160 protein-coding genes, 1 tRNA gene and 3 rRNA genes (2 of these 164 only partly in view) are annotated in these 230,686 nt (G+C 66.2%); 82 read left to right on the forward strand and 82 right to left on the reverse strand.

Annotated elements, in window-relative coordinates; genetic code table 11:
* Nucleotides 1-844: the 5' portion of a DUF1176 domain-containing protein gene (locus tag ACWYRN_RS22685; RefSeq protein ID WP_488690028.1), read on the reverse strand. It extends 254 nt beyond the left edge of the window; 844 of the gene's 1,098 nt are visible here — the first part of the coding sequence; the start codon lies at nucleotides 842-844; its stop codon lies beyond the left edge, outside the window.
* 240 nt (nucleotides 845-1,084) lie between these two features.
* On the opposite strand from ACWYRN_RS22685, the gene ACWYRN_RS22690 reads away from it, so the two are divergent.
* Together ACWYRN_RS22690 and ACWYRN_RS22695 are read left to right on the forward strand one after the other, a co-directional pair.
* Complete coding sequence (locus ACWYRN_RS22690; RefSeq protein WP_488690029.1) at nucleotides 1,085-2,086, forward strand: aldo/keto reductase; 1,002 nt, start codon at nucleotides 1,085-1,087, stop codon at nucleotides 2,084-2,086.
* Nucleotides 2,087-2,229: 143 nt separating this feature from the next.
* Complete coding sequence (locus tag ACWYRN_RS22695; RefSeq protein WP_488690030.1) at nucleotides 2,230-3,909, forward strand: AMP-binding protein; 1,680 nt, start codon at nucleotides 2,230-2,232, stop codon at nucleotides 3,907-3,909.
* 114 nt (nucleotides 3,910-4,023) lie between these two features.
* Here the strand turns inward: ACWYRN_RS22695 and ACWYRN_RS22700 are convergent, their stop codons facing one another.
* Nucleotides 4,024-4,491: a MarR family winged helix-turn-helix transcriptional regulator gene (locus ACWYRN_RS22700; RefSeq protein ID WP_488690032.1), complete on the reverse strand. Its 468-nt coding sequence runs from the start codon at nucleotides 4,489-4,491 to the stop codon at nucleotides 4,024-4,026.
* A gap of 89 nt (nucleotides 4,492-4,580) precedes the next feature.
* Between ACWYRN_RS22700 and ACWYRN_RS22705 the strand changes: the two genes are divergently transcribed.
* The 5 genes from ACWYRN_RS22705 (at nucleotide 4,581) to ACWYRN_RS22725 (ending at nucleotide 11,861) form a co-directional block, all read left to right on the forward strand.
* Nucleotides 4,581-5,414: a p-hydroxycinnamoyl CoA hydratase/lyase gene (locus ACWYRN_RS22705; protein ID WP_488690034.1), complete on the forward strand. Its 834-nt coding sequence runs from the start codon at nucleotides 4,581-4,583 to the stop codon at nucleotides 5,412-5,414.
* Nucleotides 5,415-5,511: 97 nt separating this feature from the next.
* Complete coding sequence (locus tag ACWYRN_RS22710; RefSeq protein ID WP_488690036.1) at nucleotides 5,512-6,957, forward strand: aldehyde dehydrogenase; 1,446 nt, start codon at nucleotides 5,512-5,514, stop codon at nucleotides 6,955-6,957.
* A 12-nt stretch (nucleotides 6,958-6,969) separates the two neighbouring features.
* Complete coding sequence (locus tag ACWYRN_RS22715; protein WP_488690038.1) at nucleotides 6,970-8,847, forward strand: feruloyl-CoA synthase; 1,878 nt, start codon at nucleotides 6,970-6,972, stop codon at nucleotides 8,845-8,847.
* Nucleotides 8,848-8,872: 25 nt separating this feature from the next.
* On the forward strand, nucleotides 8,873-10,039 hold the full coding sequence (locus ACWYRN_RS22720) for an ABC transporter substrate-binding protein (protein ID WP_488690040.1): 1,167 nt from the start codon (nucleotides 8,873-8,875) through the stop codon (nucleotides 10,037-10,039).
* A gap of 121 nt (nucleotides 10,040-10,160) precedes the next feature.
* Entirely contained in the window at nucleotides 10,161-11,861 is a 1,701-nt protein-coding gene (locus ACWYRN_RS22725; protein WP_488690042.1) for a tannase/feruloyl esterase family alpha/beta hydrolase, read from the forward strand.
* A 351-nt stretch (nucleotides 11,862-12,212) separates the two neighbouring features.
* Here ACWYRN_RS22725 and ACWYRN_RS22730 read toward each other — a convergent pair whose 3' ends face one another.
* The gene (locus tag ACWYRN_RS22730; protein WP_488690044.1) at nucleotides 12,213-13,343 is read right to left on the reverse strand and encodes a branched-chain amino acid ABC transporter substrate-binding protein; all 1,131 of its coding nucleotides are present in this window, start codon (nucleotides 13,341-13,343) and stop codon (nucleotides 12,213-12,215) included.
* A gap of 97 nt (nucleotides 13,344-13,440) precedes the next feature.
* On the reverse strand, nucleotides 13,441-13,974 hold the full coding sequence (locus ACWYRN_RS22735; RefSeq protein WP_488690046.1) for a GNAT family N-acetyltransferase: 534 nt from the start codon (nucleotides 13,972-13,974) through the stop codon (nucleotides 13,441-13,443).
* Nucleotides 13,975-14,161: 187 nt separating this feature from the next.
* Between ACWYRN_RS22735 and ACWYRN_RS22740 the strand changes: the two genes are divergently transcribed.
* From ACWYRN_RS22740 to ACWYRN_RS22760, 5 genes are all read left to right on the forward strand, one after another.
* Nucleotides 14,162-14,536, forward strand: coding sequence for a hypothetical protein (locus tag ACWYRN_RS22740; protein ID WP_488690048.1), 375 nt, complete (start codon nucleotides 14,162-14,164; stop codon nucleotides 14,534-14,536).
* A gap of 410 nt (nucleotides 14,537-14,946) precedes the next feature.
* Nucleotides 14,947-16,647 (forward strand): 2-isopropylmalate synthase, encoded by a 1,701-nt coding sequence (leuA, locus tag ACWYRN_RS22745; protein WP_488692871.1) that lies wholly within the window; start codon nucleotides 14,947-14,949, stop codon nucleotides 16,645-16,647.
* A gap of 109 nt (nucleotides 16,648-16,756) precedes the next feature.
* Nucleotides 16,757-17,254, forward strand: coding sequence for a hypothetical protein (locus tag ACWYRN_RS22750; RefSeq protein ID WP_488690050.1), 498 nt, complete (start codon nucleotides 16,757-16,759; stop codon nucleotides 17,252-17,254).
* Between the two features lie 56 nt (nucleotides 17,255-17,310).
* Nucleotides 17,311-17,934: a TetR/AcrR family transcriptional regulator gene (locus ACWYRN_RS22755; RefSeq protein WP_488690052.1), complete on the forward strand. Its 624-nt coding sequence runs from the start codon at nucleotides 17,311-17,313 to the stop codon at nucleotides 17,932-17,934.
* A 14-nt stretch (nucleotides 17,935-17,948) separates the two neighbouring features.
* The gene (locus ACWYRN_RS22760) at nucleotides 17,949-18,326 is read left to right on the forward strand and encodes a c-type cytochrome (RefSeq protein WP_488690054.1); all 378 of its coding nucleotides are present in this window, start codon (nucleotides 17,949-17,951) and stop codon (nucleotides 18,324-18,326) included.
* Nucleotides 18,327-18,364: 38 nt separating this feature from the next.
* On the opposite strand, the gene ACWYRN_RS22765 is transcribed toward ACWYRN_RS22760, so the two are convergent.
* Nucleotides 18,365-18,910 carry a GNAT family N-acetyltransferase gene (locus ACWYRN_RS22765; RefSeq protein ID WP_488690056.1) on the reverse strand — a complete coding sequence of 182 codons (546 nt, stop codon included), beginning with the start codon at nucleotides 18,908-18,910 and terminating at the stop codon, nucleotides 18,365-18,367.
* A gap of 165 nt (nucleotides 18,911-19,075) precedes the next feature.
* On the opposite strand from ACWYRN_RS22765, the gene ACWYRN_RS22770 reads away from it, so the two are divergent.
* Entirely contained in the window at nucleotides 19,076-19,852 is a 777-nt protein-coding gene (locus ACWYRN_RS22770) for a DeoR/GlpR family DNA-binding transcription regulator (RefSeq protein ID WP_488690058.1), read from the forward strand.
* Complete coding sequence (locus tag ACWYRN_RS22775) at nucleotides 19,849-21,054, forward strand: MFS transporter (RefSeq protein ID WP_488690060.1); 1,206 nt, start codon at nucleotides 19,849-19,851, stop codon at nucleotides 21,052-21,054. The genes ACWYRN_RS22770 and ACWYRN_RS22775 overlap by 4 nt, the downstream gene beginning before the upstream one ends.
* A gap of 224 nt (nucleotides 21,055-21,278) precedes the next feature.
* Here ACWYRN_RS22775 and ACWYRN_RS22780 read toward each other — a convergent pair whose 3' ends face one another.
* Complete coding sequence (locus ACWYRN_RS22780) at nucleotides 21,279-21,677, reverse strand: MarR family winged helix-turn-helix transcriptional regulator (protein WP_488690062.1); 399 nt, start codon at nucleotides 21,675-21,677, stop codon at nucleotides 21,279-21,281.
* A 111-nt stretch (nucleotides 21,678-21,788) separates the two neighbouring features.
* Here ACWYRN_RS22780 and ACWYRN_RS22785 point away from each other — a divergent pair, with 111 nt between their 5' ends.
* Nucleotides 21,789-22,520, forward strand: a complete 732-nt coding sequence (locus tag ACWYRN_RS22785) for a siderophore-interacting protein (RefSeq protein ID WP_488690064.1) — start codon at nucleotides 21,789-21,791, stop codon at nucleotides 22,518-22,520.
* Between the two features lie 26 nt (nucleotides 22,521-22,546).
* Here ACWYRN_RS22785 and ACWYRN_RS22790 read toward each other — a convergent pair whose 3' ends face one another.
* On the reverse strand, nucleotides 22,547-23,023 hold the full coding sequence (locus tag ACWYRN_RS22790) for an acyl-CoA thioesterase (RefSeq protein ID WP_229435846.1): 477 nt from the start codon (nucleotides 23,021-23,023) through the stop codon (nucleotides 22,547-22,549).
* A 66-nt stretch (nucleotides 23,024-23,089) separates the two neighbouring features.
* Nucleotides 23,090-23,947, reverse strand: coding sequence for a MaoC/PaaZ C-terminal domain-containing protein (locus ACWYRN_RS22795; RefSeq protein WP_488690066.1), 858 nt, complete (start codon nucleotides 23,945-23,947; stop codon nucleotides 23,090-23,092).
* A 173-nt stretch (nucleotides 23,948-24,120) separates the two neighbouring features.
* Here ACWYRN_RS22795 and ACWYRN_RS22800 point away from each other — a divergent pair, with 173 nt between their 5' ends.
* The 4 genes from ACWYRN_RS22800 (at nucleotide 24,121) to ACWYRN_RS22815 (ending at nucleotide 27,936) form a co-directional block, all read left to right on the forward strand.
* The gene (locus tag ACWYRN_RS22800; protein WP_229435848.1) at nucleotides 24,121-25,218 is read left to right on the forward strand and encodes a branched-chain amino acid aminotransferase; all 1,098 of its coding nucleotides are present in this window, start codon (nucleotides 24,121-24,123) and stop codon (nucleotides 25,216-25,218) included.
* A gap of 192 nt (nucleotides 25,219-25,410) precedes the next feature.
* Complete coding sequence (locus ACWYRN_RS22805) at nucleotides 25,411-26,043, forward strand: outer membrane beta-barrel protein (protein WP_488690067.1); 633 nt, start codon at nucleotides 25,411-25,413, stop codon at nucleotides 26,041-26,043.
* Nucleotides 26,044-26,091: 48 nt separating this feature from the next.
* Complete coding sequence (locus tag ACWYRN_RS22810) at nucleotides 26,092-27,009, forward strand: LysR substrate-binding domain-containing protein (RefSeq protein WP_488690068.1); 918 nt, start codon at nucleotides 26,092-26,094, stop codon at nucleotides 27,007-27,009.
* A gap of 78 nt (nucleotides 27,010-27,087) precedes the next feature.
* Entirely contained in the window at nucleotides 27,088-27,936 is an 849-nt protein-coding gene (locus tag ACWYRN_RS22815; protein ID WP_488690070.1) for an alpha/beta fold hydrolase, read from the forward strand.
* 84 nt (nucleotides 27,937-28,020) lie between these two features.
* Here ACWYRN_RS22815 and ACWYRN_RS22820 read toward each other — a convergent pair whose 3' ends face one another.
* The 3 genes from ACWYRN_RS22820 to ACWYRN_RS22830 form a co-directional block, all read right to left on the reverse strand.
* Entirely contained in the window at nucleotides 28,021-28,722 is a 702-nt protein-coding gene (locus ACWYRN_RS22820; protein ID WP_488690072.1) for a pirin family protein, read from the reverse strand.
* Between the two features lie 183 nt (nucleotides 28,723-28,905).
* Nucleotides 28,906-29,493 (reverse strand): flavin reductase family protein, encoded by a 588-nt coding sequence (locus ACWYRN_RS22825; protein WP_488690074.1) that lies wholly within the window; start codon nucleotides 29,491-29,493, stop codon nucleotides 28,906-28,908.
* A gap of 19 nt (nucleotides 29,494-29,512) precedes the next feature.
* Complete coding sequence (locus ACWYRN_RS22830) at nucleotides 29,513-30,421, reverse strand: LysR family transcriptional regulator (protein ID WP_488690076.1); 909 nt, start codon at nucleotides 30,419-30,421, stop codon at nucleotides 29,513-29,515.
* A 129-nt stretch (nucleotides 30,422-30,550) separates the two neighbouring features.
* On the opposite strand from ACWYRN_RS22830, the gene ACWYRN_RS22835 reads away from it, so the two are divergent.
* Complete coding sequence (locus ACWYRN_RS22835) at nucleotides 30,551-31,768, forward strand: MFS transporter (protein ID WP_488690078.1); 1,218 nt, start codon at nucleotides 30,551-30,553, stop codon at nucleotides 31,766-31,768.
* A gap of 769 nt (nucleotides 31,769-32,537) precedes the next feature.
* On the forward strand, nucleotides 32,538-32,924 hold the full coding sequence (locus ACWYRN_RS22840; RefSeq protein ID WP_488690080.1) for a hypothetical protein: 387 nt from the start codon (nucleotides 32,538-32,540) through the stop codon (nucleotides 32,922-32,924).
* 686 nt (nucleotides 32,925-33,610) lie between these two features.
* Here the strand turns inward: ACWYRN_RS22840 and ACWYRN_RS22845 are convergent.
* Entirely contained in the window at nucleotides 33,611-34,414 is an 804-nt protein-coding gene (locus ACWYRN_RS22845; RefSeq protein ID WP_488690082.1) for a ferritin-like domain-containing protein, read from the reverse strand.
* A 177-nt stretch (nucleotides 34,415-34,591) separates the two neighbouring features.
* Between ACWYRN_RS22845 and ACWYRN_RS22850 the strand changes: the two genes are divergently transcribed.
* Together ACWYRN_RS22850 and ACWYRN_RS22855 are read left to right on the forward strand one after the other, a co-directional pair.
* Nucleotides 34,592-35,590, forward strand: a complete 999-nt coding sequence (locus ACWYRN_RS22850) for a sulfate ABC transporter substrate-binding protein (RefSeq protein WP_488690084.1) — start codon at nucleotides 34,592-34,594, stop codon at nucleotides 35,588-35,590.
* A gap of 73 nt (nucleotides 35,591-35,663) precedes the next feature.
* On the forward strand, nucleotides 35,664-36,299 hold the full coding sequence (locus ACWYRN_RS22855; protein ID WP_488690086.1) for an FMN-binding negative transcriptional regulator: 636 nt from the start codon (nucleotides 35,664-35,666) through the stop codon (nucleotides 36,297-36,299).
* A 29-nt stretch (nucleotides 36,300-36,328) separates the two neighbouring features.
* Here the strand turns inward: ACWYRN_RS22855 and ACWYRN_RS22860 are convergent, their stop codons facing one another.
* The 6 genes from ACWYRN_RS22860 to ACWYRN_RS22885 form a co-directional block, all read right to left on the reverse strand.
* Entirely contained in the window at nucleotides 36,329-37,015 is a 687-nt protein-coding gene (locus tag ACWYRN_RS22860; protein ID WP_488690087.1) for a hypothetical protein, read from the reverse strand.
* 22 nt (nucleotides 37,016-37,037) lie between these two features.
* Nucleotides 37,038-37,574 (reverse strand): hypothetical protein, encoded by a 537-nt coding sequence (locus ACWYRN_RS22865; protein ID WP_488690088.1) that lies wholly within the window; start codon nucleotides 37,572-37,574, stop codon nucleotides 37,038-37,040.
* 167 nt (nucleotides 37,575-37,741) lie between these two features.
* On the reverse strand, nucleotides 37,742-38,707 hold the full coding sequence (locus tag ACWYRN_RS22870; RefSeq protein ID WP_488690090.1) for a diguanylate cyclase: 966 nt from the start codon (nucleotides 38,705-38,707) through the stop codon (nucleotides 37,742-37,744).
* Between the two features lie 67 nt (nucleotides 38,708-38,774).
* Entirely contained in the window at nucleotides 38,775-40,997 is a 2,223-nt protein-coding gene (locus ACWYRN_RS22875) for a xanthine dehydrogenase family protein molybdopterin-binding subunit (protein ID WP_488690091.1), read from the reverse strand.
* The gene (locus tag ACWYRN_RS22880) at nucleotides 40,994-41,479 is read right to left on the reverse strand and encodes a (2Fe-2S)-binding protein (protein ID WP_488690092.1); all 486 of its coding nucleotides are present in this window, start codon (nucleotides 41,477-41,479) and stop codon (nucleotides 40,994-40,996) included. Before ACWYRN_RS22880 ends, ACWYRN_RS22875 begins: the two co-directional genes overlap by 4 nt.
* Entirely contained in the window at nucleotides 41,476-42,786 is a 1,311-nt protein-coding gene (locus ACWYRN_RS22885; protein WP_488690093.1) for a c-type cytochrome, read from the reverse strand. Before ACWYRN_RS22885 ends, ACWYRN_RS22880 begins: the two co-directional genes overlap by 4 nt.
* Nucleotides 42,787-42,906: 120 nt before the next feature.
* On the opposite strand from ACWYRN_RS22885, the gene ACWYRN_RS22890 reads away from it, so the two are divergent.
* From ACWYRN_RS22890 to mqo, 9 genes are all read left to right on the forward strand, one after another.
* Nucleotides 42,907-47,298 (forward strand): Lhr family helicase, encoded by a 4,392-nt coding sequence (locus ACWYRN_RS22890; protein ID WP_488690094.1) that lies wholly within the window; start codon nucleotides 42,907-42,909, stop codon nucleotides 47,296-47,298.
* 226 nt (nucleotides 47,299-47,524) lie between these two features.
* A complete protein-coding gene (locus ACWYRN_RS22895; protein WP_488690096.1) occupies nucleotides 47,525-48,991 on the forward strand; it encodes an APC family permease in 1,467 nt (488 codons plus the stop codon).
* Nucleotide 48,992: 1 nt separating this feature from the next.
* A complete protein-coding gene (locus tag ACWYRN_RS22900; RefSeq protein WP_488690097.1) occupies nucleotides 48,993-49,589 on the forward strand; it encodes a class I SAM-dependent methyltransferase in 597 nt (198 codons plus the stop codon).
* 376 nt (nucleotides 49,590-49,965) lie between these two features.
* The gene (locus ACWYRN_RS22905; protein ID WP_488690099.1) at nucleotides 49,966-51,216 is read left to right on the forward strand and encodes a DUF2325 domain-containing protein; all 1,251 of its coding nucleotides are present in this window, start codon (nucleotides 49,966-49,968) and stop codon (nucleotides 51,214-51,216) included.
* A gap of 136 nt (nucleotides 51,217-51,352) precedes the next feature.
* Nucleotides 51,353-52,597: an alpha/beta fold hydrolase gene (locus ACWYRN_RS22910; protein ID WP_488690101.1), complete on the forward strand. Its 1,245-nt coding sequence runs from the start codon at nucleotides 51,353-51,355 to the stop codon at nucleotides 52,595-52,597.
* A gap of 221 nt (nucleotides 52,598-52,818) precedes the next feature.
* Nucleotides 52,819-54,261 (forward strand): nucleobase:cation symporter-2 family protein, encoded by a 1,443-nt coding sequence (locus ACWYRN_RS22915; RefSeq protein WP_488690102.1) that lies wholly within the window; start codon nucleotides 52,819-52,821, stop codon nucleotides 54,259-54,261.
* Nucleotides 54,262-54,442: 181 nt separating this feature from the next.
* Nucleotides 54,443-54,718, forward strand: a complete 276-nt coding sequence (locus ACWYRN_RS22920) for a hypothetical protein (protein WP_488690103.1) — start codon at nucleotides 54,443-54,445, stop codon at nucleotides 54,716-54,718.
* Between the two features lie 96 nt (nucleotides 54,719-54,814).
* Nucleotides 54,815-55,261: a MarR family winged helix-turn-helix transcriptional regulator gene (locus ACWYRN_RS22925; protein ID WP_488690105.1), complete on the forward strand. Its 447-nt coding sequence runs from the start codon at nucleotides 54,815-54,817 to the stop codon at nucleotides 55,259-55,261.
* An 87-nt stretch (nucleotides 55,262-55,348) separates the two neighbouring features.
* On the forward strand, nucleotides 55,349-56,965 hold the full coding sequence (mqo, locus tag ACWYRN_RS22930) for a malate dehydrogenase (quinone) (RefSeq protein WP_488690106.1): 1,617 nt from the start codon (nucleotides 55,349-55,351) through the stop codon (nucleotides 56,963-56,965).
* Nucleotides 56,966-57,206: 241 nt separating this feature from the next.
* On the opposite strand, the gene ACWYRN_RS22935 is transcribed toward mqo, so the two are convergent.
* From ACWYRN_RS22935 to ACWYRN_RS22985, 11 genes are all read right to left on the reverse strand, one after another.
* Nucleotides 57,207-57,656 (reverse strand): hypothetical protein, encoded by a 450-nt coding sequence (locus ACWYRN_RS22935; RefSeq protein WP_488690107.1) that lies wholly within the window; start codon nucleotides 57,654-57,656, stop codon nucleotides 57,207-57,209.
* A gap of 15 nt (nucleotides 57,657-57,671) precedes the next feature.
* Nucleotides 57,672-59,498, reverse strand: a complete 1,827-nt coding sequence (locus ACWYRN_RS22940) for a preprotein translocase subunit SecA (RefSeq protein ID WP_488690108.1) — start codon at nucleotides 59,496-59,498, stop codon at nucleotides 57,672-57,674.
* Complete coding sequence (locus tag ACWYRN_RS22945; protein WP_488690109.1) at nucleotides 59,488-61,656, reverse strand: site-2 protease family protein; 2,169 nt, start codon at nucleotides 61,654-61,656, stop codon at nucleotides 59,488-59,490. The genes ACWYRN_RS22940 and ACWYRN_RS22945 overlap by 11 nt, the downstream gene beginning before the upstream one ends.
* A gap of 13 nt (nucleotides 61,657-61,669) precedes the next feature.
* Nucleotides 61,670-63,637 carry an efflux RND transporter periplasmic adaptor subunit gene (locus ACWYRN_RS22950; RefSeq protein ID WP_488690111.1) on the reverse strand — a complete coding sequence of 656 codons (1,968 nt, stop codon included), beginning with the start codon at nucleotides 63,635-63,637 and terminating at the stop codon, nucleotides 61,670-61,672.
* 16 nt (nucleotides 63,638-63,653) lie between these two features.
* Nucleotides 63,654-64,502: an efflux RND transporter periplasmic adaptor subunit gene (locus ACWYRN_RS22955; protein ID WP_488690113.1), complete on the reverse strand. Its 849-nt coding sequence runs from the start codon at nucleotides 64,500-64,502 to the stop codon at nucleotides 63,654-63,656.
* A 1-nt stretch (nucleotide 64,503) separates the two neighbouring features.
* On the reverse strand, nucleotides 64,504-66,096 hold the full coding sequence (locus ACWYRN_RS22960) for a TolC family protein (protein ID WP_488690114.1): 1,593 nt from the start codon (nucleotides 66,094-66,096) through the stop codon (nucleotides 64,504-64,506).
* A 136-nt stretch (nucleotides 66,097-66,232) separates the two neighbouring features.
* A complete protein-coding gene (locus ACWYRN_RS22965; RefSeq protein ID WP_229435884.1) occupies nucleotides 66,233-66,952 on the reverse strand; it encodes a SapC family protein in 720 nt (239 codons plus the stop codon).
* Between the two features lie 109 nt (nucleotides 66,953-67,061).
* Nucleotides 67,062-67,595 (reverse strand): Lcl C-terminal domain-containing protein, encoded by a 534-nt coding sequence (locus ACWYRN_RS22970; RefSeq protein ID WP_488690116.1) that lies wholly within the window; start codon nucleotides 67,593-67,595, stop codon nucleotides 67,062-67,064.
* A gap of 43 nt (nucleotides 67,596-67,638) precedes the next feature.
* A complete protein-coding gene (locus ACWYRN_RS22975) occupies nucleotides 67,639-68,778 on the reverse strand; it encodes an Lcl C-terminal domain-containing protein (RefSeq protein ID WP_488690118.1) in 1,140 nt (379 codons plus the stop codon).
* A 224-nt stretch (nucleotides 68,779-69,002) separates the two neighbouring features.
* Nucleotides 69,003-103,406, reverse strand: a complete 34,404-nt coding sequence (locus ACWYRN_RS22980) for an LEPR-XLL domain-containing protein (RefSeq protein ID WP_488690119.1) — start codon at nucleotides 103,404-103,406, stop codon at nucleotides 69,003-69,005.
* Nucleotides 103,407-103,743: 337 nt separating this feature from the next.
* Nucleotides 103,744-112,434 (reverse strand): LEPR-XLL domain-containing protein, encoded by an 8,691-nt coding sequence (locus ACWYRN_RS22985; protein WP_488690121.1) that lies wholly within the window; start codon nucleotides 112,432-112,434, stop codon nucleotides 103,744-103,746.
* 567 nt (nucleotides 112,435-113,001) lie between these two features.
* On the opposite strand from ACWYRN_RS22985, the gene ACWYRN_RS22990 reads away from it, so the two are divergent.
* Nucleotides 113,002-114,087, forward strand: coding sequence for a porin (locus tag ACWYRN_RS22990; RefSeq protein WP_488690123.1), 1,086 nt, complete (start codon nucleotides 113,002-113,004; stop codon nucleotides 114,085-114,087).
* Between the two features lie 251 nt (nucleotides 114,088-114,338).
* Here the strand turns inward: ACWYRN_RS22990 and ACWYRN_RS22995 are convergent, their stop codons facing one another.
* Nucleotides 114,339-115,988 (reverse strand): long-chain fatty acid--CoA ligase, encoded by a 1,650-nt coding sequence (locus ACWYRN_RS22995; protein ID WP_488690124.1) that lies wholly within the window; start codon nucleotides 115,986-115,988, stop codon nucleotides 114,339-114,341.
* Between the two features lie 45 nt (nucleotides 115,989-116,033).
* Nucleotides 116,034-117,251: an acyl-CoA dehydrogenase family protein gene (locus ACWYRN_RS23000; RefSeq protein ID WP_488690125.1), complete on the reverse strand. Its 1,218-nt coding sequence runs from the start codon at nucleotides 117,249-117,251 to the stop codon at nucleotides 116,034-116,036.
* 219 nt (nucleotides 117,252-117,470) lie between these two features.
* Here ACWYRN_RS23000 and ACWYRN_RS23005 point away from each other — a divergent pair, with 219 nt between their 5' ends.
* Nucleotides 117,471-117,917: a PaaI family thioesterase gene (locus ACWYRN_RS23005; RefSeq protein ID WP_488690127.1), complete on the forward strand. Its 447-nt coding sequence runs from the start codon at nucleotides 117,471-117,473 to the stop codon at nucleotides 117,915-117,917.
* 127 nt (nucleotides 117,918-118,044) lie between these two features.
* Nucleotides 118,045-119,262, forward strand: a complete 1,218-nt coding sequence (locus ACWYRN_RS23010) for a YeeE/YedE family protein (RefSeq protein WP_488690129.1) — start codon at nucleotides 118,045-118,047, stop codon at nucleotides 119,260-119,262.
* Here the strand turns inward: ACWYRN_RS23010 and ACWYRN_RS23015 are convergent.
* On the reverse strand, nucleotides 119,243-120,070 hold the full coding sequence (locus ACWYRN_RS23015; RefSeq protein WP_488690131.1) for a hypothetical protein: 828 nt from the start codon (nucleotides 120,068-120,070) through the stop codon (nucleotides 119,243-119,245). The two genes, ACWYRN_RS23010 and ACWYRN_RS23015, sit on opposite strands and share 20 nt — an antisense overlap.
* A gap of 89 nt (nucleotides 120,071-120,159) precedes the next feature.
* Here ACWYRN_RS23015 and ACWYRN_RS23020 point away from each other — a divergent pair, with 89 nt between their 5' ends.
* Nucleotides 120,160-122,355 carry a TonB-dependent receptor plug domain-containing protein gene (locus ACWYRN_RS23020; RefSeq protein WP_488690133.1) on the forward strand — a complete coding sequence of 732 codons (2,196 nt, stop codon included), beginning with the start codon at nucleotides 120,160-120,162 and terminating at the stop codon, nucleotides 122,353-122,355.
* A gap of 13 nt (nucleotides 122,356-122,368) precedes the next feature.
* Here ACWYRN_RS23020 and ACWYRN_RS23025 read toward each other — a convergent pair whose 3' ends face one another.
* Nucleotides 122,369-123,187, reverse strand: coding sequence for an IclR family transcriptional regulator (locus ACWYRN_RS23025; protein WP_488690135.1), 819 nt, complete (start codon nucleotides 123,185-123,187; stop codon nucleotides 122,369-122,371).
* A 541-nt stretch (nucleotides 123,188-123,728) separates the two neighbouring features.
* Between ACWYRN_RS23025 and ACWYRN_RS23030 the strand changes: the two genes are divergently transcribed.
* From ACWYRN_RS23030 to ACWYRN_RS23060, 7 genes are all read left to right on the forward strand, one after another.
* The gene (locus ACWYRN_RS23030; RefSeq protein WP_488692872.1) at nucleotides 123,729-125,159 is read left to right on the forward strand and encodes an aldehyde dehydrogenase family protein; all 1,431 of its coding nucleotides are present in this window, start codon (nucleotides 123,729-123,731) and stop codon (nucleotides 125,157-125,159) included.
* Nucleotides 125,160-125,215: 56 nt separating this feature from the next.
* Nucleotides 125,216-126,334, forward strand: coding sequence for a zinc-binding dehydrogenase (locus ACWYRN_RS23035; RefSeq protein WP_488690137.1), 1,119 nt, complete (start codon nucleotides 125,216-125,218; stop codon nucleotides 126,332-126,334).
* Between the two features lie 105 nt (nucleotides 126,335-126,439).
* Nucleotides 126,440-127,303 carry a branched-chain amino acid ABC transporter permease gene (locus tag ACWYRN_RS23040; RefSeq protein WP_488690139.1) on the forward strand — a complete coding sequence of 288 codons (864 nt, stop codon included), beginning with the start codon at nucleotides 126,440-126,442 and terminating at the stop codon, nucleotides 127,301-127,303.
* Nucleotides 127,303-128,328 (forward strand): branched-chain amino acid ABC transporter permease, encoded by a 1,026-nt coding sequence (locus tag ACWYRN_RS23045; RefSeq protein ID WP_488690141.1) that lies wholly within the window; start codon nucleotides 127,303-127,305, stop codon nucleotides 128,326-128,328. Before ACWYRN_RS23040 ends, ACWYRN_RS23045 begins: the two co-directional genes overlap by 1 nt.
* On the forward strand, nucleotides 128,321-129,079 hold the full coding sequence (locus ACWYRN_RS23050) for an ABC transporter ATP-binding protein (protein WP_229439717.1): 759 nt from the start codon (nucleotides 128,321-128,323) through the stop codon (nucleotides 129,077-129,079). The genes ACWYRN_RS23045 and ACWYRN_RS23050 overlap by 8 nt, the downstream gene beginning before the upstream one ends.
* Nucleotides 129,072-129,779, forward strand: coding sequence for an ABC transporter ATP-binding protein (locus ACWYRN_RS23055; protein WP_229439716.1), 708 nt, complete (start codon nucleotides 129,072-129,074; stop codon nucleotides 129,777-129,779). Before ACWYRN_RS23050 ends, ACWYRN_RS23055 begins: the two co-directional genes overlap by 8 nt.
* Nucleotides 129,780-129,878: 99 nt before the next feature.
* Nucleotides 129,879-131,060 carry an ABC transporter substrate-binding protein gene (locus ACWYRN_RS23060; RefSeq protein ID WP_488690142.1) on the forward strand — a complete coding sequence of 394 codons (1,182 nt, stop codon included), beginning with the start codon at nucleotides 129,879-129,881 and terminating at the stop codon, nucleotides 131,058-131,060.
* Between the two features lie 93 nt (nucleotides 131,061-131,153).
* On the opposite strand, the gene ACWYRN_RS23065 is transcribed toward ACWYRN_RS23060, so the two are convergent.
* Complete coding sequence (locus ACWYRN_RS23065; protein ID WP_488690143.1) at nucleotides 131,154-131,588, reverse strand: PACE efflux transporter; 435 nt, start codon at nucleotides 131,586-131,588, stop codon at nucleotides 131,154-131,156.
* A gap of 173 nt (nucleotides 131,589-131,761) precedes the next feature.
* On the opposite strand from ACWYRN_RS23065, the gene ACWYRN_RS23070 reads away from it, so the two are divergent.
* Entirely contained in the window at nucleotides 131,762-132,655 is an 894-nt protein-coding gene (locus tag ACWYRN_RS23070; RefSeq protein WP_488690144.1) for a LysR family transcriptional regulator, read from the forward strand.
* A 188-nt stretch (nucleotides 132,656-132,843) separates the two neighbouring features.
* A complete protein-coding gene (locus tag ACWYRN_RS23075) occupies nucleotides 132,844-133,377 on the forward strand; it encodes a Cif family virulence factor (RefSeq protein ID WP_488690145.1) in 534 nt (177 codons plus the stop codon).
* A 66-nt stretch (nucleotides 133,378-133,443) separates the two neighbouring features.
* Here ACWYRN_RS23075 and ACWYRN_RS23080 read toward each other — a convergent pair whose 3' ends face one another.
* The 4 genes from ACWYRN_RS23080 to ACWYRN_RS23095 form a co-directional block, all read right to left on the reverse strand.
* Nucleotides 133,444-134,565: an acyl-CoA dehydrogenase family protein gene (locus tag ACWYRN_RS23080; protein ID WP_488690146.1), complete on the reverse strand. Its 1,122-nt coding sequence runs from the start codon at nucleotides 134,563-134,565 to the stop codon at nucleotides 133,444-133,446.
* Nucleotides 134,566-134,579: 14 nt separating this feature from the next.
* A complete protein-coding gene (locus tag ACWYRN_RS23085; RefSeq protein ID WP_488690147.1) occupies nucleotides 134,580-135,764 on the reverse strand; it encodes an acyl-CoA dehydrogenase family protein in 1,185 nt (394 codons plus the stop codon).
* A 21-nt stretch (nucleotides 135,765-135,785) separates the two neighbouring features.
* A complete protein-coding gene (locus ACWYRN_RS23090) occupies nucleotides 135,786-136,550 on the reverse strand; it encodes an SDR family NAD(P)-dependent oxidoreductase (RefSeq protein WP_488690148.1) in 765 nt (254 codons plus the stop codon).
* Between the two features lie 236 nt (nucleotides 136,551-136,786).
* Nucleotides 136,787-138,022, reverse strand: a complete 1,236-nt coding sequence (locus tag ACWYRN_RS23095; RefSeq protein WP_488690149.1) for a TetR/AcrR family transcriptional regulator — start codon at nucleotides 138,020-138,022, stop codon at nucleotides 136,787-136,789.
* 187 nt (nucleotides 138,023-138,209) lie between these two features.
* Between ACWYRN_RS23095 and ACWYRN_RS23100 the strand changes: the two genes are divergently transcribed.
* Both ACWYRN_RS23100 and ACWYRN_RS23105 read left to right on the forward strand, forming a co-directional pair.
* Nucleotides 138,210-139,064: an SDR family NAD(P)-dependent oxidoreductase gene (locus tag ACWYRN_RS23100; protein ID WP_488690150.1), complete on the forward strand. Its 855-nt coding sequence runs from the start codon at nucleotides 138,210-138,212 to the stop codon at nucleotides 139,062-139,064.
* A gap of 3 nt (nucleotides 139,065-139,067) precedes the next feature.
* A complete protein-coding gene (locus ACWYRN_RS23105) occupies nucleotides 139,068-140,396 on the forward strand; it encodes an MFS transporter (protein WP_488690151.1) in 1,329 nt (442 codons plus the stop codon).
* Between the two features lie 4 nt (nucleotides 140,397-140,400).
* On the opposite strand, the gene ACWYRN_RS23110 is transcribed toward ACWYRN_RS23105, so the two are convergent.
* From ACWYRN_RS23110 to ACWYRN_RS23140, 7 genes are all read right to left on the reverse strand, one after another.
* On the reverse strand, nucleotides 140,401-140,772 hold the full coding sequence (locus ACWYRN_RS23110; protein WP_488690152.1) for a CzcE family metal-binding protein: 372 nt from the start codon (nucleotides 140,770-140,772) through the stop codon (nucleotides 140,401-140,403).
* Nucleotides 140,773-140,898: 126 nt separating this feature from the next.
* A complete protein-coding gene (locus ACWYRN_RS23115; RefSeq protein WP_488690153.1) occupies nucleotides 140,899-142,107 on the reverse strand; it encodes a CaiB/BaiF CoA transferase family protein in 1,209 nt (402 codons plus the stop codon).
* Nucleotides 142,108-142,169: 62 nt separating this feature from the next.
* Nucleotides 142,170-142,967 carry an oxepin-CoA hydrolase, alternative type gene (locus ACWYRN_RS23120; RefSeq protein ID WP_488690154.1) on the reverse strand — a complete coding sequence of 266 codons (798 nt, stop codon included), beginning with the start codon at nucleotides 142,965-142,967 and terminating at the stop codon, nucleotides 142,170-142,172.
* A complete protein-coding gene (locus ACWYRN_RS23125; protein ID WP_488690155.1) occupies nucleotides 142,964-144,121 on the reverse strand; it encodes an acyl-CoA dehydrogenase family protein in 1,158 nt (385 codons plus the stop codon). The genes ACWYRN_RS23120 and ACWYRN_RS23125 overlap by 4 nt, the downstream gene beginning before the upstream one ends.
* Before the next feature lie 13 nt (nucleotides 144,122-144,134).
* Nucleotides 144,135-145,343 carry an acyl-CoA dehydrogenase family protein gene (locus ACWYRN_RS23130; RefSeq protein WP_488690156.1) on the reverse strand — a complete coding sequence of 403 codons (1,209 nt, stop codon included), beginning with the start codon at nucleotides 145,341-145,343 and terminating at the stop codon, nucleotides 144,135-144,137.
* An 8-nt stretch (nucleotides 145,344-145,351) separates the two neighbouring features.
* Nucleotides 145,352-146,533 carry an acetyl-CoA C-acyltransferase gene (locus tag ACWYRN_RS23135; protein WP_488690157.1) on the reverse strand — a complete coding sequence of 394 codons (1,182 nt, stop codon included), beginning with the start codon at nucleotides 146,531-146,533 and terminating at the stop codon, nucleotides 145,352-145,354.
* A 24-nt stretch (nucleotides 146,534-146,557) separates the two neighbouring features.
* On the reverse strand, nucleotides 146,558-148,687 hold the full coding sequence (locus tag ACWYRN_RS23140) for a 3-hydroxyacyl-CoA dehydrogenase NAD-binding domain-containing protein (RefSeq protein ID WP_488690158.1): 2,130 nt from the start codon (nucleotides 148,685-148,687) through the stop codon (nucleotides 146,558-146,560).
* 298 nt (nucleotides 148,688-148,985) lie between these two features.
* Between ACWYRN_RS23140 and ACWYRN_RS23145 the strand changes: the two genes are divergently transcribed.
* The 8 genes from ACWYRN_RS23145 to ACWYRN_RS23180 all read left to right on the forward strand — a co-directional run bounded on the left by ACWYRN_RS23145 (nucleotide 148,986) and on the right by ACWYRN_RS23180 (nucleotide 157,261).
* Entirely contained in the window at nucleotides 148,986-149,792 is an 807-nt protein-coding gene (locus ACWYRN_RS23145; protein WP_488690159.1) for an IclR family transcriptional regulator, read from the forward strand.
* A gap of 102 nt (nucleotides 149,793-149,894) precedes the next feature.
* Complete coding sequence (locus ACWYRN_RS23150; RefSeq protein WP_488690160.1) at nucleotides 149,895-151,055, forward strand: ABC transporter substrate-binding protein; 1,161 nt, start codon at nucleotides 149,895-149,897, stop codon at nucleotides 151,053-151,055.
* Between the two features lie 111 nt (nucleotides 151,056-151,166).
* Nucleotides 151,167-152,039 carry a branched-chain amino acid ABC transporter permease gene (locus ACWYRN_RS23155; protein WP_229439695.1) on the forward strand — a complete coding sequence of 291 codons (873 nt, stop codon included), beginning with the start codon at nucleotides 151,167-151,169 and terminating at the stop codon, nucleotides 152,037-152,039.
* Entirely contained in the window at nucleotides 152,036-152,989 is a 954-nt protein-coding gene (locus ACWYRN_RS23160; RefSeq protein WP_488690161.1) for a branched-chain amino acid ABC transporter permease, read from the forward strand. Before ACWYRN_RS23155 ends, ACWYRN_RS23160 begins: the two co-directional genes overlap by 4 nt.
* The gene (locus ACWYRN_RS23165; protein WP_488690162.1) at nucleotides 152,976-153,680 is read left to right on the forward strand and encodes an ABC transporter ATP-binding protein; all 705 of its coding nucleotides are present in this window, start codon (nucleotides 152,976-152,978) and stop codon (nucleotides 153,678-153,680) included. Before ACWYRN_RS23160 ends, ACWYRN_RS23165 begins: the two co-directional genes overlap by 14 nt.
* A 1-nt stretch (nucleotide 153,681) precedes the next feature.
* On the forward strand, nucleotides 153,682-154,383 hold the full coding sequence (locus ACWYRN_RS23170; RefSeq protein ID WP_229439692.1) for an ABC transporter ATP-binding protein: 702 nt from the start codon (nucleotides 153,682-153,684) through the stop codon (nucleotides 154,381-154,383).
* 49 nt (nucleotides 154,384-154,432) lie between these two features.
* Nucleotides 154,433-156,061 carry an electron transfer flavoprotein-ubiquinone oxidoreductase gene (locus tag ACWYRN_RS23175; RefSeq protein WP_488692873.1) on the forward strand — a complete coding sequence of 543 codons (1,629 nt, stop codon included), beginning with the start codon at nucleotides 154,433-154,435 and terminating at the stop codon, nucleotides 156,059-156,061.
* Nucleotides 156,062-156,085: 24 nt separating this feature from the next.
* The gene (locus ACWYRN_RS23180; protein WP_488690163.1) at nucleotides 156,086-157,261 is read left to right on the forward strand and encodes an acyl-CoA dehydrogenase; all 1,176 of its coding nucleotides are present in this window, start codon (nucleotides 156,086-156,088) and stop codon (nucleotides 157,259-157,261) included.
* Nucleotides 157,262-157,403: 142 nt separating this feature from the next.
* Here the strand turns inward: ACWYRN_RS23180 and ACWYRN_RS23185 are convergent, their stop codons facing one another.
* The 7 genes from ACWYRN_RS23185 to ACWYRN_RS23215 all read right to left on the reverse strand — a co-directional run bounded on the left by ACWYRN_RS23185 (nucleotide 157,404) and on the right by ACWYRN_RS23215 (nucleotide 162,618).
* On the reverse strand, nucleotides 157,404-158,009 hold the full coding sequence (locus tag ACWYRN_RS23185; RefSeq protein WP_488690164.1) for a YdcF family protein: 606 nt from the start codon (nucleotides 158,007-158,009) through the stop codon (nucleotides 157,404-157,406).
* 289 nt (nucleotides 158,010-158,298) lie between these two features.
* A complete protein-coding gene (locus ACWYRN_RS23190; RefSeq protein WP_488690165.1) occupies nucleotides 158,299-158,646 on the reverse strand; it encodes a PEGA domain-containing protein in 348 nt (115 codons plus the stop codon).
* Nucleotides 158,647-158,688: 42 nt separating this feature from the next.
* Nucleotides 158,689-159,090, reverse strand: coding sequence for a hypothetical protein (locus ACWYRN_RS23195; RefSeq protein WP_488690166.1), 402 nt, complete (start codon nucleotides 159,088-159,090; stop codon nucleotides 158,689-158,691).
* Between the two features lie 17 nt (nucleotides 159,091-159,107).
* Complete coding sequence (locus ACWYRN_RS23200; RefSeq protein WP_488690167.1) at nucleotides 159,108-159,293, reverse strand: hypothetical protein; 186 nt, start codon at nucleotides 159,291-159,293, stop codon at nucleotides 159,108-159,110.
* Nucleotides 159,294-159,353: 60 nt separating this feature from the next.
* A complete protein-coding gene (locus tag ACWYRN_RS23205; RefSeq protein WP_488690168.1) occupies nucleotides 159,354-159,722 on the reverse strand; it encodes a hypothetical protein in 369 nt (122 codons plus the stop codon).
* A gap of 357 nt (nucleotides 159,723-160,079) precedes the next feature.
* Nucleotides 160,080-161,230 (reverse strand): IS3 family transposase gene (locus tag ACWYRN_RS23210; protein ID WP_488690169.1). Its coding sequence is split into 2 segments (ribosomal slippage): nucleotides 160,080-160,990 and nucleotides 160,990-161,230, totalling 1,152 coding nucleotides; the frame shifts between segments, so codons are not numbered across the junction.
* A gap of 521 nt (nucleotides 161,231-161,751) precedes the next feature.
* Nucleotides 161,752-162,618 (reverse strand): hypothetical protein, encoded by an 867-nt coding sequence (locus ACWYRN_RS23215; RefSeq protein ID WP_488690170.1) that lies wholly within the window; start codon nucleotides 162,616-162,618, stop codon nucleotides 161,752-161,754.
* 405 nt (nucleotides 162,619-163,023) lie between these two features.
* Between ACWYRN_RS23215 and ACWYRN_RS23220 the strand changes: the two genes are divergently transcribed.
* Complete coding sequence (locus ACWYRN_RS23220; RefSeq protein ID WP_305824486.1) at nucleotides 163,024-163,704, forward strand: trimeric intracellular cation channel family protein; 681 nt, start codon at nucleotides 163,024-163,026, stop codon at nucleotides 163,702-163,704.
* A gap of 13 nt (nucleotides 163,705-163,717) precedes the next feature.
* On the opposite strand, the gene ACWYRN_RS23225 is transcribed toward ACWYRN_RS23220, so the two are convergent.
* Nucleotides 163,718-164,296, reverse strand: a complete 579-nt coding sequence (locus tag ACWYRN_RS23225; protein WP_488690171.1) for a nitroreductase family protein — start codon at nucleotides 164,294-164,296, stop codon at nucleotides 163,718-163,720.
* Complete coding sequence (fdhD, locus tag ACWYRN_RS23230) at nucleotides 164,293-165,144, reverse strand: formate dehydrogenase accessory sulfurtransferase FdhD (RefSeq protein WP_488690172.1); 852 nt, start codon at nucleotides 165,142-165,144, stop codon at nucleotides 164,293-164,295. The genes ACWYRN_RS23225 and fdhD overlap by 4 nt, the downstream gene beginning before the upstream one ends.
* Nucleotides 165,145-165,296: 152 nt before the next feature.
* Here fdhD and fdnG point away from each other — a divergent pair, with 152 nt between their 5' ends.
* The 10 genes from fdnG to ACWYRN_RS23280 all read left to right on the forward strand — a co-directional run bounded on the left by fdnG (nucleotide 165,297) and on the right by ACWYRN_RS23280 (nucleotide 178,292).
* Complete coding sequence (gene fdnG, locus ACWYRN_RS23235) at nucleotides 165,297-168,368, forward strand: formate dehydrogenase-N subunit alpha (RefSeq protein WP_488690173.1); 3,072 nt, start codon at nucleotides 165,297-165,299, stop codon at nucleotides 168,366-168,368.
* Nucleotides 168,369-168,384: 16 nt separating this feature from the next.
* Nucleotides 168,385-169,305, forward strand: coding sequence for a formate dehydrogenase subunit beta (gene fdxH, locus ACWYRN_RS23240; RefSeq protein ID WP_488690174.1), 921 nt, complete (start codon nucleotides 168,385-168,387; stop codon nucleotides 169,303-169,305).
* Nucleotide 169,306: 1 nt separating this feature from the next.
* Nucleotides 169,307-169,951, forward strand: a complete 645-nt coding sequence (locus ACWYRN_RS23245; protein WP_488692874.1) for a formate dehydrogenase subunit gamma — start codon at nucleotides 169,307-169,309, stop codon at nucleotides 169,949-169,951.
* 109 nt (nucleotides 169,952-170,060) lie between these two features.
* Nucleotides 170,061-171,089: a formate dehydrogenase accessory protein FdhE gene (gene fdhE / locus ACWYRN_RS23250; RefSeq protein ID WP_488690175.1), complete on the forward strand. Its 1,029-nt coding sequence runs from the start codon at nucleotides 170,061-170,063 to the stop codon at nucleotides 171,087-171,089.
* 17 nt (nucleotides 171,090-171,106) lie between these two features.
* A complete protein-coding gene (gene selA / locus ACWYRN_RS23255) occupies nucleotides 171,107-172,504 on the forward strand; it encodes an L-seryl-tRNA(Sec) selenium transferase (protein WP_488692875.1) in 1,398 nt (465 codons plus the stop codon).
* Nucleotides 172,501-174,402, forward strand: coding sequence for a selenocysteine-specific translation elongation factor (gene selB / locus ACWYRN_RS23260; RefSeq protein WP_488690176.1), 1,902 nt, complete (start codon nucleotides 172,501-172,503; stop codon nucleotides 174,400-174,402). The genes selA and selB overlap by 4 nt, the downstream gene beginning before the upstream one ends.
* A 36-nt stretch (nucleotides 174,403-174,438) precedes the next feature.
* Nucleotides 174,439-174,534, forward strand: a tRNA-Sec gene (locus tag ACWYRN_RS23265).
* A gap of 295 nt (nucleotides 174,535-174,829) precedes the next feature.
* On the forward strand, nucleotides 174,830-176,020 hold the full coding sequence (locus ACWYRN_RS23270; RefSeq protein WP_488690177.1) for a hypothetical protein: 1,191 nt from the start codon (nucleotides 174,830-174,832) through the stop codon (nucleotides 176,018-176,020).
* On the forward strand, nucleotides 176,017-176,469 hold the full coding sequence (locus ACWYRN_RS23275; protein ID WP_488690178.1) for a three component ABC system middle component: 453 nt from the start codon (nucleotides 176,017-176,019) through the stop codon (nucleotides 176,467-176,469). Before ACWYRN_RS23270 ends, ACWYRN_RS23275 begins: the two co-directional genes overlap by 4 nt.
* Nucleotides 176,466-178,292, forward strand: a complete 1,827-nt coding sequence (locus ACWYRN_RS23280; protein WP_488690179.1) for a DUF3732 domain-containing protein — start codon at nucleotides 176,466-176,468, stop codon at nucleotides 178,290-178,292. The genes ACWYRN_RS23275 and ACWYRN_RS23280 overlap by 4 nt, the downstream gene beginning before the upstream one ends.
* 178 nt (nucleotides 178,293-178,470) lie before the next feature.
* Here the strand turns inward: ACWYRN_RS23280 and ACWYRN_RS23285 are convergent, their stop codons facing one another.
* Together ACWYRN_RS23285 and ACWYRN_RS23290 are read right to left on the reverse strand one after the other, a co-directional pair.
* On the reverse strand, nucleotides 178,471-179,886 hold the full coding sequence (locus tag ACWYRN_RS23285) for an OmpP1/FadL family transporter (RefSeq protein WP_488690181.1): 1,416 nt from the start codon (nucleotides 179,884-179,886) through the stop codon (nucleotides 178,471-178,473).
* 124 nt (nucleotides 179,887-180,010) lie between these two features.
* The gene (locus ACWYRN_RS23290) at nucleotides 180,011-180,901 is read right to left on the reverse strand and encodes a LysR family transcriptional regulator (RefSeq protein WP_488690182.1); all 891 of its coding nucleotides are present in this window, start codon (nucleotides 180,899-180,901) and stop codon (nucleotides 180,011-180,013) included.
* A 110-nt stretch (nucleotides 180,902-181,011) separates the two neighbouring features.
* On the opposite strand from ACWYRN_RS23290, the gene ACWYRN_RS23295 reads away from it, so the two are divergent.
* The 5 genes from ACWYRN_RS23295 to maiA all read left to right on the forward strand — a co-directional run bounded on the left by ACWYRN_RS23295 (nucleotide 181,012) and on the right by maiA (nucleotide 186,098).
* Nucleotides 181,012-182,217, forward strand: coding sequence for a 3-hydroxybenzoate 6-monooxygenase (locus ACWYRN_RS23295; RefSeq protein ID WP_488690183.1), 1,206 nt, complete (start codon nucleotides 181,012-181,014; stop codon nucleotides 182,215-182,217).
* A 14-nt stretch (nucleotides 182,218-182,231) separates the two neighbouring features.
* Nucleotides 182,232-183,281 (forward strand): gentisate 1,2-dioxygenase, encoded by a 1,050-nt coding sequence (gene gtdA / locus ACWYRN_RS23300; RefSeq protein ID WP_488690185.1) that lies wholly within the window; start codon nucleotides 182,232-182,234, stop codon nucleotides 183,279-183,281.
* Nucleotides 183,282-183,298: 17 nt separating this feature from the next.
* The gene (locus ACWYRN_RS23305; RefSeq protein WP_488690186.1) at nucleotides 183,299-184,009 is read left to right on the forward strand and encodes a fumarylacetoacetate hydrolase family protein; all 711 of its coding nucleotides are present in this window, start codon (nucleotides 183,299-183,301) and stop codon (nucleotides 184,007-184,009) included.
* A gap of 74 nt (nucleotides 184,010-184,083) precedes the next feature.
* The gene (locus ACWYRN_RS23310) at nucleotides 184,084-185,457 is read left to right on the forward strand and encodes an MFS transporter (protein ID WP_488690187.1); all 1,374 of its coding nucleotides are present in this window, start codon (nucleotides 184,084-184,086) and stop codon (nucleotides 185,455-185,457) included.
* Entirely contained in the window at nucleotides 185,454-186,098 is a 645-nt protein-coding gene (maiA, locus tag ACWYRN_RS23315; RefSeq protein WP_488690188.1) for a maleylacetoacetate isomerase, read from the forward strand. Before ACWYRN_RS23310 ends, maiA begins: the two co-directional genes overlap by 4 nt.
* An 18-nt stretch (nucleotides 186,099-186,116) precedes the next feature.
* Here maiA and ACWYRN_RS23320 read toward each other — a convergent pair whose 3' ends face one another.
* Genes ACWYRN_RS23320 through ACWYRN_RS23330 form a run of 3 tightly spaced genes read right to left on the reverse strand, consistent with a single transcriptional unit; the run spans nucleotide 186,117 to nucleotide 188,974 of the window.
* The gene (locus ACWYRN_RS23320; RefSeq protein WP_488690189.1) at nucleotides 186,117-187,322 is read right to left on the reverse strand and encodes a DUF4132 domain-containing protein; all 1,206 of its coding nucleotides are present in this window, start codon (nucleotides 187,320-187,322) and stop codon (nucleotides 186,117-186,119) included.
* Nucleotides 187,323-187,348: 26 nt separating this feature from the next.
* The gene (locus ACWYRN_RS23325; protein WP_488690190.1) at nucleotides 187,349-188,146 is read right to left on the reverse strand and encodes a hypothetical protein; all 798 of its coding nucleotides are present in this window, start codon (nucleotides 188,144-188,146) and stop codon (nucleotides 187,349-187,351) included.
* A 33-nt stretch (nucleotides 188,147-188,179) separates the two neighbouring features.
* A complete protein-coding gene (locus ACWYRN_RS23330; protein WP_488690191.1) occupies nucleotides 188,180-188,974 on the reverse strand; it encodes a hypothetical protein in 795 nt (264 codons plus the stop codon).
* 173 nt (nucleotides 188,975-189,147) lie between these two features.
* On the opposite strand from ACWYRN_RS23330, the gene ACWYRN_RS23335 reads away from it, so the two are divergent.
* From ACWYRN_RS23335 to ACWYRN_RS23355, 5 genes are all read left to right on the forward strand, one after another.
* Complete coding sequence (locus ACWYRN_RS23335) at nucleotides 189,148-189,516, forward strand: hypothetical protein (protein WP_488690192.1); 369 nt, start codon at nucleotides 189,148-189,150, stop codon at nucleotides 189,514-189,516.
* Between the two features lie 73 nt (nucleotides 189,517-189,589).
* On the forward strand, nucleotides 189,590-191,173 hold the full coding sequence (locus tag ACWYRN_RS23340) for a TerC family protein (RefSeq protein ID WP_488690193.1): 1,584 nt from the start codon (nucleotides 189,590-189,592) through the stop codon (nucleotides 191,171-191,173).
* 201 nt (nucleotides 191,174-191,374) lie between these two features.
* On the forward strand, nucleotides 191,375-192,442 hold the full coding sequence (locus ACWYRN_RS23345) for a DUF5694 domain-containing protein (RefSeq protein WP_488690194.1): 1,068 nt from the start codon (nucleotides 191,375-191,377) through the stop codon (nucleotides 192,440-192,442).
* Nucleotides 192,443-192,801: 359 nt separating this feature from the next.
* Nucleotides 192,802-193,206, forward strand: a complete 405-nt coding sequence (locus ACWYRN_RS23350) for a hypothetical protein (protein ID WP_488690195.1) — start codon at nucleotides 192,802-192,804, stop codon at nucleotides 193,204-193,206.
* A 97-nt stretch (nucleotides 193,207-193,303) separates the two neighbouring features.
* Nucleotides 193,304-194,947: a mechanosensitive ion channel family protein gene (locus ACWYRN_RS23355; RefSeq protein WP_488690196.1), complete on the forward strand. Its 1,644-nt coding sequence runs from the start codon at nucleotides 193,304-193,306 to the stop codon at nucleotides 194,945-194,947.
* 76 nt (nucleotides 194,948-195,023) lie between these two features.
* Here the strand turns inward: ACWYRN_RS23355 and ACWYRN_RS23360 are convergent, their stop codons facing one another.
* Together ACWYRN_RS23360 and ACWYRN_RS23365 are read right to left on the reverse strand one after the other, a co-directional pair.
* Nucleotides 195,024-196,151 carry an MFS transporter gene (locus ACWYRN_RS23360; protein ID WP_488692876.1) on the reverse strand — a complete coding sequence of 376 codons (1,128 nt, stop codon included), beginning with the start codon at nucleotides 196,149-196,151 and terminating at the stop codon, nucleotides 195,024-195,026.
* A gap of 123 nt (nucleotides 196,152-196,274) precedes the next feature.
* A complete protein-coding gene (locus tag ACWYRN_RS23365) occupies nucleotides 196,275-197,324 on the reverse strand; it encodes an NAD(P)-dependent alcohol dehydrogenase (RefSeq protein ID WP_488690197.1) in 1,050 nt (349 codons plus the stop codon).
* A gap of 213 nt (nucleotides 197,325-197,537) precedes the next feature.
* Here ACWYRN_RS23365 and ACWYRN_RS23370 point away from each other — a divergent pair, with 213 nt between their 5' ends.
* Nucleotides 197,538-198,455: a LysR family transcriptional regulator gene (locus tag ACWYRN_RS23370; RefSeq protein WP_488690198.1), complete on the forward strand. Its 918-nt coding sequence runs from the start codon at nucleotides 197,538-197,540 to the stop codon at nucleotides 198,453-198,455.
* 9 nt (nucleotides 198,456-198,464) lie between these two features.
* On the opposite strand, the gene ACWYRN_RS23375 is transcribed toward ACWYRN_RS23370, so the two are convergent.
* Together ACWYRN_RS23375 and pnuC are read right to left on the reverse strand one after the other, a co-directional pair.
* A complete protein-coding gene (locus ACWYRN_RS23375; RefSeq protein ID WP_488690200.1) occupies nucleotides 198,465-199,511 on the reverse strand; it encodes an AAA family ATPase in 1,047 nt (348 codons plus the stop codon).
* Nucleotides 199,508-200,098: a nicotinamide riboside transporter PnuC gene (gene pnuC / locus ACWYRN_RS23380; RefSeq protein ID WP_488690201.1), complete on the reverse strand. Its 591-nt coding sequence runs from the start codon at nucleotides 200,096-200,098 to the stop codon at nucleotides 199,508-199,510. Before pnuC ends, ACWYRN_RS23375 begins: the two co-directional genes overlap by 4 nt.
* 244 nt (nucleotides 200,099-200,342) lie before the next feature.
* Here pnuC and zwf point away from each other — a divergent pair, with 244 nt between their 5' ends.
* Nucleotides 200,343-201,809 carry a glucose-6-phosphate dehydrogenase gene (zwf, locus tag ACWYRN_RS23385; RefSeq protein ID WP_488690202.1) on the forward strand — a complete coding sequence of 489 codons (1,467 nt, stop codon included), beginning with the start codon at nucleotides 200,343-200,345 and terminating at the stop codon, nucleotides 201,807-201,809.
* 4 nt (nucleotides 201,810-201,813) lie between these two features.
* Here the strand turns inward: zwf and ACWYRN_RS23390 are convergent, their stop codons facing one another.
* The gene (locus ACWYRN_RS23390) at nucleotides 201,814-202,302 is read right to left on the reverse strand and encodes a (R)-mandelonitrile lyase (protein ID WP_488690203.1); all 489 of its coding nucleotides are present in this window, start codon (nucleotides 202,300-202,302) and stop codon (nucleotides 201,814-201,816) included.
* Nucleotides 202,303-202,461: 159 nt separating this feature from the next.
* On the opposite strand from ACWYRN_RS23390, the gene ACWYRN_RS23395 reads away from it, so the two are divergent.
* Nucleotides 202,462-203,175 carry a hypothetical protein gene (locus ACWYRN_RS23395; protein WP_488690204.1) on the forward strand — a complete coding sequence of 238 codons (714 nt, stop codon included), beginning with the start codon at nucleotides 202,462-202,464 and terminating at the stop codon, nucleotides 203,173-203,175.
* A gap of 1 nt (nucleotide 203,176) precedes the next feature.
* On the opposite strand, the gene ACWYRN_RS23400 is transcribed toward ACWYRN_RS23395, so the two are convergent.
* The 3 genes from ACWYRN_RS23400 to ACWYRN_RS23410 all read right to left on the reverse strand — a co-directional run bounded on the left by ACWYRN_RS23400 (nucleotide 203,177) and on the right by ACWYRN_RS23410 (nucleotide 206,243).
* Complete coding sequence (locus ACWYRN_RS23400) at nucleotides 203,177-204,535, reverse strand: MBL fold metallo-hydrolase (protein ID WP_488690205.1); 1,359 nt, start codon at nucleotides 204,533-204,535, stop codon at nucleotides 203,177-203,179.
* Nucleotides 204,536-204,883: 348 nt separating this feature from the next.
* The gene (locus ACWYRN_RS23405; protein ID WP_488690206.1) at nucleotides 204,884-205,180 is read right to left on the reverse strand and encodes a DUF3144 domain-containing protein; all 297 of its coding nucleotides are present in this window, start codon (nucleotides 205,178-205,180) and stop codon (nucleotides 204,884-204,886) included.
* A gap of 109 nt (nucleotides 205,181-205,289) precedes the next feature.
* Nucleotides 205,290-206,243 (reverse strand): cupin-like domain-containing protein, encoded by a 954-nt coding sequence (locus tag ACWYRN_RS23410; RefSeq protein ID WP_488690207.1) that lies wholly within the window; start codon nucleotides 206,241-206,243, stop codon nucleotides 205,290-205,292.
* A 126-nt stretch (nucleotides 206,244-206,369) separates the two neighbouring features.
* Here ACWYRN_RS23410 and ACWYRN_RS23415 point away from each other — a divergent pair, with 126 nt between their 5' ends.
* Nucleotides 206,370-207,005 carry an NUDIX hydrolase gene (locus ACWYRN_RS23415; protein ID WP_488690208.1) on the forward strand — a complete coding sequence of 212 codons (636 nt, stop codon included), beginning with the start codon at nucleotides 206,370-206,372 and terminating at the stop codon, nucleotides 207,003-207,005.
* A gap of 241 nt (nucleotides 207,006-207,246) precedes the next feature.
* Here ACWYRN_RS23415 and ACWYRN_RS23420 read toward each other — a convergent pair whose 3' ends face one another.
* The 4 genes from ACWYRN_RS23420 to ACWYRN_RS23435 are packed head-to-tail and all read right to left on the reverse strand — an operon-like array spanning nucleotide 207,247 to nucleotide 211,781.
* Nucleotides 207,247-208,203 carry a 3-hydroxyacyl-CoA dehydrogenase NAD-binding domain-containing protein gene (locus tag ACWYRN_RS23420; RefSeq protein WP_488690209.1) on the reverse strand — a complete coding sequence of 319 codons (957 nt, stop codon included), beginning with the start codon at nucleotides 208,201-208,203 and terminating at the stop codon, nucleotides 207,247-207,249.
* Between the two features lie 7 nt (nucleotides 208,204-208,210).
* Nucleotides 208,211-208,957: an ABC transporter ATP-binding protein gene (locus tag ACWYRN_RS23425; protein WP_488690210.1), complete on the reverse strand. Its 747-nt coding sequence runs from the start codon at nucleotides 208,955-208,957 to the stop codon at nucleotides 208,211-208,213.
* Entirely contained in the window at nucleotides 208,957-210,729 is a 1,773-nt protein-coding gene (locus ACWYRN_RS23430; RefSeq protein WP_488690211.1) for a branched-chain amino acid ABC transporter ATP-binding protein/permease, read from the reverse strand. Before ACWYRN_RS23430 ends, ACWYRN_RS23425 begins: the two co-directional genes overlap by 1 nt.
* Complete coding sequence (locus tag ACWYRN_RS23435; RefSeq protein ID WP_488690212.1) at nucleotides 210,726-211,781, reverse strand: branched-chain amino acid ABC transporter permease; 1,056 nt, start codon at nucleotides 211,779-211,781, stop codon at nucleotides 210,726-210,728. Before ACWYRN_RS23435 ends, ACWYRN_RS23430 begins: the two co-directional genes overlap by 4 nt.
* 258 nt (nucleotides 211,782-212,039) lie before the next feature.
* Between ACWYRN_RS23435 and ACWYRN_RS23440 the strand changes: the two genes are divergently transcribed.
* Entirely contained in the window at nucleotides 212,040-213,206 is a 1,167-nt protein-coding gene (locus ACWYRN_RS23440; protein WP_488690213.1) for an ABC transporter substrate-binding protein, read from the forward strand.
* Nucleotides 213,207-213,368: 162 nt separating this feature from the next.
* Here ACWYRN_RS23440 and ACWYRN_RS23445 read toward each other — a convergent pair whose 3' ends face one another.
* The 8 genes from ACWYRN_RS23445 to ACWYRN_RS23480 all read right to left on the reverse strand — a co-directional run bounded on the left by ACWYRN_RS23445 (nucleotide 213,369) and on the right by ACWYRN_RS23480 (nucleotide 225,731).
* Entirely contained in the window at nucleotides 213,369-215,078 is a 1,710-nt protein-coding gene (locus ACWYRN_RS23445) for a hypothetical protein (RefSeq protein WP_488690214.1), read from the reverse strand.
* Nucleotides 215,079-215,104: 26 nt separating this feature from the next.
* Nucleotides 215,105-217,066, reverse strand: a complete 1,962-nt coding sequence (locus ACWYRN_RS23450; RefSeq protein ID WP_488690215.1) for an alpha/beta hydrolase family protein — start codon at nucleotides 217,064-217,066, stop codon at nucleotides 215,105-215,107.
* A 15-nt stretch (nucleotides 217,067-217,081) separates the two neighbouring features.
* Nucleotides 217,082-218,107, reverse strand: a complete 1,026-nt coding sequence (locus tag ACWYRN_RS23455; protein WP_488690216.1) for a pepsin/retropepsin-like aspartic protease family protein — start codon at nucleotides 218,105-218,107, stop codon at nucleotides 217,082-217,084.
* Nucleotides 218,108-218,302: 195 nt separating this feature from the next.
* Nucleotides 218,303-218,415 (reverse strand): 5S ribosomal RNA (gene rrf / locus ACWYRN_RS23460).
* A gap of 126 nt (nucleotides 218,416-218,541) precedes the next feature.
* Nucleotides 218,542-221,417 (reverse strand): 23S ribosomal RNA (locus ACWYRN_RS23465).
* Between the two features lie 258 nt (nucleotides 221,418-221,675).
* Nucleotides 221,676-223,204, reverse strand: a 16S ribosomal RNA gene (locus tag ACWYRN_RS23470).
* Together the 16S, 23S and 5S rRNA genes form the textbook arrangement of a ribosomal RNA operon.
* A gap of 402 nt (nucleotides 223,205-223,606) precedes the next feature.
* Nucleotides 223,607-224,188 (reverse strand): hypothetical protein, encoded by a 582-nt coding sequence (locus tag ACWYRN_RS23475; protein ID WP_488690217.1) that lies wholly within the window; start codon nucleotides 224,186-224,188, stop codon nucleotides 223,607-223,609.
* A 226-nt stretch (nucleotides 224,189-224,414) separates the two neighbouring features.
* Entirely contained in the window at nucleotides 224,415-225,731 is a 1,317-nt protein-coding gene (locus tag ACWYRN_RS23480) for an MFS transporter (protein ID WP_488690218.1), read from the reverse strand.
* A gap of 160 nt (nucleotides 225,732-225,891) precedes the next feature.
* Between ACWYRN_RS23480 and ACWYRN_RS23485 the strand changes: the two genes are divergently transcribed.
* Entirely contained in the window at nucleotides 225,892-226,302 is a 411-nt protein-coding gene (locus ACWYRN_RS23485) for a BlaI/MecI/CopY family transcriptional regulator (RefSeq protein ID WP_488690219.1), read from the forward strand.
* A gap of 98 nt (nucleotides 226,303-226,400) precedes the next feature.
* Here ACWYRN_RS23485 and ACWYRN_RS23490 read toward each other — a convergent pair whose 3' ends face one another.
* From ACWYRN_RS23490 to ACWYRN_RS23500, 3 genes are all read right to left on the reverse strand, one after another.
* Nucleotides 226,401-226,859, reverse strand: coding sequence for an FKBP-type peptidyl-prolyl cis-trans isomerase (locus ACWYRN_RS23490; protein WP_488690220.1), 459 nt, complete (start codon nucleotides 226,857-226,859; stop codon nucleotides 226,401-226,403).
* Nucleotides 226,860-226,968: 109 nt separating this feature from the next.
* Nucleotides 226,969-227,928 (reverse strand): glycoside hydrolase family 43 protein, encoded by a 960-nt coding sequence (locus ACWYRN_RS23495; RefSeq protein WP_488690221.1) that lies wholly within the window; start codon nucleotides 227,926-227,928, stop codon nucleotides 226,969-226,971.
* 63 nt (nucleotides 227,929-227,991) lie between these two features.
* A protein-coding gene (locus tag ACWYRN_RS23500) for a TonB-dependent receptor (RefSeq protein WP_488690222.1) crosses the window boundary here: on the reverse strand, nucleotides 227,992-230,686 show its 3' portion. Its footprint extends 221 nt past the window's final position; the window shows 2,695 of its 2,916 coding nt (coding positions 222-2,916); its start codon lies off the right edge, out of view; it ends in the stop codon at nucleotides 227,992-227,994.

Consider the following 230,686-nt stretch of genomic DNA (forward strand, 5'->3'; position numbering starts at 1 on the left):
ACGGAGGATTGGCGTTGACGACCCAGTAGGCATAGCCCTCGTTGTAGGCTCCGCGCCAGCAGAGCATGGAGGCCAGCAGCTTGCCGCCCGTCAGGCGGCTTACGCTGATCTCGGCGGGTTTGCCCTCGCTATCCGTCGATTCCGTGCACGTTTGGTCGTCCACCTGCAGGGCCTTGCGCAAGGCGGCGAGGCGCTCCTTTGGCAGGTCGATCGTCTTGTCGTCGAGCGCGGGGGGCACCACCACGGGTTCGGCCAGGGCCGGCAAGACGCTGCTTTCGGGCTTCGCGCCCTTGCGCATCACGGCGCCGGGCGTGCCGATGCGTCCCTGGAATTCGTCCATCTTGAGCAGCACAGCCGCCGCACCCGCGTCGGACAGGCGCCAGGTGCGGGCGCCGTCGGTCCATTCGATCTTGCTGACGCGCGTGAGCGCGGCCAGCAGGGCCTGGGTCTGGGCTGGCGACAGGCCGACGGTCCAGTCCTCTTCCGGCACCATGAGCTTGCCGTAGGCCTTGCCGTTGATCTTCATCGTCGGCGCCAGGGTCTTGGGCAGGGATTTGGCGGTTGCATCGTCCATGTAGGTGCCGAACTGCACTTCGCCCTGCACCGGCGTGTTCGGTCCCGCCTTGCGGGTCAGGAGCACCGACACGGCCAGCGGTTCGGGTTCGCTGTCGTCTTCGCCGCTCCTGCCGATGTAGTAGCCGGCGGCGCGGCAGGTACGGGTATTGTCGCAGGCGATTTCCCAGTCGCCGTGGGAGAACTTCAGCTTGGGCAGGTCGGCGGCGCTGGCGTGAGAGGCGCCGGCCAGGAGGAGCAAGCCGGCGCATGCGGCGATCGTTCTGTTCATGGGCCTCAGGGTGTGTGTGAACCCGGTGCGGCGTGGCGCCGGGCGGTCGGAAACCAGAGTCTACGTTGCTGTTGTTTTCGCGGCAAGCTTTCGCATGCAGCTCATCGGGCCGGCACGGCGCGCGCGTCCTCGCATCCCGCTCCCGCCAACCGTGCCAGCCGCCATGCTGGAGCGGTGTAGCATAAGTCAGCGGGGCAGCGAGGCAGCCCCACCGACTATCCGAACACGAAAGGAACAAGGGTGAACCAACGCTATCGACCGATCACGCGCCTGGGCCTGGGTGGCACCGGGCTGGGCGACATGTACCACACCACGAGCGACGAGGCGGCAATGACCACCGTCGACGCCGCATGGGAAGCGGGCATCCGCTATTTCGACACGGCGCCGCACTACGGCGCAGGCCTGTCCGAGCACCGCTTCGGCCAGGCCCTGCGCCGCCGCAAGCGTGAGGAATTCACGCTCTCGACCAAGGTTGGCCGCCTGCTGGTGCCGCACGGTCCCGGCGAGATCGCGGCGCCCTTCGTCGGCTCGCTGCCCTTCAAGCGCGTGCTCGACTACACGGCGGACGGCGCGCGCCGCGCCGTGGAAGACAGCCTGCAGCGCCTGGCGCTAGGCCACATCGACATCGTCTATGTGCACGACCTCTCGCCGGACGCCCTGCCCCAGGCCGAATTCGAACACCACTTCGGCATTGCCGCCGGCAGGAACGGCGCCTTCGAAGGCCTGGTCAAGCTGCGCGAGGAAGGCGTCATCAAGGGCTGGGGCATGGGCGTGAACACCATCGAGCCCTGCATGCGCGCGCTGCAGCAGTCCGACCCCGACATCTTCCTGCTGGCCGGCCGCTACACGCTGATGGAAACCACGCCGCTGCAGGAATTCTTCCCGCTGTGCGAAGCGCGCGGCGCCAGCGTGGTGATCGGCGGGCCATTCAATTCCGGCTTCCTGGCCGGCGGCGAGCACTACGACTACCAGCCGGCCAAGCCCGAGCAGCACGCGCTGCGCGAGCGGCTGCGCAAGGTGGCCGCCGAGCACGGCGTCGACTTGCCGGCGGCGGCGCTGCAGTTCGGCCTGGCGCATCCGGTGGTGGCCGCGACCATTCCCGGCGCCAGCAGCCCGCAGCACCTGAAGCGCAATGCCGCGCTGATGGATGTCCAGATTCCGGCCGCGTTCTGGGAAGCGCTGCTGGCCGAAGGCCTGCTGCCGCAGGAGGCGCCCATCCCGCCACGCAAGCCGGTGGTGTAAGCTGTAGCATAAGCAAACGGGCCGCCGCGCTTTCATGCGGGCGCGGCGGCCCGATGCCCTGCGCCCGCGGGGCATTGCCGTATGCATCGCACAGACCGATACGACGGCACACCATAGACAACGACAAGGATATGGAGACAACCATGCAGACCCTGCCCAGCTACGTCCATGGCGCGCACGATGTGCCGCTCATCGGCGACACCATCGGCGACTTCCTCACCAATATCGCGGCGCGCCATGCCGACAACGACGCCCTGGTCGTCCCGCACCAGGATGTGCGCTGGACCTACCGCGAATTCGACGAGCGCGTAACGCGCCTGGCCGCCGGCTTGCTGGGGCTGGGCCTGGAACCCGGCGACCGCGTCGGCATCTGGTCGCAGAACTGCGCCGAATGGGTGCTGGTGCAGTTCGCCACCGCGCGCGCCGGCCTGATCATGGTGAACATCAACCCGGCCTACCGCCGCTCGGAGCTGGAATACGTGCTGGGCAAGGTGCAGTGTTCGGCCCTGATCCTGGCGCCCGTTTTCAAGACCAGCGACTACATCGGCATGGTGCAGGACGTGGTCCCGGAAGTCCGCGGCGCGGCGCCGTCGCAGCTGCGCTCGGAAAAGCTGCCGCAGCTGCGCCATGTGATCCGCCTGGGCAGCGAGCGCACGCCCGGCATGCTGAACTTCGACGACTTGATGGCCGAACCGAGTGCCGAACAATTGGCGCAGCTGGCCAGCCTCGGCGCCGGGCTGCAGTTCGACGACCCGGTGAACATCCAGTTCACCTCGGGCACCACGGGTTCACCGAAAGGCGCCACGCTCACCCACCACAATATCCTGAACAACGGCTTCTTCATCGGCGAGGCGATGAAGCTCACGCACATCGACCGCCTGTGCATCCCGGTGCCGCTGTATCACTGCTTCGGCATGGTGCTGGGGAACCTGGCCTGCGTGACCCATGGCGCGACGATGGTGTTCCCGGGCGAAGGATTCGAGCCGAAGTCGGTGCTGGAAACCGTGCAGGCCGAGCGCTGCACCGGCCTGCATGGCGTGCCGACGATGTTCATCGCCCTGCTTGACCATCCGGATTTCGGCCAGTACGACTTGTCGACGCTACGCACCGGCATCATGGCCGGCTCGCCCTGCCCGGCCGAGGTGATGAGCCGCGTGATCGAGCGCATGCACCTGTCCGAAATCACGATCGCCTACGGCATGACGGAAACTTCGCCGGTCAGCTTCCAGAGTTCGACCGACGACCCGGTGCCGCTGCGCGTATCGACCATCGGCCGCGTGCACCCGCACCTGGAAGTCAAGATCGTCGACGCCGACGGGCGCATCGTGCCGCGCGGCGTGAAGGGCGAACTGCTGACGCGCGGCTACTCGGTGATGCTCGGCTACTGGGGCGACGAGGAAAAGACCCGCGAGACAATCGACGCGGCGCGCTGGATGCACACGGGCGATTTGGCCGTGATCGACGAGAACGGTTTTGCCACCATCGTCGGCCGCGCCAAGGACATGGTCATTCGCGGCGGCGAGAATATCTACCCGCGCGAGATCGAGGAATTCTTGTACAAGCATCCGAAGGTGCTGGATGTGCAGTGCGTCGGCGTGCCCGACCCGAAGTTCGGCGAGGAGCTGTGCGCCTGCATCATCCTGCGCCCCGGGATGGAAGCCGAGGCCGAGGAGATCCGCGAGTTCTGCAAGGGGCAGATCGCGCACTACAAGATTCCGCGCCATATTCGCTTTGTCACGCAGTTTCCGATGACGGTAACCGGCAAGATCCAGAAGTACCTGCTGCGCGAGCAGGCGGCGACCGATCTCGGGTTGGCTGGCTGAGGACACCGTGGGCGACGCGCTTCCTCGATGAGCCGGGTATGTTCGAGCGCCCCGAGTACGCAGCCGAACGCACAACTGGAGCCGGTATCGTCAGAGGCTAGTGTGCATTCGGGGCTACAGCCCCTGCACGCTCAACGCCCTGACCGCCCCGCGCAGCTGCGCCTGCAGCGTCGCCTTTGCGTCCTCATCCAGGTCTGCAAACATCAGCCGCTCCAGCTCGGCCACGTGCGCATCGCACTCGGCTAATACCGACTGCCCGGATTCGGTCAGGCTGATCTGGATGATGCGCCCATGCGCCGGGTCCGGCGTGCGCGCGATCCAGCCCTTCACTTCCATCTGCTTGACCATCTCGTTGGCCGACTGCGGCGACGTCATCGTGCGTGCGGCCAGTTGCGCATTCGAGAGCGAACCATGCGCGCGGAATACCGACAACGCCGTGTACTGCGGCACGCTCAGCCCGCAGGGCGCCAGGCTGTCGCGCAGGCGCTGTTTCAGGATGTGATCGAGGCGGCCAACGAGATAAGCCAGGCTGCTCGGTTTCGGGGTTTTCGGGACGGCTGACAATTTTTTCAATGTGCTCATAAAGATACTTGTAAAGCGGATCAGGTGCGTATAGTATAAGCTTCATATCAGGCAGCCTGATAACAAATTTACTACCGAGGAGACATTGTATGTCCAAATACGAAGCACGCTGGCAAACCGTCAAAGTGGATGTGGAGAACGGTATCGGCTGGATCACCCTGAACCGCCCGGAGAAGCGCAATGCCATGAGCCCGACGCTGAACCGCGAGATGATCGACGTGCTCGAAACCCTCGAGCTCGACGACGATGCCCAGGTCATCGTCCTGACCGGCGCCGGCGACGCCTGGACCGCCGGGATGGACTTGAAAGAGTATTTCCGCGAAACCGACGGCAAGCCCGAGATCACCCAGGAACGCATCCGCCGCGACTGCTCGCAGTGGCAGTGGAAACTGCTGCGCATGTACAGCAAGGCGACGATTGCCATGGTCAACGGCTGGTGCTTCGGCGGCGCGTTTTCGCCGCTGGTGGCCTGCGACCTGGCCATTGCCGCCGACGACGCCGTGTTCGGCCTGTCCGAAGTGAACTGGGGCATCCCGCCGGGCAACCTGGTGAGCAAGGCCGTGGCCGACACCATGGGCCACCGCAACGCCCTGCACTACATCATGACCGGCGACACCTTCACCGGCAAGGAAGCCGCCGCCATGGGGCTGATCAACAAGAGCGTGCCGAAGGAGCAGCTGCGCGAAGCCGTGATCGAGTTGGCGAATAAACTGCTGGAAAAGAACCCGGTCGTGCTGCGTTACGCCAAGATCGGCTTCAAGCGCGCCCGCGAACTGACCTGGGAGCAAGGCGAAGACTACCTGTACGCCAAGACCGACCAGTCGAACTATCGCGACCCGGAAAAAGGCCGCAAGGAAGGCCTGAAGCAGTTCCTGGATGACAAGACCATCAAGCCGGGGCTGCAAACCTATAAACGTGGCTAATAAATAAAGTCGCGTATTAAGAACAAAACCATAATAATGGCGGCGGCCCCTGCTGAGCAGGCGGCCGCCTTCAATCCGATAACAGAGGAGACCTCTGATGTTCCAGACCGATCTGCTGATCAACGGCGAGTCGCGCCCCGCCTTGAATGGCGCCAGCTTCGAACGCCATAATCCCGCCACCGGCGAAGTCGCCACCCGCGCCCCCGCCGCCACGCTCGACGATGTCGACGCCGCCATCGCTGCCGCGCAAGCTGCCTTCCCGGCCTGGTCTGCCATGCAGCCGGGCGCCCGCCGCGCGCTGCTCCTGAAAGCCGCCGACAAGATGGAAGCCCTGCGCGGCCAATTCGTCGAAGCCGCCGTCGAGGAAGCCGGCGGCGCGCCGGTGTGGTACCAGTTCAATGTGACCCTGGCCGCCAACATGCTGCGCGAAGCAGCGTCGATGACGACGCAAATCGCCGGCGAAGTCATCCCATCCGACGTGCCGGGTTCGCTCGCCATGGGCGTGCGCCAGGCCTGCGGCGTGGTAGTCGGCATCGCGCCCTGGAACGCGCCGGTCATCCTCGGCACGCGCGCCGTCGCCATGCCGCTCGCCTGCGGCAATACCGTGATCCTGAAAGCCTCGGAACTGTGCCCGGCCCTGCACCGCCTGATCGGCCAGGTGTTCGTGGACGCCGGCTTCCCGCCGGGCGTGGTCAACGTGATCACCAACGCGCCGGACGACGCGCCGGCCATCGTCGAGCGCCTGATCGCCGCGCCGGCCGTGCGCCGCGTGAACTTCACCGGTTCGACCAAGGTCGGCCGCATCATCGCGCAGACCGCCGCGAAATACCTGAAGCCGGTGTTGCTGGAACTGGGCGGGAAGAACCCGGTCGTGGTGCTGGACGACGCCGACCTCGACGCCGCCGTGGAAGCGGCCGCCTTCTCCGCCTTCTTCAACCAGGGCCAGATCTGCATGTCGGCCGATCGCATCCTGGTCGATGCCAAGGTGGCCGATGCCTTTGTCGCCAAGCTCGCCGCGAAGACCGCTACTTTGAAAGCTGCCCGAGCCGACGCGCCGCTGGCCGGCATGGTCGACCCCGCAGCCGCGCTGCGCGTGGACGCCATGCTGCAGGATGCGCGCACCCGCGGCGCCACCGTCACCCAATCCGGCGAAGGCGTGGACGGCAACATCATGCAGCCGGCGATCGTCGACAAGGTGACGCCGGAGATGCTGGTCTACCAGGAAGAATCCTTCGGCCCGATCGTCTCGGTGCTGCGTTTCGACAGCGACGAAGAAGCCATCAAGCTGGCCAACGACAGCGAATACGGTTTGTCGTCGGCCGTGTTCAGCCGCGACATCGGCCGCGCCATGGCGGTAGCCCAGCGCATCGAATCGGGCATCTGCCACATCAACGGCCCCACCGTGCACGACGAGGCGCAGATGCCCTTCGGCGGCGTGAAAGGCAGCGGCTACGGGCGCTTCGGCGGCAAGGCGGCAATTGCCGAGTTCACCGACCTGCGCTGGATCACGGTCCAGACCACTCCGCGTCACTTCCCGATCTGAGCGGAGGCCGCCATGACACTATCATCGATTGTGGAAGGCGGCAGCAGCGAGGTGGGTCAAACCACGAAAAGGCGGCACGTCGAGCTCGGGCATCCCGAGGTCGCAGCGTATCAGGTGGATGGCACCTGGCACGTGGATGCCGTCACGCCGCTGCAACCCGTGCCGCAGCGCTTTACCGACCGCCTGGTCGACGGCGCGCGCGCGCACCCCGAACGCACCCTGGTGGCGCGCCGCGGGCCGGACGGCGAATGGATACGCCTGTCGTATGCCCAGGTGCTGGACAGCGCGCGCCGCATCGGCCAGGCGCTGCTCGACCGCGATCTCTCGGCAGAGCGCCCGCTGGTGATCCTGTCGGGGAACGACCTCGAACACTTCCAGCTGGCGCTGGGCGCGATGTATGCCGGCGTGCCCTACTCTCCGCTGTCGCCGGCCTATTCGCTGGTGGCGACCGACCCGGCCAAGCTGCGCGACCTGATCGAGCAGCTCACGCCCGGCGCCATCTATGCGAGTGACGGCATCGCCTATGCGCGCGCCATCGACGCCGTGCTGCCGGATGGGGTGGAACTGATCCTGGCCGATGGCGCGGTAAGCGGGCGCACGGCGACAAGCTTTGCTTCGCTGCTCGCTACCGAGCCGACCGGCATCGACGCCCGCAACGCGCAAGTCGGCCCGCAAACCATCGCCAAGTTCCTGTTTACCTCGGGCTCGACCAAGAAGCCGAAGGCCGTGATCACCACCCACGGTATGCTCTGCAGTAACCAGCAGATGCTGCTGCAGACCTTCCCCTTCCTGGGCATGGACCCGCCAACCCTGCTTGACTGGCTGCCCTGGAACCATACCTTCGGCGGCAGCCACAACGTCGGCATCGTGCTGTACAACGGCGGCACGCTCTACATCGACGACGGCCGCGCCACCCGCAGCGAGTTCGAGGGCACGCTGCGCAACTTGCGCGAGATCGCACCGACCGTCTACTTCAACATCCCGGCCGGCTGGGAGATGCTGGCCGAGGTGCTGGAAACCGATGACGAACTGGCCGCCAACTTCTTCTCGCGCGTGAAGCTGTTCTTCTGCGCCGGCGCCGGGCTGTCGCAGGCTTGCTGGGACCATCTCGACCGCGTGGCCCTGCAGCGCGCCGGCGAGACCATCCGCATCATGACCGGCCTCGGGATGACCGAGACCTCGCCGTCCTGCACCTTCGGCACCGGGCCGATCGTGAAGGCTGGTTACGTCGGCGTGCCGGCGCCGGGATGCAAGGTAAAGCTGGTACCGATCGGCGACAAGCTCGAAGCGCGCTTCCACGGTCCGCACGTGACGCCCGGCTACTGGCGCGCGCCGCACCTCACCGCCGAGGCTTTCGACGCGGACGGCTACTACTGCACCGGCGACGCCCTGCGCTTCTTCGATCCCGCGCAGCCGGCGCTGGGCTTCATGTTCGACGGCCGCATCGCCGAAGACTTCAAGCTCAGCTCGGGCACCTTTGTCAGCGTCGGCCCGCTGCGGGCACGCGTGATCAGCCAGGGCGCGCCCTACGTGCAGGACGCGGTGGTTACCGGCATCAACCGCAGCAGCATCGGCCTGATGGTGTTCCCGCGCCTGGACCACTGCTGCGAGCTCGCTGGCCTGCCCGCTGGTTCGTCGGCCGAGGACGTGCTGGCCAGCGCAGCGGTACGACAACACTTCAAAGCGCTGCTCGACAAGCTGAACGTCGGCGCCAGCGGTTCCTCGATGCGCATCGAGCGCCTGCTGCTGCTGGCCGAGGCGCCGTCGATCGATCACCGCGAGCTGACCGACAAGGGATCGATCAACCAGGCAGCGGTGCTGAACCGGCGCGCGGCACTGGTCGAGGCGCTGTACGACGGGACGGATTCGACCACGATAGTTGCAGCATAAATACCTACAACAAACTGGAGACGACATGAAACTGAAGACCCTGGCTTGCATCGGATTGGCATTCTCTTTCGCGGGCGGCAGCGCATACGCCCAGGACGACACCATCAAGATCGGCGTCATCGCCGCCCTGACCGGCCCCTTCGTCAACATCGGCAAGCCTTTTGAAGACGGTATCAAGACCTACATGAAGCAGCACGGCGACACGGTGGCCGGCAAGAAGGTGCAGATCATCTACCGCGACGACGGCGGCAGTAACGTCGAGCTGTCCAAGCGCGCCGCGCAGGAGCTGATCGGGCGCGAGAAGGTGAACTTCCTGATCGGCTTTTCGCTGACGCCGAGCGCGCTGGCGGTGGCGCCGGTGGCGACCCAGGGCAAGACCCCGATGATCGTCATGAACGCGGTCACCACCGGCATCACGGCCAAGTCGCCCTACATGCTGCGCACCTCGATGACGATGCAGCAGATGACCGAACCCTTCGGCGCCTGGACCGCGAAGAACAAGATCAGCAACGTGTACTCGCTGGTCACCGACTACAGCACCGGCCACGACGCCGAACTGAAGTTCGCCAAGGGCTTGCAGGAAGGCGGCGGCAAGATCGTCGGCTCCTCGCGCGTGCCGCTGGCGAACCCCGACTATTCGCCTTTTGTCCAGCGCGTGAAGGACCAGAAGCCGGACGCCCTGTTCTTCTTCGCCCCCGGCGCGGAAGACGGCGCCGGCCTGCTGAAAGCCTTCTCCGACAAGGGCCTGGACAACGCCGGCATCAAGTTCCTGGGCGTGGGCGACATGACCAGCGATTCGCCGACCCTGGAAGCGCTGGGCGAGCGCGCGCTGGGCGCGGTCACCGTGCTGAACTATTCGACGGCGCTGGACAACGAAGCGAATAAAACCTTCCTCAAGGCGTACGCCGAGGCCAATCCCAACCGTCCGGCGCCGACTTTCGTTACGGTGGCCGCCTACGACACCATGGGCATGATCTACGAGACCGTGCGCCGGCTCAATGGCAAGGTCACCGGCGACGCCGCCGTCAAGACCCTGTCGGGCATGAAGTGGAACAGCCCGCGCGGGCCGATCTCCATCGACCCGAAAACCCGCGACATCGTGCAGAACATGTACATCCGCGAAGTCAAGAAAGTCAATGGCAAGCTGGTGAACCAGCCGATCGGCACGCTCAAGGACGTGATGCCCGACTAAGCCCAAGTCAGTCCCTTTCCCCGCAGTGCAGGCCTGCCGCAGCCCATTCGATGGGTTGCGCGGGCCTGTTCGTCCCGACGTCTTGCAAATCCATTCGGTTTCACGACAGGAGACAACGCGCATGAAGATCATCCACACCACCCATCTCGCCAGCCTCGCCACCCTCGCCCTGCTCGGCCTTGCCGGCTGCGGCAGCAACGACCACGACGATCCGCCCGACGTTCCCGCTCCGCCGCCGGTGGCCCAGCTGCCGCAGTTGAGCCCCGCCGTCGGCGCCACGCTGGGCGCCTGCGCCGAGCTGGCAACGCGCGTCAACATCGCCGATACCACGATCACCGCCGCCAACGAGATCGCCGCCGGCACGCTGGTCATCGCCGGCAAGCCGGTCGCCGCACACTGCCAGGTGCTGGGCCAGATGTTCCGCCGCGTCAGCCCCGTGGACGGCAAGAGCTACGCCGTCGGCTTCGAGATGCGCCTGCCGCGCGACTGGAACGGCCGCTTCTTCTACCAGGCCAACGGCGGCGTCGATGGCAGCGTGGTCACGGCAACCGGCCCGGTGGGCGGCGGCGGGCCGCTCGACAACGCCTTGAACCAGGGCTTTGCCGTGCTCAGTTCCGACGCCGGGCATGGCGCGCCGACGCCCTTCTTCGGCATCGACCCGCAGGCGCGCCTCGACTACGGTTACCAGGCCGTCGGCAAGCTGACGCCGATGGCCAAGAGCCTGATCGCGGTCGCGTATGGCAAGGCGCCGGACCGCTCGTACATTGGCGGCTGTTCGAACGGCGGGCGCCATACCATGGTGGCGGCGGCGCGCTACGCCGAGCAGTACGACGGCTACCTGGCCGGCAACCCGGGGTATCGGCTGCCGCTGGCGGCGCTGGCCAACATCGCCGGCGCCAAGACCTATGCCGCGCTGGCGGCCACGCCCGGCGACCTGACGACGGGATTTACCCAGGCCGAGCGTACGCTGGTGTCGAATGCGGTGCTGGCCAGGTGCGATGCGCTCGATGGCGCGGCCGATAGACTGATCCAGGATACCGGCGCCTGCCAGGCCGCCTTCAACCTGGAGCGCGACGTGCCGACCTGCGCCGGCACGCGCGACGGCACTTGCCTGAGCAGCGCGCAAAAGACCGGGATCGCGGCGCTGTTTGCCGGCGCCAGGACGGAGAGCGGCGCCACGATCTACACCGGCTTCCCGTACGATGCAGGATTCGGGACGAACGGCTGGGCGAGCTGGAAGTTCGGCGCGCCGATCGACCGCGACTCGGGCGCGGCGGCGTTCATCTGGGCAGTGCCGCCGGAAGACCCGGCCACCTTCAACGGGCGCGAGTTCGTGTCGAGCGTGAATCTCGCAAGCCTGCTGGCGCGGGTGAATGCGACGAATGCCACCTACACCGAATCCGGCACGAGCTTCATGACGCCGCCCGACGGCGCCAACCTGGCCAGGCTGAAGAACCGTGGCGCCAAGATGCTGGTCTACCACGGCACCAGCGACCCGATTTTCTCGAGCGACGACACCACCGCGTGGTACGACGCGCTGCGCACGGCGAACAGCGGCGATGCGTCGAACTTCGCGCGCTTCTTCCGGGTGCCGGGGATGAACCACTGCTCGGGCGGGCCGGCGCTGGACCAGTTCGACATGCTCACGCCGCTGGTGAACTGGGTCGAAAAGGGACAGGCGCCGGACAGCGTGCTGGCCAGTGCGCGCGGCGCGGGGAATGCGGGTGAGCGGGCGCGCGGGCGGAGGATTGCCCGTGCGCTCGGTTTGTTTTTTGGGTGGGCTCCGCCCCCTCTTCCTGGTGGCTTGTTTGAGAGTTGTTAGTCTGGTTGTAGTCAGGGACGGTTGAGTTACAGGTTTGGTGTGTTTTATTCGTTGGTTAGTTACATTTTTAATTGTGATGTGATGCTCGTGGCGGTTGATTCTTTTCTTGGCTTGTTACTGCTGGGGTGCGAGGGGCGACTCTGCCGGGTGGCGGATGAGGCCTGGGGTTTGATGAGGGCGCTCTACTGGTGGCGCGAGCGCCGCGGCGACCGTCGCGGATAGGCATAAGGTGAGACGGCGTGGGCTCGAGAGCCCACCCTACCGGCGGGGGTTCGCGGCGTCGCGTGATGGTGGGTTCGAGAACCCACCCTACTCGATGTCGACGTGGTGGGTTCGGGAACCCGCCCTGCCTTATTTGGTGACGGCGAGGACGGTGCGGCGGCCGCCCTTGAAGGTGTACAGGGTGATCGTGCCGTCGCGGATGTCGCCGCGCGCATCGAAGGCGATCGGGCCGGTCACGCCCTTCGTTTCGATCTTGGCCAGCACCGGCAGGTACCTGGCCGGCGCGCTGGAGCCGGCCTTGACCATGGCCTCGGCCATCGTCATCACGGCGTCGTAGGCATACGGCGCGTTGATCTGGACGTCGATGCCGAAGCGCTTCTTGTAGTCGGTGCGGAACTTGTCCATGCCGGCCTTGCCGGCCGCGTCCACCCCGCCCGCTTCGGCGCAGAACACCTGGCCGTCGGCCATCACGCCGCCCGACAGTTTATGGATCTCGTCCGAGCAGATGCCGTCGCCGCCCATCATCTTGACGTTCATGCCGAGCTGCTTCATCTGGCGCAGCATCGGGCCGGCCACGGCGCTCATGCCGCCGAAGAAGACCAGGTCCGGCTTCGCGGCGCGAATCTTGGTGAGAATCGCATTGAAGTCGCTTGCCTTGTCGTGCGTGAATTCGCGCGCGACGACGGTGGCGCCCTGGTCGCGCAGGCCTTTCGAGAACTCGGTCACCAGGCCCTGGCCATAGGCGGTGCGGTCGTCGATCACGGCGACGCGGCGCGCGTTCATCTTCTGCACGGCGTAGTGCCCCAGCGCCTGGCCCAGCTGCACGTCGTTGGCCACCACGCGGAAGGCGGTGTTGAAACCCTGCTTGGTGTAGACCGGGCTGGTACTCGACGGCGAAATCTGCGGGATGCCGGCCTGGTTGTAGATCTTCGAAGCGGGAATCGTGGTGCCCGAGGTCTCGTGGCCGACCACGCCGTTCACGCGGCCGTCGACCAGCTTCTGGGCCACGTTGGTGGCCTGCTTCGGATCGCCGCCATCGTCCTCGGCCACCAGCTCGAAGCGCACTTTCTTGCCGCCGATGGTCACGCCGCGCGCGTTCAGGGCCTCGATCGCCATGCGGGCGCCGTTTTCGGTGTCCTTGCCGAAGTAGGAGACGGGGCCGGTGACGGCGGCCGAGTGGCCGATTTTGACCACTTCCTGGGCCGTTGCGGTTCCGGCGACGGACAGGATGGCGGCGGCGATGATCGTGTGCTTCTTCATTACTTCCTCAAATGATGTTGACTGCGCGCGTACCTCGGGTACGCCGCGCGCGAAAGGAAGAACTATAGCAAGGATGCGCACTTCCCGCGCAGCAGGCCTACGCTTCGCTGCACATGTAGAGCGCCACCGGCGGGTAGGTCGCCAGGGCCACGCGCGCCTCCTCGCCGGCGCAGTCGGCTGCGCGAAAGCCCAGGCGCTCCCAGAAAGTTTGCGAGGACTGCACCGAGACCAGCGCGCAGTTGGTCAGCCCTCGTACGCGCGCCAGTGCCTGCAACTGCTCCACCAGCAAGCGCGCCAGGCCGCGCCCCGCGGCGGCGGGCGATACCGACAGGTCGTGGATGTACAGGGTATCGCCGTCCTCGGCGACATCGAAGCCGGCATCCAGCGGCGTCACCGCGCCGCGCCTGCTGCGGTAGGCGAACACATAGGCGCAGACCTCGCCTTCGCATTCGGCCACGAAGGAAGTGTCGCCGGCCGCGCAGATACGCGCGAGCACGACATCCGCCGCCTCCTGCATCGACGGTGGATAGCATGCGGCCTGCACGCGCAGCGCGGCGTCGAGATCGGTGTCGCGAATGGTGCGCAGGAGGACGGGTGATTGGAGCGTGGTTGTGGAGTCGTGCGGGGTCATGCAGGGTCGAGCCGGACAAAACCGCCATCCTAGCGCCCCGACCCGCATTTGCCCAGCCGTGACTTGCTTGCAACGCAGCGTTGCCACGCAGAATTTTGTTTCCGCACGGTTTGACACCGCCGGGCAGCGCCTGCCCCGCTTCCGGCATACTGGTGTTTCGTTTGCCCGCCCTGGACGAAAGCCGACCATGACGACCACGCCGGAACCACAGCGCACGCCGCCCACGACCGCACAGCAGGCCGATGAGCTGCCGTTTTGCACCCTGCTCTACCGTTTCATCTTCTTCGACTGGCTGTTCAAGGACGTCGGCGGCGCGCGCACGGCCATCGAGCGCCATGCCGCGTTCCAGCACAACCGGCGCATGAGCAAATACCTGCCGGTCTACCTGCGGCGCTGGTCCTTCCTCACCGCCTTCGACTTCGTGCTTGGCTTCGTGCTGGAACGCGCACTGCAGGCCACGTTGCTATCAGCCTGGTTCTTTACCTGGAGCTGCGTGACGGCCACCGGCATGGTCGTGATCACGGTTGCGTGGATCTTCCTGACCCAGCCGCCGCAGTCCTAGATTCACGTTCGCGCAACACCTGTTCAAAATCGAGGGTTGACACCGAACTATATTCGGCCTACAGTCATATCAATGTCTACCCAATTGCATCTGCTAACTGTCCTACCGCTCGCCGGCGCGCTATCGCCAGCGTCGCTACTACTACGCGCCTGACCGTCGCGTTCGAGTCCGGCCACCGTCGCCGGAACCCCAAAAGTAGTTACAGGAAGTTGTACGATGCCAGTCCCTCAGAATTCCTCGTCATTCATCATCCGCCAGGGTAAGACCCTGCCAGCCGGCGCACGCGCTGTGTTCCGTCTGCTGCTACAACTACCGATCGGTTGCCGGGCCTAGCGACTCGTGGCCCGTCCGGCAGCCTCCGCCACATCGACGCCTTCCAGGCACGCATTCACAGCACAAGCAGGAGTACGATCATGTTGACCAATCCATCCGCCAAATACCGCCCCTTCGCCGCCGTCCCATTGGAAAACCGCCAGTGGCCGGGCAAGACCATCACCCAGCCGCCGATCTGGATGAGCACCGACCTGCGCGACGGTAACCAGGCCCTCATCGAGCCGATGAGCGTCGACAAGAAACTGCGCTTCTTCCAGACCCTGGTCCAGATCGGCCTGAAGGAAATCGAAGTCGGCTTCCCGTCTGCTTCGCAGACCGACTTCGATTTCGTGCGCATGCTGGTCGAGGACGGCCACATTCCCGACGACGTCACCATCATCGTCCTGACCCAGGCGCGCGACGAGCTGATTCGCCGCACCGTGGACTCGGCCGTCGGCGCCAAGCGCGCCATCGTCCACATCTACAATTCGGTGGCGCCGGTGTTCCGCCGCGTGGTGTTCGGCATGGAACGCGAGGAGATCGTGCAGATCGCCGTGAACGGCACCCGCCTGATCAAGGAGCTCGTCGCCCAGCACCCGCAAACGCAGTGGGGCCTGGAGTATTCGCCGGAATCCTTCTCCACCACCGAGCTCGATTTCTCGAAGCAGATCACGGATGCGGTGAGCGCCGTCTGGCAGCCGACGCCCGAGAACAAGATGATCGTCAACCTGCCGTCCACGGTGGAGGCCAGCACGCCGAACGTGTACGCCGACCAGATCGAATGGATGTGCCGCAACCTGAACAACCGCGAGTCGCTGGTCATCAGCGTCCACCCGCACAACGACCGCGGCACCGCCGTGGCGGCGGCCGAACTGGCCGTGATGGCCGGCGCCGACCGTGTCGAGGGCTGTTTGTTCGGGAACGGCGAACGCACCGGCAACGTCGACCTGGTCACCCTTGCCATGAACCTGTACACGCAAGGCGTGCATCCGGGCCTGGACTTCTCCGACATCGACGCCGTGCGCCAGCTGGTCGAGGAATGCAACCAGCTGCCGGTGCACCCGCGCCACCCGTATGCCGGCGACCTGGTCTTCACCGCCTTCTCGGGCTCGCACCAGGACGCGATCAAGAAGGGCTTCGCCCAGCAAAAGGCCGACGCCATCTGGGAAGTGCCGTATCTGCCGATCGACCCGGCCGACCTGGGCCGCAGCTACGACGCCGTGATCCGCGTAAACAGCCAGTCGGGCAAGGGCGGCATGGCTTACCTGCTCGAACAGGAATACGGCCTGCAATTGCCGCGCCGCCTGCAGATCGAATTCTCGCGCGTGGTGCAGCAGTTGGCCGACAGCAGCGGCCGCGAAATCGCCGCGGGCGACATCCACGCCCTGTTCGGACGCGAATACCTGGAACAGCAGACGCCGTGGCGCTACGTGTCGCACCGCATGACCGAAGACAGCACGGGCGAGCAGCCGGTGCAGATCGAGGTGACGGCGCAGCAGGAGCGCGTGCAGTCGGTGCGCCGCGGCGTCGGCAACGGCCCGATCGACGCCTTCGTGAATGCGCTCGGCCTGGACATCCGCCTGATGGACTACCACGAGCATTCGATCGGCTCCGGCGCGAATGCGCGCGCGGCCTGCTATGTCGAGCTGCGCGTCGGGAACGGCCCGACCCTGTTCGGCGCCGGCATCGACAGCAACATCGTCACCGCTTCCTTCCACGCCGTGCTGTCGGCGGTGAACCGCCACATGGCGGCGCAAGGCGCGGCAGGGGGCGCGGCGCACAGCGCCATCGCGGCCTGAGGCCACGGCGCGAGCAAGCCGGCGGCGCAATGCCCGCCGGCGCCTGCATGTGGCTATAATTGGACTCAGCCGTGCACCTGGCGCGGCGTGTCCACTTAACGGAAGGCCCATGAAGAAAGCTTCGCTCCTGCACGCGCATCTGGTTTTGTCCCTGTCCCTCGCATCCGGCGCCGCCCTGGCCGACGATGCCGCCGTCCTGAAATGCCGCACCCTGCCTGATACCGCCCAGCGCCTGGCCTGCTACGACGCGATGCCGATCGGCGCCGCGCCGGCCGCCGCAAGCGCAGCCGCCGCCACCGCCGCCGCAGTCGCCCCGGTTCGCGCCGCCCAGGCGCCGGAACAGCAGTTCGGCATCGAACGCAAGGCCAAGGAAGCCGAACCCGACCAGATCGAAAGCAGCATCGCCGGCGACTTCGACGGCTGGAGCGGCAACACCACCATCAAGCTCGCCAACGGCCAGGTGTGGCGCATCACCGACGGCAGCCAGGCCGTGCTGCCGCCCATGCATAACCCGAAGGTCCGCATCAAGCGCGGCCTGTTCGGCGGCGCCTTCTTCTTCCAGGTGGAAGGCCAGAACAGCACGGCGCGCGTGCGCCGGGTCCAGTAACCGCGTCCAGTAACGCAGCCCCTGCCGGCGGCGCCGGCCATTCCCTACACGAGCCCATGACGAAAAGCGAAGCCCGGCGCACGGCCATCCTGCGCACGGCCACCGAAGTGTTCCACGAGGCCGGCTTCGACCGCGCCTCGATGTCCGACATCTGCAACCGCGTCGGTTATTCGAAGGCGACGGTGTATGCCTACTTCAAGTCGAAGGAAGAGTTGCTGGTGGCGATTGCCCTGGACGCCGCCGAGGCCGAATACGCGGCGGTGCACGCGGCGCTGGCGGACAGCCCCGCAGGCATCCGCGCCGCGCTCGAACACGTGGGCCGGCGCTATCTCGCCTTTGCCTGCGCGCCCGAGACGCTGGCCACGCGCCGCCTGGTGCTGGCCGAAGCGGCGCGCTCCAGCCTCGGCAACCAGTGCTACGATCTCGGCCCCGGCCGCGTGATCGCCGCCCTGGCCGCCCTGCTGCACGGGGCCATGGACGACGGCGAACTGATCGAGGCCGGCAGCGAACTGGCGGCGCGCCACCTGAAGGCCCTGTTCGATGCCGAGTGGGGCGAGCGCCTGCTGTTCCAGGCCATCGAGGCGCTCGGGCCGGAACAGCTGGAGGCGAGCGCCGAGCGCGCCGTGGGCGTCTTCCTCGCCGCGTATGGCGCCAGCAAAACCGGGGCCGCCCCCACCTGAATCCTGCCTCACCGATGAAAACACTCTGCCTCATTGCCCTGCTCGGCCTGCACCTGGGCGCCGGCGCCGCCGACCTGGCCAACGGCCAGCGCCTGTTCAACGTGCGCTGCGCCTCCTGCCACGCCGTGGGTCCGTCGGCCAGCAACGGCTTTGGCCCGCAGCTCAATGGCCTGTTCGGGCGGCGCGCCGGCAGCGGCACCGGCTACAGCTATTCGCCCGCCATGAAGCGCTCCAGCATCGTCTGGAACGACAAGACCCTGGCCGCCTTCCTCGACGACCCGGACGACCTGGTCCCCGGCACCAAGATGCGCTTCTGGGGCATGAGCAACCAGAAGCAGGTGGGCGACCTGCTGGCCTGGCTGCGCAGCCAGCAGCCGGCGCCGCAGCGCTGAAACCTGCCGCTGCCTGCGCGCGGCCGCCCCCCTGCTTCTCAGTCCGGACCCGCCCGTGCGATGCGGTACAGCACATGCTGCGACAACGGATGTTCGGGCGGCAGCGCCGGATGGACAAAGTCGTCGGCGGGATCGCGGCGCATGCCAAGGCGCTCCATCACGGCGCGCGAGCGCAGGTTCGCGGGCACGGTGAACGAGACGATTTCCGCCAGTCCCAGCGTGTCGAAGCCATGCGCCATGCAGGCGCGCGCGCCTTCGGCCGCGTAGCCCTGCCCCCAATAATCCTTCCCCAGGCACCAGCCCAGCTCGAAGCATGGCGCGAACGGCCGGTCGAAGTCCTGGTATTTCAGTCCCACGAAGCCCAGCAGCGCGCCGGTCTCGGCCAGCGTCGCGGCAAAGTAGCAGGTGCCGTGGCGTTCGTACTGGGCGTTCTGGGCAGCGGCGAGCGCGGTGGTCTTCTCACGCGTCCAGGGGCCGGGCAGGAAGGCGTGGACCGCAGGGTCGGCGGTGACCCGCACAAAGGCGTCGATATCGTCCTCGCGCCAGGTGCGCAAGGCGAGCCGGGAGGTACGCAGGATGTCCACTGTTGTCCTTGTATGGGGGGATGGCCGGGATCGTAAGCCTGAGCCCGGGACCAGGCCAAGCGCGTGGCGCGCTGCACGAATCCGCACCCACGAATGCTGGAAACTGCGTTTACTTGCCGATTCATGCAAGAGCCGTTAGTATCGAGGCAAATTCCTGGAGCAATAATGCAACTACCCGAAGAACGGCGCCGGCTGATCCTCGACGCCGTCGAGCGCGAGGGCAAGGTCCTGGCCGCCGAGCTGGCCACCCGCCTGGGCGCCTCGGAAGACACGGTGCGGCGCGACCTGCGCGACCTCGACAACGCCGGCCTGCTGCGCCGCGTGCACGGTGGCGCCCTGCGCCGCAGCGCGGGCGAAGCGCCGCTGCAGCAGCGCGCCGAACGCGACGGGCCGCGCAAGGCGGCCCTCGGCCTGGCCCTGCGCAGCCTGGTCCAGCCGACCGACACCGTGCTGATCGACGCCGGCTCGACCAACCTGGCGCTCGCCAACCAGCTCGATGACGGCTGCGCCGCGGCCATCGTCACCAACAGCCCGCAGGTGGCGCTGGCCTTGCGCGGGTTCCAGCGCACGCGCATCGTGCTGATCGGCGGCGTGTACTCGCCCGCCTGCGGCGCCGCCCTCGGCGCCCAGGCCGTGGCCGAGGTCGGGCGCATCCATGCCGATCTGTGCATCGTCGGCGTGTGCGCGGTCCATGCGCAGAAAGGCCTGTACGCCGCAGATCCGGAAGAAGCCCTGTTCAAGCGCGCGATGCTGGCGGCATCCGGGCGCCGCGCCGCCGCCGTGCTCAACGAACGCCTGCTCGACACCGCGCCGTTTGCCGTCGCCGCGCTCGCCGAACTCGGTCACCTGGTGCTCGAGGCGGATGCGCCGCCCGAGGTGCTGGCACGCCTGCGCGAGGCCGCCGATGGTCCCGATATCCTCCTCGCCAACAAGGTTGCATGATGCCTGAAACCAGCCAGTCACCGGAAGTCGTGCGCCGCGCGCGCCGCGCCATCTCCACCATCTTCCTGCTGAACGGCGCCGGGATCGGCGCCTGGGCGGTGCACGTGCCCACGGTGCAGGCGCGCGCCGGATTCGACACCGCCACCCTCGGCCTGCTGCTGCTGACCATTGCCGCCGGCGCGATGACGGCGATGCCGCTGTGCGGTGCACTCATCGCGCGCCATGGCAGCCGGCGCCCGACGCTGGGTTCGGCGCTGCTGTTCCCGATGATGCTGGCGGCCCTGGTCGGCGCCTCGTCGCCGGCCTTTTTATTCGTCTTCGCTTTCCTGTTCGGCGCCGCCAACGGCACGCTCGACGTTGCCATGAACGCGAATGCGACCGAAGTCGAAAAGGCGCGCGGCGTGCCGACCATGTCGTCGTTCCACGGCTTTTTCAGCCTGGGCGGCCTGTTCGGTGCGGCCCTCGGCGGCCTGATGCTGAAGTTCGGCCTCGGCGACGGCGACGGCGTGCGCATGCTGGCGGCGGCGATGCTGGTTGTGGTGATGCTGACGGTGAGCGCGACGCTGCACGTGGCGCCGGTGCCGGGCGAGCACGGCCCCGGCCTGGGCCTGCCGCGCGGCCCGGCACTGTATCTCGGCCTGCTGGCCCTGCTGTGCATGGCGGTGGAAGGCGCGCTGGTCGACTGGAGCGCGCTGGTGCTCAGGGAACGGACCGGCGCCTCGGCGGCCGGGGCGGCGCTGGGCTTTTCGCTGTTCTCGATCGCGATGGCGGCCTGCCGCTTCGCCGGCGACGGCCTGGTGCTGCGCTTTGGCGCGCGCGGCGTGATGGTGGCGGGCGGGCTGGCGATGGCGGCCGGCGTGCTGCTGGCGGTCGGCACCGACCATTACGTGGCCGCGGCGCTGGGCTTCGGGCTGGTCGGGCTGGGGGCGGCGAACGTGGTACCGGTGATCTTTACGGCGGCGGCGCGTACGCCGGGCATGGCGCCGGGCGTCGGGCTGGCGACGGCGGCCACGGTTGGATACAGCGGGCTGCTGCTGGGGCCGCCGGTGATCGGGTGGATCGCCGCGCATGCGGGGCTGGCGGTGGGGGTCGGGTCGCTGGCGCTGGCGGGGGTGGTGATTGCGGCGAGTGCGAATATCGTGCGGGGTGCGGGGGCGAATCCGGTGGGGGCGCAAGCGGATGGCGGGGTGGTGCAGGATTAGTGCGATGCCGGTTGGCAGACCTTGGCGGCGGGTTCATCGTTTCGACCGGCAGCTGTTCCATACCGCGTGGGCTCGAGAGCCCACCCTACCCGCCTGCAGGCGTTCCGTGCCGGTGGGTTCTTGAACCCACCATGCCCCATCGCATTCCAAGCAGGTTCGTAGGGTGGACTCCCGAGTCCACGCTGTCTCACCGCCTGCATCTACGCAAGCGCCAACGAAGACCGCTACGCCTCCCCTTCCCCCGCCAGGTTCGCCCGCACCCGCTGTAGCAATGCATACAGCTGCTCGCGCTCCGCCTCGCTGATTCCATCCAGCGCCACGCCCGACAGCGCCGCGCCAACGTGGTGCAGCTGCCCGTGCAGCGCCGCCCCCGTCTCGCTCAGGTGCAGCCGCGTGCTGCGCCGGTCCGCCTCGTCCGCGCTGGCGTCGAGCAGCCCGCGCTCGCGCAAGCCCTTGATCAGGCGCGTCAGTTGCGCCTTGTCGCGCCCCGAGTGCGCCACCAGGTCGCTCAGCGTGGCGCCCGGCTGGCGCGCGAAGAAACGCAGCACCTTGCTTTCCATGTGCGTCAGTTCGTGCTCGCCGCCGGCGAAGGCGCGGAACTGCTGCGTTCGGTACAGATGCATGATCGAATGGATGGCATCGAATACGTCGCCCACCGTCCCCGACGGTTTTTGGTTGACTTTATCAACTGGTTTTCGCATAATGGGTGACATTATCAACTAATTGGAAGAATCATGGAACAGCCATCCCGCAAGACCGTCCAGCGTGTGCGCCATGAGCTGCGCATGCGCGAGGTCAGCGTCGCGCGCATCGAAACGGTCGGCGAACATTTCGCCAGCATCACCTTCCAGGGCGAGGCCCTGGCCGATTTCGTCTCGCTCTCCTTCGACGACCACGTGAAGTTCATGTTCGACGACGGCGCCGGCACCCAGGTGCGGCGCGACTATACGCCGCGCCGCTTCAACGCGCAATCGCGCGAACTGACCATCGAGTTCGCCCTGCACGGCGACGGCGCGGCCTCGAACTGGGCGCGCAATGCTAAGCCCGGCGACCGGGCTATCATCGGCGGCCCGCGCGGCTCGATGATCGTGCCGCCCGACTTCGACTGGCACCTGCTGGCCGGCGACAGCACCGCCTTGCCGGCCATGCGCCGCCGCCTGGAAGAGCTGCCGGCCCACGTGCGCGCCACGGTAGTCGCGCTTGCCGGCGCGGGCGACCGGCTGCCGTTCACCAGCGCCGCGCAGGCCGAGGTGCACTGGGTCGACAGCGAGGATGCCCTGATCGAACGCGTGCGTGGGTTCACGCCACCGGCAGGCGAAGGTTTCGCCTGGGGCGCCGGCGAAGCGGCCACCATGCGCCGCCTGCGCGCGCTGCTGGCCGAGGAAAAAGGCATCGCCAAGGAAGCGATGCGCGTCTCGGCCTACTGGAAACAGGGCGTGGCCGACCACCACGAGAACCTCGAGTAAGCGTTTGTCCCGACGGGCGTTGCCGCTCAGCGCTTGCGGCCGTGCAGGGCCTGGCGCGAGCGCTTGCGTTCCTCGGCCTTCTGGTAGCGCCGTACCGCGTCTTCGCCTTCCGGCACCAGCTTCGGCACCGCCTGCGGCTTGCGGTGCTCGTCCACCGCCACCATCGTGAAGTAGCAGCTGTTCGCATGGCGCACGGTGCGCTGCTGGATGTTTTCCGTCACCACGCGAATGCCGACTTCCATCGAGCTGGTGCCGGTGTAGTTCACCGAGGCCAGGAAGGTCACCAGTTCGCCCACGTGGATCGGTTCCAGGAACATCACCTGGTCCACCGACAGGGTCACCACATAGGAACCCGAATAGCGGCTGGCACAGGCATAGGCCACGCTGTCGAGGAATTTCAGGATGGTGCCGCCGTGGACGTTGCCGGAAAAGTTCGCCATGTCCGGCGTCATCAGGACCGTCATGGTCAGTTCGTGGATCGGGCGTCCGTGTTGGTCGTTCATGGTGTAGGCCTGCGAGACTGGGGGTCAAAAAAACATTGTAGCGGGATTTTCCCTGGCGCAACCGTCTCAGGCCGGTGTAAACGCCACCTCGCCCTCGACCGCCAGCCGGCCCTCGCATACCAGCGCAAAGGCGGCGGTTCCGGGCGCATGCAGCATCTGCACCTTCGCCCCCAGCGGCACGGTCGAGCGGAAGCGCACGTCGACCGCGCGTACACGCCCGCCCTGCGCTTCCAGGCAGGCCAGCGCCTTGGCCACCGAATGCATGCCGTGGATGATGGGCCCGCGCAGGCCGAACAGCCGCGCCGCCGGACGCGCCAGGTGGATAGGATTCCAGTCGCCCGACACGCGCGCATAGGCGCGCCCGGCGTCGTGCCGCACGTCCCAGCCGGCGAACAGCGGCAGCGCCGGCGCCGGATCGGGCGCGCTGCGCGCACCGCCGCGCCGACCGGCCAGCGCCAGGTACTTGCTGGTGCAGCCGAACACCGCTGTCGGACCATCCCAGGCCGTGGTCTCGAGCACGCAAAAGCGCGCGCCGGATGCCGTGGGCGGGTCGATCCGAAGCTGCGTGGCCAGCCGCAGCGGCGTGCCCGGCGCCACCCGCGCATGCTCGGCGATGGCGTTCTCGACATGGACCATGCCCGGCAGCCGGAACGGAAAGGCCGGCGCCAGCATGCTGGCCAGGTGGGCGCGCTGCACCAGCAGGTAGTGCGCGCTTACCGGCTGCGCATCCGGTGCAAAGCCGAGAGCGGCGTTGTAGCGCGCCAGCGCCTGCGGACCCGGGGCGGTGCAGGCGAACACGGTTGGCGGCAGCTGCGGCGGGTCGTTGGTGCGGGCGCCGCGCTTGAACAACGCACGCAACAGCAGGCCCGCACCGGCGGGCGGCAGCGGCGCACCTGGTGTCTGCGGTGGCGGATTCTGGAACAAGGCGGCACTCCTGCGGGGCGGAACCGAATTATACGAGGCCAAAGCGGCCATTCCGGCAATGTTGACGCTTTCAAAACGGCGCCTGCAACAAATACCGGGAATTGACCGATAATAGTGGTTTTGCGGGCCAGCCGGGCAGCACTGAGCGCCCACCCGCCGTTTCTGGAGACTGTATGACCAAAGAAGGCCAATCGACGCTGTCGATCGAAAAATGCTTGATTCCCCTGCCGCCGGCGGAGCGTTCGGCGCTGCTGCAAAACCCGGGCTTCGGCCGCGCGTTCAGCGACCACATGGTCACGATCCGCTACACCGAAGGCAAAGGCTGGCATGACGGCAAGGTCGTGGCGCGCGCCAACCTGCCGCTCGACCCGTCGACCATGGTCCTGCACTATGCGCAGGAAATCTTCGAAGGCCTGAAGGCCTACCGCCTGCCGCAAGGCGGCGCCGCCCTGTTCCGCCCGGACGCCAACGCGCGCCGCTTCGCCAACTCGGCCCGCCGCCTGGCCATGGAACCGCTGCCGGACGAGCTGTTCCTGGAGTCGGTGCACGCCCTTGTCAGCGAAGACCGCGACTGGATCCCGGAAGCCGAAGGCTCGGCCCTGTACCTGCGTCCGTTCATGATCGCCACCGAAGCGGCCCTGGGCGTGAAGCCGGCCAACGAATACCTGTACTGCGTGATCGCCTCGCCGGTCGGCGCCTACTTCAAGGGCGGCGCCGCGGGCGTGACCCTGTGGGTCTCGGAAAACTACATCCGCGCCGCGCCCGGCGGCACCGGTGACGCCAAGTGCGGCGGCAACTACGCCGCCAGCCTGGCCGCGCAGGCCGAGGCGATCCGCCAGGGCTGCGACCAGGTCGTCTTCCTCGACGCCGTCGAGCGCAAGTACGTGGAAGAGCTGGGCGGCATGAACGTGTTCTTCGTGTTCGAAGACGGTTCGATCCAGACCCCGCCGCTGACCGGCACCATCCTGCCGGGCATCACCCGCGACTCGCTGATCACGCTGGCGCGCGACATGGGCATCACCGTGCGCGAAGAAGCCTACTCGATCGACCAGTGGCGCGCGGACGCCGCCAGCGGCCGCCTGACCGAAGCCTTTGCCTGCGGCACCGCGGCAGTGGTGACCCCGATCGGCAAGGTCAAGGGCAGCAGTTTCGAGGCGACCATCGGCAACGGCGGCGCCGGCGAGGTGACCACCAAACTGAAGGCCGCCCTGCTCGACATCCAGAACGGCCGCGCCGAAGACAAGCACGGCTGGCTGCAGCGCGTGTTCTAAGCCAGGTTACTCCCCGGCTCCCCGCGCGGCCTGCCTGGCCGCGCGTCTCGTCGCAGCGGCGTCCTGCCGCTGCAACACTCCTCCCTGGTGATCGTGTCAAGATTGCAAATAAGCAATTGCATCTTTACAATACTTGAGCACGGAAATGCGCGAGCCCGCGCAGTGCCGCGACGACAACAACGACAAATCACCGTGAAAACCATCGCACTCGCACTTGCACTCTCCCTGGCTGCGCTGAACGCGGCACAGGCCCAGACCACCACCGAACCGGCACTGGCACCGGCAGCCCCCGTTGTCCAGTACGAACCCGTCGGCGCCAGGCCGCTGCGCTTCGTGCTCGGCGCCGGCCTCACCCACGGCGGCGACAAGCTGGCCACCGTGTATTACGAGGACGGCTTCGACATCAACATCCGCGGCGGCGGCACGGTCGCCCTGCTGGCCGGCCTCGACTACCGCATCAGCCCCGAATTCTCGGTCCAGGGCACGGTCGGCTACCACGTCGACAACGCCAGCGCCCGCAACGGCGACACGCGCTTCCAGCGCATTCCCGTCGAGCTGCTCGGCTACTACCACGTGAACGACAAGGTGCGCGTCGGCGGCGGCCTGCGCTGGGTGACCGGCACCGAATTCCGCAGCAGCGGCGCCAGCGACATCGGCGACTACGAATTCAAGGACAGCACGGGTGCCGTGGTCGAACTCGAATACCTGTTCACGCCGCAAATCGGCGTCAAGCTGCGCTACGTGAACGACGAGTTCAAGGAAAAAACCTACGGCGGCAAGGTCAAGGGCGACCACGCCGGCATCTTCGCCAACTTCTATTTTTAAAGTAGCGAGGCGGCCGGCACTCTCGCCACCTTTCGCTATCATCCAAGCATGTTGAAACTCAGCCTCGACGCCCTGCTCACCGTCGACACCATCGCCCGGCGCGGCTCCTTTGCGGCCGCCGCCAAGGAGCTGTTCCGCGTCCCGTCGACGATTTCCTACACCGTCGCCAAGCTCGAGGAAGACCTGGGCGTGCAGCTGTTCGAGCGCTTCGGCCCGCGCGTGGCGCTCACCGAGGCCGGCGAGGAACTGCTGAAGGAAGGCCGCTACCTGCTCAAGGCGGCGGGCGACCTGGAGCGGCGCGTGCGGCGCGTGGCATCGGGCTGGGAAACCGAATTCACGATCGCCATCGACTCGATGCTCGACCCGTGCGCGCTGATGCCCGACGTCCAGGCCTTCTACGAAGTGGCCGACCAGACCCGCCTGCGCCTGCTGAAGGAAGCCCTGTCCGGCACCTGGGAAGCCCTGCTCGACCGCCGTGCCGACCTGCTGGTGGGCGCGGCCGGCAGCGGACCTTCGGGCGGCGGCTACAGCGCGATGCCGCTGGCCACCGTGTCGTTTGCCTTCGTGGTGGCGCCCGGGCATCCATTGGCCGGCATCGACCGGACGCTGTCGAAGGCCGATCTTGCTGCCTGCCGCGCGGTGTCGGTATCGGATTCGGCGCGCCAGCTGCAGGCGCGCACGGTCGGCCTGCTGTTCGGCCAGGACACCCTGGCCGTGCCCGACATGCAGACCAAGTACGACTACCAGCGCGCCGGCCTCGGCTTCGGCTTCCTGCCCGAACCCTGGGTGCGCGAGGACGTGGCCGAGGGCCGCCTGGTAATCAAGACGGTGGACGAACCGAAGCCGGACGAAACCCTGCACCTGGCCTGGCGCACCGGCGAGGAAGGCGCGGCGCTGGCCTGGTGGAAGGCGCGCATGCGCGACGGCGCCACCGTGACGGCCATGCTGCAACGCGGGCCGCGTTGAGCGCACGATAAAGAAGCGCCGAACGTTTCGCGGCGCGCCGGGTCCAATCGCATGAGCTAACGATCCTGCGAGGACGCCATGACCACCAGCACGAGCACTGTCTCCGGCAACACCGTCACCACCCGCGACGGCACCGCCATCTACTACAAGGACTGGGGCCAGGGAACGCCCGTGGTCTTTTCCCACGGCTGGCCGCTGCAGGGCGACGCCTGGGAAGACCAGATGCTGTTCCTGGCCGAGCGCGGCTATCGGGTCATCGCCCACGACCGCCGCGGCCACGGCTTCTCAGGCAAGCCCTGGGAAGGGAACCACATGGACACCTATGCCGACGACCTGGCCACCCTGCTCGATGCGCTCGACCTGCGCGGCGCGGTGCTGGTCGGCCACTCCACCGGCGGCGGCGAAGTCACGCGCTACATCGGCCGCCACGGCACGGCGCGCGTGGCCAAGGCAGTCTTGATCAGCGCGGTGCCGCCGCAGATGCTGCGCACCGACAGCAACCCCGAGGGCTTGCCGATGGAGGTGTTCGACGCCATCCGCGCCGGCGTGCTCGCCGACCGCTCGCAATACTTCAAGGACCTGGCCTTGCCGTTCTACGGCTACAACCGGCCGGGCGCGACGCCCTCGCAGGGCGTGATCGACACCTTCTGGCTGCAGGGCATGCAATGCAGCATCCGCAGCGCCCACGCCTGCATCGCCCAGTTCTCGGAAACCGACTTCACGGCCGACCTGGCGAAGATGACGATCCCGACCCTGCTGCTGCACGGCGACGACGACCAGATCGTGCCGATCGTCGCCAGCGCCCGGCGCTCGGTGGAACTGCTGCCGCAGGCGCGGCTGGTCGTCTACGAAGGCGCGCCGCACGGCATTCCGACCACGCACAAGGAGCGCATCAACGCCGATTTGCTCGACTTCCTGCGCTCCTGACCGCGGACGATGAAAACCGCGCCAGCCACGATTGCCGGTGCCGGCGCGCCGTAGGGTGGGTTCTCGAACCCACCATTGTCACTCTCAGCGCGGCAAATCGAACAGCAGCACTTCGGCGTTGTCGGCCCCATTCAGGGTGATGGCCGCTTCATCGTCCACCCGTACCGCATCGCCCGCCTTCAAAGCGATCCCGTTCACGGTCAGCGCGCCTTGGGCGACGTGCAGGTAACCGATGCGCCCAGCCTGCAGCGGGAAGCTGACCTCATCCGCGCCGGTCAGGATGCCGGCATACAGCGCCGCGTCCTGGCGGATCGTGACCGAGCCCTCGCGGCCATCGCTGGACGCCACCAGGCGCAGGCGGCCCAGCTTCGATGCGCGGTCGAAGTGCTTTTCTTCGTAGCCGGCCGGAGCGCCGACCTGGTTCGGCTGGATCCAGATCTGCAGGAAATGCACCGGATCGGTCTTCGAGCCATTGAACTCGCTGTGCACCACGCCCTTGCCCGCGCTCATGCGCTGCACGTCGCCATAGCGCAGCACCGAACCGTTGCCCATGCTGTCCTTGTGCTCCAGCGCGCCGTCGAGCACATAGGAGATGATTTCCATGTCGCGGTGGCCGTGGGCATCGAAGCCGCGGCCGGCCTGCACCCGGTCTTCGTTGATCACGCGCAGCGGGCCGACACCCATGTGGGCCGGGTCGTGGTAGTGGCCGAACGAGAAGGTGTGCTTCGAGTCCAGCCAACCCAGGTTGGCGATGCCGCGATCTTCGCTTTTACGTACTTTCAACATGATGCGCTCCTGTTCTTGTGGGCCGTTCGAAGGGTTCGAACATCTGCGCCGGGGTCTGCTTTGCTTCACCGTGTGCGCTGTGGCCGCGTTGTCGATGGAGTCATTATGCGATACCGGAGCGGGAACAAAAAGCGAGTAGTTTGCCGTCCTATCGTCGAAATTTTCGAACGCCGGCAGGAAGCCTTATTCCTCGTCCGTCGACCGCGCCGCCATCGGCTCGCCGATCGCATAGAAATGGCCGCCCGCCACATGGTGGATGCTGCGCCATTCGGGACCGGCGCTCTCGAATTCCCAATGCCCGTTGCGGAAGACGCGGTCGTCGGCCCAGGCGGCCGTCACCTCGCCGATGAACAAGTCGTAGACCTGCTGGTTGTGCGGCTCCGGCAGCAGTCGGCATTCGAGCCAGGCCGAGCAGCCGGAAACATAGGGCATGCCGCTGGCGCCAAGGCGCATCAGCTCGACGCCGATGGCATCCAGCTTGCCGGGCTCGCTCGCGCGGCTGCGTGTGCCGACCTCGTGCGTCAGCTGGAGCAGTTGCGCCGTCGGCACCTGGATCACGAAGCTGCCGCTGGCCTCGATCAGTTCGCGCGTCAGGGTACTCTTGTCGAGCACGACGGTCAGCTTCGGCGGCGCGAAGTCGAGGGCGCAGGCCCAGGCCGCGGCCATGACGTTGTCGATGCCGGCATTGTGGGCCGAGACCAGCACGGTCGGCCCGTGGGTCAGCAGGCGGTAGGCTTTGTCGAGCGGGACAGGCAGGATATGTTCATTCATTGTCGATTCCATGTTCGGTTCAGGGATGCAATTGCGGGTGGGCGGCGAACAGCGCCTCGATCCAGGCGCCGAAGACGCGCAGCTTGGGTGCCGCCATCTGCCCCTTAGCATAGACCAGCGAGACCGGCATCGCCGCACACGGGTAGTCGGGCAGCAGCGCCACCAGCACGCCGCTGTCCAGGTGCGGCGCGACCTGGTAGCTGGCCGCCTGGATCATGCCCAGGCCCTGCAGGCCGGCACAGAAATAGGCATCGGCATCGTTGACCGAAACCGGGCCGGCGAAATTGAAGCGGCGCACCGCGCCATCGACCTCGAAGTCCCAGTCGAAGGCCCGGCCGGTGCGGCCTGAAAAATGCACCACCGCCTGATGCTCGCCGAGGTCGTCCAGGGACGTGGGCGTGCCGTGGCGCGCCAGGTAGCTTGGCGCCGCGCAGGTGACGAAGCGCATGCTGCCGACGCGGCGCCCGACCAGGGCTGAATCGTCGAGTTCTCCCACGCGCAGCGCGCAGTCGATGCCGTCGCGGTTCAGGTCGGCCAGGCGGTCGCTCAGGCCAACCACCAGCTCCACGTCCGGGTAGGTGGCATGGAACTCGCCCAGGCGCGGCATGACCACGTTGCGGCCGAGGGCGCCGGGCAGTTCGACGCGCAGGCGGCCCTGGGGTCGCGCACCGTCCGCGCGAAACGGCGCTTCCGCCGCATCGAGCGCGGCCAGGATCTCCCGGCAGCGTTCGTAGTAGTCGGCGCCATCGGTGGTGAGCGACAGGCTGCGCGTGGTGCGTTGCAGGAGCTTGCGGCCCAGGTAAGCCTCGAGGTTCTGCATGGTCGCCGTCAGCGAGGCGCGCGGCAGGTCCAGGCTCTCGGCAGCGCGCGAAAAACTCCTGGCTTCGACGATGCGGACAAAGGTCTGCATGGCTTTGATGCGGTCCAAATCACCTCTCCCCAGCATGGCGCTGATTGTTCAGATAAGATGAATTGTAAGGGAGGCTGGGCAGCTGATTATCTTTCGTCCCAGACTTTCTAGAATGGACACGTCGCATGTCCATCCCACAGGAGAATCATGAACCACTCCACGACCCACGGCGCCGACATCGCGCCCGGCATGGTGCGCCTGCTGGCGCTTGCCGCCGGCCTGATCGTCGCCAACCTGTATTACTCGCAAACCCTGGTCGGCCCGATCGCCGCCAGCACCGGCTTATCGCTCGACGCCGCCGGCCTGATCGTCACGCTGACCCAGATCGGCTACGCGCTCGGCCTGTTCTTCATTGTGCCGCTCGGCGACCTGCTGGAAAACCGCCAGCTGGTTTTCGTCCTGCTCCTCGGCACCGCCGCCGCCCTGGCCTGCGCGGCCCTGAGCAGCAACGCCTGGCTGTTCCTTGGCAGCTCGCTTGCCATTGGGCTCGGTTCGGTGGCGGCCCAGGTGCTGGTGCCCTTTGCCGCCCACCTGTCACGCGAGGAGACGCGCGGGCACACGGTCGGCAAGGTGGTCAGCGGCCTGCTGCTGGGGATCATGCTGGCGCGCCCCGCCGCCAACCTGGTGGCCGACCATGGCGGCTGGCACACCGTGTTCGGCGCCGCCGCCATCATCGTGATGGTGCTGGCCTTTGTGCTGCGCACCCGCCTGCCCGAGCGCCAGCCCGCGCACAGCATGTCCTACGGCCGCCTGATCGCCTCGCTGGGCAGCCTATTCGCCAGCACCCCGGTGCTGCGCCGCCGCGCCGCCTACCACGCTGCCATGTTCGCCTGCTTCAGCCTGTTCTGGACCGTCACCCCGATGCTGCTTGCCGGGCCGGCATTCCACCTGTCGCAGACCGGCATCGCCATCTTCGCCCTGGTGGGCGTCTCGGGCGCCGTCGCTTCGCCGATCGCCGGCAAGCTGGCCGACCGCGGCCACACCCTGCCCGCCACCGCGGTGGCCATGCTGCTGGCGATCACCGGCTTCGCCCTGCCGCTGCTCGCCCCGGATTCACGCAACATCGCCCTGGCCTTGCTGGTGATCGCCTCGATCGTCATCGACATGGGCGTGGCCGCCAACATGGTGCTGGGCCAGCGCGCGATCTTCTCGCTGCCGGCGGAAGTGCGCAGCCGCCTGAACGGCCTGTACTTCTCGCTGTTCTTCGTCGGCGGCGCGGTGGGTTCGGCGGCCGGCGGCTGGGTGTTCTCGCAATACGGCTGGCATGCCGCGCTGTTGCTCGGCATGGCTTTCCCGGCGGCTGCCCTGCTCTACTGGGCCAGTGAGCTGATGGCCAGAACCAGGACCATGCGCGAGACTGTGTAAGCCGGGTCGCGCTCTGGCGAAGCGCGCCAGTTCGGTTTCGCTGAAGCCCGCTCCCCGGCGGGCTTCGAAATTAAGCCGCCGGCTCAACACAGGCACCCTGTAGCTCCGCGAACCCGTAGGGTGGACTCCTGAGTCCACGCGGTACGACCCGTGCACATCGAAATGAGTAACGTAGTCTCTTAAGGCATAGCCGCGCTGACGTCCGCAAGTGCTACCACGTATAAATTCACAACCGCTTATCCCCATTAAGTCCATGGACATAATGATGATCCTTTTTGGGACTGGAGCATTCGGACAGCACAGGGCCAGGTACCGACCAGCATGCGCCTCATTTTAGGTTTGGATCGCCTGACAAAACCGCCTGCTTGCGGTGATAGCAACAAGTCCGTAGACTGAGCCATTCCGATTGTCTGCTATCGGCCAGGAGCAGACGTTCTAGGCGCAGAAAGGCATCATAAATGAACGCCGATTGTTGCTTTTGCCTGAGCCCAAATGGTCCTTAAACAATAGTAGGCAAGCGTAGTGCATATCGCGCCCTTCTAAAGCACTGCAAAACAGCCCTCTTAGCGCCGGCCGGGACAACAAGGAAAAGAACATGGCTTACGACTTTGACCAACTGTTCGTCGACTCCAAGCAGCTTTCGAACTAGGTGGCCACCGACCTTAAGGAAGCTCGTTTGTATGGAAACACTGGTCAGAGTGAACGGATGCATCCGGCCAAGAGCGGACGGTCATGCTGATAGATTCGGTAGAGAGGAGAAACAATCGTAATGGTCGAATATCGCACTCAGCCAGTCGAGCCTGCCGTGCTTCTCGAAGAGCTATCTTCTTTCTGCCAAGTCGCAGCAGCTAAAGGTACAGGGTCGGCGATTCTCATGTTTGGCTGGGATAGCAATTTAGGGATTGACGAAATGTGGCAAGACATTCCTCTACCGCTAGCGAACATCGTTGATTATGTGCGAGCTGCAGAGCAGGCGGGGACGATCACTGTCGGGAAGTCGGACATTTTTGTGAAGGCTGATGGGTTGGAAATCACCCTGTGTCACGAAGGTGATCTCCACATCGAAGCCGAGGACGCCGCAGCACAGTTGTTCCTCAAGCGTTGGGAAAGCAAAGGCTTCATGCCATATGAGGTTTTAGCCCGTACCCGACCATAAACAGCGTATTGCCTCGAAGTCTGCTTTGGGTCGACAACTGCCGTACACTGAACGGCCGAGATCGGCCAATAGCGGACGTAGTCGTCAGTGCAAAGATTGGATTGGCTTGAATGGAAGATGGAATAACGCAGTCAACAGGTGGGTCAAGAAAGGGCGTCTTGAAGCTGAGCTTGATCGTTATGATCGGATTATGCGCCGCTGTTTACGCGGCGAAGTTGATTCCGAGCGAAAAAGAAAGCTGCAATCGGTCATGTGCTGCAGATGGCAAGCGAGGAAGTCTCGCATACGTATATTCGAAGGAGCAGACTGCTGGGATGCGCGGTCGCGGCCCTACAGAATGTCGTTGCGAACCCTAGGGCGGTCCAGCTTGATCGTCTGCTTGGGGTCGATAGCGGACGTACACGAACTTATTTCGGCAATGAAGGTGACTGCCTTTTTCAGACGGACTGATGCCATGGTCCAAGCACTTGTCTCCGAACATCCTTGGCCGCTTGAAGCAATCATCTCACTGGTAAACCCGTATTGCCTCGAGACGGCCGGCCGCGTATGAACAACTGCGTGCTCACGACCAAAAAAACGTGGGAATCCTCAATGCGCGAACATGCGCTGCGACAGTGGCATGACTTGTTGCCGTCAGTTTCACGAACGGATGCAAAGCCGCAGCCAGACCAGTGCAAATCCACCAGTCACCCGAAACGCGCCAACTCCGCTTCGCTAAAGCCCGCCCGCCGCCGGGCCTCGATGTTGAACGGTCCCTTCAACACCGGCGCCTTGTAGCGCAGCGTCAATTCGTCGTAGGTCGCCATCGGCTCCAGGCCTCGCTGCACGCACAGGTGGAAGAACCAGCGGTTGCCGATCTCCACATGCCCCTCTTCCTCGACCAGCAGGATGTCGAGGATGGCGGCAGCCGCCATGTCGCCGGCCTGGGCCAGCTTCGCGCGCAGCGGCGGGATCGCATCGAGGCCGCGTGCCTCCAACGTGCGCGGGACCAGGGCCATGCGCGCCACCACGTCGCCGCTCGTTTTCTCGACCATCTCCCACAGGCTGTTATGGGCCGGGAAGTCGCCGTAGGCATGGCCCAGCGTCGTCAGGTGCTTTGAGAGCATGTCGAAGTGCGTGGCCTCTTCCTTCGCCACACGCAGCCAGTCGGTGTAGTAAGCGTCCGGCAAGCTGGGGAAGCGCCACAGCGCGTCGAGCGCCAGGTTGATGGCGTTGAACTCGATGTGCGCCAGCGCGTGCACCAGCATCGCCCGGCCTTCGTTGGTCGCCATCGAGCGGCGGCCCACCTGGAGCGGCGGCACCAGGTCGGGTTTCAGCGGTCGGCCCGGGATGCCGGCGGGGGCCGTCAGCGCAACATCGGCATCGACCGACCAGTCACCGTTGCGGTGATGCGCGGCGAGTTCCAGCACCATGCGCACCTTGGCCGCCGGATCGCATTCCAGCAGGCAGGTCAACGCGCGCGTGCGCAGCTCGATAAGGGGCGACTTCATACACTTTCTCTATATGTTTAGAACGAGCCGCGCAGTTTACCGCATCGCCGCCCGGTCCTGCTCCGGCAAGCGGCTTCTTATGCGAAAAACAAATACGCATGGTCAAAAAGCTTCGTTCACACGCCCATGCCCCGCCAGTAAGGTAATCCCACTGATGACTTCCTTACAGAAATAACCATGATCAAGAAAAAACTGCTGGTCCTGCTCGCCGCCACCGCCCTGCTGCAACCGGCCTTTGCTGCCGACATCAACCTGCTGAACGTGTCCTACGACCCGACCCGCGAACTGTACCAGGACGTGAACGCCGCTTTTGCCAAGTCGTGGAAAGCGAAAAGCGGCGACAACGTCAAGATCAAGCAGTCGCACGGCGGCTCGGGCAAGCAGGCGCGCTCGGTGATCGACGGCCTGGAAGCGGACGTGGTCACCCTGGCCCTCGGCTACGACATCGACGCCCTGACCGACAAGAACCTGCTGCGCAAGGATTGGCAGACCCGCCTGCCGCACAACGCCTCGCCTTACACCTCGACCATCGTGCTGCTGGTGCGCAAGGGGAATCCGAAAGGGATCAAGGACTGGAACGACCTGGTCAAGCCGGGCGTGGCCGTCATCACCCCGAATCCGAAGACCTCGGGCGGCGCGCGCTGGAACCACCTGGCCGCCTGGGGCTATGCCCTGCGCCAGCCGGGCGGCAACGAAGCCAAGGCCAAGGACTTCCTGACCAAACTGTATAAAAACGTGCCGGTGCTCGACTCCGGCGCGCGCGGCGCCACCACCACCTTCGTCGAGCGCGGCATCGGCGACGTGCTGATCGCCTGGGAGAACGAAGCCTACCTGGCGGTCAAGGAACTCGGCCCGGACAAGTTCGACATCATCACCCCATCGGTCAGCATCCTGGCCGAGCCGCCGGTGGCGATTGTCGACAAGTTCGCCGACAAGCACGGCACCCGCAAGGTGGCCGAGGCTTACCTGAACTTCCTCTACACCGACGAAGCGCAGGCCATCATCGCCCAGAACTACTACCGCCCGGCCACGCCGAAAGCGGCCCAGCAGTACGCGAAGAACTTCCCGCAGGTGAAGCTGTTCACCATCGGCGACGTGGCAGGCAACTGGGCGAATGCGCAGAAGACCCACTTCGCGGACGGCGGCATCTTCGACCAGATCTACCAGCCGAAATAATTACCGGCTCGATCCGGCATCAGCGGGGGAACCGGGCGATAATCATGCGATTGTCGCCCGGAGCATGACCGCCATGTACATCCCCGCCCATTTCGCCGAATCCCGCCCCGAGGTCTTGCACGACCTGATACGCCGGCATCCGCTCGGCATGCTGGTCACGCATGGCGCGGCGGGACTCGACGCGAATCACATCCCCTTCGAACTCGATGCGGCATCCGGCAGCCTGGGCACGCTCGCCGGCCACGTGGCGCGCGCCAATCCTATCTGGCAGCAGCTGCGCGATGGCGACGAGGTGATGGTGGTCTTCCGCGCAGCCGACGCCTATATCTCCCCGAACTGGTACCCCTCGAAGCACGAACAGCACCGGCAGGTGCCGACCTGGAACTACATGGTGGCGCATGCGCACGGGCGCGTGCGGATCGTCGACGACGAGCGCTTCGTGCGCGGCATTGTCGGACGCCTGACGAAGACGCATGAAGCCTCGCAAGCGGTTCCGTGGAAGATGGCGGACAGCCCGCGCGAATTCATCGACGGGCTATTGCAGGCGATCGTCGGCATCGAGATCGAGATCACGCGGCTGGAGGGCAAATCAAAGCTCAGCCAGAACAAGGAGGCGCGCGACCTGCGCGGGGCAATCGAGGGACTCGCGGCAGTGGGCCGGAACGATGTCGCCGAGGCGATGCAGACAGCCACACCGTACGAGCCCTGACGCGCGCCTGAATTGGCGCGCTGAATGCGTTACACGGCTCCGGATGTTGCGGTGCCGGGTACAGTGCTGTGCGCAGCGCTTTTTGCAGTTTTATCAACGCGCGCCAGTGCCGTGGCCACGAGTTCTCGCACGTCCGGGACCAGTTCCTCCCATCCGACCTCCTGCAAATGCCGTTCGAGCGGCGCGACTTCCTCGGGAAGCAGCACCACGCCGATCAATGCTGCAACCGCCACCTCTTCCGCATCAAATTCCTTCAGCCGGACATAGTGCTCGGCCAGCGTGTTCAACTTCGGGATGATCTCGGCCGGTGGGCGCGGCACGCGCACGCGCGGCGCTTCCTTCCTGAGCAGCTTGACGGGAATCGACGCAGCAGCCTCGTTGCGCAGCAGACCGACAGCCTGCGCGAGCAAGTCGGCCACGTCCTCGCACGTGGCTTCATCGACGCCATCGCCGATCGACACTTCCACGCGGTCGAGATTGTCGGGACGCGTGACATATTCCCAGGCCCTGAAACACTGGCCGCGCAAGTAAAAGCTGAGCTGGCGATCCGGATACTCGGAATAGTGAAACGGATGCGGGACCAGCGCGCTGCACGCGGCAAGATTATGGATGAGGTCACGGCCGACCGGATTCAGGCTTTCCGATTCCCGCAGGCTTGTCGGCAAGCGCAATGCATCGAATACCTGTTCCGTACACGGCGCCTCGATGAAACCCATCTGCATCCTGTCCGCAGTCGTATCAGTGCTTCTCGTTGTTTAGCGCCTGCAGCAGCTTGAACGCCTCGTGCTGGATGGCCGGCTCCGCCGCTGCCAGCTCCTGGCTCGCCTGGACATACGCCGCGCGCTTGCGCTCTTTCTTTTCTTCCGGCGACACGGCGCCCGACATCCCAGGCATCACGATTTGCGGGCCGCTGTTGTACTTCTGGTGAATGACCTTCTTGCCGTATGGAGTGCCGTAGAAACGGGTCATCTCGGTGGCGGTATCGAGCGAAATGACGCGCGTCAGCGATGGCGCCAGGCGCCGATGCACCTCGGCCGGCGGCATGTTGTCGAGCTTCGCGTTCACGGCCTTGCGCTGCGCTTCGGTCGGGAAGCGGGTGCGGGCGGCGACGGCGCGCAGTTCGTACTCGACGTGCATCACGCCGAGCAGGTTTTGCACTGCCTGGACGTGCGCGGTACTGGCCGCTGCGGCCTTGGGCGCCGGCGCCGCGGTCGCGGAAAATGCGGGTGCGGCGACAAGGATGGACAGGCCGAGCACGGCGTAAGCGAACTTCATGTATTTCCCTTCAGGTGAGCGTGGCATGGCGTCGAAGAAAACGCGCAAGGAGTATAAACCGCCGGCTAACCCGGAAATCTCGCCAATTGTTGCAGGCGGCCCTGGTGTCGAAAAAACTGACAGCACAGTTAGATCGGTAGTTAACCCCTGCGTCACAGGGTAGTGCGCTACCCGACCCCACCCGCGGCGCCATCGGCAACCACCCGGTCGCGCCCGCCACGCTTGGCCTCATACAGCGCCCGGTCCGCCGCCGCGATCAGGGCAGCGGCATCGCTCAGGCGCGCCTTGTCGAAGCTCGCCACGCCGATGCTCAGCGTCACCACCGGCCGCACCGCCGCCGGCGCCTGCTCCAGCGCCAACGCCGCCACCTGCGCACGGATCGCATTCGCGTGCGCGCAGGCCTGTTCCAGCGTGGTATCCGGCAGGATCGCCGCGAACTCCTCGCCGCCGTAGCGCGCCGCCACATCGGCCGGGCGTTTCAGCATGGCCGCCAGCGCCTGCGCCACCGCCGTCAAACAGGCGTCGCCCTGCTGGTGGCCGAAGTGGTCGTTGTAGGCCTTGAAGGAATCGATGTCCATCATCAGCAATGACAAGGGGCTGCCGGTGCGCCCGGCGCGGCGCAGCTCGCGGTCGAGGGCGACGTCGAAGTAGCGGCGGTTGGCAATCCCGGTCAGGCCATCGGCATACGAACGCGCGCGCAGCGTTTCGGCGTGCTCGCGCAGCTGGCGTTCGCGGTCGACCGTGCCGCTAACGTCGCGCACTTCGATCAGGCAGTAGCGTTCACCATCCTCGGTGAACGGCGTCACCGACACCGCCTGCTCGATGCGCGCGCCGTCGAAGCTGCCCGCCTCGCGCAGCGGAAACGGCGCCGGCGCCTGGCCCTGCGGCAGGTTCGCCGCCACGCCCGCGCCCAGCGCCGCCAGCACCGCCGTCTCCACGCGCGCGCCGCGCAGCTCCGGGAAGACCTCGAACAGCGAACGCCCCTGTACGCGCGTGGCGGCATAGCCCGAGCGCGCCGCCATCCAGCGGTTCCACAGCACGATGCCGTGCGCGCCGTCGAGCACCACCAGGCCGCAGTTGACGAGGTCGAGGGTACGCGGCAGCAGGCTGGTTGGAGAGATCGTGGCGCTCACGGGCAGGTTCGGGGATGCGGGACCGGCGATGATAGCGGAAAAGCATGCCCCTGCGCAGGGGCAGGTGCTACTTTGCCGCGCGCATGCGGGCCCGGTCGAGCGGCAAATCGCGCACGCGCACGCCGGCCGCCTGCGCCACCGCGTTCGCCAGCGCCGCCGCCGCCGGCCCCTGCGCCGCCTCGCCGGTGCCGAGAAAAGGCTGGCCAGGGCGGTCGATCAGGTGCACCTCCAGGCTGTGCGGCACCTGGTTGAAGCGCAGGATGGGATACGAGGCCCAGTCGACGGTCTGCACCTGGCGCTCGTCGAAGCGCACCTGCTCCAATAACGTCCAGCTGGCCGACTGGATGATGCCGCCCTCGATCTGGTTCCGTACGCCGTCGGGATTCACGACTTCGCCGCAGTCGACCGCCGCCACCGCGCGCAGGATGCGCACGAAGCCGGTCTCGCGCGCAACCTCCACTTCCAGCGCCAGCGCGCAGTACGCCGCCAGGTTCTTGTAACGCGCAAAGGCGAAGCCGCGGCCGCGGCGCGAGCCAGGCCGGTAGGCGTTCCAGCCGAACTTGTCGGCGGCCAGCTTGACCACGTCGATGGCGCGCGGATCGTCCAGGTGGCGCAGGCGGAAGGCGACCGGGTCGGCATTCGCCGCCAGGGCCAGTTCGTCCATGAAGCTCTCGATGGCGAATACATTGCAGTAGGCGCCGAGCGAACGCAGGGCCGAGGTGCGCAGCGGCGCGTTCTGCTGGAAGCGGTGGGTCACGCGCGCGTTCGGCAGCACGTAATACGGAATCGCGTTGCGGTCGCCGCCGCCCTCGGGCTGGGGAATCGGCTTGCCCGGCGGCGGCGTGAATGCCCTGGCCAGGTGGGTTGCCGCCAGCAGGTTGCCAGCCTTGCCCGGCCGGTTGTTGTGCGAGGGGCTGGTGACCGCATACTCCCAGTCGGCGATGCGCCCGTCGGCGCCGAGCGTGGCGCGCGCATCGACCAGCATGGCCGGGCCGAAGGGTTCCCAGGCGTGTACTTCCTCGCGCATCCATTGCATCCGCACCGGGCGGCCCGGATAGCTGCGCGCCAGCAGCGCGGCGTCGGCGGCGACGTCGTCGGCCGCGTTGTGCCCGTAGCAGCCCGATCCCTCGACGTGGATGCAGCGGATGGTTTCCTTGTCCACGCCCAGCAGCTCGGCCAGCGCTTCGCGCAGCGGGTAGACGCCCTGCGAATGGGTCCACACGGTGTACCGTCCGTCGATCAGCTGGGCCACGGCGCACGACGGGCCGACTGAGGCATGCAGTTGCCAGGGCCGTGTATAGCTGGCACTGACGGTACGCCCACCGGCCCCGGCCGAGCCGCGTTCCAGGATAGGCATGTCTTCGGCAGGCCGCGCCCGCACGTCCGCCGGCACATTCTTCGTTCCGGGCAGCGAGGCGGGTACGTCCCAGCGCGTCGTGCGGGCCAGCATGGTGGCTGCCTTCACGGCGCGGTATTCGCCTTCGGCGATGACCGCCAGAAAGCGTCCGTCGCGCACGACTTTCAAGACACCGGGCTGGCGCGCCACGCCCGCCGTATCGACGGACACCAGTTGCGCCGCCTGCGAAGGCGGACGCACCACGCGCGCATGCACCATGCCGGGCAGGCGCAGGTCCTGCACGTAGGCGCTGCCGCCGCTGACCTTGGCCGGAATGTCGGTTCGGCGCAGCGGCTTGCCGGAAACCGTGTGCGCGGCACGCGGGCGCAGCGGCGCCTTGCCGTCGGCGCGCAGGTGCAGCTGGCGGCCGGCCAGCAGTTCGCCGTACATCACGCGGCGTCCGCCCGGCGCCTCGAACACGCCGTCGCGCAGGGTCAAGGCGCCCTCGGCGACCTGGAAGCGCTGCGCCGCCATCCCGGCCAGGATGAAGCGCACCTGGGCGGCGGCGTGGCGCAGCGCGGTGCCGCTGTCCTGCATCGAGTGGCTGCCGGCGGTATAACCTTCGTTCGGAGTGCGCGCGGTGTCGGCGGTGACCAGGCGGATGCGGCCCGGGTTCACCTGCAATTCCTCGGCCGCCACCTGCAGCAGGGCCGTCTTGATGCCCTGCCCCAGTTCGGCCTTGCCGGTGAAGACGGTGACGGCGTTGTTCGCCTCGATGCGGATCCAGGCGTCGAGCCAGGGTTCCTTTTCCAGGCTGCCGGGCAGCCCGCCTTCCTTGCCCTTGGCGCCGCCCTCGCCCTGCGACCAGGCCGGCGCCAGCGAGAACGCCAGGGTCAGGGAGCCGGCGGCAGCAAACAAGCGGCGCCGGCCCGGGTTCGGCAAGGGCGCGTTCACGAACGGCCTCCGGCCGGCTGCCTGCTCAAGCTATTCGCCGCGCGCCGCACGGCACGCAGGATGCGCATGTGGGTACCGCAGCGGCAGAGATTCGGCATCATGTGGCCGCGAATTTGTTCGTCGGTCGGGTTCGGATTCCTGTCGAGCAGGGCTTGCGCGCGCATGATCATGCCGGCGATGCAGTAGCCGCACTGGGCTGCCTGCTCGTCGATGAAGGCCTGCTGCAGCACACCGGGCTTGTCCACCGTGCCCAGTCCTTCCACGGTGCGCACCGGCCGCGCACCCACGACCGATACCGGCACGATGCAGGACATCACCGGTGCGCCGTCGAGCATCACGGTGCAGGCGCCGCACTGGCCCAGGCCGCAGCCGAACTTGGCCCCATTCAGTTGCAGGTCGTCGCGCAGCACGTAGAGCAAGGGTGTATCGGCGTCGGTGTCGACGCGGTGCCGTTTGCCGTTGACCTGGAGTTCGTAGTTCATTGCTTGCCTTTCCGGACCTGTTTCTCGAGCTCGGGCCAGACCGGCTGGCCAGCGCCATAGCGGCGCAGGTAGGCCGCCAGCGCGACCGTCTGTTCGTCGGTGAGGATGGCGCCGAAGCCGGGCATCCAGCGCGCCGGTTCGCCGTCGGGCGGGGCGATGCCGTCGCGCACCAGGTGGATCAGGCTGCGCGGGTCGGGGTCGTACAGCGCCACCGCCTGCTGCAGCTGCAGCGCCGTGCCCGAACTCTCGGTGCGGCCGGCGTCGTGGCAGCGCGCGCAGGCGTTGACGTACACCTGGTGGCCGAGCTGCATGCGCGCCAGGTCGGAGTCGTCCGGCTTTGGCGGCGGCAAACTGCCGGGGCGGCGTGCCGGGGTGTCGCGCGCCGGGGCCTGGGCCAGGTAGCTGTGGATGTAGGTGGCCAGCGCCTCGACGTCGGCCGGGTCGGCCTGGCGCAAATTCTCGACCACGCCCTGCATCGGCCCGCCCGCGGCCGCGTGGCCGGGTGCGATGCCGGTGCGCAGGTAGGCCGCCAGGTGATCGCGCGACCAGGGCAGTGGCGATGGGGACTTCGCATTCAGCGCCGGCACGTACCAGTCCTCGGCCTCGCCGCCATCGAAGAAGCGCTTGTCGTCCGGCCCGCCCAGGCGGGTGCGCGGCGTGTGGCAGGCGCTGCAATGCGCCAGGGCGTCGGCCACGTAGGCGCCGCGGTTCCATTCGGCCGACTGCTTCGGGTCGAGGCGGACCGGTTCGTCGCTGAGATACAGGATGTTCCAGAAGCCGACCAGCGGACGCAAGCCGAACGGGAAAGTCATCTCGTTTTTCCGCGCCGGGGCATCCAGCGGCGGGCGCGTCATGAAGTAGGCGTACAGGGCGCGCACGTCGTCCTGCTCCAGGCGCGCATAGTGATTGTAGGGGAAGGCCGGATACAGCAGATGGCCGTCGCGCGACACGCCCTCGCGCATGGCGCGCGTAAACGCTTCTTCGCTCCAGCCGCCGATGCCGGTGCGGGCGTCGGGCGTGATGTTGGTGCTGTAGACGGTGCCGAAGGGCGTCTCGATGGGAAAGCCGCCGGCAAAGGGCCGCGCCGGGTCGACCGTATGACAGGCGGCGCAGGTGCCGAGCGCCGCCACGCGCGCGCCGCGTTCCACCAGGCCGGGCTCGAAGCGCGGGACGGCCTCGATCGGCGCCAGCGCCGGGCGCCACATGATGGCCACGGCCACAATGCCCAGCAAGGCGGCGGCCAAGGATAGCCAACCCAGCCAGCGCCGGGTATGCCCGCGGCGCCGCCGGCGCCCAGCCTGTTCCATCTCCGCTCCTGGTTCTCCTGTATTCTTGACATGCATTGTCGAGCGCCCCGCCACGGCCGGTCTGTTCGCTCGCGCACGATCCGGTCTTGCCTCCTGCCGATCGAACCCCATCTGATCGCTATGAACGACCGCCCTCCTCTCGACAATTTGCGGCACGACTTCCACCCGGCCGTCAGCGCCTGGTTCGACGCCAGCTTTCCGGCCGCCACCGAGGCGCAGCTGCGCGCCTGGCCGGCGATCCAGGCTGGCCGTGCCACGCTGGTGGCGGCGCCCACCGGCTCCGGCAAGACCCTGACCGCATTCCTGGCGTCGATCGACGCCCTGGTGCGCGAGGGCGCCGTGGCGCCGCTGCCGGACGAAACGCGGGTGCTGTACGTGTCGCCGCTCAAGGCCTTGTCGAACGATATCCGCGTCAACCTGGAAGGGCCGCTGGCCGGCATCGGCGCCCAGCTCGACGCCATGAACCTGCCGCCGCACGGCATCCGCAGCGCGGTGCGCACCGGCGACACCACCACCGCCGAGCGCAACGCCATGCGCCGGCGCCCGCCGCACATCCTGGTGTCGACGCCCGAGTCGCTGTATGTGCTGCTCGGTTCCGATAGCGGACGCGCCATGCTGCAGACCGCGCGCACCGTGATCGTCGACGAAATCCATGCCGTGGCCGGCAGCAAGCGCGGCAGCCACCTGGCGCTCAGCCTGGAGCGCCTCGATGCCCTGTGCGCGCAGGGCGGGCGTCCGCCGCCGGTGCGCATCGGCCTGTCGGCCACCCAGAAGCCGATTTCCGCCGTGGCCGATTTCCTGGTCGGGCGCGCCGGCGGGCCCTGCGCCGTGGTCGACGTCGGCCACGTGCGGGCGCGCGACCTGGGCCTGGAACTGCCGCCGGTGCCGCTCGAAGCGGTGATGCCGAACGAAGTCTGGGAGCGCGTCTACGACCGCATGGCCGAACTGGTGGTGCTGCACCGGACCACGCTGATCTTCGTGAATACGCGGCGCATGGCCGAGCGCCTGGCGCGCCACCTGGGCGAGCGCCTCGGCGCCGGCCACGTGGCCGCCCACCACGGCAGCCTGGCCAAGGAATACCGGCTGGACGCCGAGCAGCGCCTCAAGCGCGGCGAACTGCAGGCGCTGATCGCGACCGCCTCGCTGGAGCTGGGCATCGACATCGGCGACGTCGACCTGGTCTGCCAGGTCGGCTCGCCACGCAATATCGCCGCCTTCCTGCAGCGCGTGGGCCGTTCCGGGCATTTTGTCGGCGGCACGCCCAAGGGCCGGCTGTTCCCGACCTCGCGCGACGACCTGGTCGAATGCGCGGCCCTGCTCGACTGCGTGCGGCGCGGCGAGCTCGACGTGCTGCGCATTCCGCAGGCGCCGCTCGACGTGCTGGCCCAGCAGATCGTGGCCGAAGTGGCCTGCCAGGAGTGGAGCGAGGATGCCCTGTTCGACCTGGTGCGCCAGGCCCAGCCCTATGCGGAGCTGGCGCGCGAAAAATACGACGCTCTGCTGCGCATGCTGGCCGAAGGCTACACCACGCGCGCCGGCGTGCGCGGCGCCTACATCCACCGCGATGCCGCCACCCGGTCGCTGCGCGGGCGGCGCGGCGGCAAGCTGGCCGCCGTCACCTCGGGCGGCACCATCCCCGAGAATGCCGACTACACGGTGCTGCTGGAGCCGCAAGGGCTGTCGGTCGGCACCGTCAACGAGGACTTCGCGGTCGAAAGCCTGGCCGGCGACGTCTTCCAGCTCGGGAACACCTCCTACCGCATCATGAACATCGAATCGGGCCGCGTGCGCGTGGAAGACGCGCACGGCGCGGCGCCGAACATCCCGTTCTGGCATGGCGAGGCGCCGGGGCGCAGCGACGAACTGTCGCACGGCGTGGCGCGCCTGCGCGCGGAGGTCGAGCGCCAGCTGGCCGGGCCGCCTGACAGTAAGCGCATGGACGCGCCGGCGGACAATGGCGCCGCACTCGAGCGCGCCGCCGACTGGCTGGGCGAACACCTGGGCCTGAAGGAAGACGCGGCCGGCCAGATCGTCGACTACCTGGCCCGCGCCCGCGCGGCGCTGGGCGCGCTGCCGACCCAGGACACGCTGGTGATGGAGCGCTTCTTCGACGAATCCGGCGGCATGCAGCTGGTGATCCACACGCCCTTCGGCAGCCGCATCAACCGCGCCTGGGGCCTAGCGCTACGCAAGCGCTTCTGCCGCAGCTTCAATTTCGAGCTGCAGGCGGCGGCCACCGAGGACGCGATCATCCTCTCGCTGTCGACCAGCCACAGCTTCCCGCTCGACGAAGTCTGGCGCTACCTGCGCGCCGCCAGCGCCGAACCGATCCTGGTCCAGGCCCTGCTGGATGCGCCCCTGTTCAATGTGCGCTGGCGCTGGAACGCCACCACCGCCCTGGCCCTGCCGCGCTTTGCCGGCGGGCGCAAGGTGGCGCCGCAACTGCAGCGCATGAAGAGCGACGACCTGCTGGCCACCATCTTCCCCGACGGCGCTGCCTGCCTGGAAAACATCGCCGGCGACCGCGAACTGCCGGACCACCCGCTGGTCGACCAGACCCTCGACGATTGCCTGCACGAGGCCATGGACAGCGAAGGCTGGCTGGCCCTGCTGCGGCGCATGGAGAGCGGCGAGGTGCGCCTGCTGGCGCGCGATTTGCCGGCGCCCTCGCCGCTGGCGGCCGAGATCCTGAATGCCCGCCCCTACGCTTTTCTCGACGACGCGCCGCTCGAAGAACGCCGCACCCAGGCCGTGCTGAACCGGCGCTGGAGCGACCCGGCCTCGCCGGACGACATGGGCGCGCTCGACCTGGAGGCGATCGCCGCCGTGGCCGAGGAAGCCTGGCCGCGCGCGCGCAACAGCGACGAGGTGCAGGAAGCGCTGGTGGCCCTGGCCTGCATCACCCAGGAGGAAGCGGCGCGCCAGGCGCAGGCAGATGAAAATTGGCCGGGCTGGCTGGCTGAACTCGCGACGGCAGGCCGCGTGACGCGCATGCGCGGTGCGGGCGGCATCGATTTCTGGGTGGCCCTCGAGCGGCTCGATTGCCTGCAGGCCGCCTATCCCGATACCGCCATCGAACCGCCATTGACCGTGCCCGCCAGCCACCGCGGCAACGACGGCGAACCCTGGACGCGTGACGCGGCGCTGGTCGAAGTGGTGCGTGCGCGCCTGTCCGGAAGCGGACCGCAGCCGCTGGCCGCGATTGCCGCCAGCCTGGTCCTGCCAGTGAGCACCGTCGCCATTGCCCTCGGGCAGCTGGAAAGCGAAGGCTATGTCATGCGCGGGCGCTTCACGCCGGGCGCGGACGAGGAAGAATGGTGCGAGCGCCACCTGCTGGCGCGCATCCACCGCTACACGATCCGGCGCCTGCGGCGCGAGATCGAGCCGGTCGAGCTGCAGGACTTCATGCGCTTCCTGTTCGACTGGCAGCACCTGACGCCCGAGACGCAATGGCAGGGCCAGGACGCGCTGCCCCAGCTGCTGTCCCTGCTGGAAGGCTACGAGGCGCCCGCCGGCTCCTGGGAACCGGATTTGCTGGCGCTGCGCCTGCCGGATTATTCGATCCTGTGGCTGGACGACCTGTGCCGCGCCGGCAAGACCGTCTGGACCCGCATCGACGCGCCGCGCTCGGCCGCCGGAGGTCCGGTGCGCACGACGCCCATCGTGCTGCTGCCGCGGCGCCAGAGCGCGCTCTGGCATGGCATCCCGCAGCCGGACGGGCCGCCCGCGGTGTCGCCGCGCGCCGCCCTGGTACTCGACGCGCTGCGCCGCCACGGCGCCATGTTCTTCGACGAACTGCAGTTCGAGGTGCGCATGCTGCCGGTGGAACTGGAAAACGCGCTCGGCGAACTGGTCACCACCGGCCTCTTGAATGCCGACAGCTTCGCCGGCATGCGCGCCATGCTGCTCCCTTCGAGCAAGCGCGCCAGCAACGACCGCAAGCGCCGCCGCGGCGCCGGCCCGACCATGGAAGAAGCCGGGCGCTGGGCCCTGGTGCGGCGTGCCGAAGCGCAGGCGCCGCTCGATGCCGGTACGCCGCCACGCCGGCGCCGGCTGGCCCCGGAAACCCTGGAGCACGTGGCGCTGACCCTGCTGCGCCGCTATGGCGTGATGTTCTGGCGCCTGCTCGACCGCGAAGCAGGCTGGCTGCCGTCGTGGCGCGAGCTGCTGCCGGTGTACCACCGCCTCGAAGCGCGCGGCGAGATCCGCGGCGGGCGCTTCGTGGCCGGCTTCTCGGGCGAACAGTTCGCGCTGCCTGAGGCGATCGCCCAGCTGCGCGAGGTGCGGCGCCGCCCGCACGACGGCGCACTGGTCACCCTGTCCGGCGTCGATCCGCTGAACCTGGGCGGCATCCTGCTGCCGGGCGACAAGGTGCCGGCCCTGGGCGCGAACCGTATCCTGTTCCGCGACGGCTTGCCGGTGGCCTCGATCGTCGGCGCCAAGATCGTCTACCCGACGCCTCCCGGCGCCGACCGCGATTTGTTCCACGCGCACCTGGTCGGGCGGCGCTGACAGCGGCCGGCGGTGCGTTGTGGCGCAGCCACTCGGCAGCTGGCGTTCGCGACATTTTTGCTGGACAAAAGCCGCCGGGAAGCGAACTCTCCCATGCCGCTGGCATACTCGCTTGACCGGATGCCAGCGCGCCGCATGCAATGCGAACTCGGCGTGCCGCCTGCTGTCGAACCGGTTTTGACACGCACTCTGCCTTCGTTGCCAGACCTTGCCACCGGACCGCGCCATGGACCCTGCCGAAGCCGCACACGCCGCCTCTGCCGCACCCGCCGCCTCTGCCGCATCCTCTGCCGCGGCGGCCCGGCCCCAGCCGGCCATCGGCCTGCGCGCGGCCGTCGCGCTGATCGTCGGCGTCGTCATCGGCGCCGGCATCTTCAAGGCGCCCTCGATCGTGGCCTCGCTCAGCCCCAGCGCCGAGGCGATGTTCGGCATGTGGCTGCTGGGCGGCGTGGTCTCGCTGATCGGCGCGCTGTGCTACGCCGAGCTGGCCACCGCCTACCCGCATGCCGGCGGCGACTATCACTTCCTGATGCGCGCCTACGGCCGCCCGGTGGCCTTCCTGTTCGGCTGGGCGCGTTTCTCCGTCATCACCACCGGGTCGATCGCGCTGCTCGGCTTCGTGTTCGGCGACTACCTGCAGCAGGTGCTGCCCTTCCCGCTCGGCCCGCCCGGCGCCGGCCCCACCCTGTACGCCGCCGCCATCATCGTGGTGCTCACGCTGGTGAACGTGCGCGGCATTCGCGCCGGCGCCGCCACCCAGACCTGGCTGACCCTGCTGGAGGTCGGCGGCCTGCTGCTCATCGCCGCGGCCGCCGCGCTGCTGGCCGAGCCGCCGCCCGTCCCGGCCGTGGTGGCCAGCCCGGCCGGAGCCGACGCGCCCCCTGTCTCCTACGGCATGGCGATGGTCTTCGTGCTGCTTACCTACGGCGGCTGGAACGAGGCCGCCTACATCAGCGCCGAAGTGCGCGACGGGCGGCGCAACATGGCCCGGGCCCTGACCCTGTCGGTGCTGCTGATCACGAGCCTGTACTTGCTGGTGGCCTGGGCCTGCTGGCATACGCTGGGCATGGCCGGCATGGCGTCTTCGGAAGCCCTGGCCGCCGACGTCATGCGGCGCACCCTCGGGCCCGGCGGCGAAGCCCTGATCGCGCTGCTGGTCGCGGTCTCGGCGCTCACCTCGATCAACGCCACCATGATCGTCGGCGCGCGCAGCAGCTATGCCCTGGGCTGCGACTGGCCGCGCCTGCGCCGGCTCGGGCGCTGGGACGGCGCGCGCGGCACGCCGGCGGTGGCCATGCTGGTGCAGGGCGCGGCCGCGCTGCTGCTGGTCGCCCTGGGCGCCGGCTTCGGCAGCGGCTTCCGGGCCATGGTCGAGTTCACGGCGCCGGTGTTCTGGCTGTTCTTCCTGCTCGCCGGCCTCTCGCTGTTCGTGCTGCGACGGCGCGAGCCTGACCTGCCGCGCCCGTTCCGCGTGCCCCTTTTCCCGCTGCTGCCCCTGCTGTTCTGCGCCACCTGCGCCTGGATGCTCTGGTCCAGCCTGTCCTACGTGTTCTCCCAGTCGCTTGGCGGGCTGAACGCGGCCTGGATCGGCGTGGCCGTGCTTGCCGCCGGATTGCTGCTGCTGCCCCTGCTGGGCGGCCCGGCCCCGCCCCAGGCCCCTGCCCACCCGCTAGCCCCCACCGAGGAGAACTGACATGAACGAGAATCCGAGCCGCCGCAAGCTGCTCCTGCTGGGCGCCGCCAGCGCCGGCCTGGGCGTGCTGCCCGCACGCGCCGTGCTGGCCCAGACGGCCACCGCCACCGCGCCCAGGCTTGACGTGCCCTACGTCCCGACGCCGCAGGAGGTGGTCAACCGCATGCTGGCGCTGGCCAAAGTCGGCAAGAACGACGTGCTCTACGACCTCGGCTGCGGCGACGGCCGCATCGTCGTCACCGCCGCCAGGCAGCTCGGCGCGCGCGGCACCGGCATCGACATCGACCCGGTGCGCATTGCCGAAGCCCAGGACAATGCGCGCAAGGCCGGCGTCGACAAACGGGTCAGCTTCAAGGTGGGCGACCTGTTCCAGACCGATTTGTCGGACGCTTCGGTCGTCACGCTCTACCTGCTGCCGACCATCAATACCCGGCTGCGCCCGCGCCTGTGGCAGCAGCTGAAGGTCGGTTCGCGCGTGGTTTCGCATGCCTTCGACATGGGACCGGAATGGCCGCCCGAGAAAACGGCGAGCGTCGAGGGACGCACGATCTATTACTGGACCATCACCGAGGCGCAGAAGAAAAAGGCAAAGGCCTGAGCGGCTGGATCGGCCCGGGGCCGCCCGGGCTGTCCCCGGACCGTGCCGGATGGCGCCTGGCCGGGCTGGATGGGTTGCGCTGGCCGGGCTGGATGGGTTGCGCTGGCCGGGCTGGATGGGTTGCGCTGGCCGGGCTGGATGGGTTGCGCTGGCCGGGCTGGATGGGTTGCGCTGGCTGGGTTGCGCTGGCTGCCTTGCGCCGGATGACTGAAGCTGGATGGCCGGACCGCGCGCACGGCAGCGATGCTGTTTGCACGCGCGGCGATTCCGTGTACACTGGAATGCGAATCATTCTCATTCAAAAGCAAAGCGTGGTGATGGTGCGCGCTTGCCGGAGACCTGAGACCGTACACAGCCATTCGCCCAAAGGATCCGTATGTGCGACAAACACCCTTCGCTCGACCCAGCCAATGTGCAGTTCCAGACCCAGCATAGCTCGCGCCGGCGCCGCATCTGGGAATTGTCCCGCAACTGCCATTGCCCGCTGATCGGCGTCGCGCTGCCGCTGGGCACGCTGCGCAAGCTGGTGGAAAAAGTCACCGGCGGCGCGCTCATGCACGACGACTACGAGGTGCACGTCGGCGCCGTCAACGATTGCACCAGCCGCAACCGCCTGGCCGAGGCCGTGCAGAAGGAGCTCGAGCGGCGCTATGCGCAAGTGATCTTCCGCTTCCGCAGCGCACGCACGGCGGCCCAGGTGGCCGAGCTGTGGGAAGCGGCGGTGAACGCGGGCGACGTGGCCGGCGCCTTCTGGGCCGGGCTGTCGCACCCGGCCTGCGTGCCGGCGCTGGAAGAAAAGATGTGCCGCGACATCCACATGGTCCAGCACCAGGCCGGCGCCTGCGCCCGCGCCGACATCGGCAAATACAACGCCCTGCTGGGCGACAAGGCCCGGCTCGAGGGCGAACTGGCGCGGCTACAGGCGCGCTGCAACACCCTGCTGCAGGAAAGGAAAGGCGACGCCGACCGCTTCGAACAGCAGCTGATGCAGGCCCGCGCCACCACCATCGCGCGCGAAACCGACGTCCACAACCTGCGCAACGAGCTGGCCCAGCTGCGTTCGACCATTCCCGAGCTGGAAACCCGCAAGCGCCTGGCCAACCAGCTGGCGCGCATGGAAATGCGCGAAGCGGCGCTGCGCGGCCAGATTGCCGAGCTGAAGGCCAGCCGCGCGGAAGCCGTCGCGCGCGCAAGCGAAGCGGCGCCGCCAGCGGCGCCTGCCGTGCCCGCGCCGGCCGCACCCCAGGTCACGATCCCGATCCAGCTGGTCAACCAGAGCGTACTCTGCGTCGGTGGGCGCAGCGGCAACATCTCCTTCTACCGCAAGATGGTGGAAAAGATCGGCGCCCAGTTCGCCCACCACGACGGCGGCCTGGAAGACAGCAGCAACCAGCTCGACGCCAGCCTGGCCGCCGCCGACCTCGTTATCTGCCAGACCGGCTGCATCAGCCACGGCGCCTACTGGCGCGTGAAGGAATACTGCAAGCGCACCGGCAAGCGCTGCGTGTTCGTCGACAACCCGAGCGTGTCGAGCCTGGCGCGCGGACTGCAGGAGATCGGCGCCGAACCGGTCCTGGCTGGACAGGCGGAAGAAGCGGCAAGCGACAGCGATACCTGCAAGGCTTAGCCTGGCGGCAAGCATTGCGGGGCCGCGGCTGTCCGCATTTAACGCCGCGCAAACAGGGCCGCGTTCGATTGAAACGCGCTTGGAAGCGGGCGCAGCGCGGCGTAGAGTGCTGCCACCAGAACCGGACGAGACCGCCATGTACGCAAGCAACTGGAACGATCTGTCGACCCTTGGGGTCGCCGCCCTGAAGCAAATGGACCGCTCGCGCCAGGCGCGCGGGCAGATGCTGGACCGCGCCGGCTACGGCCCGCGCGAAACGCCTTCGATCGTGCTGCACACCGAGCCCGGCCTCAGGCTGCGCCGCTACGCTGCGGCCGAGACACCGGCCGACGGTTCGGCGGGCGCACCGGCGGACAAGCCGGCCGTGCTGCTGGTGCCCGCGCCCATCAAGCGCGCCTACATCTGGGACTTGGCGCCCGGGATCAGCGTCGTGCAGCGCTGGCTGGAACGCGGCTACCGCGTCTACCTGGCCGAGTGGGTGCCGCTGGGCGAGCAGCATTCTAGCGCGGGAAGCGGCGCGGATGCCCCCTCCGATGACGATGCCGATTTCAGCCTGGCCGGCTACGGCGACCGCTTGCTGCGCAGCTGCCGCGAGCACATCCGGCATGACAGCGGCCAGGAGCAGGTGATCATCGCCGGCCACTCGCTCGGCGGCATCCTGGCGGCCATCCATGCCTGCCTGTATCCCGAGGCGGTTGCCGCCACCGTGCTGCTGGAAGCCCCGCTCGGCTTCGACCCTGCCAGCGACTGCTTCGCGCCCCTGGTCCGGGCCACGCCCGACGCGCGCCGCATCGCCGACGCCTTTGGCCAGGTCCCGGGCAGTTTCCTGAACATGATGAGCGCCGCCGCCGAGCCGCATGCCTTCGGCTGGGAGCGCCTGCTCGACCGCACCGCGTCGATGACTAGCCCGCAGGCCCTGAACAGCTACATGCAGGTCGAACGCTGGACGCACGACGAGTTTCCGCTCCCCGGGCCGCTGTTCGTCGACCTGGTGGAATCGCTGTACCGCAACGATGCCTTCACCCAGGGCAAGCTGGCGATCGGCGCGCGCACGGTCGGCCCGCAGGACCTGCGTTCACCGCTGGTCAGCGTGTTCGACGGGCGCAGCAAGGTGATTCCGCCGCAATCGGTGCAACCCTTCCACGAGGCGGCGGCCAGCGCCGACAAGCTCCTGCTCGAGTATAGCGGCGACATCGGCGTCAACCTGCAGCACGTCGGTGTGCTGGTCGGGCGCAACTCGCATGCCCGCATCTGGCCGGCGATCTTCAACTGGCTGGAAGCGCTGCGCACGCGCGACGCTGCCAAGACGGACACGCAGGCGGAGGCAGAAACGAACGCAGTGGTGGGCGTCAAGCCGGACGCAAAAGCGCCGTCCGCCTGAACGGCTGCGCGGCGGGTGCAAGGCTGCAGCACCCGGCGCCTGCAGGCGCGGCTGCCGCAACGCAGCCGTCACCGCTGCCATTGCGGTTGCGGTTGCGGTTGCGGTTGCGGTTGCCGTGAATGACGCGGATGGCGCCGGTCCGGACAGTACCGCCGATGCGGCCAACATTCGCCATGCCAGGCCCGGCAGCGTAAAATCGCGTTTTTGCCCGGTGCCCGCGCATGACTACCCCACCCAAGCTGTCCACCCCGCTTCCCGAATCGCCCCATGCCTCGCCTCCCGGCACTTCTGCCGGCGCTCGGGTCGCCACGCCCGACCTGGTCCTCGGCCTCGAGGACCGCCCCACTGCCTGGGTCGGCATGCTCGCCGCCCTCCAGCACCTGCTGGCCATCATCGTCCCGATCGTCACGCCGGGCCTCTTGATCTGCCAGGCGCTGGGGGTGCCAGCGCGCGATACCAACCTGATCGTCTCGATGTCGCTGGTCATCTCCGGAATCGCCACCTTCATCCAGTGCCGCCGTTTCGGCCCGCTGGGTGCGGGACTGCTGATCGTGCAGGGCACCAGCTTCAACTTCGTCGGCCCCTTGATTGCCGGCGGCTCGCTGATGGTGAAACAGGGCACGCCGGTGGAAGCGGTGATGGCGGCGATCTTCGGCGTGGTAGTGGCCGGTTCGTTTGTCGAGATGGGCGTCTCGCGCATCCTGCCTTTTGTAAAACGCATGATCACGCCGCTGGTCACGGGCATCGTGGTGCTGATGATCGGCCTTACCCTGATCAAGGTCGGCCTCATCAGCATGGGCGGCGGCTTTGCAGCGATGGCCAACGGCAGCTTCGCGAATGGCGAGAACCTGCTGTTGTCGGGCATGGTCCTGGCCATCATCGTGGTCCTGAACCGCATTCCCGTAGTCTGGCTGAGGAGCAGCGCCATCGTGATTGCGCTGGCCGCCGGCTACGCGCTGGCCGGCTTCCTCGGGCGGCTCGATTTCACCGGCATGCACGAGGCCCCGGCCTTCCAGGTGCCGGTGCCGCTGCACTTCGGCCTGAGCTTCTCGTGGTCGCTGTTCATCCCGATGATCGTGATTTACCTGGTCACCTCGCTCGAAGCCATCGGCGACGTCACCGCCACCAGCAAGATCTCGCGCGAGCCGGTCGAGGGACCGGTGTGGATGCGCCGCATCAAGGGCGGCGTGCTGCTGAACGGCGCGAATTCCCTGCTGGCCGGTATCTTCAACACCTTCCCGAGTTCGATCTTCGCCCAGAACAACGGCGTGATCCAGCTGACCGGCATCGCCAGCCGCCACATCGGCATCTGGATCGCCCTGTTCCTGGTCGTGCTCGGTTTGTTCCCGAGCGTGGCCGGCGTGATCCAGGCCGTGCCGGAGCCGGTGCTGGGCGGCGCGGCGATGGTGATGTTCGGCGCCGTGGCCGCGGCCGGCATCAACATCCTGGCCAGCGTGCCGCTGGACCGGCGCGCACTGCTGATCATCGCGGTGTCGCTGGCCCTGGGCCTGGGCGTGTCGCAGGTGCCCGAGTTCCTGGTGCACATGCCGGCCGCGATCCGCAACGTGCTCGAATCGGGTGTCGCCACCGGCGGCATCTGCGCCGTGCTGCTGAACTGGTTCCTGCCGGACAGCCACCCTCAGCAAGACAGCGCCGCGCACTGAGCCGCACTGAGCCGCACTCCCGGCTCCCGCCCCGCGCGGGAGCCACCTCCCCCGCCCCCTTGTCACATTCTCACGAGTAAGTGATTTCACGTACTTACTTCAGAAATGTACTATTCAGTGTTAAAATACGTTTCGACGGACCGATACGGCCCGCCTCCTTTCACTCACATTGGCGGACAACATGAAAACCACTTACCTGATTCCAGCACTTCTCGTTACCCTCCTCGCCGGTTGCGCTTCGACCAACCCGGTTGCCTCGAACGACCCGGTACGCCAGCGCGTCCTGGCCGAACTCGAGCAAGCCAAGGCCGATGGCTCCTACCCGGTGACCGAAGCCTTCTACGCCAACCTGCCGCTGCCGCAAGAAAAGCATCGCCGCCAGGTAGCCCAGCAGAACGCGGCCGCTGCAGCAGGCGCCGGTGCAGGTGTCGCTGCGGACGCAACGGCGGCACCTTGATATCGGCGGGTACAATCTGCGCTTTCTTCTCTGCAGGGAATTTCGATGAGCGACTTTGGCCCGACCGACCAGCGACTGCGACGCGTGAAGGCGCGTATGCCTGACTTTGCCGTAGATGCCATGCGCCTGGTGCGCATGACGAACCACCTGCAGAAGACCTTCCGCGACCGGACCAACGGCCTGCTCAAGAAGTTCGACCTGGCCGACCCGAGCTACACGGTGCTCGCCATCCTGTATGGCAGCGTCGACGAATCGGCCAGTGCCTCCGAACTGAGCGAAACCTGCCACGAAAAGCCGGCGAACCTTACCCGCGTCTGCGACGAACTGGTCGCACGCGGCCTGATCGAACGCCGGCCGAAGCCGGGCGATCGCCGCTCGGTGATGATCTCGCTGAGCGACGCCGGACGCGCCCTGATCGAGCAGGCCATACCGGAAGTCTCGAGCATGGTCGGCGAGGCAACCGCCGGCTTCACCACGGAAGAACTGCGCCAGCTCTCCAGCCTGTATGCACGGCTGCTGGCGAGCCTGAATGGGCGCGCCTGACGACGCTCGCCGGCGGCCCGCGCCCTGTTTTACCCGGCCTCTCGCGGCGGGGTTCATTGTTGTACCGAGTTTTGGATTGAATAAGAAATGCGTAAATTATTAGCAGTTGCTGTTTCCGGCGCCCTCCTCGCTTCCTGCGGAAAGGCCCCTGCACCCTCGAACGACAAACCGGTCGACGTGGTCCTGATCGGCGCCGGCGTCATGAGCGCCACCCTCGGCACCATGCTGACCGAACTGCAGCCAGACCTGAAGGTCGAGATGTTCGAGCGCCTCGACAAGGTTGCCGCCGAAAGCTCGGATGCGATGAACAACGCCGGCACCGGCCACTCCGCCTTCATGGAGCTGAACTACACGCCCGAAGGCAAGGACGGCACGATCGAGACCAAGAAAGCGGTCGACATCAACGAGCAGTTCGAAGTATCGAAGCAGTTCTGGGCCTACCAGGTCAAGCAAGGCTACCTGCCCGACCCGCGCGCCTTTATCAACAACGTGCCGCACATGGCCTTTGTCTGGGGCGATGACAACGTCAATTACCTGCGCAAGCGCTACGCTGCCCTGCAGAAGGAAAACCTGTTCAAGGGCATGCTGTACAGCGAAGACCGTGCGCAGATCCGCGAATGGGCGCCGCTGACGATGGACGGCCGCGACCCGAACCAGAAGGTGGCCGCGACCCGCATGGACATCGGCACCGACGTCAACTACGGCACCCTGACCCGCACCATGGTCAAGAACCTGACCGAGAAAAAGGGCATGGACCTGCACCTGCGCACGCAGGTCGAGGACATCCAGCGCGGCGCCGACGGCATCTGGAACGTCACCGTCAAGGACCTGGCCACCGACAAACTGCAGACCGTGCGCGCCAAGTTCGTCTTCATCGGCGCCGGCGGCGGCGCCCTGCCGCTGCTGGAAAAAACCGGCATCCCTGAAGTCAAGGGCTACGGCGGCGTGCCGGTCGGCGGCCAGTTCCTGGTCACCACCAACCCGGCGCTGGTGAACACCCACCTGGCCAAGGTGTACGGCAAGGCTTCGGTCGGCTCGCCGCCGATGTCGGTGCCGCACCTGGACACCCGCATCATCGACGGCAAGAAGACCCTGCTGTTCGGGCCGTTCGCGACCTTCTCGACCAAGTACCTCAAAAACGGTTCCTGGATCGACATGCCGGCCGCGATCACGACGAATAACGTGCGTCCGATGCTGCAGGCCGGTATCGACAACATCCCGCTCACCAAGTACCTGATCGAGCAGGTGATGCTGTCGCCGGAAGACCGCCTGGCCACGCTGCGCGACTACCTGCCGAACGCGAAGATGGAAGACTGGACCCTGGCCACGGCCGGCCAGCGCGTGCAAATCGTGAAGGACAGCAAGGATGGCGGCATCCTGCAGTTCGGTACCGAAGTCGTGGGTTCGGCTGACGGCAGCGTGGTCGCCCTGCTCGGCGCTTCGCCGGGCGCTTCGACCGCCGCGCCGATCATGCTGAAGGTGCTGAAACAGTCGGCCTTCAAGAATGCGCTGGAAACCCCGGCCTGGAAGGCGAAGATGCTGGAGATGGTGCCGTCCTACGGCCAGAAGCTGAACGACGATCCAGCCCTGGCGAACCGCATCCGCCACTACAGCAGCGACGTGCTGGGCCTGAAGGCGCTCACGCTGGATGAGCCGGCCGTGGCCAGCGCAGCGGCGGCCGGTCCGGTGGTCGCCAAGCAGTAAGCTGGAGCGTTTGCTTCAAACAGACAGGGCGCCGCGATTGCGGCGCCTTTTTTGTAGGTGGACGGCCGCGCCGTCCACGCGTCCACGCCTCCAGGCGGAGGCAGTGCGGAGCTGGGCAGAATAGCGGGTTGCGGAGACCGCAAGGCGGTTTCTTGTGGGGGCGCATCGGCGCAGACGTGGTTTGAACGCGTGGCGGCGCAAGGGCCGCTTCTGCGCACAGGGTCGGGTAGAGCCGACCACCCTACGGCTTGCACACGGCTGCCGTTCCCTTGGCCAGGTAGGCAGCGCGCAGCGCGTTTGCTTGTGCGTCCTCTTCCAGCGACAGGGTCCGGTACAGCCGGCCATAGTCCCAACCATAGCCCCAGCGGAAAGGCGACGGCAGCCAGGGCACGCCGCCGGCGCGCACCGCGCCATACATGGCGCCGGCCAGCGCCGGGCTGCGGCTGGCCACGCGCACACATTCCCTGAACACCCGGTCCGATTCCAGGCGCTCGGCCGCACTGCCGCCGCGCCAGTAGGCCAGGTCGTGCGCGACGCAGCAGCCGCACCAGTCGGCCCGGCCGGCCGTGGCACGGTTCGGGAACAGGCTGCAGCCATCGGTCGTGAACGGAGCAGGCGCCGGCGCGGACGCGCACCCGGACAGCACCAGGGAGGCGCCCACGATGGCGCCGGCAACGACCCGCCTCAGCATCGCCCCAGCACCGCCTCAGCCCATGCCCGCAAAGGCCAGCTGCTCGTCCATCTGCCGCTCGCGCAGGGCCAGCGAGGCGCGGTAGCGCGACGCCTGGCGCGCCGCATTGCGCTGCGCCAGCCGGAATAACAGCGCAGCCGTCCAGGGTGCACGCGCCAGTCCGGCCACGGGCAGCGGCAGCCACTCGGGCAGCGCGCGCGCCAGCAGTTCGTCGCTGGCGGCGCCGAACACCTCGCCGCTGGCGCACCAGGCGAAGAAGGCGGCATCGGTACGCGCGCTGTCCCAGTGCTCGAACAGCATGCCGTGCGCCTGCGCTCCCGCGCACGTATCCGCATCCCGCTCCCGCTCCGGCTCTACCTGCACGCCGTTGCGCAGGGCGGCAGCAATCACCAGCGTCACCCGGCCCGGCTCGGCGGCCGCCGCCAGGGTCGCGGCATCGGCCTCGGGCTCGCGCCCGTCGGCCAGCGCAAAGCCGATGTTGCGCGCGGCCAGCAGGCGCCCGACCGCCGCCAGGTCGGCCGTGCGCGGCGCGCCGACCAGCAGCGCCTCGCCGCGCGCCTGGCGCGCCGCGACCGCATCGGCAAAAGCGTCCAGCTTGGCGGCCGCGTCGCGGTAACCGTAGCGGCGCTGCGGACGCAGTTCCGCGTGTGCCGACAAGGCCACCGTCTCCATGCCGTAGCAGTCGCGCAGTTCGGCACGCATGCCGCGCAGCGAGGCGCCGATGCCGGCCAGGCGCCGGTAGCGCGGCAGGAAGCTCTGCACGGCGGTGCGCGCCACGGTGCGCGGCGGCGCCGACAGCGGCAGCCCCTCGCGCGCCTCGACCGCCTGCAGCATGCCGAACTGCCAGACGCGCCCGGCCAGGCGCCGCAGCACGCCGTCATCGGCGATCAGCACGCGCCCTTCCTGCACCAGGTAGTGGCGCTCGCGCCCCAGTTCGTCGCGCGCCAGCAATGCGCACGAAACGATGTCGTCGCGCCGCTGCGGGTGGCGCCAGTACACCGGCAGGCGCAGGGCCAGCAGGTCCAGGCGCGCCTGGCCGGCGGCGCTGAAGCGCACCTGCCAGCCCGGCTCGCGTTCGATGTGATAGTCGCGCCCGGCCTCGAGTTCCTCGACCAGCGCACAGGCAGCCAGGGTCGCCGCATCCAGCACGCCGGCGCTGCCGGCGGCGCTGATCACGACCGGGCTGGCGGCTTCCTCGGCCAGCACGGCGTCGAGGTCATCGACCAGGGCTACCTCCGCGGCCGGGCGGCAGGCCGCGGCGGCCATGCCGTCGGCCGCCAGGCGCGCGCGCAGCAGGTCCGACAGCAGCTGGCGCCCGGTGGCGTAGACCAGGTCGGCCTCGTAGCGGCGCGCCAGTTCGGCTTCGCCGAGGTCGGCCTCGAGCGCCGCCGCGCTCACGCCGCAGAGCACGAACAGCGGCGCGAAGCGGGCCTGATCGCGCCCGGCCAGGTAGTCCGAGGCGCGCACCAGGTGGCAGCGGCGCCCGCTCCACACGTGCAGCAGCGCGGCCAGGGCCACGGCCAGCGGCGCGCCGCCGGCCTCGCGCATGGAGCCCGATTCGACGGCGCGGCCGGCGTGCATCAGGAGCGCCGCCGCCAGCTGGCGTACCGAGGGCGTTCCCAGGCCGGCGGCGCGGCAGGCTGCCGCCAGCGCCGCCAGGGCGTCGGTTGCGGCGCTGCCGTCGGCATCCTTGCCCAGGGCCACGGCGCGGCGCAGGCGCGTGCGCGCGGCGGTCAGCAGCGCAGGATCGGTTTGGAACGCCCCGGCCGCGCGCGCAGCCAGGGCGGCCTGGCGGCCAACGCGGCGGCGCAGCGCGGCGTTCGCGCGCGGGTCAAAGTCCATAGCGCTTCTGGAACAGCTGCGCCAGCGCCTTTTTCGCCTGGGCGTACAGCGGCTTGCCCGGCAAATCGACGCGCACCATGCCCGACAAACCGGGCAGCGGCGCCAGGCCGTCGGCGCGCGCCGGGGCCAGGTCGGCCGGCAGCGCCGCGCGCAGCTCGAAGAAGGGTTCGGCGCTGGTCTCGCCGCTCGGGTCGTTCGGCTTGACGGCGATCTCGCCGCCGCCGGCAAAGCCGAGCGCGCTCGAAGCCAGGCGCTCGCGCTTGTACGGGATCACGCTGACCGCGCCCAGCGCCAGCGTCACGTCGGACTGGCCGTTCAGGCGCAAGTCGGCATGGGCGCCGCCATGGCCGAACAGTTCGTCCGCCTGCTCCTGCGGCACCACGGCCACGAAGCGCAGGCGCGCATCGGCCACCACTTCGCCCAGCGGCTGGCCGCGCGACAGCCAGTTGCCGACCCGCTCGTGCAGCGACGGCGCCTCGACCCAGCGCCCGGCACGCGGCGCGCGCACCATCAGCAAACTGCGCTGGCGTTCGAGTTCCGCCATCTGGCTGCCCAGGGCCGCCAGGCGTTCGGCCAGCGGCGCGCTGTCGGCGCGGTTGCGCAGCAGCGACTGGCGGTACTGCACCTCGAGTTCGGCGCTTTGCTGGCGCGCCAGTTCGTAGTCGGCCTCGAGCTCCGGGTTGGCCAGCACGGCGATCAGCTCGCCCTGTTCCAGGCGCTGACCCGGCTGCGCCACAAGGCGCGCCAGGCGCGCTTCGCCCGGGATGTGCAGCAGCACCGAGTCGCTCGCCTGCAGCACGCCATGCGCGCGCACCGAATACGGGAAAGGCAGCACCAGCACAAAGGCAGCCAGCGCCGCGCCCAGGCCGAGCGCGCGCAGGGTCGCGCTGCGCCGGTTGGCGGCCACCTTCGGCCCGTTCAGGTGCTGCCACAGCTTGCGCAGCGGCCAGATCAGCAGCGTCAGCGCGGTGACCACGGCCATAAACACGCCGACCAGGAACCACTGGTCCATCACCAGCAGGATGATCCCGGTCGAGACCAGGATGCGATAGAAGAAGGCGGCGATGCCGTAGAAGCCGAACCACAGGCGCTCGCGCCGGTCGTGGGCCGGCGACTCGGCGTTGGCGCTGCCGAGCAGGTAGCGGTCGCCCAGGTACATCCAGTATTGCTGGGCCTTCTGGTACAGGTTCGGGATGTCGACCAGGTCGGCCAGGATGTAATAGGCGTCGAAGCGCAGCAGCGGATTGCCGTTGAAGAGCAGGCTCGAGACCGAGCCGACCACCATCACGTTGTACGCGACGCTGTTCACGATGCCGGGGCTGGTGACGCTCCACACCATGGCCCCGAGCGCTGCCAGGAAGAGTTCGACCAGCATCCCGGCCGCACTGACCAGGGCGCGCTTGTAGCGGCTGGCGAAGCCCCAGGTCGAGGCGGTGTCGACGTAAGGCAGCGGCGTGAGGATCAGGAACATCACGCCAAAGGCGTGCACCTCGCCGCCGTAGCGCTTGCAGATGAAGGCGTGGCCGATCTCGTGCAGCAGCTTCATCACGCTGAGCGTGACGAACAGCAGCGGCAGGTTCGACAGCGACAGCAGGCCCTGCGAATGGTCGCTGAGCGCGCCCAGGTTGCCGAAGGCCGCCATGGCGCCCGCCGTCACCACCGCCAGCCACAGCAGCAGTGCGGGCAGGCCGGTAGTGGCGCGGATCAGTTTCGGGAAGCGGTTCAGCAGGCGGTCGGGGTCGAACAGGAACACGCGCGTGTACAGGAAGCCGAGCAGCTTGCTGTTCAGTTCACGGCGGCGCTGGACGGCGCTGCGGCGGTGGATCGCCCCGCTGTCGGGCAAATCGAGGGCGGTCAGCATGTTCGCCGTGTGCAGCTGCGCCAGCACCCGCACCACCTCTTCCTGGCCGGGCGCGTCGTCCGGGCGGCGCGCCACGAAGTCGAGCCAGTTTTCCTCGACCGTGCGGGCGGTGCTGAGCGAGGAGATGAAAGCCCAGGCCTGGGCCGTGACGCGGAAATAACGGTGCGAATAGGCGTCGCGCAGCACGTACCACGGTTCGCCGCCGAAGCGCTGGCGCTCGACGCGGGTGCTGGCGGCCAGCGCCACGCGCGCGCCGGCGATGCGGAACCAGGAATCGCTGAAGACTGCACTGCTCATGTCGGCGCCCTCCTCAGCCCAGCCACCAGAGCTTCATGCGCAGCGAATCGACCAGGCGGTGGGTCCATATCCAGGCCACGTTGCGGCGTCCGCCGTCGAGCTGCACGATGCCGCTCATGCCGGGGCGCCACCAGGCCTGCGGCGCGCCGTCGAGCCGGCCCTTGACCAGGAAGTGGTTGCCTTCCTGCCCCTTGACCTGGGCCACGGGAATCACGGTGGCCAGGGTGAAGCCGATCGTTTCGTCGGGGCGGCCGATCAGGCGCAGTTCGCCGTGCGCGCCCGGATGCACGAAGCGCACGTCGCGCTCGGGCACCATGATCTCGACGTACAGGCCGTCGATGCGCGAGATGCGGAACAGATTGTCGCCCTTCTTCACCGGCGCATTCAGCAGGTCCTTGCGCTCGCCGGCCACCACCACGCCGTCGAACGGGGCCACGGTCTGGGCCTGGGCCAGGTACTGCGCCACGCGCGCCAGGCGGGCGTCGGCCTGGGCCGCACGCGCCTGGGCGATGCCGAGGTCGGCCAGGTTGCCGGTGGCGCGCGCCTTGTCGGCTTCGGCGCCGAGGCGCTGGCGTTCGGCACCGAGGTCGAGCTGCTGCTGGCGCAGTTCGCGCGTGTCGAGCGCGGCCAGCGGCGCGCCGGCTTTCACCACGTCGCCTGCCGTCGCCTGCACCGCGTCGACGCGGCCGTCGAACTGGGCGCTGATCAGGCGCGTGCTGTCGGTGCTCAGCTGGGCGCTGGCCTCGATCCGGTAATCCCAGGTGCCGAACACGGCGAACAGCAGCAGCACCGACAGCGCCGCCACCGCGCTGCGGGTCCAGACCCGGCCCGGCCCCAGCCAGCGCGCCAGGCGCTGGCCGGTCCAGTCGCGCAGGCGCAGGCCCCACCAGCGCTCGCGCCCGCGCTGGGCTTCGAGCCAGGGCTGGAGGAAGCCCATGGTCTGCAGCAGCGCGCGCGGCGCCGGCGGGCTGGCCGCGGCACCGGCAAAGCCGAACAGCAGCACGGCGCGGGTGCCGCCGACGCCATCGGGCACCGGCAGCGCGTACATGCGCGCCAGCGTCAGCGAACGGGCGACGCGCGCCAGCACCGGCGCGCCGGCTTCGGCTTCGGGATTGAGATCAAGGCCGATCCACACCGGACCGGGCTGACCCAGGGCTTCGAGGAAGGCCTCGTCGAGCAGCTGCACCTGTTCGGTGTTGCGTTCGAAACGGTCGACGTGGCTCAGGGCCACGGTGCGCACCGCGCCGCCGTGGCGCCAGCCGAGCGCCACCAGCGAGGCGCCGTAGTGGGCGGCCAGGCCGTTGACCAGCACCAGCGTGGCGGCGTCGAATCTCGGCTCGGCGACCACCTGGGCGGTCAGGTCGAACAGGGCGGCGGTGTCGGTGTCGGCGCCGGCAGGGGCGGTATCCGGCTTGCCGGTAAAGGCGGCCAGCGCCGATGACGCCTGTTTATCCGCGGGCTTCTTGTCGAGCGAAGGGGCCGGGGCAGACGCGGCGGACACACTGGCGCCGACGTCGGCCACCAGCATCGCCCGCATCAGCAGTTCGTTCAGCTGCGCGCGTTCGCTCTCGGGGATGTCGATCACCAGCAGCGCATCGGGCAGGCCGCTCACCTGCACCAGGGCCAGCATGCGCAGGCGCCCTGCCTCGTCCTGCAGCGGCGCCACCGCGAAACCCTTCTCCAGCGGCTGGCCGGCGCGGCCGGCAACCACGGCCGGCCAGTGGCGCAGCGCCCAGTCGTCGCCGGCGGCGCCGCCGAGCAGGCGCCATTCGCCAGGGGTGCCTGGGGAAGCGGGGCCGCGCTGCACCAGCAAGGCCGTGCCGGCGCGGCACAGCTCGCGCAGCAGCGTGCAATAGTCGTTCCAGTAACCGAGGCGTTCGCGCGGCTGGCGGCGCAGCGCCGTCAGGTCGCGGATCACGGTGCTGGCGTCGCGCGGGGCCGGGGTGCCGGCGGGCGGCTGGAAGTCTGCTGGGCGGTTCATCGAAGCTCCGGATCGTTCAGTTGGCGCCGGCCTGGCGCAGCGGCAGGTCGATCATGCCCTTGATACCGGGGCGGATGCGCAGGCCCGGGTTCGGCACGTCGACGCGCACCTCGACCAGGCCGCTGGCGGCGTCGGCCACGCTCGACACGTAGCTCACGCGGCCCTTGGCCGGCGCGCTGCCGGCGGCGTCCTCGAAGCGCACGCCGATCTCGCGGCCCGCCTTCAGGCCCGGCACCGCGCTCAGGGGCACATTCGTGGTCAGGTACAGCTGCGAGGCGTCGACCAGCACCATCAGGACTTCGCCCGGCTTGATCCACTCGCCGGCCTTTGGCTCGACGCGGGTCAGCACCCCACCACGCGGTGCATTCAGGGCGCGCAGCGCGCGTTCCTGCAGGGCGCTGTCGTATTCCACCTTTTCGCGGCGCTTCTGCGCCTGCAGCTGTTCCAGGCGCGCGCGGGCGCCGGAATACTCGACCTCGAGCTTGCCCATCTCGTCGCGGCTGATCGAGCCGGTGCTGTCGTAGACGCGCTTGGTGCTCTCGTACATCCCCTGCAGCACGCGCACGCGGTCGCGCGCCGCATTCAGCTCGCTGTTGTCTTCATAGACCACCTGGCGCCGCGACACTTCCAGCGCCTGCATGCGGTCGTCGAGCACCATCAGGGTCTGGCCGGCGCGCACCGCCTGGCCGGGCCGGGCGTCGAGGCGGGCCACCACGCCGGGCACGCCCATGCTCAGGGTGAGCTCGTTCTTCGGGTGGACCAGGCCCACGTATTCGGTGGCCAGGGCCGGCAGTGCGGCGGCGAACAGGGCGCCGGCCAGCGCAGCGGTAAGGTTCAGGCGTGCACGCGGACGGAGAAGAGGCATGTCAGTGTTCCAGGGTGATGGCATAGTGGTCGAGCAGGCTGCCGTCGGCGTACAGCAGGGCGTCGTTGGCCTGCCCCATGCGTGCCAGGCTGTCGACCAGGCGCTGGCGGCTTTCGGTGAGTTCGGATTCGCGCAGCAGCAACTGGGACAGCAGCCCCATGCCGGCGTCGTAGCGCACGCGTTCGATGCGCAGCATCTCGGTGCGCAGTTCGATGTCGGCGCGCATGCGCTCGACTTCATCAAGGCCGGCGCGCGCCTGTTCCCAGCGCGTGCGCACGTCGTTCGCCAGCGCCGAGCGGATCGAGTCGACCTCGAGCTCGGCCTGGTGCACGCGCGCATCCTGGGCGCGCGCCTGCGAGCGCGCTTTCTGGTTACCGCCGAGCGGCACTTCCAGGTTCACGCCGATCGACCACGACGGATAGTGGCCGCCCTCGGTCAGTTCGCGCGCGGTGCCGTAGCTGCCCGACAAACCGGTGCGGGTATTGCTCAGCACCAGGTCGAGCGCCGGCAGGCTCTGGTTGCGCGCGTAGTCGAGGCGGATGCCGGCCTGTTCGTGGCGCAGGCGCGCAATGCCCAGCGCCGGCCAGCGGCCCAGGGCGTCGGCATAGCGCTGCGCCAGGCTAGTCGGCTCGACGCGGCTGGCTTCGGCGGCGTTCGCCGGCACCGACAGCGTGATCTGCTCGGACAGGTTCGGCACGTTCAACAGGGTCTCCAGGCGCGACTGCACCTCGCGCACGCCCTGGGCCGCGCGGATCTGCTCGACCTCGCGCACCAGCACGGCGCTGCGCGCCTCGATCCTGTTGCTGGCGGCGAGCTTGCCGGCCTCGATGCGCGCCAGGGTGTCGGCTTCGACACGACGTGCGTAGTCGAGCGCCTGCTCACGGATGCGGCTCACTTCCAGCGCCCGGTACAGCTGCCAGTACAGGGCCAGGGCGTCGTTCCCGCTTTTCAGGAGCTGCTGGCGGTACTGCAGGGACGCGATCTTTTCCTCGGCCCGCGCCACCTTCAGGTCGGTTTCGATGACGCTCTTGCCGAAGCCGCGCAGCAGCGGCTGACGCAGTTGCAGCACCAGGGCGCCGTCGTACTGGGTATCGCTCGGCGAGGCGCTGGCGATGATGTTGTTGCGCTGCTGGCGCGCGCGGTAGCTGAGGCTGATGTCGGCGCCGCTGGGCAGGCGTTCGCGCAGCCCGACCTCGGCCGTTTGCAGGCGCTCGTCGAGCACGTCGAGTTTGCTGGTGGCGATGCTCGAGATGCGTTCCTCGACGGTGCGCTGGCGCAGCGTATCGTCCTTGCGCAGGCTGGAAAACAGCACCATCTCGTATAGCGCCGCCTCGGCCTTGCTGAGTTCACCGGCGACCTCGATCTGGGCGCGGCTGTAGGCCACTTCGGCGCTGTGGCCGGCGACCAGCTGCAACAGCAGTTTCGGGGTCAGCACCACGTTGCCCTTCAGGGCCGCGGCCGGAGCCGAAGCTGGGCGGGCGGCGGCCGGGTCGAACACCCCTGCCCCGGCCGGTGCAGCCGGCGCGCCGGCGCAGGCCAGGCCGAGCGCCAGCAGCGCGCAGGCACGGCGCGTCGCACGCAGCGGAAGACGCAATGGAGGATGCAGCGGGTTCAACACGGTCATTGCCATAAATGCCAAAAAAACGGGGCGTAGAATCGCGTCGGGCCCGCAGCTGGTGCAGCTGCGGGCCCGACATGGTTCGGCAGGCGCAGGCCTGCCCGGCCTGGAATCAGGCGGCCGGCTTGGCCTGCTCGTCCTTCAGCATGACCAGGCGCTCGATCTGCGACAGCGAGGTCAGTTGGGCGTAGATGGCCGGCAGGTAGTGCTTGGTGCGCATTTCCAGGAACAGCTCGTCCGACAGGTTGTTCAGGCGCTCTTCGTTGATGACGTAGCAGCCCGAGATGTTCTTGATCTTGTCGTTCTGGCGCACGCGCATGTTCAGCGGCACGAACAGGTTGTTCTTGGCCAGGAACTTGCAGAACTCGGCGGTAATGGCGTCCATCTGCTGCAGTTCCGACAGGTAGCGCTTGACGTTCTCGATCACTTCGGTCGGCTCGCCCTGCTCGTTGAACAGCGGGGTGCCTTCGGTGTCGCTCAGCAGCTCGCTGCCTTCGTCGACGCAGACCAGGAAGCGGCCGTCATCGCTCGCCTGCGACAGTGCGAACGGGTAGCGGCGGATGATCGCCGGCACGTAGGAAGCCGACCACTTGCCGTTCTCGCCGACGAACAGGTTCTCGCCCGCGTCCAGGCCCAGCAGGGCGACCGGACGGAACTCGTCCTTCTCTTTGTCTTCGATGAAGACCAGCGGGTAGATCGCGGCCGAGCGCACGAACTCGTGGGTGGTCACGTAGGCGATGTGGAACTGCGAGGCGAAGCCGAAGCCCTCGACCTGCTTGATCTTCTTGCCAGCGTGGCGCTGCTGGTTGACGGGAACGACTTGCTTGAACATGTGAATCTCCAGTGTTGGCTGTTGGCCGGGCCCTGTCCTCAGTGCCCGTGCATGGTGTTGTGTTGTTATGGGGTGCGGTGTCTTGCTATGGGTTGCCGGGTACAGCGCGTCAGTTTCCGCCGCGGACCAGGCGGATGTTGCGGGCGCCGGTCTTCGGCGCGGCGGCGACGTCGCCGGCGTTGAAGTCCACGTACCACGCCAGGCCCGCATTCAGGCTGTAGGGCGAAGCGGTCCAGAAGCTCTGGGCCGGGGTGCGCGGGAACACCGAGGCGTTGATGGCCGGCGCGGTGCACTTGCGCTCGACCAGCGAGGCGAGTTCGTTACGGTTCGGCAGGCGCCAGTCGCTGTGGCCCTCGCCCAGGGTCGCGCCGGCCGCGTTGACGGCGGCGACGCGCGCCAGGGCTTCGCCCCAGTTGCCGGTGACCGGCGTGCCGCTGTCGCAGGCGGCGCCGCCCAGGCCTTCCGGGCAGCGCTTCCAGACCAGGCCGGTGGCGCTGTCGGCCACGCCGCCGGCGCCGTCCTTGAAGCGCGCATCCGGGGTGTCGGCCGCGATGTCGATGCCGTTGCAGGCGGCCTGGGCGAGTGGCGCCGCGCCCAGCAGGACGGCCAGCGCCAGCGCGCAGTGACGCAGTGGGAATTTCATGTGGACTCCGTGTTCGGTTGCCGAGAGTTGGGTCGGGTGACGGTCAGTTGCCGCGCACCAGGCGCACGCGTTGCGGGCTGGTCTTGGCGGCCGCGCCGACCACGCCGCTGTTGAAGTCGACCATCCAGGCGCCGGCGGCGTCACCCGCCTTGGGCGAGGCGCTCCAGTATGGCGCCGCGGCCTGGCCGGCGAACTGCGCGCGGATGGTCGGCGCAACGGTGGCGCCGGCGTCGACGATGCCAGAAAGCTCGTCGGCCGTCGGCAGGCGCCAGTCGGAGAAGCCGCACCAGCGCTCGGCATTGACGGCGGCCACGAAACTCTCGGTGTCGCAGTTGCTGCCGCTGCAGACGCCGCCGTTGGCGGTGCCGGCCGCGCCGCCATTGGCGCCATTGCGCAGCAGCCAGGTATACGTGTTGTCCGGCGCATGCAGGCCGGTGCCGCTCTTGCCTTCCCAGACCAGGCCGGTGACGCTGTCCTGCACGCAGGCCGATCCCGGCAGCACGGTCATGACGAAGCCGCTCGTCTTGTAGCTGCCCTGGCCGACCACGCGCTCGTTGGCGTCGCGTCCGGTCTCGGCATCCTGGCCGGCGAAGCCGGTTTGCGGACAAGCCAGTCCGTTTGCGCCGGCGCTGGCGCAGGCCGCGATGCCGGTGTCGTTCAGGCGCTTGCTGTTGTCGATGCCGGCGCCGGCCGCAACGCTGTTGGCACGGATGGTGCCGCTCGCCGTGCCGCTGTTGGCGCCGTCGTTCCAGCGCACCGTCAGGACCTTGTCGGCGCTGGCGCTGCCTGGGCAGACCTGCAGGTTGAACTGGCGTTGGCTGCTGCCGCTGGCCAGGCTCATGCTGGTGCTGGCCGGGGTCAGGTAGTCGACGCCGGCTGCGCAGCTGGCGCCGCCGGTGCCGCCTTCGACCGTGAAGCTGACCTGGGCCGGGAAATTCGCGTCGGCGCGCAGCGCCAGACGGAAGCCGAGCAGCGCCTGGCCGTCCAGGCCCTTGGCGGCGCGCGCGTCGCCCAGGGCCAACACGGTCGGCTTGATGGCCACCGGCGGGGGCGGCGCCGGCGCAGGGGCTGGCTTGCTGCCGCCTCCGCCGCCGCAAGCGGCCAGCAACAGGGAGACGGGAACGGCGCAGCCGAGCCAGGTGGCGGAGGTGCGGGTCCAGTGTGCGACGGCGTGGTTACTCATATGATTTGGTTGTTGCTCTTTAGCACTGCAAACAAGGCGGCCAGTGTCGATTCTTTCCATTTTGCTGTCAAGAACATTTGGGCGCCCTGCCCGAAGGGGCCTGAAGCAGGCCCGCAAGCGTCTGCGTCGCGCAACAAAGCTTGTCCTGAACCGGGAAAAATCGTAAAAAAAACCGGGCTGCCCTTTCGGACAGCCCGGCCTTTATCGAAGCGCTGTGATCGCGATTACAGCGTCAGGTCTTCCAGCCAGAACGCGATCGGCAGCGCCGTGGCGTCGGCCGAATCGGCGCCGATGCCTTGCGCGTTCGCGACCAGTGCGCCGCTCTTTGCCGGCGCATCGGCCTGGCCGTGTGCCGCCAGGTAGAGCGCGGTGCCGCTGACCGAGGCCGTGCGCAGCGACGCGTCGAAGCCGAAGCCGGCTGCCGGCGCGGGTGCCAGCGACGGCAGCACCGGCAGCACCGGGGTCGGGTCTTCGGTGTGACGCACCGTTTCGCCGACCGCCACCGCCGCCTCGTACATGGTGGCGCCGTCGAGCACGTAGAAGTGGGTACGGCCGTCCGGGCCCGTATCCTGCACCACGATGCCGCGCGGCGCTTCCACGAACAGAGATGGCGACTGCACCTCGACCGCGTTGCCCATGCCCAGCTGCGGACCCATGCCGTACAGGGCCACGGTGTCGGCCACGATGTTCACCGCATCGTCGCCTGCCGCGTCGAGGATCACGCCGCCGCTCTTCACGACCACCTGCTTGCCCTCGACCCCGGCCAGCGCCAGGTTGCCGGCTGCCTGGGCCGTTACCGAACCGCTGCCGCTCAGGACCGTGCCGGCATCCATCTGCACGGCGCCGTTCGCGCTGTACACCAGCAGGTCGCCACGGGTGGCCGACACGCTGTCGTGCAGGACCACGCCGTCGCGGCCGTCGAGCACCAGGTCGTTGGCGGCGACCAGGCTGCCCGCGCTTGCCTCGACCACGACCGTGCTGCCGAAGACCTGCAGCGGTGCTTTGGTCAGAGCCGCGAAGTCGGTAGCCACGATGCTGACCTTGCCCGCGCCAGCTGCCGCATGACCGTCCGCACCCTGCACGCCGATCACCAACTGGCCTGCGCCGGCCAGGTGGCCGAGCATGCTGTCGGTGACGCTGAAGGCGCCGGCCGCGCCGGCACCGCCGACCACGATGTCGCGGCCGGCGTCGCCCGGACGCAGCACGACCTGTTCGGCGCCGTGCACGTCGCCGTTCATGACCAGGCTGTCGGCCTCGATGACGAAGTCACCCGCCACGCCGCTGAACACGATGTCGCCGATAACGACCTGGCTCGCACCACGGATGGTCAGCGAACCGCCGGCCACGTTCAGCGCGCCGTCGAAGCGCACCACGCCGGTCGCGTCGACGGTGACGTCGCCGTTCACCGTGACGTCCTGGGCGAAGCTGACGTTGCGCACGTCGCGCACCGCCAGGCCAGCCAGCACGCCGTTGGCACCGATCGCGCCGTTGACGACGATGTTGTCGCCGCCGGCCGCCAGTACCAGGCTCGCCCCGGTGCCGGCCCCGTCGATGCCCTGGGCGAAGACCATGTCGCCGCCGCTTGCCGCACCGTTGCCGGTCGAGATGATGACCGGGCCGGTGATGGCCAGCGCGCCGCGCACGTCGAGCGCCTCGGCCACCAGCTGGCCGGACACGGCTACCTGGCTGCCGGCGCCGGAACCGTCCAGCACCAGGCTGTCGCGGAACACGACCGGCGTGGCCCGGCCATCGATGACGATGTCCTGGCCCGGCGCCGCCGCACCGCCGCCGATAACCACCTGGTCGAAGCCGCCGGCCAGGTTGTCCAGCGTTGCCGGCGCCAGGTACAGGCCGCCGTTGCCGCTGTTGTTGCGCGATCCGCCGATCTGGATGTCCAGTGCGTTGTCGTTCGGACGGATCGCCAGCGTACCGCCCTCGCCTGCCAGCGGTTGGCCGATCGTCAGTTCGTCGCCGACCAGGTTCAGGTCCTGGCCGCTGCCCACGTTCTGCGGCTGGCCGAACACCACTTCGCCGGTGTGCGAGACGATGGTGGTGCTGCCGCCGGCCGCGGTCACGCCAACCAGCGCGGCGTCGTTCACCACGCTGACGCTGCCATCAAGGCCGACGCGCTCCACAGCGGCGGCGACACCGGCTGCCGGCACGTTCACGCCATCGGCTTCCAGCAGGTCGATGCTGCCGGCGGCGCTGGACGCCGCCAGCGAAGCGACCGCGGTGTCCAGCGCATTGCCCATGCCGATGCCGCTGCCAGCCGTCATGCGCAGTGCGCCCGCTTTCACGTTCAGGTCCTGCACGTCGCCGGCGCGCTGGGCGTCGACGATCGCGCCGCCTGCCACCAGGCTGACGCCGCCACTGCCGGCGTCGAGCAGGCCGACAGCGATGTCGCCACCCGCCGCGTAACGCAGGCTGGCGCCGCGCGCCACGCTACCGTCCTTCATCAGGATGGCGCCCAGCGCGCTGACGTCGATGCTGTCGCCCGCCATCAGCTTGCCGTTCTGGGCGACGGTTTGCGCGTTCAGGCTGATGCTCCAGCCTGCCTGCGCGCCGCCGTCCAGCACGATATTTCCGGCGCCGGCCTGCAGCAGCAGGTTGCCGCTGCCGGCACGGACCGCGGCATTAGCGCCGACGGCGAGATTACCGTTGTTGGCCACCAGGACCGCATTGCCGCCCGCGTCCAGCGCGCCCTCGATCGAGACCGAAGCGCTTGCGCGCAGCGCCGCATTGCCGTGCGCAGCCAGCTGGCCTTGCGCGCCAACCGCGATGGCGCCGCCCGCCAGGACGGCGTTGCCGTCCAGCGACTGCACGTTGCCGCCCACGGTGATGCCGCCGGCCGAACGCAGTTCCACGTCGCCCTGCGCGCCTGCCACCGCGCCGGCCGCGACCACCAGGTCGCCGCCGCCGTTCAGCATCAGCTTGCCGCCGCCGGCCAGCACGCTGCCGAATACCACGTTCAAACGCGCCGCATCGAATTCGACGTTGCCGGTGGCCCTGGCCTGGCCCGCCACATCGACCACGATGTTGCTTGCGGCCAGAGACAGGTTGCCGGCCGCCGCGTCGACGCTGCCGCCGACCACGATACCGCCGAGTACCGCCGTCAGCGCCACATGCGCGCCGCGCAGGGCCTGCCCGGCGCCCACCGCGATGTCGCCGGCGTTCGCCGACAGCACCACGTTGCCGGTCACGTCGACGCCGTTCAGTGCCGCCACGGCGCCGACTGCCGCCGTGCCATCGACGCCGATGCGCTCGACACCCAGGCCAACCGACGCCAGTGCGACGCCGTTCGCCTCAGCGACGAACAGGCCGCCCGCCCCGGCTTGCGCCGCCAGGACACCGACACTGGTTTCCAGTGCATTAGCCGCGCTGCCCACGGCATGACCCGCCTGCAGGCGCAGCGCGGCGGCCGTGACGTTGACCAGGCTGTCGCCGGCCACGTCCGCGTCAAGCACGCTGGCGCCGGCCTGGAGGCCGACCGTGCCCTGGCCTGCGCCGACACGGGCCACGGTGAGGCTGCCGCCCGCCGACAGGCTGACAGCGCCGTCGAGTGTGGCGACCGACGCGCTTGCGCCCATCGCCAGGTTGCCGGCTGCGCGCAGCTCGATGCTGCGGCCCGCTTCCAGGGTGCGCACCGCGCCCGTTTGCTGCAGGTCGCGGCCGGCGTCCAGCGAGATGCTGCCGTGCTGGCTGCTGACCTGTGCCGCCAGCGACAGATCGCCGCCCGTGGCCAGCAGCAGGTTACCCGCCGCGTCCAGGTCACGGGTCACCGTCATCGATGCCGCACCCAGGACCAGGTTGCCGTCCGAGGCCACGCCATTGATCGCCGCATCGACCACGGCGCTGCTGCTGCCGTCGGCCGCCACGCGGTTCACCGAAGCGGCGACGCTGCCCAGGTTCAGGGCGCCGCTGTTGTCCAGGTACAGGCCGCCGCTGCCGGCAGTCGCCGCCAGTGTGCCCACGTCCAGCTGCAGGTGGGCCGCGCTGCTGCCGACGTTGCCGGCCGCGATACGCAGCGCAGCCGCGCGCACGTCGATGTCGTTGCCGATGTCGACGATGGACGCCGCCACCAGGCTGACGTTGGCGCCGCTGGCGATGCTGCCCAGCTCCAGCGTAGTGCCGGCTTCGACACGCACGTTGCCGCCGGCGGCGACCGTCATGCCGTTGGCCATGCTGACGTTGCGCGCCGCAGCCAGGTCGATGCTGCCGCCAGCCGCGTTCACCGCCGCGTTCTGCATCAAATCGCGTCCGGCCGACAGGCTGATGTTGCCGCCGGCCGTGACCGGAGCCAGGTTGGTCGACAGGTCGCGGCCAGCCTGCAACAGCAGGTTGCCCGCAGCACCGATCGTGGCGCCGCTGGCGATGTCGCCGCCAGCCTGCAGCACGAGCGCCGCGCCGCTGACCAGGCCAGCCTGCGCCGCGTCGGCACGCTGCGAACCGGCCGTGGCGACGTTTGCCAGCACGCGGTCGACGCGGATCTCGCCAACCTCGCCGAGCACCACGTCGGATACCTCGTTCACGAACATGCCGTTGCCGATAGCGCTCAGCAGCATGGTTTCGGTGTCGAGCGCATCGGCGCCGCTGCCGATGGCCGCGCCGGCGTTCAGGCGCAGGGCTTTCGCGTACACGTCGACAGCGTTGCCCGCCTCGGCCGCGTCTCCAATCACACCGCCGCTGACGATGCTGACCGCACCCCAGCCGGCCTGGCCCGCCAGGCTGCCGGCCGCGCGGTCGGCGTTCGAACGCGCGTCCAGCAGCGCCACCGTGACGCCGGTGGCGCCCTGGTAGCGGATGTTGCCGGCGTTGGTGACGGCGCGCGCACCGTCGACCATGAGAACCGCGCCGGCGCTCGACGCAACGTCGATCGTGCCGACCGCGGTCGACAGCGTTGCCGCCGCCGACTGCGTGATGTTCCCCACGGCCAGCAGGCTGATGCTGCCATCCTGCGCGCTCAGCGCCGCGTTCACCGCCAGGGTGCCGCTCGCCTCGATGCGCAGGTTGCCGCCGGTCGCTACCAGGGCCGCGTCGATGACCAGGTTGGCGCCGCCGAGCACCAGGTTGCCGCTGCCGTTCTGGACACCGGCCAGCGCTGCGCCGCCGGCGTTTGCCACGGCAGTGCCGTCGGCGCCGACGCGGTTCACCGCCACGCCAGCCACCTGGCCGAGCGTGGTGTTGCCGCTCGCAAGAACCGAGCTGCCAAACTGCGTGCCACCCTGCGCCGCAAAGGCCAGCGTCGCCGCCTGCACTTCGAGCGCTGCGGCCTCCTGGCCGACCGTGCCGCCAGCCTCCATGCGCAATGCGCCGGCGATCACGTTGACCGTACGGACGGCCGCCGCGTCGTCGCCCTGGGCGTCGAGGATGCTGCCGCTCGCCGCCAGCGAGACGCTGCCGGTGCCGGCATTCACCACGCCGAGCACCAGGTCGCCGCCCTGGGCGTCCACGCGCACGTTGCCGTTGCGGGCCAAGAGCTGGGCCTGGGCTTCGAGGGTGATGAAGCTTGCCGCGGCCAGGTCCAGGGTCTTGCCGGCGCCGCGGGTTTCGATGCGCGGCGCGTAGCTGGCCAGGTTGTCGTCGATGACGATGGCGTCGGTCGAGACCAGGCTGATGCTGCCCGCGCCCGAGCCGATGTCGGCGCGCACCGTGATGTCGCTTGCGGTGCCCTCGCCCGCTTCCCCGCTTTGCAGCAGGATGTTGCCGGACGCGCCGGTGCTGTCGACCAGGCCGTCGACGACGATGGCGCCGTCGACGGTCACGATGGCCAGGTTGCCGGCGCTGCCGCCGAGCAACGCGCCATTGATGCGCAGCGCCGTGGCTTCGCGCAGCAGCACGCTGCCGGCCGTGGTGTTGGCCAGCGTGACCGAGGCCAGGCGCGTCTGCAGCGCGCCGCTGCTGCCGATGCCGGTCGCTGCCGACAGGGCCGCGGCGGCGGTGTCGCCGTCGAGGTTGATGCCGTCGCCCGCCAGGTTGTCGACGATGGCGCCGCCGGCCGTCAGGCCAATGGCGCCGTCGGCGATGACCTGCGAGACCAGGATCGAGCCGCCCGCGGTCATGGTGACCGCGCCGTTGCCGCCGCCCACCGAGGTGACGGCGGTGCCGCTGTCCATGACGATGGCGGCGCCCGCGTTCAGGCGCACCAGGCCGCCGTTCGAGGCGATCGACTCCGACAGCGTGACAGTGCCCGAGGTCGAGCTCACGCTGATGCTGCCGCCGCTGCTGTTGGCGATGCCGCCATCGCGCAGGTGGACGTTGCCGTCCGCGCCGAGCGTGACCGCGCCGCCGTTGGCAGCAATGGCGCTGTCGACGGTAATGGTCGCGCCGCTGCCGCCCGCGTTCAGGCTGACGCTGCCGCCACCGACGGTGACGATGCCGCCCCCCTGCACCAGCAGCTTGCCGGCGCCGGTGGAGATGGCGATGTTGTCGCCCTGCGCACTGGCCTGGCTGATGCCGTCCACGCGCAGGTCGCCACCGTAGTTGCCAACTGCGCCGCTGGCCGCGTCGCGCGCCAGGTTGTTGATCACGATGTCGCCGTCGCCGGTGTTCACGGCGGTGAGGCTGTTCACCTGCGCGAACGGCAGGATGATGCCGCTGCCGGCGTGCAGGCTCAGGTTCAGTGCACGCAGCGGTTCGCTCGACGCGCCATCGAGGTCGCCGGTCGGATTCGACTGAACGATTGCGCCGGTGGCCGCATACAGCGACATGTTGCTGTTGTGCGCCTCGACCCCGTTGTGGATCGAGATGCCGTTGTAGGCGTCCAGGCTCAAGCTGCCGTTCACCATGAACTGGAAGGCCGGGTTCGCGAAGTCTTCGACCACGATGTTCTGGCCATACACTTCCAGCGCGCTGTGGAAGGTGTACTGCTGCGGCGCCTGGATCGCGCCCAGGCGCACCTGGCCGGACTGGTCGTCGGCATGCGCGCCGGCCAGGTAGCCGACGGTCGCGCCTTCCTGGCGCCCGATCACGATCTTGCTGAAGGTCGAGGCAAAGCTCGCGATCTCCGCGTTGTCGATGTTCAGGTAAGCCGTGTTTTCCAGGGCCGGGCCGCCGACTTCGATGTTCATGCCGACGGTCGCCGGGCGCAGGGTCAGGATGCCGGTGCCGACGATCGAGCTTTCGCCGCTCTGGAAGTTGATCTCGTTCCCTTCCAGGAAGATGTCGCCGCCGCCGTCGACCGTCACGCCGCCCTTGAACACCACCAGCGTGGCGCCGGTGATGCGGAACGAGCCCGCGGTCAGGTGCACCGACTGCTCGAAGGTGACCACGCCGCTGGCATTGATGCTGAAGTCGCCGTTGACCGTGACCTCGCCCTTGAAGGTGACGTTGTTGGCCTGGGTGATGGTGATGCCTTCCAGCGCATCGGTATTGCCCACCATGCCGGTGACGACGATGTTGCCGCTCGCCGAGAGTTCCAGCAAGTCTTCCGGATCGAGGCCGTCGCCGTTCAGCGAATGCGCCGCCGAGCCGCCCAGCTGGATGTCGCCGGCGGTCGCCGTCAGCACCACCTTGTGGTTGGTGGCGGTGGCGCCGTCGATCTTCACCGAGTCGTCGATATAGGCCCAGGAAGCGCTGACGCTGCTGGCCGAGATCGTCGTGGTGTGGCCGGAACCGTAGATCGTCAGGCCGGATTCGCCCTGCAGCACCAGGTTCTGGTTGATCGCCACTTCGCCGCCCAACAGCGAATTCTGCACCACCAGCGAGTCCTTCAGCACCACATCAAGAGTGCCGGCGGTGTCGCCGATCACGATGTGGGCCGCGCTCTGGGCGCCGCCGATCAGGATCTGGCGGAAGCCGTCATTCAGGTTGTTCAGCGCGTTGTTGCTGATGTAGAGCGCATTGCTGCTCGACAGGCCGCCAGCGGCGTCGTCGCCCAGGAAGATGGTGCGGGTCGGGTCCAGCGCGGCAATGCTCAGCTGGGCGCCGGCACTGCGCACGCCGGCGCCGATCTGCACGTCATTCGCCAGGATCGTGATGTCTTCGCCGGAGGCGTCGATCGCCTGGCTGATGACCTGGCTGCCGCTCAGGTTCGACACGCCGGTACTGCCGCCGCGGGTGCCGCTGTCGGCGCTGCCGCTGCCGGCTTCCACCTGCACGGTGCCGGTGGCGATCAGCGAAACGTTGGCGCGCTCGATGCTGCTTACGCTCAAGGAGACCGCATCGATCACGATCGAGTCGGGGCTGAACAGGAAGCCCGGCATGGCGGCGCCGATCGCGCCCTGGGCCGTGATGGTCAGCTTGCCGCCCGTGGTCTGGACATAGGCGCCGCCCGCCGCGCGCAGCACCACGCCGTTGGCCAGGTGGTTGGCGACGTTGTAGTCCTCGATGTTGGCGCTGCGGATTTCGCCCGTGGCCTGGTCGGCCGTGAATTTACCGTAGCGCATGGCCCAATCGACCTGCGGGTCGATCGCGCCATTCACGCTCTTCCAGTTGCTCACGCTGGCGTCGTTTAGCAGCGCGCCCTTGGCCACCGTGATGTCGATGTTGCCGCTGCCGTGGACGCGGATGCCCGCGCCCAGCAGGACGTTGCCGTTCTCGGCGCGCAGGCTGACCGCACCGCCGCCGGTGACGATGTCCGCACCGAGGGTAATATGGCCATTGGCGCCGCCTGCATACAAATTGACGTTGCCGGTGGTCGAGACCACGCCGGCGCCGCCGCGCACGGTGTCGAGCGCGCCGTTCAGGGTCGACAGCTTGACTTCGCCGGCGCCGTTCTGCACCACGCGTTCCAGCACCAGCGAATCGACGTCCTGGATGGCGATGTCGCCGGTGCCGTTGTTGGTCAGGTCCAGTGCACGCACCTGGGTCTCGATGGCGTTGCCGGCCGCGCCGATGCCGCCGTTGGCGACGATCACCAGGCGCGCATCCGCGGCCACGATGTCGGTGCTGCCTTCGGCGCCGTCGACCACGCCGCCGCTGTGGATGACCAGGTCGGCGTTCGAGGTGGTCACCAGCTTGCCGAGCGTGATCTGGCCACCCGCATCGAGCTTCAGGATGCCGGAGCCGGCATCGACGACGGTGTCGCCGGCCATGCGCAGGGCGCCGCTGCCGGCGTCCAGGGTGATGGCGCCGGTGCGCGAGCTCAGGTCGGCTTCCGCCGCCAGGCTCAAGCCGGTGGCGCCGTTCAGGGTAATCGAACCCAGTTCGGTGACCACCGCGCTGTTGACGACCAGCGTGCCGGCCGCATTCAGGCTGACCGCGTTGCTGGCGCCGGCCGCGATGGCGGCGTTCACCACCAGCGAGGACGCGACGTTCAGGACCACGGCGCCGTGGCCGCTGCTTTCCAGCGTGTTGACCGTGAGACCGCCCGCGCCGCCGCTTGCCTTCACCGTGATGCTGCCGCCGGCGCTGATGTCGAGGGTGTCGGCCACCAGCACGCCGCCATTCGTGCCGGCCGTGACCGAGCCGTTCAGGGCGCTCAGCGTCACATGGCCGCCGCCCGCCAGCAGGTTGCCGATGCTGATGTTGCCGTGCAGGGAAACGATGTTGATGTTGCCCTTGAAGCCGGCAGCCTCGACCAGCGAGCCGATGGTGATGTCGCCGTCGACGATCACGGTGACGTCGCCGCCGCTCATGACCAGGGTGCCGATGGCCAGCGCCATGCCGGCGGTGCTTTGCTGCACCACCAGGCTCGATTGGCTCGATGCCGTCGACATGTCGATGTCCATGCTCGACACGGCCGTGTTCAGGGTCAGTTCGCCGCCCGCGGTGACGTCCAGGCTGCCCGCGGTGATGGTGCCGCCCAGGGTCAGGCCCTTGCCCGCGGCAAGCGTCACGCTGCCGGCGCTGCCGACGTCGAGGCTCGACACCACCACCAGCGAGCCGTCCTTGGCGCCCAGGTGGATGGTTTCGCCGGCGTGGGTCGGCAGGTTCACCACCGTCAGCGAACCGCTGGCCTCGAGCGAGAAGCTGCCCGCGGCGCGGTCCGGCACGATCAGGACGAAGTCGCCGTCCACCTTCAGCTGGCGGTCCGGGTCGTTGTCCTGGGCCGAGGCGCTGGCGCGGAAGGCGTCGTTCGCCTCCTTGGCCACCAGCACCAGCGTCTGGCCGCTGAGCGAAGCGTCGACGCCGGCGCTGCTGGCGTCGATCTTCGCGGCCAGGGCGCCCAGGACCGAGGCCCAGTTTGCCGTCACGGTCTGGCCGGCCACGGTGTCGCCGACCTTCACGCTGAAGCTGCCGCCGTCGATGACGACGGTGTACAGGAAGCTGCCCTTCGGCGTGTCGCGGAACTCGAGTTCGCTGCGCTGGGTGCTGTCGACGCCTGCTGCCACGCTCGGGGTGGCGCCGTTCGAGACCACGCCGCCGTCCACCGCACGCACGCCCGCTTCGCTCACGGCGACGTCGGCCACCGTGAAGGCGGTGTTGTCGGCGACGGCGGTCAGGGTCAGGGTGAAGTTGGCGGCGTCGACGCTGAAGCCGACGCCTTCGCGGGCGGCGATTTTCGTGCCGAGGTCATTCAGGATCGCGCTCCAGTTGGCCGCCACCTGGCCGGCGCCGTCGCCGACCGTGGTGGTGTACGGGTTGCCGTTCACCTTCATGGTGTAGCTGAAGCCGTTCTTCAGCGTGTACGCCGCGTCGGCCGGGTCGTTCGCGGCGTCGGCCGGGTCGTCGAAGACGATCGTGGTGACCTGCTTGGCGTCGTGGCCGGCGACAACCGTCGGCTGGACGGCGTCGACCAGCACGGTCAGCGCCGGGGTGGCCAGCACGGCGTTGATCGCGAACGCCGTGTTGGTGGCGGTCGCGGTCAGGGTCAGGCTCTTGTCGCTGGCGTCGACCGCGGCGCTGACGCGGCCGTCGGCTTCGACCAGGGTCTCGAGCGCGCCCAGCACGCCGGTCCAGGTGCCCGCCACGTCGAGCTGGCGCACGCTGGCCGTGACGCGGCCGCTGCCTTCGCCGTCCGGATGGGCGCTGGCGATCGCCGCTGCCAGGCCGGTGGCGATGTCCTGCGTGGTGTCGCCGGCCTTGGCCGTGTACTTGAAGTTCTCGCTGCCGATCTTCAGGGTGTAGGTGTCGCCCGCGATCGCGCTCAGGCCGGTCAGGGTCACGGTGCGCGCCAGGTCGTGGCCGGCGGCGCTGACCTTCACCTGGCCCAGGCCCAGGCCTTCGGCGGTTTCCGCCACGCCATCCTTGTGCACCGAGAGCGCAATGAGGGCGTCGTCGGCGTTGTTCACGGTCAGGTAGTCGTTCAGGCCGGTGCGGACCAGGTAAGCCTTGCCGTCCACGACCACGCCGTACACGGTGCCGGCGGCAACGCTGCCGCCGAACACGACTTCGCTCTGCTGGGCCACGCCGGTAGCCGCCGCGCGCAGCGGCTCGGCGCCGTGGTCGACCACGCTGGCGAGCGCGCTCACGCCCACCGCGTCCACGGTAAAGGCGACGTTGGTGTCCCTGGCCTTCAAGACCAGGGTGTGGTTCGAGATCTCTTGCGCGGTCGCGCTGACGTCGATCTTCTCGCCTTTTTCGATCAGGGTGCCGAGGTGCTCGAACACGCTGTTCCACGAAACATCCACGGTAAAGGTCGAGGCGCTGGCGCCGAACGCGGCGTCGGCGTCGATCTCGACGGCCAGGGCGGCCACGATGTCTTTCAGCGCCGCGCTGCCGCCTGCACTGATGCGGAACACCTTGTCACCCACGGTGACGGTGTAAGCCGCGTTGTCCACCGCTTGCAGCGCGCTCAGGTCGAGCGAACGCCCGGCCTGGCCGGTCTGGCTCGCGCTCCAGGCGTCGTTGCCGGCGATGTCGGACAGGCTTTCCAGGCTGGCCACGATGGTGGCCTTGCCGGCGCCGGCGCTGATCGTGATCACCTTGCCGCTGGCACTGGCCGTGTAGCCGGCGTCCGCGTCGATGGCGCTGGCCAGCGCGCTGGCGATGTCGGCCAGGGTCGCGCCGCTACGCGGCGCCTCGACCTGGAAGGTATCGCTGCCGACCGTGATGCTGTAGCGGCCATCGGCCAGCAGGCGCATCTCGGACAGGTCGATCGTGCGTTCGAAGTCGTCGTCGCTGCTCGACTCGGCATTGATGTCGGCGCTGCCCTGATCGGCGGAGGCGCCCCACTGCTGGACGGCGACCGAGATCGCCGCGTTGCCCGCGCCGGTGATGTACAGCAGGTTGTTTTCGCCGCTGCGCACGCCGTAGCCCGCGCCGTTCACCACCACTTCGTACAGCTTGCCGTTCTCGATGTTCAGGGTGTTGTTGAAGATGATCTTCGATTCCTGGGCCACCTTGGAACCGGCTTCGACGATCGGCGTGAGGCCGAAGTCGTCCACCGCGCCGCGAATATCGTTGCGGTAGGTTTCGGTGACGGTGACGCCGTCCACGCTGAACGCGCGGTTGGCGACCTTGCCGGTCAGGATCAACTGCTTGTTGGTCGGATCGGCCGCGACGTCGACCTGCTCGCCGCTCGAGATCAGCGCGTCGAGCTTGTCCAGGACCGAGCTCCACGACGCCGTCACGCCGTCCTTGCCGACGGTCGCCGCATAGGCATGGCCGTTGACCTTGACGGTGACGGTGGTGCCGTCGGCCACCGCACCGCCGAAGGCGATGCGATTCACCTGGGCGATGGCGACGCCGGCCTGCACCGGCGTCGAGACGCCGATGTCGACGATGGCGCCGCCCATGCTCAGGGCGGTGTTCTGCGTCACTTCCGAGGCGCCGGTGCTGAAGCCGCCCGCATCCGGGCCGGTGTAGCGCACCTCGAGTTCATTGCCGGTGCCGGCCATGTCCTGGTTCAGGAGCAGCTTCGGCGCATGCGCCGTCACGCCCTTCACCGACACGCTGTAGCCGTACAGGTCGGCGTCGCGCTGGTCGAGCGCATAGCCGACGATCTCGCCCTTGTCGTTGCGTACCGCCGCCAGCATCTCGTAGATGGTGCCGCGCGCATCGACTTCGACGCTCGAACCCGCCGTTTTCTGCGCGCCCTTGGCCGAGCCGGCCTCGACGTAGTCGACGTACATGTCGCCGGCCGAACGGATGCGGATACCGTAGCCGTCGTCGATCGTGCGCACTTCCTCGACGCGCAAATCGTAGCGATTGTCGGCCGCGTGGCCGCCGGCCGCGCCGCTTTCGCCGCCGCCGGCCGTGATGTCGATCCGGCCCTGCTGGGCCACGACCGACTTCACGTACAGGGCGTCGGATTCGTTGATGCTGACGTTGCCCGCGCCGGTGGTGCGCAGGGTAATGGTGTTGACCAGGGTGTTCAGCTGCACGCCGTTCACCGACTTCACGTTCAGGTCGCCGGCGATGAAGACCGAGGCGCCGTCGGCGGCGATTTCCGCCGCCTTGACGTCGAGCTGGCCGCTGGCGCGGTCGGCCGCGACGATCCCGCCCAGCACCGTCAGCTTGCCGCCGATGTCGAGGGTGACGTTGCGCGCCGAGGTGTAGCCGCTCAGGCCGCCGATGAAGCCGCTCATGGTGAGGCCGCCGGCCAGCTTGACGTAGATGTCCTTCGCTGCGCGCAGCTCGAAGCGGTCGGCCGGCAAGGCCGCCGCCTGGATGTTGATGAAGCCGCTGTCGGTCAGGACCGGGGCGCCCTGGCGGCTGTCCTTCAGGTCGCCGTCGTTGTTGAAGTCGATGCCGAGGATGGCTTCGTATTCGGTGGTCGCCTGCAGGATCTGGCTGCTGCCCTTCGCCGACATCAGGACCTCGCCGATGCTGCCTGCCGCCGTGCCGTCGAAGCGCGTGCCCTTGACGCCGATGATGCCGTCGATGGTCACGTTCTGGCCCGCCACCAGTTCCAGGTGGCGGTTGGCGTACAGGTTGCCCTTGACTGACAGGCTGGCGCCGGTTTCCAGGATCAGCGTATCCGAGCTGATCGAGGAAGGCAGCAGCAGCGTGTCGGCGCCGGCGCCGAACACCAGGTTCGTGCCCGCACGGTATTCGGTCAGCTCGGCGCCGGCCTTGAACTCGTACAGGTCGATGATCTTGGCCGCATTCAGGGCGATGCCGCGCGTGTAGTGCAGGCCGTAGTTCGAACCCGGCGCCGCATCCGGCGCCTGCACCGTGACGTTGCCGCCGGTGCTGGCCAGGCGCAGGGTGTCGGCGCTGGCCTTGCCCCTGGCGCCGACCAGCAGGTCGCCCTGGGCCGTGATGTCGGCCACGCTGCGCCCGCTCGTGGTGTCGGTGACGCTGGCGTCGACCAGCACCAGGCCGGCGTTCTTTTCCAGCGCGCCGTCGAAGTCGGCCAGCACGATGTCGTTGCGGATGGTGGTCGCATCCAGGCTGTTGACCGCGATCTCGAGACCGCTGATGCCGTTCGCGGCGCGCAGGGTCAGGCGGTTCGCGACCAGGTCGACGGCGGCGTCCGCCGCGCTTTCGCCGATGCGGCCGCCCGCGTCCAGGGTGATGTTGCCGTTCGAGGTGAACTGGCTCACCGCAACCGCGTTGCCATGGGCGTCGACGATGGCCGGCGCGTCCGAGGCGCTGGCCAGGTAGATGCCGGCCGAGGCGTGGCGCACCAGGATGTCGCCGGCGGCGGTCACGCTGATGTCGTCGCCGGTGGCGTTGGCGGCGATGTTCAGCTCGACGATTTCGACGTTGCCGCCGGCACGGAGCAGGAAGCTGCCGTGCGCCAGCGCGACGTCGCCCAGCACCAGGCGGCGTGCCGACTGGGTCAGGTCGACGCTGGCGCGCTGCGCCGGATTTGCAGCCGCGCTGTCGATGTACAAGCTGTCGACGTCGGTGGCCAGCTTCAGGTTGGCCACTGCCACGATGCGCAGTTCGCTGCCGCCCACCACGGTGCCGCTGTCGCCGGTGATCGCGCCCTGCGCGTCCAGGCTCAGGGTGCCGCGCGGACCGGCGCTGACGTTCCCCAGCGCCATGTCGGCGCTCGCGCCGTCGAGCTGGCGCGTACTCAGGGTGATGTCGTTGCGTTCGCCCGTGCCCAGGGTATGGGCCTCGACCACGTGCAGGTCGCCGCGGTTGGCGATTGTGATCGCACCGTCGACCGCCTGCGCGTTTGTGACCGTCAGGTCGCCGACGTTGGCCAGGCTGATGTCGCCGGCGCCGCTCAGCGCCAGCTCCGCACTGCCGACCGCGGTCGAGAGCACGATGCCGTTTTCGGCGCCGGCGTCGAGCCTGTCGGCGCTCAGCATGCCGCCGGCCTGGCCGATGTGGCCCGCCGCCGCGCTCAGCTTGATGCTGGCGCCGCTGGCCTCCGCGTCCAGGGTGGCATTGTTCAGCGCGATGCTGCCGCCGTAGCTGCCGGCCGACAGATCGATGTCGCCCAGCTTGGCGTTCAGCACGGCGTCGCCGTCGGCGACGATGCCGCCATCCTTGCTGGCACCGGAACCGGCCGCAATGCTGATGCTGCCGGCGTCGATGCTGCCCGACAGGGTGATGTTGTGATTGCCCTTGGCCGTGACGCTGTCGAGCGTGGCGCCGGTGGCGGCGGCGATGCTGCCGCCGATCGTCATGTCGCCGTTCGCGCTCAGCTTCACGCTGGCCGCGTCGCCGGTGCCGCGCACGGTCGCCGTGTCGTCGACCAGCAGCGTGGTGCCGGCGTGGATGTCGAGCGCCGCCGCGTTCAGCGAGGCGCTGACGGTCTTGCCGTCCACGGTGTTGCCCTTGATTTGCACCAGGCTCGAGGCCGACAGATCCATGGCGCCGTCGGCCGTGAGCTTGCCGCTGACTTTCAGCGCGCCGCCGGCGTCGATGTCGATGGCGTTGCCCTTGATGGTTTCGCCGGCGAACTCGCCATAGGTACGGGCCGGCGCGTCGACCATCGCCACCGTCGTGCGCAGCACGGTCTCGGTACTCAGGATCGGCACCGTCTTCCAGACCGTGACTTCCTGCTCCTGGGTCACCATGGTGGTGACCGTGTGGGTCTCGTACACCGGCTTCATGCCGAAGATGTCGGTCGACATCGTGCTCAGCGTGTAGTCGAGCTGCTTGCGCGTGTCGTAGATCTTCTTGGTCTCCGAGGTCCAGGCGTAGGAGTAGTCGTTGTAGTTCTCGTAGCGGTAGCCGTACACCTTCAGCGAGGACACCTCGTCGTTCCAGTCGCCGCCGATGTTGCCGGTGCTGCCGTACAGGACCTTGGTGCCGCCGCCGTAGCTGATGTCCCAGTACAGGGTCACGTGGTGGGTGTTCGAGCCCAGCAGGAACGAGGTGTACTCGTCGTTCGCGTCGCGGCCGATCCAGCTGCTGCTGTTGCTGAAGTAGTTCGAGCCGCCGCGGTAGTTCGAGTCCCAGTAAGCCGTGACCGAGCCGCCGCCTTCGGCCCAGCCGACCTGCTGGTTGGCGCGGACCGTGTGGCTGCCGTCGATCCGGGTCAGGCTGGCCGTGTTGCTGACCAGCTGGGTGAGGTATTCGGCCGAACCGTGCACGTAGTCGGTCGCACGGCCGTCTTTCCATTTCGCCACGTGCGCTTCGCCGGTGGCGCCGGCGCTCCACTGCCATTCCGGCAGGTAGCCGACATCCGTTGTGGTGGTGTTCGAGCTGCCCTCGGCCGTGGTCTGCTTCTGCAGCTGGTAGGTACGGATGCCGCTGCCGTCGAGATAGCTCGCGGCCCAGCGCCCGATACTGTCGTCGAAGTCGTCGCCCTCGCCGTTCGGCTGGGTCCAGGCGGATTTGTCCTGGGTATAGCGCACGTTGGCGTGGTCGGTGTAGGTGCCGACCAGTTCGCCGGCATTCGCGCCGGCGGGCTTGTCCCAGGCGCCGTTGCTGGCGCCGTCCATGGTGTTGTCGCCGGTCAGGTAGCGGATGTTGTTCTTGAACGCCAGGTTCAGGATCTGCTCCTGGGCGCCGCTTTGCATCAGCACGTACTTGTCGCGCCAGCCATCGACGTCGATGTGGTAGATGACCTTCGGGTTGTTGGCCCACTTCGGCTGGGCATCGGCGCCCTTGATTTCCTCGATGTTGCCGTTCTCGGTACGGTGGATGGTGACCGAGTCCGCCTTGTAGCTGAAGTCGTACAGCTCCATGTAGCGCAGGGTCTTCAGGACCAGTGCGCGCTGGTCATCCGACAGGTCGCTCCAGCCCTTGTAGCCGGTGTCCCACGGATTGTTGGCCGGCGCGCTCAAGCCGTTGGCGGCCCAGGCGATGTTCTTGTTCAGGTAATCGACGCCTTCGATGAAGGTTTCCTTGAACTGCTGGCCCGGCGCCGCATTCGGGTTGTAGTAACCGGTCTGGGTCAGCGTCGTTTCCATCGTCGTGAACTCGCTGCCGGTCTTGACGCTGGTGTTGCCCACCTGTTCGGTGATGGTGGTGGTGACCGGCACCTGCACCTGCACCTTGGTGGTGCCGTCGGCAACCTGGGTGTAGCCGGTCACGACCTGCACGGTGTCCGCGACCGTGGTGTAGACCGGGACCTTGATCGTTTCGCGTGCGTTGACGCTGCTGTCGGCGCTGATGGTGACGTCGCCGCCCGCATGCACGCTGATCTTGCCGGCGGCGTTGATGGTCGCCTGGCCGGAAATGGTGACCGCGCCGCCGGAGAGAACCGCGGAATTCACCACGCCTTCCATCTGGGTGCGGGTCCAGTTCATGTTGACGCCGGCATTGATATCGATGCTGCCCGACGAGGTGACCAGGCCGCCGATCCTGACTTCGCTGCCACCCGAGACCAGCACGCGCGAATCAAGCGTGCCGTTGTCCGGGCCGGCCTGGATGCGGCCGTTGATCTCGACCTTCGGACCGGCCAGGTGGATCAGGCGGCCCGCTTCGATCAGGGCTTCCGGCACGTGCGGGTCGGCCAGCACGTATTCGCCAGAGACCAGCAGCTTGCCGCGCGCCAGCAGGTAGACGTCGGATTGCTGGCCGACCGCGTGCACGTAGGCGCCCGACAGGACCGAGATGTTGTTCGCGACCAGGCTGACCTTGTCGGCGACGCTGATGTTGCGCAGGACGGTGACGTCGCTGCCCGTCGACGTGATCGACAGCGAGCCGACCGTGTCGCGGCCCAGGTCGGCGTTGCCGACCGTGCCTTCGACCAGGATGGCGTCGATGGCGCTGACGACGATGCTGCCGCCGGCCGCCGTGTCGAGCGTGCCGCCGCTGTTTTCCACGCCGTCGCTGCCGACGAAGTAGGTATCGACCAGCACGGCCACGCCAGTGGAGTCCGTGCCACCGGTGATGCGCAGGCTGTCGTAGGCGTAGACCAGGCCGTTCACCCACACTTGCGAGCGCGAGGTGATGGCGACGTCGGCGTCGCTGTCGGCGGCGCGGATCAGGCCGCGAGTCTGGACGTCGCCGTCGGACACGATCTCGATCTGGCCATCCTGGCCGCTGCGGCTGTCCGCCCAGGCACCGAAGCCAGTGGCGTCGGCCACGATAGCGCTGGTGACGCTCATCGAGAAGCCCAGGCCGACCGCGTTCGTGCCGGTTTGCAGGCGCACCAGGCCGGTCGACAGCAGATCGCCTCCATTGGTCGCGCTGCCGAGCATGATGTCCTGCGCCGCGCGCAGCGACAGGGTCGCGTTGCGGCCGCTCCAGGACGTGGTGCCGCTCACGCTGTCGTACAGCGCGCCGGCCTGCATGGTGCCGTTCATGACGATGCTGCCGGCCGTGACGGCCAGGCGGCTCGCATCGGCGGCGGTGGCCAGCTGGCCGTCCGCGTTCACCGCGAACCGGCCGCCGGCGTTGATCTCGATGGCGTTCGCCGCTGCCAGCACAAATCCAGTGTTGGCGGTGTTCGCGGCGCCGCCGCCCACGAGCACGGCGTCGCCCGCCGTGATGTCGACGCGCGCGCCGGCGCCTTGCGCCAGCAGCTGGCCGCCGGCCAGCACGATGTCGCCGCCGGCCGTCAGTTGCACCGAGCCGGCAACCTTCACGTCGGCGTGCAGCAGGATGTCGTTAGTCGCCTGCAGGATGACTTCGCGGTCGTAGGTGGCCGCTGTGGCGCCCGTGGTGCGCAGGGTGCCGCCGATGTCGAGCTTGTCGCCGCTCAGCACCAGCTGGGTGCCGCTGGTGAGCACGGTGTCGAGCGCGGTCTTCACGGTGCCCCAGGTCGAGCCGATCTGCAGCAGCGACAGCGCATTGCTGTCGCCGCCGATGTTGTTGTTGATGACGACGTCGTTCAGGCCGTTCAGGACGATGCGGCCGTTCGGGTCGATCGTGTTGAACTGGGCGCTGTTGAAGGTCTCCAGGCTCACCTGCCCCGCCTCCACGCGGGTGCCGGCGTTGATGATGATGTCGCGCTGGGCGGTCAGGTCGCCAATCAGCTGCAGGGTGCCGGTGGCGTTGATGACGATGTCCGAATTGCGCCCGCCCGCGATCAGGTTGCCCTCGATCTTCGCGTTGCCGGTCGGGTTCAGCACCATGCCGCCGCTCAGGGTCTCGAGCGTGCCGGTGACCGTCAGGCGCACGTCCTGGTTACCGCCGGCCAGGGTGCCGGCGTACATGTTGATGCCGCTGTGGCCGCGCACATAGCCTTCGATCGAGATCTGGCCGCTCGGTGCATCGGCGCGGCCCAGGTTGACGACCGAGCCGCGCGCGCTGGCGTCGAGCGCCACGCTCCGTGCGGACGACGTGGCCCCATGGCTGGCATCGCTCGCTGCGACCTGGCTGAAGCCGAGGCGTTCGGCGTGGCCGCCGGCGACGGCGCTGATGCCGAAGTGGTAGTTGCTGGTCAGGAGAAGGTGGCCATCGGCCAAACGCGCCGTGACCACGCCGGCGCCCAGCGCCGCGTCGAGCGCGCGCTGGACGTCGGCCAGCAGATCGGCCAGGCCGCCGTTGCCGCCCGTCGCTTCACGGGTCACGGCAACGACCGCATTGACGCTGCCGTTCTCGCGTTCGACCGCGATGCCGAAGGACGTGTCCGCGGACAAATCGCCGCGTGCGAATTCGACGAAGCCGTCGGCGCGCAGTTCTTCGTTCCAGGCTGCCGCCAGGATCGCCAGGTTGCCCGAGGAGGACAGGCCGAGCGTGCTGTTTTCGCCGGTGGTGGTGAGGTGGACGTTGCCGCCCACGACAATGCCCTGGTCGGCCCAGGGGCTGGCGTCGTGCGCCAGGTGGCTGCCCGAACCGCCGCGCACGTCGATGGCCGCGCCCGCGCTCAGGTCGTGGCTCAGTCGGACCTGGCCGCCGGCCGTGACCGACAGGGTCGAGGCACCGCCGAAGCTCTTCACGTCGCTGCCGAGGAACTGGCCGCGCGCGTCATAGCGGTCGACGATCTCGCCGCCGGCCACGGCCACGCCGTCGATCTGGGCGTCCATGGCCGCGCTGATGCTGATGCGGCCGTCCGCGTTGTTGGTGGCCAGGCGTGCGCCGCCCGGCATGCGTACGCCGAGGCCGTCCAGGCTGCTGCCGCCGCGCACGGTAATCGCTTCGCTGGCGCGGATGGTGGCGCCGATCTCGACCGCTTCGCCGAACTCGGACACGGTCTGCATGCCCAAATACATCTGGCCGCCCGCGGCCAAGTTGATGCTGGAATCCTTACCGTCCCAGACGATCGTTTCCGAGACCAGCTTGCCGTCGACGCGCTCGCTGACCACGTGGCCGCCGGCCAGGATCATGCCGCCGATGGTGACGTTGCCGCTTGCCTGCACGGTTACGCTGCCGCCGGCGTTGTCGCTCGTCTGCCCGAGCGCGCTCAGGCCGCCGGCAGTGCCGATGATGATCGAATAGCCGTTGTCGTCGGCGCCCGCCACGCCGGTGGTGGCGAGGCTGACCGATTTCGAGGCCGCGATCGCGGTGTCAACCAGGATCTGCTGGCCGGCCGTGATCGCCACGGTGGCATCAAGCCCGGCCGCAACCAGGCCGTGTTCGCCGATGCCGGCGCCGGCCACGATCGCACCGTGCAGCTCGACGTCCTGGCCACCCGAAATGACGATGGCGCTGCCCGCGGCCTGGGTATTGATGACCGAGCTGGCGTGCACGTAGACGCTGGTGCCGTCGGCATTCGCGCCGCCGAGATTCGTGCCGTCGAGGGCGACGCCGCCCAGCAGCGACATGCCGCCGTTGACCTTGGCCACGCCTTCCCAGTAGACCCACTTGTCCGACTGGACCGTGAGGTCGGCGCCGGCGCCGTTCAAATTGATGTTGCCGCGCACGATGGCGGCGTCGCTGCCGCCCACCGTGAAGTCGGCATTGTCCTGCAGGGTCGTGATGGTGCCCGAGATCAGGGTGCCGAAGCCGCGCTGGCCCAGCAGTTCATGAGGATCGAGGATCTGCAGTTCGATCTTGCCGTCGCCCTTGGCGTCGTAGGCATAGACCATGTATTCGCTGCTGCCGTCGGTGACCACCCAGCGCGTGCTGTTCTGCGGCGCCACGGCGCCCCAGTTCATGGCGGCGTTGCGGTAGTCGATGCCTTCGGTGAAGCCGGTGACCAGGCTCTTGTCGCCGCTGCCCGGCTTCAGGTAGACGGTCTGCTCATAGTGCGCGTAGCCGGTCTGGCTCAGCACGCGGAACTGCTGGTCCGGGCTCAGCTTGTCGAAGGCGGTGCCGGCGTCGGGAATCGCGACGTCGCTCCAGCGGATGGCGTTGTTCTGGTAGTCGCCGTTCGCGCCCTGCGCGAAGCTGAGTTTATAAGCCTGGCTTGGGGCCGCATCGGCGTCGTGGTACACGGTGCCGTTGAAGCGCGCATAGCCCAGCACCTGCAGCACGCGGTCCTGCTGCTCGATGGCGAGGTCGGCGAAGGCCGTGGTGCCGCTGGCCTTGTCGACGCTACCCCAATCCAGCGTGTCGTTGCTGTAGTCGACGCCCTGCTCCAGGGTCGCCAGCACCTGCTTGCCGGCCGCCGCAGCGGCGTTGACCAGCACCTGGCGCTCGACCACGGCGTAGCCGAGCTTGTCGGCGACGATGGCGCGCTGGGCCTGGGTCAGCTGCTCGAACGAGGCGTCGGCCGCCGGCGGACGCACGCCGCCCCAGTCGATCGCGTTCACGTCGAAGTCGGCGCCGGCGGCGGCGAAGCCGCTCACCACCTGCTGGCCCTTGGCGGCCGCCAGGTTGACGTAGCTGGTGCCTTCGTAGCTGTCGTAGCCGAGGGCGCCCGCCACGACCTTCTTCTGGGCCGTAGTCAGGTTCTCGAAGGCGGTGCCGGCGGCTGGTGCGCCGGCACCGCCCCAGTGGATGTCGGCATTGCTGTAGTCGGTGACCGCGCCTTCCGAGAAGCCGTACACCAGCTTCTTGCCCGGTGCGGCGTTGTAGTTGTAGTAGGCAGCCTTGCCGGTGCTGGTGTCGGTCTCGTAGCCGAGCGAAGCGGCGACCACGGCTTTCTGGGCCGCGCTCAGGTTCTCGAAGGTGGTGCCTGCTGCTGGCGCGCCGGCGGCGCCCCAGTTCATGGTGGCGTTGCTGTAGTCGGCCGAGACGCCCTGCACGAAGGACTGCACGACCTGGTGGCCGGCGGCGGCGCCGGCATTCACGAACACCAGGCCGCTGTAGGCGGTGTAGCCGGCGTTCGAGAGCGGGCCGTTGGCACCCGCCAGGGTGGCGCGGTAGGTACCGGTCAGGGCATTCCAGTAGCCGCCGTCGGAATGAACGGTGTAGCCAAGGGCGATCGCGACCTGGTCTTTTTGGGCCTGCGTCAGGCTGTCGAACGGGGTGTAGTTGGCGATGGCGCTGACGGCCGCACCGTCCTGCAGCGCCAGGCCGTGGCCCGCGAACAGGCTGGCCAGATCGGCGCTCAGCTGGCCGTGGTTCAGGGCGTCGATGATGGCCGCGATGCGGCCGGCGTCGCCGGTGCTGGCCAGGACCTTGCCCGGCAGCGTGTCGAAGTAATCGGCGTAGGTATGGGTCGAGACGCCCGAATGCAGGGTCACGGCGGATGCCGAGCTGAGGCTGCCCGAGAGTACCAGCTCGCCCGCGGTGCTCATGCGCACGGTGGCGTCGCGGCCGCTCAGGACCGTCACGTAGTCGTCGCCCTGCTGGACGACGGCGGCGCCGGCCAGTACCGCGCTGCCCGACAGCAGGTGCAGGTAGCCTTGCGCTTCCAGGCTGACGGCGCCGTTGTCGCCGCGGGCGCCGACGATGGCGCCCTCTTTCAGGGTCATGCCGGTGCCGGCATGCAGGGTCAGCGCGGCGCCGGCCGCGTCGGCGGCCACGTTGCCCGCCACGACGATGCCATGCGAACCGGTCACGTTGACGCGGCCGTTCGCGCCCAGTACGGCGATGCGGCCGCTCTGGTCGACGGTGACGGAATTGATCTCGGCGCTCGTCGCCTGCAGGGCGTTGATGCCGGTGCTGTGCGAGACCGTGACCGAGACGCTGTTCTGGCCCAGGATCCAGCCGCTGACCAGGATCTGCTCGCCCACGTTCAGGGCGACGTTGTTCGCCGTGATGCCCGAATCCGGGCCGCCGAACGGAGTGCGGGTGTTCTGGCGCTGCACCTCCAGGGTACGCGCGTTCATGGTGATGGTGTCGTTCGACTGCATGTCGCCGACGATGGCGATGTGCTGGGCCGTGAACACGGCCGCGTCGCGCAGCATGCTCGAGAACGAGAACGGACCGACGACGGCGTCTTCGACGTCGCCGATCGTCATGCGTACGCCGGCGGCGTCGTGGCCGACATTGATGGCGGCGAAGCCGTCGCGCAGTGCCGACAGGTCGCGCTCGCCGAGGTCGAAGTTGCCGGTGGCGCCGGCCCGCGAGAGGTCGTTGCCGTAGGTCGTGTCGGCAGCGCCGCCGATGCGGTAGTTCTGCGCCGCGTGCATGGACTTCAGGGTCAGCTGGCCCTGGCCGCTCACGCGGTTGTCGCCCGAGCGGAAGTCGACGTCGTCGGCCACGATGGTCATTGCGCCGTTGCCGGCGCCGATCGCAATCGCGCCTTCGTCGAGCGAGAACAGCGCTTCGCGCGCAGCCAGCTGCACGTCGATGGCGCCGTTCGCCACCAGCAGGCCGGATTCGACCACGGTGAGGCTGTCGCGCTCGCGGATCACGATGTCGTTGAAGCCGGCGGTGCCGCGGTTGACGATCGAGATTTCCTCGACCGCCGTGTTCAGGGTGCCCTGGATGCCTGCGCCGTGGATGGACAGGCGCGCGTTCGGCGCCACGAAGATGGCGTTGCGCACGTCGACCAGGCCGGCCGCTTCGAGCGCGAAGTCGGTCGAGCCCCAGGAGGCGTTGGTTCCATTGACCATGCCGCTGCTGATGCGGGTGACCGCTGCCAGGTCGGTGATCTCGATGCGGTCGAGCGCATCGTTGAAGTCGATCGTGCGGGCATTCGCGCGCAGCTGGCGTTCGTTGAACTGGAGCGGCGCGGTGCTGCTGATCGGCGCCAGCACCAGGCGGTCGTTGCCGGCCCCGCCGCGCACGTTCAGGTAGCCGTCGCCCGACACGTAGATGGTGTTGTTGCCGTTGCCGGTGTCCAGGGTGTCGGTGGCGCCGGAAATGTAGAAGGTATCGTTGCCGCCGCCGCCGAAGAGGGTGTTGTTGCCGCTGCCCATGTCGACGTACTCGGCACCGTCGCCGCCGACGAAGCGGTCGTTGCCGGCGTCGCCGTAGTAGCTGACGGTGGCGCTGCCGCCCACGAAGGAATCGTTGCCTGCCCCGCCGCGCACGACGCTGCCGGCGCCGGCGTTGATGATGGTGAAGTTGTCGTTGCCGTCGCCGCCGTCGAAGTCGAGCACGGCAACCACGCCGCCGCCGACAAAAATGGCGTCGTTGCCGCTGCCGCCGCGCGCGACGATCTTCTTCACGCCCGAGTGGCGCTCGGTCACGCCGAGCGAAGACAGCACGATGTTGCCGGCGGCGTCGCCGTCGATGCGGTAGGTTTCGTTGACGGTGCGGTCGTACAGCGTGCCCGAGCCGTAGCGGCCCGAGGTGTCGCCCATGCTCAGGTAAAGCGTGTCGCCGACCTGGGTGGCCAGCTTCGGCGGGTCGCCCCAGCTCCAGAAGGCGTCGGCATCGACGCTGATGCCGATGATGGTCACGCGCGCGGCCAGGTGGGCGCTGGCGGCGGTCAGTTCGACCTCGCCGCGGAAGCCCGCCAGGGTGCCGCCGATGGAGAACAGGCCCATGTCGATTTCGAGACGGAGTTCGCCATACACGCTGGCCGAGATGCCGCGGTTGCTGAAGCCGAGTGCGATGCCGGCGTTCAGTTCGAGCGGGCCCATGCCCACGTGGAGGTTGGCGGCGCCGGTGATCTCGAAGTCGCCATCGGACTCGACGTAGCCGCCGATGTCGATGTTGATGAAGTTGAAGAAGTTCAGGTTCGCGTTCAGCTCGAGACGGAACACGTCGTTCTGCAGGCTCATCCCGCCGTGGAAGCCGACGTCGAAGGCGAGGATGTGCAGTTCGCCGTCCAGGTCCAGGTTGAAGGTGGTGCCGGCGGCGACGCCCGCATAGGCGTTGGTGTCGCTGGTATTGATCTCGAGGATGGCCTTGGCCTGGATCCCGAGTTCGCCGGTGCCCAGGGTCACGTTGGTGCCCAGGCGCAGCGCAAACACCAGGCCTTCGTCGGCCTCGATGAAGGCGATCGCGCCGGTCACCTGCACGCTGCCCAGCACGCCCAGTTCGAGCGACAGGTCGGCCTGGGCGGTGACGCCGGAGCGGTCGATGGTGAGATCGAGCGCGCCTTCCATGTGGACGGCGCTGCCGACATTGATGCCGGCGCTGCCGGCGATGTGCAGCGACTGCGCCGCCAGGCCGACTTCGACGAAGCCAGGGCCGGCGGTGTTGATGGCGCGGACCTTCTGCACGGTGTCGGTGGTGTTCACCTGGAGCAGGAAGTGGCCGTTGACTTCAAAGGCGCCGCCGTCGATCAGGACGGAATCCGGGCCGGTGCCGCCGACTTCGAAGCTGCCGTACAGGCCGTTGGCAACGATGCCCAGGCTACCGGTGACCGACAGCGGCTGGAGCATCGGCAGGCTGAGGGTGGCTTCGGCCGCCAGTTCGGCGCCGTGCTGCGAGACGATCACGCCGAAGCTGCCCTGCAGGTCGATGGCCCCGTCGATCAGCGACAGCTGGCCGTCGCCGACCAGGGCCACGTACATGCCCTGCCAGTCCGGCTTGCCCGGCGGCGTGGCGGACACCACGTATTCGTTGTTCTCGAAGTGGACGGTGTCGCGGAACTGTTCCGGCACCGTGTAGACCACGTCCTTGCCGGTGGTATTCAGGGTCAGCGCCAGTGCGGCGTCGAGCTTGATCGCGGCGCCCAGGTCCAGGTTGCGCGTCAGGTTCAGGCGCATCGCCACGCCGTCGGCGGTGACCGACAGCAGGCCGGTGGCGTGCGAAGACATCGACAGCCCGCCCGCGCCGATCGACGATTCGACGTCGGCGAAGATCACCAGGCCGGAAGCGCTGGCCTGGATGTCGAACACGCCGTCCATGCGCACCAGGCCGAACATGTCGAGCTTGGCCTGGCCCTGCACGCGCAGGTATTGTTCGCTGTAGTTCAGGACCACCGGCTCGAAGCCGTTGCCGGTTTCGACCGCGTAACCCTGGTGCACGCCGCCGTCCGGATCGGTCCAGCTGCTCTTCGAGAAGTCGATCGTGGTCAGGCCGAAGGAGACGCCGGCGCCGCTGTACGAGACGGCGCCGGTGGCGGCGTCGCGCGTGTAGCCGGTATTGATGGTGGCGCGCAGGCCGGTGTTGATCTGCAGGACCAGGTCTTCCGCCTGCAGGGTGGCGCCGTCGACGCCGACCAGGCCGACCATGTCGACGTCGGCATCGGTGGCGATGTAGACGCCGACCTTCAGGCCGTCGAGGCCGATGACCAGCTCTTTCGCTACCACCAGGCCGAGGTCGAGGTCTTCGATCATCAGGCCGACGGCGCTCGTGTCCGGGGTGTCGGCTTCGTCGATGCGGCCGTCGCCGTTCGAATCCTGCCAGTAGCCGCCCACGCCGATGAAGCCGTAGGCGTCGTTGATGCCGATCGCCAGCGAGGTGACGGTCGTGGTTTCGCCGTTCGACAGCGTCACGGTTTCCGAGCCGCGCTTGGTAAAGGCCATCGAGGCCGACAGCTGGACGAAGCCGGCCAGGTCGATCTGGGCATAGCCCACTTTGGCCTGGATGATCTCGGTGTCGAAGTCGAGGATGACGGCGGTGTTGCCGCCGGTCGGCAGCGCGAACCCGTTCTCGGCCAGCTTGCCGTCGCGGTCGAGGTCTTCGCCGGCGTCGAGCACGCCGTTGCCGTTCAGGTCTTCCGGCGAGGTGTCGAAGGTGGAGCGGAAGTTCACCGACGGCGGGCCGAACAGCTGCAGGGCCAGGTTGCCCGGGCCGCTCAGGCCCGGCACGTAGGCGGTGTTGATGTTCACCGAGACGTCGTTCGCCTGGACCGACAGCAGCGACGGATCGACGCCCACCAGGCGCGCGGTGTCGACGTGGGCCTTGGCGGCCACGAACTTCGGCGTGAACTGTTCCGCGCCCGGGATCAGGCCGGCCAGGGTCGGGGTCATGATGGCCAGGCCGAAGTCGACGTTGTCGATCACCAGGCCGACCGCGCCTTCGTTGATGCTGTCGAGCAGGCCGTCGTTGTTGGCATCCTCGCCGTAGCGGTAAGGACCGCCGACGCCGGCGAAGCCGGTCAGGTTGCTGCCGCCGATGGTCAGGAACTCCATCTCCAGCGGCATCGGCTGGCCCGGCACGTAACCACTGCTGGCCAGGCTGCCCAGGCCATCGCCCAGGTGTTCCAGGCCGCCGAGATCGACGTCCACGACGTGGCGCTCGCCCTTGCGGAATGCCAGCGAACCGCGCAGGCTGAGGAATTCCGAGACCTGGATCTCGGCCAGGCCGATGTCCAGGCCGAGCAGGTCGTTGCCGCGGTTGGCGATGTAGACCGGGGTGCCGCCGGTCTTGACTTCGAAGCCGGCCGGGCGGCCGGTGAGCGGGTCGGCCTTGAAACTGTCGGCAAAGTCGGCGGTCGAGCGCATCTTGCCGCCGAAGAGTTCCCCGCCGCTGTTGACCTCGATGGTGATGTCCTGGGCCTTCAGCTTGATCACGTCGCCGAAGCCGTAGGTGGTCAATTGGTCGGCGTGCGCGTACAGCGAGAAGAAGTTCTTGGCCTTGAAGAAGTCCGGCAGGTCGGCCTTGAAGACGGACAGGCCGACGTCGATGCCTTCCATGCTGAAGCCGGTCAGGTCGTCGGCGTTCTGCAGGATCAGCTTGCCGGCATTGTCTGGGTCTTCCACGTACCTTGGCGTGCCGAGACCCACGTAGGCGTAGACGTTCGAGGCGCCGAAGGACAGGCCCTTGAAGCCGACGTTGTCGATGCGCGAGTAATCGTCGGACACGTCGCCGATGAACTTCAGCATGTCGATTACCGAGCCGAAGCTCGATGGCAGCACGGCTTTCAGCGCGTCCTCGACCAGGCCGACTTCGGCCGGCAGGCCGGTGTACATGGTGCCGGTGAAGGTTTCGCCGACGTTCAGCTGGAAGTCGCCGGTCAAGTAGACGAAGTCGCCCAGGTTCAGGGTGATGTCCGGGAAGTCGATGGTGCCGAACAGGTTCAGGCCGAAGTTCGGGTCGAAGCCGATCGACAGATCGAAGTTCTTGATGAAGTCGAGCGCGCCGCTCAGGAAGTCAAGGTTCGGCGAGAATTCCGGCAGCAGGTCGCCGATGCCCTTCAGGCTGATGGTCGGCAGGAAGCCCGGGATGGTCGGCAGGTTGAAGCTGAAGTCGAACGAGGCGTCGAAGTCGAACAGATCGAACAGGCCGAGGTGGGCGTCGAGGCCGATGCCGATGGTATTGCTGTCGAAGTCGAGCAGCATGCCTTCGCCGGCGCTGCCGGTCGGCACGAACAGGCCCTGTCCCGCCATCTCGGTGTAGTCGAGGTAGACGCTCGGCGCCGGCTTGCCGCCGACGGTGGCGGCATTGATGTGGAACGAGACGTCGTTCGCTTCCAGGGTCAGGAAGGGGTCGGTGCCGACCAGACCGGCGCTGGCCGCATGCGCGGCCACGCTGTAGAACTTCACGCCCGGCATGTCCAGGCCTGGTGCGATCTGCGGGCTGACCAGGGCCAGCACGAAGTCGAGGTCTTCGATGGCCAGGCCGATGGCGTCGCCGTTCGCCGGGTCCTTGTCGTCGACCACGCCGTCGCGGTTGCTGTCGGTGCGGTACGGGCCGTTGATGCCGGCAAAGGCGTGTACGTTGGTGCCGGCCACGACCAGGGCGCTGCCCTGGCCGATGATCTCGGCGCCGAGGGCGTTGAAGCCGATGTTTTCCAGGGTCTTCTTCTGGAAGGCGAAGCCGCCTTCCAGGCTCAGGATGCCCGCCACGTTGGCGTAGGCATGGCCGACGTTGGCCTCGATGACCGCGTTGGCGAAGTCGATCACCATTGGCGTGGTGCCGGTTCCCGTTGCCACGCTGTAGCCGGCGGAGGTGCCGTTACGGGTGAAATCGCCGATCAGGCCCTGGCGGTTCGACATGTTGATGCCGACGTTCAGGTCGTTCAGGTCGAACTCGATGAAGTCGCCGAAGCCGACGAAGTGGATGCCTTCGCCGTGCGCCTTGATCGCGGTGAATTTGGTGTCCTTCTGGACAAGCGGGTTGCTGAGATCGAACTTGGTGTTCAGGATCGCGGCGCCGAAGTCGAAGTCGTCGATCACCAGGCCGGTGGCGCCGTCGTTGACGGCGTCCTTGCCGTCGATGCGGCCGTCGCCATTGCTGTCGGTGCGGTACGGGCCGCCGACGCCGACAAAGGCTTGCAGGTTGCTGCCGCCGAGCTCCATGCTCGAGGCGCGCACGTTATCGAAGCGCACGCCGCCCACGGTGGCGGCCGAGACCAGGGTGTCGTCGGCGCGGCGCAGCGCGAAGTTGCCGCTCACGTAGAGGAATTCCGAGACCTGCAGGGTCGCGTTGTTCAGGCTGGCGGACATGAAGGCGCCCGGACCGAAGTCCAGCACCACCGGCGCGTTGCCGGTCTTGATCTCCAGTCCATCCTCGAAACTGGACGCGAAGTCGACCGTCGGGCGCTTGCCCGCCAGGCCCGACCAGCCGCTGCTCCAGTTCAGGGCGACTTCGATCTCCTTGCCCGACAGCTGGAAGTCGCTGCCGCCGCCGACGATGGCGAATTCGCCCGCGGTGGCCTTCATTGCCATCATCTGCGGCAGCTTCAGGCTGGTCGAGACGGCGTTCATGATGCTGAGGCCCACGTCGACGTCGCGCACGGCCACGCCATAGGTGTCGGCCTGCTCGGACAGCGGCACGCCGGAGTCGAAGTCCGGGATGCCGTAGCCCATGAACAAATTGACGTCGCTCATGCCGATGTTCAACGTGTTCACCGACACGTCTTCGATGGTCGAGCCGTCTTCCGAGACCTTGGCGCCTTGCGCCTTCAGGCGCGCCAGGGTCGGCGCCGAAGTCACCTCGCTGAAGCGCAGGCCGGTGTCGATGTTGACGGTCTGGCGCTCGCCCTTCTCGAAGGCGAAGCCGCCCTGCAGCCACACGAACTCGTCGATGCCGAGCGTAGCCTTGGCCACTTCGACGCCGGTGCGGCCGTCGGTGTAGTCGATCATGACCGGCGCGTTGCCGGTGGCGACACGCAGGCCGGCGTCGCCATAGGTGCTCTTGAAGTCGACGTAGGCGTTGACCTTGCTGCCGCCCCAGGCGGTGCCGCCGTTGGCGCGCACGCTGATGCCTTCGGCCGACAGGCTCAGGAAGTCCAGTCCGGTAAAGGCCACCGTGTCGGCGCTGGCCGACAGGGCCCACAGGCGCGGCACGATGCCGAGGCCATCCTTGTAGACCACCAGGCCGAGATCGATGTTGTCGAACACCAGGCCGACCGCGCCTTCGGCCGGTTCGTCCTGGCCCGCGACGAAGTACGGGCCGCTGCCGACGAACAGCTTGATGTCGGACATGCCCATGGTGAAGGAGCTCATCGACAGATCGTTGATGCGCGTGAAGTCGTCCGGCGCCACCTGGCCCGAGAGGATCAGGTCCTTCAGCTTCAGGCCGCCCTCGGCCGAGTGCGCGCCGAAGCCGGTGACCACGTCGACCAGCACGGATTCCGCCTTTTCCAGCGCGAAGCCGCCTTCGATGTAGAAGAAGTCGTCGAGGCGGATCAGCGCATGGCGTACCTCGACGCCGATCATCGAGCGCGTGAAGTCGAGCATCACGTCGTCGCCGCCGGTGTGCACGCCCAGGCCGTCTTCACCGAAGCTGGACTGGAAGTCGACGTAAGGATTGACCTTCAGGCCGGCCCAGTTGCTGCCCTTGTTCAGGGCCATGGTCAGGTCGTCGATCTCGAGCTGCATGAAGCCCCAGTCCGCATGCACCGGCTGGGCCCAGTTGGCCTTCATCGCGTACATGTTCGGGATCACGCGCGCGGTGTCGACCTGGCGCGACGCGTGCATCATGACGAAGCCGACGTCGATGTCGTCGATCGTGAACAGCGGGTCGCCGGCATTCCCGACCACGATCTGCACGTTCGAGGCGCCGAAGCTGATCATGTCCACCGGCAGGTCGGTGAATTTGCTGTTGTCGGCCGACAGGTAGCCGTCGACCTTGAACTTCGCCAGCTGGCTGTTCAGGCCGGCCGCGGTGCCGGTCAGCAGCGACGGCAGGCCGGTCATCACGTCGACCTCGATGCCCTTCGTTTTCTCGAAGGCGAAGTCGCCGCTGATCTGGAACATGTCGCCCACGTTCAGCAGCGCGTTTTCCAGGGTCACGCCGATCACGGCGGTGCTGTAGTTGATGACGATCGGGTTGCCGGCGGCAACCGGGATCTCCAGGCCGCCCTCGAAGCTGGTCGAGAAGTCGACGTAAGGATGGATCAGGTTCGGCGAACCCTTCCAGGCGCCGCCCCCGTTCACGTCCAGGTGCAGTTCGTCGATCGTGAACTTGAACAGGTCCATGTCGACGTTGATCGGCGCATGCCAGTCCAGGCGCATGGCGAAGAAGTTCGGCAGCAGGCCGGCCGGGTCGGCGCCACGCGTGGTGTTCATCATCACCAGGCCGACGTCGATGTCGTCCAGGGTGAAGCCGAGGCGCTCGTCATTCAGGCTTTCGTCGGCATCGAACAGGCCGTTGTTGTTGGCGTCGATGAAGTACGGGCCCAGGCCCACGAAGATGTCGACGTCGGTGGCGCTCAGGAGCAGGCTGGCGACCTGGATGCCTTCGATGCGCTTGCGATCTTCGCTCAGGCCGTCCATCGCGGCCAGGGCCGACAGCACCGGGTCGGTGTCCAGGGCCAGGCCGTTCGGCAGGCCGGTGACCACGTCGACCGAGGCGGTGCCGTTCTTTTCCAGGTACAGGCTGCCGCTGATGTAGATGTAATCCGAGATGACCAGCGTCGCGCGGCCGATCGAGACCGCCGTCAGCGCGCCTTTCGCGCCGTCGAAGTCCAGTTCGACTTCCTCGCCCGGGGCGGTTGCCACGTTCACGGCCTTGGCGCCGAAGTCGATCACCGGGCTGCCGACGACGTTGGCCTGGTTGTATTCGACCACGATGTCGGAAGCGGCCAGGGTGAAGGCGTCGAGGCCGACGAAGCCGGCGCTGTCGGCGGTGGCCTTCAGCGCGGTCCAGCTGACCTGCGGCAGGCCCTTCTTGCTGATCAGGGCCAGGGCCAGGTCGACGTTCTCGATCTTCACACCGAGTTCATCGCTGCTGCCGCCTTCGACGCCCGCGAACAGGTTCGCCTGCGCGGCGCCGACGGTCAGCATGTCGACCGTGACTTCGGTGCCGGCTTCGTCGGCCAGCTTGACTTTTTCGCCGGCCGTGCGGCGCACCACGAAGCTGCCGCTCGCCTGCACGAAGCCGCCCACGTTCAGGCTGGCGCCGCCGACGGCCACTTCCTTCAGGCCGGCCATCAGGCCGGCGCCGAAGGCGTAGTCGAGGCCGCCCACGTTGAGGGCGACGGCGCCCGCGTTCTTGTTGGTGTCGTTCCAGCGCAGGGCGACGGTGTCGGCCACCAGCGAGACGTTGCTGCCGAGGTGGGCGTCGAGGGCGCCGCGCGCTTCCAGCAGGGTGCCGCTCGTGCCCAGGCGCATGCCCAGTTCCGCGCCGGCCACGCCGACGATGTAGTTGCCGGCGCCGATACTGGCGCTGGCGTTGCGCGCCACCACGTCCAGGGTGTTGCCGTCGGCGCTGTTGGCAAAGCCGAAGTCGCCGGCCAGCGACACCGCGCCCTCGCCCAGCGAGGCGTGGAAGCCGATCACATTCGCCTGCAGGCCGAGGTTCGCCTTCAGGCTGCCGAAGGTGTAGCCGAAGCCGGCGAAGTCGATCGCGCGGCCGCTCATGTCGGCCGCCAGCGTATTCACGCGCAGGTTGGCGCTGTCGGCGCCGATGTCGGCGAAGCTGCCGCCGGTCAGGCTCAGGCCACCCGAGGCTTCGAAGGCATAGCCGTGCGCACCCAGCACCAGGCCGAAGGAGCCGCCGGTGACGCCCACGGCAAAGCCGCCGGCGCCGAAGCCGGCATTCACGGCGTCGCCGGCGATGACGATCTCGTCGGCCGTCACCGACAGGCCGATGCGCGCCGAGATGTCGAGGCCGCCCAGGTTCAGCTGGGCCTGGCCCGAGAGCACCGTGTACTCGCCGGCGCTGCCGTCGCTGCCGAAGGTGAAGCCGCCGGCCGTCAGCGGCGCGCCGGACAGGTCGAGCGTGGTGTGGTTCGCGAGGCCGCCCGGCAGCGTGCCGATGCCGTAGCTCAGGTCGAAGGCGAGGTCGTTCGCGGCCAGCGTCAGGCCGGGCACGCCGACCATGCCGACGCTGCCGATCACGCCGTGGCCGAGCACCCAGCCATAGTCGCCACCGCGGGTGCCGCCATTGGCCGGCTCGACGAACGCGAAGCCGACGTCGGCGTCGTGCAGCGCCACGCCGAGCGCGCCCGGGGTGCCGGCCGGGCCGCCGATGCCGAGGAAGCCTTCGGCGTCGGTCAAGCCGATCAGCCACATATGGGTGGCCATGGCCTGCCCGGTGACCGGATCGAGCGTGCTGCCGTCGGCGTAGTCGATGGTCAGCGTGCCGTCGAGGTAGAGGTTGCCGCCCAAGTTCAGGCTGGCGTGGAAGGACAGCGGCGGGATGCTCGGGAAGTAGTCGTTGTTCAGGAAGTAGCCGACGCCGTCGGCCGCGTCGCCGCCGACCGTGTCGATCATCGCCCCGGTAATCGGGTCGAGCACGTGGGTGACCAGCTTGAGCGAGTGGGCGTCCTGCACCAGCTCGAAGAAGATGTCGTCGCCGGCCTGCACCAGGCCGGTGGCCAGCTCGAACTTGCCGCTGACGGTATCGAAGTGCATGAACTCGAAGACCTGGCCGTCGACCGGCTTGAAGTCGCCGGTCAGGCTCACTTCCAGCTTGCCCGCCAGCGTGGCGTGCGACATGTTGATCTGGTCGTAGCCGCTGCCCGGCTCCAGGCCGCCGATCTCGATCTGCAGCGTGCCGTTGCTGGTCTGGGTGTAGGAATCGACGGTCTGCATGCCGGGCGAGTAGCCGGGAGCGACGACGCCGTTGTTCAGCACCGAGACGTTCACGGTGCCGCTGCCCTTCAGGATGTCGTTGGCGGCCACGGTGAAGGTGTCGCCCGGCGTGCCAGGCTGGCGCGCCAGTTCGGCCAGGTCGACGATGTGGCGGTCGGGCGCGACCGCGGCGGTTCCGGCGCCGGCGCCGGCGTAGGCCTGGTCGGCCATGACGTGGCTGAGTGCGAGCGCGCCGCTGGTCAGGTAGTCGTTGTTCGGCGCCGCGTGGACCACGGCGTCGGGCACGATCAGCGCAGCCGACCCGAGGATGGGGTCGGCGGACAGCAGGACCCTGGGTTCCAGGGCTTCAACACGAAATGCGTCACGAAGTTTGCTAACGACCTGCTTTTTGGAGAACTGTTTCATGTTGAATTTGTTGTTTGCTGTCTGTCTCGATCGCCCTGTCACCTGACCGGTGCGACACTTTTGTCTTTATTGCCAGAATGCTAGACGCAATTCTGCAAAGTAAGCACAAGAGGCGTATCGTAGCTGATATGGGTGGGCAATAATTTCTAAAGTTCAATTATTGTTGGTGGGACGATGCAAAGCCGGCCGTTTGACGAAAGAAAACAACATAGGTAAAACGGCGGCACGCGGCGGGTTGACAGAACTGTTTCCCAAACGAAAAAACGGCCGGGTCTGCATTGCGCAGCCCGGCCGTTTTCTGTGCCGAATCGGGTTGTGAGTCGGCTTGTGAGCCGGCTTACAACACCAGGTCTTCCAGCCAGAATTCCAGCAGCGGCAAAGCGGCGCCCTCGCCCGCCGTCAGGCCCTCGGCGCCAGCCACCAGCATGCCGCCGCCGGCCGTGGCCACCTGCCCCGCCGTCGCCAGGTACAGGGCCGTGCCGCTTGCCGCGGTGCGCAGTCCGGCGTCGAAGTAAGGCGTTGCGGCCAGGGCCGGCGCCAGCGAGGCCGGCAGCAGCGGCAGCGCCGGGGTCGGGTCTTCGGTATGGCGCACCGTTTCCCCGACCGCAATCGCCGCTTCGTACATGGTGGCGCCGTCGAGCACGTAGAAGTGGGTACGGCCGTCCGGGCCCGTGTCCTGCACCACGATGCCGCGCGGCGCTTCCACGAACAGCGATGGCGCCTGCACCTCGATTGCGTTGCCCATGCCCAGCTGCGGACCCATGCCGTACAGGGCGACGGTGTCGGCGACGATGTTTACCGCATCGTCGCCTGCCGCGTCGAGGATCACGCCGCCGCTTCGCACGACCACGTGCTTGCCCTCGACACCTGCCAGCACCAGGTTGCCGGCCGCTTGCGCCGTCACGGCGCCAGTGCCGCCCAGGACCGTACCGGCATCCATCTGCACGCCGCCGTTCGCGCTGTAGACCAGCACGTCGCCACGTGTGGCCGACACGCTGTCGTGCAGGACCACGCCGTCGCGGCCGTCGAGCACCAGGCCGTTGGCGGCGACCAGGCTGCCCGCGCCCGCCTCGACCACGACCGTGCTGCCGAAGACCTGCAGCGGCGCATTCGAGAGCGCCGCGAAGTCGGTGGCCACGATGCTGACCTTGCCGGCGTTCGCGGCCGCGTGGCCGTCGCCACCCTGCATGCCGATCACCAGCGCGCTGGCGCCGGACAGGTGCGCCAGCATGCTGTCGGTAATGCTGAAGGCGCCGCCGGTGCCGGTGCCGCCGACCACGATGTCGCGGCCGGCGTCGCCTGGGCGCAGCTGGACGATGCCCGCGCCCTGCACGTCGCCGTTGATGACCAGGCTATCGGCCTCGATGATGAACTCGCCGGCCTCGCCGCTCAAGACGATGTCGCCGATAATGACCTGGCTGGCGCCGCGGATCACCAGCGAACCGCCGGCGATGTGCAGCGCGCCGTCGAAGCGGACCACGCCCGTGGCGTCGACCGTGACGTCGCCGTTCACGCTCACGTCCTGGGCAAAGCGCACGTCGTGCGCATCGCGCACCGCCAGCCCGGCCAGGGCGCCGTTCGCACCGACCGCGCCCTGCACCAGCACGTTGTCGCCGCCGGCCGCCAGTACCAGGCTGGCGCTGGTCTCGAACGCATCGATGCCCTGGGCGAAGACCATGTCGCCGCCAGGCGCGCCGCCGTTGCCGCCGGCGATGGTGACCGCGTCGGCAAGCGCCAGCGGGCCGCGTACGTCCAGGCCTTCGGACGCCAGGCTACCGGTCAGGAAGATGCTGCTCCCAGGGCCGGACGCGTCCAGCACCAGGCTGTCGCGGAACACCACCGCACTGGCACTGCCGTCGATGTGAATGACCTGGCCCGGGGCCGCGGCGCCGCCGCCGACGACCACGCGGTCGAAGCCGCCGGCCAGGTTCGCCAGCAACGCCGGCGACAGGTACAGGCCGCCGTTGCCGAAGCCGCTGCCGCCGAGGCGCACGTCGTGCGCCGGATTGGCCGGGCGGATCGCCAGCGTGCCGCCCTGGCCGGCCAGGGGCTGGTCGATCTGCAGCTGGTCGCCGACCAGTTCCAGGTCCTGGCCCGCGCCGACCTGCTGCGCCTGGCCAAACACCACCGTACCGGTGGCCGCGACCAGCGAGGTGCTGCCGCCCGCCGCCGTCACGCCCACCAGCGCCGCATCCGCCAGCGCGTTCACGGCGCCGTCGGCGCCGATGCGCCCCACCGCGACCGCCACGCCGGCCGCCGGCACGCTCAGGCCATCGCTGTCGACGATGGCGATCGCGCCCTGGCTGGAAGACGCCGCCAGCGAGGCCACCGCGGTCTCGATCGCATTCCCCGCGCCAATGCCGCCGCCGGCCGTCATGCGCAGCGCGCCCGCCTTGACGTTCACGGTCTGCACCGTGTTCGCCGCCTCGGCATCGACGATCGCGCCGCCCGCTGCCAGGCTCACACCACCCGTGCCGGCATCGAGCAGGCCGACGGCGATGTTGCCACCCGCGGCATAGCGCAGGCTGGACGCGCTGCTGCTGCCCTGCATGGCGATGTCGGCGCCGGCCGCCAGTTCGATGCTCTGGCCGGCCGCCAGCGCGCGCAGGTCGGCGTTCTGGACGATGCTGTTGCCGGCGCCGAGGCTGATGCTGCCGGCGACGGAACTCACGGCCGCGTCCAGCACCAGGTCGGCGCTGCCGGCGGCCAGCAGCAGGTTGCCCCCCGCCGTGACAACGCGCTCCACGGAGATGGCGCCGGTCGAAGTCAGCACCAGCGCACCGCTCGAACTCATGCCGGACAGCGCCGCATCGGCCACCGTGGCCGTGCCGCCATTCGCGTTCACGCGGCGCACGCCGATCTCGCCAGTCTCGCCGAGCGTGATCGCGCCCGCCTGCTCGACGAAGAAGCCGCCGCTGCCGCCGACGTTCGCCGCCAGGCTGCCCACCGCCGTCTGGATACGTGCGCCAGGCGCGCCGAATCCGGCATTCGCGCCGTACATCGACACGCGCAGCGCCGCCGCCGTGACGTCGGTTTCGCTGCCGCCCGCGTCGAGGATGCTGGTGGCGGCCAGGCTGACGTCGCCGCCGGTCCCGATCGAACCCAACGTCATCGTCGTGCCGGCCATGACGCGCACGTTGGCGCCGGCGCGGATCGCCGTGCCGTTGTCCATGTTGATGGCACGCGCCGCCTGCACATCGACGGTGCCGGCGCCGCTGTTCAGAATGTCCGCCTTTTGCGCGATGTTGCCGCCGCTGGACAGCGACAATGCACCGCCGCCGGCATCGACCTTTGCATTCAGTACCATGCCGCCGCCGGCCGCCTGCAGCAGCAGGTTGCCTCCGTTCGAGGCGACGCTGTCGCTGACGACCAGGCTGGCGCCGTTCGAGACCAGCACCACGTGGCCGCCCTGGGCCGCCACGCCGTTCTGCGCGGCGTTGGTGGTGGCCACGGCGGCGCCCGTGGCACCGACGCGGTTCACCTGCACCGTCACGCCGGCCAGGGTCAGCGCATTCGTCTCGGCCAGGTAGACGCCGCCCGCCCCGGCCTGCGCCGTGGCGATGACGACGTTGCTCTCGATGGCGTTGGCGCCGCTGCCGATGGCATTCCCGGCGCGCAGCTGCAGGCCGCCGGCGACGATGTCGACCGCGCTGTCGCCGGCCGCGTCGCCGTCGACGATGCTGCCGCCGCTTGCCGTGATGCCGACGTTCGCCGTGCCGGCGTTCAGGCTCGATACCGTGACGCCGGCGCCGGCGGCCAGCAGGATGTTGCCGTTGCTGGTGGCCGTGCTTGCTGCCTGGCCCATCAGGATGTCGCGCCCGGCGCGCAGCTCGATGCTCTTGCCGGCGGCGGTCGCGTTGATGCCGGCGTTCTGCAGCAGGTCGCGCCCGGCCCCCAGGCTGGTGTTGCCGCCGCTGTTGCTCACGGCCGCGTCGAGCGACAGGTCGGCCGCTGCGCCGCCTGCGGCCAGCAGCAGGTTGCCGGCCGCGCTCACCTGCTGGCCGAGCGCGATGCCGCCGTCGGCCGTAGCCAGCACCAGGTTGCCGCCCGAGACCAGGCCGCTCAGGGCCTGGTCGTTCACGCTGGAGAGCGTGCCGTCGATGTCGACCCGCGCCACCGAGCCGGCGCTGGCATCGACCACCAGGGCGTCGGCTTCGTCGAGGTACAGCCCGCCGCCCCCGGCGCTGGCCGCCAGGCGGTTGACCGCCAGCCGAAGGTGGGCCGCGCCGCTGCCGGCGCCGTTCGTCGCCGCGATGCGTAGCGTGGCCGCGCGCACGTCGACGTCGGTGCTGCCCGAGTCGACGATGGTCCCGGCCACCAGGCTGACGCCGGCGCCGCTGCCGATCGCGCCCAGCGCCAGCGTGCCGCCGGTGGCGTAGCGCACGTTGCCGCTGGCATCCGCCCCCACGCCGTCGTCCATGGCGATGCCGCTGCCTGCCTCGACGTCGATGCTGGCGCCGCCGATGTTCGCCTTCTGGACGATGGTGCCGCCGGCCTGCAGCGACAGGGCGCCGCTGCCGCTGGCCACCGCGCCGTTCACGGCCAGGTCGCCCGCGGCCTTCAGCAGCACGTTGCCGCCGGCGCTGGCCACGTTCGCATTCACGGTCATGGCGCCGCCCGCGGCCAGCACCAGGTTGCCGGCACGCGTGACCGCCATGCCCGACTGGCTGGCCACCGTGGTGGCGGTGGCCGTACCGGCGGCATCGACGCGGTTGACCTGCACGTTGACGCTGCCGATCTCGACGGCGTCGGATTCCTGCAGGTAGATCCAGCCCAGGTTCGATTCGGCGCTGAGGGTGCCGACCCGGGTTTCGAGGGCGTTCGCGCTGGCGGCAATCGCCGCGCCGGCGCGCATCTGCAGGGCGCCGGCGACGATGTCGACTTGGCTGTCGCCATAGGCGTCGGCGTCGAGGATGCTGCCGCCGGCATTGATGGCGACCGCGCCGCTGCCGGCATCGAGCAGGCCGACCACGGCCGTGCCGCCGGCCTGCAGCGAAATATTGCCGCCGATGGTGGCCACGCTGGCGTCCTGGGTCATCGCGATGAGGCCGAGGGCGATCATGTCGACGCTCTGGCCGGCCGCCGTGGCCGACACGGCGGCGTCCTGGCGGATCGCGCCCGCGGACTGCAGGCTGATGTTGCCGGTGGCGCCCAGCGTGGTCACGGCGGCGCCCAGCGTCAGGTCGCCGCCGGCGCCGAGTACCAGGTTGGCGCCGGCGCTGACGGCGCTGCCGGCCATGCCGGTCAGTGCCCCGCCGGCCTGCAGCACCAGCGTGCCGCTGCTGGCCAGGCCGGCCTGGGCGGCGTCGACGCGCTGTTCGGCGTCCAGGCCGCCCCGGGCCAGCACCCGGTCCACGGCCACCGGGCCGGTGCCGCCCAGCGCCAGCACGCCGGCTTCGCGCAGGAACATGCCGGCGCCGCGTGCGCTCAGCACGGCCGCTTCGGTGTCGAACGCGTTGCCGGCGTCGCCGATCGCGCCCAGCGCCTCCAGGCGCAGCGCGCGTGCATACACATCGATGGCGTCGCCGGCTTCCGGCGCGTCGGCAATCGCCGCGCCGCTGACGATGCTGACCGCGCCCCAGCCGGCCTGGCCGGCCAGGCTGTCGGCCAGGCTGTCGGCCAGGCGGTCGGCGTTCGAGCGCGCGTCGACCAAACCGACCGTGACGCCGGCCGCAGCGACGACGCGGATGTTCCGGGCGTCGGTTGCCAGGCGCGCGCCGTCGTTCATCAGTACCGCGCCGGCGCCCGAGGCCAGCTCGATGGTGCCGCCTTCGCTCACCACCTGGGCCTGGCTTGACGCGGTGATATCGCCGCCGGCCAGCACGGTGATGCTGCCGCCCTGCGCCGCCACCATCGCGTTCAGCGCCAGCGTTTCCGAGGCGTCGATGCGCACGTGGCCGCCGCTGGCGTTGACCGACCCGGCCACGACCAGGCTGGCGCCGCCGAGCAGCAGGTCGCCGCCGGCGGACAGGCCCGCCAGCGCGCCGCTGTCGACTGCATCCTGCAGGCCGGCATTGGCGTCGACGCGGTTCACGCGCACGGCCGCCACCTGGCCGACCGTGGCGTTGCCGCCGGCCGTCACCTGGGCGGCGCCGCCGGCCGCAAAGGCCAGTGCGCCGGCCTGCACCTCGAGCGCATCGGCAGCGCTGCCGATGCCGGCGCCGGCCTGCATGCGCAGCGCGCCCGCAGTGACGTTCGTGCCCGGCGCCGCGTCGTCGGCCTGGGCGTCGAGGATGGCGCCCGAGGCGCGCAGCGACACCGCCGCCGTGCCGGCGTCGAGCACGCCGAGGGCCAGGTCGCCACCGAGTGCGCCGATGCGCATGTTGCCGTTGCTGGTCACGAGGCGCGCCTGGCCTTCGAGCGCAACGGCGCCGTCGGCCTGCAGGTCGAGCGTGCGTCCGGCGCCGCGCGCCTCGATGCGCGGCGCGCTGCCGGCCATGCCATCGTCGAGGACGATCGCGTCGGCCGAAACGATGCTGATGTTCCCGTTCGCACTGGCGACGCCGGCGCGGATGACGATGTCGGCCGCCGTGCCTTCGCCGGCTTCGCCGGTTTTCAGCAGCACGTTGCCGCCGGCGCCGGCGGCGTCGATCGCGCCGTCCACGGCGATGCCGCCGTCGAGCGTGGTGACGACCAGGTTGCTGGCGCTGCCGCCGACGCTGGCGCCGAGGATGCGCAGCGCGCTCGCTTCGCGCAGCTGTACATTGCCGGCCGTACCGTTGCTGAGGGTGACCGCCGCCAGGCGCGTTTGCAGCGCATTGCCGCTGCCGATGCCGGTGGCCGCCGACAGCGCCGCCGCCGCGGTGTCGCCGTCCAGGTTCAGGCCATCGCCCAGCAGGCCGTCGACGATCGCGCCGGTGCTCGAGCGCACGGTCATCGCACCGTCGGCGGCCAGCGTCGACAGGGTGATCGTGCCGCCCGCCACCAGGCTGACCGCGCCGCTGTCTGCCAGCGGGTGGAGCGAGGCGACGCGGGTCCCGCTGTCCATGAAGATGGTGGTGGCCGCACTCAAGCTCACCAGGCCGCCGTTCGAGACGATGTCGCGCGACAGCGCGATGTTGGCGCTGTTCGAGATCAAGGCCACGCCGCCGGCGCCGTTGTCGGTGATGCCGGCAGCCTGCAGCGCAATGCGCCCGTCGGACGCCAGCGCGATGGCGCCGCCGGACGCGCTGATGGCGCGGTTCACCAGGATCTGGCTGCCGCTACCGCCTGCGCTCAGGCTGATGCCGCCGGCGCCGACGGTCGAGACGCCGCTGCCGGCGCCGTCGATGCCGAGGTTGCCGGCACTCGTGGCCAGCACGATGTTGTCGCCGGCCACACCGGTCTGGCTGACGCCGTCCACGCGCAGGGCGCCGCCGATGCCGCTGGCGGCGTCGCGCGCCAGGTTGTTGACCAGGATGTCGCCGTCGCCGGTGTTCACCACCGTGATGCTGTTCACCTGGGCGAACGGCAGGCGCACGCCGGCGCCCGCATGCACCTGCAAATCGAGCGCGCGCAGCGGCTCGCTCGACAGGTTATCGAGGTTGCTGGCCGCATTCGCCTGGACCACGGCGCCGTTCTGCGCCCACAGCGCGATGTTGCTGTTGTGGGCCTCGACCTGGTTGTAGATCGAGATGCCGTTCCAGGCGTCGAGCTTGATGCCGCCATTGACCAGGAACTGGTAGGCGGGATTGGCGAAGTCTTCGATCACGATGCTGCCGCCGTAGACTTCGAGCGCGCTGCGGAAGGTGTACTGCTGCGGCGCCTGGACGGCGCCGATGCGCACCGTGCCGGCCAGGTCGTCGGCATGGGCGCCGGCCAGGTAGCCGTTGACGGCGCCTTCCTGGCGGCCGATCACGATCTTGCTGAAGGTCGGGGCGAAGGTCGCGATCTCCGCGTTGTCGATGTTCAGCAGCGCCGAACTCTCCAGCGGCGGGCCGCCGACCTCGATGCCCAGGCCCACGGTGGCGGGGCGCATGCTCAGCATGCCGGTGCCGATGACCGCGCTCTCGCCGGTCTGGAAGTTGATCTCGTTCCCTTCCAGGAAGATGTCGCCGCCGCCGTCGACCGTCACGCCGCCCTTGAACACCACCAGGTTGGCGCCGGTGACGCGGAAGAAGCCGCTGGTCAGGTGCACCGACTGCTCGAAGGTGACGGTGCCGCTGGCGTGGATGTCGAAGTTGCCGTTGACCGTGACCTCGCCCTTGAAGGTGACGTTGTTGGCCTGGGTGATGGTGAAGCCTTCGAGCGCGTCGGTATTGCCGACGGTGCCGGTCACCAGGATGTTGCCGGTGGCCGACAGCTGCAGCAGATCGTCGGGGTCGAGGCCGTCGCCGTTCAGCGAATGGGCCGAGGAGCCGCCGATCTGGATGTCGCCGCCGGTAGCCGTCAGCGCGATCGTGTGGTTGGTGGCGGTGGCGCCGTCGATCTTCACCGAGTCGTTGATGTAGGCAAAGGCGGTGTTGATGCTGCTGGCGCTGATCGTGGTGGTATGGCCCGAACCGGTGATGCTGAGCCCGGCGTCGCCGGCCAGCACCAGGTTCTGGGCGATGGCGATCTCGCCGCCGGCCTGGGGATTGAGCAGCACCAGCGTATCGTCCAGCACCAGGCTGGCGCCGCTGGCGGCATCGCCGACGACGATCTGGGCATTGCTGCCGGCGTGACCGAGCACAATGCGGTTGTCGCCGTCGCGGTACTGGCCCAGGTTGTCCTGGTTCAGGTAAAGGGTGTCGCGCTGCACGGCGGCGTCCGCCGCGGTGGCCTGGGTGGCCTGGGTGGCCAGGGCCGCCAGGCTGGCCAGGTGCGGGTCGGGGGCCTGCGCGACCGGAACCGCCGGCGGCGCGGCGCCCGGCTCGGCGGCAGGCGCGGCGCCGAGGGCGTGCACGGCGCGGTCGGACGCATCGGCGTCGTGCGCCAGCAGGTCCGGCGCCAGCAGTGCGGCCTGGCCGAGGATGGGGTCGGCGGACAGCAGGACCCGTGATTCGAGGGCTTCGACACGGAACGCGTCACGAAGTTTGCTAACGATCTGCTTTTTGGAAACCTGTTTCATGTCGGTTGTCTGTCCGCTGGAGTCATGTAGTGCCCGCGCCGGTCGGCGACCGGAACGGCTGGACCGGCTGCCTTGCTTGCGCAAGGCGCAATGGGGCATTGTCGGTACGGGGCGCTATCGTAGCCCAAATCTGCACCATAAATTTCCAGCCTTCAATTATTATTAGACAGACACAGCGCAAGCCGCAAAAGTGATGAAATAAAACAACATTCGCCGCCCAGCAATGTTCGTGAGCTCGTCTAATAATTTCAGCGAGGAAATTATGTGATGCATCGCGCTGTGCAAATTCACACAATGACCGTGCAGTTCCGCACAGCAGAACAATTTGCACCGTTTAAGCGCGTTTCTGGATGGCTTATTTCAGTCGTGTGGACCGGGTGAGACAAAACCGGACACGCAGACCCGGGTTTACTGCCGACCTACTAATAGTTGTTGACAGTGTTGACACATGAAAATAGAGTTTCACTATAGACGGCTGAGTTCCACCAAGAGAAACCGTGCCGCTATGCAACTTCAGTGCGATTGGCCTCGCCGGGGTCAAGCATGAATAAAAAGGAGACAGCTTCAGTGAAAAAGCACATCATCGCGTTGGCCGCCCTCTGCGCCTGCATGTCCGCCGCATCCGCGCAAACCAGCGTGACGATCTACGGTATCGTCGACGCAGGCATCACCCATGTGAACAATGATGGCCCGAACGGCGGCCGCACCACTGTCGAAGCCGGCCAGATGGCCGTGTCGCGCTGGGGCTTCAAGGGCGTGGAAGACCTGGGCGGCGGCCTGAAGGCCCGCTTCGGCCTGGAAGGCACCCTGCTCAACGACACCGGCGCCGCCGGCGTCGGCACCGGCAACCCGTCGGTCACCAGCCTGTTCGACCGTGAAGCCACCGTCGGCCTGACCGGCAACTTCGGTTCGATCGACTTCGGCCGCCAGAACATCCTGGGCGTGCTGTCGGTCGGCATGGCCGACCCGATGGGCCTGGCCTTCGCCGCCACCAGCCCGAACGTGCTGTTCTCGGCAATGAACCACGCCGGCGTGTACGGCGCCTACGGCGCCAACGGCGGCGGCACCGCGCTGCGCCAGAATAACTCGGTGCGCTACGTTTCGCCATCGTGGAGCGGCTTCGGCTTTGCGCTGATGCGCGGCTTCGGCGAACAGCCGGGCGACTCGCAGCGCAGCTCCTACCAGGGCGTGTCGGCCTTCTACAACGCGGGCGCCCTGAACGTCGCCGGCGCCTTTGCGCGCATGAAGAACGCCACCAATACCGACCTGCTGAAGTCGCACGCGATCGGCGTCAAGTACACCCTGCCGCGCGTCGTGCTGAAGAGCACTTACTCGGAAAACGAGCTGGAAAGCACGAACCGCAAGATCGCCGTGTTCGGCGCCGGCGTCGACGTGCCGGTGGCACCGAACATCACCCTGACCGGCGCCTTCTACAACACCAAGCGTTCGGGCGACCTGAGCGACGATTCGCAGCAGTACATCGCCATCGCCCGCTACGCGCTGAGCAAGCGCAGCACCGTGTACGCGTCGTACGGCCACGCCGCAACCGACACCGTCGTCACCGCGACCCAGATCAACCTGGCGCAAGGCGTGGTGTCGGTCGGCAGCGATTCGGCGAACCGCGTGACCGTGGGCGTCATGCACGCGTTCTAAGCTGCGGCAGGAACGACAAAGCCGGCAGGGTTTGCGCCCTGCCGGCTTTTTTCTTTTTCTATTCGTGTCTTGTCAGTGTGCGCGATGCGGGCGTGCGTTGGACGCGTGGGCGGCGCATACGGCGCGTATGTTCGGCCGCCCGGGTGGAGCCGACCACCCTACGGTCAAGTCGATGCGCCGTAGGGTGGTCGGCTCTGCCGTGCAAGGGGAGCCGATGCGCCGTTCGCGCCGCCCACGCGTTCAGCGGGCACCTACAGCCCGCGCCACTGCACCTTGCCGGTCGCCGACTTCGGCAGGCTGTCGCGGAACTCGACGATGCGCGGGCTTTTATAGGCGGCCATGTTGGCATGCGACCAGTCGATGATGTCCTGCTCGCTCACCGTGCCGGCAAAGCCGTCCTTCAGCGCCACCACCGCCTTCACCGTCTCGCCGCGGCGCGCATCGTTCGCGGCCACCACGCACACTTCGCGGATCGCCGGGTGCCGGTACATCAGGGTCTCGACCTCGGCCGGCCAGACCTTGTAGCCGGAAGCGTTGATCATGCGCTTCAGGCGGTCGACCATGAAGAAGTAGCCGTCCTCGTCGACCCGTCCCAGGTCGCCGGTGCGCAGGAAACGCTTGCCGTCGATCTCGACGAAGGTATCCGCGGTCGCTCCCGGATTGTTCCAGTAGCCCTGCATCACCTGCGGCCCGTGCACGACGATCTCGCCGACCTCGCCCACGCCCAGTTCCCCCATCGTCTCCGGGTCGACCACGCGCGCATCGACGTCGCAGATCGGGATGCCCAGGCACTGCTTCTTGGGGCGGTCGTTCGGGTTGATGTGGGTCGGCGCGATGGTCTCGGACATGCCGTAGCCCTCGATGTAGCGGATACCCATCAGCTCCTGCATGCGCTGGGCGATCGCGTCCGGCATCGCCGCCCCGCCGCCACTCAGGCGCCGGATGCTCGACAGATCGTATTCCATCACGCGCGGGCTGGACAGCAGGTCGACCACCATGGTCGAGATCAGCTGGGTCGCGTTCACGCGGTAGCGGCGGATGCATTCGGCCGCGGTGTCGCGGTCCCAGCGCGCCAGCACCACCACGGTGCCGCCACAGAAGATCGAGCCGTTCATCCCGCCCTGCATGCCGGTCACGTGGAAGAAGGGCAGCACGCACAGCGCCACCGAATCCTGCTGGGCGCCGAACCACTGCACGCCGGCCACCGTGTTGTACATCACGCTGCTGTGGGTGTGCATGCAGCCCTTCGGGTGGCCGGTGGTGCCCGAGGTATACGGCATGCAGGCCAGGTCGTCCGGGCCGGCGGTGACCGGGCCGGGAACACAGCCGCGCGCCAGCATGTCGCTCCACAGAGTCACCCCGGGCCCGGCGATGTGGCGGCGCGGCGCGGCCACGAAGTCTGGCACCTTGAGGTCGGTCTCGTGGTCGATGTAGTCCGAATAGGTGGCCACCAGCACGTGCTGCAGGCCGGGCTCGCCGGCTGCGGCCACCAGCGGTTCGACCTGGGCATACAGGTCCTGCGGCGCGAAGATGGTGGTGGCGCCGGTGTCGCTTACGTAATGGCGCAATTCTTCGGTCAGGTTCATGGGATTGACCGGCACCACCACTGCGTTGGCCCGCAGGATGGCGTAGTAGGCCAGCATGAACTGCGGACTGTTCTGCATGTAGAGCAGCACGCGGTCGCCCTGGCGCACGCCGCATTCCTGCTCCAGGTAGCCGGCGATCTGCTCGACCTCGAGCTTGAAATCGCGGTAGCTGAGCGGCGTGTCGTAGAAGATCGAGAAGGTCTTGTCCGGGTAACGGGTGGCCGACACTTCCAGGTTGTAGAACAGATTCGTCTGCGGCACGGTCAGGCGCCGCGGCAGGCCCGTCGGCCAGAATTCGAGATGGCGCTCCGACATCGGCAGCCTCCTGTGTGGATGAACCGTAGGGATGAACGGTAAGGGTTAACGATACTGCGCCAGTTCCAGCTTGGCGATGGCATTGCGGTGCACTTCGTCCGGGCCGTCGGCCAGGCGCAGCGAGCGCGCATTCGCATAGGCCTGGGCCAGGCCGAAGTCCTGGCTCACGCCGCCGCCGCCGTGGGCCTGGATCGCCCAGTCGATCACGGTGCAGGCCATGTTCGGCGCGATCACCTTGATCATCGCGATCTCGCGCGCGGCCGCCTTGTTGCCGACCTTGTCCATCATTTCGGCCGCGTTCAGCACCATCAGGCGTGCGCTGTCGATCAGGATGCGCGACTCGGCGATGCGCTCGCGCCAGACGCCCTGGTCGGCCACCTTGCGCCCGAACGCCACCCGCTCCAGCGTGCGGCGGCACATGGCTTCGAGCGCCATCTCGGCGCGCCCGATCAGGCGCATGCAATGGTGGATGCGGCCTGGTCCCAGGCGGCCCTGGGCGATCTCGAAGCCGCGGCCTTCGCCGAGGAGGATGTTTTCGAGCGGCACGCGCACGTTCTCGAACAGCACTTCGGCGTGGCCGTGCGGCGCGTCGTCGTAGCCGAACACGTACATGTCGCGCACGATGGTGACGCCCGGCGTGTCGGCCGGGACCACGATCATCGATTGCTGGCGGTGGCGCTCCGGATTGTCCGGATCGGTCTTGCCCATGAAAATCATCACCTTGCAGCGCGGGTCGGCCGCGCCCGAGGTGAACCATTTGCGGCCGTTGATCACGTATTGGTCGCCGTCGCGCACGATGCTGGCGGTGATGTTGGTCGCGTCCGACGAGGCCACGTCCGGCTCGGTCATGGCAAAGGCCGAGCGGATCTCGCCGGCCAGCAGCGGCGCCAGCCAGCGGTCCTGGATCGCTGGGGACGCGTAGCGCACTAGGGTTTCCATGTTGCCGGTGTCGGGCGCCGAGCAGTTGAAGACCTCGGAGGCGATCGGCACCCGGCCCATCAGCTCGCACAGGGGCGCGTAGTCGAGATTGGTGAGGCCGGCGCCGTGGCCGGATTCGGGCAGGAACAGATTCCACAGGCCCGCCTGTTTCGCTTTCGCCTTCAGGCGCTCGATGGTGGGCGGGACGATGAAGGCGTTGCCCGCCTTGCGTGCGGAATCGACCTCGTGCTTGTAGGCTTTTTGCGCGGGGACGATCTCGGTGTCGATGAACTGCTTGACGCGGCGCTGCAGCTCGAGCGCGCGTTCGGAAAACTGGAAAGCCATATGTCTCCTGTTTGTATTGATAGTACCGCAGAGTAAAACCGGGTTTTACTGCAGCCGAGTGTAGCAGCGCGAAATGGGGAAGACAATGCGCGAACCGCAGAGCGAAATGGTATTTTCGACACAGCGTATTGCAGGGTTGACACCATGTCGCCTGTGTTTTACTGTGCAGAATCGAGATGCCGCTAATAGAACGGCGCACAAGGCTTAAACATGACATCAATGGACATTGGCACGGACGTGCCGGCAGGCTTCGAACGCCTGAAACGCGGCGGCCCTTACATGGCCAACCTCGGCGACTTGTATTGCAGCCGCGAGAACGGCGCCATCATCATCGGCATGCGCATTACCGAGAACCACACCAACATGCGCGGCATCGCCCATGGCGGCATGCTGGCCAGCCTCGCCGATTCGGCGCTCGGCCTGGGCCTGACCATGCATTGCGAGGGACGCCAGTCCTTCGTCACCGTGAACCTCAGCACCGACTTCATCGATGCGGCCCGCCCGGGCGACTGGGTTGAGGCCCACGTCGACATCCAGAAGCTGGGCGCACGCGTGGCGTTTGCGAACTGCTACCTGCAGGTGGAATCGAAACGCATCCTGCGCGCCAGCGGCGTGTTCGCGGTGATGAATGCGCTCACGCCCGAGCAGCTGGCCAAGGGTTACTGAGCGCTCCGATAGCGCTCCGTTAGCGCTCAGAGACGCGGGCCAGGCCGCGCCGAAACCTGGCGACCTCCAGCACGAAAAGGCAAAAAGCGCGAAAATAGCGGGTTACGTCATTACGCTATTTCACGCCATGTCCAATTCAGCATCCTTGTCCGCAGCGCCGCGGATCGGCATCAACCCGAAGCCGCTTGCGGTGTCGCTCTTCCTTATCCTGGTCGGCGCCCTGTACCTGATGCAGGTGGTCGATGCGCGCCAGGCCGCGCTGTATGTGGTCGGCGCACTGCTCGGCGTCGCGCTGTACCACGCCGCCTTCGGCTTCACCTCGGCCTGGCGCGTCTTCATCGCCGACGGCCGCGGCGCCGGCCTGCGCGCGCAGATGATCATGCTCGCCGTCGGCGTCGCGTTGTTCTTCCCGGCCCTGGCCACCGGCACGCTGTTCGGCACCCCGGTCTCCGGCCTGGTGTCGCCGGCCGGCACCTCGGTGGTGGTGGGCGCCTTTATCTTCGGCATCGGCATGCAGCTCGGCGGCGGCTGTGCTTCGGGCACGCTGTACACCGTGGGCGGCGGCAGCACGCGCATGCTAGTCACGCTGCTGTTCTTCATCATCGGCTCGGTGATCGCCACCGCGCACATGCCCTACTGGACCTCGCTGCCGCAACTGAAACCGGTCTCGCTGGTCACGGAGCTCGGCCTGTTCCCGGCCCTGCTGCTGAACTTTGCCGTGTTCGCGGCGATTGCCGGCATCACCGTGGTCGTCGAGAAGCGCCGCCACGGCCGCCTGGTCAATCCGAGCACGCCGACGGCGCGCCGCGCCTCGTGGGTCTACGGCCCCTGGCCGCTGGTGGCCGGCGCCATTGCCCTGGTGGTGCTGAACTTCGCCACGCTGGCCCTGGCCGGCCGCCCCTGGGGCGTGACCTCGGCCTTTGCGCTGTGGGGCGCCAAGGCCGCAAGCGCCATCGGCATCGACGTCGCCAGCTGGACCTACTGGTCGACGAAAGCGAACGCCGCCGCGCTGGCCGCGCCGCTCTCGAAAGACGTGACCACGGTGATGGACATCGGCATCGTGCTCGGCGCGATGCTGGCCGCCGCCCTGGCCGGCCGCTACGCACCGGTGTGGCGCCTGCCGCTGCGCTCGCTGATCGCCGCCGTGGTGGGCGGCCTGATGCTCGGCTACGGCGCGCGCCTGGCCTACGGCTGCAACATCGGCGCCTACTTCAGCGGCATCATCTCGGGCAGCCTGCACGGCTGGCTGTGGCTGGTATTCGCGTTTGCCGGGAATGTGCTCGGTACCCGCCTGCGCCCGCTGTTCGGCCTCGAAGTCGAGCGCATCAAGGCGAGCGGCTGCTGAGCAAACGCAGCGCCAGCACCCAGCCGATGACCGGCGAGGCGCCGTAGCCGATCACCGGAATCGGGTAGTTGCCGAACAGGCCGGCCAGCACCAGGCCGGCCCAGAAGCCCGCAAGCGCATAGCCGGCGCCGCGCTTGCCGGCTACATGGGCCGTCAGCAGGAAAGGCAGCGGCAGCAGCGCGAGCAGGATGGCCGCCGCGGCGCCCAGCAAACACGCAGCCGCCCAGGTGTGCGCGACGATTTCCTCGACATAGGGCACCGGCGCCAGGCTGTCGGGGCGGGCCCAGCCCCAGGCCGCCAGGCACCAGGCCAGCACGCACAGCGGCAGCAGCATCTTCCAGTGCTTGCGTTCACCCAGCAGCAGGCCGCTCAGGCCCAGCGCAAAGGCCAGGCTCGCCGCGCCATCGTTCCCCAATCCGAAGCAGAGCAGCGTGGCGCCGGCCAGCACGGCGCAGGGCGCGCTGCCGGGAGCGCGTGCCAGCGCCAGCAGCAGAAACCCACCGAACAGGCTGGCCGGATGCAGCAGTACCGGCCCGATGCGCAGCCAGCGCCGCGCGCCGTCGATCTCGACCCCGGCGAACAGCACCGCAGCCGCAAGCAGCAGCAGCGTGGCCATCGTCCAGCGCGCATCGAAGGCGTTGATCAGGCTTGCGACGCGCCCCGGCGCAGCGATCAGCGCTGCCAGCACGAAGGCGCCCGCCTGGATCGCGATGATGCCGTTCGGCGCGCCGGCCACACGCAGCGACAGCAGGCTGACCACGGCGGTGGCCAGCGCCAGCAGCGGGACGACATACGCGGGCAGTCGCATCGAATCTTCTCCTTTTGGTTAAATAAACGTAACGCTTTGCGGCTGAACTCGGCGACAATAACGCACCCTTGCATTCCTGTCACCGCCTCATGCTTCGTCCATCGCTCGTCCTGCTCTGCCTCGCAACCCAGCCAGCCCTGGCCCAGACTGTCGCCAGCCCTGCCATCGATCCCGCCGACGCCCAAGCGGTGCGCAAGGAGGACGCCAAGCCTGCCGAGACAATGCAGCGCGTCGAAGTCCGCGGCGCGAACACCTATGATGCGCGGCGCGACGACACCGCCAGCCGCATCGTGGTCTCGAGCGAGGAAATCCAGCGCTACGGCGACACCTCGGTGCTCGACGTCTTCAAGCGCCTGCCGGGCATCACCGTCAGCGGCGCCTCGGGGCGCGGCGGCGAAATCCGCATGCGCGGCCTGGGCAGCGGCTACACCCAGATCCTGCTCAATGGCGAGCGCGCGCCGGCCGGCTTTTCGATCGACCAGCTCTCGCCCGACGTCATCGAGCGCATCGAGATCCTGCCGGCGGCCAGCGCCGAGTTCTCGACCCAGTCGATCGCCGGCACCATCAACATCGTCCTCAAGAAGACGGTGAAAAAGGCGCAGCGCGAACTGAAGCTCGGCGCCGGCAAGAGTGCGGACACCACCAACCCGAACGCCAGCCTGCAGTTGTCGGACCGGGCCGGCAAGCTGTCGTACTCGCTGGGCGCGAATGCCACGGCCTACGACTTCGACCGCGCCTCTCCGGTCGAGGAGTCGCAGATCACACCCGCAGGCGACACTATCATGCTGCGCCGCACCGCCCAGCAAGACCGCGGCCGCTCGAAAAACCTGAACCTGGCGCCACGCCTGAACTGGACCGGCGAGAACGGCGACACCCTCACCTCGCAGAACATCTTCAACTACAACCACAACAGCTTCCACGGCGACGGCGTGACCAGCACCCTGCTCGGCCGCCCGCCGCTGTACGACCTGCGCGACACCAACAACCGCGCGAACAACGCCTTCCTGCGCTCGGACCTGAACTGGACCCACGCCCTGGCGAGCGGGGCCAAGCTGGATGTGAAGGTCGGCGTGAGCGGCATGCGCAACCGCGGCACCTGGCGCGAGTTCGACTATGCCGGCGGCCCGCTGGCGCGCGAATCCACGGTCTGGAGCAAGACCTCGGAGCGCGGCATCACCTCGACCGGCAAGTACGCCACCACCTGGCGCAGCGGCCACGCCTTGTCGGCCGGCTGGGATGGCGGCCTCACGCGGCGCAACGACGCGCGCGTCGAGGACGAAGGCTTCCCCCTGAGCGGACGCGCTGCCTTTGCCGACGAGCGCTACCGGGCACGGATCGAGCGCCTGGCGCTGTTCGTGCAGGACGAATGGAGCATTACGCCGCGCTGGTCGATGTACGCCGGCCTGCGCTGGGAAGGCCTGGAGACGACCAGCGAAGGCAATACCTTCGACGATACGCGCAACCGCAGCAGCGTCTGGAGCCCGCTGGCGCAGACCCTGTACAAACTGCCCGACAGCCGCGACCAGGTACGCCTGGCCCTGACCCGCACCTACAAGGCGCCGCCGGCCAGCAGCCTGATCCCGCGCCGCTTCACCACGCCGAACAACAGCCAGACCGATCCCGACTACCGCGGCAGTCCGGATCTGAAGCCGGAACTGGCCACCGGCATCGACGCCTCGTACGAGCACTACTGGGGCGAGAAGGCTTTACTGTCCGCGAGCGTTTCGGTGCGCCGCATCCAGGACTACACGCGCCAGGGCCTGGTGGTCGAGAACGGGCGCTGGATCCAGACGCCGCTCAACGACGGCGATGCGCTCACGCGCAGCCTGGAGCTGGAAGCGAAGTTCCCGCTGTCGTCGCTGCGCCAGGATGTGCCGGACGTGGACTTGCGCGCCAGCGTCGCGCGCAACTGGTCGCGCGTGGACGCCGTGCCAGGCCCGGACAACCGCCTCGACCAGCAGACGCCCTTCTCCGCCACCCTTGGCATCGACTGGCGCGCCCGCGGCGGCAAGCTCAGCGCCGGCTCCAGCTTCGCCTTCAAGAGCGGCGGCCCGGTGCGCATCAACTTCGAGCAGTTCGGCTACCAGAGCGTGCGGCGCGACCTCGACATGTATGCGCTCTACAAATTCAACCCGCAATACCAGCTGCGCGTGGCGCTGTCGAACCTGCTCGCGCAGGACTACATCGGCGATTCACGCTATGTGGACGAGAACGGCACGCTGCGCCGCACCAGCATCTACCCCGGCCGCACGATGGCGCGCGTGACGCTCGAAACCCGCTTCTGAACAGCTCCGGCTGTCAGGACTCGAGCCGCGAGGCGATCTCGATCAGGCGCGGGCGCACTTCGTCGAGCAGGAATTCCTTCGACACGCTCGACGACGGCCCGCCGCAGTTCACCGACATCAGCTGGCTGCCGCCGATCGGGAAAAAGCCGACCGCGATGCCGTTCACGTCCTTCTGCCATTCGCCGAACGAGGTGGCGCAGCCGTACTGGGCGTAGTCGCGCAGGCCCTTGTCCAGGCCCTCCTTCATGGCGGTGAACGCCAGTTCGTCGAGTTCCAGGCAGCGGCTGAGGATATCCTTGCGCTCCTGCTCGGAGGCCTTGACCAGGTAGGCGCGGCCGATGGCCGATGCCGCCAGCGGCATGCGCGAGCCGACCTGCAGCGACAGCGACAGCGCCGCCGTGCTGCGGCAGACTTCCACGTAGATCATCGACAGCCGGTCGCGCATGGCGATCGAGACCGTGGTACCGGAGAAGTCCGCCAGTTCCTGCAGCATCGGCCGCGCCAGCTGGCGGATGTCGAGCCGGGCCAGCATTGCGCTGCCCAGGCCCAGGGTGGCGGTGCCGAGCATATAGCGCCCGCCGCTTTCCTGGGTCAGGTAGCCGAGCTTCGTGAGGGTGTAGGTGAAGCGCGTGACGGTGGACTTCGGCAGGCCGCAGCGCTCGGCGATCTGCTGGTTGGTCAGGCCCTTGTCGGCCGATCGGAAGCAGGCCAATACCTCGAGCCCGCGCGCGAGGGCCGTGATGTAGTAGCGGTCCTCGTTGTTCTTCGCTGCGTCCAGGCTCTCGGCCTGTTCGGCGTCGTCGGCGTTGCGGTGCGATTCGCTCAGTTGCATGGCTTACCCTAGGTGTGAAAACGGTGATCCGACGATTTCTTTTGTGATGATGGCGAAGGCTCTATGCGAGAGGCATTCCGCGTGGCAAACTGGACTGGTTTGTTCGTTCACGAAACGCGAAGTCGCGTTCCTGGCGTTCGGTTTCGTAGGGTGGGCTCTTGAGCCCACGCGATGCAGCGCTTATTCAATCGAGTTGTCATTTGACCCAGTCAAATAGAACAGACTTTGCGGCAGATCACATGGTGAGACTGCGTGGGCTCAAGAGCCTGCGCGGCCCGGCCCACCCTACGAAAACCAAACCATCTACGACTCCGCGGTATTGATGAACAAATCGTTGCTACCGTTGCAAAAGTATCGTATCCTTTTTTTGTTCCATTTTACATCGCTTTGTTTCACCTAGCAAAACAAATGATCTGAATACCCATGAGCTCCCCGGAGCTCGCGCACAGGAGTCAGAAGCATGGCATTAGCTCAGGTTCAGTCGAGCACGAACGATACGAACGGCCTCGCGGCCGAGCCCTCCTCCTCATCCCGCGACGCATTGCGCGTCCACGAACACCTTTTCATCAACGGCCGCTGGGTCGCACCGCGCGGCCATGGCAGCATCGACGTCATCCAGTCCTCGAACGAACGCGTCATCGGCCGCATCCCGGAAGGCATCGATGCCGACGCCGGCGCCGCGGTGGCCGCGGCGCGCGCCGCCTTCGAGCGCTGGAGCCTCACCACCCCGCAGGAACGCGGCGCCTATCTCGACAAGATCGCCGCCGGCCTGCGCGCGCGCGCCGACGAACTGGCGGACCTGATCGCGCGCGAAGTCGGCATGCCGCTGAAGCTGGCCGGCATGATCCAGGTCGGCTCGCCGCTCGCCACCTTCGCCGGTTACGCGAAGATGGTCACCGAGTTCGAATGGGAACACACGGTCGGCCATTCGCGTGTGCTGCGCGAACCGGTCGGCGTAGTCGCCTGCATCACGCCCTGGAACTACCCGCTGCACCAGATCGCCGCCAAGGTCGGCGCCGCGCTGGCGGCCGGCTGCACCGTGGTGCTCAAGCCTTCCGAAATCGCGCCGCTGAACGCCTTCGTGCTGGCCGAAGTCATTGAGCAGGCCGGCCTGCCCGCCGGCGTCTTCAACCTGGTGAGCGGCTACGGCCCCGGCATCGGCGAAGCGCTGGTGCGCCATCCCGACGTCGACATGGTCTCGTTCACCGGTTCCACCCGCGCCGGGCGCCGCATCTCGGAAGTAGCCGCCGGCACCATCAAGCGCGTGACGCTGGAACTCGGCGGCAAATCGGCCTCCGTGGTACTGGACGATGCGGACCTGGCCGCCGCCGTGAAAGGCACGCTGAACGCCTGCTTCCTGAACAGCGGCCAGACCTGCTCGGCGCACACCCGCATGCTGGTGCCGGAGGCGCGCTATGAAGAAGCGGCGCGTCTGGCGGTCGAGGGCGCAAAAACCTTTACCGTGGGCGACCCCTTGCTGCCGGGCGCGCGCCTCGGCCCACTGGTCTCCGAAGCCCAGCGCGACCGCGTGCGCGGCTACATCCGCGCCGGCCTGGAAGACGGCGCCGAACTGCTGTGCGGCGGCGCCGATGCGCCGGCCGGCCTCGACACCGGCTGGTACGTGCAGCCCACCGTGTTCGGCCACGTGCACCCGGACAGCACCATCGCCCAGGAAGAAATCTTCGGCCCGGTCCTGGCTATCATCACCTACCGCAGCGAAGACGAAGCCGTGCGCATCGCGAATGGCACGCCGTACGGGCTGGGCGGCGCGGTGTGGGCCAACAGCGACGAGCGCGCGATTGCCGTGGCGCGGCGCCTGCGCACCGGCCAGGTCGACATCAACGGCGGCGGCTTCAATGGCCAGGCCCCGTTCGGCGGCTACAAGCAGTCGGGCAATGGCCGCGAGCTGGGCCGCTACGGCCTGGACGAATTCCTCGAATACAAATCGCTGCAATGCCGCGTGCCGAGGTAAACGCAACAAAGTAAGCGCAACAAAGTAAGCGCAACAAGATAAAGGAGACACACGCAATGACGGAACCGAAGTACCAGCGCGCAAAAGCGGTCGTGTGCCGCACCACCGGCGAACCGGTGGTGGTGGAAGAGATCGACGTCGAGTACCCGCGCCGCGGCGAGGTGATGATCAAGATGGCCGCCTGCGGCATCTGCCACAGCGATTTGTCGGCCACCAACGGCACCATCCCGATGCCCGCCCCGCTCGTGCTCGGCCACGAAGGCGCGGGCGTGGTCGTGCATGTGGGCGAAGGCGTGACCGAATACGCGGTCGGCGACCATGTGCTCAGCAGTTTTGTGAGCATGTGCGGCAAGTGCCGCTGGTGCCAGACCGGCCGCCCGCAACTGTGCGACCAGGCCGCCAAGGCCGCGATCTCGCTGCCCGACGGCACGGTGCGCACGCGCGGCCTCGATGGCCAGCCGATCAACATCTTCTCCGGCTGCGGCGTGATGGCCGAATACGCCACCCTGCACGTCGATAACGTGGTCAAGATCGCCCAGGACGTCGCGCTGGACCGCGCCTGCCTGGTCGGCTGCGGCGTGATGACCGGCATCGGCGCCGCCGTCAACACCGCCAAGGTGGAACCGGGTTCGGTTGCCGTGGTCTTCGGCTGCGGCGGCGTGGGCCTGAACGCGATCCAGGGCTGCCGCATCGCCGGCGCCGCCACCATCGTCGCGGTCGACATGTCCGACGCCAAGCTGGAAATGGCCAAGGAATTCGGCGCCACCCACACCATCAACGCCGCCACGCCGGACCTGGTGAAAGCCGTGAAGAAGCTCACCGGCGGCGGCGCCGACTACGCCTTCGAGTGCGTCGGCAAGGGCGAGATCGTGGCCCAGGCCTACGGCGTGCTGGCCAAGGGCGGGGTGGCGGTGGCCGTGGGCGTGGCCTCGCAAAAGGACAGCACCACGGTGCGCACCGCCAGCCTGACCTTTGAAGAGAAAACCCTCACCGGCAGCTACTTCGGCTCCGCCCGCCCGCGCCAGGACTTCCCGCGCCTCCTGGCCCTGTACCGCGAAAAGCGCCTGAAACTCGACGAACTCATTACCCGCCGCTACCGCATCGAAGAAGCGCCGCAGGCATTTGCCGACCTGGCCGAAGGCCGCAACGCACGAGGGGTCATCATGTTCGAGTAATCCGCTTCCGTCATCAGCTTACAACAAGCACGGCATCCAAAAGCAGTACGGCACACAAAAATGCGCGCCCCAAGAGGCGCACATAGAAAATCATGGAGACACATTTTGGAGCTTTTCCTGCAACAGGTCCTCAACGGACTCACCCTGGGCGGCGTGTACAGCCTCGTCGCGCTCGGGCTCACGCTGGTGTACGGCATCCTGCACGTACCCAATTTCGCGCACGGCGCCTTCTACATGTCCGGCGCCTACGCCGCCTTCTTCATCATCGATAAGCTCGGCCTGAACTACTGGTGGGGCATGCTCGGCGCCGCCGTCACGGTGGCCCTGATCTCGGTGGTGTCGGAACGCCTGGTGTTCCACCCGCTGCGTAAAGCGCCTTACCTGCACCACATGATCGCCTCGATCGGCATCCTGCTGTTCCTGGAAGCGGGCGCCCAGGCCATCTGGGGCGCGGACTTCCACCGCATGGCCACGCCGTACAACCAGATCCTCACCTTCGGCGGCCTGACCATGCCGGCCCAGCGCCTCCTGATCATCGGCGCCGCCTTCCTGCTGGTCGTGCTGCTGCAGCTGTTCCTGAAAAAGACGGTGACCGGCGCGACGATTGTCGCCATGGCCCAGAACCGCGAAGGCGCGGCCCTGGTCGGCATCGACGCCAACCGCGTGGCGATGCTCACCTTTGCCATTGCCGGCGCGCTGGCCGGCATGGCCGCCGTGCTGTACGCACCGATCAACCTGGTCTACACCTCGATGGGCCACCTGGTCATCACCAAGGCCTTTGTCATCATCGTGCTGGGCGGGATGGGCAGCGTGCCCGGGGCGATTATCGGCGGACTGATCATCGGCTTTGCCGAAGCCTTTGGCGCCTTCTACATCTCGACCGACTACAAGGACATCATCGCCTTTGCCCTGCTGGTGCTGATCCTGTCGCTGCGTCCGCAAGGCCTGTTCGCGAAGGGAGCCCACTGATGAAGCTCTTTAACCCTGTCACCGGATGGCTGGTGCTGCTGGCGCTGGCCATCGCTTTCCCCTTCCTTGCCGATAACGACTACCACCTCACCGTGATGTCGACCGCCTTCATCTACGCCATCGCTACCATCGGCCTGAACCTGATCACGGGTTACACCGGCCAGTACAACCTGGCGCACAGCGGCTTCATGGCCGTGGGCGCCTACACGGTCGGCATCCTGACGGTGGACTACGGCATGTCGTTCTGGCTGTCGTTCGCGCTGTCCGGCTTCGTCGCCGCCTTCCTCGGCTTCTTCGTCGGCATCGTGTCGCTGCGCCTGAAGACCCACTTCTTCTCGATCTTCACGCTCTGCGTGGGCTACATCATGTTCCTCGTGATCGAGAAGTGGGAAAGCCTGACCCACGGCACGGTGGGCATCATGGGCATCCCGGCGCCGGAAAACATCGGCCCGCTCGACTTCTCCGAGCCGCGCACCCAGTACTACATGGTGCTGTTCTTCCTGGCTGCGAGCGTGTGGGTCATGCACCGCATCGTGCACTCGCTGCTGGGCCGCACCTTCATGGCGATCCGCAACGGCGATGACCTGGCCCAGGCCCTGGGCATCAACCTGATGCGCAACAAGCTGCTCGCCTTCATGCTGTCGGTGTTCTTCTCGGGCCTGGCCGGCGGCCTGTACGCCGGCTACGTGCGCTTCCTCGGCCCGGCCGTGGCCAGCGTCGAGCACACCTTCGACATGACGATGTACATGCTGATCGGCGGCATCGGCACCCTGCTCGGACCCCTGCTCGGCGCGATCTCGATGCCGTGGCTGACCCAGTACCTGCAGGTGCTGCAGGAATACCGCTTCGTGGTATTCGGGCCGGTGCTGGTCCTGCTCGTCATCTTCCTGCCGTACGGGATCGTCGGCACTTACCTGAACCGCCAGCGCAGGAAGGCCGCCATGCGCGCACCCGCGGCGCCGGCACCATCGGCTGCATCGTCCTCGTCGACGCCGGCACCGAAGCAAGGAGCAACGCATGCTTAAGATCGAACACCTGACCAAGCGCTTCGGCGGCCTGTGCGCCGTGAACGACGTCAGCGCCTCGTGCGAAGCCGGCACCATCAACGCCATCATCGGCCCGAACGGCGCCGGCAAGACCACCTTCTTCAACCTGATCAGCGGAGCGATCGCCCCGACCTCGGGCAAGGTGATCTTCAAGGGCGAAGACGTGACCGGCCTGCGCGCCGACGAGGTGGCGCGGCGCGGCATGGCGCGCACCTTCCAGACCACGACCCTGTTCGACACGGCCACGGTGCTCGATAACCTGATCGTCGGCCACCGCCTGCGCACCGGCTCGACCCTGATCGACGCCGTGCTCGGCACGCGCCGCATGAAGGAAGAAGAACGCCGCTGCCGCGAAAAGGCGCGCGCCGCGCTCGACTTCGTGGGCCTGTCCCACATCGAGGCGCGCATCGCCGGCGACATCTCGCAAGAGGAGCGCAAGCGCGTGGCCTTTGCCCTGGCCCTGTCCACCGACCCCAGCCTGCTGCTGCTGGACGAACCGGCCGGCGGCGTGAACCCGGAAGAAACCGAGGGCCTGGCGCGCCTGATCCGCAAGATGGCCGACAGCGGCCTGACGATCTGCCTGATCGAACACAAGATGGACATGATCATGAATCTGGCCGACAAGATCCTGGTGCTGAACTACGGCGAGCGCATCGCCGAAGGCACGCCCGCCGAAATCCGCGCGAATCCGGTCGTGATCGAAGCCTACCTGGGGAGCGAACATGCTTAAACTCGACAAGGTCAACCTGTCCTACGGGAGCTTTCGCGCACTGCACGATGTGACCCTGCACGCGAACGAGGGCGAACTGGTGGTGCTGCTCGGCTCGAACGGCGCCGGCAAAAGCTCGATTTTTCTGACCATGAGCGGCTTGAACAAGGCCTCGTCGGGTTCGATCCACTTCGGCTCGCAGAACCTGGTGGGCCGCAAGCCCTCACAGATCGTGGCCGATGGCCTGATCCACTGCCCCGAAGGGCGCAAGCTCTTCCCCGGCATGTCGGTGCTGAAGAACCTGACGCTCGGCGCCTACGTGCACCGCGGCGACAGCAAAGGCACCCAGCGCACGCTGGACGAGGTGTTCGAGCTGTTCCCGATCCTCCACGAAAAGAAGGACATGCCGGCCGGTTCGCTCAGCGGCGGCCAGCAGCAGATGGTGGCGATCGGCCGCGCCCTGATGGGCCGCCCGAAAGCGCTGCTGCTCGACGAACCCTCGCTCGGCCTGGCGCCGCTGGTGGTGAAGCAGATGTTCGAGGTCATCGCGCGCATCAACAAGGCTGGCACCACGGTGCTGCTGGCCGAGCAGAACGCGTATGCGGCGCTGAACATCGCCAGCCGCGCCTACGTCATCGAGCAGGGCCGCATCGTGCTCGAAGGCGGGCGCGAGGAGCTGCTGAACAATGAGCAGGTCCGGCGTGCCTATATTGGCGCCTAGATTCTGGCGCCTGGCTTCGCAGTGCTTGACGAACACGACGGATTCGACAGAGTATTGACACGTAGCACCCACAACAAGCAAAACCAAGGAGACACCACCATGAAGTTGCAAGCCAAGTTCACCCGCCGCACCCTCCTCGCCGCCGCAGCCGCCAGCCTGGCCCTGGCCGGCGGCGCCGCGCACGCCCAGGAAGTCATCAAGATCGGTTTCTCCGGTCCGCTGAGCGGCGGCGCTGCCCTGTACGGCAAGAACGTCCTGTCGGGCATGGAAATGGCCGCGGCCGAGATCAACGCCAAGCCGCTGGAAATCGGCGGCAAGCGCTACAAGGTCGAGATCGTTGCGCTCGACGACAAGTACAACCCGGCTGAAACCGGCATCAACGTCCAGCGCCTGGTCCAGCAGCACAAGACCGCCGCCGTGCTGGTGCCGCACTCGGGCGGCGTGTTCGCGGTCCAGGCCTTTAACGAAAAATCGAAGGTGCTGCTGCTGGCCTACACCAGCCTGCCGCAGGTGACGGACCGCGGCAACAAGCTGACCATCCGCATCCCGCCCGACTTCACCGGCTACATCATGCCGTTCACCAAGGCCATGATGGCCAAGCACGGCAAGAACGTGGCCATGGTGCAGGCCGACCACGACTACGCGAAAGCCTGGTCGGCAGCCTTCAAGCCGGTATGGGAAGCGCAAGGCGGCAAGGTCGTGGCCGAGAACCCGATGTCGTACAACAAGGCGACCGACTTCTACAGCGGCGTGAGCCGCGCGATGCAGGCGAAACCGGACGTCATGTTCATCGGCGGCGCCTCCGAGCCGACCGCGCTGGTCGCCAAGCAGGCGCGCGAGCTGGGCTTCAAGGGCGGCTTCATCATCCTCGACCAGGCCAAGATCGACGAGATGGCCAAGGTGGTCGGCGGCATCGCCCCGCTGGAAGGCTCGATCGGCGTGATGCCGCTGGCGAACGACGACCGTCCTGAAGCGGTGGCCTTCACCCAGCGTTATCGCAAGCTCAATCCGGGCAAGGACCCGAGCACCGAGATCAGCCTGAACTACTCGACCGTGCATGCGACCGTGGCCGCCATGAAGCTGGCCGGCACCACGACCGACGCCGAGAAGATCCGCGCGCAGATGGAAAAGGCGTACACCTCGCTGCCGGCGATGTACAACCCGAACGATATCGATGGGCTGGACAGCAAGGGCGGCACCATCGCCAACGTGATCCTGGGCACCGTCGAGGGCGGCAAGGTCAAGGGGCAGTTCCTGCGCGCGCTGAACGCCGGGAAGTAAGCACGATCGACACGGCCCGTGGGGCTGTGTCGGCATGCAAAGCCGTTACCGTGGCCGGTAGCGGCTTTTTTTTAACCGGCAATCCTGGCGTCTTCAGGCGCCTTGCGGCCGTACCGGCGCGGGGACGGGAAACACCCAGTCATACACGATGTTGAACAGGAATCCGTACACGAGGTAGAACGTGACGATGGCCAGGTCCATCAGCAATGCGGCCCACAGGCCGATGCCCAGGTACCAGGCGATCATCGGAATCAGCATGACGACCAGTCCCGCCTCGAATAGGAAAGTATGGGCCACGCGGATCGCCATCGTCTTTTGCACGCTGCCGCGCAGATACAGCATGGCGCGGTCGAACCCCATGTTGAACACGAAATTCCAGACGGTGGCAATGGTTGCCGAGACAATGCCGATGACACCCATGTGATTCATCGGCTGGTCGAAGACGGCGGCGGAACCGGGGATGAAGATGGCCAGGGCCACGGCTTCGAACATGAGCGCGTGTCGCACGCGGTCGCGGAAGGTACGCATAGCTGTTTCTCTTTCTGCCAGCCGCCATGAAAAGCAGTCGGTGACGGCTGTTTGTTACGATCACGAACAGGCTGGTGTGGCGCTATCCGGATAGTCGATTGATATAGCCGAGCATCATCGCATATTCAATAAATGTATGCATAGACACAAAATCGGTGCATCATGCTCCATATATGAAACACACGAATTGGGATGACCTGCGGCTGCTCCTGCTCATTGCGCAAGAAGGCACCTTGCGCGGCGCGGCCAGGAAAGCAGGACTGAGCGCGCCGACCCTGTCGCGCCGGCTCGACGAACTCGAAGAAGCGCTCGGGCAAAAGGTCGTCGAGCGCTTCCAGGGTGGTTGCATTCCGACTGCCTTCGGCGCCGAGATCATCGCCTGGGCCGGCCAGATGGGCGAGATCGCGCTGGAAATCGAGCGCACGCGCGATCACCAGGATGCGCACGCGGCGTCGGGCACCGTGCGCATCAATACCGACGAGTGGCTGTCCTACTTCCTGACGACCCGCTTCGCGCGCTTCCACGACGCCTATCCGAACGTCGAGGTGGAGATCGTGACTTCGCACCGGCCGTACAGCCTGGCGCGGCGCGAAGCCGACATCGCGATCCGGCCTTACCGCCCCGAACAGCTCGACCTCGTCGCGCGCCAGCTCGGCACGCTGTCCTTTGGCCTGTACTGCAACCGCGAGGTCGCAACGCGCCATGCGGCAGCCATCGCGAAACAGGAGTGGGCGGGCCTGCCCTTCGTGGGCTTCGACGAGCCGCGTGCCGAGTTCCAGTCCGACCGCTGGCTGCGCGCCCTGCCCGGCGCGCCGGCGCCGTGGATGCGCTGCAGCTATGGACTCGGCATTCTCGACGGCGTGATGCATGGCGCCGGCCTTGGCGTGCTGGCGACCTTCCTCGCCAGTGACCAGCAAGACCTGGTCGCCGCGATGCCCCGTATTCCCGAACTCGACCAGGATATCTGGCTGTCGATGCACAGCGGCCTGCGTGCGAGCGCGCGCATCAGGGCGGTGGTGGATTTCGTGGGAGAGGTATTCAGCGCGTACCGCGAGACCGGCCGCTGAAACGACTGCCTGTCAACAAAGACGACGGTATCGGCGAGCCGGTGGTCTCGCTGTTACCAGGTGATGAAGGTCCAACGACCTTGCTGCCTATTGCAGACCTCAACAATCGGGCGTATCTTTGCATATTAAACTGGCAATTCCAACACTCTCGCCACCCGCTGGAACGATCCCATCACGCAGAGAATATAATGCAAAAACTCTTCGCAGCAATGCTCATGCTTGGCGGACTAACCGTCGTTCCCGATGATGCGCTCGCCCAACCTGCGGACAGCAAGGCACAAATCGAGCAGGTGATTGAAAGCTTCCGTATGGCCATCATCAACAAGGACGAGGAAGCATTTCTGAAGCTGTTCTTGAAAGAGGATATCACCTGGGCCGGTGTCACCACCGATGCGAGTATCGAAAGGCTATACGCAAACCGGCCCAAACCAGAAATGAAGCGGCCGTCCAAGACCTTCAACAGTAGTCCACGCCGATTTATCAGCTCTCTCGTCAAGGCCAAGGTCAATGTTGCCGAAACGATCTCGAACGTACGCATCGACAGCGACGGCGAAGTCGGCCAGGTATGGTTCGATTACACCTTCGTCTATGGCAGCTACAAGGAGAACTGGGGCAAGGAAAGCTGGCAAATGGTGCGCACTGCCGACGGCTGGAAGATCGCGGCGGTGGTGTGGTCGCAGGAACTGAACCCGACACCGCCGCCTGCTACCGAGACTCCGTAAAGTTTTGACGCACAGATCCGGCTTCCCGGATAGGGCAGCGGCAATCCTGCCGCTGCCACTCGTGGTTCAATAAGCGCTCAGGCTCGCCCAGCGGTCTGCATGGAAGCGCGCATCGCCCAGCAGTTCCTCGACCACGCGCGCGCGCTTCATGAAGAAGCCGATCTCGAACTCGTCGGTCATGCCGATCCCGCCGTGCATCTGCACGCCTTCCTGCACCGCCAGGGTGGCCGTGGTGCCGGCTCGCGCCTTGGCGGCCGACACCAGCGCAGCCGCATGTGGCGCACCTTCGTCGAGCGCTTGCTGCGCACCCAGCACCAGCGCCCGCGTAATCTCGATGTCGGTATAGAGCATGGAGGCGCGGTGCTGCAGCGCCTGGAACTCGCCGATGATCTGGCCGAACTGGCGGCGCTCCTTCAGGTAGCCGACGGTCCGCTCGAAGGCTTCCTCGGCAATGCCCAGCAGCTCGGCGGCCAGCGCGGTGCGGCCGATATCGAGCACGCCGTCCAGCAGTGCCGCGCCCTGCCCCGGCTCGCCGATGACTGCATCGCTGCCCACGCGCACGCCATCGAACACGATGCGCGCCGCGTTATGGGCATCGACCATGATGCTGCGCTCGCGCCGCACACCCTGCGCCGCCCCGTCGACCAGGAACAGCGTGACGCCATCCCCGGTGCGCGCGGACACGATCATCTGGTCGGCCACATGGCCGTCGACCACGAACACCTTCTCGCCGCGCAAAACATAGCCGTCGCCATCCTGCTCGGCGCGCAGCGCGACCTTTTCAGGCCGGTGCTTGACCGACTCGTCGACCGCCAGCGCCACCAGCATCTGGCCGCCGGCAAGCGCCGGCAGGCAGCGTTCTTTTTGCGCCGTGCTGCCATGCCGCGCCAACAGCGACGCACCCAGCACCGCTGTCGAGAAGAACGGCACCGCCGTCAAATTGCGGCCGATCGCTTCCATGATCGCGCCGGCTTCCACCATGCCCAATCCGAGCCCGCCGAATTCTTCCGGCACCAGCACGCCGGTGAAACCCATCTCTGCAAAACTGGCCCACGTCTCGCGCGAAAAGCCGTCGTCGTTGCGGGTGTCGCGCAGCGAGCGCAGTTGCGCCACCGGGGCGCGTTCCTTCATGAACTGCAGCGCGCTTTCGCGCAGCATGTCCTGTTCCTGGTTCAGTACCAATGCCATGTTGTGCTCCGTTGTTATGCGCCCGGCAGGCCGAGGATGCGTTTCGAGATGACGTTCAGTTGCACTTCGCTGGTGCCGCCCTCGATGGAATTCGCTTTGGCGCGCAGCCATTCGCGCGCGACTTCGCCACCGTGACTGCGCTCGCCCTCCCACTCCAGCGTCGTGCTGCCGCCGGCTGCCATCAGGAGTTCGTAGCGCCGCTTGTTGAGCTCCGCACCGTAGTACTTCAGCACTGACGAAAACGCCGGATGCACCTTGCCCTGGCGCGCCAGGTCGCCGCTGCGTTCCAGCAGCAGGCGGAAAGCCACCTCGTCGATCTCGAAACGGGCGATGTCGGTGCGCAGCACCGGTTCGTCCAGCTTGCCGCATTCGTCCAGCCCAATCGATTGCGATGCGAACTGCCCCAGCTTCGGCGGCTGCGCCACTTCGCCCATCGCGCCGATCATGTCGCGCTCGTGGGTCAGCAAATACTTGGCAATCGTCCAGCCGCCATTCAGCTCGCCGACCAGGTTGCGCTTTTCCACGCGTACGTCATCAAAAAAGGTTTCGCAGAACGGCGACTTGCCCGAGATGAGGGTGATCGGCCGCGTCGACACGCCTGGCGTGGCCATGTCGAACAGGACGAAGCTGATGCCGGTATGCTTGCTGGCCGTCGGGTCGGTACGCACCAGGCAAAAGATCCAGTCGGCCTTGTCGGCATACGAGGTCCAGACCTTCTGGCCGTTGACGACGAAGTGGTCGCCACGGTCTTCGGCGCGGGTCTGCAGCGAAGCGAGGTCGGAGCCGGCGTTCGGTTCCGAATAGCCCTGGCACCAGCGGATCTCGCCGCGCGCGATCGGCGGCAGATGTTCGCGCTTCTGCTCTTCGCTGCCGTACTTCAGCAGCGCCGGTCCGAGCATCCAGATGCCGAAGCTTTGCAGCGGCACGCGGCAGCCGAGCGAATTCATCTCCTGGCGCAGCACCTTGGCCTGCTCGCGCGAGAGGCCGCCGCCGCCATATTCCACCGGCCACTCGGGCACGGTCCAGCCTTTGGCGGCCATGCGTTCGAGCCAGGTGCGCTGGGCCTCGGACTTGAACGCCATCTTGCGGCCGCCCCAGGTGATTTCGTCGTCGCCGGCCATGGGCAGGCGCATCTCGGGCGGGCAGTATGCTTCGAGCCAGGCGCGGACTTCCTGGCGGAAGGCTAAGAGTTCATCCATGCGTTTCTCCTCAGTTCGTCCTTAGATCGTCACGCCGCCATCGACCACGATGTTCTGGCCGGTGACGAAGCTGCCTGCGCGCGAGGCCAGGTAGATGGCGGTGCCGGCGATTTCGTCGGGGTCGCCGATGCGGCGCAGCGGGGCGCGTTCGTTGACTTCCTTCAGGCGTGCCGGGTCTTCCCACAGGGCGCGGGCGAAGTCGGTCTTGATCAGGCCCGGGGCGATGCAGTTGACGCGCACGTTGTGCGGGCCGAATTCGACGGCCAGGTTGCGTGCCAGCTGCATGTCGGCCGCTTTCGAGACGTTGTAGGCGCCGATGACGGGCGAGCCGCGCAGGCCGCCGATCGAGGAGACGATGATGATGGCGCCGTCCTTGCGGGCGATCATCTGCGGCGCGACCATGTTGATCAGCCAGTGGTTGGCGAGAACGTTGTTCTCGAGGATCTTGCGGAACTGGTCGTCGGCGATGCCGGCCATTGGGCCGTAATACGGGTTCGAGGCGGCGTTGCAGACCAGGATGTCGACCTGGCCGAAGGTGCTATTCGTCTCGTCGACCAGGCGCTGCAGGTCTTCCTTGGACGAGATGTTGGCCGGAATGGCGATGGCGCGGCCTTCGCCGTGGGCTGCGTTGATCTCGGCGACAACTTCAGCGCAGGCGGCTTCCTTGCGCGATGAAACGACTACCTTGGCTCCCTGCTCGGCCATCCGCACCGCGATCGCACGGCCGATGCCGCGCGAGGAACCGGTGATGATGGCGACTTTACCGCTCAGGTCGAACAGTGACATGTGTCTCCTCCATGGTTTGTGTTTTTGTAGGGTGGTCGGCTTCGCCGCCCACGCGTTCAAATCACGTCCGAATAATGGCGACGCGATTTGCAAGCAGTGGTTGAACGCGTGGACGGGTAACCCGTCCACCCTACGTTATCGCGGTCTGCCTAACTGTGCAATACCTCTTTTACGAAAAATGCAAATCCCATCCTGCGCGCATGGGATGGATGCGATACCGAACTCACTAAAACCGTTCAGGACTCCGACAGCAAGCCCTCGAATAAGGGCCGCACGAACAGCTCCAACGCATTCTCGCCATTTACGTCTTCCACCCAGCGATCCAGCAGTACAGAAGCATTCACCATCCCACTCACCAGCGCCCCGGCGATCGCCTGGTCCAGCGGCCGGATCGACCCGTCCTGCATGCCTTCCACCAGCATGCTCACGAACCGCTGGTCTAGCTGCGCGGTGGCAGTGAGCTTGGCCTCGCGGATATCGTCCGGCAGTTCGCTCCACGCCGAAGTACGTAGCAGCGGCCCGTGCTCCGAGAAGTGATAGCGCACCAGCGCGCGCGACACGGCGCACAGCTTGTCCCAGCCCGAGCCGCCGCTGGCCATGGCCACGCGCTGCATCTCGCGGATCACCGTGAACTTGCGTTCGAAGCAGGCGGCGATCAGGTCTTCCTTGTTCGGGTTGTGGTGGTAGAAGGCGCCCTTGGTCACGTTCAGGCGCGCGGAGATGCGTTCGACCGAGGCCCCGCGGTACCCCTGCTCGTTGATCAGCGCCGTGGCCGCGCGCAGAAATGCGTCTTGCGCGCTGTCCCCGGCCATCGGCGGCGCCGTCAGGGCCGTGTCCAGCGCGCCGAGGCGCCACGCCGATTTGCCGGAACGGATACCGCCAATCAGGATGCCGCCCATGCGCTCGGCGGCGATGCCGAAATCCTCAGGGTCGTAGCGGCCGCTCCATGACATCGTCCAGAGCGTCAGCGTCAGCAGCAGGTGGGTGCGCGCATTCAGCGACAGCCGTTTGGCCGGCTTGATGGGGCCGAGCAGCAGCAGGCGGCGGCAGCTGCGGAACATCTCGATGTAGGCGGCGAACACGACCTCGCTGTGCGGGCTGCCCAGCACGTGCACGTCGCGGAAGGTCATCATTTCGCTGGCCCCGCCAGTGGCGGTTTCGGCCAGGCGCGCCAGGAACAGGCGCACGAAGCTGCGCACCCGCCCTTCCGGCGCGGGTTCTTCGGCGGCCTGGGCGATGATGCCGCTTACCGTCTCGATCGAGCGCAGCAGGCAGGCGACGACCAGGTCTTCCTTCTTCTTGTAGTAGTAGGTGATGCTGTTGGTGCTCAGGCCGACGGCTGTGGCCACGTCCGACAGCGTGGCGCCCTTCATGCCGCGCGCATTGAACAGCCGCGCCGCCACGTGCAGGATGGCCTCGCGCTTTTGCATATAGCGCTGCGTCATGCGGCTGGCGTTGACGGGTTCTTCCATGGCGGCACCGGGACAGTTGAGCAGCACGCATTATAGCGTGGCGAAAAACACAAGTGCCCACCGATCGCACGCCGCCACGCACCCAGACCGATTTTTCTAAAATGTGTCGCCGCATCGACTACAAGCCACCCGCACCGTGCTATGATTTTCCAACCTACATACCATAACCCCTAAAAAGGCGAGACACATGATCAGCTTCGCAGGAAAGACAGCCATTGTCACCGGCGCCGGTGGCGGCCTCGGTCGTTGCTATGCACTCGAACTGGCCCAGCGCGGCGCGCGCGTGGTCGTCAACGATCTCGGTGGCGCGGCCGATGGCCGCGGCGCGGGCGGCGCCGCCGACGCCGTGGTCGAGGAGATCAAGGCCATGGGCGGCGAAGCGATCGCCAGCCGCGCCAGCGTCACCGACCGCGACGGCGTCGCCGCCATGGTCCAGCAGGCGCTGGACGCGTTCGGCCGCATCGACATCCTGGTCAACAACGCGGGCATCCTGCGCGACAAAAGCTTCCTCAAGATGGAACTCGACGACGCCCAGGCCGTGCTCGACGTCCACCTGATGGGCTCCTTCAATTGCACCAAGGCGGTGTGGGCGATCATGGCCGAACAGGGTTATGGCCGCATCGTGATGACGACCTCGCCCTCGGGCCTGTACGGCAACTTCGGCCAGGCCAACTACGGCGCCGCCAAGATGGGCCTGGTCGGCCTGATGAACACCCTGAAGATCGAAGGCGCCAAGCGCGACATCCGCATCAACGCCATTTCGCCGGTGGCCGCCACGCGCATGACCGAAGGCCTGCTGCCGCAGGAGCAGTTCGACAAGCTCGGCCCCGAGCACATCGTGCCGGGCGTGGTCTACCTGGCCAGCGACGACGCGCCCAGCGGCGTGATCCTGCAGGCGGCCGGCGGCAACTTCAGCGTCGCCACCATCGTCGAAAGCCCCTGGGTCGACCTCGGCCCGGAATCGAGCGCCGACGGCGTGGCCGCGCAGTGGGAACGCATCAGCGATTTGTCCAATGCCCAGCCGCGCCACAAAAGCAAATAACACATGACGACCCACGCGGCGCCCAAGTTTGACGCAAGCACCGGCGCCGACGATCGACAGGCGGCCTACGACGCCCAGGTCGCCCGCGACCTGCCGCGCAACTACGTCGCCAACCTGGTCCACGGCTTCCTCGGCGTTACCGGCTTCCGGCTGGTGACGGCGCCGACCTTCGTCCCCGCCTACATCTACCTGCTCTCGCAATCGAACCTGACGGTTGGCCTGGCCCTGGCCGGCCAGTCGCTGGGCATGGCCTTATCGTCGATCTGGAGCGCCACGCTGATCGAACACCGCAAACGCGTGATGCCGGTGGTGTTCGGCGTCGGCTGGCTGATGCGCGCCCAGGTGCTGGGCCTGGCCCTGTCCGGCTTCCTGCTCAGCGGCGACGCGGCGCTGGTGGCCGTGTGCGTCTTCCTGGCGCTGTTCGGCTTCTTCTGGGGCATGCAGGCGGTCAGCTTCAACTTCGTGATGGCCAAGGTGATCCCCGCCAACCGGCGTGGCGAACTGGCCGGCATGCGCAACTTCCTCGGCGGTCTGTCGGCCTCGGTCGTGGCCTATTTCGGCGGCAAGCACCTGGTCGAGGCAAACGCCTTCGGCAATGGCTATGCGTCCACCTTCATGGTCGCGTTCATCCTCACCAGCATCGGCATCTCGGCACTGAGCTTCCTGCGCGAGCCGGAGTCGCTAGCGGTGCGCGCGGCTTCCAGCCTGATGCAACGGCTGCGCGACATCCCGGCCATCCTGCGCCGCGACCGCCAGTTCACGCGCTTCTTCATTGCCCGTGCACTGGCCGCCCTCGGCATGACGGCCGCACCCTTTTACGCCATCCATGCCGGCAAGTTCGTCGATTTGTCCGGCGCCACGCTCGGCTATCTGTCGCTCTCCTTCCTGCTGGCCCAGACCGTGAGCAACCTGCTCTGGGGCCGCATCGCCGACAAGCGCGGCTACCGCCTGGTGTTCCTGCTCAGCGTGGGCCTGTGGCTGGTGTCGACCTTGGCGCTGATGGTCTCACACAGCCTGCCGCTCTTCATCCTGGCCTTCTGCGGCCTCGGCGCGGGCCTGGGCGGCTACCAGATCGCCTCGCAAAACTTCGTGCTGGAGTTCGGCTCGCACCACGAATTGCCCATGCTGATCGCGGTATCGGACACGGCGTCTCACTTGATGATGGCCGTCGGCCCGCTGCTGGGTGGGGTACTGGCCCACCATTTCGGCTTCACGCTCGTGTTCTGGATCGCGATTGGCGTGAAGGCGGTCTCGCTGGTGGCGATGCTGCGCATGCGCGAACCCCGTGCCGCGGCGGGCGACGCCGCGGGCATGTCGTCGGACCCTGGCTGAGGCCCTAGTGGACCAGATGCCAGGGATTGGCTAACCGGCTGCGCGCATAGAGTTCGCTTCCTTCGTTGTAAAGCGGGTCGGGCATGAGGTAGACCAGTACTTCGTGGTCGAGCATGCCGCTGGGCGCCACCTGGTTCAGGGCAAACACACTGACGATCGGGCTGGCGTTGAAGTTCCAGGCAAAGGCCTGGCCTGCGGATTCGAAGCGCACCACGTCGCCGCCAATGACGTTGACGTAGCGGGTTGCGGGGCTGATGCTGACGGTGCGGCTGGCGGCGTCCGCCGGCACAGGCGTGCCGACCAGATCCTGGTGCGGTGTGATCGGGGCGCAGGCGCCCACGGCTACGGCCAGGGCCGCGATGACGAGACATTTCATGACGTGCTCCTCCCTGCCGGCGCACGAAAGCGTTCGCCGGCAAAGGCGTTGGAGCGCGATTTACGGTGAGGGTTCCATACCGTCCAGTAGATCGCGGGGATTCCCCTGGCGACCTGCTGGACAGGCTTATCTGGAGACGCCGCGCTCCTTAAGGCTGGCCAGCTTTTCTTCCGACAGCCCCAGCAAGTCGGCCAGCACCTCGTTCGTGCCTTCTCCCAACCGCGGCGGCGCGCTACGGATCGGCAGGCGCTCGCCATTGAAGCGGTACGGCGACGCCAGCACAGCCACCTGCCCCACTTCGTCGTGCGCCATGTACTGCACCAGCCCGCCGTCAGTAGCACGCTGCGAGGTCAGCGCCTCGTGCAGGCCCGCCACTTCGCCGCAAGGAATGCCGACCCGGCTCATCGCGTCGAGCAGGTCACGGCGCTGGCGCTTGGCCAGTTCGCTGCGGATCATCGGCATCAGTTCGTCGCGGTGCTGGGTGCGCGTCAGGTTGGTCTTGAAACGCTCGTCGCCCGCGATGTCGGCGCGGTCGATCACATCCGTGCAGAATCGCAGGAACTGGCTATTGTTCCCGACGGCGATCACCAGCGGGCCGTCGGCCGCTTCGTACACGCCGTACGGCATGATCGACGGGTGGCCGTTTCCGAAGCGCGGCGGATCGTTCCCGCGCAGCAGGGCTTCCAGGCCATAGTAGGCGGTGATCATCAGGCCGCAATCGAACAGGGCCATGCCCACATGACGGCCTTGCCCACTTTTTTCGCGCTCGTACAGCGCGGCCAGCACGCCCTGGGCTGCGTACATCCCGGTCATCATGTCGACCGCCGCCACGCCGAACTTCAGCGGCGGCTGGGTCGGTTCGCCGTTCAGCGCCATCAGGCCGGACTCGCCCTGGATCACCAGGTCGTAGCCGGGACGCGTGGCTTCAGGTCCGGTACGGTCGTAGCCGGTGATCGAGCAGTAGATCAGGCCCGGCTGTTCCTTGCTCAGTTCATCGTAGCCCAGGCCCATGCGCTCGACGTCGCCGAACTTGAAATTCTGGATCACGACGTCGCTCTTCTTCACCAGCTCGCGCGCGATCTCCTGGCCTTCCGGGGTCTTCAGGTCGAGACAGACGGAGCGCTTGTTGCGGTTCACGCTGTTGAAGTAGGCGGTCTCGGTGGACCCGACGCGCATGCCCCAGTCGCGCGTGTCGTCGCCCCGTTCGGGATGCTCGACCTTGATCACTTCCGCGCCCAGGTCGCCGAGGACCATGGCGCACCAGGGGCCGGCCAGCACGCGCGACAGGTCCAGCACGCGCACGCCTGCCAGCGGCAGATTGGATTTGCTGTTCAACTTGATCTCCACTGTTCTACCTGCCGGCGTCCGCGTTTTGCGGCGCCGGCAGCTTGTTCTTGTTACTGCTTCAGGCGCAGCGCCTCGAAATCCGGCGCGCGCTTGCCGAAGAAGGCGGCAATGCCTTCCTGCGCTTCGTCGTCGCCCTGCGACTCGACCATCAATTGCGCTTCCAGGTCCAGCTGTTCGTGCAGGCTGTTCGAGCCCGCCTGGGCGCACAGCGTCTTGATGCGTGCATTCGCATTCGCCGGGCCATCGGCCACGCGCGCCGCTAGTGCAATCGCTTCCGCCAGTGCCGCGCCGCGTTCGGTCAGGCGATTCACGGCGCCCAGCGCATGCAGGCGCTCGGCCGTGAGGCGTTCGCCCAGCAAGCACAATTCCGTCATCAACTGGCGCGACAGGAACTGCGATAGAAAAGCCGTCGCACCGCCATCCGGGCTCAGGCCCACCTTCACATAGGCCATCGCAAAGAAGGCATCGCGCGCCGACACCAGCATATCGCAGGCCAGCGCCAGCGACAGTCCGGCGCCGGCTGCTCCGCCCTCCACCGCCGCAATCACCGGTTTCGGGCAGGCCTGGATCGCGCGGATGGTCTCGTGCAGGCGCTCGATCTTCAGGCGCCGCTCGGCAGGCGCCAGCTCGCGCCGCGTTGCCAGCGCACGCAAGTCGCCGCCGGCGCAGAAGAACTCGCCGTCTCCGACCAGTACGATCGCGCCGATGGCCGGATCGGCCGCCGCGTCGAGCAGCGCCGCCTGCAGCGCGTCGTACAGCTCCGGGCGGATCGCATTCCTCGCCGCCGGATTGCTGTTGACGAGGACGCGCACCGCGCCCTCGGTCCGCACGATCAGTGCGTCGCTCATACCGTAGCCAGGTCTTGCTGGACTGCGCGCCCCAGCGCGATGTAGCGTTCGAGATGGTGGTCCTCGTCGCCCAGCTGGTGGTCGATCAGCACCAGGCGCTTGGCGAAGTGGGCCATCGGCAGTTCCCAGGTCATGCCGATACCGCCGTGCAGCTGGATGCATTCTTCCGCCACCAGGGTGCCGATGCGGCCGATGCTCATCTTCGCTGCAGACAAGGCGCGCTCGCGCGTGATGCGGTCCGCATCCAGTGCCGCAGCGGCGTTGATGACGGTCGAACGGGCCTGCTCGATTTCCAGCAGCAGGTCGGCCATGCGGTGCTGCAGGGCCTGGAAGGAGCCGATCGGCACGCCGAACTGCTTGCGGGTGCGCAGGTAGTCCAGGGTCGCTTCCTTCGCCGCTTCCATCGCGCCGACCGCTTCCGCACACAGCGCCAGGATGCCGCGGCCGACCGCGCGTTCCAGCGTGGCGTAGCCCTTGCCTTCTTCGCCCAGCAGCGCGGCTTCGCTCAGCTGCACGCCAGCGAAGGTGACGTCGGCCACGCGGCCGCCATCCATGGTCGGGGTGCCGCGAATCGAGACGCCCGGCGCGCCTTGCGGCACCAGGAACAGCGAGATGCCGTCCTCGGAACCGACCTCGCCCGAGGTACGCGCCGAGACAACAAACACGTTCGCCTGCTCGGCCGCCTGCACCACGGCCTTCACGCCGTCCAGCACCCAGGCATCGCCCTCGCGGCGGGCGGTGGTCTGCACGCGCGCCAGTTCGTAGTGGGTGTTCGGCTCATCGTGCGCGAAGGTGGCGATGGTGGCGCCGGCCGCGATTTCTTCCAGCACGGCTTTTTGCTCGGCATTGCCGGCAAACGAGATCGCCTCGGCCGCCAGCACGGCGCTGCCCAGCACGGGTTCCAGCACCAGGCCACGGCCCAGGGCCTCGAAGACCACGGCGATGTCGAAACCGCCGCCGCCGAAGCCGCCGTCTTCTTCACGCAGCAGCGCGCCAATCACGCCCAGCTCGGCGAATTTTTCCCACATCTCGGTCGAGTAGCCCTGCTCGGTCGCGGCGGTACGGTTGCGCGTCTCGATGCCATACTGCTCGGCGATAAATCGATTAAGACTATCGGCGAGCATGCGCCGTTCTTCAGTGTGTTCGAAGTTCATGTCTGTCTCCCTCTTACAGGCCGAGGATCATCTTGGAGATGATGTTTTTCTGGATCTCGTTGGAGCCGCCGAAGATCGACAGCTTGCGATTGTTGAAGTACTGCGCCGTGGCCGCTGCCGCAAAGTCCGGGCCGAATGGCTCGCCGGCGAAGTCCGCGTCCAGCATGTCCTGGGTGAACGGACGCGCATACACGCCCATCGCGCGGCGCGTCAGCGACAGGATCTCCTGGCGGATCTCGGTGCCGCGAATCTTCAGCATCGAGCTCTCCGCACCCGGCACGCCGCCGCCGGCAACCGCAGCGATCACGCGCAGGTTGGTGGTCTTCATGTTTTCCAGGTCGATCTCGACGCGCGCCAGGCGGCTGGCAAAAGTTGGATCTTCAGTCAGCGGCTTGCCGTTGCGGGTCTGCTCGGCGGCGATGCGCTTCAGGCGCGCCAGGGCTGCCACCGAGAAGCCGACGCCGGCGATGTTGGTACGCTCGTAGGTCAACAGGTACTTGGCGCAGGTCCAGCCGCGGTTCTCTTCGCCGACCAGGTTCTCGGCCGGTACGCGCACGTCGGTGAAGAAGACTTCGTTGACTTCGTGCTCGCCGTCGAGCGTGATGATCGGACGTACTTCGACGCCAGGCGTGTTCATGTCCACCAGCAGGAAGCTGATGCCTTCCTGTTTCTTGGCTTCGCGGTTCGTGCGTACCAGGCAGAAGATCATGTTGGCGTGCTGGCCCAGCGTGGTCCAGGTCTTCTGGCCGTTCACGATGTAGTGGTCGCCCTCGGCATCGGTACCGCGCACGGCGGTGGTCTTCACGGCCGCCAGGTCGGAGCCGGCGCCTGGTTCCGAATAACCCTGGCACCACCAGTCGGCGCCGCTCAGGATGCGCGGCAGCCAGTACTGCTTCTGTGCTTCGTTACCGTACTTGATCAGGACCGGGCCCAGCATGTTGACGCCGAAGGGCACGATGCGCGGCGAGTTCGCCAGCGCGCACTCGTTCTCGAAGATGAACTTCTCGATCGCGGTCCAGCCTGGGCCGCCGTACTGCTCCGGCCAGTGGTTCGCCAGCCAGCCGCGCTCGTTCAGGATCGCGTGCCACTCTTCCATGTCGGCCTTGGTCAGGTGCTTGCCGTTGGCGACTTTATCCGACAAGCGCTTCGGCAGCTTCTCGGCCAGGAAGGCGCGTACTTCGGCGCGGAATGCTTCTTCTTGGGGGGTAAAATTCAGATCCATGACTATCCTCAGAAAATCTCGAACAGGCCAGCCGCGCCCATGCCGCCGGCGATGCACATCGTGACCACAGCGTACTTCACGCCACGACGCTTGCCTTCCAACAGGACGTGGCCGGCCAGGCGCGCGCCGGTCATGCCGAACGGGTGGCCAATCGAGATGGCGCCGCCGTTCACGTTCAGGCGCTCGTCGGGGATGCCGAGGCGCTGCTGGCAGTAGATGGCTTGCGACGCAAAGGCTTCGTTCAGCTCCCACAGGCCGATGTCGTCGACGGTGAGGCCGAAGCGGCCAAGCAGTTTCGGCACCGCGAACACCGGGCCGATGCCCATTTCGTCGGGCTCGCAACCGGCGACGGCCAGGCCACGGAAGGCGCCGAGCGGCGTCAAGCCGAGGCGTTCGGCTTCCTTCGCTTCCATCATCACGCAGGCCGAGGCGCCGTCCGACAGCTGGGATGCATTGCCTGCGGTGATGAATTTACCTTCACCCATCACCGGGGCCAATTTCGCAAGACCTTCGTAGGTGGTGCCGCGGCGGTTGCAGGTGTCCTGGTCGACGGTCACTTCGCGCTGGGTGACGGCGCCGGTTTCCTTGTCGGTGACCGACATGGTCGTGGTGCAGGCGATGATCTCGTCCTTGTAGCGGCCGGCCAGCTGGGCTTCTTCGGTCTTGCGCTGCGATTCGAACGAGAAGCGGTCCTGCGCTTCGCGGCTGATGCCGTAGCGGGCGGCGACGATGTCGGCGGTGTCGATCATCGGCAGGTAGAGTTCCGGCTTGTTCTCGAGGATCCACGGGTCGATGCCCGAGTCGCCCTTTTCGCGGGTGCGGATCTGCGAGATGCTTTCCACGCCGCCTGCGATCACGGCCGGTGCGCCGTCGACCACGATGCGGCCGGCGCCGATGGCAATCGCCTGCAGGCCCGAGGCGCAGAAGCGGTTCACGGTGGTGCCGGCGATGCTGATCGGCAGGCCGGCGCGGATCACGGTCTGGCGCGCGACGTTACGGCCAGTGGTGCCTTCCGGGTAGCCGCAGCCGAGGATCGCGTCTTCGATCAGGGCCGGGTCGATACCGGCGCGGTCCACTGCGGCGCGCACGGCAAAGGCGGCCAGTTGCGGGCCGGAGGTGATGTTGAATTCGCCGCGGTGCGCCTTGGTCAGCGGGGTGCGGGCGGTTGAAACGATGACTGCTTCGCGCATGGCGAGTCTCCTAGGTTGTTCTATTTACTTGATTTGATTCAGGCTGCTGAAGTCCTGGCCCTTCTCGACCAGCTCCACCAGCAGTGGCGACGGCTGCCAGAAGATCGGGTCTTCCTTCGCGAATTCCTGGATGTCGGCGAGGATCTTCGGCAGGCCGACGGTATCGGCATACTTCATCGGGCCGCCGCGGTAGCGCGGGAAGCCGTAGCCGTGCACGAAGGTCACGTCCACATCGAGCGGACGCAGGGCGATCCCCTGGTGCACCACGTTCGCGCCCTCGTTGATCATCGCGGCCAGGTAGCGGCGCACGATTTCCTCGTCCGAGAATTCACGCGGGGTGACGCCGGCGCGCTCCCGCTCGGCGTCGATGATGGCTTCGACTTCCGGGTCCGGCGTGCCGATGCGCGCGCCTTCCGGATACAGGTAGTAGCCGCGGCCGGTCTTCTGGCCGAACCAGCCGCGCTCGGCGATGCGGTCGGCGATCTGCACGTAGCGCGCTTTCGGGTCGCGCGTGGCGGCGCGGCGCTTGCGGGTGGCCCAGCCGATGTCGCCGCCGGCCAGGTCGGACACCTGGAATGGGCCCATCGGGTAACCGAAGTCGCGCAGCGCCTTGTCGATCTGGTACGGGGAGGCGCCGTCTTCCATCATGTAGTGCGCGGCCTGGCCGTAGACAGCCAGGATGCGGTTGCCGATGAAGCCGTCGCAGACGCCGGCACGGACCGGGGTCTTCTTCAGCTTCTTGGCCAGCTCGAAGGCGGTGGCGACCACGTCGCTCGATACTTTCGCAGGCACGACGATCTCGAGCAGCTTCATGATGTTCGCCGGCGAGAAGAAGTGCAGGCCGATCACGTCTTGCGGACGCGAGACGCTGTCGGCGATCTCGTTGATGTCGAGGTAGGAGGTGTTCGTGGCCAGCACGGCGCCCTGCTTGCAGACGCGATCCAGTTCGGCGAAGACGGCCTTCTTCACGCCCATCTCTTCGAACACGGCTTCGATGACGAGGTCGACATTGGCCAGCGCATCGTAGGCGGTGCTGCCGGTCCAGCGCGCCATGACGGCGGTCTTGCCCTCTTCCGTCATGCGGCCCTTCTTGACCAGGCCATCGTAGACTTTTTCCACGTTCTTGCGGCCGCGTGCCAGTGCTTCTTCGTCGCGCTCGATCATGGTCACCGGCAGGCCAGCGTCGAGGGCCGCAACGGCAATACCGGCGCCCATCGTGCCGCCGCCGACGATGCCGACGCTGGCAATCGCGCGTGGTTTCGCATCGCGGGTTTCCGGCGACTTCGCGGTTTCGCGCTCGGCGAAGAAGGCATGCACCAGGCCGGCGCGCTGCGGGCTGTCCAGGCATTCGATGAAGAGCTTGCGTTCCAGCGCCAGGCCTTCGTCGAACGGCAGGTCGATGGCGCCCTGCACCGCGTCGACGATCTTCAAGGGCGAAAACAGGCCGCGCGATTTCTTGGCAGTGTCGGTACGCGCGGCGTCGACCACGGCGCTTTGCGCTGCGCGGTCAGCCAGGGCTTCGGCGTCGCGCGTGCGGCGCACCGGCGCTTTTGCGTCCAGCAGTTCCTGGGCATAGGTGAGGCCCACGGCCACCGGGTCGTCGCCTTCGACGATGCGGTCGACCAGGCCGAGCTTTTCGGCTTCCCTGGCGCTGGCGTGGCGGCCGGTGAGCATCAGGTCCAAAGCGGCTTGTGCGCCGATCAGGCGCGGGGTACGCTGGGTACCGCCGGCGCCCGGCAGCAGGCCGAGGGCGACTTCAGGCAGGCCGAACCTGGCGGTCGGCAGGGCCACGCGGTAGTGCGCGGACAGGGCCACTTCCAGGCCGCCGCCGAGGGCGACGCCATTGATGGCGGCAACCACCGGCTTGGTCGAGGCTTCGATGCGGTTGCAGACGTCGGGCAGGGCCGGCGCCATCGGCGGCTTGCCGAATTCGCGGATGTCGGCGCCGCCGATGAAGTTGCGGCCCGCGCCGACGATCAGCACGGCCTTCACCGCAGGATCGGCGTCGGCGGCTTCGATGGCCTCGAGCAGGCCACGGCGCACATCCACGCCGAGGGCATTGACGGGCGGGTTGTCGATGCTGACCAGAAGGATGTCGCCATGCTGCTCACGAGCGACCTGAGCTGCGACTTGTGCGTTTGCGCCGGAATTCATGTGTCCTGTCTCCTTGTAGTTGGTTCGCTGTGCGAAATTGTGTTTTGCATCTTGCAGCGAATTCAACGATAACCCATTTTTGGCGCGAATGTAAACGTCTCGCCGGCCCCGATTTCACGTCCAGAAAACCACAAATCCGCATACCGAACCCGGATTTACCCATCCGTCATAGGAACGTCAATATTCACTGTTTCGCAGTGCGAACGACCATTTCACAAAACTGTTGACACCCCGGTTTTTGATATGTGATCATCATTTCCAGACTCAGCCAAAGATGCTGGGCAACGGAGACAATGAGATGGAAGAAATCCAGTCATACACTGAGGAAGAGAATGCCAAGGACCGTCAATTCGTGACTGCCCTGGCGCGTGGGCTCGAGATCCTGCGCTGCTTCCGTCCCGGCGAGGCTTACCTCAGCAACAGCGAGATGGCCAAGCGCACGGCCATGCCGAAGCCCACCATCTCCCGCCTGACCTACACGCTGACCAAACTCGGCTACCTGAATTACTCGCCCGAACAGGGCCGCTACCAGCTCGGCGCGCCCGTTCTCGCGCTCGGCTACACGCTGCTGGCGAACCTCGACGTGCGCAAACTCGCCCGCCCCGGCATGCAGGAACTGGCCGAATACGCGCAGTGCTCGGTGGCCATCGGCATCCGCGACCGCCTGCACATGGTGTACGTGGAGGCCTGCCGCGGCAGCGCCGCCGTTACCCTGCGCCGCGACGCCGGTTCGCGCATTCCGCTGGCGACCACCGCGATGGGCAAGGCCTATTTGTGCGGCCTGCCCCAGGCCGACCGCGACTTCCTGATGGACCACATCCGCCTGCATGCGGAAACCAACTGGCCGAAGATCAAGGCCGACATCGAACAAGGCTTCAAGGACTTCCAGGACCGCGGCTTCGTGCTGTCGTCGGGCTACTGGGACGCGAACATCAGCGCCGTCGGAGTGCCGCTGGTCGACCCCGACACGCCCAAATCGATGGCCTTCAACTGCGGCGGCCCGGCCTTCCTGCTGCCGCAGGAGAAGCTGATCGAGGACCTCGGCCCGCGCCTGGTGCAACTGGTACGAAATGTAGAAATGAGCATGGGCCGCAACATCGGCTGATGACAAGAACATGCGAGAGTCCGGCACCCCGGGCCATCGCAGACAAACCCGGTCCCCGCAACGGGATCCGATTCGTGGCAACAATCTGAATAGGTGGAGACAATGAGCAAGGCTAAAACAATCGCCCTCGCAGTATTTGCAGCTTTGAGCGCAGGGTCGGCAAGCGCCGAAGAATTCCTGGTCGGCGTGCAGATCCCGTTGACCGGCCCACTGGCCCGCGTCGGCATGGGCACGCAGGAAGGCATCCGCGTCGCCGCGGAAGTCTTCAACAAGACCAACGGCAAGCACACCATCAAGCTGGTCACCGTCGACGACGAATCGGCGCCGGCCAAGGCAGTTGCCGCAGTCGAGAAGCTGGCCAGCCAGGGCGTGGTCGCCGTGACCGGCGGCTACGGCTCGAACAACATCTCGCCTGCGTCGGACGCGGCGAATAAACTGGGCCTGGCCTACATCACCTCGGGCGGCGTCGATGACGGCCTGGTGAAAGCCGGCCGCAAGAACTTCTTCCGTATTAATAACACCGAGGGCTACCAGAAAGCCCTGGTCGGTTTGATCAGCGACCTGGGCGTGAAGTCGGTCTCGATCATCTACTCGACCAAGGATGCGACCCACGGCCTGGCTGCCGACGTCGAGAAGACCCTGGGTGCCAAGGGCATCAAGGTCGGCATGCACGCCTTCGACCCGGCGATTACCGACTTCAAGCCTATCCTGAACAAGGTCAAGCTGCGCGACCGTTCGGAATTCATCGCCATGGTCGGCTATGAAAACGAATACGTCGGCATCCTGCGCGCCGCCCGCGTGCTGAAACCAAACGTCAAGGCGATCGCCGGCGTGTGGTCGCTGGCCACCCCGAAAATGGCGGCCGACTTCCCGGACCTGATGCCGAACGTGTACGGCACCGCCGTGCTGCCCTTCCCTGTCACCTTCACCTCGCCGGACGGCAAGGCCTTTGGCGACGCCTACAAATCGCTGCTGAACAAGGAGCCTGACTACTTGGGCCAGTTCGGCTACGTGCAGTCGATGCTGCTGTTCGAAGCGATCGCACGCGCCGCCGACAAGGGCACCATCAAGAAGGGCGGCGTGATCGAAGAAATGCGCAAGACCGACAAGCAGACCCTGATCGGCCGCGTGCAGTTCGACGCCAACGGCGACAACAAGAACTTCACCCAGCGCATGGGCCAGCACCAGGGCAAGAAGGTCGAACTGGTGTGGCCGAAGGAAGCGGCTACCGCCAAGCCGAAATTCCCTGGCGTGCCTTGGTAACAAGCTTCTCGCAGGCGCCCTCTCTATATATAGTTAGTGCGCCTGCAGCCTGTGGTTTGAAGTACGCGGGCAGGACTCCCCTGCCCGAATGAATTCGATGGGAATGCAGAAATGACGGACTTGATCTTACAAGCCGTGTATTCCGGGCTGTTACAGGGCGGGTCGTACGCCCTGATCGCACTTGGCCTGGCGCTGGTCTTCGGCGCCATGAAAGTGATCAACCTGGCACACGGCGAACTGGTACTGCTGGCGGCGTACATCGCCTACACGGTCGAATCGAAACTCGGCTGGAATCCAATCATGGCCATCCCGGCCGCGGTGATCATCGTGACGATCACCTCCGCCCTTCTTTACTTCGTGGTCGGCAAAATCAAGACCAACCGCGAAATCAACTCGCTCACCCTGACCTATGGCGTCGGTGTGATCCTCACCAACCTGGTGCTGATGATCTGGAGCGCCGACGTGCGCGCCACCAGCTCGAGCTGGATGCAGGAAGCCTTCGTGGTCGGCGAACTGTACTCGATGCGCTCCGAAGTGCTGTTCTTCGGCGTGAGCATCGTGCTGATCGTCGCTCTCTGGTGGTGGCTGTCGCGCTCCTGGTATGGCCGCGCCGTGCGCGCCGTGTCGAGCAACCGCGACGCCGCCAAACTCATGGGCATCAACCCGGGCAAGACGGAACTGGTGTCGTTCATCGTGGCCGGCATCCTGGCCGCCTTCGCCGGCGTCGCGCTCTTCTCGTACGGCGTGATCACCCCGGCCTACGGCGGCGTGCTGACCGTGAAAGCCTTCATCATCACCGTGCTGGCCGGTATCGGCTCGATCCCGGGCGTGCTGATCGGCGCAGTCCTGCTGGGCATTGCCGAGTCGCTCACCGTCACGCTCGCCAGCTCGGCGCTGCAAGAGTTGGCCGGCATGGGTCTGTTCCTGCTGGTGTTGTTCGTCATGCCGAACGGTCTGTTTGGTGCTGCCCGGAGGCGCGGATGAAAATTAACAAGCTACTGATCGCCGTCCTGCTGGCGGTGTATATCCTGGTCCCGGTACTGCTGGGCGGCGACGCCTATGTGATGTCGCTGGTGATCGCCTCGCTCGTCATCGGCGGAATCGCCCTGTCGTGGGCCCTGCTCGGTAACCTAGGCGGCATGGTGAGCTTCGGCCACGCGGCCTTCTTCGGCGTCGGCGCCTACACGTCGGCGGTGCTGAGCATGCAGCACGGCCTGCCGATCTTCCTCGGCCTGCTGATGGGCGGCGTTGGCGCCGTGGTGTCGGCGGTGCTGATGCTGCCGGTGCTGCGCCTGCGCGGCCCCTACTTCGCACTGGCGATTTTGGCCTATGCCCACATCTTCCGCATCCTCGCCACCGAATGGCAATCGGTGACCGGCGGTTCGGCCGGCATCGCCAGCATTCCGCAGCTGCCGACCCTGTTCGGGATCGACTTCTCGACCAAGATCGGCAACTACCTGGTGATCCTCACCATCGTGCTGGTGTTTGCGTGGATTTACGACCGCATCCGCCGCAGCCCGCAAGGCCTGGCCCTGCGCGCCATGCACGACAGCGAAGACGCAACCCGCGTGGTGGGCGTGAACAACACCCTGCTGAAAGCGCTGATGCTGCTGGTGTCGGCCTTCATGTGCGGCGTGGTCGGCGCCTTCAACGCCCACTACATCAACTTCCTCGAGCCGGATTACGCCTTCAGTGCGCTGTGGGTGACGATCCCGATCGTGGCGGCCATCTTCGGCGGCTACCGTACGATTACCGGCCCGCTGATCGGCGCCGTCGTGGTCTACCTGGTCGACCAGCTGTTCGTGAAGAACATCATGCCGACCGGCCACCAGCTGGTGCTCGGCCTGGTCCTGGTGGTGATGATCATCGCCAGCCCGGATGGCCTGCTTGGCCTGTTCCGCAAGTTCAAGAGGAAAAAAGATGCTGCAGCTTGAAAACGTCACCGTCCGCTTCGGCGGCCTCACGGCGGTCAATGACGTGACCCTGTCGGTGGGTACCGGCGACGTCGTCGGCCTGGTCGGCGCCAACGGCGCCGGCAAGACCACCCTGTTCAACGCCATTTCCGGCCTGGTACGCCCGACCACCGGCCGCATCGTCTTCAACGGCACCGACGTGCTGAAGGCGCCGATGTACCAGCGTGCCCGCATGGGCATCGGCCGTACCTTCCAGATCCCGCAGCCGATGCACGAACTGACGGTGCGCCAGAACCTGGAAGTGGCCCAGCGCTTCGGCACCGGTTCCATCAACCAGAAACGCATCGACGAGATCCTGGCCTTTACCAACCTGGCGGCCAAGTCGGAACGCGACGCATCCACGGGTCTCGCGCTGACGGAACTCAAAGCCTTGGAAGTGGCGAAAGCCCTGTCGACCAATCCGAAGCTGCTGCTGCTGGACGAAGTGCTGGCCGGCCTGGAAACCAACGGCAAGCGCGCCTTTATGAACATGCTGAAGGACTTGCACAAGGAGTTCTCGGTCGGGATCGTGATCATCGAGCACGACATCGAGACCATCAGCAATCTGTGCGAACGCGTCGCCGTGCTGAACTTCGGCGGGCTGATTGCCGAGGGCACGCCGGCCCAGGTGTTCAGCGACCCGGCCGTCATCAAGAGTTATACGGGAGGCTGAGATGTTAGAAGTTCAAAACGTACGCGCGGGCTACGGCGCCATCAACGTGCTGTGGGACCTGTCGCTGAGCGTCCAGCCAGGTAAGCTGACCACCATCATCGGCCAGAACGGCGCCGGCAAGACCACCCTGCTGCGCGCCATCATGGGCCTGATCCCGGTGTCGCAGGGTTCGATCACCCTGGATGGCAAGCCACTGAATGGCATGCCGACCTGGGACATGAACCTGGTGTCGATGGCCATGATCCCGGAAGGCCGCATGGTCTTCCGCGACATGACAGTCGAGGAAAACCTGATGATGGGCGCGTTCTCGCCCCAGCACCGCGCAGGCGCCGCGGCCAACCTGGAAAAGTCGTATGTCATGTTCCCGCGCCTGCGCGAGCGCCGCAAGCAGCTGGCCGGTTCGCTCTCGGGCGGCGAAGCGCAGATGCTGGCGATGGCGCGCGGCCTGATGAGCGACCCGAAGGTCCTGATCATCGACGAGCCGTCGCTCGGCCTGGCGCCGGTGATGGTGAACGAACTGTTCGAGATCTTGGGACGCCTGAAGCAGGATGGCCGCACCATCATCCTGGTCGAGCAGAACACCCACCGCGCGGTGGGCGTGGCCGACCACGTGTACCTGATGCAGAGCGGTAAAGTGGTGCTGTCGCAGGCCGCGTCCGAGGTCAGCCTGGACCACCTGCACGATCTGTATTTCGCGCGCTGATCGGAGCTTTGATATGAGTCTGTTGGAAGAATACGGTCCGCGCGAGTCGATGGAATACGACGTGGTGATCGTCGGCGGCGGGCCTGCGGGCTTGTCGGCCGCGATTCGCCTGAAGCAGCTCGCAAACGACAAAGGCCAGGAAGTGTCGGTCTGCGTGCTGGAAAAAGGCGGCGAGATCGGCGCCCACATCCTGTCGGGCGCGGTGATGGACCCGATCGCGCTCAATGAACTCTTCCCGAACTGGAAAGAGCTCGGCGCGCCGCTGCACACCCCGGTGACCGAGGACCAGGTGCTGTTCCTCACCGAGACCAAGGCGATCCGCACGCCCGGTTTCATGGTGCCGAAGATGCTGACCAATCACGGCAACTACGTGATTTCGCTGGCCAACGTCACGCGCTGGCTGGGCCAGCAGGCGGAAAGCCTGGGCGTCGAGATCTTCCCTGGCTTCCCTGCCGCCGAGATCCTCTACAACGAGGACGGCTCGGTCAAGGGCGTGGCCACCGGGAACATGGGCGTGAAGCGCGACGGCGAACCGGGTCCGGACTTCCAGCTCGGCATGGAGCTGCACGCGAAGTACACCTTCTTCGCCGAAGGTTCGCGCGGCCATCTTGGCAAGCAGCTGATGGCCAAGTATGAGCTGAACAAGGACACCGATCCGCAGACCTACGGCATCGGCATCAAGGAACTGTGGGAGATCGACCCGGCCAAGCACAAGCCGGGCCTGGTGATCCACACGGCCGGCTGGCCGCTCGATAACGACACCTACGGCGGCTCCTTCCTGTATCACCTGGAGAACAACCAGGTGGCGGTGGGCTTCGTGGTGGGCCTGGCTTACCAGAACCCGTACCTGTCGCCGTACGAGGAATTCCAGCGCTATAAAACGCATCCGGCGATCCGCCACTTCTTCGAAGGCGGCAAGCGTATCTCGTATGGTGCGCGCGCGATCACGGCGGGCGGGTTGCAGTCGCTGCCGAAAACCGTGTTCCCGGGCGGCTGCCTGATCGGCTGCGACGCCGGCTTCCTGAACACCAGCCGAATCAAGGGCAGCCATGGCGCGATCAAGACCGGCATGCTGGCGGCGGAATCGGCCTTCGCGGCCCTGGGCGCGGGCCGCCAGCACGATGAATTGAGCAGCTACCCGGCCGCGTTCAAGCAATCGTGGCTGCACGAAGAGCTCTACGTTGCCCGCAACTTCAAGCCATGGATGAGCAAGGGCCTGTACCTGGGCACCGTCATGACCGGCATCGACCAGATGATCTTCAAGGGCAAGGCGCCCTGGACCCTGCGCCACAAGCACGCGGACCACGAATGCCTGCGCCCTGCCTCGGACTTCCAGCCGATCGTGTACCCGAAGCCGGACGGGAAGCTCACCTTCGACAAGCTGTCGTCGGTGTTCATCTCGAACACGAACCACGCCGAAGACCAGCCGGTGCACCTGACGCTGAAGAACCCGGCGGTGCCGGTGCAGATCAACCTGGCCAAGTACGCGGGACCGGAGGGGCGCTACTGCCCTGCCGGCGTCTACGAATACGTGAAGAGCGACGCGGGCGAGGACCGCCTGCAGATCAATGCCCAGAACTGCGTGCACTGCAAGACCTGCGACATCAAGGACCCGACCCAGAACATCGTCTGGGTGACGCCGGAAGGCGGCGGCGGCCCGAACTACCCGAACATGTAAACCATTTTTGACAAAGAGACCATCATGACCAAAACGGCTTTCCACTGGGACGATCCCCTGCTGCTGGACCAGCAACTGACCGACGAAGAGCGCATGGTGCGCGACGCCGCAGCCGCCTACTGCCAGGACAAGCTGCAGCCGCGCATCCTCGAGGCCTTCCGCCACGAGACCATGGACACCTCGATCTTCCGCGAGATGGGCGAACTGGGCCTGCTCGGCCCGACTATTCCGGAACAGTACGGCGGTCCCGGCCTGAACTACGTCGCCTACGGCCTGATCGCGCGCGAAGTCGAGCGTGTCGATTCGGGCTACCGCTCGATGATGAGCGTGCAGTCGTCGCTGGTGATGGTGCCGATCTACGAGTTCGGTAACGAAGCGACCAAGCAGAAGTATCTGCCGAAGCTGGCGACCGGCGAGTGGATTGGCTGCTTCGGTTTGACCGAGCCGAACCACGGTTCCGATCCAGGCTCGATGGTGACCCGTGCGCGCAAGGTCGACGGCGGTTACTCGCTGACCGGCTCGAAGATGTGGATCACGAATTCGCCGGTGGCGGATGTGTTCGTGGTCTGGGCCAAGGATGACGAAGGTGCGATCCGTGGCTTCGTGCTGGAAAAGGGTATGGAAGGTTTGTCGGCCCCGGCGATCCACGGCAAGTTCGGCCTGCGTTCGTCGATTACCGGCGAGATCGTGATGGACAATGTGTTCTGCCCCGAAGAAAACGCCTTCCCGGACGTGCGCGGCCTGAAGGGTCCGTTCACCTGCCTGAACTCGGCGCGCTACGGCATCGCCTGGGGGGCACTGGGTGCAGCCGAAGCCTGCTGGCACACGGCGCGCCAGTACACCATGGACCGCAACCAGTTCGGCAAACCCCTGGCGGCAAACCAGCTGGTACAAAAGAAACTGGCCGACATGCAGACCGAAATCACGCTGGGCCTGCAAGGCTGCCTGCGCCTGGGCCGCATGAAAGACGAAGGCACGGCGGCGGTCGAGATCACCTCGATCATGAAGCGCAATTCCTGCGGCAAGTCGCTGGACATCGCCCGTACTGCGCGCGACATGCTGGGTGGGAATGGTATCTCGGACGAGTTCGGGATTATTCGCCACATGGTGAACCTGGAAGTGGTGAATACCTATGAAGGTACGCACGATATCCACGCCCTGATCCTGGGCCGTGCACAAACCGGTATCGCTGCGTTCTAAGTCCTGCCCTGCGCAAAACGCCGGTTGCGATGTGCGTCGCGCCGGCGTTTTTCATTTTGCGGCTTCAACAGACAGGTCGCCGCTGTGAGCCGTGCTGATGCTTCTGGTCTGGCGATGGTGGCGATCGCAATGGCGATCAATGCTAGGTCAGCTTTTTGAACACGATATAGGCAAGATAAAGCGAGGTTTCGCGCCACAAGAAGTTGCTCCAATAACGCCATGATTGGAAACGGCTCGATGTGGTGGGCGCCGGTTTTGCGTGCAATCCGATATCGGTCGCCATGCGCATGGCTCTGCGCATGTGGAGCGGGTCGCTTACCAGGAGCACCGTGTCCAACTTCGCAGCTGTCACCAGTTTCTTGGCATTGGTCAGGTTTTGCCACGTGCTGCGCGATTCGGTGTCGAGCAGGATGGCCTTGGCAGGGATTCCGTTGGCCAGAGCGAATTTCTGGCCTACTTCCGCCTCGGTCGGATAGCCCGGTTTCGGTGTCCCACCGGTGAAGATGATCCGACGAACCCGCCCCGTCTGGTAGAGGATCAGTGCCTCATTGAGACGCTCCCGGTACACAGGGGACGGCTGATCGCCCCAGGCGGCAGCGCCAAGTACCACTGCCGCATCGGCCGATTCGTTAGAACGTTCATTTCCAAACTGCACGACTCTCCAGGCAGCGACGCCGTAGCCCAGCACGATCGTCAACAGTAACAGGAACACGAGCTTGCCCAATGCGAGCCATACCTTTGAAATCATTATTTCGCTTATTCGAATAGGCGTTCCCTGATTATTTTCAGGAGCACCAGCTCTTTTGGAAGAGGGTTTTGCCGCCCAAAGACGATGCGTGGCATATAGTTCGATCGTGCTGTAGGGCCAGGGGCCGCATCTCGTTATTGTAACAATGCATCAACCTGGCTGCTGAACGGACGCTGGCCCCAGGTCCCAACCATGCGGTTAAAGATTCGGCCGGCAAGAACCATGTTGGCAGGACCGACGATGTGCCCATACGCGCGAATCCGCCGCGCAGGTGGCGCGAACGCTCTGCTTACTGGGGGTCGTCGGCAAAGTCGACGATGATCTTCCCATTGCTGGTGGTCTGTGCGCTCTCGAATTCCAGGACAGTGTCGCGGTACTTAGGATTCGTGATCCGGATCGTGTGCTTTCCCGGTGTCAGCGGCAGGCGCCTGAGCGGCGGGCTGTCACCATGATCGACCCCATCCACGTAGACGACTCCCCAAGGTACGATTTGCAGCTGGTAGCTGGACTTTCCCGGCACTGGGCTTGGCGGCAGGGCAGCGCGCGCAAACGGCGGTCCGGCCCTTGGGTGGCGGCGCTGCGGCAACGCTGGCGGACGCGGCTGGCGGGACCTTTGCCGCCGCACTCCTGGTTGCACCGGTCCGGTTGGACCTTTCCTAGGTTTTCGCTTAGTCTACCGTCAGCGGCAGTACTTAGCGTTGGATGGCTTCGCGCACGAGTAGCTCGCAGCCAGGGGCTTCATTGGGTAAGCACACAACCGGCCGGCATCGGTTCCTGTGACCTGATTGCGTGCATTGAAAAATATCTCGATGCGCGAGTAGCCTGGATTGTCCCAAGTCAGAACGTATTCGATCTCGGGTCCGCGTTCGATATCATTTGCCTTTAACTTTCCAGGCGTAATAACGCTCGAAGGCGAACCTAGGGTAGTGATGACCGAGGCCCGCGTCGAACCCATGCCAATTGACTCTACCTTCCTCGACAAAGCGGTAACACCTGTATTTGCCTCTGCTGCAATCGTGTGGCTTGCATGACCAATGGCTACGGCAAATAGTGCAACTTTCGTAAAACCTTTAAGGGGCATTTTTCGTCTTTCCGCGGTCAGTTTGGCTTTTTGTGCTTCTCAACAATTGCAGCAATTTCGGCGTTCAGACGCTTCTGATCGCCCGCAACCTTATCCTGTCTCACACGATGCGCCTTTGCGCCTGCGGGGTCGAATTTTCCGGTAACGTAGTGGCCAAGATTTTCCGCTGGAAAATCCTCAAAATATTCCGGCCACTCGCCCATGTATGTTCTCCAGAATGCCGACAGTCGGTCGGCTACGGGCACCGCTAGGCGCTAGTTTTCCTAGACCATCTGTTCTTCGATTGATACCTCGGCAGCCGCAGCGGCGCCCGCTATCGTCAGGTGGTAGCCCTTGCCAAAATCACGTTGCAGGTGGCCATCCTTGCACATCTGCCGCACGACCCTGCCGACCGCCAGTGCAGCGCCTTGCGTTGAGCGGAACACATAGCCAGGAAAGGCCGGGTACGCCAAGCCAGATGTGAGCAGCCCACTTCGATCACCGTTCCAGGTAATGCGAGCCTTCAGCATGCCCTGCAGGATTGCTCGCCGTGAATCGGCGTGGCTGGTGAGCTTTTGTCGTGGTTGCGTCCGGTACTCATACGCGCTTTTCCTTGACTGGATCGGCCATTCACTTAGTCTGGCAATGAACAAGGAGCGTATGCCTTCTCATCTTGCGTGCGCCCCTTTCCAGAGTCATGTTCCCATCCACGATTTCTCATTTCTGCCGTAATCTTCCAGTCTTTTTCAAAGCCATCTAGACTAACTGCGGCGTCCGTAGCTTGTCGCAATGCCGCTGACACGCTTGGCCGGCGCCACCAGTCCCATAACTTTTTCCGCCATCCCATATTTATTGTCTCCATCTTCGAACGAATCATCAATGAGCACCGCTCTTTCCCACAGCTGCGTGGAGCGCGGCGTTGGTACTGCTAGGTTTATTATGTCTTCCTTCAACTTGCCTGTGCTGGCAGCCCAAAGACCATACGTAAGGCATGAATCGCCACGAGTTTTCTAGACACTCGCGAGCCGTTGGAAATACTGCTTTTCATATTCAACCGGCGACAAGTCATTGCTGAAGCTGTGCCGACGCTTCGGATTGTAAAACATCTCGATGTAATCGAAGACATCCTGCTTTGCTTCTTCCCGAGTGCCGTAGATCTTGCGCCTGATTCGCTCCCGTTTCAGGAGCTGGAAGAAGCTCTCGGCCACGGCGTTGTCATGGCAGTTTCCGCGCCGGCTCATGCTCTGCTGCAGGTTGTGCTCATCCAAGAAGTCGCGCCAGTCGTAGCTGCTAAATTGGCTACCCTGATCCGAGTGCACCATCACCGCATTCTTGGGCTGCCGACGCCAGACGGCCATCAAGAGCGCATTCATCGCCAGTTCGCGATCGATGCGTGAACTCATCGACCAGCCAACAACCTGGCGCGAGAACAGATCAAGCACCACGGCCAAATACAGCCAGCCCTCATAGGTGCGGATGTAGGTGATGTCCGTGACCCAGACGCGATTGGGTTCCTGCACATCGAACTGGCGCTGCAGATGATTGGGCGCTACCAGCGATGGCGCGCCGCCTCGTTTGTACTTGCGCTTGGCGTAACCGGTTTGGGAACGAATCCCAGCGGACCTCATGAGGCGGTGGACACGATTGACACCGCATTGTTCACCGAGTTCGCGCAGATCGTCGCTGACCTTGCGGTAGCCGTACACGCTGCCGCTTTCCAGCCATGACTCCTTGATCGGGACGAGTAGACGCTTGTCTTCCCTGGTGCGCTTGCTTTCAGGATTCAGCCGCCAGGCATAGAAGCCGCTCGGATGCACCTCAAGCACTTTGCACAGCCGGCGCACCGGGAACTGGTCCTGTAACTGAGCAATTAAGGTGTACCTTACCCGGACGTCTTGGCAAAGTACACCGCGGCCTTTTTCAATATGTCACGCTCCTCCGTGACGCGCTTGAGCTCGGCCTTCAGGCGCCGCATCTCGTCAGACTGGGCATCGACAGCCTTGCGCTCCGCCTCGGGCACGCCATAGCGCTTCGTCCAGGCGTACAAGCTATGGATGCTTACCCCAAGCCGCGACGCCACTTCGGTCGCCGGGTAACCACCCTGCGACACCTGCTTGACCGCAGCAATCTTGAATTCCTCTGTGTACCGCTTACCGCTCATATCTTCTCCTTGTGCCCGATATTATGGCTCAGGAGTGTCTACGATAGTCGTGGCGATTCAGGATTAAGGACGAGCTCGTGTCTGAATGTCAGACGTGATCCCGCCCACGCGCCCACGCTTGAGATGCCTCCGCTGTGCGAGCGTGGATCCGGCGCTCCATGTTCTCGCAAAAGAGCGGGACTATCGTCGCGACCCGCTTGAAGCTGACACCTTCTTTCCAATGTTAGCACCTTGAAAATGGGCGGAATCACCTTCGTTGCTGTCAGTCCGGCCGTCATCGAGAGGACAGCGGTCGCCCATTTCAAAGCCTCGACCATGTCTGTTGGATAGCCGGATTCGCCGGCCGCTACATCCTCCGCAAAACCACGGAGAATGGCTAGCGATGTCTCGATGTCGTTCACTCGATCTAAAGGACATTCATCTGCAGGGAAAGGTTTCGACCTCACCTTTTCCAGTCTCGCTGGTCGGCACGAAAGCCGGTTCGTGGCGAAGAGACGCAGCCAGGCGCCACGCATAACTGGCTATTTCCAGCCATTTGCATGTACCGACGCAAAAATAGCTAAGTGCATTTTGACTATCGCATTATGGTATTCAGTCGCTCTTTGCTGTGTCATAGGCAATGTCTTTCCCAGCCATTCAGATAAATGTGGCGAACGTCGAACGTCCGCTTGCTCGAGCTTTCCGTATCGATGAAGCATAATATTTCGAACCATCGAGGCTTCATTGTACACACGGGCGTCGTTTGGAGCGATCTCCAGTGAGACACCTAGCCACTCAAAGAGAACAATAAGCCGGCCTGTAATATCCCACCCGCCGTCAGGCGTTTTTTCTTTTGCTTTCGAATCGAGCTTTTGAGCGACTTCGAGACACTTACTATCGGACCACGGCCAGTCATCGATCTTATAGCGACCGTTCGCAAACTTGGAAGCGGCAGTAACCGCTGCTGCCTTGATAGTTTGAATGATTGCTGCAATCGTATTTTCAAGCCCAGATTCCTGCGCGGCCCATTCGCTTAAAAAACAGAGGACGTTTATCTGATGATAATTCTCCTCTCGTACCGACGCCGCCCAATTTTTGGTGTCGTCGATCCCTGCCATCATTCTTTTGACAAGTTCGTCATCACTACCTCGTTTTATCGCTTCGTTTGCTATCAATAATTTTTGAGTCAGGGCTAAGCCTTCGGCCGTCTGAATACATTTAATGATATAGCTTGGCAGAAAGAAATCCCCAATAAGCAACGACCCAGTTTCATGTAACGTTAGAAGAATCTTCGCGTCAACTGGTGTGCCGAGCTTTGGACGATGCAGTTGAACCATAAACCTTCTTTCGACAAAGGTTTTTGAAGAGCTATCGTTATCAATAAAATTTTGAATAAGTAGGCGGGTCAAGCATTTACGCGAGTAATGTAGTCTAATGATCACCCTGCTCGTACTTTCCCTTTCCGCTGGAAACTAGTGTACGAGGGAATTATAGAGTCACGCAACAAGTTCCTCATCAAGGCTGGAAACCCGAAAACGCCAGAAATCCTCACCCCATTGGTCATGATCGCGCTGCTGATCATGACCAATGCCTCGTCTGAAATTTTTCGTTTCGGTATATCTGGGTGATCTTTTAGGCGCGCCCCGCCGATGCTTCGGCGTCAACCCAGAAAACAATAATCATCCTCCGCGTGATCATCGAACGTCTCCCCCCATGGCAGGCACTCTTTAATAGCAGAGTGAGTTTGTTTGAGCCAAATGTTGCGCTATCATTGCGCCCTTTGTCCATACAAGCTGTCCACCCAAGGTAACAACGTGTTCGATGTCCTCACCCTCGACGTAGACGCCGCCATCAAGACCCTCGTGCTCACGCTCGACCTGGTCGGCACATTCGTCTTCGCCCTCTCCGGCGCCACGGCCGGCGCCCGCCGCCGGCTCGATATCTTCGGCGTGCTGGTGCTCTCGTTTGTCGCTGCCAACTCCGGCGGCATCGTGCGCGACCTGCTGATCGGCGCCACGCCCCCTGCCGCAATCAGCGACTGGCGCTACCTGGCCGTCTCGCTGCTGGCCGGCGTCGTGATCTTCTTCTGGTACCCCATCATCAACCGCCTGCAAAGCCCGGTGCTGTTCTTCGATGCGGTGGGCCTGGCCCTGTTCTGCGTGGCCGGTTCGCAAAAGGCGCTGGTGTTCGGGCTGGAGCCGATGATGGCTGCCCTGTTGGGCATGCTGACCGGGATCGGTGGCGGCATCGCGCGCGACGTGCTGCTGTCGAACGTGCCGGGTGTCTTCAGGTCGGATATCTATGCGGTGGCGGCGCTGGCCGGCGCCAGCGTGGTGGTGATCGGCCACGTGCTCGGCTGGCCGACGACGGCGACCGCCTGCGCCGGTGCGGCACTATGTCTGGGACTGCGCCTGGCCGCAATCCACTACGGCTGGCATTTGCCGACGGCGCGCTGGCCCGAAAAGACCGAAGCGCACCGCGACGAAGAGCGCTGACGACAAGCGCTGATCAGAGCGTCGTCACGAACTCCGAAGGATGCGGCCGTTCGCGCGGCGGCCGTGGATCGTTCGCCGTACCGAACGCCAGGAAGCACACCGCCTCCTCGTGCGGCGCCAGGCGCAGCAAGCTGCGCATGCCTTCGCTGCCCATGGCAGCACCACTCGCCAGTCCACTCGAAAAACCGAGCGCCTGCGCCATGGTCAGCATGTTCTGCACCGCGCAGCCGAGCGACACCAGCTTTTCGCTCTTTGGAATCCGGCGCGCGTCGGGATCGTCGCTGAGCACCGCCACCATCAGGCAAGGCGCATGGAAGGCTTTTTCGCGGGCACGCGATCGCGCCGCCTCGTCGCTGTCGGGATCGCGCTCGGCCAGCGCCTGTGCGAAGACCTCGCCCAGGTCGGCGCGGCGCGCATCGGGCACCAGGATAAAACGCCAGGGCCGCAACAGCCCGTGGTCGGGCACCTGCGCCGCAGCGTCAAATATGCGTTCCAGCGAAGCCGCATCCGGCCCGGGTGCGGACAGGCGGCGCGGCGGGTAATTCCGGCGTCCCGCCAGCGCAGCCCAGAGTTCCTCGTTCACCTCGATCATGCTTCGGAGGCGGCGCCGTCGAGGCCGAGGTGCTGCGGATGGGTATAGCAAACGAAGTCGCGACCACGCGCAAACGCCAGCAAAGTCATACCGGCCTTTTCCGCCAACTCGACGGCCGCCAGCGTCGGCGCCGACATGCCGACCAGCGCCGGCACCCCGGCCATCACCGCTTTTTGCGCCATTTCGAAACTCACGCGGCTGGTAATGAGAAAAAAACCATCCTCGGGCAAACACTTCGCGCGCGCCATGGCCCCGATCACCTTGTCCAGCGCGTTGTGGCGGCCGACGTCCTCGCGCACGATGCGCAACGAACCATCCATCCCGCACCAGGCAGCCGCATGGGCAGCACCGGTCAAGCGCGTCAGATGCTGCTCGGCGCCGATCGCGCCCAGCGCCGCACGCACTCCCGCCGCATGAAAACCGACCGCCGGCGCCAGCACACGTTCCGGCCGCCGCACCTGCTCCAGGCTATCCACCCCGCACAGCCCGCAACCAGTCCGCCCGGCCAGCACGCGCCGCCTTTCCTTCAACCCGACAAAGGCCGACGACGCAATCTCCAGCTGCACCGCGATCCCCTGCCCGCCCTGCTCCACCTCGACGCCATAGCAGGCGGCAGCGGAATCGATGATCCCTTCGCTCAGCGAAAAGCCCAGCGCAAAGTCTTCCAGGTCGGCTGGCGTCGCCATCATCACCGCATGCGACAGGCCGTTGTAGACCAGCGCCACCGGCACCTCGTCGACCACCATGTCGGCCGTCTCGGCCAGCACGCCGCCGCGCATGCGCAGCACGTCCCGCGAACGGGCGGTCGGCACGGAAACGTCCTCTTCCGAGTTAATCAGATTTGTCATTTTTTTAACGCAACTGCATAAAATTGCGTTTCAGGCATTGTGGAAACTACGTATTTGAGCAGTTTAGAGGGAATATTCATCAATTTTAGCATTCATCAGTGTATGTCCAAGGTGTAAGCTAGCGCCCTCGTTTCCTGTGAGAAGGATTTTTGATGAACCAGATGTCTCGCCGCCAGTTCCTTAAGGTATCTGGCGCCACCATCGCGGGTTCGAGCCTGGCGCTGCTCGGCTTTGCTCCGGCTACGGCACTTGCCGAAGTCCGGCAGTACAAGCTCGCCCGCACCACCGAAACCCGTCAAACCTGTCCGTACTGCTCCGTCGGTTGCGGCATCCTGATGTACGGCCTTGGCGATGGCGCTAAGAACGCCGCCGCATCCATTATCCATATCGAAGGCGATCCCGACCACCCGGTTAACCGCGGCACCCTGTGCCCGAAGGGCGCTTCCCTCGTGGACTTCATCCACAGCCCGAGCCGACTGCTCGAGCCGGAATACCGCAAGCCGGGCGGCACCGAATGGACCAAGATTTCCTGGGACCAGGCGCTGGACCGCATCGCCAAGCTGATGAAGGAAGACCGCGACGCCAACTTCGTCGAGAAGACGGCAGACGGCAAGGTCGTGAACCGCTGGCTGACCACCGGCATGCTGGCCGCCTCGGCCGGCAGCAATGAAACCGGATACATTACCCACAAGACCGTGCGGTCTTTGGGCATGCTGACATTCGATAACCAGGCGCGTGTTTGACACGGTCCGACGGTGGCAGGTCTTGCCCCGACGTTTGGCCGTGGAGCGATGACGAATCACTGGGTCGACATCAAGAATGCAGATGTCATCCTCGTCATGGGCGGCAATGCCGCTGAAGCACACCCTTGTGGTTTCAAATGGGTCACCGAAGCAAAGGCCCACAATAAAGCGAAGCTGGTCGTCGTCGACCCGCGCTTTACCCGTACCGCGTCCGTTGCAGACTATTACGTCGCGACGCGTACCGGCACGGACATCGTGTTCCTGGGCGCGATCGTCAACTACCTGCTGACGACCGACAAGATCCAGCACGAATACGTCCGCAATTACACGGACATGCCTTTCATCGTGCGCGAAGACTTCGCCTTCAATGACGGCATTTATTCCGGCTACGACGAAGCGGCCGGCAAATACAGCGACAAATCGAGCTGGAACTACGAGATCGGCGAAGATGGTTACGCCAAGGTCGACCCGACCCTGAGCCACCCGCGCTGCGTGTACCAGTTGATGAAGAAACACTATTCCCGTTACACGACGGAGATGGTGGAAAAGATTTGCGGCGTCTCGCCTGCGCAGTTCCAGAAGGTTGCCGATGCCCTGGCGTCGACCGCCGTGCCTGGCCGCGCCGGTACCATCCTGTACGCACTGGGCTGGACCCACCATACCACCGGCGCCCAGACCATTCGCCTCGGCGCCATGGTCCAGCTGCTGCTGGGCAACATGGGTATCGCCGGCGGCGGCATGAACGCGCTGCGCGGCCACTCGAACATCCAGGGCCTGACCGACCTCGGCCTGATGTCGAACCTGCTGCCGGGCTACATGACCCTGCCGAACGAAGCCGAACAGGACTTCGACGCCTACATCAAGGCGCGTGCACCGCAGGCCCTGCGTCCGAACCAGCTGAGCTACTGGAGCAACTACAAGAAGTTCCACGTCTCCTTCATGAAGACCTGGTGGGGCGACGCGGCGACCAAGGAAAACAACTTCGCCTTCGACTACCTGCCGAAGCTGGACAAGCCCTACGACTTGCTGCAAGCCATCGAGCTGATGAACCAGGGCAAGATGAACGGTTACATCTGCCAGGGCTTCAACGTGCTGGCGTCGGCCCCGAACAAGGCCAAGGTGCAGGCCGGTCTGTCGAAGCTGAAGTTCCTGGTCGTGATGGACCCGCTGGAAACGGAAACGGCCGAATTCTGGAAGCCGCATGGCGAGTTCCACGACGTCGACCCGGCCCAGATCCAGACCGAAGTCTTCCGCCTGCCGACCACCTGCTTCGCCGAGGAACGCGGCTCGCTGGTCTCGTCCTCGCGCGTGCTGCAGTGGCACTGGCAAGGCGCGGAGCCGCCAGGCAAGGCACGCTCGGACATCGAGATCATGTCGGAACTGTTCCTGCGCATGAAGGGTGCCTACCAGAAGGATGGCGGCAAGTTCCCGGACCCGATCCTGAACCTGACCTGGAACTACGTCCGTCCGCACAGCCCGACCCCGGAAGAACTCGCGATGGAGTTCAACGGCAAGGCGCTGGCCGACGTGCTCGACCCGAAAGACCCGACCAAAGTGTTGGCGAAAAAGGGCGAGCAGCTGGCAGGCTTTGCGCAACTGCGCGACGACGGTTCCACCGCCTCGGGCTGCTGGATCTTCGCGGGCTCGTGGACGCAAGCCGGTAACCAAATGGGCCGCCGCGACAACAGCGACCCGACCGGCATCGGCAATACGCTGAACTGGGCCTGGGCCTGGCCGGCGAACCGCCGCGTGCTGTACAACCGCGCGTCCTGCGATACGCAGGGTAAACCGTTCGATCCGAAGCGCAAGCTGATCGGCTGGAACGGTGCGGCCTGGACCGGCGCCGACGTGCCCGACTTCAAGGTTGACGAGAACCCGGTGGGCGGCATGAACCCCTTCATCATGAATGCCGAAGGCGTGGCACGCTTCTTTGCCCGCGGCATGATGAACGAGGGTCCCTTCCCCGAGCACTACGAGCCGTTCGAGAATCCGGTTGGCAAGAACCTGATGCACCCGAACAATGCCCGTGCCACCAGCAACCCTGGCGCGCGCGTGTTCCCGGATGACCGCAAGCAGATGGGTACGGCAGCCGAGTTCCCGATCGTGGCGACCACCTATCGCCTGACCGAGCACTTCCACACCTGGACCAAGCATGCCCGCCTGAACGCGATCATCCAGCCGGAGCAGTTCGTGGAAATCGGCGAGGCCCACGCCAAGAGCATCGGCGTGGTGGCGGGCGACCACGTGAAAGTGACGTCGAAACGCGGCTCGATTGTTGCGAAGTGCATCGTCACCAAGCGCATCAAGGCGTTGAAAATCGACGGCAAGGAAACCTTCACGATCGGTATCCCGATTCACTTTGGCTTCAAGGGACTGACCAAGCCTGGTTATTTGACCAACACCCTGACCCCCGTTGTGGGCGACGGTAACTCGCAGACACCGGAATTCAAATCGTTCCTGGTGAAAGTCGAGAAGGCTTGAGGACCGGAGAATAGATATGGCACTACAATCGTTGGACATCAAACGGGTCTCGGCCACCACCGTGATCCCGCCTACCGCGCGTTCGCCGGTGGGCGGCAGCGTCGCCAAGCTGATCGACGCCTCGAAATGCATCGGCTGCAAGGCTTGCCAGACCGCCTGCATGGAGTGGAACGACATCCGCGACGAAGTGGGCGTGAACTCGGGCATCTATGACAACCCGACCGACCTGACCCCGAAGTCGTGGACGGTGATGCGTTTCGCCGAGCACGAGAACGAAGACGGCAACCTCGAGTGGCTGATCCGCAAGGACGGCTGCATGCACTGCGAGGACCCGGGCTGCCTGAAGGCCTGCCCGTCGCCGGGCGCGATCGTGCAATACGCGAACGGCATCGTCGACTTCCAGCAGGAAAACTGCATCGGCTGCGGCTACTGCGTGACGGGCTGCCCGTTCGACGTGCCGCGCATCTCGAAGCAGGACAACCGTGCGTATAAGTGCACGCTGTGCTCGGACCGGGTTGCCGTGGGCCAGGAACCGGCCTGCGTCAAGACCTGCCCGACCGGCGCCATCATGTTCGGCACCAAGGAGGACATGAAGACGCACGCGGCCGAGCGCATCGAAGACCTGAAGGAACGCGGCTACAAGAACGCGGGCCTGTACGACCCGGCCGGCGTGGGCGGCACCCACGTGATGTACGTCCTGCATCACGCGAACAAGCCCTCGCTGTACAGCGGCCTGCGCGACAATCCGAGCATCAGCCCGGCCGTCGCGGTCTGGAAGGGCCTGGCCAAGCCGCTGGCGATGGCCGGCATGGCTGCCGCCGCGATCGCCGGCCTGTTCCACTACACCCGTGTCGGCCCGAACGAGGTGAGCAAGGAAGAGGAAGCCGAAGCGCTGGCCGCCGCCAAGCAGCTGCAGGGAGAAAAGCATGAAGCGTGAGCTGCGTGACAAGGACGGCAACCCGCTGATCGAGCGCTACAACGCCAATGAACGCAGCAACCATTGGATCACGGCGATCTGCTTCGTGCTGGCCGGCTTGTCGGGCCTGGCCATGTTCCACCCGGTCATGGCCTGGCTGGCGCTGCTGTTCGGCGGCGGCCAGTGGACCCGCATCCTGCACCCGTTCTTCGGGCTGGTGATGTTTGCCGCCTTTGCCGTGCTGGTGGTGCGCTTCTGGCACCACAACCAGTTCGAGCCGGGCGACAAGCAGTGGCTGCGCCAGATTCCGGACGTCCTGAACGGGAACGAGCACGCGCTGCCGAAGGTGGGCCGCTATAACGCCGGCCAGAAGATGCTGTTCTTCACGCTGATCGCCTGCATGGTGTTCCTGCTGCTGACCGGCATCGTCATCTGGCGCGCCTGGTTCTCGCACCTGTTCCCGATCGGCGTGATCCGCCTGTCGGCCCTGCTGCACGCCCTGTTCGCCTTTGTGATCATCGTGTCGATCATCGTGCACGTGTACGCCGGCATCTGGATCAAGGGCACGATGGGCGCCATGGTGCGCGGCACCGTGACCTACGGCTGGGTGCGCAAGCACCATCCGCGCTGGTTCGAGCAGCTGATGCGCAACAAGGGCGGCCGCTAAGGCATCGCCGCGAGCGGGTCGAAGCGCCGCCAACGCGCTTCCTCTGCTTGATTTACAATGGGCCGGGTTCGCACACGCGACCCGGCCCTGCTTTTTTCGAGAGATTATTTTGGTACAACGTCTACTCCAACCGGGCGAGATCGAATCCCTCGATCACAACGCCATCCCACGCCTGCTGCTTCCTCATCCCGCCACCTTGTTTGCCGCACGCGCCACGCGCCTGCGCCAGCTGGCGGCCGGCGAAGTGCCAGGCATCCCCGTCGAAGAAGCGCTGCGCGGCTACCTGGGCCTGATGGCGCAGCTGGCTGACGCCCAGCAGGCCGTCGTCGCCGGCAGCGTCGCCGAACAGGTGGAACTGCCGCCGGACGCGTCGATGAAGCTGGCCCACGACCACAACATGCCGCCGCTGCCGGTCAGCGGTGCACGCCCGGCCGGCTGGCGCGCCGTGTTCGCCGCCCTGCTCGAAGCACTCAAGCCGGGCGTCGAGGCTTCGCCGCAACTGGCACCTGCCCTGGCCCTGCTGCGCGGCCTGGGCGATGCGGAACTCGAAGGCATGGCCGACGCCATCCTCAACGGCTATGCCGAGGGCATCGACCCGCTGTGCGCGCCCTTCATTGCGGCCGCCCTGCAGGTGAGCTGGAGCCTGATGGCTTCGCGCCTCGACCCGGCCTGGGCCCAGCCGCTCGTTACCGGCACGCTGTGCCCGGTGTGCGGTTCGCAGCCTGTCGCCAGCGTGGTGCGCATCGGCGGCCAGTCGCAGGGTTATCGTTACCTACACTGCAGCTGCTGCGAAAGCGAATGGCACATGGTGCGCGTGAAGTGCTCGTGCTGCGAAGCCAACGGCAAAGTCGCCTACCAGGGCCTGGTCGGCAAGGACGCCGATCCGCAGGCCGCCAACGTCGCTGCGGCGAACGAGGGCAAGACCCTGGACAAGGCCAACGACCCGACCAAGGTCGCGCGCGCCGAGACCTGCGACGATTGCCACACCTACCGCAAGATCTTCAACCAGGAACACGACTACAACGTGGAACCGCTGGCCGACGACCTGGCCAGCCTGCTGCTCGACGTGCTCGTGTCCGAAGCCGGGTATGCGCGCGCCAGCGGCAACCCGCTGCTCTGGCTGAAGGACGACGCGTGACAGGCGGCGCCGCGCCGATGCCACGCCTGCCGGCCGTGCACGTCCTGCTGGACGCACCAAGCTGCCAGACATTGATTGCCGAGTACGGGCGCGAGCAGACCGTGGATTCCTTGCGCGCGCTGCTCGATGAATTGCGCTCGGCCTTGCGCGACGGCGCCGCCCTCGACCTTGCGCCGGATGCGATCCTGGCCCGGCTCGGCGAACGCCTGGCCGCGGCGAATGCCTCGCGCCTGCGCCCGGTGTTCAACCTCACCGGCACCGTGCTGCACACCAACCTCGGCCGCGCCCTGCTGCCGGACGTGGCGGTGCAGGCGGTGGTCGAGGCTTTGCGCTGGCCGATGAACCTGGAATGGGACATCGACACCGGCAAGCGCGGCGACCGCGACGACCTGGTCGAGGAGCAGTTGCGGGCGTTGACCGGCGCCGAAGCCGTCACCGTGGTGAACAACAATGCCGCGGCCGTGCTGCTGATGCTCAATGCCCTGGGCTCGGGCCGCGAAGTGATCGTCTCGCGCGGCGAGCTGGTGGAGATTGGCGGCGCCTTCCGTATCCCCGACATCATGGCGCGCGCCGGCGCCACCCTGCGCGAAGTGGGCACCACGAACCGCACCCACCTGAAGGACTATGCGGAATTCGCGGGCGAGAATACGGCCCTCCTGCTGAAGGTCCACGCGAGTAACTACGCGATCACCGGCTTCACCAAGGAAGTGAGCGTGGCCGAACTGGTGCCGCTGTCGCGCGAGCGCGGGATTCCGATTGCCGTCGATCTCGGCAGCGGCACGCTGGTCGACCTGGAACGCTATGGCCTGCCGCACGAGACGACCGTAAAAGAAACCATCGCCGCCGGCGCCGATCTCGTCACCTTCAGCGGCGACAAGCTGCTGGGCGGGCCGCAGTGCGGCATCATCGCCGGGCGTGCCGACTTGATCGCCAAGATCAAGAAGAACCCATTGAAGCGCGCGCTGCGCGTATCGAAGCTGACCCTGGCGGCGCTGGAACCCGTATTGAATCTGTACCGCGCGCCGGACCTGCTGCCGCAGCGTCTGACCACGCTACGCCTGCTGACCCGCCCGGCCGCCGAGATGCGCGCGCTGGCCGCGTCGCTGGTCGCACCGCTGCAAGCTGCGCTGGGTGACAGCTATACCGTGGGCGACGCGCCCATGAACAGCCAGATCGGCAGCGGCGCCTTACCGGTCGAGCTGCTGCCTAGCCATGGCCTGGCGATCCGCGCACGCGCCGGTGTGCGCGGCAACCCGCTCGGGCTGCTGGAACGGCGCCTGCGTGGGCTGCCGCGTCCTGTCATCGGCCGCATTGCCGACGATACCCTGTGGCTCGATTTGCGTTGCCTGCAGGACGACCAGGTATCCGCCTTTGCCGATCAGCTGGCCCTGCTCGGGGAGACGTCTGCTTCATGATCGTCGGTACCGCAGGCCATATCGACCATGGCAAGACCACGCTGACGCGCGCCCTGACCGGGGTCGATACCGACCGGCTGAAGGAAGAAAAGGCGCGCGGCATCACCATCGAACTGGGTTACGCCTATGCGCCGCTGCCGGGCGGCGAAACGCTCGGCGTGATCGACGTGCCCGGGCACGAGAAATTCATCCGCACCATGGCCTCGGGCGTGACCGGGATCGACCTCGCCCTACTGGTGGTGGCGGCCGACGACGGCATCATGCCGCAGACGCGCGAGCATCTTGCAATTCTTGAACTGCTCGGCGTGCGCCGTGCCTGCGTGGCGCTGACCAAGGCGGATCGCGCGAATGAAGCGCGGCTGATCGAGGTCGAGAACGAGGTTACTGTCCTGCTGGACGGTACGGCGTTTGCGGGCGCGCCGGTGTTTCGCACCGCTGCCGCGAATCCGGGTGATCCGGGCGTGGCGGCGCTGCTCGATCACCTCGGGCACGAAGCGGCGGCGCTACCGGGCCGCAGCGAAGCGCGTTTGTTCCGTCTCGGCGTCGACCGCGTGTTCACGGTGTCTGGTCAGGGTACGGTCATTACCGGCACCGCGTTGGCAGGCCGCGTGGCGCCGGGTGATCTGGTGCAGCTGGCCCCTGGCGGGCAGCAGGCGCGCGTGCGCGCGATCCATGCGCAGGGCCAGCCGGCCGAGGAAGGACGGGCCGGCCAGCGCCTGGCGCTGAACCTGGCCGGCGTGGGCAAGGACGACATCGCGCGCGGCAGCTGGATCGTCGATCCGCGCATGGCGGAGTGTTCGGAGCGCTTCGACGCCGACATCACGCTGCTGCCCGATGCCACGGCGCTCGGATCGTGGGCGCCCGTGCATGTGCACCTTGGCGCTGCCCACCACACGGCCCATTTGGTGCCGCTCGATGCTGAACAGCTCGCGCCAGGCAAGCGTACCCGCGCGCAGCTGGTGTTCGACGCGCCGCTGCATGCGGTGGCGGGAGACCGTTTTGTGGTGCGCAATGCGGGCGCCACCCAGACCCTGGGCGGCGGCGTGGTGCTCGATCCGTTCGGGCCTGCGCGCAAGCGGCGCAGCCCGGCGCGGCTGGCCTGGCTCGATGCGCTGGCCGGCTGGGTCGCGGACGGCGATCTGGGCAAGCTGGTCGCGGCCAGCCCTGCCGGCATTGCGGTGTCCAGCCTGGTGCGCCTGACGCAGTTGGCGCCGGACAGCCTGCATCTGCCCCCCGACATCCTGCGCCTGCCGCTGGCGGGCGGCGATAGCCTGCTGATCGCGCCTGCCATGCTGGCGCCGCTGGAAACCCGGGTGCTCGACGGCCTGGCCGCCTGGCATACACGCCAGCCAGACGAAGCGGGCCTGGAGATGTGGCGCCTGAAGCGGATGGTGGCGCCCGAACTGGGCGACGCGATCTGGAGTGCGCTGGTGGCGCGCATGCTGGAAGCGGGGACGATCGCACGCAGCGGCGCCAGCCTGCACCTGCCGTCGCACAGCGTTGCCTTGAGCGAGGCGGAACAGGCGATGGCGGCGCCGTTGCTGGCGGCCCTCGAGGCCGGCCGCTTCGATCCGCCATGGGTACGCGACCTGGCGCGCGATTTCAAGCTGGAGGAAGACGCGGTGCGCGCGCTGCTGCGCAAACTCGCGCGTGCCGGACAACTGAGCCAGGTGGTGCCGGACCTGTTCTACCATCCGGCGCCGCTGGCGGAGATGGCCGCGATTGTCGCCGGACTGCCCGATGCGCAGGCCGCGAGCTTCCGCGATGCGACCGGCTTGGGACGCAAGCGCGCGATCCAGGTGTTGGAGTTCTTCGACCGCGTCGGGTATACTCGCCGGGTCCGCAATACCCACCTGCCAAGGCCGCAAGCCAGCTGGCCCGAGCCTCCGGTGGTTTAGTCAAACAGCGCGCGGCATGTCGCCGCCGCTGCAAAAGGAAGGCATTCTCATCCGGTGATGGGGCCGGGCTTCAAACCCGGTGGGGGGCGTCAGCCGCTCTCCTGTAAGTTCGACTCTTTCTGCCTTCCGCCAATCTTCTGCTTACCTACGCGTTGACGATTCTTCGCACAGAGAATCTCCCCCCTAGCGGCTGTTTTCAGCGCTACCTGCTCGCCCGAATATCCCCTACCACCTGAAATCGTCGTATAGATCTTGTCTCAAAATTGGGAGTTGGGTCATATTTTTATTGCACTTTCTTAACTTGTCGAGCTAATCTTGCATCAACGGAAGTGCACGAAAAGCAACAAATTTCAAAAAAGACGGTAAAGTTGTCGATAATGCATTTCTGCCTCCATAAACCGCGAAAGAAACTGCGTAAGGAAGTAGCATGAGTCACATTGAAAAAACTGCGGCTGACAAGAAAGCTCTAGGCTTTGATTTTCAAGACTTTGTTTTTGTTTATAACATACTATTTCTTGAGAAAGGCGAATCTATAAGCTTAGAAGTGCTCGACGATATTCATATCGAAACCATCAAAGAAATTATTCTGATACAAGTGAAGCACAGTGTTCACTCGGGGAATCTTACGGATCGCGATATCGACTTATGGAAAACGTTATGGAATTGGTTCAAATCCTATCCCGAACTGCCAAAAACCAAAAAGCTTAGATATATTTTATATACTAACAAGGGACTTGGGAGCCAGGACTTTATTACCGCACTTACGCAAAGTCAAATCAATAAAGAAAAAATTAAAGATTATGTGCAAAAAGCTTACCAAGCTTTACTGGCAAAAGAAAATGAAAAAGATCCAGAATCTGCGGCGAATCCGATATTTAAGTATGTAAAAGAGCTGGCCGCTGACACATCTGGAACTTTAGATACCATTTTAGATAATCTTGAAATTCACTCGGACACTACCGAGATAACAAAAAAAATTGATGACAGGCTCTCTTTTTTCTCTATCCCATTAGATAGAATTGCATCTACGCGAAATGAATTGCTCGGCTTATTCGATGTATTTAAATACAATGTAGTAAAAAGTTTAAAGAAGATAACTATCGATTTTGATACATTCCGTAACGACATTGGCTTCGATAGAATCTTACACCTTGCATGCACAACCGAGGTTGACTTCGGCATTTACTACGATCGCTACCGCGAACTCGACATATCCACTCTATCGTTTGAGCACAGTGTCTTTGGAGAACAATTACACGATCTTGGTTTAAGTAAAAAAGAAATCATTGATCATGGCATTGAAATGGTAACTAGTGAGAATGTATTGGATGAGTTGAACAAAAAGGGCAAGTTCAGCCTTATCGAATACACTAGAATAACGACCCAGGCATCGTCGCACTGGCAACGGGTACACAACCGTGCTCATAGACATTCTCCCGAGAATGAGGATCAACACCGCGAATTCGCTACAAAATGTTACGAAGATTCCATTGAAAAACAGTTGATTTCTAACAAACAAACTTTGCCAGAGGAGATTTGCAGAGGTAGGTTTATGAAACTCTCTGACGCGCTTTCGATCGGTTGGCGTAATGACTGGGAAACTAAATATAAAAAATGAGAACTCTTGTAAATAACGAACTTCTTGGTTGCATTGCGATACAGGAAGTATTACGTTTCGCAAAAGGTGGGTTAAGTATGGCTAACTCCTTTCTTATACTACCCTTACTACTTCCCAAAAAAACCCGCTCTTTTTTGAAAGACCGTAGAGTTAAGGTTGTAAGTAGCAAAGAACTGATAATATCTCAACCAGATACATTCGTCGATTTGCAAACGATGTACCAAGACTTCTTTATCGTGAGCTTGAACAGTCATATTCTAGCGCTAGAAACCGGGGTCATTCAGGTAAACGAAGGGAGAGTTAGTCTTCAGAACATTGTATTTGATAACATCGAGAAAGAGCGACATGGAAACTTCGCCTTTGAGATCTCCCAAGCAGCGCCAAACGTAGCTTTTATATTAAAAGAACAACCTTCTGAACTTTACGCAAATTTTCGAATTTCATTATGAATAATATTCAAATAAAAAATATTCTCTTGTGGCAGAAAAATGGCATCCTACGAAATTTAGAGCTCGAAGAAGGTAAAGTCAATGTGATTACCGGGGATTCCGGCAAAGGAAAATCCTCGATTCTGCATATCATCGATTATTGTCTCCTTGCAAGTGAAGCCCGAGGAATTTCAAAAGCAAACATCGACTCAAAGGTCGATTGGTACGGTATCCGTCTAAACATCAATGGCGTGATCATTACAATTGCAAGACCTTCACAGGAAAGTGATGTCGGCACTCTTGCATACTATGATGAAAATGGCCTTATTCCAGAAATTCCCCGTTTAAACGTCCGTATTGACAGCCTAAAGAAAACACTTAACAGCGCTTTTGGCATTGATTCGGACTTGCGAATCCCGTATGGGGGAACGTTTCTCCGTGCAGGTACGCGAGTATCGTTTCGCAATTTTTTAGGTCACTGCTACCAAGATCAGACAACAATCACGTCAGCCGAATACCTATATATCAAGCCAAATGATGGCCGATTTCAAGAGGGTATACAGCGAACCTTCAGAATGGCTCTTGGAATAGAAAATACACGCACTGCGCTTATAAAATCAAAACTTTTAGAGTTGCAGCAGAAGAAATTAGCGACTTCAAGAAAGTTAGAAGCTCTTCAGCGAAAGCGACTGGTGTTTTCGAGTGAAATATCAGAACTTGCAGAAGACGCGGTATATGTCGGGGCTTTGAATAAAAAGCCCGAATCTGACGAAGATGCACTAAAGGCACTCCAAGAAGTAATCAGTTCGGAAACCCAAATACCGACAAACGCAAGCGAACTTCAAAACATTGAACGTGAAATTTTTGCCAAGAAGGTAAGCAACAAGCGATATGTAGAGTTCCTCGCAACGAAAAAACTCTATAAAGAATCCGCCAAAGAAACGGAAGATGCTCTTAAACCGATCGAAATCATTAACGAAAATCTCGAATTTATTTTTGCTTCACCCCTTGCAAATGGCCTAATTAATCATCTACACGAAGAACTATTAAAGACTAGAGAGCAGCTAAAGCAGCACAATGCCGCTCCATTCTTTGGAGAGATTGAAGAACTGATCAAATCTCAAAAAGAGGAAATCCGCAGACTTGAAAAACGCGCTTCCGAATTCAAGAGAAAAAATGAAATTAGGGTCGATCTCAAAGATTACTTCAAATATATCGGACGACTAGAAGCAAAAATAGATCTCTACTCCAGCGAGACCTCTATACCGACGGATATTGATGAGACTGAAATCGATAACCAGATTATGCAATTAAATAGCCAACTGGAAGAAGACAAAACTCGTGTTGACCTCATAAAGCGCCAGCTAGACCGCCTGATAAACGAAAGGCTTTCTCGACTTAAATTAAAGGGCTACGCTAATTTTACTGCCTATTTTGATGAAACCCAACGGCTAATTAATTTGTATTCTGAAGACGAAGATATGTTCGAGAAGATGCCCGATATTGGGAGCGCATCAAACTATTTGTATCTGCATCTTGCATATTTCCTATCTATCCATCAGATAGCAAAGATGCGAGGGGTCACTTGGATGCCGTCATTTTTAGTATTTGACCAGCCGAGTAGCCCTTATTTCTCAACTACGGGCAAACCAACCGACGACATCAAGAGTTTAGATGCAGCTCTGATTGAGTTAAATAAATTTGCAACCGAGATGAAACCCTTTGGGGGATTTCAAATTTTGTTGTTAGAACATATCGAAGCTTCTCACTGGGAGAATCTTTCGCTCAACAATTTTCATCTTGTCGACCGCGAACTTCGCGACGATTACGGATTAATCTTATGACACATACTGCCAGCTCCAGCCGAAATTTATTAAGGAAATGCTTCAAAAGTCAACTACAAATAATGTCTGCTCTGGGCTAAACGTGACTCATCAAAACGACAGTAGCTTTTTTCTTTAGAGATAAAGTTGGATATAATAGGCGGAACAATTAGTTCCGCCTATTTGATTTGATTCAAATTCAGAACCGCTGGCTGTACGCCACGCCCACCAGCTGCATATGGGTCTTCCACGTCCCGCGCGTGGTCTCGCCATTGCCGGTGCAGCCCACTGCGACAGGATTGCAGCTGTTGGTATAGGCGCCGTATGCATCCTTGAAGTCCAGGTAGCTGTAGGCGAAGTCGATCGACGAGGTTGGCGACAGCTTCCAGTTCGCGCCGAACGACAGCTGGTTGCGGTCCGCATCCGGCAGCGCCGCATGACGCAGTTCGCTGCTGCGCACCGGCGCATTGTCGTGCGCGATACCAGCACGCAGCAGCACGTCGTCATTGAGCTTGTAACTCGCGCCCAGCGACACGCGCACCGTGTTCTTCCATTGCTGGCGAATCACCTCGTCGCCCTCGCCGGTGCCGAGGAACTCGATGTCGATGTTTTCCATGCGCGAGTTGCGCGACCAGGTCACGTCCGCCATGCCGGCCCAGCGCGGATCGAACTGGTGGAAGGCGTTCAGCGACAGCGTCTCCGGCGTACGCAGCTCGACGCGCGCATCCGAGTTCTGACGGCGCGACACGCCCTGCAGCACGCTGTTCACGACCGCATCCGAGGTCACGGTCGAGAAGTCCCAGATCGCCCCGCCCTTCAGCTCGTGCTTGATCGACGAACGGTAGGCGATGCCGAAGCGGGTGTTCTCGTCCAGCGTGAACAGATAGCCCAGGTTGAAGCCCACGCCCCAGTCCTTGCCCTTCACGCCCGCATAGGCGTCGCCGGCAGTCGCCAACAGGGCCGGGTTGCCGCCCAGGCCGGCGATCTGGCGCGCCAGCACGGCGCCGGTGCCGCCGTGTTGGGCGGCGGCGATGGTACCCGGCACGTCCACCGCCTGGCCCAGGCTGGCCTTCATGTAGTCGACGTCGATGCCGAAGCCGAAGGCGTGCTGTTCGTTCAGCTTGAAGGCGAGCGACGGGTTCAGGGTCAGCGATTCGAGCTTGATGTTGGTGAGCGAGTAGCGGCCGGCCCAGTCACGGTCGTAATCGAGGTCGGTACCGAAGGGGACGAAGGCGCCGAAGCCGGCGGTCCAGCGGTCATCGATCTTGTGGCTGTAGTACAGCGACGGCGCGGCCACGGCGCTTGGCGCGTAGTCATCCTGGCCGGCCTGGCCGCCGGTCGGGCTGCCGGTGAAGCGGGTCGAGCCGGCGTCCTGGTAGGTGGAGTGCGGCACCAGGGCGGTGACGCCGCCGGCGAACTGGCGGCCCTCCAGGCGGCTCAGGCCGGCCGGGTTGGCGAACACGGTCGAGGCGTCGACAGCTTCGGCGCCGTTGGCTTCGGCCGTGCCCTGGCTGGACACGCTCTGCGAGCCGAAGCGGTAGCCGGACGCGCCGGCAGTGGCGGAGATGCCGGCCAGCGCCAGCGCAATGATGAGGTTCAGGTGTTTCTGGTTCACGGTAGTTCTCTTGGTTTGGTTGTCTTCTTCAACGCTTCCCTCATGCATTGGATGGCAGAGGTTATGCGGGTCGAAGCATACACCAAACCTGAATTTTTTATTACGACCGTGCTTTTTTGGCCAACTACCCGAACAGCGTCGCAATCGCCCCGCGCAGCCAGCGGTTCGACGCATCCGCATGGTAGCGCTCGTGCCAGTGCTGCTTGACCTGGAAGCTGGGCAGCGCCAGAGGCACCGGCAGCATGCGCACGTCCTCGCTGTCGACCATCGAGGCGCCGTAGCGGTAAGGGACGATGGCCAGCAATTCGGTCTGGGCCACGATGCGCGCCACGCCCAGGAAGCTCGGCAACTGCAGCTGCACGCGCCGCACCACGCCTTCGCGCTCCAGGGTCTTGTCGACGATGGCGTGGCCGGTGCCGGATGAGCGCACCAGCACGTGGTCTTCCGCCTGCAGCGCCTCCAGGCTCAAGCTGTCCCGCACGCGCGGATGCCGGTTCGACACCAGGCACATGAAATGCTGGTCGAACAGCACCTGCTGGTAAAAGCCCGCCTCCAGGTGCGGCATGAAACCCACCGCCAGGTCGACCGTGCCGTCGGCCAGGTCCTGCGGGCTGTCTGGCGTGATCTTCGAGATGTCGACGCGGATGCCCGGCCCTACCTGGCGCAGGTGGTTCAGCAGGCGCGGCACCAGCACGATCTCGCTGATGTCGGTCATGCAGATGCGGAACTCGCGCGTGCTGCCGGCCGGGTCGAACACCGGCTCGTCGGCCAGCGCATGCTGCAGGGCCTGCAGCGCGCGGCGCACGTCCTCGATGGCGTTCTCGGCGCGCGGCGTCGGCTCCATGCCCTTTGCCGTGCGGCTGAACAGGCGGTCGTTGAAATGCTCGCGCAGTTTGCCGAGCCCCAGGCTCACGGTCGACTGCGGCAAGCCGAGGTTGTCGGCAGCGCGCGTCACGTTCCGGGTCTTGTAGATCTCGTCGAAGATCAGCAGCAGCTCGATATCGAAACGTTTCATGGCCGGCACCACTATTTAAAATCCTGATTATAACAATCGACAACGATCAGTTTCCGGCATACGGGGTTTTCGGCAGACTGTGGTCATTCACGGGATGTATGGAGACCATCATGAAAACCACTAACACGATAAAACCTTCTGTGATCGTGGCCGGCGCCGGCATCGGCGGCATCGCCACCGCGCTGTCGCTGTCGCGCCTGGGCTTGTCGGTGACGGTGCTGGAGCAGTCGGCCACGCTGGGCGAGATCGGCGCCGGCCTGCAGCTCGCGCCGAATGCCTTTGCCGCCCTCGACGCGCTGGGCGTGGGCGCCGCGGTGCGCGAGCGCGCCGTGTTCACCGAGCGCCTGGTGATGATGGACGCGGTCGACTGCAGCGAAGTCGGCGCCTTCGAAGTCGGCGAACCCTTCCGCCAGCGCTTCGGCAACCCCTACGCCGTGATCCACCGCGCCGACATCCACACCGCCATCCTGGAACACGTACGCGGCAACCCGGCCATCGAACTCGTCACCTCCTGCCACATCGACGCCATCGAACAGGACGAACGTGGCGTCACCGTGCTGGCGCGCGACGGCCGGCGCTACGGGGCCGATTACCTGATCGGCTGCGACGGCATCAAGTCGGTGGCGCGCGACGTGGTGGTGGGCGACCCGGTGCGCGTGTCCGGCCACGTGGTCTATCGCGCCGTGGTGCCCGCCGCCGAGATGCCGGAAGACTTGCGCTGGAACGCGCCCGTGGTCTGGGCCGGCCCCAACTGCCACCTGGTGCATTACCCGCTGCGCAGCGGCGACCAGTACAACTTGGTCGTCACCTTCCACAGCCGCGAGCCCGAAGTCTGGGACGTGCGCGACGGCAGCAAGGAAGAAGTGCTGTCCTACTTCAGCGGCATCGCCGACCTGCCGCGCCAGCTGCTGCACTGCCCGTCTAGCTGGCGCCGCTGGAGCACCGCCGACCGCAATCCCGTCGACAACTGGACGAAGGGCCGCATCACCCTGCTCGGCGACGCCGCCCACCCGACCCTGCAATACCTGGCCCAGGGCGCCTGCATGGCGCTGGAAGACGCGGTCACCCTCGGCGCAGCCGTGCGCACCACCGGCTTCGACATGGAAGCCGCCTTTGCCCTGTACCAGAAATCGCGCATCGCCCGCACCGCGCGCGTGGTGCTGTCGGCGCGCGAGATGGGCCGCCTGTACCACGCCCACGGCGTCGAACGCCTGGTGCGCAACGATTTGTGGAAAGGCCGCGGCCAGGCCGGCTTCTACGACGCCCTGGACTGGCTGTACGGCTGGAGCGCCGAGCGCTGCCTGGCCACCGCATAACAAGGAGAACAAACATGCACAACGACCTGCAAGGCGCGCGCCGTGCCCTCTACCATGACATGCAGTCCCTGCACCTGACGCCGCTGTGGGAATCGCTGCACAACCTGGTGCCCAAGACCCCGGCGCCCGGCTACGAAGCCGCGCTGTGGCGCTACGCCGATATCCTGCCGCACTTGCAGCGCGCGGGCGAACTGATCTCGGCCGAGGAAGCCGTGCGCCGCGTGCTGGTGCTGGAAAACCCGGCCCTGCCGGGCAGCTCCTCGATCACCCATTCGCTCTACGCCGGCCTGCAACTGATCCTGCCGGGCGAGGTGGCGCCGGCGCACCGCCATACCCAGTCGGCCCTGCGCTTCATCGTGCAGGGCAAGGGCGCCTACACAGCCGTCGACGGCGAGCGCACCACCATGCACCCGGGCGACTTCATCCTCACGCCGTCCTGGACCTGGCACGACCACGGCAACCCCGGCATCGACGGCCAGGCCGAACCCGTGGTCTGGCTCGACGGCCTGGATATCCCGATGACGCGCTTCTTCAGCGGCGGCTTTGCCGAGAACGGCGAAGCGGCGAGCCAGCCGGTGGCGCGCCCGGAAGGCCGCAGCCTGGCCGCCTACGGCCACAACATGGTACCGGTGCGCCAGCTGCACACCCGCGCCAGCTCGCCGATCTTCAACTACCCTTATGAGCGCTCGCGCGAGGCGCTGGACACCCTGCGCCGCCAGGAAGAGATCGATCCCTGGGTCGGCGTCAAGCTCCGCTACATCAACCCTTTGAACGGCGGCTCGCCGATGCCGACCATTGGCGCCTGCATGCAGCTGCTGCCCGCCGGATTTATCGGCCGCGCCCACCGCAGCACCGACGGTACCGTCTACAGCGTGGTCGAAGGCAGCGGCACGGCCGTCATCGGCGGCCAGCGCCATGACTTCGCCCCGCGCGACACCTTCGTGGTGCCGTCCTGGGCCACCCTCGCCTTCGAAGCGCCGCAGGACGTGGTGCTGTTCAGCTTTTCCGACCGCCCGGTGCTGGAGGCCATCGGCCTGCTGCGCGAAGAATTCCTCCCCGAATAAATTAGAAAGAGACCATCATGAGCGACCACTATCTGTTCCCGCCCCAGGCCACGGTCGGCCTGCCCGTCAACGGCAGCGCGGCTGCCTTCCCGGTGCGCCGCGTCTACTGCGTCGGCCGCAACTATGCGGCGCACGCGCGCGAGATGGGCTTCGACCCGGAACGCGAACCGCCTTTCTTCTTCTGCAAGCCGAACGACGCGCAGTCGATCGTGCCGGTGCCGGCCGGCGCCACCGTCGAGATTCCCTACCCGCCGCGCACCGAGAACTATCATTACGAGATCGAACTCGTGGTCGCGATCGGCAAGGCCGGCGCCAACATCGCGCCGGAAGACGCGCAGGCGCACATCTTCGGCTACGCGGTCGGCCTGGACATGACCCGGCGCGATCTGCAGATGCGCATGCGCGAACAGGGCCGCCCGTGGGAGATCGGCAAGGCCTTTGATTATTCGGCGCCGATCGGCGCGATCACGCCGGTTGACGCCAGCGGCGCGGTGAACGCCGGCGCCATCGCCCTGACGGTGGACGGCAAGACCGTGCAAAGCAGCGACATCACCCACCTGATCTGGAACGTGAACGAGACCATCGCCCAGCTCTCGACCCTGTTCGAACTCCAGCCCGGTGACTTGATCATGACTGGCACGCCCGAAGGCGTGGGCGCCGTGGTGCGCGGCCAGACCATGCACGGCACGGTGGACGGCCTGACGCCAATCAGCGTGAAAGTCGTCTGAGTCTAAAACCCGGCCAGCGCTCCAGCGAAGAGCGCGGCCGCATTCGAAGTTCAACCTGCAGCGAGGAGACACCCATGCAAGCGCAGAACGTCCAGCAGTTCATCGACCAACATCCCTTTTCGCCGCTCCAGAAGCGCGTGCTTGCGCTGTGCTTCCTGGTGGTGGCGATCGACGGCTTCGACACCGCCTCGATCGGCTTCATCGCACCCGCCCTGCGCGGCGAATGGGGACTGAGCGCGGCGGCCCTGGCGCCGCTGTTCGGCGCCGGCTTGTTCGGCCTGATGGCGGGCGCCCTGCTGCTCGGGCCGATGGCCGACCGCTTTGGCCGCAAGCCGGTGCTGCTGCTGTCGGTCGCCTTCTTCGGCCTGACCTCGCTGCTGTCGGCCTTTGCCGACAACATGACCGCTCTGCTGGTGCTGCGCTTCCTCACCGGCCTGGGCCTGGGCGGCGCGATGCCGACCACGATCACCCTCACTTCCGAATACTGCCCGCAGCCGCGCCGCGCCAGCCTGGTGACGCTGATGTTCTGCGGCTTTACCATCGGCTCGGCCCTGGGCGGGCTGGTCGCCGCCCAGTTGCTGGCCAGCGTGGGCTGGCGCGGCATATTGATCATCGGCGGCGTGATCCCGCTGCTGCTGGTGCCGGCCCTGCTGTTCGCCCTGCCCGAGTCGCTGCGCTGGATGGTGCTGCGCGGGCGCGGCGTCAGCACCGCCGCCCAAGGCATCATGCGCAAGATCGCCAACACCGCGCAGGCACTGCCGCCGTTGACCGTCAGCGATGTCAAGCTGCCTGGCTCGCCGGTGACCCAGCTATTCCGCCCCGGCCTGATCGGCGGCACCCTGCTGCTGTGGTCCACCTTCTTCATGAGCCTGTTGATCATCTACCTGCTCTCGAGCTGGCTGCCGACCATCCTGAACGGCGCCGGCCACAGTCTGTCGCAGGCTTCCTTCATCAGCTCGGCTTTCCAGATCGGCGGCACCCTCGGCGCCATTTTGCTGGGCCGCTGGATGGACCGCTACCGTCCGCACCGCGTGCTGGCCACGGCCTACCTGGCGGCGGCCGCCTGCATCGTGGTGGTCGGCATGGCGACGCAGAACGTGCCGCTGCTGGTGCTGGCCGTGTTTGGCGTTGGCTTTGGCGTGAGCGGCTCGCAGGTTGGCGCGAATGCGCTGGCGGCCGCCTTTTATCCGACCACCAGCCGCGCCACCGGCGTCAGCTGGGCCTCGGCCATCGGCCGCAGCGGTTCGGTGCTCGGCTCGATGGTCGGCGGCGCCCTGCTGGCGGCGGAGCTGAGCACGCAAACCATCTTCCTGATGCTGGCCGTGCCGGCGGTGCTGGCCGCGCTGGCCCTGCTGGCCATGGGCCGGCTGCAGCGCGCCGAACCGGCCGCGCTCGACACCGCCCCGGTCATGCCGCTCCAACCCACTACCAACAATTCGCTCACATGAAACTGCATACCTATTACCGCAGCTCGGCGTCCTACCGGGTGCGCATCGCCCTCAACCTGAAGGGCCTGGCCCACGACCAGGCCTACGTGCACCTGTCGAAAGACGGCGGCGGCCAGTTCGCACCGGGCTTCGACGCCCTGAATCCCCAGCACCTGCTGCCGGTGCTGGAGGTCGACGGCATGATCCTGCCGCAGTCGCTGGCCATCATCGAGTACCTGGACGAAACCCGCCCGGCCGTGCCGCTGCTGCCGGCCGACGCCAAGGGACGCGCCCGCGTGCGCGCATTGAGCCAGGCGATTGCGGCCGACATCCACCCGATCAACAACCTGCGCGTATTGAAATACCTGAGCGCGGAACTGGGCGTGAGCGCGGAGCAGAAGAACGCCTGGTACCGCCACTGGGTGACGCTGGGGCTGGACGCGCTGGAACGCCAGCTGGCCGGCAGCCCGGACACCGGGGCCTTCTGCCATGGCGACACGCCCGGCATGGCCGACTGCTGCCTGGTGCCGCAGTTGTACAACGCGCGCCGCTTCGAGTGCGATCTCGAACCCTATCCGACCCTGCTGGCCATCGACGCACGCTGCGAGGAACTGGCCGCCTTCCGCGATGCCCGGCCGGAAGCCCAGGCGGACGCCGAATAACACGTCCGCCTGGCGTGTTCAAGCGCCGTCGAGCAGCGCGCCGACGCCCTGCAGCACGCGTTCGAGCAATGCTTCGTCGTAGGGCAGCCAGGGTACGGCGCCCAGCTTCCGGCCGGACGCCGGAAGCGCAAGATCGACAGGCGCGCCATCGCGCAGTACCCGGCCGGTGCGCATGCTGACCCGGGCGCCGGCCACCTCCACATGGAAACCATCCAGCTTGATGCTGCCGGCTGCGATCTGCGGCGCCAGCAGCGCGGCCAGCACGCGGCGGCGCATGGCATCGCGCCCGGTCTGGTCGGCCAGCAGCAGGAGCCGGCGGCTGCGCGCATAAATGTCCTCGTCTTCGATGTCGAGCGCGACGGCAGCCACGCTGACCAGCAGATCCACGGCGCGGCAGGCTTCCGACAGCAGGCGCGGCGGCGCATCGGCGGGCGGCACGGCCATGCCTCCAAGCCGCAACAGCAGCGCGCCGCTGGCGACCACGCCGTCATACCCCGGATACAGGCGGTCGCTCACCACGAACAGCACGCGCAGGTCGCCGAACCGGCGCAGCAGGCCGTCGTAGTCCAGCTTCCAGCCCTCGCGCCGCGCCAGCCCGACCAGCGGCGTGGCGTCTAGTTCATAACCGGCGAAGATCTCGCCGTCGCCAGGTCGGTACCACTCGCGAAATACCTGGCGCAGGGGCTGGCGCAGCTGCTGCGCCATGATGTGCGCGCGCCAGGCCTCGCGTTCGGCTTCGTCGGCCTCGACCGGGTGCCAGAGCGTGACCGGCTCGTCGTCCGCAACCGCAACCGCCTCTCCCTGCGCATCGAGCGGCCGGTCTGCCGGGCCGAGCATCCAGGCGGCGCCGCTGCGCCAGACCAGGCCCCGGGCGAATTCGGCGGCGGTCTTGTTGGCCAGCAGGCGCGCACGCCATTCGCCGTAAGGAAGCGCGAGCGGATCGACGAAGCAGCTTTCGAAGAACTGGACCAACAAGGCACGCAGCGGCTTCGGTGCGAGACCGGCGTCGAGCAGCCGCAGCGCCACTGCCGGGCGCGCGGCCAGGCCGCGCTCGGCCGGCTTCTGGTGCCGCGCCAGCTTCTTTTGCAGGCCGGCGTGGCGCACCAGCGCCAGCGCCTGGCGCAGGGCGACGACACCTTCCGGAGTCGGCACGGCTTCGATCGCATGCCCGAGCGCGACCGTCAGGGCCTGCGACGGCGCGGTGCGCGCTGCCGTTGGCGCCACACAGGCGTTTGCCAGCAAGGGGCCGATCAGCCCGCATACCAGGATTCGTCGCGCGTGGCCGCCACCCGCGCCGCCATGCCCAGCACCAGCGCATCGTCGCGGTCGAAGGCGGCATCGGCCTGGTATGGGATGTCGCCGGCATGCAGTCGCGCGAGCTGCTGCTCCGCCCCGGCCAGCGCAGCGCGCGCGAAATCCAGGTAGCCCGGCTCGCCGGCCAGCATGGCGGCGGGGTCGGTCTCCTCGTCCTCGTCCGCGACCAGGGGGCTGTAATGGCCGCTGAAGGCCAGCGCGAACAGGCTCTCGGGCGAGACCTCGCGCAAGGCGGCGAACTCGCGCGCGGCCAGGTCGTGCGCGGGCCGCTGTGCGACGAGCGCATCCAGGCGCGCGAGCAGGCCGTCGGCGCCGGCCGCGCGCGCGATGGCCAACAAGGCGTGGCGATCGCCGAACCAGCGCTCTTCCGGCGGCAAGCGCGGCAACAAGGCTGCCTCGAGCCCGGCGCCGGGCAGCGGCGCAAGGTAGCGCACCTGGCGCAGCAGCCAGGACAGGTGCACGGGCCCCGCGCGCACGGCCTGCAGCGTGGCCAGCAGGCCCGCATTATCGAGGCGCGGCACGAGGCCGCGTTGCGCGGCCTGGCGCAGTACCTCCTCGGCCTGCTGGCGCAGCGCGTCGCCCGCATCCGGGTTCCAGTGCACGCGCTGCAGCAGCGGCCACAGCGCGCCTAGCTCGTCCGGGCTCAGGCCATCGACCGTGATCGGTGCGCCGACGAAACGGGGATGGTCGGGCTGCGTACCGAGACGGTCGCGCAATTCGGCGTAGTGGCTCATGCTCTGCTCATGCCGCGTGTGCGCCGCTTGCGCTCAGGCGTCGGCCTGGCAGCCATCTGCCACGCCCCCCGTGACCTGCCGCTGCAAGCCGATCAGCTTGCCCGCGGTATCGTAGGTCACATGGAACATCGGCCCCGCCGGCAACTGGAAAACATAGGTTACCTGGTTCTCGCCCGGCATGATCATCACCATCTCGGTCGTGGCACGGCTCAGGTCGAAGCTGTCGCTGCCCACGGTGACAATGCCGCCGGCGAGCTTGTACTCGGCCGCCTTTGTATCCATCGGATTGGCCGGACTGAAGCACTTGAGCGCGACGCCTGGTGTCTCGATGAAGCGCGCCATGCTCTTGTACAGGGGCTGGCCGCGCAGCCCGTCCAGCGCTGGCCCCTTGGGGCAGCTCAGCGACTGCTCGCCGCGCACCACGCTTGCGCTGGCCTCCTGCGGATTGCCCTGGTCGTTCAGGGTCAGTACCGGGCCCCGGTCCGCATCCATCGACAGCATCGCGCTGGCCTTGACGACACCGCCGGCCGTCTCGCGCGTCAGCGTGATCAGCTGCGGCTTGCGCACGTCCGCGCTGAGATCGGGGGCGGTCATCTTGCCCTCGGCGTCGAGACTGATGCTGGCCTCGATGGTGTCGAGTTGCGGCGTGCGGGTGCAGCCGCCGGTGTAGCTGCGGCCACCGTTGCCGACGAGGAGCGGCGCCACCGCCGGCCACGGGTCGGCGGCGGAAGCGGCCGAGCCAGTACTGCCGGCGGCGCCCGGCGCGGCCGCGTCGTCCTTCTTGCCGCATGCTCCCAGGCTCAGGGCGGCGAGGAAGGCGGGTAACACGATGGCGCGGCGCATACTTATCTCCAATGCAATAAAAGCGCAACCTTAGCATAGAAATTGCGCAAAATGGCCTTGCCTAGCCAGTTCATGCCGCCTGCATGGGCCGCAGTGGCAGCGCCCGACTCAGCAGGATCGCCATGCTATACTGGCACCGTCATCTTTTCCGCTAGCGTATGAGACGCGCGTTCCTCATCTTCCTGATCCTGTTGTTCCCCCTGAACGTGCTGGCGCTGTCCTGGTCCGTTGCGACCGAGCCTGCCGCAGGTTCGACGCACACCGCGACGAACACTGCAACGCATGTTGCGACGACGGCCGCACCGGATGATGGCGCCACCGATTCCTTCTTCGCCAGGCTGTTCGATGTCGACACCACGCTCGACCTGGACCCCGACGAGCCGCCTGCGATGGACCTGCACGACATCGTGAACCACGAGGCCGGCCAGCAGTGCATCACCCTCCCCGGCCGCGCGGCCTCCTGCCACGACGCGCGCCGGCAATACCTGTCGATTCCGCCTCCCGTCCGGCCGCCTCGCGCCGTCTGACGCTCCCCCCGCACGTGCGCGCCGCATCCGGCCCGCCCGCGCATGACCGTCGACACATCAAAGAGGTAATAACATGGAATGGCTTTTCGACCCCACCATCTGGGTGGGCCTGTTCACGCTGGTGCTGCTGGAAATCGTCCTCGGCATCGACAACCTGATTTTCATCGCGATCCTGGCCGACAAGCTGCCGCCGCACCAGCGCGACAAGGCGCGCCTGCTCGGCCTGTCGCTGGCGATGGCGATGCGCCTCGGCCTGCTGACCATCGTGTCCTGGCTGGTGACGCTGACCACGCCGCTGTTTTCGCTCGGCGCTTTCAGCTTCTCGGGGCGCGACCTGATTCTCCTGGTCGGCGGCATCTTCTTGCTGTTCAAGGCAACCATGGAGCTGCACGAACGCCTGGAAGGCGTGGAGCATACGCAGAGCGAATCGAAGGTATACGCCAGCTTCGCCGCCGTCGTCGCCCAGATCGTCGTGCTCGACGCCGTGTTCTCGCTCGACGCCGTGATTACCGCGGTCGGCATGGTCGATGAACTGGGCGTCATGATGGCGGCCGTGATCATCTCGATCGGCGTGATGATCCTGGCCTCGAAGCCGCTCACCCGCTTCGTGAACGCGCACCCGACCGTGGTGGTGCTGTGCCTGAGCTTCCTGCTGATGATCGGCCTGAGCCTGGTGGCCGAGGGCCTGGGCTTCCACATCCCGAAGGGCTACCTGTACGCGGCGATCGGTTTCTCGATCGTGATCGAGACCCTGAACCAGTTCGCGCGCCGTAACTTCCTGAAGAACGCGGCCCGCGTGCCGCTGCGCGAACGCACCGCCGACTCGGTCCTGCGCCTGCTGGGCAGCCGCAAGCGCGGCGCCCCGGCCCAGGCCGAAGCCGAGGCGGAAGAAGAAGCGCCGCTGGAACCCGCCTTTGCGGTGGAAGAACGCAACATGGTCAGCGGCGTGCTGACCCTGGCCGACCGTTCGATCCGCTCGATCATGACGCCGCGTTCGGAGATGTCGTGGGTGAACCTGGAACACGCGCCGCCCGCCATCCTGGCCCAGCTGCGCGACACCCCGCACAGCCTGCTGCCGGTGTGCCGCGGCCAGCTCGACGACGTGGTCGGCGTGGCGCGCACCAAGGACCTGATCGCGGCCCTGCTGCTGCGCGAGCGCGGCGACGTGCCGGTCGAGGCCAGCTTCGCGCCAGCCCTGAAAACGCCGATCATCCTGCCGGAGACGAGCGGCGTGCTGCGCGCCATGGAGACGCTGAAACGCGCCCACGGCCAGCTGGTGCTGGTGTCCGACGAATACGGCACGGTCCAGGGCCTGCTGACGCCGATCGACATCCTGGAAGCCATCGCCGGCGAGTTCCCGGATGAAGACGAGCAGCCGGCCGTGCGCCCGCAAGGCCCGGGCCAGTGGGAAGTCGACGGCGCCGCCGACCTGCACCTGCTGGAGCAGGTGCTGGAGACCGATGCCCTGGTTGGCGAGTCCGACGACTACACTTCGCTGGCCGGCTTCCTGCTGGCGCGCTTCGAGACCTTCCCCGAGGCCGGCCAGGCGATCGAGCTCGATGGCCTGCGCTTCGAGATCCTGGCGGTCGAGGAAAGGCGCATCGCGCGGGTGGCGATCCGGCGCATCGAGGCTGCCGTCCAGGGGCCGGCGGCGTAAGCCGGCGGGGGCGCAGGGGGTCCCCGACCGTTGCCTTGCGGATAAGTAAAGCGTGACGTTGACTTAATCACGGGACAGGGTCGATGCCGGGTATTCGGCAGCCTGGCCCGTGAATCCTGCAGTCTGTCCGCTGGGAATTGTGCCGCAGGAAACTCCTTTCTATATTGTCAAGCTGTTCGACAACCACGGAAAGGAACCGGAATGAAACGCTGGACCTATGGACTGTGCTGCCTGCTGGCGGCGCTGCCGCTCGGTGCCCGGGCGCAAACCGCCGCCGACAGACTCGACCTGACCACGCTCGACGGGGGCATGACCGGGCCGCGCGCCCAGGTGCTGGTGCTGGGCACGGTGCACCTGAGCGGCATGCCCGCGGGCTTCAAGCCGGCGGCGCTCGACGGCGTGCTCGACCGGCTGGCCGCCTACAGGCCCGAGATCATCACAGTCGAGGACGAGCCGGGCGAAGAATGCGACACGGCCGCGCGCCACCCGGCGAAATATGGCGCCGACTATTGCTCGCCAACCGCGGAGGCCCAGGCGGCCACCGGGCTGGACATACCGGCGGCGCTGGCCGAAATCAACGCCACGCTCAAGACCTGGCCGGCCCAGCCCACCCCGGCCCAGCGGCGGCGCCTGGCGGCGGCCTTTCTTGCGGCGCACGATCCTGCATCAAGCTATGTACAGTGGCTGCAACTGCCCGGGGGCGAGCGCCGCGCCGGCGACGGCCTGGACGCGAAGCTGGTGGCGATGCTGGGCCGTATCGGCGGGCGCAACAACGAAAACTACCAGATCGCGGCGCGCCTGGCGGCCCGGCTCGGCCTGCAGCGCGTGCACCAGGTCGACAACCACACCGGCGACCGCATGGACCTGCCCGACATCAAGGCCTTCGTGCGCTCGCTCGAAGCGGCCTGGGCGGCGGGCAGCGCGCAGCTGGCAGCGCGCCAGAAGCAGGAAGCCACGTTGAGCGCGGCGACCGACCTGCTGCCGCTTTACCGCTACATCAACACCCCCGCGAGCCTGAAGGCGCTGGCCGACGTCAATGTCAGCGCATCGCTGCGCGCCAGGTCGCCGGACGGCTATCCGCAGATGTTCGTGGCCGGCTGGGAAATCCGCAACCTGCGCATGGTGGCCAACGTGCGCGAGACCTTCCGCGAACGCCCCGGCGCTCGCGTGCTGGCGATCGTCGGCAGTTCGCACAAGCCCTGGTTCGACGCCTGGCTGGGGCAATTGCAGCGAGTGGACATCGTGGACGTGGAGGCGGTGCTGAAATAAATTGCCGGCTTGCCAGCTCGACACCGGGTAGCCTGGGGAGGCCCTTCGCCGCCCCTCTCCCAAACCGTCTCTTTTCGCGTTCTCATTTCGTCTCTTTTGTTCTCGTTTCGACCTTGTCGAAATAACAGGGACCAATAAAGAACAAATGAGACAGTTTGAGCAGGCCAAATGAGACAGCTTGATGGAGGGGTCCGCCATGCCTCCCCACCCACCGGGCGGCAGTGTTAGCATGGCGGGCACCGGCAGTGGCGCCCCGGTTTGCACAGCCTTCGCGCCGCACGCTGCCGTCCATTTTCCAGGAACAACAACATGCATTACGATCCGACCCGACCACGCACCCTCGCCTGCGGAGACAAGCCATGAGCTACGACCTGATGGTCTTCGCGCCCGAGGCGGCGCCACGCAAGCGCTCCGCCTTCCTCGACTGGTACGAGGCGCAGACCGAATGGCCGGAAGACCACGGCTACGACGATCCGGCGCTGGCCATGCCGGCGCTGCAAGCCTTTTATGCCGAGCTGAGCGAAACATTCCCACCGGTCTCCGACGACAACCCGGAACAATTGGAATCGGGCACCGACTACACCATCGGACGCGACCTGATCTACATTTCCTTCCTCGACTGGGACCGCATCGACCAGGCGCACGAAACCGTGTACCGGCTCGCGGCCAGGCACGCGCTCGGCTTTTTCGATGTGAGTTCCGACATCGCCGAGGTCTGGCTGCCGGACAACAAGGAAGGGCTGCGCATCGCGCATTCCGACTAGCGGCGCCGCCTCGCTCCACACGAGAGCGGCTTTCGCGCCACAGACAAGTGCGCAGATGCATGGCATCATTGCGGGTTTTTCCTACCAGCAACCACCCATGCTTGCCACGGTTCGCCTTCTTGTTTTCCTGACCATCCTCGTCTTCGTTGCGCCCAGCCGGGCGCAGACGGCGCCGCAGGCAGCGCCCGCGGAGCAGCCCGCCGCCACCCTTGCCAGCGCCGAACTGAAGGTCGGCGCGCGCAGCATCTTCGTGTTCCGCTCCAGCCTGGCGGGCTTCCCGGCCCGGGACCGCGCCGACGGTGCCCGCAAGCGCCTCGACAAGGCCATCGCTGCCGGCGGCCCGCAGCATGCCGGCACCCGCTCGATCGGCGAAGGCACCCAGGTGCTGCTGGACGGGCACCTGCTGTTCCTGGTCACCGCGAACGACGTCAACACCCTGGCCGGCGACACGGTCGACGAGGTGGCGCAGGAAGCGGCGGCGGCGCTGAACCGCGTGCTGCTCGAACGGCGCGAACAGGGCAGCCCGCGCGCCCTGCTCGTTGCCGGCGCCTGGTGCCTGGCCGCGACGCTGGGCTACTGGCTGGTGCTGCGCAGCCTGGGTATCCTGCACCGGCGCGTGCGCGCCTTTACCAAGCGCTCGGTCAGCCGCAAGCTCGAGCAGGTGCGCTTCCAGGACGTCGCCCTGCTCGACGCCGACTACATCGTGCGCATCCTGCGCCAGCTCGCCGGCCTGCTGCTGTGGGCGCTGCGCCTGTTCGCCACCTTCCTGTGGGCGACCTTCCTGCTCGGGCACATCCCGTATTTCCACGACTGGGGCGACCGCCTGCGCGACTACCTGATCGCCACCGGCTTTGACCTCATCGGCGGCATCGGCCGCGCGCTGCCCGGCCTGCTGGTGGTGGCCGTGATCGCCGTGCTGGCGCGGATGGCGATCCGCACCGCCGGCTCGATCCTGAAGCGCGTGGAAAGCGGCGAGCTCGAAGTCGGCTGGCTCGACCAGGACACGGCGCCGCCCACGCGCCGCCTGGTGAACGTGGCCATCGTGCTGTTCGCGCTGGCGATGGCCTACCCCTACCTGCCCGGCTCGCACACCGCCGCCTTCCAGGGCGTGACCGTGCTGGCCGGCGTGATGGTGTCGATCGGCGGCTCGAGCCTGGTGGCGCAAGGCGCCTCGGGCCTGATCCTGATGTACACGCGCACCCTGCGCAAGGGAGAGTACGTGCGCATCGGCGAGGCCGAGGGCACGGTGGTGGAACTCGGCATGTTCGAGACCCGGCTGCGCACCGGGCTGGGGGCGGAGATCTCGCTGCCGAATGCGCTGGTGCTGTCGAACACGACGAAGAATTTCTCGCGCACCGGCGTCGACGATGGCTTTGCGCTGGAGGCGGCGGTCACGGTCGGCTACGACACGCCCTGGCGCCAGGTGCATGCGCTGCTGCTGCAGGCGGCGCGCGACACCCAGGGCATCCTGCCCGAGCCGGCGCCTTTCGTCGCGCAGGCGGCGTTGTCGGACTTTTATATCGAGTACCGGCTGGTGGCGCAGTCCGGCCTACTCGACCCGCACGAGCGCGTGGCGCTGCGCAGCCGCCTGCACGGGCGCATCGTGGACGAGTTCAACCGCCATGGCGTGCAGCTGACGTCGCCGCACTTCATGCAGGAACCGGCCACCTCGCACGTGGTGGCGCCGCAGGCCTGGGCGCCAAAGCCAGTGGCGGCCGCGGAGGCGGACGCGCTGCGCTGAGCGGCGCAGCACACATGAAAAACGGCTCGCTGCACATGCAGGCGAGCCGTTCTTGTATCCGCAGGCAGGTTCGGCGCTACGCTTCTTCGCTCCGTGCCGCCCTCGCCGCCAGCGCCGCCAGCAGCGCGCCCAGCAACAGGATGCCCGCGCTCAGGCTGAAGGTGGCCGCATGGCCGCGCGTATCGAACAGCAGCCCGCCGAGGGTGGCGCCGCCGGCAATCGCCAGCTGCACGGTGGCCACCATCAGGCCGCCGCCGGCTTCGGCTTCGTCCGGCAGGCTCTTCGCCAGCCAGGTCCACCAGCCGACCGGCGCGGCGGTTGCCACCAAACCCCACAGGCAGAGCAGGACGGCGGTGGCCGCCAGCGAGCCGCCCCAGGCCAGCAGGCCGCCCGCGATGATCGCCATCACCAGCGGAATCGTCACCAGGGTGCGGTACATGTGCTGCTTGAGGAAGCCGCCGATCAGCGTGGTGCCGACAAAGCCGGCCACGCCCACCAGCAATAGCAGGAGCGACAGCGTCGACACGCCGGCATGCGTTACCGTTTCCAGGAAAGGCCGCAGGTAGGTGTAGAGCGCGAACTGCCCCATGAAGAACAGGCCGGTGCCCGCCATGCCGAGCACGATGGCCGGGCGCTTGAGCAGCCGGAACACCGCGCCCAGGCTGGCGCTGCCCCCGCTCGGCAGCGGCGGCAGGCTGACCAGCTTCCAGGCCAGCGCGATCGCCGCCACCGGCACCAGGCAGAAAAAGGCGCCGCGCCAGCCGATCACGCCGCCGAGAAAACTCCCCAGCGGCGCGGCGACCACGGTGGCAAGGGCATTCCCGCCATTCAGGATGGCCAGCGCGCGCGGCACCTGGTCAAGCGGCACCAGGCGCATCGCGGTGGCCGCCGACATCGACCAGAAGCCGCCGATGGCCACACCGATAAAGGCGCGCCCGATCATGAAGACCGTGTAGTTCGGCGCGAATGCCGCCACCGTGCTGGAGACGATCATCATGACCGTGAGCCCGAGCAGCAGGACCTTGCGGTCCAAGCGTCCGGACAGCGGCGCCATGAACAGGCTGGTGAGCAGGGCAAACGCGCCCGACACCGAGATCGCCTGTCCGGCCTGCCCTTCGCTGATGCCGAGTTCCGCGGCCACCGGCGTGAGCAGGCTGACCGGCATGAACTCGGAGGCCACCAGCGCAAACGCGCCGAGGGCCATGGCGAACACCGCGCCCCAGGCTGGATTGGTCGCTGTACTACTGTTCCCCGCGAGACCGGGATTGCTTGTCGATGCTTGCGGGTTCATGCGCTTGCCCTGCTTTCCTTGTCGCGTGCTTGCGGATCAGGCAGCCAGGGTGGCGCTGTCGATCACGAAGCGGTACTTCACGTCGCCCTTGAGCATGCGCTCGTAGGCGGCGTTGATCTCGTCGGCGCGGATCAGTTCGATGTCGGCGACGATGCCGTGCTCGGCGCAGAAGTCCAGCATTTCCTGGGTTTCCGGGATACCGCCGATCATCGAGCCGGCGATCGAACGGCGCTTCATGATCAGGTTGAACACTTGCGGCGACGGGTGCGGCGACGAAGGCGCACCGACCAGCACCATGGTGCCGTCGCGCTTGAGCAGGTTCAGGAAGGCGTCCAGGTCGTGCGGTGCGGCGACGGTGTTGACGATCAGGTCGAGGGTCTTGGCTTGCGCCGCCATCGCGTCCGCGTCGCGCGAGACCACGACTTCATGCGCGCCCAGGTCGAGTGCGTCCTGGCGCTTCGACTCCGAGGTGGTGAACGCCACCACGTGGGCGCCCATCGCGCGCGCCAGCTTGATGCCCATGTGACCCAGGCCGCCGATGCCGACGATGCCCACGCGCTTGCCGGGACCGGCGTTCCAGTGACGCAGCGGCGACCAGGTGGTGATGCCGGCGCACAGCAGCGGCGCCACCGCGGCCAGCTGGTCTTCGGCGTGGCTCACGCTCAGCACGAAGCGCTCGTGCACCACGATCTGCTCGGAATAGCCACCCAGGGTGTGGCCAGGCGCGTCGGCGCTCAAGCCGTTGTAGGTGCCGACCATGCCGTCGCAGTAGTTTTCCAGGCCGTCTTCGCAATCCCCGCAATGCTTGCAGCTGTCGACCATGCAGCCGACGCCGACCAGGTCGCCGACCTTGTGCTTGCTGACGTGGGCGCCGATGGCGGCGACGCGGCCGACGATCTCGTGGCCCGGCACGCACGGGTACATGGTGCCGGCCCATTCGCCGCGCACCTGGTGCAGGTCGGAGTGGCAGACGCCGCAGAAGGCGATGTCGATCTGCACGTCGTGCGGACCCGGCTCGCGGCGGGTGATGTCGAGGGAAACGAGGGGCTGGTCGCCGGCGTGGGCGCCGTAGGCTTTGACGGTCATGGATTGTCCTTTTGTGGTTTGCTACGAGGACCTGGCGCTTGCAGGGCGCGAGGCCGAATCAGGGGCAGGATGGTACAGGCAAAAAGGCAGGCAGAACGAAGGCAAAATTGCATGCCCTTATGAATATTCATCATGAATCGACACGGCGATTCGGTGCGCGCTATCATAAACGAATCCGCCGAACGGCGTCGTCCACCTCCCGATTTGCACACCATGGCCCGCGACAACATCAACGACATCCTGGTCTTCCTCGCCGTCGCCCGCGAGCGCAGCTTCACGCGCGCCGCGGCCCAGCTGGGCATGACCCAATCGGCGCTCAGCCACATCATCCGCGGCCTGGAGGAGCGGCTCGGCGTGCGCCTGCTCACGCGCACCACGCGCAGCGTCTCGCCCACCGAAGCCGGCGAGCGCCTGCTGCAGAACGTCGGCCCGCGCCTGGAAGAGATCGAGGCCGAGATCACCGCGGTGAGCGACCTGGGCGACAAGCCGGCCGGCACCATCCGCATCACCGCCATCGACCACGTGATCGAGAGCCTGCTGTGGCCGCGCCTGGCGCCGCTGCTGCCGCAGTATCCCGACCTGCACGTGGAGCTCAGCTCGGACTACCGCCTGGTCGACATCGCCGCCGAGCGCTTCGACATCGGCGTGCGCTACGGCGACCAGGTCGACAAGGACATGATCGCGGTACGCCTTACCGTCGACATGCCGATGTCCATCGTCGCCTCCCCGGCCTACCTTGCGTACCGTCCGGTGCCAGGCACGCCACAAGACCTGATGAAGCACAACTGCATCGCGCTGCGCCTGGCCAGCAGCGGCGGGCTGTATGCGTGGGAGCTTGAGCACGAAGGACAAAGCCTGGAGCTGCGCGTGCGCGGCCAGGTGGTGTGCAACACCGCGCCGCACATCCTGCAGGTGGCGCTCGACGGCTGCGGCATCGGTTTCCTGCCCGAGGAGATGACCGCGCCCTACGTGCAGGACGGCCGGCTGGTCTCCGTGATGCAGGACTGGTGCCCGCGCTTTCCGGGCCTGTTCGCGTATTACCCGAGCCGGCGCCAGTCCTCGCGCGCGCTGGGGCTGGTGATCGATGCGATCCGGTACAAGGGAGAACTGCGGGGAGAACTGCGGGGATAACTGCGCGGATCAGCGCAGCGACAACAAGGCCTGGCGTACCCGCTCGCTCACCGGCCCATGCAGGACGGTGTGCGCGACACCGGTCCGGTCCAGCGTCTCCAGGAACCAGTCATGCTGGCGCTGCCGGAACGCCGCGTCGCGCCGTGTGCCGTCCTGCACAAAGGGGAAGTCGGGCGCGCAGACGAAGGTCTGCGTGTAGCGCCTTGCCGCGAGCCGCATGACGGCCGGATCGACCTTGCCGTAGCCGTCCTGGCTGTAGAACACCGTGGTCAGCGCGCTGCCGTCGCAGATCAGGGGGCCGCGCGCGTCTTGGGCCAGGGCGATCTCGAGCGCGACCTGGTCTTCGGCGATGGCGCGCATGTCTTCATAAACGAATCGTCCGCCCTTTTCTTCCCAGCACGTGCGGCCGACTTCGGGCACGGCGGTGGTTCCAAGCGCAGCGGCGAGCGCCTCGACCAGCGTGGTCTTGCCGCTCGATTCACCGCCCAGGATGCAGACGCGGTCGACGAAATCGGCATACACGCGCGGATCGAGATAGGCGCGCCAGGCAGCGGGATCGGCGCGCACCTGGGTGCCGGACACCGGCACCGCGCGCCGCGCCAGGTCGACGCATACGTGATCGACCCGATGCGCAAGTCCGAGGTGCGCCGAGAACTCGGCCGACAGCACGGCGGCAAAGCCATCGCCGTAATCCTCGCTGGTGAACACGGCATCGACCGCGCCGCCGCCCAGGGTTAGGCACAGCCAGGCGCAGAACCGGCGGTGCGCGTCGGCAGGCGCATCGTTATGCGGCAGCGTCACGCGGCGGTCGATCGCGCCCCGCTTGAAAGCCTCGGTCAGCACGGCGTCGTCCAGCACCAGGCGCAGCGCCTGCGGATACAAATCGGCCAGCCAGCCCTCGCGGGTCGCGGTAGCGCAGCGCGCAAAGTCCGGCTTTGTGTAGCTGATCACCAGCACCTCGCCGCAGGCGGCCAGCGCGGCGTCGATCAGGTGCATGTGCCCGCGGTGCAGCGGGCAGAATTTGCCGACCACCAGGCCGCGCCGGTAGCGCTTCATGCTTCGGCCAGCACCGCATCGCCTTCTTGTTGCAGCCGCGCCAGCCGGCGCCAGTTGGCCCAGGCGACGATCGCGTTCACCCAGTACACCGCGTACAGCACGGCGGTCAGGTACAGCCCGCGGCTGGCATACAGCGGCACGGCGATCGAATTGACCAGCAGCCAGAACGGCCAGTTCTCGATGCGCCGCCCCATCAGCAGCAGCTGCGCGATGACGCTGAACACCAGCACCAGCGAGTCGGCGAAGGGCGCGTAGGCATCGGTCCAGGCGTGCAGGAGCGCGCCGTAGCCGGCGGCGCAGGCCAGGCCCAGCGGGACGATCCAGGCCAGGCTGCGCGCATCGGCCGGGCGCACGCGCAAGGCGTGGCCATGGTCGCCGCGCAGCCACAGGCGCCAGCCGGCCACGCTCGACAGGACGAAGAACACCTGCAGCACCACGTCGGCATACAGCCTGGCCTGGAAGAAGACCACGGCAAACAGCGCGCAGCCGACGATGCCGGTCCACCAGGTGTGGATGCTGTTGCGTCCGGCCAGGAGGATGGCGGCGGTGGCGAAGCCGTTCGCGGCGATTTCGAGTGGGGCGATCATGGTGTTGGTCCGTGCTGGTGATGGGACGGCGCACACGTGGATGCATGCGGCGCCGGCGAGCGCCAGTATGCCAGCGCAGCCCATCCGTGGGCCAGCAAAATGCGCAGCCGTGGCCATCCCCGCGGGGCGCCGCGGTGCACGCCACATGCCGACATGGCAAGCAAGTGATATGCTAGGCCGCTCGATCACACCCGGCCTGCCGTGTTCGCGCACGCGCGGCCGCTCAACAACACACGAATCCGACATGACGCCACAACCCGCCCACGACACCGAACTCCCTCTCGACATGGTCATCTTTGGCGGTGTCGGCGACCTTGCGATGCGCAAGCTGCTGCCGGCCCTGTACATGGCTTACCTGCACGGCAACCTGCCCGGCGCCACCCGCATCCTCGCCACCGGCCGCCAGGACTACGACAACGCGGCCTACGCCAGCCACGTTACCGAGCACTCGCGCCCCTTCATCGCGGCCGAGAACTTCAACGAGACCACCTGGCTTGGTTTCCTGGGCCTGCTCGAATTCGTGCGCCTCGACGTGCAGGCCGCGCCCGACTTCGGCGCCCTGGCCGAGGTGTCGCGCAAGGGCGCGCAGCGCGTGTTCTACCTGGCCACCGCGCCCTCGCTGTTCACTACCATCTGCGACAAGCTCTCGACCGCCGGCCTGGTCGACAAGAACGCGCGCGTGGTGCTGGAAAAGCCGCTCGGGCGCGACCTGGCGTCGGCCGTCGAGATCAACGAAGCCGTCGGCAAGCACTTCGCCGAATCGCAGATCTACCGCATCGACCACTACCTGGGCAAGGAAACGGTGCAGAACCTGACCGTGCTGCGCTTCGGGAATTCGATCCTGGAACCGATCTGGCGCGCGCCGAACATCGTCAGCGTGCAGATCACCGTGGCAGAGGAAGTGGGCGTGGGCAGCCGCGCCGGCTTCTACGACAGCACCGGCGCCATGCGCGACATGGTGCAGAACCACCTGCTGCAATTGCTGTGCATCGTGGCGATGGAGCCGCCGACTTCGCTGGCGCCGGACGCCGTGCGCGACGAAAAGCTGAAGGTGCTGCGCTCGCTGCGCCGCTTCACCCTGGCCGACATCGCGCGCGACACCGTGCGCGGCCAGTACAGCCACGGCGTGGGCGGCGGCGAAGAAGTGAAAGGCTACCTGGAAGAAGCCAACGTGCCGCAGGACAGCCGCACCGAGACCTTCGTCGCCCTGCGCGCGCATATCGACACTTGGCGCTGGTCGAAGGTGCCGTTCTACCTGCGCACCGGCAAGCGCATGGCGCGCCGCTCTTCAAAAATCGTGATCGAGTTCGCGAATCCCCCCTTCCCGCTGTTCCCGGAAAACCCGGCCGGCGTCACCAACCGCCTGGTGATCGAGCTGCAGCCGGAAGAAGCGATCAAGCTGCAGATCATGGCCAAGCAGCCGGGCAGCGGCATGCAGATGCAGCAGGTGGAGTTGAACCTCGATTTGCAATCGGCCTTCCAGCAGCGCCGCGCCGAAGCCTACGAACGCCTGCTGATCGACGTTGTGCGCGGCCGCCTGACCCACTTCATGCGCCGCGACGAGCTGGAAGCGGCCTGGGAATGGGCCGATCCGATCATCGAAGGCTGGAAGGCCCTGGGCGAGAAGCCGCAGCAGTACGCCGCCGGCTCCTGGGGCCCGGCCGCCTCGTTCGCGCTGCTCGCGCGCGACGGCTTCTCCTGGTTCGAATAAACCGTTAGCGCCGGTACTGCCCGGCGCTGACCTTTTCCAGCCACTCGACGTTCTTGCCGTCGCGGGTGGCGGTCAGGGCGATGTGACTCATCGCGGTGGTCGGCGTCGCGCCGTGCCAGTGCTTCACGCCGGGCGGGCACCAGACGGCGTCGCCGGCGTGCAGTTCCTCGACCGGGCCGCCCTCGGCCTGGGTCCATCCCGTCCCTTTCGTGACGATCAGGTACTGGCCGGCCGGGTGCGTATGCCAGGCCGAGCGCGCGCCTGGCTCGAAGTTCACGGTGGCCGCGCTGAAGCTGCCCTGGGCGCCGGCCGGGAACAGCGGATCGACGCGCACCTTGCCGTCGAAGTTGGCGGCGGGGCCGGCAAAGGATGGCTGGGAACCGGCGCGGTAAATGGTCTGCCCGCTCGCAGCGGGCTGGTCCGCTGCGTGTGCAGCGGGCCAGGCGCAGAGTGCCGCGAGCAGCGCTGCCGTGATGGATTGGTGCTTGTGCATGTCGTTCTCCTGGGTATGGTGGTCGTGACAGGAATGTAGCTCCCGGGTGGCGCAAATGACAGCATGCGCCCATGCTAGGCCTTATGAATCCGGCTCATGAATAACCCGCCCGATCCAGTTCCCTCTACAATGATCGCCGCAAACATCCACAGGAACACCATGAGCACCACCGACCTGCCCTTCCGCGCCACCGCCTCCGAAGCCTGCGACTGGCTGTCCACCCAGACCGGTACACCCTGGACCCTGGCGCGCCTGCTGGAGCACGAACTCACGCCCTACGTCTGGCTCGACTACGACCCGGCCTATCCGGACCTGTTCGGCGACGCCAACGGCGGCTACGCGGCGCCGATCTTTTTCGCGGACGACATCGCGCGCCTGGCCGCCGGCAGCGAGGACGTGCTGATCACGATCACCAAGGACGCCTACAAGATCGTGGCGCGCCTGCCCGAGCCGGGCTTCACGCGGCCGCTGGCCGACCTGCGCTTCCAGAAGAAGGACATCGAGAAGCTGGCCGGCAGGCTGAAACACGCGGCGCAGGCCCCTGCGGAAAAGGCCAGGCCGGCCGCCGCCGAATCGCAGCTCGGCATTGGCAAGGCGGAGGTGCTGGCCGCCTTCGGCCCGATCGTGCGGATGAATTTGGAGAAGGCGCTGGATGACGCCATCGGCATCTTCGGCGACGACGGCGCGCGCGTGAAAGCCAGCGTGCGCAAGTCGAAACGCAACGCGGTGTGGAACCCGGTGACGCTGGCGCTGGGCCTGCACGACGTCTATCGCGCGCCGCTCGGCGCCCTGAAGCGCGCCTTCAAGACCCACGACTGTCTGCTAGCGTGGAACGAGAACTGGGAGCAGTCGCTGCGCCTGCTGGGTAAATAAGCTAGCGCGCCAACAGGCGCTTCAGCTGCGCCGCCTGGTAGGCGCCGAAGCTAGCGCTGAACAGGCAGCGGATCAGCGGATCGTCGACCACGTCGGCGTCCAGCAGGTCGCGCTCGGTGTCCTGGTCGAACACGGTGTCGTTGATGCGCATGTACATCGTCGTCATCGACTCGCCCTGCTCCAGCGCGCCATACAGCTTGGTGGCGGGAATCTCGGTGGTCCAGCCCAGCGGCTGCGCGGCATCGTCGAGCGTGGCCCTGCCGTCTTCCAGGCGGTAGCGCCAGTGCGTCGCCTCTCCATCGCTATCGACCACCGACAACTGCCATACGCGCGGCTGGTCGAAGTAATCCGACGAGGCCTCGACCTCGCCATACATATCGGCCAACTCGTTGCGGCAGTAGTCCAGCACGCGTTCGCGCTGGGCCGCGCTCAAGGGCGCGAAGTGGCGCGCGATCTCGCTCGTCGGCGGCGCTGAGTCGTTGCCTTCGTAGGCGTAGTCGACATCCTGCTCGCCCACCGGGATCACCCAGGACAAGGGCGGCGCCGGCTGCAGCGAGGTGGCATCGAGCCGCACCGACACACCGGGATCCAGGCGCACGACCTGCGCCTGCGGCAGGGCCGCGCCCACCTCGCGCCCGAACCGGGCGTACGAGATCGGGAAGAAGGCGCGGTTGTACCAGGACCAGGGCTCCTGCAGGAACTGGCAGGAGCTCGGCACCACGTAGCGCGGCTGCAGCGCCTGCAGCTGGACGATCCACTCCTCGGGCAGGGCCGGCGGCGCGGCGGCATGGCGCGACGGCGCCAGCACCTCGAGTTCGCGCATGGTCTGGAAAGGCCACAGGACCATGTCCCAGGGTCCCTCGTCCACCAGCTGGCCCAGGGTCGTGTCGTCGTTCCAGGAATCGACCACGTTCAGCACGTTCAGGCCGGCCGCGCGCACCTGGAACATCGAGTCGACGTCGGCATCCATGGCTTCGCGCGGCGTCACCGCGAACGGGCCGACCGTCACCGTTTCGTTCAGGCGCAGCGGCTGCACATGACGGAAGCCGAGCTGGCGGATCATGTCGAGCAGTTCGTCGAAGATGCAGTACAGGTAGATCGGGGTGGCGCGGTCGAGCAGGTCCAGGCTGTCGAGCGAGCAGTGGTCGTCGTGGAAGTGCGAGATGAAGACGGCGTCGAAGCGCTGGCGCCGGATCGCCTCGGTGTCGAAGCGCAGCTGCGGAAAGGCGTGGCAGTTGCGGCTGAAGGGATTTTCGAAAATCGTGTCGAAGGCGATGCGCGTGCCTTCGCATTCGAACAGGTAGCCCGCATGCAGGATGCGGGAGATGACGATGGCAGGCGCGGTGGCGGACGTGTTCATGGATTCGTGCGGCGATAGGTGGGTGCGGGAACGGCAGGCTGCTTACAAGCAGGAACAAAAGTCCCGATACGCCGAACAGCAGGAATCGAGGTGCATGTCATCCTCCCCGGAGCATGGCCGGCAATGCCAGGAGCGGCCATGCGGGAGCGCGTCCTGTCATTGACGGGATAGCGCCCTGCGCTCTGCGCTTAGAACCTATCCCATTAGGGAATGAGTCGTTGCTGGCGCGCCTGGAAAGCGGGGGCGGCGTTGCTCGTCCTTGCATGGCTCGCCATGCGGCGTCCTCGCGCCTAGCCCGCGCTTCCCAGTCATCGCCAGCAACTTCCTCCTCCCTACTGGGATAGGTTCTTACTGCGGATCGGGCAGCATGTACTTGTCGTAGTTGGCGATGAAATCGTCGATATTCACGGTCATCATTTCGCGGAACTGGCCGACGAAGTAGTCCACGGCTCGCTCTTTTTCGGCCGTCATGTTCGGGGCGCTGCCCGTGCTTTTCGCAAGCAGGAAAGCGTTGAAGCGCGCCGCTGCGAACAGGGTCGATGCACCGACCTCGCTTGGCGTGCTGCCGTCGCACTGGTCGTTTGCGTAGTTGATGACGCCGTCGACGCGTTGCCAGAATTCCGGACCAATAATGTTTTCGCTCATAATTTCTTCAGACTGTAGGTTAAGCATGGAAAGCAGGCGCCGGCGATGCCTGTACCGGACGCCAGGAAAGGCACTCTAGCATAAGCGCGGCGCCGGGCCCAAGCCCGGGCTAGCAGGACAGCCGGCTGCTTTCCTGTTGCAGGATGACCGGCATGGCGCGCGACCAGCGGTTGGCCGAGAGCGAGAAGCCCAGCGAGCGCACCTGGTGGTACCAGCCGGCCGGCACGTACAGCATGTCGCCGGCCTCCACCAGCACGTCGACCAGGGCGGCCTGGCGCGCCAGCGGATAGCGCTCGAAATCGGGGGCGTCCGGGTCGAAGGGCGAGCCGAACAGCAGCGCGTTCGCTTCGCGCGGGTAGAGGAATGCGGCATGGTGCGGCGGCGCCAGCCAGATACGCTTGCTGCCCCAGATTTGTGCGAACAGGTTGTCGTCGTAGTCGCAATGCAGCGGCGTGACGGTGCCGCCCGGGCCGAGCCAGAAGCGCGGCGGGCCGGGCTTTTCCAGCCAGGCGGGCCAGTGGCAGTAGCGGTTCAGTTCGCGCAGTTCGAGGTTGCCGACGTAGGGCGGCAAGCCCTCGGTGCCGGCGGCGGCCAGTTCCAGGTAGGCCAGCATCGACATGTCCTGCATCGCGCGGTCGGGGGCAAAGGCGGTGCCGATGTAGTCGCCAACGCGGGCGCGTACCGGCAGCGCGCCGAATTCCTCGCGCAGGGTCTGCGGCGTAAGGCTGCACAGCGGCCAGCGCCGGGCTGCGCCCTCGACCAGGAAGGGCAAGCCGGCCGCGGCGCGGGTGCGGAAGTCCGCGGCGTCGCGGATGCGCACGCGCGGTACGGCGTGCAGGCCTGGCAACGTGCGCGAGACGCGCTGTACCGCTTCGCGCATGGCCTCGATCGAGGCGACCCCGCGCACCTCGGCATCGCGGCGTGCGCGCGCCGCCTTGCGTGCCTGCCGGGCGTCTTCGCTGGCGGCGTGGTCGGCCACGGTGGGGCGTGGCGGCAGGCGCTGCAAGGTAGGCGTGGCGGGCATCGGCTCGGCGTTGGCTGGGAGGTCCTTCTGGTCTGGCATGTGCTTGCTCGCCCCGCTTGCCGGGGCGTTTGAAACGCGTAGGGGCGACAGCATAGCGCATCGCACCGTTCGATTGCCAGCGCGGCGTAATCCGGGGATGATCGTGTTTTTATCCGCATCACATCCATGACCACCTATCACCCCTGCCCCAACGACGATGGCCAGCCCGTCGTCATCCGCACGCCGTCCACGCCCACGCCGCTGTCGCATTGGGATGACCCTGGCAAGATCGCAACCGTCCTGCCCGGCGGTGCGCTGCCGGCGGCGCTGAACGGGATCGCGTTTTCGCCATGGAGCGGGGCGCCCGCCAATGCCGATGGCTGGAGCGCCTGCGTGGCCGGCATCGGCGTCGACGAGCCGCCCTTCGTGCTGCCGGCCGGGTTGGCGGCGGCGGCCGGCGCCGTGATCCTGGAAGACGACGGGCGGGTGTGGCTGGTGGCGCCCTCGAATGGTTTCGGCGGCTACAGCGCCACGTTCCCGAAGGGCCGGCTCGATCCCGGCACCAGCCTGCACTGCGCCAGCGTGCGCGAAGCCTTCGAGGAGTCGGGGCTGCAGGTGCGCGTCGAGGCCTTTCTGCTCGACGTGCGCCGCACCCTCACCTACACCCGCTACTACATCGCGCGCCGGGTCGGCGGGAGTCCGGCGGCCATGGGCTGGGAGTCGCAGGCCGTGCACCTGGTGCCGCTGGCCCAATTGCGCGAGGTGGCCGTGCATCCGAACGACGCGCCGGTGATTGCCGCGCTCGAACGCTGGCTGGCTTAGCGCATGCTGGCGTCTGGGGTGCCTGCTGCGCCGTCGTTGGCGGACCGGGGATGGGCCGACCGCCCCTGGATGCCCCCTTTCCTGGCGCGGGTGTTTCCGTAGTCCGCAGCTTTTGCGTTCTTCGGTGGTGATGGCTTGCTTTGTTGGTTAGTTACGTTTCTAGTGCACGTAGCAAGCCCTTGCTGTCGAGGCGCCTGCCTGGCGCATCGTCCAGTGTCCATGTTCAGATCGGGGAAGTCGCTCAGGGCAGTTCCGGCTTGCCCGCTTTCGCCTCGATCAGCCCAGCCAGCAGCGCATCCCTTGCCGGCGCCAGGGCGGCGCGGTCGCGCTCGCGCAGTGCCTCGTCCAGGCCCGCGCACAGGGTCGCCTTCAGGTCCTCGGTGATGTGCGGCGTGCCGAGGTCCGCCCACCAGCTTTCGATCGGCGGCCCGAGATGGTCCAGCATGTGGCGCAGCCCGCCCTCCCCGCCCGACAGGTGCAGGTTCAGGAAAGGCCCCATCAGCGCCCAGCGCAAGCCGGGACCGTAGGCGATGGCGGTATCGACGTCGGCCACGCTGGCCACGCCCTGCTCCACCAGGTGGAAGGCTTCGCGCCAGAGCGCCGCCTGCAGGCGGTTGGCGATGTGGCCCGGCACCTCCTTGCGCACGTGGATCGGGCGCTTGCCGATGGCGGTGTAGAAGGCCATAGCGCGATCGATGGTCTGCTGCGCGGTCAGGGCCCCGCCGATCACCTCCACCAGCGGAATCATGTGCGGCGGATTGAAGGGATGGCCGAGCACCACGCGCCCGGGATGGCGGCAGGCGCCCTGCACCCGGCTCATGAGGAGGCCCGAGGAACTCGAGGCCAGGATCACATCGGGCGCCAGCAGCGCGTCCATGTCGCGAAACAGCGCCACCTTCAGGTCTTCGCGCTCCGGCCCGTTTTCCTGGACGAAGTCGACGCCCTGCAGGGCCGTGGCCAGGTCGGCCGCGAAGCGCAGCCGCTCGGGCGACGCGCCTTCGGCCAGCCCCATCTCTTCCAGCACCGGCCAGTGCCGGGCGACCGCCGCGCGCAAGGCCTGTTCGGCGCCCGGCATCGGGTCGAAGGCCGAGACATCGAAGCCGCGCGCCAAAAAATAGGCGGCCCAGCTGGCGCCGATGACGCCCGTCCCGATCACGCCGACACAGCGGACCGCTTCCATCGTCTTCTTCGCTTCCATGTTCACCTCACGCGGATTTCTTGTTCAGTCCCAGGTAGGTCTCGATGACTTTCGGGTCGTTCGCCAGTTGCGCGGCCGGCCCTTCCATCACCACGTCGCCGGTTTCCAGCACGTAGGCGTAATCGGCCGCCTGCAAGGCGGCGCGTGCGTTCTGCTCGACCAGCAGGATCGCCACGCCGGTCTCCTTCAGGCGCACGATGATGCGGAAGATCTCCTTCACGATCAGCGGCGCCAGGCCCAGGCTCGGCTCGTCGAGCATCAGCAGCGCCGGCCTGGCCATCAGCGCGCGGCCGACCGCCACCATCTGCCGCTCGCCGCCGGACATGGTGCCGGCCGCCTGCGTGCGCCGCTCGCGCAGGCGCGGGAACAGCTCGTACACCACGTCCAGCTGCGCGCGCCAATCCTTTTCGCCGCGCTTGTAGCGCGTGTAGCTGCCCAGCAGCAGGTTGTCTTCGACGCTCATGGTGGTGAACAAGTCGCGGCTCTCGGGCACCAGGCTCATGCCCTGGGCCACGCGCTCTTCCACCGGCCAGGCTTTCACGTCGGCGCCGCGCAGCAGCACCGCGCCTGCCGTCGACGCGTTGGCGCCGAGCGCGCCGGCAATCGCATTGAGCATGGTCGACTTGCCGGCGCCGTTCGGGCCGATCACGGTCACGATCTGGCCGGCGCCTACGCGGATGCTGGCGCCATGCAGGGCCTCGACCTTGCCATAGGCGACGTGCAGGTCGATTACTTCCAGTACGGGCGTCGTCATCAGTCCAGTCCTCCGAGATAGGCTTCCAGCACGGCCGGGTCCTGCTGCACCTGGGCCGGGTTCCCTTCGGCGATCTTGGTGCCGAATTCCATCACGATCAGGCGGTCGGTCAGGTTCATCACGAAGTCCATGTCGTGCTCGACCAGCAGGATGCTCATGCCTTCGCCCTTCAGTTTGTTCAGCAGGTCGGCCAGCGCCTGCTTTTCCTTGTAGCGCAGGCCGGCGGCCGGTTCGTCGAGCAGGAGCAGGGCCGGGTCGGCGCACAGCGCGCGCGCGATTTCCAGAATACGCTGCTGGCCCAGCGCCAGGTTGCCGGCCTGTTCGTACAGCAGTTCGCCCAGGCCCACGCGCTCGAGCTGGCGGCGCGCCTCGAACAGCAGCGCCGCTTCCTCCGCGCGGTCCAGCCCGACCGCGCTGGCCAGCACGCCGCCATGGGCGCGCAGGTGGGCGCCGATGGCCACGTTTTCCAGCACCGTCATCTCGGGCAGCAGGTGCACGTGCTGGAAGGTGCGGCCAACGCCCAGTTGCACGATGCGGCGCGAGGGCAGCGAATCGATGCGCACCAGTTCCTCGCCCTGGCGCAGGCGCACTTCGCCGCTGGTGGCCGGCAGCACGCCGGTGACCAGGTTGAACATCGTCGATTTACCGGCGCCGTTCGGCCCGATCAGGCCGACGATCTCGCCGCCGTGCACAGTAAAACTCATGTCGTTGACGGCGACCAGGCCGCCGAACTGCTTGCGCACCTTGTCGATCACCAGCAGCGGGTAGCCGGCCACCGCCCTGGCGCGCTGGGCCAGCGGCGCCGCCGTGTCGGGCGCCACCGCATCGCGATGCTGCGGCAGGCGCGCCGCGATGAATGGCCAGATGCCGTTGCGGGCATGCTGCAGCAGGATCACCATCAGCACGCCGAAGACGATGATCTCGAAGTTGCCGTTCGAGCCGAGCAGCGCCGGCAGGTAGCTTTGCAGCTGGTCCTTGAGGATGGTGAGCACGGCCGCGCCGAGGATCGCGCCCCACAGGTAGCCGGCGCCGCCGATCACCGCCATGAACAGGTATTCGATGCCCGCGTTCAGGCCGAAGGGCGAGGGATTCACGGCGCGCTGCAGGTGGGCATACAGCCAGCCCGACACGCAGGCCAGCAGCGCGGCGATGACGAAGATACGGATCTTCATCGCCGCCGTGTTCACGCCCATGGCTTCGGCCATCACGCCGCCGCCCTTCAACGCGCGGATCGCACGGCCCGAGCGCGAATTGAGCAGGTTGCGCAGCAGGACCACCGCCACCAGCAGCACCAGCCAGATCAGGAAGTACATGCTTTTACCGGAACCGAGGTCGAGCCCGAACAGCGTCAACGGAGGAATGCCGGCGATGCCGTCGTGCTTGCCGAGCGACTCCATGTTCCCGAACAGGTAGTACAGCGACAGGCCCCAGGCGATGGTCCCGAGCGGCAGGTAGTGGCCGGACAGGCGCAGCATGATGGCGCCGATGAACAGCGCGGACACGGCGGTGATGACCAGTCCCGCGACCAGCCCGAGCCAGGGCGAGAGCCCGGCGCTCGTGGACAGGTACGCGGTGGCGTAGGCGCCCAGGCCGACAAAGGCGGCCTGCCCGAAGGAGGTCAGCCCGCCGACGCCGGTGAGCAGCACCAGGCCGAGCGCGACGATGGCATACAGGCCGATGTAGTTGCCGAGCGTGACCCAGTAGGCCGGCAGCGGCAGCAGCCCGAACACGCAGGCGGCCAGCGCGAAAATGAACAGGGAACGGCGCGTCATGCTTCGCCCTCCTCGACCTGCGGATGCACGATCGAGCGCCACAGCAGCACCGGAATGATCAGGGTGAACACGATGACTTCCTTGTAGGAGCTGGCGTAGAACGAGGAATAGGCTTCGAGCAGGCCGACCATCAGGGCGCCGGCTGCCGCCAGCGGGTAGCTCGCCAGGCCGCCGATGATGGCGCCGACGAAGCCCTTCAGGCCCATCAGGAAGCCGCTGTCGTAGTAGACCGTGGTGAGCGGCGCGATCAGCACGCCGCACAGGGTGCCGATGCTCGACGCCAGCAGGAAAGCCAGGCGTCCCGCCGCCGTGGTGCCGATGCCGACCAGGCGCGCGCCGCGCCGGTTGACGGCGGTGGCGCGCAGGGCTTTGCCGGACAGCGTACGGTCGAAGTACAGGAACAGCGCACCGATCAGGAGGACCGCGGTGGCGATCACGACCACGCTCTGGCCGGAAATGCTCAGGGTGCCGAAGTTGAACACGTGCGAAGAAAACGGCGTGGTGCGCGAGCCTTCGGCGCCGAAGATCACCAGGCCGATGCCGAGCAGGACCAGGTGCACGGCCACCGATACGATGAGCAGGACCAGCACGGGGCTTTCGGCCAGCGGCTGGAAGGCCAGGCGGTACATCATCGGCCCCATCGGCGCGACGATGGCAAAGGTGAACAGCACCTGCACCAGCATCGGCAAGGCCGTGCCGTCGACCGCGCGGGCGGCGGCGTAGAGGGCGGCCGGCAGCAGCACGAACTTGAGGAAGGACAGGCCGAGCACGCGTGTGCGGTTTTGCCCGGCCGAGGCGCCGCGCAGCGTGCCGACCAGCTCCTGCACGAAGCAGGCCAGGCCCAGCACCAGCAGCAGGAGCGCGCTCTGCGGCGGCGTGCCGGCCTGCAGCGCCGCCATGGTGAGTGCGCCGAAAGCGACGAACTCGCCGATCGGAATGAAGATCACGCGCGTGATCGAAAACACCAGCACCAGCGCCAGGGCCAGCAGCACGTACACGGCCCCGCTGGCGATGCCATCCTGGGTCAGGATGGCGAAGATCGATAAATCCATACCGCTGCCTGCGGGCGTGCAGCATCCTGCGCCCGTGGCCCTCCTCTCCTCGAAAGTGTCTGTCGAAGGCGGACCCGTTGCATGCCGCTCTGCACGCCTGCGTTTCGCCAGGCGGCACAAAAGAGAATGCACAGGCCTTCTGATGCCCGATTTGTTTTAGATGATATGCGAAAACTGTTGAGAAACCGACATTTTTTGCTTTCCCTGGGCCATACTATGGTTTGTTCCTGCCGCATATCCAACAACAAAGGAGACTCCATGAACCGCCTCATTTCCTTGCGCAAGACCGCCCTCACCGTCGCCACGCTGGCTGCCTTCGGCGCCGCGGCGACTGCCCACGCCCAGATCAAGGTCGGCGTATCGATCTCGACCACCGGCCCGGCCGCCTCGCTCGGCATCCCGGAAAAGAACACGGTCTCGCTGTTCCCGGCCGAGATCGCCGGCCAGAAGGTGCAGTACATCGTGCTCGACGACGCCTCGGACGCCACCCAGGCGGTCAAGAATGCGCGCAAGCTGGTCTCGGAAGACAAGGTCGACCTGCTGATCGGCTCCTCGATCACGCCGACCTCGCTGGCGATGCTGGAAGTGGCGGCCGAAACCGAGACGCCGATGATCACCATCGCCGGCGCCGCGCGCATCGTGGAGCCGATGGACGCCAAGCGCCGCTGGGTCTTCAAGACCACCCAGCACGACGGCCAGATGGCGGCGGCGATCACCCAGCACATGAGCAACAACGGCGTGAAGACCATGGGCTTCATCGGCTTCAGCGACGCCTACGGGGAAGGCTGGTGGGGCGAGGTCGAGAAAGTGGCGCCGGCGCGCAAGATCAAGGTGGTGGCCAACGAACGCTTCGCGCGCACCGACACCTCGGTGACCGGCCAGGTGCTGAAGATGGTGTCGGCCAATCCCGATGCGATCCTGATCGCCGGTTCCGGCACCCCGGCCGCCCTGCCGCAAAAGGCGCTGCGCGAGCGCGGCTACAAGGGCAAGATCTACCAGACCCATGGCGTGGCCAACAGCGACTTCCTGCGCGTGTGCGCGTCCGACTGCGAAGGCACCTTCCTGCCGGCCGGCCCGATGCTGGTGGTGAACCAGTTGCCCGACACCAACCCGGTGAAGAAATCTGCGCTCACCTACGTGAACAAGTACAACGGCGCGTTCAAGAAGGAGAGCCTGTCTACTTTTGGGGGCCACGCCTGGGATGCGGCGATGCTGCTGCAGGAAGCGGCCAAGACCGCCGTGCCGAAGGCCAAGCCGGGCACCAGGGAATTCCGCGCGGCCCTGCGCGATTCGCTGGAAGGCATCAAGAACCTGCCGGCCTCGCACGGCATCTTCAACATGAGCCCGACCAACCACCAGGGCCTGGACCAGCGCTCGCAGGTGATGGTGCGTATCGAGAAGGGCAACTGGAAGTACGTCCCTTAAGCACCTAAGTACCCAACCGGAAATAAATGTGAGTTTTGGCAAACAGAACCGGATGCGGTGCAAGGCGGCGAGCGCGCCGCAGTGCGAGCACTGCAAGCACGAGCCAACGCAGCAACGCGCCGGTTATGGCAGCCAAAAACACATTTATTTATGGGTGGGTACTTAGTAGCCGACCAGCTTGAGCAGCGCATCGCTCAAGCCTTCCAGGCCGCGGCCGATGCGTCCCTGCCGGCGGCCGGCGCCCGGCGTCTCGTCGTAGAGATAGACACCGGCGCCGCCGAAGCGGTCGTTCAGCAAGGGCGCCTGGCCGCGCAGGTAAGGCAGGAAGGGTTCGCTGCGGACCGTCGAATACGCCACGCCGGTCGAGAACCCCAGGGTCGCGGTTTGGCGGATCGACTGCGTTCCCTGCGCCGGCTGGACGCGCACGCCGCGCTTGCCCTGCACCGCCAGGGTCACGGGGCCGCGGACGACGAAGAAGCGCAGCTGCAAGGTCAGCCAGGCATGGAGCGAGGCCAGGCGCCAGCGCCAGGCGATGTCGAGCGGATACCCCTGCCGCGTCACCAGGCCGACCAGCGCGCGCGGCTGGATCACCAGCGCCTGCCCAGGCGGCACGCGCAGCAGCGCGATCTCGCTCAGGCCATCGTCGCTTGCCGACAGCACGACCGCCTCTTCCGGGCTGGGGCTGCGCACGCAAGTGAGCAGGGCCATGCCCGAGGTCAGGCTGGCCCACGGGCGTCCCTTGACCAGCCAGCGCGTACTGCGCGCCGCGCCCACCGGCGCGCTTTGCAGGTAGGCCGGCAGCACCAGCAATTCCTCGTCGGGACGGAGTCGCAGCGTTTGCGAGACGGCCGATGGCGCCAGGACCTCGACGCCTTCCCCGTCCGCCGGGCAATCGCCCTGGCGCTCCAGCCGCAGGGGTGGGCCGCGCGTGACCAGCGGCGCGAGCACGAAGTAGAACGCGGCGCGGATGGCCGCGCGCCCGAGGATCGCCATGGCCAGGATGGCGCAAGCCAGCGGCAAGACCCGCTTGAACGGTTCGGCGATGCGCGTCAGCCAGTGCCCGGCGACCGCGGCGCGGGCTGTGGCGACCTGCTCTTCGAGCGGCGCCAGGACTTGGTCCAGCTGACGCTCGTCGAGCGCGAACGCAGGCAGGGCCGATATACTGCGCATGCGCTGCAGGGCCTGCGCCTGGGCGCGCCAGGCGGCGGCGAGGCGGTTGTTCTCGGCCGTCATCTGCTTCAGTTCGGCGGCCAGCCTGTCCAGCCGCGGGCTGCGCGCCCAAGGGTATTCCATGCGCCTGGCCTCGATCCAGCCCAGCTGCGCAATCTCCTGCCGCTTGCGCAGTACCCGATCGTAGGCGCTGCGGTGCTGCGCGTGCAGCCGGGCTAGCTCGCTGGCTGCGGCCGCGCGGCTCTGCAGGGCCAGGAGCTGGCCGCGCAGGCCTTGCAGGTAAGCGAGTTCCTGCTGCAGGAGCGCCTGCGCCAGCCTGGCCTGGTAGCGCGCGGCCAGCCCCGTGGCATAGCGCTCAGGCCCCGCGTCCAGCAGGATCGCCAGTTCGCCGCGTTCGTCGGCGGCGTGTGCTGTTTGTGCGGCCAATTCGGCGCTGACGCCGCGTATGCGTTCGTCGAGTGCGGCCAGCGGCAGTTCGCGCGCCGTGGCCAGCCGTGCCTGCAGGGCGGCGGCCTCGTCCTGGCGGTAGCGCGCCAGCTCCTCCTGAGCGCCCGTCAGCAGCGCAAGCCGCTCGCGCGCACCGACGGCGCCCTTGACGGCATCGACCAGGTAGCCGCCGGCCACCAGCACGCCCGCGATGGCCAGGACCGACAGCAGGTAGAAGAGCGCTGCCCGGAGGATGGGCTTGAGGGCAGAATGCAAAGCAGGTCCGTTCGATGCGATGGACCTTATTCTACGCGAGGCGAGCCGGCGGCCGCTGGGGTCTCGCCAGGGCGAGGAACGCCTGGCGCCGGCCCGGGAGCATGCGGCGCCTGCGACACCGGCAGGTGCTTGTCGAGGAAGCCGAAGATGGCTTCGTAATACGCGATCTGGCTGACCTGGCGATACAGGCTGTGCCCTTCCTCGTCCAGGGCCAGCCACGCGACCTGTTTGTGATTGGCCTCGAGCGCGTCGCGCATCCGCTTGCCGTGGGCGATCGGTACCCGTTCGTCGTCCTTGCCGTGTATGAGCAGGACAGGCGACTGGATGCTGGCCGCATGCTTGAGCGGCGAGACCGCATCGAAGCGTTCGGCGTCGAGCGCCCTGTCGCCGATCTGGCGCTTGCGCATCTGGCGCACTGCCTTGTTGAAGGTGGCATCGGTCCAGTCGGAGAACAGGTCGCCGATGTCGGTCACGCCCGCGAAGCTGATCCCGCAGCGATACAGGTCCGGCGTCTTCATCAGTCCCCACAGGGCGGCGTAGCCGCCGTAGCTCGCGCCGACGATGCAGATGCGCTGCGGATCGGCGATGCCCTGGCTGACCAGGTAACGCACGCCGTCCGTAATATCGTCCTGCATGGACTTGCCCCACTCGCGGAACCCCGCTTCCTCGAACTGGCGGCCAAAACCGCTCGATCCCCTGAACTGGGGCTGGAAGACCAGGTAGCCGCGGTCGGCGAACAACTGGACGTCGCGGTCCCATTCCCAGTGGTCGCGTGCGATCGGCCCGCCATGGATCAGCACGATCATGGGTGCCGGCGTCGCGGCGCCGGCAGGGCGCGTCAGGTAGGCGGGAATCGTCAGGCCATCGGCAGCCTTGTACGACATGATTTCCATCGGACGCATCCGTGCGCGGTCGACAGTGGCCCTGGCCTTGCCGACCATGACCAGCGCCTTTTTGGCGATATCGAAGTAGTACCACGTGCCCGGATCGACGTCGGCATAGGAATGGACCAGCACCGCGCGGCGCGGGTCGCCCGAGATCACATTGACCCGCTTCGGCAGCAGGACGTCGATCTGCTTCTGCATGCCGGCCCAGGCCGGATCGAACCAGACCTGCTCGCGCATCATCCCGCCGGTGACGACGGAATCGAAGGCTGTCTTGTCGATGCCCTTGAACCACAGGATGTCCTGCGTCGGATGGCCGGCCAGCAGTTCGGTCTGGCGCCGTTCGACGGTATCGTAGTGGAACAGCGCTCGGGTGTCGCGCCCGGCGCGCGAACCGATTACCAGCGTATTCGGCTCGTCGGGAACGTAGACCGGCACCCAGTAATCGTCGTCGACACCGAATTCGGCCAGCTTGGTCCAGGTGTTCTTGTCCGCCGGCTTGTACCAGTTGGCGACCGTCGTGGCCTCCTTGAACAGGCTGGAATTCATCACGGTGACCGCACGCAGCGTGCCTTCCTTGTCGAATGCGAGGTGGATGGGCTTGCCGTCCGGATGCCAGAGTTTCGTGCACTGCGCCGTGCGTGCCTTGCAGCGTGCCATCAGGTGGTTACGCTCGTCCTTCATGACGAGCACGTCGCCGGTCGCGCCCCCGGCACCGAAACGGCCGATGACCGTCTCGCCCAGCGTATGCAGCTTCTTGCCCTCCAGGTCCATCGACTCCGCATCGTAGCCGTAATCGACGGCCAGCACATCGTTGTCGGCCCAGGTCACGTTGTAGGGCGCCTTCAGGTAGCTCCAGTAGCCTTTCGAATACCTGCCGCCCTCGCGCAGCTTCTTCACGGCGAGCGTTTCGGTCTCGATCAGGATCAGGACGTAATTCGTGCCGCCGAAGAGGATGGCCGCGATGTGGCGCCCGTCGGGGGACAGGCTGGCCATGGTCATGCCCGAGGCGTCGGTCATGTCTTCCAGCGTCAGCGGCTGCGCGCGTGCCGCCGTCGACAGCAGGGAAAGACAGAGCACCAGGATGGAGGCGAGATATGTCAAGCGACCCTCGTCAAGTCATGGTTCATTGCGTTGGGTCGGCGTTCCGATCACCTCGACCGAGCCGCGCCGCACCGCGCGTGGAGTCCGGATCGGCGACAGGTAGACCTGGTTCTGGCTCATGGCGACGTATACGCGGTAGCGGTGCAGGAAATCGGCGCCCAGTACCATGATCTCGCCGGAGTGCGGCAAGTCCATCAGCCGCAGGTCGAAGTCCTTTACCTCGAGGGCCCCGATCGAGATGCTCGATACCGGGACTTTCCATACCGGCTGCTCGGGCCCATGGCCGGGCAAAGGATCTTCGCGCATCGCGCCGGGCGAGCTGGCCGACAAGCCCAGCCTTTCCGCTGCAGCCCGCGGCATATAGGAATGCGGGGTGGCGGTCGACAGCAGGGCCGACACGGTCTTGCCGCCGACCTGCATGTTGAACAGGATGCGCGGATCGCGTTTCAGCACGTCCCATGTGCTGAGGACGCTGATCGCCTGCGGATCCCAGTAAACGAGGTGATCGCGGAAACAGCCTTTCGGCTTGAACAACTTGATATAGCCGGCATCCAGGGCGATCTCGATATCGGTTTGCAGCAGCGTGCCGGCGCCGATCCTCACCCCGAAGGTATCGTCCATGAAATCCTGCACCCTGTAGGTGACATCCTTTTTCTTCGCAGTGCCGAAAGAAAAATCGTCGAGCATGGCATACGACACCTCGCGCACCAGGTAGTTGCCGGTCGGGTTGCGAGCGTCTTCGGGAGCCATGGTGCTCGTCGAACTGCGTACCGCAATGCCGAGCTTGTTCAAGGTCTTCTTGTTGAGGACGACCGCTTCCGCCTCGGCGGTACTGACCATGACGGGAACCGGCCTGCCATTGATCACCGCCTCGCTGATCGGACGCATGTCGTCGGTCCATTTGAGGGGCAAGGTCGCCAGCTCGCCCATATCGCAGCCGGAAGGCAGCGTTTGCGCGATTGCCGGATTGACGAGCGCAATGCTCGCGCAGGCACTGTACCGTAACAGGGAAACGAAGAAAGCGCGGGAGAGCGGGATCATGGAATCGACGTCGGCTATAAAAATTGCATTATAGATACGAAATCGCGTGCGCGGCGAGCCTTATCTGAAAAGAGATTTTTTGAGACAGGCGTTTCTATTCGGTTGTGTGGAAATGGATGTGGCAAGCGCCGAGAAAAGCAAAAAGCCCCGACCAGTTTCCTGGGCGGGGCTTCTTTGCTTACTACGTATTAACTAGCCTGACGATAACCTACTTTCACACTGGTTGCAGCACTATCATCGGCGCAAAGTCGTTTCACGGTCCTGTTCGGGATGGGAAGGGGTGGGACCGACTTGCTATGGTCATCAGGCATGACTTGTACGAGCTTCGTTCGTGGTGAACGCGGCTCAGAATCTGGAGGAAGTAAAGTGGGTAGTAACTGTCGTGTCAACAAACAGCACTGTATTCTCGATTTAACTATACCTGCTAAGGTTATAGGGACAAGCCGTACGGGCAATTAGTACTGGTTAGCTTAATGCATTACTGCACTTCCACACCCAGCCTATCAACGTCCTGGTCTCGAACGACCCTTCAAGGAGCTCAAGGCTCCGGGAAATCTCATCTCAAGGCAAGTTTCCCGCTTAGATGCTTTCAGCGGTTATCTCTTCCGAACTTAGCTACCCGGCAATGCCACTGGCGTGACAACCGGTACACCAGAGGTTCGTCCACTCCGGTCCTCTCGTACTAGGAGCAGCCCCCTTCAAATTTCCAACGCCCACGGCAGATAGGGACCAAACTGTCTCACGACGTTTTAAACCCAGCTCACGTACCACTTTAAATGGCGAACAGCCATACCCTTGGGACCGGCTACAGCCCCAGGATGTGATGAGCCGACATCGAGGTGCCAAACTCCCCCGTCGATATGAACTCTTGGGAGGAATCAGCCTGTTATCCCCAGAGTACCTTTTATCCGTTGAGCGATGGCCCTTCCATACAGAACCACCGGATCACTATGTCCTACTTTCGTACCTGCTCGACTTGTCGGTCTCGCAGTTAAGCACGCTTATGCCATTGCACTATTAGCACGATGTCCGACCGTACCTAGCGTACCTTCGAACTCCTCCGTTACACTTTAGGAGGAGACCGCCCCAGTCAAACTGCCTACCATGCACTGTCCCCGATCCGGATAACGGACCAAGGTTAGAACCTCAAACAAACCAGGGTGGTATTTCAAGGATGGCTCCACGAGAACTGGCGTCCCCGCTTCAAAGCCTCCCACCTATCCTACACAGATTGGTTCAAAGTCCAATGCAAAGCTACAGTAAAGGTTCATGGGGTCTTTCCGTCTAGCCGCGGGTAGATTGCATCATCACAAACATTTCAACTTCGCTGAGTCTCGGGAGGAGACAGTGTGGCCATCGTTACGCCATTCGTGCAGGTCGGAACTTACCCGACAAGGAATTTCGCTACCTTAGGACCGTTATAGTTACGGCCGCCGTTTACTGGGACTTCAATCAAGAGCTTGCACCCCATCATTTAATCTTCCAGCACCGGGCAGGCGTCACACCCTATACGTCCACTTTCGTGTTTGCAGAGTGCTGTGTTTTTATTAAACAGTCGCAGCCACCAGTTTATTGCAACCCTTTCACCCTTCCACAGTAAAGTGGTCAAGCTACCGGGGCGTACCTTTTCCCGAAGTTACGGTACCAATTTGCCGAGTTCCTTCTCCCGAGTTCTCTCAAGCGCCTTAGAATACTCATCTCGCCCACCTGTGTCGGTTTGCGGTACGGTCTCGTATGACTGAAGCTTAGAGGCTTTTCTTGGAACCACTTCCGATTGCTTCGTGGCGCATGGCCACACGTCCCAGTCCCTTGAATTACGTACCCGGATTTGCCTAAGTACCTTCTATGAACCAGAAACCAGCTATTCCAACAGCTGGACAACCTTCCGCGATCCGTCCCCCCATCGCATCATACGACGGTGCAGGAATATTAACCTGCTTCCCATCAGCTACGCATCTCTGCCTCGCCTTAGGGGCCGACTCACCCTGCTCCGATGAACGTTGAACAGGAAACCTTGGGCTTACGGCGTGCGGGCTTTTCACCCGCATTATCGCTACTCATGTCAGCATTCGCACTTCTGATACCTCCAGCATCCTTTACAAGACACCTTCGCAGGCTTACAGAACGCTCTCCTACCATATGTCCTAAGACATATCCGCAGCTTCGGTGACTGGCTTAGCCCCGTTACATCTTCCGCGCAGGACGACTCGATCAGTGAGCTATTACGCTTTCTTTAAATGGTGGCTGCTTCTAAGCCAACATCCTGACTGTTTTAGCCTTCCCACTTCGTTTTCCACTTAGCCAATCTTTGGGACCTTAGCTGGCGGTCTGGGTTGTTTCCCTCTTGACGCCGGACGTTAGCACCCGACGTCTGTCTCCCAAGCTCGCACTCATCGGTATTCGGAGTTTGCAATGGTTTGGTAAGTCGCAATGACCCCCTAGCCATAACAGTGCTCTACCCCCGATGGTGATACTTGAGGCACTACCTAAATAGTTTTCGGAGAGAACCAGCTATTTCCAAGTTTGTTTAGCCTTTCACCCCTACCCACAGCTCATCCCCTAATTTTTCAACATTAGTGGGTTCGGACCTCCAGGGCGTGTTACCGCACCTTCATCCTGGCCATGGGTAGATCACTTGGTTTCGGGTCTACACCCAGCGACTGTCGCCCTGTTCGGACTCGATTTCTCTACGGCTCCCCTATCCGGTTAACCTCGCCACTGAATGTAAGTCGCTGACCCATTATACAAAAGGTACGCCGTCACGGAACAAGTCCGCTCCGACTGTTTGTATGCACACGGTTTCAGGATCTATTTCACTCCCCTCCCGGGGTTCTTTTCGCCTTTCCCTCACGGTACTGGTTCACTATCGGTCGATTACGAGTATTTAGCCTTGGAGGATGGTCCCCCCATGTTCAGACAGGATTTCTCGTGTCCCGCCCTACTTGTCGTACGCTTAGTACCACCGTCCAGATTTCGCATACGGGACTATCACCCGCTATGGTTCCTGTTTCCAAAGGATTCTGCTATCTGATCGACTATCACGTACAGGCTCTTCCCATTTCGCTCGCCACTACTTTGGGAATCTCGGTTGATTTCTTTTCCTGCAGCTACTTAGATGTTTCAGTTCGCCGCGTTCGCTTTGCATGCCTATGTATTCAGCATGCAATGACCCAAAGGGCCGGGTTTCCCCATTCGGAAATCTGCGGATCAAAGTGTGTTTGCTCACTCCCCGCAGCTTATCGCAAGCTACTACGTCCTTCATCGCCTGTAATCGCCAAGGCATCCACCATGTGCACTTATTCGCTTGTCCCTATAACGTTAGCCCCTGCTGACACAGGGAGCGTCATAGAAATCAAGAGTACAGCGTGTTGCATGTTTGTTGATACTTGATTACTACCCTAAGTGTGCACTTTTACATGCACGCTTAAAAAAACTTTACTTCTTCCAGATTGTTAAAGAACGCAAACTATACTTATCGAAGGCATGCGCCTTGGATAAGTACAGTTCATTCAACAGCCGATAAGTGTGAGCGTTTAGTGACTGGTCTCTAGGACCGGTGCTACTCTAGAAAGGAGGTGATCCAGCCGCACCTTCCGATACGGCTACCTTGTTACGACTTCACCCCAGTCACGAATCCTACCGTGGTAAGCGCCCTCCTTACGGTTAAGCTACCTACTTCTGGTAAAACCCGCTCCCATGGTGTGACGGGCGGTGTGTACAAGACCCGGGAACGTATTCACCGCGACATGCTGATCCGCGATTACTAGCGATTCCAACTTCACGCAGTCGAGTTGCAGACTGCGATCCGGACTACGATACACTTTCTGGGATTAGCTCCCCCTCGCGGGTTGGCGGCCCTCTGTATGTACCATTGTATGACGTGTGAAGCCCTACCCATAAGGGCCATGAGGACTTGACGTCATCCCCACCTTCCTCCGGTTTGTCACCGGCAGTCTCATTAGAGTGCTCTTGCGTAGCAACTAATGACAAGGGTTGCGCTCGTTGCGGGACTTAACCCAACATCTCACGACACGAGCTGACGACAGCCATGCAGCACCTGTGTTCAGGTTCCCTTTCGGGCACATCCAGATCTCTCCGGACTTCCTGACATGTCAAGGGTAGGTAAGGTTTTTCGCGTTGCATCGAATTAATCCACATCATCCACCGCTTGTGCGGGTCCCCGTCAATTCCTTTGAGTTTTAATCTTGCGACCGTACTCCCCAGGCGGTCTACTTCACGCGTTAGCTGCGTTACCAAGTTAATTAAAACCCGACAACTAGTAGACATCGTTTAGGGCGTGGACTACCAGGGTATCTAATCCTGTTTGCTCCCCACGCTTTCGTGCATGAGCGTCAATCTTGACCCAGGGGGCTGCCTTCGCCATCGGTGTTCCTCCACATCTCTACGCATTTCACTGCTACACGTGGAATTCTACCCCCCTCTGCCAGATTCAAGCCTTGCAGTCTCCAACGCAATTCCCAGGTTGAGCCCGGGGCTTTCACGTCAGACTTACAAAACCGCCTGCGCACGCTTTACGCCCAGTAATTCCGATTAACGCTTGCACCCTACGTATTACCGCGGCTGCTGGCACGTAGTTAGCCGGTGCTTATTCTTCAGGTACCGTCATTAGCAAAGGATATTAGCCTCTACCGTTTCTTCCCTGACAAAAGAGCTTTACAACCCGAAGGCCTTCTTCACTCACGCGGCATTGCTGGATCAGGCTTGCGCCCATTGTCCAAAATTCCCCACTGCTGCCTCCCGTAGGAGTCTGGACCGTGTCTCAGTTCCAGTGTGGCTGGTCGTCCTCTCAGACCAGCTACTGATCGTCGCCTTGGTGAGCCTTTACCTCACCAACTAGCTAATCAGATATCGGCCGCTCCAGGAGCATGAGGTCCGAAGATCCCCCACTTTCATCCTTAGATCGTATGCGGTATTAGCGTAACTTTCGCTACGTTATCCCCCACTCTTGGGTACGTTCCGATATATTACTCACCCGTTCGCCACTCGCCGCCAGGTTGCCCCGCGCTGCCGTTCGACTTGCATGTGTAAAGCATGCCGCCAGCGTTCAATCTGAGCCAGGATCAAACTCTTCAGTTCAATCTCTGTTTTCGCCATTTCTGGCAACTTCTTTCGAAGTGTCGCTCACTCAAAATACTGACCGTCATCCCATTGCTGAGATAACGTATTTCTTTTGTGCGAACATTTGATAATTTAAGTAATCAGCTGAACTAGTCAGCTGGCACCTTCATCAAACGCCCACACTTATCGACTGTTAATTGTTAAAGAACTTATTCGGTGCTTCATCTTGCTGCGCTTGCGAATCGTTTTGTTCGTCAGCAGCAGAGGGACAGAATCATAAAGTGTTTCGTGATACTCGTCAACCTCTTTTTTGCTACACCGCAGATTCTGCGGTTCTCGTTATCACTTCAACTACTTGATTTCGTTGTCGTTTCTGCGAGGGACCGAACTATAGCAAACTGGATGCGCTTGCGCAAGGCCTCATGCCGCACGCTCGAAGTCGGCCTTCGCGACGAGAAACCGGCGCAGTGCCGTGTCCGGGTCGAGGCCCGACATCAACATGTTCACGATCTCCTTCTTGTCTTCGCTCGTCACCTTGGCGCAGGCTTCGCGATGCGAACAGAAGTAGGCATACCAGGCCACCTCCGCCGGGCGCTCCTTGCGCGGCTTCAGGTTTCTCGGCAGCGCGGCGCGGGCCTGGGCGACATGTGCGCCAAGCTGCGCCAGCGCGGCCGGCCAGTCGGCGCCGCCGATTTCCTGCTCGCCGCCGTTCGCGTCCCTGCCAGAGACGTCTTTCACAACCAGGCGCGCCAGGTCGGGAAACCCGCCCGCTTCGCAAAAGCGCGCAACGAATGCCAGCTTCGGCCCTATCCCCACGGGCACCGCACGGCCCAGCGTTTCATCGTGCGGATACATGAGGCGGGCACGCTCGAGCACGCCCGCATAGTCGATCGGCACTGGCCCCTTGGAACGCACATGTGCAATCAGGGCCTCGACCAGCCGCGCACCCACATCGATGTCGGTAAGCGTGAACGGAATGTCCGGCCTGCTGCTGTCTGACATAATGACCTCTCGATAAAGCGAGCATCTTAACAATATCCGGCGCAAGGTCCAGGCCTGACGCGACCCGTATTGGTCCGATAGCCCATCGAACTGCAGCGCAGCAGCGAAGCCGGCGGCGAGCGCTTGCGTTACCGTTTCAGCTACCAGGACGAGACCTTCATCGTGTCGATGACGCCGGGCGCAAGTGGAAAAAGCGGTGGAACAAGCGCTGAAATAAGCAGCCGCCTTATTCCAGCACCAGGTTGCGCGACTCGACGTCCACGCACAGGATGGCGATGGCGCCAATCGCCAGGAAGCCGGCCAGCATGGCCAGCGCCAGCGTGAAGTGGGTGGCCATCACCGGCGCCACGATCGCCGGCGCGAACAGGCCGCCGAAGCGCGCCACCGCGCCGGCCAGGCCCATGCCGCTGGCACGCAAATCGGTCGGATACACCTCGGGCGTGAATGCATACAGCGCGCCCCAGGTGCCGAGCAGCGCAAAACTCATCAGGAGGGTCGAGCCCACCACCACGAAGGTGGCGCTGCCGAAACTGTAGAACATGCAGCCGATCGCACTCAGGACCAGGAAGCCGACCAGCGTCGGCTTGCGTCCCCAACGCTCGACGCCGTAGGCCGACAGCGCGAAGCCCGGCAACTGCACCAGCGCCAGCAGGATCAGGAATTCCTGGCCGCGCATGAAGCCGAAGCCCTCGGCGCTGAGCCGCACCGGCAGGTAGACGAACACGCCGTAATACGCAATCGAGATCAGCATCCACGCGAGGAACAGGCACACGCTGCGGCGCCGCAGCTGCGACGAGAACAGCGACGCCATCGTATGCCTGACCGGGGTTTCCGCATGCAGCGGCGGGATCGTCACCTGGCGCCCGTTGACCCTGGCCACCCGCTCCAGCACGGCGCGCGCTTCTTCGCCCATGCCGCTGCGGTTCAGGTACATCGGCGACTCGGGCACCGACAGGCGCAGCACCACGCCCACCAGGGCCGGCAAGCCGGTGACGAAAAAGATCACGCGCCAGGCATCGTCGCCCCAGCGCACCGCCACCAGGGCCAGGACCGCCAGCAGGATCGTGCCGACCGCCCAGAAGGATTCGAGCAGCACCAGCCAGCGCCCGCGCCGGTCGCTCGGCAAAAATTCGGCCATCATCGTGTAGTCGACCGGCAGCGTGCCGCCGACGCCGATACCGGTGAAGAAGCGCAGCACCAGCAGCCAGGTGAAGTCCGGCGCAAAGGCCGAGGCCACGCCGAAGCAGGCGTCCAGCACCACAGCTGCCAGCAGTACCGGCCGGCGCCCGATGCGGTCCGCCAGGCGCCCGAAGGCAAAGGCCCCGATCAGCATGCCGACAAAAAAGACCGTGCCGGTCTCCAGCGCCTGGGGCATGGCGAGGCCGAAGGTCCTGGCGATCGACGGCGCGCTGAAGCCGATCGACAGCACCTGCATGGCGTCGGCCATCCAGACCAGGCCGAAGATGACGAACAGCCGGTACTGGAACTTGCCGACACCGGCCGTCCGAATGCCCTGCTCCACCGTCATGTTCGTGGTCGCCATGCTGCTTCCCTGTTTGTTTGCAAAGTGCTCATCATAAACGGGTTCGCGGCTGTCGCGGGCCCGGCTCGCCGGCGCTGCGCCCGCAGCCTGCACGCGGGCGCTTGACACTGCCGTCGGCAGATGAAATCATTATTCCGATTACAAATGTAAATAATGTCCCATGTCGAACGCTCCCGTGCACCATCCCGCCAATATCAGCGATGCCGAATCCCACGTCATGGAAGTGCTGTGGCGTGCGCCCGGCCCGGTCGTTGCCGAGCAGGTGGTCGTTGCCCTCGCTGAAAGCCAGCACTGGCAAACGGCCACCGTCAAGACCCTGCTGAACCGGCTGCTCAAGAAGGGGGCGATCGCCGCCGAAAAGGATGGCCGGCGCTTCCTGTACCGCGCGGTCCTGCCGCGCGAAACCTGGCTGGCGCGCGAGAGCGAAGACCTGGTACAACGCCTGTTCGGCGGACGCATCGCGCCGCTGGTGGCGCACTTCAGCAGCCGGCGCAAGCTGTCCCACGCCGACCTGGGCGAGCTGCGCCGGCTAATCGATCGTCTCGACAACGGCGGGCGCGATGGCCAATGAACGCGTTGCCGGCCTGGCGTGCGCGGCGCCGCCCTCCAGCGTTGCGATCCTGCTGCGTGCGAACACGCTGGAGGCGGATCGGGCCGCCGGCCGCGCGATTACTGCACGTCGAGCAGTTCGACCTCGAACACCAGCGTGGCATTCGGCGGAATCGGGCCGGCCCCGCCTTCGCCATAGCCCATGCTCGCCGGGACGATCAGGGTGCGCTTGCCGCCGACCTTCATGCCGGCCACGCCTTCGTCCCAGCCGGTGATGACCTGGCCGCCGCCGACGTTAAAGCTGAACGGCGAGCGTCCGACCGAGGAATCGAACTGCTTACCGCGCTGCTGGGGCGCATTCGGTTCGTACAGCCAGCCGGTGTAGTTGACGACCGCGGTCGCGCCCTTGACCGCTTCCTTGCCCGAGCCGGCAACGGTATCGATCTTCTGGAACGGGACCGCGGCGGCCGGGGCTTCGGCTGTGGTGCCCGCCGCGGCGGGAGTCTCGGAGCGCTTGCAGGCGGCCAGGCCGAGGGTGAGCGTCATGCCAAGGAGGCAGCAGGAAACCAGTTTCTTCAATGTGAACTCTCGTGATGATTACCCGTAGCGGGCGCCGCCGCAGCATACATGGCCGCTGCGCGCATGACAACCGGCGCAGGCGCATTCGCGCGCGCCTCGCAGGCGCTATTCACATGCCCGGCGCCGCCTGGGGTGCGGTGCTCGGACCCGAGGTGAACGGGCGGCTTCCTTGCCACTGCAGACGGTCGATGCACATGCGGCGCGTGGTCTGCGCCACATCCCAGGCGTGGTACACGATCCAGGTCTGGCTGCCGTCCGGCGAGGTGGTGAAGGAATTGTGCCCCGGCCCGATCACCGCGCCCGGCACGCTGCGCATCAGGAGCGCCTCCTCTCCACCTTCGGGACGGTGCCACGGCCCGAGCGGATGCTCGGCCATCACGTAGCTGACGCCATAGTTCTCGCGCTCCCAGGCGCCGCCGCTATAGAAGCAGTACAGCTGCCCGTCGTGCTCCTGCACCGACGCGCCTTCCACCGTGTGCCAGTCGTACACGCTGCCGTACATGGTGCGGTCCTTGCGGAAGATGTGCCAGTCCTGGTGCGGGCGCACCACCATCTGCGGCTGGCCGGCCAGCGTTTCCATGTCGAGCAGGCGGTCGACCACGATGCCGGTGCCGACCCGGTGGTCGTCCGCCACGTGCAGGAAGTCGACGCAATAGAACAGGTACCACTGGCCGTCGCTGTGGCGGTAAGGATGGGCGTCGATCGAGAAGGCCTGGTCGGGCACCAGGATCTTGCCGGTATCGACGAAGGGCCCGGCCGGATCGTCGGATACGGCCACACGAAGCTTCTGGTCGGTGCCTTCGTCGGCCGAACCCGACGAGTAGTACATGTAGAAGCGGCCTTCGTGGAAGGCGACTTCGGGCGCCCAGTAGTGCGCGGCGCCGGTGGGCTCGAGCGCATGGCCGAGCGCTTCCCAGTCGACCAGGTCCGGCGAACGCAGGACGGGAATCTGGCGGCCGTCGGCGCCGCCGGGCGCGGTGCCGTAGGCGTAATAAAAGCCTTCGTGTTTCAGGACGAAGGGGTCGGCCATGGTGTGGGGATAGACCGGGTTCTGGTAGGTGCGGGGCACAGCGTGTCTCCTGAAAAAGCGAAAGGCCGCCCACGCATGCGGGCGGCCAGTCTTGCCGGGGTCTTACATCTTGTAGCGCAGGCTCAAACCGTAGGTCGTCATGTTGTAGCGGATGTCGCGCGGCTGGTAGGGGCCGAGCTCGCTCTCGAACTTCGCCTTGGTCAGGTTGATCGCGTCGAAGTGCAGCGACACGTTCGGGGTCAGCTCGTAGCCGATGCTCAGGTCGACGAAGGTGGTGGCCTTGACCACGCGGTCCTGGTCGTAGGGCGGCTCGGCGATCTGCTCGACGTAGTCGCCGCGGCGCGTCGCGGCCAGGCGGCCGGTGATGCCATTGCCTTCATACAGCAGGGCGACGTTGTAGTTCTGCTTTGCCACGCCGACCAGGGCCGTCTTGGTGAACGCGCCGCTGTTCAGCGACGTCCTGGTTTCGTTATCGCCGTCGATCCAGGTGTAGTTGGCCTGTACACCGAAGTCGCGCCAGAAACCAGGCAGGAAGTCGAAGAACTTCTGCGCACTCAGTTCGGCGCCGCGCAGCGTGCCCTTGCCCGAGTTTTGCGGCCGGTTCACGCGGTAGGTGACGCCGTTGATGCTCTCGTCCTGGGTGAAGTTCTGCAGGTAGCCGTCGATGTCACGGTGGAACAGCGCGATCTGGGCATAGCCGTTCTTCGCGAAATAGTATTCGAGCGTGGCGTCGATGTTCTTCGATTTGGTCGGCGACAGGTCGGGATTGCCGGCGCCGCCGGTGCCCGGCGCATTCACGGTCGGCGGCACCAGCGACAGCGCCGGGTTCAGCTCGCGGAAGCCCGGACGCGTCAGGGTCTTGCCGGCCGAAAGGTGGGACTGCCACTGCTCGTTCCAGTTGACGATCGCCGAGATGCTCGGCAGGACGTTGGTCTCCGACGTCGAGAGGTCGACGTCGGTCACCACGTCGCCGATGCGGTTCTGGCCGCGCAGCTTGCGCTTGTCCTTCAGCACGCGCGCACCGGCTTCGCCGCTGACCTTGATGCCGCCGATGTCGGTTTCCCAGCGCCCGGACAGGTAGAAGGTGGCGTTGCGCTCGCGCTGCTCGAACAGGCGCGTGGGGTCGTCCGGCACCCGGCCGCTCGGCTGGCCGTAGGCATTGCGTACCACGTCGGGGTTCTCGATCAGGTAGCTGGCCGAAGGGGTATACCAGGGGCCGCCCAGGCGGTCCAGGCCCGGCACCAGTTCCTCGAAGGATGGTCCGAACAGGCCGATCGGGGTAGGACGGACGGCCGAGCTGAAGTCGGACGCGCGTTCGGCGCTGTGGTTGCTGACCTTGCGTTCGGACAGGCGCACGCCTGCCAGCACGGCCCTGAAGAAGCCGTCGCCGCCGAGGCGGTAGGTGGCGTCGGAACGCCATTGCGCCTGCTTGCCGGCCTGTTCGCTCCAGTTTTGGACCATGCCGCGCAACACGAACTGGTTCGGATCGCGCAGGGCGTTCGCGCTGCCCGGGGTGGTGACCGTGTTGTAGCCGCCGTGGCCGTCGCGGCCGTAGGCATACACGCTGGAGCTGGCGCCCGGCACCTGCTGGTCGACGATCAGGGTGTCGTTGACGAACTTCGACTTGGTGTAGGCCAGGTGGTTGTTCACCGTCAGCGGGCCATCGTTGTAGCGCAGGGCGAGGTTCAGGAAGTGGGTGTAGGTGCGTTCCTTCTGGCCCCAGGTGCTGGTTGCCATGTACGGGTCCCAGTCATAGGGGCTGGGGCTGAACTGGGCGGCCGGCGCATCGGCCGACATGATCGGGCAGATGACCCCGCGCGGCGTGTTGCAATGGCTGCCTTGCGGCGCCAGTACGACGTTGTTCAGGCGCGGCGCCCAGGTCACGATGTCGAGGATGTAGTTGACCGCATTGCGGCCCTGGTAGCCGGTGCCGAGGTATTGCGCGGTCGCTTGCAGGCGCGGGCTGATCTTCCACTGGAAGGCGCCGTGGATGCTCTGGCGTTCGCGCGTGCCGCTGTTGTAGATGCCGCCGATGTTCGGCAGTTGGCCCAGCGTCTCGCCGGGGTTCAGCGCGAATGGTCCGGTATTCCCGAGCCGCCGCGCGCTGCCGTCCGTGCCCACGGCGAACACGTTCTCCGGCCGGTCGACCCATTGCACCGGGAAGGTCCAGTCTTCGCGGTTGACGGCGACGTCGAACAGCGCGCCCATTTCGCCGACGCCGGTATCCCAGCGGTTGCTGACCGAGAAGCCCCCGCCCGGATTGTGCGTGTCCTTGCTGGCGTCGCTGCCGTTGGTCTTGTTCATGCGGTCTTCGACGTAGCCGGTGAAGCTGTAGCCTTTCGAATCGAACGGCGAGCGCAGGCGCACGTTGACGCCGCCGGCGATGCCGCCTTCGAGCTGGTTCGGGGTGGCCGATTTATACACTTCCAGGCCGCCGATCGACTGCACCGGCAAGTCCTCGTAGGACAGGCGGCGCGCCGCCGCCGTGAAGATCTCGTTGCCGTCGATGGTGGTCACCACGTCCGGCAGGCCGCGGATGATGACGGTGCTGGTCTGGCCGCGGTCGCGGCCCACCTGCACGCCGGCCACGCGCTGCAGGGCGTCGCCGGCCTGGCGGTCGGGGAACTTGCCGATGTCCTCGGCATTGATGGCGTCGACCACCTGCAGCGAATCGCGCTTGATCGCCTCGGCGGAGCGCAGGCTGCCGCGCAGGCCGGTCACCTGGACCACGGCCGGAGCCGCCTGCGCAACCTCGGGTGCGGGCTGGGCGGTGGCGGGAACGGACTGCCCGGTCTGC

This window comes from Massilia sp. BAP21, from assembly GCF_057801335.1.

What these genes read in the sequence shown, in the direction of transcription:
- selA (WP_488692875.1), top strand. Translation starts at nt 171,107, where the DNA reads ATGCCACGCCTGCCGGCCGTGCACGTCCTGCTGGACGCACCAAGCTGC.
- ACWYRN_RS23010 (WP_488690129.1), top strand. Translation starts at nt 118,045, where the DNA reads ATGTCCAATTCAGCATCCTTGTCCGCAGCGCCGCGGATCGGCATCAAC.
- ACWYRN_RS23000 (WP_488690125.1), bottom strand. Translation starts at nt 117,251, where the DNA reads ATGGCTTTCCAGTTTTCCGAACGCGCGCTCGAGCTGCAGCGCCGCGTC.
- ACWYRN_RS22730 (WP_488690044.1), bottom strand. Translation starts at nt 13,343, where the DNA reads ATGAAGAAGCACACGATCATCGCCGCCGCCATCCTGTCCGTCGCCGGA.
- ACWYRN_RS22890 (WP_488690094.1), top strand. Translation starts at nt 42,907, where the DNA reads ATGAACGACCGCCCTCCTCTCGACAATTTGCGGCACGACTTCCACCCG.
- ACWYRN_RS23305 (WP_488690186.1), top strand. Translation starts at nt 183,299, where the DNA reads ATGAGCGACCACTATCTGTTCCCGCCCCAGGCCACGGTCGGCCTGCCC.
- ACWYRN_RS22735 (WP_488690046.1), bottom strand. Translation starts at nt 13,974, where the DNA reads ATGACCCCGCACGACTCCACAACCACGCTCCAATCACCCGTCCTCCTG.
- ACWYRN_RS23480 (WP_488690218.1), bottom strand. Translation starts at nt 225,731, where the DNA reads ATGGCGACCACGAACATGACGGTGGAGCAGGGCATTCGGACGGCCGGT.
- ACWYRN_RS22900 (WP_488690097.1), top strand. Translation starts at nt 48,993, where the DNA reads ATGAACGAGAATCCGAGCCGCCGCAAGCTGCTCCTGCTGGGCGCCGCC.
- ACWYRN_RS23155 (WP_229439695.1), top strand. Translation starts at nt 151,167, where the DNA reads ATGACGGACTTGATCTTACAAGCCGTGTATTCCGGGCTGTTACAGGGC.
- ACWYRN_RS23090 (WP_488690148.1), bottom strand. Translation starts at nt 136,550, where the DNA reads ATGTCACTGTTCGACCTGAGCGGTAAAGTCGCCATCATCACCGGTTCC.
- ACWYRN_RS23360 (WP_488692876.1), bottom strand. Translation starts at nt 196,151, where the DNA reads ATGGCCCTCGGCGCGTTTGCGCTGGTGGCCTCCGAGTTCATGCCGGTC.
- ACWYRN_RS23420 (WP_488690209.1), bottom strand. Translation starts at nt 208,203, where the DNA reads ATGGAAGCGAAGAAGACGATGGAAGCGGTCCGCTGTGTCGGCGTGATC.
- ACWYRN_RS22925 (WP_488690105.1), top strand. Translation starts at nt 54,815, where the DNA reads ATGCCTGACTTTGCCGTAGATGCCATGCGCCTGGTGCGCATGACGAAC.
- ACWYRN_RS22975 (WP_488690118.1), bottom strand. Translation starts at nt 68,778, where the DNA reads ATGAGTAACCACGCCGTCGCACACTGGACCCGCACCTCCGCCACCTGG.
- ACWYRN_RS23410 (WP_488690207.1), bottom strand. Translation starts at nt 206,243, where the DNA reads ATGCCAGACCAGAAGGACCTCCCAGCCAACGCCGAGCCGATGCCCGCC.
- ACWYRN_RS23180 (WP_488690163.1), top strand. Translation starts at nt 156,086, where the DNA reads ATGACCAAAACGGCTTTCCACTGGGACGATCCCCTGCTGCTGGACCAG.
- ACWYRN_RS23095 (WP_488690149.1), bottom strand. Translation starts at nt 138,022, where the DNA reads ATGGAAGAACCCGTCAACGCCAGCCGCATGACGCAGCGCTATATGCAA.
- ACWYRN_RS23370 (WP_488690198.1), top strand. Translation starts at nt 197,538, where the DNA reads ATGGCCCGCGACAACATCAACGACATCCTGGTCTTCCTCGCCGTCGCC.
- ACWYRN_RS23080 (WP_488690146.1), bottom strand. Translation starts at nt 134,565, where the DNA reads ATGGCATTGGTACTGAACCAGGAACAGGACATGCTGCGCGAAAGCGCG.
- ACWYRN_RS22800 (WP_229435848.1), top strand. Translation starts at nt 24,121, where the DNA reads ATGACCAAAGAAGGCCAATCGACGCTGTCGATCGAAAAATGCTTGATT.
- ACWYRN_RS23350 (WP_488690195.1), top strand. Translation starts at nt 192,802, where the DNA reads ATGAGCTACGACCTGATGGTCTTCGCGCCCGAGGCGGCGCCACGCAAG.
- ACWYRN_RS22780 (WP_488690062.1), bottom strand. Translation starts at nt 21,677, where the DNA reads ATGCATCTGTACCGAACGCAGCAGTTCCGCGCCTTCGCCGGCGGCGAG.
- ACWYRN_RS23400 (WP_488690205.1), bottom strand. Translation starts at nt 204,535, where the DNA reads ATGAACACGTCCGCCACCGCGCCTGCCATCGTCATCTCCCGCATCCTG.
- ACWYRN_RS23085 (WP_488690147.1), bottom strand. Translation starts at nt 135,764, where the DNA reads ATGGATGAACTCTTAGCCTTCCGCCAGGAAGTCCGCGCCTGGCTCGAA.
- ACWYRN_RS22950 (WP_488690111.1), bottom strand. Translation starts at nt 63,637, where the DNA reads ATGAACCGCCCAGCAGACTTCCAGCCGCCCGCCGGCACCCCGGCCCCG.
- ACWYRN_RS23455 (WP_488690216.1), bottom strand. Translation starts at nt 218,107, where the DNA reads ATGATCCCGCTCTCCCGCGCTTTCTTCGTTTCCCTGTTACGGTACAGT.
- ACWYRN_RS22760 (WP_488690054.1), top strand. Translation starts at nt 17,949, where the DNA reads ATGAAAACACTCTGCCTCATTGCCCTGCTCGGCCTGCACCTGGGCGCC.
- ACWYRN_RS23170 (WP_229439692.1), top strand. Translation starts at nt 153,682, where the DNA reads ATGTTAGAAGTTCAAAACGTACGCGCGGGCTACGGCGCCATCAACGTG.
- ACWYRN_RS23140 (WP_488690158.1), bottom strand. Translation starts at nt 148,687, where the DNA reads ATGAATTCCGGCGCAAACGCACAAGTCGCAGCTCAGGTCGCTCGTGAG.
- ACWYRN_RS22845 (WP_488690082.1), bottom strand. Translation starts at nt 34,414, where the DNA reads ATGAAGTCGCCCCTTATCGAGCTGCGCACGCGCGCGTTGACCTGCCTG.
- ACWYRN_RS22710 (WP_488690036.1), top strand. Translation starts at nt 5,512, where the DNA reads ATGTTCCAGACCGATCTGCTGATCAACGGCGAGTCGCGCCCCGCCTTG.
- ACWYRN_RS22835 (WP_488690078.1), top strand. Translation starts at nt 30,551, where the DNA reads ATGAACCACTCCACGACCCACGGCGCCGACATCGCGCCCGGCATGGTG.
- ACWYRN_RS22720 (WP_488690040.1), top strand. Translation starts at nt 8,873, where the DNA reads ATGAAACTGAAGACCCTGGCTTGCATCGGATTGGCATTCTCTTTCGCG.
- ACWYRN_RS22770 (WP_488690058.1), top strand. Translation starts at nt 19,076, where the DNA reads ATGCAACTACCCGAAGAACGGCGCCGGCTGATCCTCGACGCCGTCGAG.
- ACWYRN_RS23485 (WP_488690219.1), top strand. Translation starts at nt 225,892, where the DNA reads ATGTCGAACGCTCCCGTGCACCATCCCGCCAATATCAGCGATGCCGAA.
- ACWYRN_RS22985 (WP_488690121.1), bottom strand. Translation starts at nt 112,434, where the DNA reads ATGAAACAGGTTTCCAAAAAGCAGATCGTTAGCAAACTTCGTGACGCG.
- ACWYRN_RS22995 (WP_488690124.1), bottom strand. Translation starts at nt 115,988, where the DNA reads ATGTCGGAGCGCCATCTCGAATTCTGGCCGACGGGCCTGCCGCGGCGC.
- ACWYRN_RS23195 (WP_488690166.1), bottom strand. Translation starts at nt 159,090, where the DNA reads ATGCCCCTTAAAGGTTTTACGAAAGTTGCACTATTTGCCGTAGCCATT.
- ACWYRN_RS23345 (WP_488690194.1), top strand. Translation starts at nt 191,375, where the DNA reads ATGAAACGCTGGACCTATGGACTGTGCTGCCTGCTGGCGGCGCTGCCG.
- ACWYRN_RS22940 (WP_488690108.1), bottom strand. Translation starts at nt 59,498, where the DNA reads ATGGACTTTGACCCGCGCGCGAACGCCGCGCTGCGCCGCCGCGTTGGC.
- maiA (WP_488690188.1), top strand. Translation starts at nt 185,454, where the DNA reads ATGAAACTGCATACCTATTACCGCAGCTCGGCGTCCTACCGGGTGCGC.
- ACWYRN_RS23270 (WP_488690177.1), top strand. Translation starts at nt 174,830, where the DNA reads ATGAGTCACATTGAAAAAACTGCGGCTGACAAGAAAGCTCTAGGCTTT.
- ACWYRN_RS23045 (WP_488690141.1), top strand. Translation starts at nt 127,303, where the DNA reads ATGAAGCTCTTTAACCCTGTCACCGGATGGCTGGTGCTGCTGGCGCTG.
- ACWYRN_RS22705 (WP_488690034.1), top strand. Translation starts at nt 4,581, where the DNA reads ATGTCCAAATACGAAGCACGCTGGCAAACCGTCAAAGTGGATGTGGAG.
- ACWYRN_RS23035 (WP_488690137.1), top strand. Translation starts at nt 125,216, where the DNA reads ATGACGGAACCGAAGTACCAGCGCGCAAAAGCGGTCGTGTGCCGCACC.
- ACWYRN_RS23165 (WP_488690162.1), top strand. Translation starts at nt 152,976, where the DNA reads ATGCTGCAGCTTGAAAACGTCACCGTCCGCTTCGGCGGCCTCACGGCG.
- ACWYRN_RS23120 (WP_488690154.1), bottom strand. Translation starts at nt 142,967, where the DNA reads ATGAGCGACGCACTGATCGTGCGGACCGAGGGCGCGGTGCGCGTCCTC.
- ACWYRN_RS23100 (WP_488690150.1), top strand. Translation starts at nt 138,210, where the DNA reads ATGATCAGCTTCGCAGGAAAGACAGCCATTGTCACCGGCGCCGGTGGC.
- ACWYRN_RS22725 (WP_488690042.1), top strand. Translation starts at nt 10,161, where the DNA reads ATGAAGATCATCCACACCACCCATCTCGCCAGCCTCGCCACCCTCGCC.
- ACWYRN_RS22815 (WP_488690070.1), top strand. Translation starts at nt 27,088, where the DNA reads ATGACCACCAGCACGAGCACTGTCTCCGGCAACACCGTCACCACCCGC.
- ACWYRN_RS22790 (WP_229435846.1), bottom strand. Translation starts at nt 23,023, where the DNA reads ATGAACGACCAACACGGACGCCCGATCCACGAACTGACCATGACGGTC.
- ACWYRN_RS22965 (WP_229435884.1), bottom strand. Translation starts at nt 66,952, where the DNA reads ATGTTCAAGCAAGTCGTTCCCGTCAACCAGCAGCGCCACGCTGGCAAG.
- ACWYRN_RS22910 (WP_488690101.1), top strand. Translation starts at nt 51,353, where the DNA reads ATGTACGCAAGCAACTGGAACGATCTGTCGACCCTTGGGGTCGCCGCC.
- ACWYRN_RS23340 (WP_488690193.1), top strand. Translation starts at nt 189,590, where the DNA reads ATGGAATGGCTTTTCGACCCCACCATCTGGGTGGGCCTGTTCACGCTG.
- ACWYRN_RS23050 (WP_229439717.1), top strand. Translation starts at nt 128,321, where the DNA reads ATGCTTAAGATCGAACACCTGACCAAGCGCTTCGGCGGCCTGTGCGCC.
- ACWYRN_RS23440 (WP_488690213.1), top strand. Translation starts at nt 212,040, where the DNA reads ATGAACCGCCTCATTTCCTTGCGCAAGACCGCCCTCACCGTCGCCACG.
- ACWYRN_RS22885 (WP_488690093.1), bottom strand. Translation starts at nt 42,786, where the DNA reads ATGGAACAGGCTGGGCGCCGGCGGCGCCGCGGGCATACCCGGCGCTGG.
- ACWYRN_RS23130 (WP_488690156.1), bottom strand. Translation starts at nt 145,343, where the DNA reads ATGGATCTGAATTTTACCCCCCAAGAAGAAGCATTCCGCGCCGAAGTA.
- fdxH (WP_488690174.1), top strand. Translation starts at nt 168,385, where the DNA reads ATGGCACTACAATCGTTGGACATCAAACGGGTCTCGGCCACCACCGTG.
- ACWYRN_RS23160 (WP_488690161.1), top strand. Translation starts at nt 152,036, where the DNA reads ATGAAAATTAACAAGCTACTGATCGCCGTCCTGCTGGCGGTGTATATC.
- ACWYRN_RS23055 (WP_229439716.1), top strand. Translation starts at nt 129,072, where the DNA reads ATGCTTAAACTCGACAAGGTCAACCTGTCCTACGGGAGCTTTCGCGCA.
- ACWYRN_RS23295 (WP_488690183.1), top strand. Translation starts at nt 181,012, where the DNA reads ATGAAAACCACTAACACGATAAAACCTTCTGTGATCGTGGCCGGCGCC.
- ACWYRN_RS23325 (WP_488690190.1), bottom strand. Translation starts at nt 188,146, where the DNA reads ATGAGCCACTACGCCGAATTGCGCGACCGTCTCGGTACGCAGCCCGAC.
- ACWYRN_RS23395 (WP_488690204.1), top strand. Translation starts at nt 202,462, where the DNA reads ATGAGCACCACCGACCTGCCCTTCCGCGCCACCGCCTCCGAAGCCTGC.
- ACWYRN_RS23020 (WP_488690133.1), top strand. Translation starts at nt 120,160, where the DNA reads ATGCTTCGTCCATCGCTCGTCCTGCTCTGCCTCGCAACCCAGCCAGCC.
- ACWYRN_RS22855 (WP_488690086.1), top strand. Translation starts at nt 35,664, where the DNA reads ATGTACATCCCCGCCCATTTCGCCGAATCCCGCCCCGAGGTCTTGCAC.
- ACWYRN_RS23280 (WP_488690179.1), top strand. Translation starts at nt 176,466, where the DNA reads ATGAATAATATTCAAATAAAAAATATTCTCTTGTGGCAGAAAAATGGC.
- ACWYRN_RS22915 (WP_488690102.1), top strand. Translation starts at nt 52,819, where the DNA reads ATGACTACCCCACCCAAGCTGTCCACCCCGCTTCCCGAATCGCCCCAT.
- ACWYRN_RS23070 (WP_488690144.1), top strand. Translation starts at nt 131,762, where the DNA reads ATGAAACACACGAATTGGGATGACCTGCGGCTGCTCCTGCTCATTGCG.
- ACWYRN_RS23225 (WP_488690171.1), bottom strand. Translation starts at nt 164,296, where the DNA reads ATGATCGAGGTGAACGAGGAACTCTGGGCTGCGCTGGCGGGACGCCGG.
- ACWYRN_RS23185 (WP_488690164.1), bottom strand. Translation starts at nt 158,009, where the DNA reads ATGATTTCAAAGGTATGGCTCGCATTGGGCAAGCTCGTGTTCCTGTTA.
- ACWYRN_RS22920 (WP_488690103.1), top strand. Translation starts at nt 54,443, where the DNA reads ATGAAAACCACTTACCTGATTCCAGCACTTCTCGTTACCCTCCTCGCC.
- ACWYRN_RS23105 (WP_488690151.1), top strand. Translation starts at nt 139,068, where the DNA reads ATGACGACCCACGCGGCGCCCAAGTTTGACGCAAGCACCGGCGCCGAC.
- ACWYRN_RS23310 (WP_488690187.1), top strand. Translation starts at nt 184,084, where the DNA reads ATGCAAGCGCAGAACGTCCAGCAGTTCATCGACCAACATCCCTTTTCG.
- ACWYRN_RS22820 (WP_488690072.1), bottom strand. Translation starts at nt 28,722, where the DNA reads ATGTTGAAAGTACGTAAAAGCGAAGATCGCGGCATCGCCAACCTGGGT.
- ACWYRN_RS22980 (WP_488690119.1), bottom strand. Translation starts at nt 103,406, where the DNA reads ATGAAACAGTTCTCCAAAAAGCAGGTCGTTAGCAAACTTCGTGACGCA.
- pnuC (WP_488690201.1), bottom strand. Translation starts at nt 200,098, where the DNA reads ATGATCGCCCCACTCGAAATCGCCGCGAACGGCTTCGCCACCGCCGCC.
- ACWYRN_RS22825 (WP_488690074.1), bottom strand. Translation starts at nt 29,493, where the DNA reads ATGAATGAACATATCCTGCCTGTCCCGCTCGACAAAGCCTACCGCCTG.
- ACWYRN_RS23425 (WP_488690210.1), bottom strand. Translation starts at nt 208,957, where the DNA reads ATGACGACGCCCGTACTGGAAGTAATCGACCTGCACGTCGCCTATGGC.
- gtdA (WP_488690185.1), top strand. Translation starts at nt 182,232, where the DNA reads ATGCACAACGACCTGCAAGGCGCGCGCCGTGCCCTCTACCATGACATG.
- ACWYRN_RS23415 (WP_488690208.1), top strand. Translation starts at nt 206,370, where the DNA reads ATGACCACCTATCACCCCTGCCCCAACGACGATGGCCAGCCCGTCGTC.
- ACWYRN_RS23375 (WP_488690200.1), bottom strand. Translation starts at nt 199,511, where the DNA reads ATGAAGCGCTACCGGCGCGGCCTGGTGGTCGGCAAATTCTGCCCGCTG.
- ACWYRN_RS23435 (WP_488690212.1), bottom strand. Translation starts at nt 211,781, where the DNA reads ATGGATTTATCGATCTTCGCCATCCTGACCCAGGATGGCATCGCCAGC.
- ACWYRN_RS23015 (WP_488690131.1), bottom strand. Translation starts at nt 120,070, where the DNA reads ATGCGACTGCCCGCGTATGTCGTCCCGCTGCTGGCGCTGGCCACCGCC.
- ACWYRN_RS23475 (WP_488690217.1), bottom strand. Translation starts at nt 224,188, where the DNA reads ATGTCAGACAGCAGCAGGCCGGACATTCCGTTCACGCTTACCGACATC.
- ACWYRN_RS23075 (WP_488690145.1), top strand. Translation starts at nt 132,844, where the DNA reads ATGCAAAAACTCTTCGCAGCAATGCTCATGCTTGGCGGACTAACCGTC.
- selB (WP_488690176.1), top strand. Translation starts at nt 172,501, where the DNA reads ATGATCGTCGGTACCGCAGGCCATATCGACCATGGCAAGACCACGCTG.
- ACWYRN_RS22750 (WP_488690050.1), top strand. Translation starts at nt 16,757, where the DNA reads ATGAAGAAAGCTTCGCTCCTGCACGCGCATCTGGTTTTGTCCCTGTCC.
- ACWYRN_RS22865 (WP_488690088.1), bottom strand. Translation starts at nt 37,574, where the DNA reads ATGAAGTTCGCTTACGCCGTGCTCGGCCTGTCCATCCTTGTCGCCGCA.
- mqo (WP_488690106.1), top strand. Translation starts at nt 55,349, where the DNA reads ATGCGTAAATTATTAGCAGTTGCTGTTTCCGGCGCCCTCCTCGCTTCC.
- ACWYRN_RS22810 (WP_488690068.1), top strand. Translation starts at nt 26,092, where the DNA reads ATGTTGAAACTCAGCCTCGACGCCCTGCTCACCGTCGACACCATCGCC.
- ACWYRN_RS22905 (WP_488690099.1), top strand. Translation starts at nt 49,966, where the DNA reads ATGTGCGACAAACACCCTTCGCTCGACCCAGCCAATGTGCAGTTCCAG.
- ACWYRN_RS23150 (WP_488690160.1), top strand. Translation starts at nt 149,895, where the DNA reads ATGAGCAAGGCTAAAACAATCGCCCTCGCAGTATTTGCAGCTTTGAGC.
- ACWYRN_RS22715 (WP_488690038.1), top strand. Translation starts at nt 6,970, where the DNA reads ATGACACTATCATCGATTGTGGAAGGCGGCAGCAGCGAGGTGGGTCAA.
- ACWYRN_RS23290 (WP_488690182.1), bottom strand. Translation starts at nt 180,901, where the DNA reads ATGAAACGTTTCGATATCGAGCTGCTGCTGATCTTCGACGAGATCTAC.
- ACWYRN_RS22850 (WP_488690084.1), top strand. Translation starts at nt 34,592, where the DNA reads ATGATCAAGAAAAAACTGCTGGTCCTGCTCGCCGCCACCGCCCTGCTG.
- zwf (WP_488690202.1), top strand. Translation starts at nt 200,343, where the DNA reads ATGACGCCACAACCCGCCCACGACACCGAACTCCCTCTCGACATGGTC.
- ACWYRN_RS23390 (WP_488690203.1), bottom strand. Translation starts at nt 202,302, where the DNA reads ATGCACAAGCACCAATCCATCACGGCAGCGCTGCTCGCGGCACTCTGC.
- ACWYRN_RS22775 (WP_488690060.1), top strand. Translation starts at nt 19,849, where the DNA reads ATGATGCCTGAAACCAGCCAGTCACCGGAAGTCGTGCGCCGCGCGCGC.
- ACWYRN_RS23025 (WP_488690135.1), bottom strand. Translation starts at nt 123,187, where the DNA reads ATGCAACTGAGCGAATCGCACCGCAACGCCGACGACGCCGAACAGGCC.
- ACWYRN_RS22880 (WP_488690092.1), bottom strand. Translation starts at nt 41,479, where the DNA reads ATGAACTACGAACTCCAGGTCAACGGCAAACGGCACCGCGTCGACACC.
- ACWYRN_RS23430 (WP_488690211.1), bottom strand. Translation starts at nt 210,729, where the DNA reads ATGACGCGCCGTTCCCTGTTCATTTTCGCGCTGGCCGCCTGCGTGTTC.
- ACWYRN_RS22945 (WP_488690109.1), bottom strand. Translation starts at nt 61,656, where the DNA reads ATGAGCAGTGCAGTCTTCAGCGATTCCTGGTTCCGCATCGCCGGCGCG.
- ACWYRN_RS23365 (WP_488690197.1), bottom strand. Translation starts at nt 197,324, where the DNA reads ATGACCGTCAAAGCCTACGGCGCCCACGCCGGCGACCAGCCCCTCGTT.
- ACWYRN_RS23275 (WP_488690178.1), top strand. Translation starts at nt 176,017, where the DNA reads ATGAGAACTCTTGTAAATAACGAACTTCTTGGTTGCATTGCGATACAG.
- ACWYRN_RS22755 (WP_488690052.1), top strand. Translation starts at nt 17,311, where the DNA reads ATGACGAAAAGCGAAGCCCGGCGCACGGCCATCCTGCGCACGGCCACC.
- ACWYRN_RS22860 (WP_488690087.1), bottom strand. Translation starts at nt 37,015, where the DNA reads ATGGGTTTCATCGAGGCGCCGTGTACGGAACAGGTATTCGATGCATTG.
- fdhD (WP_488690172.1), bottom strand. Translation starts at nt 165,144, where the DNA reads ATGACAAATCTGATTAACTCGGAAGAGGACGTTTCCGTGCCGACCGCC.
- ACWYRN_RS23405 (WP_488690206.1), bottom strand. Translation starts at nt 205,180, where the DNA reads ATGAGCGAAAACATTATTGGTCCGGAATTCTGGCAACGCGTCGACGGC.
- ACWYRN_RS22840 (WP_488690080.1), top strand. Translation starts at nt 32,538, where the DNA reads ATGGTCGAATATCGCACTCAGCCAGTCGAGCCTGCCGTGCTTCTCGAA.
- ACWYRN_RS22695 (WP_488690030.1), top strand. Translation starts at nt 2,230, where the DNA reads ATGCAGACCCTGCCCAGCTACGTCCATGGCGCGCACGATGTGCCGCTC.
- ACWYRN_RS22895 (WP_488690096.1), top strand. Translation starts at nt 47,525, where the DNA reads ATGGACCCTGCCGAAGCCGCACACGCCGCCTCTGCCGCACCCGCCGCC.
- ACWYRN_RS23175 (WP_488692873.1), top strand. Translation starts at nt 154,433, where the DNA reads ATGGAATACGACGTGGTGATCGTCGGCGGCGGGCCTGCGGGCTTGTCG.
- ACWYRN_RS23110 (WP_488690152.1), bottom strand. Translation starts at nt 140,772, where the DNA reads ATGAAATGTCTCGTCATCGCGGCCCTGGCCGTAGCCGTGGGCGCCTGC.
- ACWYRN_RS22955 (WP_488690113.1), bottom strand. Translation starts at nt 64,502, where the DNA reads ATGCCTCTTCTCCGTCCGCGTGCACGCCTGAACCTTACCGCTGCGCTG.
- ACWYRN_RS22740 (WP_488690048.1), top strand. Translation starts at nt 14,162, where the DNA reads ATGACGACCACGCCGGAACCACAGCGCACGCCGCCCACGACCGCACAG.
- ACWYRN_RS22935 (WP_488690107.1), bottom strand. Translation starts at nt 57,656, where the DNA reads ATGCTGAGGCGGGTCGTTGCCGGCGCCATCGTGGGCGCCTCCCTGGTG.
- ACWYRN_RS23065 (WP_488690143.1), bottom strand. Translation starts at nt 131,588, where the DNA reads ATGCGTACCTTCCGCGACCGCGTGCGACACGCGCTCATGTTCGAAGCC.
- ACWYRN_RS23355 (WP_488690196.1), top strand. Translation starts at nt 193,304, where the DNA reads ATGCTTGCCACGGTTCGCCTTCTTGTTTTCCTGACCATCCTCGTCTTC.
- ACWYRN_RS23200 (WP_488690167.1), bottom strand. Translation starts at nt 159,293, where the DNA reads ATGGGCGAGTGGCCGGAATATTTTGAGGATTTTCCAGCGGAAAATCTT.
- ACWYRN_RS22700 (WP_488690032.1), bottom strand. Translation starts at nt 4,491, where the DNA reads ATGAGCACATTGAAAAAATTGTCAGCCGTCCCGAAAACCCCGAAACCG.
- ACWYRN_RS22970 (WP_488690116.1), bottom strand. Translation starts at nt 67,595, where the DNA reads ATGAAATTCCCACTGCGTCACTGCGCGCTGGCGCTGGCCGTCCTGCTG.
- ACWYRN_RS23335 (WP_488690192.1), top strand. Translation starts at nt 189,148, where the DNA reads ATGAGACGCGCGTTCCTCATCTTCCTGATCCTGTTGTTCCCCCTGAAC.
- ACWYRN_RS23005 (WP_488690127.1), top strand. Translation starts at nt 117,471, where the DNA reads ATGGACATTGGCACGGACGTGCCGGCAGGCTTCGAACGCCTGAAACGC.
- ACWYRN_RS22785 (WP_488690064.1), top strand. Translation starts at nt 21,789, where the DNA reads ATGGAACAGCCATCCCGCAAGACCGTCCAGCGTGTGCGCCATGAGCTG.
- ACWYRN_RS23145 (WP_488690159.1), top strand. Translation starts at nt 148,986, where the DNA reads ATGGAAGAAATCCAGTCATACACTGAGGAAGAGAATGCCAAGGACCGT.
- ACWYRN_RS23125 (WP_488690155.1), bottom strand. Translation starts at nt 144,121, where the DNA reads ATGAACTTCGAACACACTGAAGAACGGCGCATGCTCGCCGATAGTCTT.
- ACWYRN_RS23135 (WP_488690157.1), bottom strand. Translation starts at nt 146,533, where the DNA reads ATGCGCGAAGCAGTCATCGTTTCAACCGCCCGCACCCCGCTGACCAAG.
- ACWYRN_RS23060 (WP_488690142.1), top strand. Translation starts at nt 129,879, where the DNA reads ATGAAGTTGCAAGCCAAGTTCACCCGCCGCACCCTCCTCGCCGCCGCA.